Here is a 230,686-nt window from a genome sequence, read left to right as displayed (position 1 = left end):
TCAGTTCCTCATCGGCTCACCAATCCGGGCAAGAGTCATAATATGGGGATCATCAATATTCCGATTCACCACTTTATGTCTTGGACGCTCAATCGAGACTTCGTCAATCAGATCACCCATGGTTGTGTGCTGCAATCAAACGCCAGTTCATTAGTCAGCGAGTTTGAGTTAGCACGCTGGGCAGAAGAAATAAGCCACTCTTCGGAAAGTCGCCAGCAATTAGCGATTGATGAAATTGGCTTGATGTTAAAAAGAATGTGTTTAGATGGCTGGCAACAACTGAGTATCTACCGACAAGAGAAGTCGACCAAAAAAGGCGTCTCCAAACACTCGCAGTTTTACGTCAGTCAAATGCTGGAATACATTGCCACCCATCATAACCAGCCGATCACGATAAAAGACATAGCAGAGCACATTGGGCTGCACACTAACTACGCGATGAATGTGTTCCAACGAACCATGCAGATGACCATCAAGCAATACATCACGGCAATGCGGATTAACCACGCCAGAGCGCTGTTGAGTGATACCGACCGAACAATTTTAGATATCGCGTTAACGGTAGGTTTTAATTCTAGCAGCCGATTTTATGAGACTTTTCAGAATTATATTGGTGTAACGCCAACGCAATATCGCAAGAAGTCACGCGAAGATCATCGCTGGAGCAGTCACAGTACTAGCCCACTTTACGAACTAGAGAAAGGCGCCATTGATGGCAAAAGACCACTGACAGTCAGTTAGTCTTATCAGCAAGAATGAGGTGAAACAAAAAAGGCAGATCACTCTGCCTTTTTAATCATTGGTGGGTTAGCGAAGAATTACTTAATCGCCAATTCCGCTAGCATTTCTTGTGAAGGAGCGAAGAAGTAAGCACCTGTCACCGCTTTAGTGAAGCGAAGTAGTTGGTCAGTCTTACCATCTGTCACACCGTACATGCTCTCAAGCATAACTTTGATGTTGTGGATAGTGTTGCAGTAAGAGATGAACAACAGACCGTGTGCGCCCGTTACTGTGCCGTATGGTAAGCTGTGACGAACGATCTTAAGGCCTTTGCCTTCTTCTTTGATGTCCACACGACCTACGTGAGAAGCAGCAGGAACATCTTCTAGCTCGATAGAATCTGGTTTAGTACGACCAATCACTTTCTCTTGTGCAGATACGTTCAAACGGTTCCATGCAGGAAGGTTGTGCTCAAAGCGTTGAACCATCACGTAACTACCACCAGCGAAAGCACCGTCTTTGATCAATGCTACGTCAGCACGTGCGTCGCCTTTCGGGTTCTCTGTGCCATCAACAAATTCTGTCATGTCACGAGCATCTAGGTAACGGTAGCCGTATGTTTCGTCAACAATTGTTACGTCTTCCGCTGTGTCCACTAGGAACTTACGAAGAACGTAGAAGTGCAAATCGTGACGCGTTGAATGACAGTGGATCAGCACATCAACGTCTGATGCCGGAGCAATCACGTCACCTTCACCCAGTTGTGGGAAATCAATCAACTCTTCTGGCATTTGCATGTTTAGGTGCTGCCAGAAAGACTTAGTGAATGCGATAGAAATCGTTAGGTCTGCACCTGGTTGGTTCGCATTGAGCTCTTTTACTAGCTCAGGTAGCGCTTTTAGTTTCGCCAGTACGTTTTCACGGTTTTGGTTCACTTTTAACTGAGTGTAAAGTGCAAATGGTCCTGCTTCAGGCACAATCGCCGTTTGAGCTTGTGACATTGAGAAATCCTCTATACATTGCCCCATGCGGGAATTTTTTGTTCTTAATTCTTCGATGGCTGTTCTTCTTTGTGCTCAACTTGTGGCACGTTGAAACAGTCTTTCACCCATCTTCCATTAAAAAGATAGATCATAAACCAAGCTAACAGGGTAATAGTGAGCGCGTTTGCCCAGTTGAATACACCATGTTCTAAGTAGACATGATACATGGTCTGAACCAATTGAATACCGCACAAGATCAAAGTCATGGCACGACCATGCTGGGTAATTTGATTCACCCAACCTCTGTCTGGATGACGTAAGCCCATCAACCACATCAATAATAAACTTGGAATACCCATCGATAGTCCGAGATATAGCGTATTTGAGTCGGGATAAACAATCGATAATATCTTGCTACCGCTGTCTCTACTCACTCCTGCCATGGCAAACACCACCCAAGAGCGCGCTAGGAACATCCACCCTAGCCATAACATAATTGGCGCTTTCAAAAATCCATGAGCGTCGTACTGATCAAATGAGTAACGCACAATATCGTCTTCTTAGTTTCATAAAAACGCCACTTTAACTGATCGCTTCAGAGTTGCAACCCAGCAAAGCTGAGAACTAAAGTTCATTTCATCATCTTACGCAGGTAAACTAGGTTTAGATTTACAGTGACGTCGATGGAAACATGAAGAAGAAAAACACAGCAGCACCCGTTCCTTCCCAAGAAACCCAAACTGAAGCGATGAAGATTGCTAAATCCACGCAAAAGCCAGGGCAAACCAAAGAACAGACTAAACTGATCGCTCAAGGTATTGAGAAAGGCATTGCTCAGTACAAGAAGCAGCAGAAAGAGCGCAATCGACAAGCCGATAAAGCGAAGAAAAAACAGCAGAGAGAAAAACAACGCCAAGTCGATGACGTAGTTGAACAAGATTCAGCAAACGTTGAAGCACCAACGAGCAAACCTGCCGTCTTACCTTGGGCGCTATTGGTTTTGAGTTGGGCAGGTTTTGCGGCTTACATCATAATGGGGAAATAGCATGCAACGTTATGTGATGATAGGAAGCATCGCATTGGCTTTGATGGGGTGTTCATCACCATCCATACTGCTAACTGAACTAGGTAGTGATGTGCAGATCCGCATTGATAGCCAGTTCAATCCAGGTCAATGCGAGTACCTAGGTGAAGTCACTGGCAGCGAAGGGCATTGGTATAATTACTTGTTCTACACCAACGATGCCATGATGCATGGTGCGATGGCCGATTTGAAAAACAACGCCGCTTTGCTCGAGGCCGACACCGTTTACATGGTTTCACCTCAAGACTTTGTGACTTCTTTCAGCGTGCTAGGTACTGCCTACCGCTGCCAATAAGCGTTTTCCAGACGTAAAAAAAGCCAGCAATTGCTGGCTTATGCACGAAATCCAAGACTGCTAGCGATATCTCCCTCTCGCTCAAGAACCCATTGACTGTCAAAAGGTCCCCAATCCGAAAGTTGGTAATAGCCGTCGTTATGACGTCGACCATCTTGAACGAAGATGAGTTCGATGCCGATCCCCGGTAATGCCTTGAGTACATCTTGAATAGTACGACGAGGCCACCCCGTTCTTTCGATCAATTTTGGTACATTTGGCCTTTCTAGGTTTTCCACCAACAAGGCCAAATATAGCCGCCTTGCAAAAACAGGACTCAATTCCATTGACACCTCCTAAAATTGTGCTGATTCATTATTTCTTTTTTGCTCGGCGAGATGTTGCGTTTGATCAATAACTCGACTTTTCCGTGCTATTTAGCCGAGTTTTTTATCAATCTGATCACCATTTGGTGGAGGAATGAGCTACAAAATAAGCCTGAATAGAGCACTGACCTGTGAAATATTCGCCGCATGATTTTGTCACATTGGTTGCTTCTTGATAGGATGCTTGAACAGCCAAAAACAATGCAAAATCGGGCGTTCCATAGCGCAAACCGATAAGTCAAGTACAAAGAGAAAAGGAAATAATATGACGATCACTATGTTCGGCATCCCAAACTGCGACACGATTAAAAAAGCCAAGAAATGGCTAGAAGCGGAAAACGTTGCTTTTGATTTTCACGACTACCGCAAACAAGGTATCGATGCGGCAATGGTGACGGAATTTTGTAACGCTCTAGGTTGGGAGCAAGTTCTGAACAAGCGTGGCACAACTTTCCGTCAACTGACTCAAGAGCAAAAAGATTCTCTTAACGAAGAAAACGCAATTTCGCTATTAGTAGAAAATCCAGCGATGATTAAGCGCCCAATCTTGAAAGTTGAAGACCAATTTTATATCGGTTTCAAAGCAGACCAATACGCGACCATTTTTAACTCTTAATTTAAGGAACACTCAAGGATGACAGACAGTCCAGTACTGGCACTTGCTAAAGACCTGATTAGCCGCCAGTCCGTAACGCCTGAAGATGCAGGCTGCCAGGAAGTAATGATCGAGCGATTGAAAGCGCTTGGTTTTGAAATCGAAGTCATGGTGTTTGAAGACACTACTAACTTCTGGGCTCGCCGTGGTACAGAAGCACCGCTGTTTGCTTTTGCCGGCCACACAGACGTTGTGCCAGCGGGTAAGTTAGAACAGTGGGATACACCACCATTTGAACCAACCATTATCGATGGTTACCTTCACGGTCGCGGTGCAGCCGACATGAAAGGCTCACTGGCTTGTATGGTGGTTGCGGTTGAACGCTTTATTGCAGAAAACCCGGACCACAGAGGCTCCATCGGCTTCTTGATCACTTCAGACGAAGAAGGCCCATTCGTCAACGGTACCGTTCGCGTTGTTGAAACTCTAATGGAACGCGGCGAGAACATCGACATGTGTATCGTTGGCGAACCTTCAAGTACAGAAGTGGTTGGTGATGTGGTGAAAAATGGCCGTCGCGGCTCAATCACTGGCGACCTAACCGTAAAAGGTACACAAGGTCACGTGGCCTACCCTCACCTTGCAAACAACCCAGTTCACCAGTCTCTAATGGCTATCCATGAACTTGCCACCACAGAGTGGGATCAAGGTAACGACTACTTCCCTCCGACTAGCTTCCAGATCCCGAATGTTTCAGCAGGTACAGGCGCGTCTAACGTCATTCCTGGCGAGTTCAACGTTCAGTTCAACCTGCGTTTTAGCACTGAGCTCAGCAATGAAGTGATCGTTCAACGCATCACTGAGACACTGGATAAACACGAGCTAGACTACGATCTAAAATGGACCTTCAACGGCGACCCGTTCTTAACTGACACTGGCGCATTGCTAGACGCAGTGGTAGCAGCAGTTGATGAAGTAAACAGCACTAAGCCTGCTCTTCTGACAACAGGCGGTACATCTGATGGTCGCTTTATCGCCCGCATGGGTGGTCAGGTGGTTGAACTTGGCCCTGTTAATGCGACGATTCATAAAGTGAACGAGTGCGTGAAAGTGGACGATCTAGAAAAGTTGACTGACATGTACGAGAACACGTTAAAGCATCTGTTAGCAAAATAGCGCCTACGTGCATAGCAAGTAGTATTTAACGAGAACACCATGACACCAGAGCAACTTACCGGAATCACTGACTCGCATCTGCAATCCACTTTAGTGGGTCAAAAAGCCTTTATGCTTCATCCAGAGGTCGCTGATGATTTGTTGCAGATGATTGATGCGGCAAACAAAGCGGGTTTTAAGATGGAAATCGCCAGCGGCTTTCGCGATTTCAACCGTCAAAAAGCCATCTGGAACGGTAAGTTTGCCGGTGACTTAACCATATTAGATTCTCACTCCCAGCCTCTAGACAAGGCGAAACTCAGTGATGAAGAAAAGCTGATGGCCATTCTTCGTTGGTCTGCCCTACCGGGCGGAAGCCGACATCATTGGGGTTGTGATTTTGATGTCTACGCGCGTAACTTGCTACCGTCAGACACACAATTGCAATTAGAGCCGTGGGAATACTTAGAAGGTCACCAGTTACCTTTCTATCAATGGTTAGCAGCCAATTTAGAGCGCTTTGGTTTCTTCTTCCCTTATCAGCAAGATCTGGGGGGCGTTGCCATTGAACCCTGGCACATCAGCCATCGCTTTGTAGGGCAGCAATGTCTAACCCATTTGACGCCCGAAGTTCTGAGAAATCAGCTAATTGAGCAAAATCAGATCGATAACATTGCAGGGATTGACGTCATATTGAATAATTTGGATAAGGTCGTTAACAAATTCATTCACAATATCACGCCGCCGGAGGCTCTATGATCGAACTATTAACCAACCCTTGGGTCATTATCATCATAGTGGTCAGTATCGTGGTGGGGAATATTGCTGCGCTCAAGTACACCGCAAAAATGAAGTTTGGTCAGATGGATAAAGGTCGTAAGAACGATTTAGATAAGCTGAACGAGCTGGATAAAGAACGCTACGGCGAAAATGGTGAGAAGAAAGACGACTCTCGTTAATATCACATTTGAGCTTACTCTGAACTCAAACCAAGGTACTGAGTACTCTCATTAAAACAAATACTAAAAAGGGACCAAGAAGGTCCCTTTTGTTTATCTGTGTCTAACTACTTAGCTGTCTTAAGCAATTAATCTTTCACCACCGCAGCCAATACTGGCGCAAGTGACTTCAAGAATTCTTCTTCTACTGGCTTACCAGAAGAGTCGGTAATGTTGATAGAAGTACGGTTACCCAGGTCACCCAATAGGAAAGTGTATTTACCTGCTGCTAGGTCTACTGGTTTCACGCCGATGTCATTCCAGAACGCATCATCAGGTGATGCGTATTTCGCTGTCACCGTACCTTGAGATTGGCTGCGCTCTTCGATAGTGAAGCCCATCTTCGGCATGATGTCTGGTAGGCGGTTCCACACTACGTTGTATTGAGCACGAGCGATGATCACTGGTAGACCGCTGCGGTCTTTACCCATAGTAATTGGGATGTGCTTCACTAGCTCTTGTGCTTTACGCTGTGCTTCTTCACGAACGTGCTGGTCATAACGAGCAGTAACCAAGTTAGTCATAAACACGTTGTAACGCTCACGGTTAGTACGTGTTACTTCTTTAACTTGATTTCCTTCACGCCAATCAATCAAGCTCACTTTAAAGCCATGGCGACCGTTCATCTCACCACGAGTAATTTCGTAGCGGCTGCCGATTTCCATGTCTTCATCTGGTGAGTTCCAAGTTACCCAACCTGTTTCGATACGATTGTCGGTTTGGTTTTCTACTGGGATCTTGTTCTCAGCAACCATGTCTTGAACGGTTTGCCAAACTTTATCCAATTCATCCTTGCGAAGCAGCCACAGTGTTACTTCACCGTCATTGCTGCGATCTAGGCGAGCACCAGGGATCAATTCCAATACTTGCTGCGGCGGACGAATATCCACTTCTTTACCAATACCACCCGCGTACTCACCTTGTGGGATGCGGTAGTTAGGGTAAAACTGAGGAACAGCACCTGCGGGAACACTCCACTCTTCAAGAGGTGGGGTGTTCAAGTACTCGAAGTCGTCTTTTGCTTGACGACGCTGGTTTGCACCACCTGAACAGGCAGTCAATACGAATACAGCTAGTGAACTTAACACTAACTGGCTTGAAAGCTTCATTTATACTCCTAAAACACTGAGGGCTTATTTGCCCCCAGCATGAACTTCAATCCTAGCAACTCAATCTTAATAAATACCGGCGTCGGTTAGCGCCTGTTCCACGACTGGCTGCGATTTTTCAGAAAGTGGGGTCAAAGGAAGACGCAGTTCACCTTCTTCAATCAAACCAAGCTTATGCGCAGCCCATTTTACTGGGATTGGGCTTGATTCAACGAATAGGTTCTTGTGCAGAGTCATCAAACGTTCGTTGATCGCTTCTGCTTCGTCGTATTTTCCTTCACTTGCCAAATGGAACATGTCTGCCATGTCCTTAGCCGCGATATTGTTCGTTACCGAGATAACGCCATGACCGCCAAGTTTAACAAATTCTAGGCCAGTCGCATCATCACCACTTAGTAAGATAAAATCTTCGCCACAAAGTTCACGGTGAAGTGCAATTCGGCTTAAATCGCCTGTCGCGTCTTTTAGAGCCACGATATTATCAAGCTTTGACAAGCGTGCCACTGTCTCAGGCAACATATCTACCGCAGTACGACCCGGTACATTGTACAAAATTAGAGGTACGTCACTCGCTTCAGCAATTGCTTTGTAGTGTTGGTACAAACCTTCTTGAGTTGGTTTGTTGTAGTAAGGCGTTACGCTCAGGAAACCCGTAATACCAGAATCAGCCAATAATTTGCTAAATGTCACTGCTTCGTGGGTTGCGTTTGCACCCGTACCAGCAATCACTGGGATACGACCGTTTGCAAACTCAACGGTTTTATTCACGACCTTTACATGCTCTTCAATGGTTAGAGTCGCTGACTCACCAGTGGTGCCAACTGCAACAATACCGTCTGTACCAGCTTCAACATGGTACTCAACAAGCTTTTGTAGACTATCAAAATCTACTTCACCATCTGATTTTAGTGGTGTAATCAGCGCTACGATACTTCCTGAAAACATGTTTATCTCCCTCATTTTACTCTTTCTGCATGGTACTGTAATGCGATTGAAAAACACAAGAGCGTAAACTCGCTTACAAAGTACAAATGAATGAATAATTATCAGTTGTTAGAGGTCTCGCAACTAAAATGTGAATTTTGTTCTCAATCCTAGCCATTCTGATAATTGTGTTTGGTGGCGACATGCCGCGAATAAGTCTAGGCCGCCGCTTTTAATTAGGCGCGGAATATACTCTCTCGTCATGAGGCTCAAGTCAGCGTTGAGTGAATTAATAGAGTACTCAACAATCAAACTGTTCACTTAATCAACAAAGCGTTTTAACAAGTTTAAAAAAAGAACTGACTCGACATTTCTGTGCCGTATCTGTGCTAACATCTCTCTATTGAAGAAAGGACAAGAAGCTCATTTATGAAGCAACATCTGGTACTTACAGCGGTTGGAACGGATCGTCCGGGCATATGTAACCAAGTGGTTAAGCTCGTCACACAAGCTGGCTGTAACATTGTCGATAGCCGTATTGCTATCTTTGGTAATGAATTCACTCTTATCATGCTGCTTACTGGTAACGCCAGTAATGTCACCCGCGTTGAAACGCAATTGCCACTACTAGGTCAAGAACACGACCTTATCACTATCATGAAACGCACGTCAGCACATGAGTTGCTCGACAACAGCTACACCATGGAAGTGTTCATTGAATCAGAAGACCGTATCGGCCTTACAGAGAAGTTCACACAATTCTTCGCCGATAAACAGATTGGTCTAGATTCCCTTAGTGCGCAAACAATCAGTAAATCGAAAATCCAATTAGATGCCGATCAGTTCCACATTGCGATTACCGCCTCAGTGAGCTCTGACTGTAATCTGATGCAATTACAAGAAGATTTCGATGAACTTTGTAATACGCTCAACGTACAAGGTTCTCTGAATTTCATTAAAAACAATCTATAAAGTAAAGGATATAACAATGAATACGCTGACAGCAGGCTCGCCAGCGCCAGCCTTCTCTTTGCTCGACCAAGATGGCAACACCGTTTCTCTCGGTGACTTCAAAGGTAAAAAAGTTCTGTTTTACTTCTACCCGAAAGCGATGACGCCGGGTTGTACCACCCAAGCAAAAGGCCTGCGTGATATAAAAGCAGAGCTAGATGCGCACAATGTTGTGGTATTGGGCGTAAGTATCGACCCAGTAAAACGCCTTGGTAAATTCATCGAACGTGATGAGCTAAACTTCACGCTACTTTCAGACGAAGACCATGCAGTTGCTGACCAGTTCGGTGTATGGGGCGAGAAGAAATTCATGGGTAAAGTGTACGATGGTCTTCACCGTATTAGCTTCCTGATCAACGAAGAAGGCGTGATTGAGCACGTGTTCAACAAGTTCAAAACCAAAGACCACCACGAAGTGGTTGTGAGCTACTTGAAAGAAAACGCGTAAGCTTAGCTTTCATCCAAATACCAAAAAGCCCAGCAATCGCTGGGCTTTTTATTGGATTCGATGTCTATTCTTGTATCGGTTCGTTTTCTTCAGTGCTTGGCAGTGCGTTCCATACCGCTTTCACTAGTGTCGCCAACGGAATCGCAAAGAAGACACCCCAGAAGCCCCACAAACCACCGAAGACCAACACCGCAACGATAATCGCCACAGGGTGAAGGTTCACCGCTTCAGAGAACAATACAGGGACTAATACGTTGCCGTCTAGTGCCTGAATGATGCCGTAAGCGACCAATAACCAGTAGAACTGTGGTGTTAAGCCCCATTGGAACAAGCCAACAATCGCAACAGGCACCGTCACTGCAGCCGCACCGATGTACGGGATAAGCACTGACAAACCCACCGCTACGGCAAGCAATGCAGAGTAGCGCAGGTCAAGAATCGCGAAAGTCACATAACTTACGCCACCCACGATAAGGATTTCTAAAACTTTACCGCGAATGTAGTTCGAGATTTGCTCGTTCATCTCGTGCCAAACTTTGTTCGCTAGCTTACGGTTTTTCGGCAAAATGCCACTCGCCATGCGCAGCATTTCTTCTTTATCTTTGAGCAAGAAGAACACCAACAGTGGGACAAGAATAAGATAAACCGCCAGTGTCGCTAAGCTTACCAAAGATGCCAAAGAGCCTTTTACCACGCTCTCACCCAAACCAATGGCTTGGTTTTTCGCGTTGGTAACCACGGTTTCTACGATCTCTAGGTTTGCCAGCTCAGGATAACGCTGTGGCAGTGTAGCAATGAACTTTTGTAGCCCCGCATACATGTTCGGGATATCGTTTATTAAATTCCCCACCTGCGTCCAAATCGTTGGCACGAGACCAAAGACGGCAATTAACATCAAACCGATAAAGATTAGAATGACGATAATGACGGAGAAAGTACGCGGAATACCCAAACGGCACATTTGTGTCACTGGCCATTCAAGTAAGTATGCAAGAACGATCGCCACCAGCAATGGCGCAATCAAATGCCCGAAAAAGTAAATTGTGATAAAGCCGAACAGCAAGATCGCCACTAGGCTCACTGCATGTGGGTCTGAAAAGCGTCGCTTATACCAACGACTTACCATTTCAAGCATCTTATGAAGATTCCTTATTGAATACTGTCAACGTGAAGTGTTCCGGCGAAGTTTGGCAATCCACCGCATACCCTTGGTTAAGTAAATACTTCACGATATCGTGTTTAGAGCTTTTATCCACCACTTGAATGACAAGCTGATGATATTGCTGTGTTTCTCCCTGAAACACATCTGCAGCGTGACGCTTAGCAAGTAACAGTGCCATAGGGCAGCGTTGCTCGCGCAAATCGAGTAACATGGATTCCATTGTATTGCTCTGCACTTGTGATAGGGTTGTATTGTAACGGCTTTTTGAGCTGGTGCTAGTGATTTAAGCGTAGACGACAAAGACTTTATAATTCAAAATTTTAACATCTTGTAAGAAGTATCTACGAAACCAATCCGTTTATTTTCGGTCTTATAGCTAGCATATTCATCCCATAAGGATGACCATAATGCATGGTGGTCATGCTGAGAGGAACTCGGCACCCAACCCATGTTTCGGTATTTTGGAGAATCTTTAAACCGTATGTTAAAACGCACTCGCTCGCTAGTTTGTTTATGCCTTGCTGCTGCATTGAGTACACCAACACCTATTTACGCCAATAGCCTTGATCTCCCTGATATTGGTACGGCAGCTGGAGGCACTCTGACGATAGATCAGGAGTTGATTTATGGCGACGCTTACATGCGTATGCTCAGAGCCAGCAGCCCTATTGTTAGCGATCCCGTCATCAATGAATATATTGACACACTTGGACACCGTTTGGTCGCCAATGCGAATGACGTAAAAACTCCGTTCCACTTCTTTATGATCCGCGACCGCAACATCAACGCATTCGCCTTCTTTGGCGGTTACGTTGCCCTGCACTCGGGTCTATTTTTGCACGCTCGTACTGAAAGTGAGCTTGCCTCTGTTGTGGCGCACGAAATTGCCCACGTAACACAGCGTCACCTTGCACGAAGCATGGAAGAACAAGCTCGTCGCTCGCCAGCGACTATGGCAGCGCTCGCTGGTGCATTGCTACTCGCCATTGCTTCTCCAGAAGCCGGGATGGCAGCCGTGACGGCAGCAACAGCCGGTAACATGCAGAGCCAAATCAACTACACCCGTTCCAACGAAAAAGAAGCCGACCGCTTTGGTATTGCAACCTTGGCGAAAGCAGGCTTTGACGTACAAGCAATGCCGCGCTTCTTTGGCCGCCTAGCGGATGAATACCGTTACGCGAGTAAGCCGCCACCAATGCTGCTGACTCACCCACTACCTGAAGACCGTATTACCGATAGCCGTGCGCGTGCGCGTGCTTACCCGCCAATGCGTATCATGCCTTCGATTGATTACCATTTGACGCGTGCTCGAATCGTTGCGCGTTATGCAGGTATCGATGGACAAGCGGCAATGAGTTGGTTTAATCGAACTCAAAAGAAAGCGTCTCCAGAAATCATCCCGTCTTTTGATTACGGTCGAGCGCTCGTTCACCTAGACAACAAACGTTTGAGTGAAGCGGAGCCACTTCTGAAAAAGCTGCTGCAGCAAGACCCTGGCAACCCATTCTATTTGGATGCCATGACCGACTTGTACATCGCACAGAAGAAGCCACAAAAAGCGGTGGATATGTTAAGCAGTGCGCTGAAACGCAACCCGCAAAATAAAGTGCTGACCATCAACTACGCTAATGCTTTGCTGGAAGCGAATAAGAATGAAGAAGCCGTGCGCATTCTTCAACGCTACACGCACGATAACCCAGAAGATACCAACGGCTGGCACCTTCTATCAAAAGGTAACCACGCACTGGGTCGCAATGACGAAGAACTCGCCGCTCGCGCAGAAATTTTAGCGCTGCGTGCAGGATGGAATAAAGCCATTCAATATTACTCTGAAGCAAGTAAAATTGCTGAACTTGGCAGCTTAAAACAAGCTCGATACGACGCTCGTATCGACCAGTTAATGATCCAAAGAGATCGATTCATGGCATTACAATAACGAAATGGAGAAAACCATGTCAGTCGTGATTTATCACAACCCTCGTTGCTCAAAGAGCCGTCAAACTCTAGAACTTCTAGAGCAAAACGGTGTTACACCGGAAGTTGTTAAGTACCTTGATACACCGCTTAATGTGGAACAACTCAAAGCACTTTACGCTCAACTTGGTTTCTCTTCTGTACGCGAAATGATGCGTACAAAAGAAGACATCTACAAAGAGCTTGCTCTGGGTGAAGCGTCAGTGACAGACGAGCAACTGTTCGAAGCAATGGCACAAAACCCTAAACTGTTTGAGCGCCCTGTTGTGGTTGCCAACGGCAAAGCGAAAATTGGTCGTCCACCAGAGCAAGTACTGGAAATTCTATAAATGGATTGCCAGATCCTCATTTTGTATTTCAGCCGTCATGGCTCGACAAAACAGCTGGCAAGACAGATAGCAAGAGGGGTCGAATCGACTCCTCATTGCGAAGCGATTTTGCGTACAGTTGAAGAATTGTCACCTCACTCACATACCCCTTCCGATCCAATTGTTACTCTAGATGAGTTGAAGCAGTGTGATGGCCTCGCGTTTGGCAGCCCAGTATGGTTTGGCAACATGGCAGCACCGCTTAAGCACTTTTGGGATCAAACCACACCTTTGTGGGTGAACGGCGATCTTATCGATAAGCCAGCTTGTGTGTTTACCTCATCATCCTCAATGCACGGCGGTCAAGAAACCACGCTACAGAGCATGATGACCCCACTTCTGCATCACGGCATGATGGTGTTAGGAATCCCTTACTCAGAGCCAGAACTGCATACCACCCAATCAGGTGGAACCCCCTACGGGGCAAGCAGTGTAGGACAAGAACCAAGTCTTACGGCAGAAGAGATTCGTCTCGCACAACAATTAGGAAAACGACTGGCGACCGCAGCGAAAAAGCTCAAAGGAAGTCAGTAAGCTCAAGGATAAGAAATCGATGTCTGACATTATTGACCAACCACCTCTTAGCACCCGAACCCAAACCTATCGCTACATGGCGCTGTTCGGCAATTTGGCATTGTTAGCTTGGGTTGCGATTTGGCAATTAGCGCTTTCCCCTCACCCGCACCTAAGCAGTACCACGCTCGCTATCGCGTGGTGTATCCCGCTACTTTTACCATTGCCGGGCATTCTTGCAGGTAAGCCATACACACACGCATGGGCAAACTTCGTCTTGATGCTGTACTTCTTACACGCGCTGACAATTCTGTATATCGATGGTGGTGAGCGTTGGTTAGCAGCTGTGGAACTGCTCCTTACTTCACTCGGCTTTGCAGGTAACATCTTGTTTGCACGAGCGCGTGGTAAAGAGTTGGGATTGAAGCTAAAACGTCTATCTCAAGTAGAGAAAGAAGAGAAAGCTAAATTCAATAAATAGCGGCTTCAATAAATAGCAATTTCAATAAGTAGTTAGCCCAATACGTATCTGGCTGATGAAGCCTCCAGTTTTCTCACTCCCAGAAAGAAATACCAAACAATAAAAAAGAGTCGCACTTGGCGACTCTTTTTTTGTTCAGCTTGTTGCTCGGCCTAATGCTTAGTTTAGGTCCTCAACCACATCCGTTTCTAGCACTGGCGCAATCTCTGAGTTTTCTTCAGGCTCGACAGGCGTGCGAACTGGTGCATTCCATTTGTAGATCAAGTCGTACTGCTCAGGTGCAGGCTTCACTACAACAGGCTGTTCTGGTTGCGCAGTGTCTGTATTTAGGTCGACCACTTCCGCTGCTTGAGCGTCTTCTGTCGTTGCTGGCAATTGCGTTGGCTGTGCAGGCTCTTCAGGTAACTGGGCCGGCACAACTTCTTCCATACCAGCCATTGGGTCTTCCGTTACTTCCAAAGAACGAATAGAAGAGACTTCTTGCTCAAACGCCTGTTGAGAAGCCAATAGATGGATAGTTAAGGTGACTTGATTGCCTTGAATACGCTTAATTTCAGCACCTGCAACCGAGCTCAACTTTGTTAGTGAGTTTTCTAGCTCGAAGAAATCCATAGCAGAGGAAACGCTAAGCACTTTCACATCAATCGCTTCTGATGATTTGCTGGAAACGACGACAGCGCTCTTCTTCGCATAGTAATCGGCAATGCCACCAACCATTGCTGGAATCGCATTTGCGCCAGATGCCGAGCCACTGCGTGGAGATTGTTTAGACTCAGAAAGCTGGGCTGGAGATTGGTCGTACAATGTCCAACGAATCTTATCGCCTTGAACACGAACAATCAGTACCGCATCCACAGGGTAACGTTGGCTCGCTTGGCTGATTGGGTCAACAAAGTCACCCCATAGATCAGAAACGTTCACGCCTGTTACATCATCGAAATCACCCACGGGCATCGTGATTGGAAGACCACGTGCTTGTGCGGCATCACGAAGCGTCGCTGCACTCGTTGAATCGGAATGCTCCCATGTAATCGTGCGATCGTAACCTTGCTCTTCAACCATCCAAACCAGAATGTTCGCTCGGTTTGGTGACCAAAGAGGAAGCTGAGCTTGCGTTAGTAGTGAGCGGATCTGGCCACTATTAAACAGCATTTTTAAGCTGCTTTGACCATCCATTTGGCCATAGCCAAGTTGGGAAATATAGCGAGAACTTGAACCCACTGCCTTCTTAATTACTGGGTTGCTAAGGGAAGATTGGCTGCCTGTCGCACGCACAATCACATCTTGCATACCTTGTTGACGCGCGAGTTCTTCGCCGTCTTTTTGCTCACCGTCGATCGCCACTTCGGCACGATAGATATCTACCTGAGTTAATGCATAAACTGGCAGAGACAACCAACCTATCAATAAGAGAGCTAAATAGCGCATAGTTTTCATAATCCTCTGAACAAGAACACGCATGATAAGCAACTATCAAATCTTGAGCAAGAAGAGTACTGAGTGAATTGTCTGTATTCTGACCAACTTAAAAGGCACGCATGAAACTAAACATTCGCTGACCTTATAAATCCACACAAAAGTTTGATCTAGACAACATTGCAATCGATTGCTAGATGATAAGATTCGCCGGATTTGTCTGCGTATCTTTGAATAGGGAATTATTATGAAAAATGCGTTACAAGGCGCTCAGATGCTCTTTGTCGCTTTTGGTGCTCTCGTACTTGTGCCACTTCTGACTGGCCTTGACCCAAACGTTGCTTTGTTTGGTGCTGGTGTCGGTACTCTTCTTTTCCAACTGATTACTAAACGTTCTGTTCCAATCTTCCTTGCCTCTTCTTTTGCGTTTATTGCTCCTATCATGTTCGGTATCCAAACTTGGGGTATCGGTGCAACCATGGGTGGCTTGATGGCTGCAGGTTTGGTGTACGTTGGCCTTGGTGCGATGATCAAAGTGCGCGGCGTTGGATTCATCCATAAAATTCTTCCGCCTGTCGTTGTTGGCCCAGTAATCATGGTGATTGGTCTTGGCTTAGCACCAACGGCTGTAAACATGGCGGTAGGTAAATCAGGTGACGGCGCAATTCAATTAGTGAACGGCGACGCAGCGATTATCATCTCCGCAGTGTCATTGCTAACGACGATTGCATTGAGCGTATTCGCAAAAGGCTTCCTAAAACTGGTTCCTATCGTTGGCGGTATCTTGGCAGGCTACACGGTGTCATTGTTCTACGGAGTCGTGGATTTCACTCCGGTTGCTCAAGCGGCTTGGCTAGCAATGCCAAACTTCACAGCGCCTGAATTCAACATCAACGCTATTTTATTCATGATCCCAGTCGCCATCGCTCCAGCGGTAGAGCACGTAGGTGACATGCTAGCGATTTCTAACGTAACAGGTAAAAACTATCTGAAGAAGCCAGGCCTTCACCGCACTATCGCGGGTGACGGGGTAGCAACAATTGCAGCTTCTATGGTTGGCGCGCCACCAAACACGACTTACAGTGAAGTAACCGGTGCGGTAATGCTAACTAAGGCATTCAACCCTGTAATCATGACATGGGCGGCAATCACAGCAATCGTACTTGCGTTGGTTGGTAAACTAGGTGCAACTCTACAAACGATTCCAGTTCCAGTTATGGGCGGCATCATGATTCTACTGTTCGGCTCTATCGCAACAGTCGGCCTGAACACACTGATCAAGAACCACGTTGACCTTCACAAATCACGTAACCTAGTGATCGTTGCTGTAACACTAGTGTTTGGTATCGGCGGCATGGCTTTCGGTATTGGCGAGTTCAGCCTACAAGGTGTGAGCCTATGTGGTATCGTGGCTATCATTCTTAACCTAGTGCTACCACACGACCTTGGTGAAAACCACGTGGTGGATAACGCACAAATGGAAGAAGAAAACGCGAAGTAATTTGCAGTGCGGCTTAATCGATTTAAGCCGCCCTTCCAGCTCTCGTATATTACAGATACAAAAAAGGCTTGGTTTTCACCAAGCCTTTGTTTTTCAATTCAGTAATAATCTAGCATCAAGCTCGAATTATTTAGTACCGAAGATCTTGTCACCTGCGTCACCAAGACCAGGAACGATGTAGCCTTTGTCGTTTAGCTTCTCATCGATTGCTGCTGTGTATAGCTCAACGTCTGGGTGAGCTTTTTCTAGCGCTTCGATACCTTCAGGAGCCGCTACAAGAACAAGTACTTTGATTGCCTGACAACCTTTCTCTTTTAGAAGATCAATTGTTGCGATCATAGAACCGCCCGTTGCAAGCATTGGGTCAACAACTAGAGCGATACGCTCGTCGATGTTAGAAGCAAGCTTGTTGAAGTAAGGTACTGGCTCAAGTGTTTCTTCGTCACGGTAGATACCAACAACACTGATACGTGCACTTGGCATGTGCTCAAGTACGCCGTCCATCATGCCAAGACCAGCACGTAGGATTGGCACTACTGTCACTTTCTTACCTTTGATTTGGTCAACTTCTACAGGACCGTTCCAACCTTCAATGGTTACTTTTTCTGTTTCAAAGTCTGCTGTCGCTTCGTAAGTAAGTAGGCTACCGACTTCTGTCGCTAACTCACGAAAACGCTTCGTGCTGATGTCACCTTCTCGCATTAGACCAATTTTGTGTTTTACTAGAGGGTGTTTAACTTCAACAACTTTCATTTCCATCTCCGGCTTTTTTGGCAATATTTAAACAAACCTTCAGATTATACATGATTTTTGCAGGGATATCAGGATAGATCACTAAAGAAAAAAACCGACGCAAACGTTTGCTATCTGTATTTAACCACTGGTAGAATAGCGCCGTTTTCATATCCAACTTAAAAACCGAGGACTTCCCTGTGAGTGGTAACAACTCTTCTCTTAGCTATAAAGACGCTGGTGTAGATATTGATGCAGGCAACGCGCTTGTAGATCGTATTAAAGGTGCGGTTAAGCGTACTCGTCGCCCTGAAGTGATGGGTGGTATCGGTGGTTTTGGCGCACTGTGTGAATTACCGACTAAATACAAACAACCTGTACTGGTTTCTGGTACTGACGGTGTAGGTACAAAACTTCGTCTAGCACTGGATATGAACAAGCACGACACCATCGGTGTAGACCTAGTCGCGATGTGTGTAAACGACCTAATCGTGCAAGGTGCTGAGCCGCTATTCTTCCTAGATTACTACGCGACTGGCAAGCTAGACGTAGACACAGCAGCAGATGTGGTTTCTGGCATTGCTGATGGCTGTGTTCAAGCAGGCTGTGCACTTATCGGTGGTGAAACTGCTGAAATGCCGGGCATGTACGAAGGCGAAGACTACGACGTTGCTGGCTTCTGTGTTGGCGTAGTAGAAAAAGAAGACGTGATTGACGGCACGAAAGTGGCAGCAGGCGACGCACTAATCGCTGTTGGCTCAAGCGGTCCACACTCAAATGGTTACTCACTTATCCGTAAGATCCTAGAAGTATCTGGCGCAGATAAAAACGAAGAGCTAGCAGGTCGCACTATCGGTGAACACCTACTAGAACCAACTAAGATTTACATCAAATCAGCGCTTAAGATGATTGAGAAGCACGACATCCACGCGATTTCTCACATCACTGGTGGTGGTTTCTGGGAAAACATCCCACGCGTACTGCCTGAAGGCACAAAAGCCGTTATCGATGGTAACAGCTGGGAATGGCCAATCATCTTCAAATGGTTACAAGAAAAAGGCAACGTTGAAACACACGAAATGTACCGTACGTTCAACTGTGGTGTTGGTCTAGTCGTTGCACTACCAAAAGACCAAGCAGACGCAGCGGTTGCTCTTCTTAAAGAAGAAGGCGAAAACGCATGGGTGATTGGTGAAATCGCTCAAGCAGAAGCAAACGAAGAGCAAGTTGAAATCCAATAACTTGCGAATCAAGCTCAAAAAATAAAAAGAATGAGGACGCTATGTCCTCATTCTGCTATCTGGAACATCGAAAACCATTCTAATAGTAGGTAATTTAGTGATTACGCACGTCAAACCTACAGTATCAAGGCAGTCTCAATATCATGAAAAACATAGTGGTCCTCATTTCGGGTAACGGCAGTAACCTACAAGCAATACTTGAAGCCTGTGAAGCCAACATGCCAAACGCACAAGTGGCAGCGGTTTTTTCTAACAAAGCTGATGCCTACGGTTTGGAGCGTGCAAAACAGTTTGATGTGAATGGTCACTTTGTCGATCCTAAAGCATTTGAATCTCGTGAAGACTTTGATGCCGAACTGATGAAGCAAATTGATGAATACCAACCAGACGTGATTGTATTGGCTGGTTACATGCGTATTCTCAGCAGTGCGTTTGTTTCCCATTATCTGGGTAAGATGATCAACATCCACCCTTCTCTATTGCCTAAGTATCCGGGTTTACAAACCCACCAGCGTGCCATTGAGGCCGGAGACAAAGAGCACGGCACCAGCGTTCACTTTGTGACAGAAGAATTAGACGGTGGTCCTGTTGTGCTGCAAGCTAAAGTACCGGTATTTGAAGACGATGATGCCGACGCACTCGCCGCACGTGTGCAGACTCAAGAGCACAACATCTACCCAATGGTGACTAGGTGGTTAGTCGAAGGGCGATTATCGATGACCGAAGGCAAAGCGTATCTCGATGGTTTTGAGCTAGGTGCGCACGGTTACGCCGACGAGTAGTTCTCAACTCCAAACACCAAACGCAAAAGGCAGCCATCAGGCTGCCTTTTGTTTTATTCGAATGTTTTACTGCGAGAAAACCATCACTCCAACGGCTCAGTCGGCGCTTGGTTACCCGGCTTAGGCGCAGCAAATGGTACATCCGTTAGCGCTTCGGCGTTGTTCAATATCAACTCACCAACATGGAACAAGCCATACTCACCCGGCTTCATTCGATGCCAAGTCTCATTGCCAGTAAGCGGCTGAGTCGCAATCACAGAAACCACGTCGTTTGGTGTTGTCTCTTCTTGGAAGTTGATTTCTACATCTTCATCTAACAGCGCTGCCTTGCCAAATGGTGCTCGACGCGTGATCCAGTAAAGATGGTTGGTACAGTAAGTCATCACAAACTCACCGTCGCTGAGCAGCATGTTAAACACGCCCTTGTCTTTCAACTTATCACAGCACTGGGCAATATAAGCAAAGACCGCTTCCATATCTTGAGGAGGCTCAGGGTATTTGTCTTCCATCTGTTTGAGTAGCCAACAGAAAGCCATCTCACTGTCGGTTTCTCCGACCGGACGGTGACGACCCGTATACAAATCTTGGTAGTCAGTTAGCTGACCATTGTGTGCAAAAGTCCAATAACGTCCCCAAAGCTCACGCGTAAACGGGTGTGTGTTTTCTAGATTCACGCCACCTCGGTTTGCTTGGCGAATATGGCTGACCACCGCGCGACTTTTGATCGGGTAGTTTTGCACTAATTCAGCAATTTTCGAGTCACAACTTGGGTTTGGATCTTTGAAAGTACGGAACCCCTTTCCTTCATAGAAAGTAATTCCCCAGCCATCACGATGCGGGCCAGTGCGACCACCGCGCTGCATCAAGCCTGTAAAACTGAAACAAATATCTGTAGGAACATTTGCGCTCATGCCGAGCAATTCACACATGGTTTAACGAACTCCTTACCTTAAAACACAACTAAGCCAGTATTCGGCTTAGTTGTAAATCTTATTCCATCTCTTTTTCGATCAACTGAATGATGATGTGAATGATCTTAATGTGCACTTCTTGGATACGGTCTGCGTAGCCAAAGTGTGGTACGCGGATCTCGATGTCTGCAAGACCTGCCATTTTACCGCCATCTTTACCCGTTAACGCGATCGTCTTCATGCCTTTCGCTTGTGCCGCTTCAATCGCTTTTAGGATGTTGCCTGAGTTGCCAGAAGTCGACAAACCAAACAGAACGTCACCTTTGCGGCCTACTGCTTCTACGTAACGAGAGAATACGAAATCGTAACCAAAGTCGTTACTTACACAAGAAAGGTGGCTTGGATCTGAAATAGCGATACCAGCGTAACCTGGGCGGTTTTCACGGTAACGACCTGTTAGCTCTTCTGCAAAGTGCATAGAGTCACAGTGAGAACCACCGTTACCGCACGACAACACTTTACCATCTTGCTTGAATGAGTCAGCAATCATTTTCGCTGCCGCTTCGATTTGCGCGATGTTGTGGTCATCACTTAAAAACTTATTCAGAACTTCAGCAGCTTCGTTTAATTCACTTCTAATCAGATCTTGGTACATAAGACGTTCTCTTTATTATTTCGGCCACAGCGGAGCGTTTCCGCTTCTCACTTGGCAAATTGTTCTGATGCGAAATTCACACCGGACAGTTCATTACTCTGAGTTTACCCACAAACGAGAATTAGTGTCGATAGCGATCCAACAGATTTGGATTCATCGCGGTAATAAACTTGTTAACTTGCTTACGAAATCATCACCCAACTCCCAACTTTAGAATTTTAACTCTACTTAGATCACTTTTTACTCAATCTTGGGTTTTACATTTTATTAATATTTTGATTACACTTATGAGAACTGGTTAGACCTCTTACCAAAATACAGACGTACAACATAATTAAAGTCTGAAAAGGAAAAAACATATGGACATCTTGCTCTCAATCGTAGCGATGACAGTTGTATTAGGCATTACGCTTTACCACAGAATGTCACTCGTGAAATCCGTCAGTCTGCTAACTGCTGCCATGCTAGCACTGACTTTCGCAGGCTCAGTTGGTGTTATTGGCTGGGCACTTTACGTTCTTGCTGTTGCAGTGCTCGCGGTTTCTAGCATTCGCCAATCCCTCATTAGCCGCAAAGCACTCGTTATGTTTAAGAAAGTCCTGCCTGCTATGTCTCAAACCGAGAAAGAAGCCTTGGACGCAGGTACAGTTTGGTGGGAAGCCGAGCTATTCAAAGGCAAACCGGAATGGCAAAAGCTTCACGCAATCAAAGCGCCTAAGCTAAGCAAAGAAGAGCAAGCTTTCCTAGATGGCCCAGTAAATGAAGTATGTGCCATGGTGAGTGACTTCCAAGTAACGCACGAGCTGGCTGACCTTCCACCAGAAGTGTGGCAATACCTGAAAGACAACAAATTCTTCGCCATGATCATCAAGAAGAAATACGGTGGCCTAGAATTTTCTGCATACGCGCAATCTTTGGTACTGCAAAAACTAACAGGCGTATCTGGCGTGCTGTCTTCTACCGTTGGCGTACCAAACTCGTTAGGTCCTGGTGAACTTCTGCAACACTACGGTACAGAAGAACAAAAAAATCATTACCTACCGCGCCTAGCAGAAGGTAAAGAAATCCCATGTTTCGCACTGACTAGCCCAGAAGCAGGTTCCGATGCGGGCTCTATCCCAGATTACGGCGTGGTATGTAAAGGCGAATGGCAAGGTGAAGAAGTCCTTGGTATGCGTCTAACTTGGAACAAGCGTTACATCACTCTAGCGCCAGTCGCAACCGTACTTGGTCTTGCATTCAAACTGCGAGACCCAGAAGGCCTGCTTGGTGACAAAGAAGATCTTGGTATTACTTGTGCTCTAATCCCAACTGACCTTAAAGGCGTTGAGATTGGTAACCGTCACTTCCCGCTTAACGTACCATTCCAAAATGGCCCAACTCGCGGTAAAGACATCTTCGTACCGATGGACTTCATCATCGGCGGCGAGAAAATGGCAGGCCAAGGCTGGCGTATGCTGGTTGAGTGTCTATCGGTTGGTCGTGGTATCACGCTACCTTCAAACTCAACAGGCGGCATCAAAACTGCAGCGATGGCGACAGGTGCTTACTCGCGCATTCGTCGTCAGTTCAAACAGCCTATCGGTCACATGGAAGGCGTCGAAGAGCCATTAGCACGTCTAGGTGGTAATGCTTACGTGATGGATGCAGCAAGTAACTTAACCGTGGCGGGTATCGACCTAGGTGAAAAACCTTCGGTTATCTCAGCTATCGTGAAGTACCACTGTACGCATCGTGGTCAACAAAGCATCATCGACGCGATGGACATCGTAGGCGGTAAAGGTATCTGTATGGGGCCTTCTAACTTCCTAGCGCGTGGTTACCAAGGCGCGCCAATCGCAGTAACCGTAGAAGGTGCGAACATCTTGACTCGTTCTATGATCATCTTCGGTCAGGGCGCGATTCGTTGTCACCCTTACGTTCTTGAAGAGATGAACGCAGCATATTCTGACGCTGGCGATGCGGTTGAGAAGTTCGACAAAGCACTAGCTGGTCACGTGAGCTTCACCATGAGTAACCTAGTGCGCAGCATCTGGTTTGGTCTAAGTGACGGTCTAGGTTCTTCATCACCAACCAAAGACGCAACCAAGCGTTACTACCAACAATTGAACCGTTACAGCGCAAACCTTGCTCTGCTGTCGGATATCTCGATGGCAGTACTAGGCGGTTCATTGAAACGTAAAGAGCGTCTGTCTGCGCGTCTTGGTGACATTCTAAGCCAGCTATACCTGAGCTCTGCAACATTGAAACGCTTTGAGCAAGATGGCCGTCCTGTTGAAGATTTGCCATTAGTACATTGGGGCTTGCAAGACAGCTTGAAGCAAACGGAAGCGGCAGTTGATGAGTTCCTAGCGAACTTCCCGAACAAAGTGATTGGTCGTGCACTACGCGTATTGATCATGCCATTTGGCCGCGTACGTAAGGCACCAAGCGACAAGCTAGACAGCAAAGTCGCTCGTATTCTACAAACGCCAAGTGCAACACGTTCACGTATTGGTCGAGGTCAGTACCTAGAACCAACAGAACACAACGCAGCAGGTAAGATTGAACTGGCACTGTCTGTGATTCTTCAAGCTGAGCCTGTATTTGACAAAGTATGTAAAGCGCAAGGTAAACGCCGTCCATTCATGCGTTTAGATATGATTGCTCAAGAAGGTCTAGAGCAAGGCGTGATTACTCAAGAAGAAGCTGATTTGCTGAGAGAAGCAGAGCAACACCGCCTAGACACCATCAACGTAGACGATTTTGAGCCAGAGTTATTGGCCGCAAAGCCACTTTACCCTCAGATGGAAAACGTCGCTTAAGCGAATGATGGCTTAAACGATAAATAGGAAAGCAAAACGGGAGCCGAGGCTCCCGTTTTTTATTGAATCTCTGCTTCGCACAACACGGCGATCGCAAAGAAGCGCTTATTGTTCGTTATCGTCTTCAACAATAAACGACTGTTCAATTCTGCGCAGTTCTTCCTGCTCTTTCAGCTTAAGTTCTTCTTGAAGCGTCGCTCTGCGTTCGTTCAATGCTTTCTTTTCTGACTTAGTTAAGAACTTCACCGCTTTTTTGTTTGCCAATGCGTACGCAACGACATCTTCACCTTTTTCACGACGTTCATTCACGCGTTGCGAGAAACGTTCGTTGTCACGTGCTTTACGTTCAGCTGAAGTTAATTTACTCATTTTTATGCCTTTAATAAGAATACAGCAGCCCAATTGCTGCCCTCAGGTAAACAAATGAGAAGTCATTCATATAGCTGATGGCGTGAATCTAGCATAGATATGTAAAGGAACAGCGAAGTGATTGTGTGTGCGCACTAGAACCTACTGCCGAATACTATGTAGAGAGTGAAGAAACAAACGCCCCAGCGCGCTGACAATAGATTCTTAGTCTCGCTGGAGCTCGCTAGAATGACGGTTTACTTTTAGTTATCAGGTTACTACACGCACAGCATTTCTAGGTTTTCATCACCCTGAACAGTAAGGAACGAACGTGATTCAGAATCTACTCACCAAGAGGGGCTAACTAGGCAGACAAAAGATCCGGTTTGGAAAAACATCCGCCAAACACTCTGACTACGTAATAGATGTACGTTGCTCTAAAATTCGACATGCCATGTTTAAGGCATATTTGACACAGAAGCCTATCCGCTTGCTCTCGACTGCTTTGCGGCAATACTTCCTCCCTCATGAGTTGATACAACGCATCATGCACCAGAGAAGCCTTGAGAATGTTCTTGGTATCAATCGCAGGGCCACTAGCTCCATCCCATGAGTAACCTTTCTTAATCGTCAGCAACCCCTGCTCAGATAGACTCAGAAACGGACTATCAAAAGGCTGCGCGAGGGTAATACCCGTTTCAATCTGTTCTTCGGAATGAAGGTTGTATTTGTACGTCCGACGTTTTTTGTACTTCATAAGAGACCTCCTAGTCGCCTCACTTATTGAGGCACTTAACCTAAAGCTTTTCTGAGAGTTTCTTTAGGTAGTTTTGATTCGGCATTCACCTTCACTCCACCAATTTAACTCGAAACCAAAAACTCCCTTCACTACCTAAATGAATACGAAATAATCAAACATTGTATTATGAGGTCGGTTTAATATCTTTTCTGTGAAGTTTCGACACTTTTTAACTCACTAGTTCTGTCTTTATCTTGCCAATAGTGGACAAGCTGAGATTAAATGCCGCCCAAAACAACACCTTACAGGTTGGCATATGGAATATACTATTTCTAATGAAGAAGAAGCATTTGAATATTTGAGGAAAGTAGTAGATAAAGAGGTAAATGTTGAAGATTGCAGCATCACATTTGATGGCTGGCCATCTTTAAATATTCACGTCGTGGGCGATAAGTTTGACTCTTCACTCACACCATCATTGATGAAAGGCTTTCTTGAATTACAAAAAGGTATAAATCGCTCGTATTGTTTAGTTAAGTACGGAACTCCCAATACCAATGTTCTAACAAATCAAGAACGTGAAGAGCTTGAGATTCAAGTCAAGGTAGGAAAAGGAAGTACAGTCACCAGTATCGACTTGCAATCTCTTTTAACCAACATCGGTTCAAAGGTCATTGATAAAATGGATCCAACAACACTTGCTATCACTCTAGTGAGTCTTGGTCTGATTTGGGCAGGTAAGACTAGTTATGCACAATATCTCGAGAATAGACGCCAAATTCGCGAGTCAGAGGTGAAGAGTGAAGAAACTCGTGAAATGCTAACGAATCAACGTTTCTTGTCAGAGCAAGAAACTGAGAGAACTCGATTACTAACGCAGACATTAGCCAATAATGTTCAAATTGCGGCACTGAACAATGTAGCCACCGATACTAAGTCAGCTCTGATCAAAGAGCTGGGGACATCCAACAAGAGCACAATCCAAGGCATTGATCTCGAGGGAGAAACAGCAGCTGAACTTAGTAAAAATGCTCGAAGAAAATCTATCGATGTCGCCTTCAATGCACTATTCCGAATTTTAGTTGTTGATTCATCTGACCCTGATTGCTTCAAAGTCCGCCTAAAAAATATTGAAACAAAGGACGAGTTTACGGCAAAGGTTCAAGACTACTCTTTAGATTCAAAATACATCAAAGCACTACAATATGGTGAATGGAGTAAAACACCAATCCAGTTGGTGGTTTCAGCTAAGTCGATGGAAAACGACATTAGAAATGCTCTTGTACTAGAAGCTAAAGTTCCTGAAGCTTAAGAGCATCAAAAAATGGAGCCAATCGGCTCCGTTTTTAATTTAAATTCTTACGCCCTACTTCTTAGGCACTTCCAACTGCATCTCTGGCATGGCTTGGCGTTTGGCTTTGAGCTTGCTCCAGATAATCCAGAATAGAATCACCAGAATCAATGCAATCACGTTGCCGATGGCAATGATGATCATGCTACGTTTACGTTCGGCTTCGCGCTCGGCGATGATGCGTTTTTCCATTTCGATGCGGCGTTGCTCGGCGATCTCAGCTTCTTTCGCTAAGCGCGCAGCTTCGAGATCCACTTCATCGACGACGCTGAATGACTGCTCTTTGATTGGGAAGACTAGTGAGCGCTTGGTTGCTAGGTCTGTGGCAAAGACTTCACCATGCCATGAGTACTTACCTAACTCTGGATCGTTATCCATATCAAGTGTGGTTTTGGTGCCGTCAGCAGACACTTGACCTTGGCTGTAGCTGATAAAGCCGTCTGGTGCTTCTTGCTCAACGTTCACGGCAATGGATCCCGGTGTGATCATGCCTTGCTCACCGCTAACCACCAGCTTGTGTGGTTGGTCTGCATGACGTGCTTGAATAAAGGTGCGTGTGATTGGCGATGGGTACACCAGTACCACTTGCTCCTGAGCTCGCAAAAATACGCCATTGCCCGACGTAATACGTGCACGGTATTTACCTGGCTCGATATCAATTGGCAGTTGAACGGTAAACACACCGTCGCCTGCTTTTTCATCTAGCCCGCGGCCATCATCAGCAAACTCGCCAATCACCATAGGTACGGGACGCGCTTCTTTGATCAGTTCGTCTTCGTTTTCTACAAACTTAGTGAAGGTGACGCGCAGATTTACGCGGTCTAGGAAATCACGCAGTACAAGCGGTTTATCGTCTGAAGTCAAACGCGCGGTGAACTTGAGCGCTTCATTCTGATAAAGGCGATTTGGGAACACATCAGTGCTGAGCTTTAAGTGCGAGATCAGACGAATGTTGTTTTTCGGGGTGACTTTTCCGACAGCCTGCCACGGACCTGGCATGGGTTTATCTATCGAAATAATATCGAGGGAAGATTCTTGATACCAACGAACGTTGTCGTAGGTGCCCCAAGCATAGTACTTTTTACCGTCAGGGCGGACAAGGACGACGGGCTGAGAGCTCTGTTCACGATAAACCAAAAAAGTAATCTGTTCGATGGTTGGATCGACACGAAAGCGGTTATCTAACAAAGACATGGCGGACTCGCTCGCGGCAAACGCGAAACAACTCCAGAACGCTAAAATAGCGACTGACAAAGCCCTCAACATAGTCTCTCCTATTTACTACCAAATACTGTCGTTCACCAGTTCGAGTCTTTTCTGGTGTGCTTCTACTTCATCGGCAGTTGCACGCAAAACCTTTAGCGCTTTTCTTCCTTCAACACGACGAATGCCTTCCGCTTCACCGTCTTTTTTATTGGCATTAAATTCTAGGCTAGTTTGTCCACCTGTCATCAATAGGTAAACGTCGGCTAGAATCTCCGCATCGAGCAATGCCCCGTGGAGAGTACGGTGTGAGTTATCAATACCGTAACGTTCACACAATACGTCAAGGTTGTTTCGCTTGCCCGGGAAGATTTTCTTCGCCATGGCAAGGGTATCGGTCACCTTACAGTAATCATCCGTCTTACCGATGCTTGGATTGAGCATTTCAAACTCGTAATCCATGAAGCCGGTATCGAAGGGCGCGTTGTGGGCAACCAGCTCGGCGCCTTTAATGAAATCTAGAAACTCTTGGTGTACGGCAGAGTATTCTGGCTTATCGACCAAGAATTCATCCGTAATACCGTGGACGCCAATCGCGTCTGGTTGGATTTCACGGTCAGGCTTTAAGTAGACGTGAAAGTGACGACCAGTCAGCTTACGGTTGATGATCTCCACGGCACCAATTTCGACGATGCGGTGACCCATGTAGTGAGGACCACCTTCTAGGTTCATACCCGTGGTTTCGGTATCGAGAACGACAATACGATTATGTTCAGAATTGCTGCTGGTATTCATAAGGTTATGTGTGTCAGACTATGCTTTATTAAATGTTTCGGCTAATAGTACCAAAAATATGACCAAACACGTTGAGATTTTCACTGATGGATCTTGTTTAGGCAATCCGGGCCCTGGTGGTTACGGCATTGTCTTGCGTTACAAGCAAACAGAAAAGACCCTCGCGAAAGGCTACACTCTGACCACGAATAACCGCATGGAAATGTTGGCCGCCGTGGTTGCACTTCAAACGCTAAAAGAGCCATGCCAAGTGACGTTAACGACGGATAGCCAGTACGTGCGCCAAGGCATTACGCAGTGGATTCACAACTGGAAGAAACGTGGCTGGAAAACAGCGGATAAAAAGCCGGTGAAGAATGCCGATTTGTGGCAAGCGCTTGATAAAGAGACCGCTCGCCACCAAGTCGATTGGCATTGGGTTAAAGGCCATGCAGGTCATCGTGAAAATGAAATCTGTGATGAGCTGGCGCGCGCAGCCGCAGAAAACCCAACCGAAGAAGATACAGGGTATCAAGCGTCTTAGTTTTTACTGCTTGAGACCTTTTTCACAGCACTACCCTCTCTGTTCATCACGCCAAGTGGTGTTAGCTTTCTCTTCAAGCGCCAATGTGGCTTGATAGGTTTGAGAGGGTACGTTCGTTTACGAGCCACAATATAATACAAGCTCCCCGCCGGTGATGCCCAATCACCCAAACTGTTCTCTAACCACGTCCACATGGTTTTGTAACGCGTCATTGGAAACAGCGCATAGCGATCGCAGTGAATCACTTGGTAGTTCAATACCCCTAACCAGTCTTTTATTCGGTTCACCGTGAACATGCGACCACTCCATGGCAAATTATTTCTTCGCCAAGGCAATAAACTCGCTAACCCAGTGAGACTGATCGGATTGAACCCCGTAATAATAAGATAACCATCATCCATCATGACGCGATCAACTTCGCGCAGCAGTCGATGGGGATCACTTGCATAGTCAAGCTGATGAGCAAGCACCACAACATCAAAGCTTTTTTCTAAAAAGGGTAATTCGTAACCATCTGCGATGACATTATGCAACGGGTTCTGGATATCTACGTTGACTTGGTGTTGAATGTTACAACTACAGCTGGTTAGCTCACAGCTCAAACCACCCAATTTCAACATGTGGTAACCGAACAGCTTCGGACACCACTCATCAAGTCGGGTTTGGATTGACTCAAGTACCCACGGCCCATTGTTCATGTCTGACCAAGTCGACGGGTGCTGTAAAGTTTTGTTGCTGAGTGCTGGTTTCATTAACCACCTGACTATATAAAGGGTGACGGAGAACGAATCGTGTTAGAGATCAAAAGCATACCCGCATTTAATGATAATTACATCTGGCTGATACAAAATAGCGACAAGCGATGTGCCGTGGTCGATCCGGGCGATGCTAAGCCAGTGTTAGAATATTTGCAGGCTAACGAGTTAACTTTAGAAGCGATCTTAATTACGCACCACCACAACGATCACATTGGTGGCGTTCCAGATTTAGTTCATGCTTTTCCTCATGTTTCTGTTGTTGGGCCAAAAGCGGAACCTATCCCAACATTAACCAATGCAATGGAAGAAGGCGATAAGCTTGAGCTTTTCGGAGAAATCTTCATGGTGCTGGGTTTGCCGGGTCACACGCTTGGTCACATCGGCTACGCTGGTGATGGTAAATTGTTCTGTGGCGATGTGCTGTTCTCTGCAGGTTGTGGTCGTATTTTTGAGGGCACACCAGAGCAGATGTTCGAGTCACTGAGCAAAATCATGAAGCTGCCAGAAGAGACCGAAGTGTTCTGCGCGCACGAATACACCGCAAGCAACGTCGCCTTTGCCCTAGCGGTTGAGCCAGACAATGAGCACTTACGCCAGTACCGTGATGACGTAAACCGACTACGCGGATTAAACATTCCCACCATTCCTACCACGCTTCGCAAAGAGAAGTTAATTAACCCATTCCTGCGTGCAACCAACGCAGAGGTCATAAAATCTGTAACAAACCGTATCGAAAATAGCGACCCATGCTCGGTTTTTACAGCTTTACGTGAGTGGAAGAACGAATTTTAACCAATTTCTGCTTGTAACTTTGCTCGACGCAAGTATTATCGTGAGCTGATTTTCATAGAAGCGCCTCTGGCGCTTCTATTGCGTTTGGGGCTGATATAAAGCTGTTTGTATTTCACCCAATCGCATAAAAGTAGCGGCTTTCGCGCCCTACCCTTAGTTAGTGTTACAAGATGTCTATTATCTTGCGACTGCCACGCACCTTAGCTGCGCGACAGGCAGGAGAAGATAAACAGGCCCTAAATAGGCTGAATCCATGCGTTTAAAGTACAGTTGGGCGTTGGCGTTACTACTTTCTGGCTGTCAATTGACACAGTCAGATTCAACAAACACACCAACACCAGAAACCAATAAGTCCGAGCAAGCGGTAAAACAAGACGCGGCTCAAGCGGACTCCGAGAAAAAGCAATCGATAGCGAAGAAACCTGCTAAAGAGACGCCAAAAACCCTTTCTCCTCAGGAACAAGAAGATGTATGGCGCCGTATCGGCATGCAGCTTGAAATGGACATCCCAGACAACAAGAAAGTCGCTTACTACCGTACATGGTATCTGAAGCACCCTAACCACCTGCGCACCGTTTCAGAGCGTGCACAGCCGTTTTTGTACATGATTACAAAGCGTATTGAAGAACGTGGTCTTCCAATGGAATTGGCGCTTCTACCTATCGTAGAGAGCTCATTTGACCCATTCGCGTACTCACACGGTAGCGCGGCTGGTCTTTGGCAGTTCGTTCCAGGCACCGGCAAGATGATGGGCCTAGAGCAGAACTACTGGTACGACGGTCGTCGTGATGTGTACGCAGCGACGGATGCAGCACTTGATTACCTAGAGCAACAAAGCAAGCGCTTTGACGGTAACTGGGATCAAGCGATTGCTGCTTACAACAGTGGCGGCGGTCGTGTATCAAGCGCGATTCGTAAGAACAAAAAGCTAGGTAAACCTACGGACTTCTTCTCTCTAGATCTTCCAAAAGAGACCAGCAGTTACGTTCCTAAGCTACTTGCGCTTGCAGACATCATTGCGAACCAAGATAAGTACGGCATCGACATTCCACCGATCCCGAACAAACCTGTGCTTACGCAAGTCGATCCAAAAGAACAATTGGATCTCGCGATTGCGGCAGACTACGCGGGCATTGGTGTGAAAGAACTGCAAGGTTACAACCCAGCTTACAACCAATGGTCGACAGCACCTGACGGCCCGCATCAGCTTCTTATTCCTATCGAGAAGAAGGATCAGTTCCTTGCTCAGGTGAAGAAGAACCGTGGTAAAGGCATGAAGGTCGCACGCTACAAAGTGAAGTCTGGTGACTCGCTCAGCGTTTTGGCTCAGAAGTACGGTACGACAACGAAAGTTATCCAACGTGCTAACGGCCTAAAAAACAACAATATTCGCGTTGGTCAGTACCTAATGATCCCAACGTCAACAAAAGACGATGCTAAGTACGCGCTTACCGCCGAAAATCGCCTTAACAAAACGCAATCTCAAGCTCGCGGTCAATTCAAACTGACTCACGTTGTGCAATCTGGCGAGAGCTTGTGGTCTATCGCAAAAGAGAACAAGGTTTCTCATAAGTCTCTGGCGAAATGGAACGGCATGGGACCAAAAGACACCTTGCGCGTTGGCCAAAAACTGGTGATCTGGAAAAACTCAGATAAAGGCGCAGTAATTCGCACAGTGTTCTACGACGTACGTTCTGGCGACACCATCAGTGGCATTGCGAGCAAGTTTAAGGTGAAGAGCAACGACATCGTGAAATGGAATTCTCTTCAAAAGCAGAAGTACCTGAAACCAGGTCAGAAGCTTAAGTTGTATGTTGACGTAACTAAGGTAAGTGTATGAACCCATCGAGTAACCCGCTTGTAATGTTGTTGGATATTTTTCGATCTCCAACATCTTGCTTCTTGGCGCTGTATCAGCGTGGAGGCTGGGGGTGGCAACCGTTCATCTTTTTGATGCTCAGTCCATTCCTATTCTGGGGTGCCTATTTCTCGAATGTGGACTTCACTTGGCTAAGTGAACAATTAACGGCGCAATTCCAACAGGTCGATCCTAAGCAGATTGAACTGTTGGAGCCAAACACGCTGATGGCAAGTGCGATCATCAATGATGTGTTTAACCGCTTTGCAACCCTGCTGCTTTTGGCGCTGTGGTTCTTCCTAGCGACTAAAGCAAGCAAACAACAATACGGTTACTGGAAATGGTTTGCGGCTTGTTCTGCAATCCTATTCCCAGCAGTACTAGGCGACATCGCAAGCTATGCGAGCCTGTTACTGAAACACGGTCAGGTAATGACGTACGCGGCGGATTTAAACAGCCTAAATGGTTTGTTAAAACTGCCACTCACCAATGAATGGTCACATTTTGCTAGCTCATTACCGCTGCTTTTGCCTTGGTACATTGTGCTTGGTTACGGTGTGGTTCTGACTTGGACAGAGTTTGAACGTGGACAGGCTCTTGTGATTTCGAGCCTGCCTTGGATTGCGTTTTACGTGATTTGGGCGTTGTACATCGTTATTGCTTAAGCCATTTAAACGAGCTCATAAGAGCCCTTACTGGTCGTTAAGCGTAAACGACACCAATAATGGATTATGATCGGAAGCGTCGCTCTGCGGCGCTTTCGCGTTTTTGAGGGTCAGACCTCGGTAAAAGACGTGGTCGAGTGGTAATCCGGTAATGAACTGAGTGCGGTTATCTTGACTGAACTTCGCTTCTTGTAGGTCTGCCTTTTGGAGAGCCGTCTTCATTGCTTTAACGCGGTCCTCACTCCAGCTATTGAAATCTCCCGCAAACAAAATTGGGCCTTTGTGCTCTTTTAGAACCATTTCTAAACCAGACAACTGTGAAGTGTACTCTTCAGTTCCAACGGTAAAGTTAATCGCATGAATGTTTACCACAGCTAGGGTCTCGCCATTGCTAAGTTGATACTTGCTGTACAGAGCAGACTTTGGCAAACGCAGCCATGGTTCTTTAGAAGTGTACGCACAAGCAAGAATTGGCTCTTTCTGCGCAATACTGATTACCCCAGCACCACTTCCTAGTGCCTTAAACGCGCTTACTTGGTTGCTCATCCAATGGCCTTCCACCAGCCAGTTTTTAAACTCATCGGTCAAACTGGCTTCTTGTAAAAGCAACAGCTGTTTATTGGCAGAGAAAGCATCGAGCGCTTGTTGCCAGTTGTCTCTGTTTTGCTTATAGATGTTCCATACCAAAACGTTAAGCTCACCATTCTTATCAATCGCTTGTGGCTTATTAAACTCCATACAGCGGATATCTTGAGTAATGTTCGTCCCTGTTTGAGTAACAATCTGTGGTTGTTCCGGCACAGTAAAGATCACCTGAAAACTCACAAACCCAGCGATAATGAGAAAAACTAACGCAAAAGCTAAACGCTGATACATAGACCTACCTGAATGCAAATAAAATGGAATCAAAAATACGAGCAATAAAAAAGGAGCCATTCTCGGCTCCCTTTTAGCTTACTCAAATTTTCACCACATGCTGTAGTGAAATCTTATATCTATCTGGATAAAGATTAGATTGCGTCTTCGTCTTCTTCACCCGTACGGATACGTACTACACGCTCTACGTCGGTTACGAAGATCTTACCATCACCAATCTTACCGGTTTGCGCCGTTTCAATGATGGTTTCTACACACTTGTCTGCAACGTCTTCTGTCACAACGATTTCTAGCTTCACTTTAGGAAGGAAATCCACCATGTACTCAGCACCACGGTACAGTTCAGTGTGACCTTTCTGACGACCAAAGCCTTTCACTTCAGAGACGGTCATCCCTGTAATGCCTACTTCAGCCAATGCTTCTCGAACATCATCCAATTTGAATGGCTTGATAATCGCTTCAATCTTTTTCATGTTCATCCCTTAAGCTTCAATCGTTTGCGCATATTATCGGTTAGCGTCTCACAACATTCAATCCTTGTTGTCACCAAGCACCTGAAAATCCTGACACTGGTGGAATTTATTTGCGGATGAATGTAACAAAGTCGCGCAGTCAGCAACCCCGCATGCCCGAAACGAAAAAACCAGAGCACCGGCTCTGGCTTGATCTAAATCTTTATCTGGGTAATACCCGCGTTTACTTCAAGCTTGCGTAGTACGCTGCCAAGTTTGCGATATCTTCGTCTGACAATAGATTCGCTTGCGCTTGCATCACTGCGGCAAGACCACCTGTGCGTTGACCCGCTTTGTACGCCTTGATTGAACTTACGATGTATTGCTCATTCTGGCCTTTCAGGTTTGGGTAACCAGGAATCACCGCGATACCATCCGCACCATGACAAGCAGCACATACGCCAGCTTTTGCTTGCCCTGCGGCTACATCACCTGCCGCCAGAGCTTGCCCACTTAACATGGTTAGCGCCACCATTGCGCCCATGATTGTTTTCTTCATTGCTTCACCTAATCGATTATTATTTAAGGATTTTTATATTTAATAATCGACATTGTGGCATGAATTACAACGACTTGCGCCAGATAAGTTCACAATCTTGACCACTGAAGGCTTGATCAACAAACAAATCGCCGACCGCCACCACCTGATCTTGGTACATCAGAATCGGGATCTGGCGGCGCAGCCAACTCGGCACATTGTATTCTTGAAACAACTTCTTCAGCTTACGACTGTGATTACGCGTAGTTGGATGCGCAGAGAGTCCTTCAGGATTAAACGTCACTCTGAGAAGTTCAGGTTGAGGCGGTAAGGCAATGGTAGCTTTCTCTGAACTGGTACTCAAAGTGAGCTCTCCTAGTCGCTCAGGCAATACCAAAGCAGTATCAGTTTGAATGTCACTCTGCCACGCCGTGACATCGGCCGTATCAGTGACCCAATAAAGGCGATTTTGAAAACGGCGGACTTCACCCTGTTTGAGCTGAAGCTTTGGATTGGCATCTTGCTGTGCCAATCCCACTTCATTCCAAATCAAATTGAGCTGAACTTGCGTTGGCATATTGGCATTTAGCTTAGCTAGCCACATACGTACCAATCGCGCACGAGCCAGTTCACTGTGTGTAGCTAACTCTTCAATACTCAGACTCAAATCACTTTGCAGAGCACGCTCAAACACTGCGCTAAGCAACTCGTCCAGCAAAGCTTCTTGCTGCGCGCACAAGCTCGCACTGCGCTGCACCGCTTGATGGATACTCGGCCAACGTTCAGAAAGTTCTGGCACGATACGATGACGTAGGAAGTTACGGTCGTAACGAGTATCTTGGTTGCTTTCGTCTTCTACCCAATCCAGCTTTTGTTCTCTGGCTGTCGCTTCGATTTGCTCTCGCTTAACGGCCAGTAGTGGGCGAACTAATGTGCCATCAGCAAACGGCATGCTTTCAGCCATCGATGATAACCCCTTTGGTCCGCTGCCCCGTTTAAGTGCTAACAAGAAGGTTTCCACTTGGTCATCGGCATGTTGCCCTGTCAGCAGTAAGTCACCCATTTGGATATGCTTGGCTAAGACTTGGTAACGTGCTTCACGCGCCAACAACTCAATGCTTTCACCACTATTGATGTCTAAGTTCACGTGCTCAACCGAGCATGAGATTCCCGCTTGCTGAGCCCAAACTAAACATTGATTTGCCCAGTCGTCCGCATTCGTACTCAAACCATGATGTACGTACACCGCGCGACAGCTAACGGATTTAGAATCTGCTGATTGATTGCCTATCGAATGCGCTTGGCGATAACGGCTAAGCAGCTCAAGTAATAAACGCGAATCCACCCCGCCACTAAACGCCAAGACAATCTTGGTGCCTGATTGGTAATAACGATCAAGAACTTGAGCAAATTGCGAGTAAAGCGATTCCATAAATCATCCGATAGAAACAAAAAAAGGGTTGGACGCATGCCCAACCCTTTCTATTTTATCTGTAATCTAGCGAGAATTCAGCTAGCGCCTAGCAACAGCTGTAATTAGCAGTAACCGTAGTTCATTAGACGTTGGTAACGACGCTCTAGTAGCGTTTCGTGGTCTAGTTGCTCCAGATCTTCTAGCTGACGAAGCAAGTTTGCTTTCATGTTTTCAGCCATTTGAACGTGGTCACGGTGTGCACCGCCTAGTGGCTCTTCGATGATTTCATCGATAAGTTCAAGCTCTTTCAAACGTGGAGCGGTTAGGCCCATCGCGTCTGCTGCTTGTGGTGCCTTGTCTGAATCACGCCATAGGATTGAAGCACAACCTTCTGGAGAGATTACTGAGTACGTTGAGTACTGAAGCATGTTCACGTAGTCACCTACACCGATTGCAAGTGCACCGCCTGAACCGCCTTCGCCAACAACGTTACAGATTACTGGTACTTTAAGACCAGACATCACTTTAAGGTTCTTCGCGATCGCTTCAGATTGACCACGCTCTTCCGCGCCAACACCTGGGTATGCACCTGCCGTGTCGATGAAAGTGATGATAGGCATGTTGAAACGCTCTGCCATTTCCATCAAACGTAGCGCTTTACGGTAACCTTCTGGTTTAGGCATACCAAAGTTACGTTTTACTTTTTCTTTGGTCTCACGGCCCTTCTGGTGACCAATGATCATCACTGGACGACCTTCAAGACGAGCGATACCACCAACGATCGCTTTGTCGTCAGCAAACGCACGGTCACCCGCTAGTTCATCAAATTCATCAAATGCGTGCTTGATGTAATCTAGTGTGTATGGGCGTAAAGGGTGACGAGCCAGTTGAGCTGTTTCCCATGCACCTAGATTGCTGAAGGTTTTCTTCTTAAGTTCTAGGCTCTTTTTCTCAAGCTGTTCGATTTCTTTATCAAGGTCAACCGCAGAATCACCACCGTGACGAGATACGTCACGTAGCGCTTCGATTTTCGCTTCTAGTTCTGCAATTGGCTTTTCAAATTCAAGAAAGTTTAGGCTCATCTATGAATCCTTTTTTACTCAGCGTCTTACATATTGCGCTGAATTTTTAGTTAAATTCGAGTTCTACTTGGCCTTTGCCAAGCAACTGTTTTAAATCGTCTAGTAATGTATCTGTTGGCGTTACTCGCCATTCGGTGCCCAATGTTAACCGCGCTCTGGCGTCGGCACGCTGGTAGTATACATTGACAGGTACGGTTCCGGCTTTGTGCGGTTCTAAAATACGAGTAAATTGCTCAAAGAATTTATCGTTGATCTGGCTAGCATCAATAGATACCGACAAACCACGTGCGTATTTTTCACGTGCGGTACCCAGATCCATAACTTCACGCGCCGACATTTTAAGGCCACCGTTGAAGTCATCAAAGCTGACCTGTCCAGAAACAACCAGAATTTTATCTTTTTCGAGAAGTTCTGCATACCTATCAAGCGCATCCGAGAACAACATCACCTCCATTCGACCACTTCGGTCGTCCAGAGTCATGATACCGATACGCGTACCGCGTTTGGTTGTCATCACGCGAGCTGCAATAACCAGACCCGCCACTGTCACGGATTGATCGCGACGAGTTGGGGTTGCGTCTTTTAGTCGACAACTAACGTACTTATTTAGTTCCTTTATGTATGCGTTAACTGGGTGGCCGGTCAAATATAAACCAAGCGTCTCACGTTCACCCTCTAACCATACTTTCTCTGGCCACGCTGGCACTTGAGTATATTTGTGTTCCACCTCTTCTGGCGCATCAGTCAATACACCGAACATATCGGTTTGACCAAAGGCTTCCGCTTGGTGGTGTTGGCTTGCCGCTTTCACCGCATCATTGAGTGATGCCATCAATGCCGCACGATGTGGACCTAGCCTGTCGAGTGCGCCTGCGTAAATCAGCTTTTCGATTACACGCTTGTTGACCTTTTTCAGATCGATACGCGCACAGAAGTCAAATAGGTCGATGAAGTGACCGCCTTTGTTGCGCGCTTCCAAGATTGCATCGATTGGACCTTCACCCACGCCTTTGATCGCGCCGATGCCATAAACAATCGCGCCATTCTCATCGACGTTAAAACGATACAAGCCGGCATTGATGTCTGGCGGAAGCACGGTGAGCTTCATGCGGAAACATTCGTCTACTAGGCCAACCACTTTCTCAGTGTTATCCATATCGGCGGTCATTACCGCTGCCATGAACTCCGCTGGATAGTGCATCTTCAGCCATAACGTTTGGTACGAAACCAGTGCATAGGCTGCCGAGTGAGATTTGTTAAAGCCGTAACCCGCGAACTTCTCTACCAAGTCGAAGATCTTCATCGCCAACTCGCCATCGACGCCGTTGGCAATTGCCCCCTCTTCGAAGGTAGCACGCTGTTTCGCCATCTCTTCCGGTTTTTTCTTACCCATCGCACGACGAAGCATGTCCGCACCACCAAGGGTGTAGCCAGACAGTACCTGTGCGATCTGCATTACCTGTTCTTGATACAGGATGATGCCGTAAGTCGGATCCAGAATCTCTTTAAGCGATTCGTGTTGCCACTTTTCATCAGGATAAGAGATCGCCTCACGACCGTGCTTACGGTCGATAAAGTTATCTACCATGCCCGACTGAAGCGGCCCTGGGCGGAACAGTGCCACCAATGCGATGATGTCTTCAAAACAGTCCGGTTGCAGACGTTTAATCAGCTCTTTCATACCGCGCGATTCAAGCTGGAATACCGCAGTGGTTTCTGAGTTTTGCAGCAAACGGAATGACGCCGCATCATCCAGTGGAATCGATTCGATGCGAACAGGATCTTTGCCTTCGCGTTCTAGACGCGGGTTAATCAGACCCAACGCCCAGTCGATGATGGTTAAGGTACGCAGACCCAAGAAGTCAAACTTAACCAGACCAGCGGTTTCAACGTCGTTCTTATCGAACTGAGTAACTGGGAAGTGACCTTCCGAGTCAGCATAAATCGGGGCGAAGTCTGTAATTGTGGTTGGTGAGATTACAACACCACCCGCGTGCTTACCGGCGTTACGTGTACAACCTTCAAGGAGGCGACACATGTCGATAAGCTCTTTCACTTCCTCGTCTGCGTCATACAACTCAGGTAGTGCAGGCTCAGCTTTGAACGCTTTTTCCAGCGTCATACCCGGGTCAGGCGGAACCAATTTTGAAATACGATCAACGAAGCCAAACGGGTGACCCAGTACACGGCCTACGTCGCGGATTACCGCTTTCGCCGCCATGGTACCGAAGGTGATGATCTGAGATACCGCATCACGGCCATACATTTCCGCTACGTGATCAATTACTTGGTCACGCTTATCCATACAGAAGTCGACGTCGAAATCGGGCATGGATACACGTTCAGGGTTCAAGAAACGTTCGAATAGAAGGTCGTATTCCAATGGATCAAGGTCGGTGATCTTCAATGCGTATGCCACCAAAGAACCGGCACCTGAACCACGACCCGGACCTACCGGAATCGCGTTGTCTTTCGACCATTGGATGAACTCCATTACGATCAAGAAGTAACCAGGGAATCCCATTTGGTTGATTACGTCGAGTTCGATTTGCAGACGATCATCGTATTCAGGACGACGCTGTTTTCGCTCTTCCTCATCTGGGAACAGGAACTCTAGGCGCTCTTCCAGACCTTCACGAGACTTCATTACCAAGAAGTCGGTCTCTTCCATACCTTCAGTTGGGAAGGCGGGAAGGAAGTATTCACCGAGACGTACTGTCACGTTACAACGCTTGGCAATTTCAACACTGTTTTCTAACGCTTCCGGAATGTCGGCAAACAGCTCGCACATTTCCTCTTCAGTACGCAGGTATTGTTCTGGACTGTAGTTCTTCGGACGACGCGGATCTTCTAAGGTGTAGCCATCATGGATCGCAACGCGGATTTCATGGGCGTCAAACAAGTCTTCACTGATGAAAACAACTTCGTTGGTTGCGACAACTGGCAGCTCAACCTCTTCTGCCAATTCAATCGCAAAGTGAAGGTAAGTTTCTTCATCCGGACGACCAGTACGAACCAATTCTAGATAGAAGCGATCTGGGAAGTATTGGTTGTAAAACTCGACACAACTGTCGACAACTTTACGGTTGCCTTTTAGCAATGCTTTACCGATTTCACCGTTTTTCGCGCCTGAAAGAACAATCAAACCTTCTGATAGTTCAGCTAACCAAGCTTTGTCGAGCACCGGTTGGTGTTGTACGTGACCACGAAGGTAAGCTTTTGAGATCAGCAAAGTCAGGTTTTTATAACCTTCGTTGTTTGCTGCAAGTAACGTTAATTGCGTCAGCTCCTCACCAAACTCATCCGATTGCATTTTGAAGTCTGCACCGATGATTGGCTTCACACCACTACCGTGTGCAGTGCCATAGTATTTCACCAAACCACACAGGTTGGTGAAATCGGTCAGCGCCATTGCAGGCATACCGAGCTCGGCGACTTTCTTAACGAGCGGTGGAACTTTGTTGATACCATCCACCATAGAGAAATCACTGTGGATTCTTAGGTGAATGAACTTGGGATCTGACATTAACAGGTACCGTAAAACTATATCTTGATTGGGATTCTAACCTAAAGCGGGCGTGGTTTATAACACCGATACGCCCATTCTATTACTTTGCTTTATTCTTCGATGCCGAGCGCTTTCTTCACGGGTTTGAAGCTCTTGCGGTGTTCACTGATCACACCATGTTGTTCAATTGCTTCAAAGTGCGCTTTAGTTGGATAACCTTTGTGCTTAGCAAAACCAAATTGCGGATATTGTTTATCCAACTCTTCCATTTCTTGGTCACGAACCACTTTGGCAATGATAGAAGCCGCGCTGATTTCCGCTACGCGTAAGTCGCCTTTCACTACGGCTTGAGAATCCATTGGCAACTGCGGGCAGCGATTACCATCGATAAGCGCTAAGTCTGGCTGGACCTTCAAGCCAGCAATGGCACGTTGCATGGCAACCATGGTCGCTTGCAGGATGTTTAGCTCATCAATCTCTTCAGGAGAACAACGGCCTATCGCCCATGCTAAGGCTTTCTCTTTGATTTCTGGTAGCAATGCGAGGCGTTTTTTCTCGCTCAGCTTTTTAGAATCGTTCAAACCTTCAATTGGGTTGTTTGGATCTAAGATGACCGCTGCGGTAACAACATCACCCACCAAAGGACCACGCCCTACCTCATCGACACCCGCAACCAGCTGATAGCCTTGCGGGTATTCAAACGGTGGTAGTTCTACTTTTGCTTTGGTCGTTTTTGGTTTTACAGCCATGGTAAATCTCTATTTATTAATCAGTTTTAGAACCGCATTCGCGGCTTGTTGATCCGCATCTTTACGAATCCAATGATGCATTTCAGTAAACTTATCCAACATTTCTCGGTTGTCGCTCTCTAATAAACGAGACACTTCATTGAATAGGTTTTCTGGCGTGCAATCTTCTTGCAGGTATTCTTTTACAAGTTCGGTGTCAGCCAAAATGTTCGGCAGCGACACGTATTTGGTTTTCAATAGTCGCTTAGCAAGGAATGCCGTTACAGCATTAACACGGTAACCCACCACCATTGGGCGTTTAAGCAACATACATTCAAGTGCAACGGTGCCCGAGGCTAACATCACCGCATCAGAAGCAGTAATCACGTTGCGTGCTGTGTCGTCCACCAACTTGAAATCAAGCTCTGGCGCGTGTTCTTTCCACGCTTGCTCGAATTGTTCACGGCGTTTTTGATTCACTAAGGCAACAACAAAACCAAGATCTGGGAATTTCTGATGCAGCTTTTTACAGGTTTCAATAAACGGTTGAGAGAGCATTTTTAGCTCGCTGCCACGGCTACCCGGAAGTACCGCTAGCCATTGTTTATCTTGCTCTAAACCGAGCAGTTCACGTGCAGGCGCTTTGTCCGATTGCAGTGGAATAGCATCTGCCAATGTGTGACCAATGAATTCACAAGGTACATTGAATTTATCGTAGAACGCTTTTTCAAACGGTAGGAATGCCAGTACCAGATTGGTTGCGGCTTCAATATTGAAGATGCGCTTTTGACGCCAAGCCCAAACCGATGGACTGACGTAATGCACGGTTTTAATGCCCGCGTTTTTCAGGTCTAGCTCAACTCGTAAGTTAAAATCTGGAGCGTCAATTCCGATGAAAACATCTGGTGGATTCTCGGTGAAATACTTCACAAGTTGCGCTTTGACTTTCAGTAGTCGTGGCAAGCGACCTAGCACTTCCACTAGGCCCATTACGGCAAGTTCTTCCATATCGAACAGAGACTCACAGCCTTGTGCGATCATCTTAGGGCCACCAATACCGACAAACTCTGCATCTGGGTATTGTTGCTTTACTGCTTTGATAAAGCCTTCACCTAGCGTGTCGCCAGACAATTCTCCGGCAATGATGCCGATACGTAATGGTCTTTCCATATCTACTTCGCTATTTTTCCTGTGCGCTATGGGTAACGTTTTAAACTATGTAGACATATAAACCGCAGTAGCCGCACAATCTGCAGCGTACAAACCGTTATCCATAAAACACAAAAAGACCGCAGCCCAATTTGGGCGCGATCTTTTCAATTTAACCGCTCATTCGTTGATTAACGAATAATGCCACGTTCCGTTGTTTCCAGAATGTCTGAGAAACGTTTCACTGCCGGCCACTCTTGTGCCATTTCAGCTAGGATTGGTTTCACTTCTTCCATAGTCTTACCTGAACGGTAGATTTCTTTGTACGCTTTTTGTAGCGCACGAATTTCTGGTTTTTCGAAACCGTTACGCTTCAAGCCAACCAAATTCAAACCAAATGGTGTTGCATGGTTACCTTGAGCAAGTACGTATGCTGGTACGTCTTGAACAACAGCAGAACAGCCGCCAACGTATGCGTAAGCGCCAACTGTACAGAACGGATGAATCGCAGAAAGCGCCATCACACCTGCATGGTCATCAACGGTTACGTGACCACCAAGAATCGCATTGTTACCAATGTGAGTATGGTTACCAACGATAACGTCGTGTGCGATGTGTGCATTTACACAAAGCAGGTTGTCATCACCAATCACTGTTGTCGCTTTGTCTTGAACCGTACCACGGTGAATCTGAACCGCTTCACGAATCACGTTGCGGTCACCGATAACCACTGTTGTATCTTCGCCACCGTACTTCTTGTCTTGGTTTTCTTCACCAATAACAGCGTGTGGGAAAATGCGGTTGTCTTTACCAATTGTGGTGTGACCTTTGATCACTACGTGAGACATCACTTCAGTACCTTCACCGATTTCTACCGTTGAGGTGATGTAAGTGAATGGACCAACAGTCACGTTAGCGCCAATTTTCGCGCCTTCTTCTACCACCGCAGCTGGGTGGATTTTAGCGGTTTCATGAATCATATTAAAACTCTCGACGAGCACACTTCAGCTCTGCTGAACATACTACTTCGCCGTCAACCTTCGCTACACCTTTGAATGCAGCAATGCCGCGACGCTCTTTTAAAAATTCTACTTCAATAATCATTTGATCGCCTGGTACTACTGGTTTACGGAATTTTGCACCGTCAACACTTGCAAAGTAGTACAGTTCGTTTTCAGTTGGCGCACCAAATGATTTAAATGCAAGTAAGCCTGTCGCCTGCGCCATCGCTTCCAGAATAAGAACACCTGGGAAAACTGGCAGTTGTGGAAAGTGACCTGTGAACTGAGGTTCGTTAACCGACACGTTTTTAATCGCGTGAAGGTACTTCTCTTCTTGGAAGTCAATCACTCGGTCGATCAATAAGAATGGGTAGCGATGAGGTAGTAGCTCTTGAATTTCAGAGATGTTCATCGTTTTCTTTTCAGTAGTCAAAGTCGTCTTCCTATATCAATACTCAACAACCAAGATGGCAAGGCAGCGGCAAAAGCCACTTAATCAGGAAATGCCTGCAAAGTGTATACCAGCTTGGTGATAAATCTACTTATAGCGCGTCATTATAGAAGAAAAAGACCCGCATTTCGCGAGTCTTTGTTCAGAATTATGGAACTAAGATTCTTCTTTCGGTTCCAGCTGTTTCTCAACAGCTTTCAGGCGTTTGTTCATATCGTCAATGCGATGAACTCGAGTTGCCGTTTTACGCCACTCTCGGTTCGTTTGCAGTGGAATACCTGATGAATACAAGCCTTTCTCTTCGATACTGCGCATAACCATGCCCATACCAGTGATAGCTACGCCATCTGCAATCGTGATATGTCCGTTAAGAACCGACGCGCCGCCGATCTGACAGTATTTACCAATTTTGGTACTGCCAGCGACAATAGTACCACCTGGCATCACGGTACCATATCCGATCTGCACGTTATGAGCGATTTGAAGCTGGTTATCAAGAATTACGTTGTCTTCGATAATGGTGTCTTCAAGTGCACCACGGTCAATCGTAGTACATGCACCAATCTCAACGCGGTTACCGATACGCACCGAACCAAGTTGAGGGATCTTAATCCACTCGCCTTTGTCGTTAGCGTAACCGAAACCATCAGAGCCAATGACTGTGCCAGATTGAACCAGACAGTCATCGCCCATTGATACTTCATGATAGATAGTCACATTAGCCCAAAGCTTAGTGTTGTTACCTAGCTTTGCGTTCTTACCGATAAAGCAACCAGCGCCGATACTTACGTTGTCGCCCAGTTCTACACCCGTTTCAATCACTGCGTTTGCACCGATTGTTACGTTAGTACCCATCTTCACGTCTGCTGCGATGACGGCACTTGGTGCGATCTCATCAGCAGGCTTCGGCGTGGTGTCCATTGCTTGAACAACACGAGCGAATGCAACATAAGGGTCAGCCACAACCAGTGCATTACCTACACACTGGTCTTTGTGTTCAGCTTTCACCATCACAACCGTTGCTTGACACTCAGAAAGGTGTTTTGCGTATTTTGGGTTAGACAAGAAAGTGATGTCACCTTCTTGTGCTTTATCCATTGGAGCTACGCGGCTTACAACGAGAGACTCGTCACCAAATAGCTCACCCCCGGTAATTGTCGCCAACTCGGCTAATGTTAATGTCTTCATAACTTCTTATTTTAGAGCTTTAATTACGTCTTCAGAGATGTTGTATTCTGGCTTACCGTACTGAAGTGAAGAGATGTCGATTACCATGTCGTAGCCTTTCTTAGTTGCTACTTTCTTCACTGCGTCTTGGATAGTTTTGAATAGCTTCGCTTTCTCTTCAGCTTCGCGACGTGCACTTGCCTTCTCTAGAGCTTGTGCCTTCACTTTGTACTCGCTGTCTAGTTTAGCGATGTCGATACGTAGTTTTTCAACTTCGTCTTGACCTAGAAGCTCACCATCACGTTGTAGCTTTTCAATCTTAGTCTTAGCTTGCGCTTGGATAGATTTCAGCTCATCTGCTTTGCTCTTAAAGTCTTTCTGCATTTTTTGTAGAACTACTTCGCGTTGAGGAAGCGCTTGGAAAACTTGAGCAGTATTTACATAAGCAATTTTCTGAGCAGCTTCAGCCGCGTTAGCAAACATTGAAGAGCTAAGTACTAGAAGGCCTAGGCCAGCTGCTTTGATCATTTTATTCAAAATATTTTCCTCTTTAGAAGGTTCTACCGATAGTGAACGTGAAGAACTCTTCATCGTCGCCATCATATTTCTTAATTGGTTTCGCTAGCGAGAATACTAGAGGCCCCATTGGAGACATCCATTGCAACGCCGCACCGTAAGATGAGCGGTAGTTGGTTGGATCTGAGTAATCGTAGTAGTAACGGTCGCCGTATTCCGCACCTGAGCTACGGTAATCGAATTCCGTATCCCAAACACTCGCCATATCGAAGAAGATACTGGTACGAATTTGGTTACGAACTTCGTCAGAAGCAAATGGTGTTGGAACAATCAACTCAAGGCTTGCCAACGCAACCGCGTTACCACCAACAGAATCGTCTGTTGCAGTATCTGCACCGTTGTTCGAGCCTGAGTAGTCACGATAAACCGCTTTCGGGCCTACGGTATTCGAGCCGAAACCACGTAGTGTTGTAAAACCACCCGCGTAGTAGTTTTCGTAGAATGGGAACAAGTTATCGTTGCCATCCGTTTGACCATAACCGTTACCATAACCTAGACGACCACGGAACAAGAGCGTGAATTCATGCTTCTTAGTCAGTGGAACGTATTGACGAACATCATACTGCATCTTGAAGTATTGAACGTCAGAGCCAGGTACGGTCATCTTATAGAATGCACGTTGGTGGTTACCCGCTGTCGGGAAGTAGCCACGGTTTAGGTTGTTACGTGTCCATGAGATGTTGAAGTCAAAGTCATTTGTGTTCAACGCACCGCTAGAGTCAATGTTGTCCTCTTGCGCCTGTAGGAACTGTTCTACCTGTAGGTAAGGAGACAAGTTACCGATCTTGTTGTGGGTGTAGCCTACACCAAATTCAAAGCGGTTCAGTTCGTCGAATGGGAAGCCCCATGTCAAACTTGCGCCGTAACTTTGGTTGGTATAGTCAACGATACCCGCTTCAGATGCTTCGAACTCGTCGTAGAAGATCTTACCACCCAAACTTACACCATCTAGGTTCCAGTAAGGGTCACGGTAGTCCAAGCTCACGTTTTTCTGGTAGTCGTTCATCATCGCGTTAATACCAACGCGGTTACCACTACCAATAAAGTTGTCTTGCTGTAGGCCAACCTGGAAGCTCACGCCCGATTCAGTACCGTAACCGACACCGAAGTTCACGCTGCCCGAATTCGCTTCTTTAACAGAGTAAACTAGGTCAACTTGGTCATCGCTGCCAGGAACACGTACCGTTTGTACTTCAACGTTTTCGAAGTAGCCCAGACGGTTTAGACGCGTTTTACCCGTTTCGATTGATTTCGAGTTTAGCCAGCTGCCTTCCATCTGACGCATTTCACGACGCAGAACTTCGTCTTTGGTCGAGTTGTTACCCGTAAAGCGAATGTCGCGTACGTAAATACGGTTACCTGGGTCTACGTTCACAACAAGCGATACTTGTTTGTTTTCGTCGTCGAACTCAGGAATGGTGTTTACTTGTGGGTAAGCATAGCCAGATTCACCAAGCACACGCTTGATGCCTTCTTCCATTGAAGTTACGCGAGAGCCGTTGTAGGTCTCGTTGTCTTCAAATGGAACCAGCTTTTCGAACGTTGCTTCTTCACCAATTAGGTTGCCGCGGAATTTCACGTCTTTAACGGTGTACACGTCGCCTTCCTCAAGACCAAGGGTAATGTATACGCCTTTTTTGTCAGGAGAAATCGCCACTTGTGTCGAATCAACGTTAAATTTCAGGTAACCACGGTCTAGGTAGTAAGACTTCAGCGCTTCGATGTCACCAGCAAGTACTTGCTTTTGGTATTTTTCGTCCGCTAGGAAGTTCCACCATGGCACGTCAACGTTTAGGTTGAAACGAGATAGAAGGTCTTCATCAGAAAAGACTTCATTGCCGATAAAGTTGATTTGCTGAATTTTCGCCGATACACCTTCGGTGAAGACGAATTTCAAGTCAGAACGGTTACGAGGCAATGGAGTAACAACCGCTTTTACGGTCGCGTTGTATTTACCAACACTGTAGTAAAAGTCTTCCAAACCTTTTTCGATGTTGCTCAGCGTAGTGCGGTCAAGCGCTTCACCTTCACGAACGCCAGAAGCATTCAGGTTTTCTTGTAGCTGCTCGTCCTTGATTGCTTTGTTGCCTGAGAATGAGATGCTCGCAATAGTTGGACGCTCTTTCACTTGAACAACCAGAACATCACCATTACGCAGCACTTTCACATCTTCGAAGTTACCCGATGCGTACAATGCGCGAATGATCTCTGCAACATCGCCTTGGTCAACGGTATCACCGACACGTACAGGCATTTTCAGCAACGCTGCACCCAGTGCCACACGCTGCAATCCATCGATTTCAATATCTTGAACTACAAAGTTCTCTGCTCCGTTTGCAGATACACTGGTCGCCAGTAAACTTGCAAACAGAATTCGCTTAATCGCCATACTTGTTCTAATTATTCCTTGCTACTGCTTTTGTCTCTGAACTATCACAGACGAGTAAAATCATTAAATAGCGCTAACGCCATGAGCGAGAAGATAATCGCACCACCAATTCGATAGCCCATTTCCTGTACTTTCTCAGGTACTGGGCGTCGGATGACTGCTTCAATTGCAAAAAACAGCAGATGCCCACCATCCAACATTGGTAAAGGAACGAGGTTAATAATACCTAGGTTAACACTAATTAGTGCCAGAAAACCTAAAAAGTAGACCAGACCGTAGTCTGCGGTCGCCCCTGCTCCTTTGGCAATAGATATTGGTCCGCTCAAATTGTTCAGACCAACGTCACCTACAATCAGTTTCTTAAGCATACTGATGGTAAGTCCAATAACTTGACCAGTTTTGTCAATCGCTTTGCCAATAGACTCGAATACACCAAACTGTAATTCGAAGCGATAACTTTCTGGCCATTCTGCGACTTCAGGTGCGATACCCGCGAAGCCAACTGTTTCTTTGTTAGCTAGCTCACGACTACCTGGAGTCAATGTGAAAGATTGCTCTTCACCTTGACGTAACACCGTCAGGTCAATTGGCGTTTCTGGGTTAGAACGAATGGCTTCAACCACTTCATCCCACTTAGAAATCTTATCACCATTAATCTCGATGATTTTATCGCCAGCTTGTAGGCCTGCTTGTTCAGCGGCACCACCTTCACTCACCTGTGCCAACTCAGTATAAATCTCTGGAGTGTACGGTTTGAAGCCTAGCGATTGCATCGCAGATTGTGTTTCTGGATCAAATTTCCAATCACGGATATCAAGTGTCTTCGTGACTTCCGAGCCTACTTCATTAGCCGAAGAAAGCGTTACTGTCATCGAATCATCACCAATATGGGAAACTAATCCCATGTTGACTGATTCCCAGTCCGGAGTTTTGATACCTGAGATGGATTTTAGTTCCATCCCTGATTCAATTCCTGCTTCTGCAATGATTGAATTGGGCGTAACTTCACCAATTACCGGCTTCACTGCTGGTACTCCAATCAGGAAAACCAACCAGTAGGCAACAATAGCAAACAGGAAATTAAAGATAGGACCCGCTGCCACAATCGACGTACGTTTCCACAGTGGCTTTTGGTCAAACGCCAAATGCTTTTCGTGCTCAGGCACGTCATCAACACGGCTGTCCACCATCTTGACGTAACCACCTAGCGGAATCATCGAGATGCTGTACTCAGTTCCGTCTTTGCCTACTTTGCTCCAAATAGACTTACCGAAACCGATAGAAAACTTTTCAACTTTTACACCGCAACGACGCGCAACCCAAAAGTGACCATACTCGTGCACAGCCACCAAGATGCCCAGTGCAACGATAAAAGAAACCAAATTCCACAAAATACCAGTCATTAGCTACGCTCGCGTAAAAATTCTAAGGCGATAGTTCGTGACATTCTATCTAGCTCTATCAAGCTTTCCAAGCTATTCACATTCTCACTTTTATGGCTTGCAGTGATTTTGTTCAAAACTGACTCATTGATGCGAGCGATATCAGTGAAACCAAGACGGTTATTCAAGAAAGCATCAACAGCGACTTCGTTTGCTGCATTCAGAGCGGTCGTAGCATGCTGCCCTTCGTAACAAGCATCGATAGCCAGCTTCAAACATGGGTAGCGAGCAAAGTCGGGTTGAAGGAACGTCAACTCACCCACTTGAGTAAAGTCGAGTGGTTTCACACCAGCATTCACACGAGATGGGTAAGACATGGTCAGTGCAATCGGCGTTGCCATATCGGGTTCACCCATTTGTGCTAAGACTGAACCGTCTCGGTATTGCACCATAGAATGAATCACAGACTGAGGGTGAATGATCACTTTCAGCTGTTCGCGAGCCGCATTAAACAGCCATTTTGCTTCAATGTACTCAAGACCTTTGTTCATCATGGTTGCAGAATCAACCGAGATCTTAGGTCCCATCGACCAGTTAGGATGAGCGATTGCCTGTGCAGGAGTAACACTCTCAAGATCAGCGATATCTGTGTAGCGGAATGGACCGCCAGAACCAGTAAGCAGGATAGATGAAATACCATGCTCTTCTAAGTCACAACGACCTAAGTTGGTTTGAACTTGTTGAGGTAAACACTGGAAGATCGCATTGTGTTCGCTGTCTACTGGAAGTAGCTCTGCGCCGTGCTCTTCAACGGCATCGATAAACAGTTGCCCAGACATCACCAGTGCTTCTTTGTTAGCAAGGAGAACACGCTTGCCCGCTTTTACCGCTGCCATGGTTGGAAGCAGACCTGCCGCACCAACGATAGCCGCCATCACGCTGTCGACTTCTTCTAGGGCAGACACATGACAAAGCGCATCAACACCACCCAACACTTCTGTACGAGGAGACACTGAAGCCAACTCTGACTTAAGCGCCACAGCCGCCGCTTTATCCGCCATTACAGCGTATTTAGGTTGCCATTTACGACAAAGTGCGACCATCTTTTCAACGTTCGTGCTTGCCGCCAATGCGACGATAGAAAACAGCTCAGGGTTTTGTTCAACCACTTTAAGTGTGCTTGCACCGATTGAGCCTGTTGCACCAAGAATCGTTAACTTTTGCATGATGTAAGACCGTTAGAAAAACTCAGGAGCGACAACGCCGCTCCCGATAAATTAGAATACGTAGTAAAGAAGAGCAAATACTGGGAATGCAGCCGTTAGGCTATCAATACGGTCGAGAATGCCGCCGTGCCCTGGAATGATGTTACTGCTGTCTTTGATGCCAGAAACACGTTTGAACATGCTTTCTACTAGGTCACCAAGAACAGAAATCACAACTGTAATCAGTGTGATGATTACCATGTGAATTGGGCTGGTAAATTGAATATCAAACCAACCTGCAAACAACCATCCAACAATTAATGCTGCAATGATGCCGCCAATCAAACCTTCGATAGTCTTGTTTGGACTGACATGCGGCGCCATTTTACGTTTACCCATGCTTTTACCAGCAAAGTAAGCGCCACTGTCTGCAGCCCATACCAAGAAGCAAACGTACAGCACAAGTTTTGCGCCGTGGTATGGATCTACTGAAATATCGGAAGCTCTAAGGATGATCACACTCCAAAGGAAAGGGATCAAAGTTAGAAAACCAAACACATGACGCAGTGCTTTACTGTTTTGCCATAGGTTGGTGGTTTTAGGGTAAGTAATGGCCATCCCACTTGCGATAATCCACCATGCAAAACCGAGCGCTAACACTGTGTAGTGTGGAGTTGCTAGTTGGTTAAGGCTTGCCGCATCTGGCGAGATGAATAGAAAACTGAGTCCGGTTACGACAACGGCTGGTGCTAGCGCAGCGATGCGTGAATTGCTTTCTGTAAACTGGGTCCACTCCCAAAAACCTAATAGCGTAATCGCAGTCAAAGCGATAATGAAGCCGATTAGGGGTAATTTAAAAATACCTAAAATTACAAGGGGAGCTAAAATTAGTGCTGTTATTATTCTCTGTTTCAAACTAACTAGTCCTTATTGAGCAGCCATCAATGCCTTTACTTGCTCGCCAGTACAACCAAAGCGACGCTCTCGGTTAATAAACCAAGTCACAGCCTCTACTAAGCTGTCTTCATCAAACTCTGGCCAGTACTCCGGAGTAAAGTACATTTCAGCATACGCCATTTGCCACAGCATAAAGTTACTGATGCGACACTCACCACTTGTACGGATCAAAAGATCCACTTCAGGGAGATCTGCCATCGTTAAATGCTGGGTAATTAACTGCTCATTGATATCCTCTACACGGATTTCACCGTTACGCGCTTTTAACGCCAACGTTTTTGCCGCCTCTGTGATGTCCCATTTACCGCCATAGTTAGCCGCAATGTTAATCACCATACCCGTATTGCCAGCGGTGAGTGCTTCTGCTTCGATGATTTTGCCTTGCAGTCGCTCACTAAAGCGGCTGGTATCACCAATAACGCGCAAACGCAGATTGTTTTTATGCAGCTTTTTCACTTCGCTAGAAAGCACGGAAATGAACAGCTCCATCAGGAGACCCACTTCTTCCTCCGGACGACGCCAGTTTTCACTACTGAAAGCGAACAACGTCATGGCTTTAATACCGAGTTTAGAAGCAGCAGCGACGGTCTTACGAACGGCATTAACGCCTTTTTTATGACCGAATACGCGAGGTTTTCCTTTGGACTTAGCCCAACGACCATTACCGTCCATAATGATGGCAATATGTTTAGGGAGGGAATCAGAGAAGGCTTGAGAATTTTGCATAGGGAGTTAATTGAGTTCCATCAGTTGGATAGATTAACACAAAAAAACGCTGCACTGTGAGCACAGCGTTTTCCAACAGTGATGTAGGTGGGAGTATTAAACTTCCATCAACTCTTTTTCTTTAGCAGCAAGAACTTCGTCGATCTTCTTAACTGCTACGTCAGTCAGTTTTTGAATTTCGTCTTGTGCTTTACGATCTTCGTCTTCAGAGATTTCTTTATCTTTTAGAAGACCTTTTAGGTCGCTGTTTGCGTCACGACGGATGTTACGAACGGCAACACGTGCGCCTTCAGCTTCGCCACGAACGATCTTAACTAGGTCTTTACGACGCTCTTCCGTTAGCGGTGGAAGTGGAACGCGGATGATTGTGCCAGCAGACATTGGGTTTAGACCAAGGTCAGACATCATGATCGCTTTCTCAACTTTTTGAGTTAGCTCTTTGTCGAATACAGTAATTGCTAGAGTACGTGCGTCTTCAGCAACAACGTTCGCTACTTGGTTAAGAGGAGTCGGCGCACCGTAGTACTCTACAGAGATACCAGATAGTAGGCTTGGGTGTGCGCGGCCAGTACGAACTTTAGAAAGGTTGTTCTTTAGCGCTTCAACGCTTTTGTCCATGCGCTCTTGCGCGTCTTTATTGATTTCGTTAATCACGGTTTCACCTTAAAAATGTCATCTTTCATGAAGAAAGCTTAAAGGGCTTAAGCAAAGCGAAACGCCATCCAATATCTCTTGTTGAATGGCGTTGAGATTTACGCGTCAGCGCAGATCAACGTGCCTTCAGCTTCACCCATTACCACGCGACGTAGTGCGCCTGGCTTATTCATGTTAAATACGCGGATTGGCATTTTGTGGTCACGAGCAAGTGTGAACGCAGCCAAGTCCATTACTTTCAATTCTTTATCCAGAATTTCAGTGTAAGATAGCTTATCATACAGCTCTGCGTCTGGGTTTGCTACTGGGTCAGCAGTAAATACACCATCAACTTTCGTTGCTTTTAGAACTACGTCAGCTTCGATTTCGATACCGCGTAGACACGCTGCTGAATCTGTAGTGAAGAATGGGTTACCAGTACCTGCAGAGAAGATAACTACACGGCCTTGGCGAAGTTCGCGGATAGCGTCTGCCCAGTTGTAATCGTCACACACACCTTTTAGCGGAATTGCAGACATTACGCGAGCGTTTACATAAGCACGGTGAAGTGCATCACGCATTGCTAGACCGTTCATTACTGTTGCAAGCATACCCATGTGGTCGCCTACTACGCGGTTCATACCCGCTTCTGCAAGACCTGCACCACGGAACAGGTTACCACCGCCGATTACCACACCAACTTGAACACCCAGTTCAACCAGCTCTTTCACTTCTTGAGCCATACGGTCAAGAACCGCTGGATCAATACCAAAACCTTCTTCACCTTGAAGAGCTTCACCACTTAGTTTTAATAGAATACGTTGATATGCTGGTTTAGGGTTCGTAGTCATGGAGTTTACCTTCCAAAGAGAGTTGTCGATTAACAGTCATGAATAGACACAAGGTCACTTATAGCTATTCATCACGGCTAATTTTGTCCGCTCTTTTCGTAAAAAGACCGCAGCCTAGGCTACGGTCTAATATTTACACAAGTCGCTAAGGATTAACCTTTTTGAGCTAGTGCTACTTCTTCAGCGAAGCTCATTTCAGCTGCTTTCTCGATACCTTCACCTACTTCTAGGCGAACGAATGTAGCAACAGAAGCACCTTTCTCTTTTAGCATTTCGCCAACAGATTTCTTAGGTTCCATGATGAAAGCTTGACCAGTTAGAGAGATTTCGCCAGTGAATTTCTTCATGCGGCCGATAACCATCTTCTCAGCGATCTCTTGTGGTTTGCCTTCGTTCATAGCGATTTCAACTTGAACTTCTTTCTCTTTAGCAACTACGTCAGCTGGTACGTCTTCTGGGTTAACGAACTCAGGCTTAGAAGCAGCAACGTGCATTGCAACGTGCTTAAGAGTTTCTGCGTCGCCTTCACCAGCAACAACAACACCAATTTTCTCGCCGTGACGGTAAGAAGCGATTGCAGTACCTTCAACGTAAGCAACGCGACGGATGTTGATGTTTTCGCCGATTTTAGCAACTAGAGCTACGCGCTCTTCTTCGAACTTAGCAACTAGCTCTTCAGCAGTAGCTTTAGTCGCTAGAGCGTCAAGTGCTACTTTGTCTGCGAATGCAGTGAAGTTACCGTCTTTAGCAACGAAGTCAGTTTGGCAGTTAACTTCAAGAAGAACAGCAACGCCGTTTTCTTCTTTGATGATGATTGCGCCTTCAGCTGCAACGTTACCAGCTTTTTTAGCTGCTTTCGCTGCGCCTGATTTACGCATGTTTTCAATTGCTAGTTCGATGTCAGCGTTTGCTTCTACAAGCGCTTTTTTACATTCCATCATGCCAGCGCCAGTGCGCTCGCGAAGTTCTTTAACTAGAGCAGCAGTTACAGTTGCCATTCTCTATTCCTCGTTTGATTCGAAATAAGGTAAAAAACAGGGGCCTACATTGTCGGCCCCCATTGCTAACTATAACTCAGTCTATGCTACAACAAGGTTTCACATAGACTAAGTGTGACACAGAGCCGTTATTATTCAGCTTCTACGAAACCGTCTTTTTCAGCAACTGCTGCAACGTCTTTGTTGCGACCTTCAGACACTGCAGATGCTGCAGCGTTTAGGTATAGTTGAACTGCGCGGATCGCGTCGTCGTTACCTGGGATGATGTAGTCAACGCCGTCTGGGTTAGAGTTAGTATCTACCACAGCGTATACTGGAATACCTAGGTTGTTAGCTTCTTTAATTGCAATGTGCTCGTGATCAGCGTCGATTACGAATAGAGCGTCTGGTAGGCCGCCCATATCTTTGATACCACCAAGAGATTTCTCTAGCTTCTCCATTTCACGAGTACGCATTAGAGCTTCTTTCTTAGTTAGTTTTTCGAAAGTACCGTCTTGTGCTTGTGCTTCGAAATCTTTTAGACGCTTGATAGACTGACGAACTGTTTTGTAGTTCGTTAGCATGCCGCCCAACCAACGGTTGTTAACGTAGTATTGGTTGCTTGCGATTGCAGCTTCTTTAACAGCTTCAGATGCAGCGCGCTTAGTACCTACGAATAGAACTTTACCTTTCTTCTCGCCAACTTTAGCTAGTTCAGCTAGAGCTTCGTTGAACATTGGTACAGTTTTTTCTAGGTTGATGATGTGAACGCGGTTACGAGCACCAAAGATGAATGGCTTCATTTTTGGGTTCCAGTAACGAGTTTGGTGACCGAAGTGAACACCAGCTTTCAGCATATCGCGCATTGATACAGTTGCCATTTTAAAATCCTCTATGGGGTTAGGCCTCCACATCCCCCATAATTCCGACCAAGCTTCTGCTCAGCACCCCGGAACATGTGACGGAATGTGTGTGATTTAAAGATAAAAGTTAATTGGAAGAAGCTTGCTTCGCTACTCTTCTAATGAAAAGTAAAGAGAACAGTCCTCGATTCCGGCGCGCTTTATACCATATTTTAGCCTAAGATGGCTAGTAAAAATTGTTTCTTACAATTCTAATTTCCCTATCACACCTATCCCTACTCTCTTCTAAATTCCATGACTAGACTTCAAGTAAGAATGACTCATATTCTTAACTGGCTTGGGTTAACCGCAAGATGTCTGATAGAATGCGCGCATTCGCACGTTCACGTGCTTACGAATAAGTAGAGAAAGCCAATGTCAATCAAGATTAAAACTGCTGAAGAAATCGAACGCATGCGTATTGCGGGCAAGCTAGCCGCAGACACTCTAGAAATGATCGAACCGCACATCAAGGCGGGTGTGACGACAGAAGAATTAAACAAAATCTGTCACGATTACGCTCTAGAGCGTGGCGCTTACTCTGCACCGCTTGATTACCATGGATTCCCTAAATCAATCTGTACGTCAATCAACCACATCGTTTGTCACGGCATCCCTGCGACAGAAGATGAAAAAGGTGCAAACGGCCAAATGAAGCCAGCTGTACTTAAAGATGGCGACATCATTAACGTTGATATCACGGTTATCGTACCTAACGATGAAAACGCAGATCTAAGCGTTCGTCCACAAGGTTACCACGGTGACACTTCTAAGATGTTCCTAGTTGGCGATGTATCTCCAGCAAACAAACGTCTGTGTATGGTTGCTCAAGAGTCACTTTACATCGGTATGCGTCAAGTTAAGCCTGGTGCAACTGTTGGTGACATCGGTACAGCAATCGAGAAGTACATCAAAGAGAACAACAAGAACAACCCACGCAACAAGTTCTCTATCGTGAAAGACTTCTGCGGTCACGGCATCGGTGATGAGTTCCACGAAGAGCCACAAGTGGTTCACTACAAGAACAAAGACCGCCGCGTACTAAAAGAAGGCATGTGTTTTACTATCGAACCAATGATCAACGCGGGTAAATTCGGTTGTACTGTTGATGCTCAAGATGATTGGACGGTTTACACTGGTGACGGTAAAAACTCAGCACAGTGGGAACACACTATCGTGGTAACCACAGAAGGTTGTGAAGTACTTACACTTCGCAGCGACGATACCATTCCACGAATGATGAAAAACGTTTAATCGCCCATCACTTTCCATATCCCCGCCCATGCGGGGATATTTTTTATCTGCAGCAAATTTGTTAGATTGCTAATAGTTTTAGCTTGCACGGATAGCAAATATGACCCTTCAGTCACCTCTTACTTTTACCGATGAACAGATAAACATCGGCGAACTTAAGCAAGAACTTGAAAAATTCAGTTCATACCAAAAAGAAGAATTTCTACAGCACCACCCTGTGACCAACCTTGTTTTGTCACGCGCTGAGTACATGGATTTACTCCTCAATCGTTTATGGCAACACTTCGGATTCAACGACATACATAATATTTCCTTAGTTGCCGTCGGTGGTTACGGACGTGGTGAGTTACACCCTCTGTCTGATATCGACATTTTGATTCTGTCGCAGAACAAGCTGCCAAATGCTCTGGAAGCTAAAATCAGTGAGTTCATTACCCTATTGTGGGATTTACGCCTAGAAGTCGGCCACGCAGTACGCACTGTGGATGAATGTGCAGAGATTGGACGTTCAGACTTAACCGTTGCCACGAACTTGCAAGAAGCTCGATTGCTTTGCGGAAGTGAAGACACTTTCCAAGCCTTGAAGAAAGTGGTGTTGTCTGATTCTTTCTGGCCAAGCGAAACTTTTTACCGTGCCAAGATTCAGGAGCAGCGTGAACGCCATGCGCGCTACCATGACACCACTTACAACCTCGAACCCGACATCAAGTCCACGCCGGGTGGCTTGCGTGATATTCACACTTTAAGCTGGGTGGCACGTCGTCACTTTGGCGCAACATCGTTACTAGAGATGAGCCGCTATGGCTTCCTGACCGATGCGGAATACCGAGAGCTGGTTGAATGTCAGGATTTCCTGTGGCGTGTACGTTTCGCACTACATATTGAGCTTCGCCGTTATGACAACCGACTGACCTTCGCTCATCAGGCTCAAGTGGCCGAACATCTGGGTTATGTTGGTGAAGGCAATCGCGGTGTCGAAATGATGATGAAGGAGTTCTACCGCACCCTACGTCGTGTGGCAGAGCTGAATAAGATGCTGCTCAAGCTGTTCGACCAAGCCATCATCAACGGTGGGGCTTCACAAGATGCTGAAATTATCGACGAAGATTTCCAACGCCGTGGCTCACTGATCGAGGCTCGTAAACCTGCGCTGTTCCAAGCTCGTCCCGAAACCATTTTGGATATGTTCCTGCACATCGCCAATGATTCGAGCATTGAAGGCGTGAGCCCTCCTACGTTGCGTCAGTTACGTACTGCGCGTCGTCGATTGAACAAGTTCTTGCACACTATTCCAGAAGCGCGTGAAAAGTTTATGGCGCTGTGTCGTCATCCAAATGCGCTGCATAAGGCGTTCAGTTTAATGCACAAGCTTGGCGTACTGGCGGCGTATCTTCCGCAGTGGAGCCAAATTGTCGGTCAGATGCAATTCGACCTATTCCATGTGTATACCGTGGATGAGCACAGTATTCGTCTACTCAAGCACATCAATACCTTCAGCTACGCAGAGAACCACAGCAAACATCCAATTTGCTGCGAAGTTTATCCTCGAATTCAGAAGAAAGAGCTACTGATTCTAGCCGCGATTTTCCATGATATCGGCAAAGGGCGTGGTGGTGACCATTCGGTAATCGGCGAAGGTGAAGCTTACGATTTCTGTATTGAGCACGGTTTGTCTAAGCCAGAAGCTAAATTGGTAAGTTGGCTAGTAAGGCATCACTTACTGATGTCCGTGACGGCTCAACGCCGAGACATTTACGATCCGGACGTGATTACCGAGTTTGCCAAGCAAGTGCGTGATGAAGAGTACCTTGAGTACCTTGTGTGTCTGACGGTAGCCGATATCTGCGCGACCAACCCTGAACTTTGGAACAGCTGGAAACGCACCTTGCTCGCAGAGCTATTCTATTCCACCCAACGCGCGCTGCGCCGTGGCCTAGAAAACCCTGTAGATGTGCGTGAGCGTATTCGTCATAACCAACAAATGGCGTCCGCCCTATTACGCAAAGAAGGCTTCTCTGCTCGTGAAATTGAAGTGCTGTGGCAACGCTTTAAAGCCGATTACTTCTTGCGTCACACTCACAAGCAAATCGCTTGGCACTGCGAACATTTACTTCGTATGGAAGATCCAAGTAAGCCGTTGGTTCTGATCAGTAAGAAGGCCACACGTGGCGGTACCGAAGTATTCGTTTACAGCCCAGACCAACCAGCGCTGTTTGCTACCGTCGTTGCTGAGCTTGACCGTCGCAACTTTAACGTACATGACGCACAAATCATGACCAGTAAAGATGGCTATGTACTCGATACCTTTATGGTACTAGACCAACACGGTAAAGCGATTGAAGAAGGTCGTCACAGTGCAGTGACTAAACACATTACGCATGTACTGGAAGATGGCCGTCCGACAAAAATTAAGACGCGCCGTACACCAAATAAACTTCAGCATTTCAACGTTAAAACCAAAGTCGACTTCCTGCCAACCAAGAGCAAAAAACGCACTTTGATGGAGTTTGTCGCTCTCGATACACCGGGGCTTCTGGCGAAAGTGGGTCGTACCTTTGCTGATTTGGGCATTAACCTCCATGCGGCAAAAATCACCACCATTGGTGAGCGCGCTGAAGACTTGTTTATTCTGACGAGTGAAGCCGGCGGCAGGCTCAGTGAAGAGCAACAAGACGAGCTGCGTGAAAAGCTGATTGAAAAACTCTCTGACCCAGTTTCGGCTTGAGAGAAAACCGGCGCTTGATCAACAACTAAGGTGGGTAAGAACGATAGCGATCTTGCCCACAAGTTGAGCAATTTGACTAAATATCAGCTATCTAGCTCATAAATGGGCTGCTACAGTTGTATGGACTCCAATTCAATACACAGAGGTAGCCTATGTATCCACACCTCACTGGTTTGGGCATCCATGACCCGAAACAGATTGAACGTTACTCCCTGCGCCAAGAAGCACACAAAGACGTCCTAAAGATCTACTTTCACAAACAGAAAGGCGAGTTTTTCGCTAAGAGTGTGAAGTTCAAATACCCACGCCAAGTTAAAAATGTATTAGTAGATAGCGGCAGTCATAAGTACAAAGAAGTAACCGAAATCAACCGTAACCTGACGCTTGTGATCGATGAGCTAAACAAGATCACCAAGCCTGTAAAAGTGGCTGAAGTGGATGTAAAAGAGAAGATTCTCTCTGATCTTCGTCATTTGGAGAAAGTCGTTTCCAGTAAGATCGCCGAGATCGAAGCGGATCTAGAAAAGCTGAAATAACACATTAAGAACTGAAAAATTAAAAGGGGTTGGTACCGATACCAACCCCTTTCTTTGTTTAATACAGCGAATAGCGGATCAACCTAACCGCTTATTGCACCAACGATGCATCCCACTCAAATCTCGCAAATAACTGCTGCCAAGTTTCATCGATATTGGCTTTCATCACGATTTCTTCATCGGTAAACGGATGCACAAAGCGCAACTCTGATGCATGCAGCAACAGTCGATGAGAGTCGAATTCGGTACGGTACAACTTGTTGTGCTTGCCATCACCGTGTGTCGTATCACCAACGATTGGATGACGTAGGTGAGCCATGTGACGACGCAACTGATGCTTACGCCCTGTCTTTGGCTTCATTTCCATCAAACAGTATCGTGTGGTCGGGAACTTACCTGTTGAATAAGGTACTTCCACTTTTGCCAGCGGTTTGTATGCCGTTACTGCTTCTTGTGCTTCTTTCTCTCGCGAAGCAAACTTATCGGCAATCTTATCGAGTTCAACTTTCAGAGCGTAATCCAGTACGCCTTCTTCCTCGATCCAGCCTCGAACGATCGCATGATAGGTTTTCTCCATCTTGTGCTCAGCAAACATAGGCATGACTTGTGAAGCAACTTCGCTGGATAAAGCAAACACAAGTACACCTGAGGTTGGGCGATCCAAGCGATGCAGTGGAAACACATGCTGACCAATTTGATCGCGCAGCGTTTGCATCACGAATTGAGTCTCATGCTTATCCAACCAACTACGGTGCACTAGCATTCCGGCAGGTTTGTTGACCGCAACAAAGTACTCGTCCTGATAAACGATCTCTAATACAACCGGTTCAACGGATGGTGATGTTTCTTGTTCTGACATTGAGGTTACTTACATAGTTCGTCGATGGTTCGAATAGTCACTAATAGCTCGGCGTAATGCGGCTCTTGTTTCCACGCTTCTGCAAAATACGGCTCAATAGAAAAGCCACGTGGCAAAGGTTGGTTACTTTCCACTAACGCATGCATACGGGCAATAAAGATCCACTGCAACCACTCATGCGGATGAAGTGTATCAATAGCAAATGGTTCCGTGCTTTGCAGTGCTTGTTCCGATGGCATAGTGTGCTGCCACAGCTCATGATGGCGCAATTGTGCTTCAAGTTGTTGAAGTAAGTCGACCAATTGGGTGTTTGTTGCCATTAATTCCGCCTCGAACCTTGAATTAGCCGAGAATGATACCATTTCTTGTGAAAAGAACATTAGGATGTCGTATTTAATGGAAAACATTCAAACACTCACTCAGCTGTTAAACAACAGCCATTGTGAATATCAAATCTTCGACCTTGGTCGTCGTATCAAAACCATCGATGCACAAGTGTTTGCGGATGTGGAAAAAGGCCAGTGCCCTTACCCATTCCCAATGCAGCGTAAAGCGCACCTCGCAATCGCGTACTGGAATGAGCAAAAGCAGCCTTGGATTTGGTTTCTAAAGTTTGAGCTGGATGAGCGTGGTTTGCTTAAGCAATCCGACATCGGAAATTTCATTAAATACGTCGTTGAAGCGATGGGTACTCGCCTGAGTGAGGAAATGTCGGAAGAGCAACAACAAAAGCTTTCTAACAACCCATACACGTTTAAACCTGCAGAAGAAAAGATGGCAGTCTTCCACAGTCAAGTTCGCGCGAACTTAGACTTACCCACCAGCCAGTATTACGAGCACACTCAGCACTACTTTACCGGTGACCTAGGTTGGGACAACTGGCAAACGGTTGGTCTACAAGGCATCACTGATATGGCTGCACGCTTAGGCAAAGAGCAAAATGCCGTGACTTTGCGTAAAGCGCTTAACCACTTGCCTAATGAACCACTTTACGCCCTACTCGGCGCGCTTGAACATGTCGACCTACAAGAACGTTTGGCAGAACGCATTGCGGAGAAAGCGCAGCAAGAAATCGAAAGCAACGAACCTGACTTGTTCTTACTCTCTGCTTTGATTCGAGCTCTAGCGGGTGCACCAACCGAGATTTCCTTGCCAACCTTGAAGGCAATTTTACAAAGCCCACGTTTGAGCCACCAAGAAGTATTGATAGGCATCGCTGGACGTACTTGGCACTTGCTCGCTGACGCTAACGTCGCTGAGCAATTTTTGCTGCGCCTCGCACAAACTGGGAACCAAGCCCTATTTAATCAATTGTTTGCCGATTTGGTTATGCTGCCAGAGCTAAGAATGGTATTGCTACCTTTGCTGCACTCTAGCCCATCGGAAGAGCTAGCGACGGCATTAGTCAAACTGCAGCAAGCAACAAAGGGATAATAAAGGATTAGGGATGATCGGTGACCTACTAGCCATTTTAGGACTGTGCTTTTTTTGTTTTTTGTTTTGGCAACAACGACGTCAGTCAGAGTTGGCAAAAGCGGCTATTTCGCGTAAGTGCGATCAGTTAGATTTGCAATTAGTCAGCATTGCATTTGGTGCGCATAAATTGAAAACGCCAGACGGAATCTGGCGTTGGCATACAGTGTATCAATTTGAGTTTTCATCCCTTGGTGATGATTGCTACCAAGGCGAGTTAACGATGATCGGGTTTAGGCCGCTGAACTTTCACCTACCGCCACATCGCTTGTAAATTCCATTTCAAAGTAAGGGCCGTAAAGGTCCTTGCTTTCTCTCGTTTTTGTAAATCCTAGTTTTTCCAGCACTGCCATGGATGCTTTGTGGTGGCTATTCACATTTGCTTTGACTTTGTGTAGCCCAAGCTCACGGCACGCTTTCGGGAAAAACGCCTTTAGCGCTTCTGTCGCTAACCCTTTACCCCAATAAGCCTTATCAAAGATAAACCCTAGCTCTGGTTCATGATCTAGGTTTGAAATGAACACGTGTCCCATATAATCACGGCTGGTACTCTCAAGCACCGCCATACTGTGGACATTCTCATCGTCCAGAATCTTCTCAAACAACTGTTTGGCAGAAGACACGGTATGAGGTCCATTCATCTCTGCGCGATTTTTAGCGCAGCAATTCAACATCACGAACTCTAGTTGCAACGACTCATTGTAGGGTAGAAGAAGCATTCTTCTGGTTACTATGGTCACATCTGTTCCTTGATTACAGCAAACTTAATTTATCCGCATAGCAGAAGCTCAAGAGCTATCGATTGAAAAGCCATCGATTTGTATGCGGCACATAACGCCTTTTAGAGAAGCCGAAAGTTAAACCAACTGATTGGAAAGGATATTGATCTGGATTGTTTTTTATTCAGTGTTATGAGGAATTTATAAATAATGTGATATCGCCTACTTTCAATCATCCAAAAATATGAAAGCGCGATAAATAAGAAAGACCCCGACACAAAAGTATCGGGGCCATAGTCTTACTCGCAGCAGTCCGGCTACTAATTAGTGCTCCATGCATCATCCATAATAGTGGCTGAATCCGTCAGCTTAGTCCTTACGTCGCCGTCCTAGCGGTGTCCTTATCATCCTGATAGCTAACATTCCCCGTTAGCACACATCACTTGTTCCTTGAGCGGTGTCCTTTGCATCGTCCTGATGCTGTCCTTACCTCAATCCTATGAGGGGTCCATTGTCTGTCCTTAGTCATCAACATCCTATTGATGAATGTATCCTTACAATGTCCTACGCTCCTTGCTTGATCACTCATCCTGAATAATCAAATCGTCGTCCTGACGATGACCAAATCCTTGGTGCTTTCCTGTTCCATGTCTGCTTCCTGCCGACAAGGTTTAATTTACGCTTTTCCCTTTAAATCACAATCTACCCGAGAAAATCTTTTGTTGAAAAACTTCGTTAACAGCATGTTAAAATGATATTTTTCATACACTTAAATGCAAAACATTCTGTTTGGCTGATGACGAAATCGTTTTCTCTCACAACCCGTGTGAGAGATCTCGCACAAGGCACTGCCGAAATTGCTATTCGCTAAAATCAACCGCGCAAAGTATGATGATAGAAGTCATTTTAGTAGGGACAAATTATGTTAACTCAAGACGTCACTAAAGAGCTGGAAGCCGTGATGGAGCAGCTACAGCAGCAAGGCAAAGAGCCCACTGTGGCACTGGTAAAAGCACGAATGAAAACGCCCGTGCCGATGCCTGCATTAATCGCAACCATCAAAAGTTGGAAGAGCGCAAACCGTATCCCTAAAGTGGAAGTAGCGGTGCAAACTCCGAAAGAAGAAGATCGTATTGTTGCGCTGGAGAATACCGTGGCGAAGTTGGTTGCTCGAGTAGAGGAACTGGAAGCAAAACTCAATGAGAAAACATCATGAAGCTGTGGGTAGATGCAGATGCTTGTCCGAAAGTAATCAGAGAGACGATTGTACGCGCCGCTGAGCGCACAGGCGTTGAATGTACATTTGTCGCCAACCATGTGGTCCCTGTACCCAAACGAGCCAATATCCACTCTCTGCAAGTACCTGCTGGCTTTGATATTGCCGACAACGAAATTGTTCGTCGTGTCGAAGCCAATGACTTAGTGATTACCTCTGATATTCCATTGGCAGACGAAGTGATCAGCAAAGGTGCTCAAGCACTGAGCTCACGAGGCGAGTTATATACCAAAGACACCATCAAAGCACGTTTGAATATCCGTGATTTCATGGACACCATGCGCTCAAGTGGCATTCAGACTGGCGGCCCTGCCGCTTTGTCTCAAACGGAGCGCAGAGAGTTCGCTAACCACCTCGATAGAATCCTTGCCAAGCGTTGATTGCGCCTCCCCCTCGCATGAAAATCATTCGTTGATGAAATAGGAATCACAAAACTCCGTTCTTTGTTGTTAGAACAAGAACGGAGTTTTATTTATGAAGTCACGGATTGCCTTTTCTCTCACTTTGCTTTTATCGAGCCCTCTTTCATTGGCTAACAATAAGTCTTTTGGCATTATTGGCGGCAGTGTCACCTATGGCGAAAGCGTGTTTTCCGTCAAAGACACCCCTCAGCTTGGCGCAACACCGAATCTGTTTTATTCAGGGCCGATAGGTTTTATCGATGGCAGCTTAGCCAACTGGCAAGCGTTACCTTACGTCGGCGTATCGGCCAATTGGCGTTTTGCAGAAGTCTCCGATACCTTTGCCGATTTGCCAAATGGCATCAACGACCGAGATGGCAATGGTGAGCTTGGTATAACCTTAGGAACGGTTGGCGCGAGACTGACTTATTTGCATGATGTCACTTCAGAACACAATGGCTATGAAGTTCAATTGCATCTCGGTCGGACGTTAGAAACTTGGTTGCCACCTTTTACCCTGACTCCATATCTTGAAATCGACTATCGTGACAAAAAACTCTCTCACCACCTCTACAGTGTCTCTGCACAAGAGGCCGCTGCATCTGGGTTAAACGAGTTCAAAGCCGACTCTACTTTTGTTTATCAAGCGGGAATTATCGGTTTGTATGAGTTCACACCATCTTGGATTGGCATTTCTAAAGCTGAGTTTGTGCATCACGATAGCGACAGCCCTTTAATTCAGCGTGATGTCGGATGGTCGTTTGAAGTCGGCCTAACTTATCGCTTCGCCGGACTTTAAACAAAAAAGCCTGCGATAAACGCAGGCTTTGAGAGCTGAGTGACGTTGCCAATTAAGGCGTGTAGTACGTAGCCGCACCAGGACCAACTGGTAGACCAAATACGAATACCCATAGGTAGAACAGCACACTCCAACCTACGATAAAGCAGATTGAGTATGGCAGCATGGTCGCAATCAACGTACCGATACCTAGGTTCTTCATATAGCGTGTTGCTACCGCAAGGATAAGACCGAAGTAGCTCATCATTGGAGTGATGATGTTCGTCGTTGAGTCACCGATACGGTAAGCCGCCTGAATCGTTTCTGGCGCGTAACCCACAAGCATTAGCATAGGAACGAAGATAGGTGCTGTTACAGCCCACTGTGCCGATGCAGAGCCGATCATAAGGTTAATGAAGCCACACATTAGGATGAATGCGAAGAACAACATTGGGCCAGTTAGACCGATGCTTTGTAGGAAGTCTGCACCCGCGACTGCGAATACTTGACCAAAGTTAGTCCATTTGAAGAAAGCAACAAACTGAGCGGCGAAGAATACCAATACAATGTACATACCCATTGAAGACATTGACTTCGACATTGCGTCAATCACGTCACGATCGTTTTTCATTGTGCCAACCACTCGGCCGTACACAAAACCAGGAATCGCGAAGAACACAAAGATGAATGCTACGATACTCTTCAGGAATGGAGAGCCCGCAACCGTGCCTGCATCAGAACGCAGAACACCATCAGCCGGAACGATAGTCCATGCCAGTAGCGCCGATACTGCTAGAACAGCGATACCTGCCAGTTTAAGACCTTTCTTCTCTACGTCAGTCAGTGTACCCATCTTGTCTTGAGACAGGTCTTCCGCTGCTTCTTCATCGTTGTATTTGCCAAGTTTCGGCTCAACGATTTTCTCCGTTACAAATGCACCAGTAATCGCGATAAAGAAGGTAGAAACAAACATGAAGTACCAGTTTACTTCTGGGCCTACCGTGTAAGTTGGGTCAATCATCTGTGCAGCTGTTTCAGTGATACCTGAAAGCAGTGGGTCAACCGTACCAATCAGTAGGTTTGCTGAGTAACCACCAGATACACCAGCAAACGCGGCTGCTAGACCAGCAAGTGGGTGACGACCTAATGAGTGGAACAGCATTGCAGCTAGTGGGATCAATACCACGTAGCCAAGCTCAGAAGCCGTGTTTGAAATGATACCTGCGAAAACAACAGTCACAGTAACCATGCGCTGAGAAGCGCCCATTACTAGGCCACGCATTGCAGCAGAAAGTAGTCCAGAATGTTCTGCAATGGCAACACCAAGCATCGCAACCAAAACCGTACCTAACGGTGCGAAGCCAACAAAGTTTTTCACTAGGTTAGTAACAATCAGTTCTAAGCCGTCAGCATTGAGCAGACTGATTACTTGAATCATACCGTCCGCTGCACGACCCGGCGCGCCTTCTGGGCGTGGATCCATGACTGCGACTTCAAAGTAGCCCGCGATACCGGACATCACTAGGATTGCAAGACAGAAAATGGCGAAAAGTGTGATTGGGTGGGGTAAAAGGTTCCCCAAATATTCAACTGTATCTAAGAAGCGCGTGAATAGTGGCTTCTTTGGCGAGTTTTGTTTCATTGAAGCAGATGAACTCATCTGTTCCCTCCTTGTATTTATTCCTGCGCATTTGTGACAAAAATGTCATAAAGCTTGCGCAGGGTACTCGACACAAGGGTTAAGTGAAAGTTCAAAACGTTACAGAATGTAACTTAAAGACGGATTTATGACCTATTATCGATAAAAATATAGTTATATCACCCACATATAGATCATAAATCAGCATTATAAGTAACTGCATCCCATAAATTATTACGATATTTATGGTTATTTCTGCACCGCCTTGAAGCGCGGGTTCGACTTACAAATGACGTATAAACGCCCTCTTCTTTTTACGATTTGGCAATCAGGGTGTCGGCTTTTTGCGCTCTTTAATGATTTAACAACTTTCATCTCTTAGTCCTTATCTTTATTAAATTGACCAAAGCGACGATTAAAGTTCGCAATACGACCTTCCGCTTGAACCACACGTTGCTTACCGGTGTAAAACGGATGAGAAGCGGATGATACGTCGAGAGTGAAATATGGATAAGTTTTGCCATCTTTCCATTCGATAGTGCGATCAGTGTGTAGTGTCGACCCCACAACAAAGTACTCATCTACGCTTGTGTCGTGAAATACCACGGGGCGGTATTCTGGGTGGATACCTGGTTTCATATTAATTGTCCTTTCGATTAATTGTTATGTTATAACAATGCAATTAAGAATCATTATCAACAAAAAAGCAAGCGGAATTTTGTGGTACTTTAGCTTCCACCTCCCATGCATAAGACAACGTATCCATGTATTCCATTGAGCCTATTGGTGTTATTCAAAGCCCATACAAAGAGAAATTTGCTGTCCCTCGCCAACCTCGATTGGTGCCAGCTGCGCGCTCACGCGTCAAACTTCAAGGCGCAGCAAATAGTCCAGAAGCCGTGCGCGGATTGGAGCAGTTTTCTCATGTTTGGTTGTTGTTTTTGTTTGATCAGAATTTAGAAGCCGGATGGAAACCAACTGTGCGCCCGCCTCGTTTGGGCGGCAATGAGCGTATTGGTGTGTTTGCTTCACGTTCGACTTTTCGCCCGAATGGCATTGGTATGTCAGCGGTAGAAGTTAAAGGTATCAGCAAGCAAGGCGATCAGATCTATTTGGATCTTGGTAACGTAGACTTGGTCGATGGCACGCCAATTGTTGATATCAAACCATACATCCCCTACTCAGATTCCATTGCAGAGGCACAAGGTGGCTATGCGGAAGACGAACCTGAAAAATCACAGGTCGACTTCTCTTCAGTGGCACTGGCAGCACTCGAAAAGCGTGACGATACTGAGTATGTCAAAACAGTGATCGAGCAGGTTCTGGCGCAAGATCCTCGTCCGGCTTACAAGAAAAACAAGCCTGACAATAAGGAATATGCGGTAAATTTGTTCGATCTGAACGTTAAGTTCACGGTTAGCGATAACTTAATAACAGTTACTGCGATTGAAAGCTTTTGACAAAGGCATTTGGCTGATATTATAAGCGGCTAACAATTTTCCCCTTGTGGGACCTTCATACTCCTGTCCATTCTGGCTTGAGTATCTAACTTTAATAAACGGATAAATTTAATGCGTACCAGTAATTATCTTCTTTCTACTCTGAAGGAGACTCCAAACGACGCAGAAGTAGTGAGCCACCAGCTCATGCTACGCGCGGGTATGATCCGTAAGCTGGCTTCAGGTCTTTACACCTGGCTGCCTACTGGTCTACGTGTGCTGCGTAAAGTCGAAAACATCGTTCGTCAAGAAATCGACAATGCAGGTGCAGTCGAAACTTTGATGCCCGTTGTTCAGCCGTTTGAACTATGGGAAGAGACAGGTCGTTCTGAGAAGATGGGTCCTGAGCTACTTCGCTTTACTGACCGTCATACTCGTCCGTTTGTTCTTAGCCCTACAGCTGAAGAAGTGATCACTAGCCTTGTGCGCAACGAAGTGAGCTCTTACAAACAGCTTCCGCTAAACCTGTACCAAATCCAGACTAAATTCCGTGATGAGCGTCGCCCACGTTTCGGCGTAATGCGTGCACGTGAATTCTGCATGATGGATGCATACAGCTTCGACATCGACAAAGAAGGTCTAGAGAAATCTTACCAAGCGATGCACGATGCTTACTGTAAAGCATTTGATCGCATGGGTCTTGAGTACCGTCCAGTACTTGCTGACTCTGGCGCTATCGGTGGTAGTGGTTCTCAAGAGTTCCACGTACTTGCTGAAAGCGGCGAAGACCTAATCGCATTCTCTACTGAGTCTGATTACGCAGCGAACATCGAAAAAGCAGAGGCGGCAGCACCTGCAGGTGAGCGCGCTGAACCAACTCAAGAGATGACGCTGGTTGATACGCCAAACGCGAAAACAATCGCGGAGCTTGTAGAGCAACACGGTCTAGCAATCGAGAAGACAGTAAAAACTCTATTCGTGAAAGCGTCTGATGAAGTAGATGCTGACATCATCGCTCTTATCGTTCGTGGTGACCACGAGCTAAACGAAGTGAAAGCAGAAAACCTACCTCAAGTTGCTTCTCCACTAGAGATGGCAACAGAAGAGGAAATGCGTGCACTTATCGGTGCTGGCGCTGGTTCTCTTGGCCCTGTTGGCCTTGAACTGCCATTCATCGTTGACCGCTCTGTTGCTGTAATGAGCGACTTCGGCGCAGGCGCAAACATCGACGGTAAACACTACTTCGGTATCAACTGGGGTCGTGACGTTGAACTGGGTCAAGTTGAAGATCTACGTAACGTAGTAGAAGGCGATCCAAGCCCATGTGGTCAAGGTACGCTAATGCTTAAGCGTGGTATCGAAGTTGGTCACATCTTCCAACTAGGTAACGTTTACTCAGAAGCAATGAACTGTGGTGTTCTTGGTCCTGACGGTAAGAACGTAATCCTAGAGATGGGTTGTTACGGTATCGGTGTTTCACGTGTTGTTGCTTCTGCAATCGAGCAAAACCATGACAAATACGGCATCATTTGGCCAGACGCACTAGCACCTTTCCAAGTGGCTATCGTTCCTATGAACATGCACAAGTCTGAAGAAGTGAAAGAAGCAGCTGAGAAGCTGTACGCTGAACTGACGGCTATGGGTATCGAAGTACTATTCGATGACCGTAAAGAGCGCCCAGGCGTAATGTTCTCTGATATGGAACTTATCGGTATTCCTCACACTATCGTGATCGGTGATCGTTCAATGAAAGAAGGCAACTTCGAGTACAAGAACCGCCGCTCTGGTGAGAAGACAGCCGTTGCAATGGCAGACATCGTTGAGCACGTAAAAGCTCAACTACAATAAGCTGCACTAAGCACACTGTGCTGGATATAGCGATGAAAAGGGTTGGCTTCGGTCAGCCCTTTTTTACATCTGATTTTCTAAGTGTGTAGACCCTCTCTAATATTTGCGTTGTTAATCTTTGGTTCAGATTTATCACCTTACACTGGATTCAATCTAGTAAGGAGGTTACTCATGGATCTAAAAAGTCTTCTTAACCAAGCACTCAAATCAGACCTACTTAAACAAGGTAGCGATGCGCTCAGTAAACAAACGAGCAATATCAAATCATCATCAAGTTCTAGCCAGCTAAAAACGCTTGGCGCAGGCGCGATTGGTGGCGGCCTTATCGGCATGCTAATGGGCTCTAAGAAGAGCAAAAAGATGGCCAAGAAAGTCGGTGCAGGCGCACTCAAAGTCGGTGGCGCAGCGGCACTAGGTGCTCTGGCTTACAAAGTTTACAACGATTGGCAATCGAAACAGGATACACAGGGCGTCAACGAAACCTTCGACCCTGATGACAACAAACATGCAAAGCTGATCCTTAAAGCCATGATTGGTGCAGCGAAAGCCGATGGCCATGTCGATGAAGAAGAAATGGCTCGCATCGAACAAGCACTGACAGAAATGGGCGCAGATGATCATGTAAGACAGTTGGTTCATCAAGAGCTACATAAGCCTCTCGATCCGGCGGAAATTGCACGCTTGGCGACCTCTCCACAACAGGCTTCAGAAATATATCTGGCATCACTGATTGTGGCCGATGAGCAAAACTTTATGGAAAAAGCGTATTTGCAGGAGCTTGCTAAGCAGCTCAACCTTGCTCCAGAAGTGACGCATCAATTGGAAGCGCAGTTGCAGTGATGAATGTTTGCTCAAGTTGCTTGTTAACTTGAGCCAAAACAATTCTCTGCTTTGAGTTTCAAAACGGCTATGTGTATATTTGAGAGCAGTTATCATTTATTAAGGATTTAGCCATGCAAGTATACGGCTGTTGTGAATTAGTTCGTGAGCTTTACGCTCAAATCGGTAGTGGCGATCAAGCATACGTGCCTCAAGCAATCTCATGTGCAGTAAGAGCACTGAATGACGTTGCGGCAGACGAGTCTCTACCAAAAGACGTGCGTGAAAAAGCGGCGTTTGCTGCGGCAAACCTACTGATCTCTGATTTCGAGGATAAGTAATGAATCTAGCGAACTTCGAATCCATGGATCCAATCATGCTGATGAGCATCGTCAACATGAAGCTACGTGACGACTTCGGTGGTGATCTGGATAAGCTGGTTGCATTCTTTGATATCGACCGCGCAGCACTTGAAGCAAAACTGGCAACGGCGGGTTTTGACTTTCTACCTGACGCAGGTCAGTTCCGTTAACAGCCCATCGCGACGGACAACGTAAACAACGAATAGAAAAAAGGGCTTGATGCATTCATCAAGCCCTTTTCTTTTGTACTTTGCGTAAGCCGATTAGCCGAACGAAGCCCAAATAACGGTCGCTACCAGAATCGGACAAACAAACTTCACGTATGCCGGCCACAGCTTACCAAACCAACCTTGAGTGAACTCAGGACAACCTTGCTCAAGCTCTTTGATTTTTGAGTGACGATTCCATACCCAGCCACCAAATAGACAGAACAATAGCGCCGCCATAGGTTGTAGATATTGCGTTGCGATGGTCGCAACCATGCCAAACAGTGCGCCGAAGTTAAATACGATAACCACACTGAACAGCGCAATCAGGCCACCTAATACCCAGCTTGTCGTGCTGCGTTTAGTATTGAATCGCTCACCCACCAGTGCAACCGGACATTCAAGCATCGAGATAGATGACGTCAATGCTGCAATCGTCAGTAGTAAGAAGAACACGATTGAGAACAGTTGGCCAAGCAAACCTAAGCTATCAAACATCAGCGGTAGAACTGTAAATACCAATGTATCTGAACTTAATAGCGAACCATCTTCTGCATAGATTTGAACGCCTTTTTGCATCGCAACGAACATTGCAGGCATCACCACTAGACCAGCAATAAAGGCAACGGCGGTATCGACCATAGTCACGTTCATCGCCATCTTCGGCAAGTTCTCTTTCTTACTTAGGTAAGAGCCATAGATAAGCATCGAACAGCCACCGATGGTCAGAGAGAAGAAGCCTTGGCCCATTGCGGCAAGGATTAGTTTGCGATCCCATACTTTCTCGAAATCAGGCACTAGGTAGTGCTTCAAACCTTCCATCGCACCGTTTTGCGTCATGATGTAAATGAACAGCAAACCGAACAGAACAAACAGTGCTGGCATTAGACGTGTAGACCACTTTTCAATGCCCTGTTTTACGCCGCCTTGTACGATCAAAATGGTTAATACATAAAACGTAATCGTACCGAACAAGTTGCGCTCAACACTGAAGCCTTTCAACCATTGTGTCGCCGCTTCCAAGCCCATGATGTCGGTCACTGCACCCAACATAAAGCAGATCAACCAGCCGCCAACAATTGAGTAAAACGCCAAAACCGCACTTGGCACACTCAGACCAATCCAACCAACTAGGCCGCCAAGCTTCTTGCCCAAAGGGTTGTCTGTTAGGGAACGCATACTGTCTACTGGGTTTGCTTGGCCATGACGACCGATCGCCATTTCAACCACCAGCATTGGGAATGCAACGATAAGAATCATCACCAAGTACACCAACAAGAAGGCACCGCCGCCGTTACTTGCTGCTTGGGTAGGAAAGCCCCAAATGTTACCTAGACCCACTGCAGCACCTGCTGCCGCTAAGATGAATCCAAGGCGCGAGCCAAAATGCTCACGAGGCTGAGAAGAAGTTTGTTGTGTCATACCACTCACACAAAATATCAATGAACTAGCTGACTAGTACACTATAGCAATATCTTCTACTCAACAAGAGTCATTAGGTTAATTACTCGACAATCAGATCAATTAGCAGACATTCAGTTTGTAAATTTCCACGTACATCTCATATTCGCCAAGTATCGTTTTTTGTCTTTTTGATGAATTTATAAATCAGCGTGAAGTGAGCCGAAAAATAATGAGCCGAGTTGTAAAGTACGAATAGTTCAACGTGATTTCGTGTTGAAAAGTGAAACATAACGCTTCGAATTTCTCTCCTGAGGTCTATTTATCAACTAGTTATCTAACTATATCTGTTCATGTTCTTACGAACATCGAGTAACTCAAGGAGAGAAAAATGAAGTTCACTCTACTGCATGGTGCAGTGATAGCCGCTCTTAGTGTCAGCTATCAAGCTCAAGCCTACAACTGCCAAAACTTATCAACGTGGGATAGCACAACCGTCTATAACTCTGGCGATCAAGTGCAAACCAAAGGCGCTGCGTATGAGGCTGCTTACTGGACTCAGGGTAATGATCCGGTAAACAACTCAGGTCCATGGGAGGCGTGGAAAGGCCTTGGACAATGTGATAGTGGCGGTACAAACCTCCCTCCAACGGTGTCTTTCTCCTCTCCTGCAGATAATGCTCAGATCCCTGAAGGTAGCGTAATCACTTTGTTAGCGAACGCTGCTGACGAAGACGGCCAAGTGGCTCAAGTCGAATTTCTTGCTGGTAACCAGACCGTTGCTGTTGTTACCCAATCCCCTTTCCAAGCTAACTGGACAGCAGTAGAGGGTGTCTCTCAGTTAACGGCAATCGCCACCGACAACGAAGGTGCGGTAACCACAACCAATGTTTCTATCTTCGTTCAACCGCAAACCGAACTACCACCTCCAACCGTTTCTCTAACGAGCCCAACAGGCACGGAAACACCAAGAGTGGGTGACACTATTTCGGTAACGGCCGATGCAGCAGACAGCGATGGTTTAGTCACCCAAGTTGAATTCTTCGTAAACAACCAATCCGTTGCTGTCGATACTGCGGCTCCATATGAATATGTCTGGACGGCAGTAGTCGGTACTCATACCTTCAAAGTGCAAGCGACCGATGATTCAAACCTGACAACCATGAGCCAAGAAGTCTCGCTCGTCGTCAGCGATTCCAACTCTGGTGGCTGTGCAGATGCTGTGCCTTATGTAGCTGGTAACCGCTATGAAGCAGGCGCACTCGTTTCTAACCTCAACCAGAAATACCGCTGTGATGTTGCAGGTTGGTGTTCTTCTGATGCAGCCTGGGCTTATGAGCCGGGTGAAGGTTTGTACTGGCAGGATGCGTGGACTGGGCTAGGTGCCTGTTCGACACCGCCTCAAGTCGCTATCACCGCACCAAGCGAAGGACAAGTCTTGCTCGCAGGTGACAGCGTTGAAGTCTCGGCGGATGCCAGCGATGCAGACGGTAGCGTGACTCAAGTGGAGTTCTTCGCCAATGACACCAGTTTAGGTGTGGTTGCTCAAGCACCATATTCCGTTCTATGGAATGCAACGCTAGTTGGCGCGAATCAACTAAAAGCCGTTGCCACAGACAACGATAACAATACGTCCGAGTCTGTCGTCAACGTGACTGTGAGTGACCAAGATTTGGTGATTTCATTGACGTCACCGAGTGCAGGTCAAACCGTCGGTTTAGGTAAGAATCTCGTTCTAAGCGCAGATGCAACCTCACTAACCTCTGGTGTGAAACATGTCGACTTTATGGTGAACGGTGCAATTGTCGCAACCGACATGACGGCACCTTACTCGGCGAACTGGACACCTGCCGCAATTGGTAGCTTTACGGTAAGCGCTCAAGCCACCGACCTTGCAGGTACAACAGCGCTTTCTGATGCAGCATCGATTACCGTTGTTGAACAAACTGAGAAACGTCATAAGTTGATTGGTTACTGGCACAACTTCGTGAACGGTGCAGGCTGTCCTATCCGCCTCGCTGACATGTCTGATGCATGGGATGTGATTGATATTGCCTTTGCAGAAAACGACCGTAACAGCGATGGTACGGTGCACTTCAACCTGTATTCTGGTGACATCTACAGTGATTGTCCTGCGCTAGACCCAACTCAATTCAAGCAAGACATGGCCGCGCTGCAAGCTAAAGGTAAGAAGTTCGTTCTGTCTCTTGGTGGTGCAGAAGGCACAATCACGCTCAACACAGACCAAGATGAAGCAAACTTCGTGTCTAGCCTAACCGCATTGATTGCCGAATGGGGCTTCGATGGTTTGGATGTGGATCTTGAAAGTGGCTCTAACCTGCTGCATGGTTCGCAAATCCAAGCTCGTTTAGGTGGTGCGTTGCTGCAAATCGAGCAGAACATGGGCGGCGATATGTACCTAACCATGGCACCTGAGCACCCTTACGTACAAGGTGGCTACATTGCTTATAGCGGTATTTGGGGCGCGTACATTCCTGTTATTAACGAAACACGCAGTACGCTCGACCTTCTACACGTTCAGTTATACAACAACGGCGGCCTGCCAAACCCTTACCTGCCAGGTTCTGCACCAGAAGGTTCTGTGGATATGATGGTGGCGCAGTCTAAGATGCTGATTGAAGGTTTTGAATTGGCAGACGGCACCATGTTTGAGCCACTGCGTGATGACCAAGTGGCGATTGGCTTACCATCGGGGCCAAGCTCAGCGAACTCAGGTCAGGCGCCAACACAGAACATCCTAGACGCATTAGATTGCTTAACCAAAGGCACTTCATGTGGCACAGTGAAACCAGCGTTTAACTATCCGAACTACGCTGGCGTGATGACATGGTCAATCAACTGGGATGAGCACGATGGCTTCAACTTCTCGAAACCAGTAGGCGATAAGCTAACTCAGATGAATGCGGAGTAACTCGAATAGATACTGGATAGTATCCATATAAAAAGAGCGCCGATAACAGGCGCTCTTTGTTATTTGTGTTTCGCGAATTAGATCGTGAAGACTTGGTAATCTTTTAATGCAGGGATCTTCTTCAGCAGATCTTGTTCTTCACCTGCCATATCATCCAGTGATTCACACAAATCTTCCGCTTGTTTTTCGACGTCTTTCGAATGCTCAGCTAAGCGTTCTTGTACCTTGGCTTGTAGTTCCGTCATGCTTTCAGACAGCGCAGTTAAGTTCAAACCACCGTCTTCTTTCATCTTGGCAGACAAAGCGTCAAATGCGCTGCTTAGGAATTCTTTGTTAAAGATTTCTTGTGCCTTTTCGAAGTCTTGTGACCATGATTCTGTCATCGAATCAAAACTGTCAGCGGGTAGAATAAAATCACCATCTTTGTAGTAACGAGCTTCTACATCGGCAAAGAAATCCTTTACCGCAACCTTAACGTTATCAAACGAATCAGGCGCATCAAGGCTTACTGCGATATCATCGATGATGTCATTTGCTAGGGCTAAGCCATCACTCGCGAGCTGTTTCGCTTGCGGAATATAAGCATTCATCTTCTCGCGGTAACTTTCAATTGCCGCTTTTTGATCATCGTCTAGCTCGATCATTTCACCTTTGATGAACAAGTTATTGTCTTCATCGACGACCGCTTTTTCACCATTAGCATGTACGATTTCTAAGTTCTGACCATCCATACGAACTTCGTTGTTAATATCAACGCGACACTGAGCTGCGTAGCCACTGGCACTGATAGTCAACAAGGAGAGCGTGAGCAGTTTCTTCATTACTTTCTCTTTTTCATGGTTATTCTGTTTAACTATAACAGCCACCTATAGGTGGGATGTCAGCAAATCGTCACGACTTCATAACAGGTTGTTTTATCGCTAATTTTCATCTCCACTTCCTCCCCTTCTTCTTTGCCCATCAAAGGACGACCAAGGGGGGATTTCGGCGTAAGAACAAACACCTCTTTACCTTGCCACTCAACAGTCAAGCCGCCAGAGCAAGGGCCGATAAAGAAGGCTTTTTCAACATCGTTCTCGTCCACTAATTCCACATAAGCACCAACCGCGATACGATCATCAACAAAATCACGCAACACAAGAGTGCGGTACTGGCGAAGCTCTTCTTCACTCTCTTGCACGCGCATCGCTTGCCCGTGTGCGAGGTAAGAAGCCTCTAAAGCTAGCGTATCGTACTTATGCTCAGGCACGGTTTCTTCATCCGTCGCGGCATCAATCGCTCTCTGAGTCGAGGCATGAGCAACTTGCAGTTTATCTTCGAGTTGTTGAATGATTATTTGGACTAAATCGACTTTGTTCATACTTTTAGGGCGCGCGTTTGGCACTCAGGGTGTGTTAATGTAACCCAGTTTATCATCAAACCAAGGTTTCCCTATTATGCAAAGTGACTCGCTTCAGCAAACGCTTCAATCCGTGTTCGGGTTTGACTCATTAAGACCCGGCCAACAACCGGTGATTGAAGCTGTAATGAACGGACACTCAGCCGCTGCCATCTTCCCAACTGGCTCAGGGAAATCGCTTTGTTACCAGCTTCCTGCTACTCAGCTACCACACCTGACGTTGGTGATCTCACCGCTTCTTGCGCTGATGAAAGACCAACTTAGTTTCCTACAAAGCAGAGGCATTGCAGCGGCATCCATCGACAGTAGCCAAAGCCGTGAAGAAACCCAGCAGGTGATGGCTGGCGTAAAGAATGGACATATCAAGATTTTGATGATCTCGGTAGAGCGACTAAAAAACGAACGTTTTCGCGAGTTCATTCGTCAAATTCCACTTTCTCTCATGGTGGTTGATGAAGCGCACTGTATCTCGGAATGGGGTCATAACTTCCGTCCTGACTACCTTAAACTGCCGCAATACCAGCGTGAACTGAATATCCCTCAAACCCTCTTGCTGACCGCAACAGCTACACCAGCAGTTATCGAAGATATGCAAAGTAAGTTCGATATCGCTGGCGAGAACATTACGGTTACCGGTTTCTATCGCTCTAATCTTGATATTTCGGTACTTCCATGTGAAGAAGAAAACAAGATAACTCAATTGAGCGACATCATTGCTGCTGCACCGAAACTACCAACCATCGTGTACGTGACTCAACAGCAAACCGCAGAACAAGTTGCTAACTCACTGATTCGTTTAGGTATCAATGCTCACGCTTATCACGCGGGAATGAAGAGTGACATTCGAGAGAAAATCCAACAGCAATTCATGGACTCGCAAATCGACTGCATTGTCGCCACAATCGCCTTTGGTATGGGGGTAGATAAATCCGATATTCGCCGTGTGATTCACTTCGATTTACCGAAATCTATCGAAAACTACGCACAAGAAATTGGCCGAGCGGGACGTGATGGGCAACGTTCTGAATGTATTCTTCTGGGTAATACCTCTGGCCTAACGGTATTAGAGAACTTTGTTTACGGCGACACGCCTGAGCCAAGCTCAATCAATTATGTATTGGAACAAATTCGCGAGAACACGCCTCAGTGGGAAGTGATGGCGCTGCGCTTATCTCGCGACAGCAACATTCGCCAACTGCCGCTGAAGACCTTGTTGGTTTATCTAGAGTTGGCAAAAGTGATTGAAGCCAAATACAGTTATTTCGCGGAATATCGCTTCAAGTTCCTGCAAGACCGGTCTTTTATCCTCAATCAGTTCCAAGGTGAGCGACGCCAGTTTATTGAAGCTATTTTTGCTTGCTCGACCAAAGCGAAAGTGTGGTGCCAAGTGGATTTAGAAGCGTTGTGGATGAACTATCAATCTGAACGCAGCCGTGTGGTTGCGGCGCTTGATTACTTCCACCAAAACGGTTGGATTGAATTAGAAAGTAAACAGCTCACGGATGTGTATTCGGTTCTCCCTGCGCCACAAAACCAACAAGCGACCTCTCAACATTTGGTTGAGCTGTTCCAATCCAAAGAGCAAAAAGACATTGAACGAATTCATACGATGTTGAATCTGTTCCAATCATCGGACTGCTTGAGCTATCAATTAGCGCATTACTTTGCTGATCACCATGCACCGACGCAATGCGGCCACTGCTCAGTATGTCGTGGACAAGTCGCATCATTCCCTCAACCACAGCAAGAACAACCCGAACTGGCACATTTATCTGCTTGGGTTGATGAGTTTGTTCAGCTTTCACCAACGGCGATCAGTAATGCCGCCGTAGCTCGATTCCTATGTGGTATTAGCACGCCAATCATCACTCAACTTAAAGCCAGTAAACTTCGAGGCTATGGTTCAATGGCAAATGTCTCATTTGAACACGTGCTCAAGCAAGTTGAGTTAGCGCGAGCTTAGAAGAAACTCAATTGCCGTGCTTGTTCTTCAGGCTTGAGCATCACACTCAAGCCTAACAAGCGTATCTCTCGGCCGTTTTGGCGCTTAAGAATGTCTCTTAACAGAACTTTGAAATCTTCGAGCTCAAGTTGAGGGTGAATGTGCTCAATCGTTGTGAGTTGAAAGTCAGCAAACTTGAGCTTGATACCCTGCTTGATGATCGATTTATCTGGACTGGCTTTTTCTAAGCGTCTCTCCAGTTCAGGGTACAACTTATCTTCAATCACCTTCCAACATTCATCGTAAGTCGAAATGTTTTCGCTAAAGGTTCGCTCTACTCCAACCGATTTGCGTTCTCGCTCCACTACCACTTCACGATCATCAATACCATGGCTGCGTTTCCAAAGCGAAGCACCTTGACGGCCGAACTGACGCAATAGTTCACGGTAATCACTGTTTTTTATGTCTTCACATAGATAGAAGCCAGCCTGATGGAGTTTCTCTAAACTCACTTTGCCAACACCTGGAATCTTTTCCAAAGGCAATTTATCGACCACCTCTTGGACTTTATCGGGTGGAATCACAAACTGGCCATTGGGTTTGTTCATGTCGGAGGCGACTTTGGCAAGAAACTTAATCGGAGCAATGCCTGCAGATGCAGTAATTCCCAGCTCATTCCGGATATCATTGCGAATCGATTCCGCAATCAAAGTCGCGGAACCACGACATACCGTAGAGTCAGTCACATCGAGGTAAGCCTCATCAAGAGAAAGCGGTTCAATAAGCGATGTATATCGTTCAAAAATGGCGCGAATCTGCTGAGAAACTTGTTTATACACGTGCATACGCCCCGGGACAACGAGGAGGTTCGGACATAGCTGTAATGCTCTTGCGGTTGGCATTGCGCTGCGTACACCAAACTTACGTGCTTCATAATTACACGTGCTGATGACACCTCTCTGCTTCTCATGGCCACCTACTGCAAGCGCAATACCACGGTAATTTGGATTGTCTCGCATTTCTACCGCAGCATAGAAACAATCCATATCCACGTGAATAATTTTTCTTACTCGCTCAATCACGCTCTACACACAAACACACTGTTCAAAAACACAGTATAGCTGCAAATATACGTATTGGAAATACTGTTATCTGGAGTCAATATTGGAAATTTTTGTCGGAGTTTTTAATAGCGATGTATTCATATTTCGTTATTATTGATTCAAATAACACTAAAAAAGTAGGGACACTTCTTTGAGTAATAAAATACTGGTCGTCGAAGACAGTCGCGCCTTTAGAAACTATCTCGTACAGATCTTAACTCAGGCTGGTTATGAGGTACTTGCTGCAGAGAGCTATGCGGACGCTCAATCCATTTTAGCGGCTAAACCAGAGCTATTGTGTGCGGTATTAGATTACTGCTTACCTGACGCCCAAGAAGGCGAAATCATCGATCTCTCTTTAGCTCATCAACAAAAAGTCATCGTGCTTACGGCAATGTTTCAAGATGATGTTCGTGAAAAAATGCTGGCGAAAGGCGTGTTGGACTACATTCTGAAAGACAGTATGGCTTCCGTCTCTTACCTCCTTCCACTGATCAAACGATTGACCAATAATCAGCGACACAAGTGCTTAGTCGTTGACGATTCAATGACGGTTCGTCGCCACGTTGTTCAATTGCTAGAGCACCAGTACATCCAAACGTTGCAAGCTGAAAATGGTCAACAAGCCATCGAGTTGATCGAGCAAAACCCTGATATCACCTTGGTACTGACTGACCACGATATGCCAGTAAAGGATGGTATTACCATGATTCGCGAGCTGCGCCAGAAATTGGATAAGAACCAACTTGCTATACTGGGCATCTCAGGAAGCGACGATCACACCATGACCGCACGTTTTCTAAAGGCTGGTGCGAATGACTTTCTATATAAGCCTTTCAATCAAGAAGAATTCTTTTGCCGCGTTCATCAAATCTTAGACATGAAAGAAGCAACCACTGAGCTATTTAGAATGGCAAACCAAGATGCGCTTACTGGGTTATGGAATCGCCGCTTTTTGTTTGGACAAGCTTGCGGTGGCTGTGAGAAGCGCAATATCGCTATGCTGGACATCGACTTTTTCAAGAAGGTCAACGATAACTACGGGCATGATGGCGGTGATGCTGCGCTGGTGATGGTAGCGAATATCCTAAAGATTTACTTCCCCGAAGACATCATCGCTCGCTTTGGTGGGGAAGAATTCTGTATTCAAGCTTGTGGAAGCTATGATGATTTCGTCACTCGTTTAGAGCAAATGCGCCAAAGGGTAGAGAAAACCCCTATTCCGTATCAGGAAGAAGACATTCAAGTGACCATCAGTGTTGGCGTGTCAAATATACAGGGTAATCTAGACCAACAGATAAAAGTGGCCGATGACCGTTTATATCAAGCAAAAGAAAGTGGTCGCAACCAGACTGTCTACCAATAGCGCCCTGTTTCTCGATTACAAAAAACAAAACCCAGCGACAAGGCTGGGTTTTCTATTTTGGTTATCGCCGATTAAGCAATGCGATCTTTTTCCCATGCAGCGAGCTTCTCAGCACGCGCAGCTTCACGGGCTTCACGCTTTTTACGTGCATCACATGGTTCTGGGCAGTTACATACTTTCTCGATGCCTACTGCACCAAGACCACCACAGCTACCTTTTACAACCTTCTTTTGGAAGATGTAACCTACTGCCATCGCTGCAATCACCGCAACAAAGACAGCAAAAGTAATTAGAAATGTACTCATAAGGACATGCTCACTTCTGTTGTTATTTCTTCATGAACGGCTTGTATGCTTCCGAAGCCAGCTCTTTAAAACCATCATCCGTTTTCACAACCATGAAAACAGGAATGTTATTCTCGTTCGCGATTTCCATGCCTTTGTCTTCACCTAGCACCATTAGGCCAGTTGCCAGACCATCAGCCGTCATCGACGATTTATCCAGTACCGTTACAGACACCACTTTATGATGGATTGGTTTGCCTGTTTGCGGGTTAATGATGTGAGAGTATCGCACACCATTGCTCTCAAAGTAATTACGATAGTCACCGCTTGTTGCAATTGCCATATCACCCGGCTCAATAATTTCTTGAATTGAGCGCTCATCAACGGTTGGCTTTTCAATTGCAATACGCCACGGCACACCTTCACGGTTAATGCCTTTTAAGCGCATTTCACCACCAACTTCTACCATGTAGTTGTGAATACCTTCAGATTGTAGGTAATCCGCAACCACATCAACACCCCAACCTTTTGCGATAGTTGATAGATCAACGTAAAGGTTTGGAATGTCTTTAGACATTTTATTGCCTTCAATAGACAGATGATGGATACCTGTATTCGCTTTGCGAGCTGCTAGCTCTTCATCTGTCGGAACCACATCTGGACGCGCTTCAGGACCAAAGCCCCAAAGGTTAACCAAAGGACCAACAGTGACGTCTAGTGCACCTAAAGTAAGACCGTTTAGACGAATCGCTTCTTTCACTACTGTTGCAGTTTGCGGTGATACCTCGAATGGCTCACTCGTTGTGTGTTGGTTAAAACGGCTAAGCTCTGAATCTTCACGGTACGTCGACATTTGATCGTTCACTTCTTCAAGTAGGCGATCGATTTCTGTCTGGAGCGCTTCAGGCGATGGTAGGCCATCTTGCTGAATGTATTTGATGTTGTAAGTTGTGCCCATAGTTGGGCCACTTAGATGAATTTGATCCGCAGACTTTTCACAGCCAGCCAAAACCAATAGAGAAGCGAATGCAACAAGCCACTTTTTCACTTGTTTACTCCTATTGTCGTTAAATTGATATGGAAAATGGGTTCTCTTGAGACAAACCGATTTCCTATATCAACTGTTGAATATCGTCGTGTTTTCTACAAAAAATAATGGCTAGCTCTTAGAGAGCTAGCCATAGATTCAATCACTTGGAGGAATTAACCACCGAAGTCATCTAGTAGGATGTTTTCATCCTCTACACCTAGATCTTTTAGCATGCCGATTACAGCAGCGTTCATCATAGGTGGACCACACATGTAGTATTCACAGTCTTCTGGCGCTTCGTGATCACGTAGGTAGTTCTCGTAAAGAACGTTGTGAATGAAGCCAGTGTAACCATCCCAGTTATCTTCTGGCATAGGGTCAGACAGTGCACAGTGCCATACGAAGTTATCGTTGTCAGCCGCTAGGCCGTCGAAGTCTTCTACGTAGAACATTTCACGCTTAGAACGTGCACCGTACCAGAATGACATCTTACGCTTAGAGTGCAGACGTTTTAGCTGGTCGAAGATATGAGAACGCATTGGAGCCATACCTGCACCACCACCAACGAATACCATTTCAGCGTCAGTGTCTTTCGCGAAGAACTCACCAAATGGACCAGAAATCGTACACTTGTCGCCTTCTTTCAGAGACCAGATGAACGATGACATGATGCCAGGTGGTACGTCTGGGTTGTTAGGCGGCGGCGTAGCGATACGCACGTTAAGCATGATGATACCGTGCTCTTCTGGGTAGTTAGCCATAGAGTATGCGCGGATCGTGTCTTCGTTTACCTTAGACTCGTAGCGGAACAGGTTAAACTTGTCCCAATCTTCACGGTATTCTTCAGGTACATCGAAATCAGCGTATTTAACGTGGTGAGCTGGCGCTTCAATCTGGATGTAACCACCAGCACGGAAAGGTACTGATTCGCCATCTGGGATTTGTAGCTTAAGCTCTTTGATGAATGTTGCTTTGTTATCGTTAGAGATAACAGTACATTCCCACTTCTTAACGCCGAAGATTTCTTCAGGAAGTTCGATGTCCATGTCAGTTTTCATTGCAACCTGACACGCTAGACGCTCACCTTCACGTGCTTCACCTTTAGTAATGTGGTCAAGCTCGGTAGGTAGGATGTCACCACCACCTGATTTAACTTTTACGCGACACTGACCACAAGAGCCACCGCCACCACAAGCAGAAGATACGAATACGCCAGCACCAGCTAACGCAGATAGTAGCTTACCACCTGGTTGTGTAACGATCGCCAGTGAAGGGTCATCGTTCACAGAAATTGTAATGTCACCTGTTGGTACAAGCTTAGACTTAGCGAAAAGAATCACTAGTACTAGCGCAAGTACGATCAGAGTAAACATCACTACACCAAGAATAATGTCCATTGACTATTCCTTAATTGTTGCGGTTTACCCGACTTACAGTTGAACACCAGAGAAAGACATGAAGCCTAACGCCATTAGACCTACAGTGATGAACGTGATGCCTAGACCACGTAGACCAGGAGGTACGTCTGAATACTTCATCTTCTCACGGATACCTGCAAGAGCAACGATTGCTAGCATCCAGCCCACACCAGAGCCGAAGCCGTAAACAACAGATTCAGCAAAGTTGTAGTCACGTTGTACCATGAAAGATACACCACCGAAGATCGCACAGTTTACTGTGATCAGCGGTAGGAAGATGCCTAGCGCGTTGTACAAAGGTGGGAAGAAACGGTCAAGAACCATCTCTAGAATCTGTACAAGTGCCGCAATTACACCGATAAAGGTGATGAAGTTTAGGAAGCTAAGGTCTACGCCCTCAACTAACGCGTTCTCTTTCAAAACTAGGTTGTAAACTAGGTTGTTCACAGGAACTGCGATAGTTAGTACTACCACAACAGCAACACCTAGACCGAAAGAGGTCTTAACTTTCTTAGATACGGCAAGGAAAGTACACATACCTAGGAAGAAAGACAGTGCCATGTTTTCGATGAAAATCGATTTAACTAGCAGACTGATGTAATGTTCCATGACGTCCTTACTCCTTCGCTTCGATTTGTTCAGGTCTGATAATGCGGATAGCCCAGATCATGAAACCGATTAAGAAGAATGCTGATGGTGCAAGTAGCATCAGGCCGTTTGGCTGGTACCAACCACCGTTGCTCACTAGAGGTAGTACTTCTAGGCCAAATAGTTTGCCTGAGCCAAATAGCTCGCGGAAGAAACCAACAGTGATAAGAACGAAACCGTAACCAAGACCGTTACCGATACCATCGATTAGAGATGGGATTGGCGCAGATTTCATCGCGAACGCTTCAGCACGACCCATTACGATACAGTTCGTAATGATCAGACCTACGAATACCGATAGCTGTTTAGAGATATCGTATAGGTATGCTTTAAGCACTTGGTCTACCACGATTACTAGAGATGCGATGATCGCCATTTGAACGATGATACGCACACTGTTAGGAATGTGGTTACGGATTAGAGAAACAGAGAAGTTCGACAGTGCAGTTACAAATGTTACCGCTAGTGTCATTACAAATGCTGTTTCTAGTTTAGTTGTTACTGCAAGAGCAGAACATACACCAAGAACCTGCAGCGCGATTGGGTTGTTATCCAACACCGGCGCCATAATGCTCTTTTTAATGTTTTGTGCGCTAGACATTAGTTCAGACCTCCGTCACGAACTTTTGCTAGGAAAGGACCAAAGCCCATGTCACCTAACCAGAAGTCGAATGTACCTTGAACACCGTTACCAGTTAGTGTCGCACCAGATAGGCCGTCAACGCCGTGTTCAGAACCTTCTGGAGCACCACCTTTAACAATCTTGATTGCTGGTTTGTGGTTCTCGTCGAATAGTTTCTTGCCAACGAATTGAGCACGCCATGCTGGGTTCTCTACTTCACCACCAAGTCCAGGAGTTTCACCTTGCTCGTAGTAAGTGATACCAGACACAGTGTCACCGTCAGTTTCAACCGCAACGAATGCGTACATCATTGACCAAAGACCAGTACCGTGAACAGGGATGATAACTTTAGATACTTCATCACCGCTTTTCACTAGGTAAACGATACCAGTGTTAGCACGACGTAGGATCTTAGCTTTGTCTTCTTCAGCCGTTAGCTTGATAGACTCAGATGGATCTTTCGCTGCTTTACGTTGGTCGTAGTTAGCTGCTGTAGAACCGTCACCCGCAGTCTCAACAAAATCACCTGTTTTGAAGTCAACTAGACGAGGTTCAATGTACTCAGCAAATAGCTCAGGTACTTTTTTACCGTCAGCTTCAATGCCAGCAACTTCTACAATCTTTGATTGCTTATCTAGGACAGCGTTAGCTTTTTGCTTATCACGCAGGCCTACTGCCGCTGTTGATACGATGATTGAACAAACAAGGCTCAACCCGATAACAACACCCAGCGTCTTTTTAATGCTGTCGTTATTACTTGCCATAGCGTGCTAGTCTCCGCTTGATGTTCTTCTCGATAACTACATGGTCGAACAGAGGTGCGAATAGGTTCGCGAATAGAATCGCCAGCATCATACCCTCTGGGTAAGCTGGGTTAACTACACGGATCATCACACACATTGCACCGATTAGGATGCCGTACCACCACTTACCACCGTTGGTAAATGAAGCTGATACTGGGTCTGTTGCCATGAAGAACATACCGAATGCAAAACCACCTAGAACTAGGTGCCAGTGCCATGGCATGTTGAACATTGGGTTGGTGTCAGAGCCGATCACGTTGAACAGTGTCGATACTGCAATCATACCGATCATTACACCCGCAATGATGCGCCATGAAGCGATTCGCATGTATACGATCATCGCTGCACCGATCATTAGAGCAAGCGTCGATACTTCACCAATTGAACCTGGGATGTTACCGATGAAAGCATCCATCCAAGTGATAGGAGCGCCAGTGATGTTGTTGATCAACGCGCCGCTACCGCCGTGAGCCCATTGGCTAAGAGCAGTTGCACCAGAGAAGCCGTCAGCTGCTGTCCATACTACGTCACCCGAGATTTGAGCTGGGTAAGCGAAGAATAGGAAAGCACGACCTGCAAGTGCAGGGTTCAGGAAGTTACGACCTGTACCACCAAAGATCTCTTTAGCAACAACAACACCAAATGTGATACCTAGTGCCGCTTGCCATAGAGGTAGCGTTGGTGGAACGATAAGTGCGAATAGAATAGAAGTTACAAAGAAACCTTCGTTCACTTCGTGCTTACGCACCATACAGAAAAGCACTTCCCAGAAACCACCAACAATAAATACTGTTGCGTAGATTGGTAGGAAGTAAGTCGCACCGAGTAGCATTTTACTGCCAACGCCTGCTTCCGCACCGATGGTGCCGCCAAGCATTTCTGTTAGCCAATAGTGCCAGTTACCAGAGATAACTGTCGCTAGTTGATCACCAGCGTACATGTGGTTAAGTGCTGCGATAGCTTGGCCACCCGCGTTGTACATACCCCAGAACATTGCTGGGAATACCGCGAACCAAACCATGATCATGATACGTTTTAAGTCAACGCTATCACGGACGTGCGAGCTGCGTTTTGTTACTAGACCTGGCGTGTAGAAAAGCGTTGCCGCTGCTTCGTACAGTGCAAACCATTTTTCGTGTTTACCGCCCGGTTCAAAATGATGCTCGATATCCTCTATGAATTTCTTAAGCATGGATTACCCTTCCTTCACAATGGTATCTAGGCATTCACGAAGTAGCAGACCGTACTCGTATTTACCAGGACATACAAAGGTGCACAATGCTAGATCTTCTTCATCCAGTTCAAGCGCACCCAGTGCTTGGGCACTGTCTGTATCGCCTGCACATAGATCACGAAGTAGCAAAGTAGGTTCCATATCAAGAGGCATTACACGCTCGTAGTTGCCAATTGGAACCATTGCACGATCACTACCGTTAGTTGTCGTTGTCATGTTGAACAACTGACCTTTAAAGATGTGACTCAGGAAAGATTTAGTGATTGAGAATTTGTTTTTGCCAGGAACAGCCCAGCCAAACAGTTCTTTCTCACGACCTTCACGCAGGACAGAAACCTGCTGATGGTAACGACCAAGGTAAGCATGTGGACCAGACGCTTGAGTACCAGAAAGTACAGAGCCTGAAATCACACGAACTTCACCTGGCATCAATTCGCTGTCAGTTAGGTCTTCAAGAGAAGCACCTACAACAGTACGAAGAAGACGTGGGTTATTCACTACAGGACCAGCAAGAGATACAACACGATCTGTGTATAGCTCACCGGTAAGGAATAACTTACCGAACGCGATAACGTCTTGGTAGTTGATGCTCCAAGCCACGTTTTGTGCATTTACTGGGTATAGGAAATGCATGTGGGTGCCAGCAAGACCTGCTGGGTGAGGGCCATCGAAGACGTGTTCTTCTACGTTAGACTGAGAAGAGCGTGGCAAACTAGTACCAGATTTACATACGTAAACCTTGCCTTCTGTCAGGGCTGAAAGAATGTCTAGACCGGCAACGAATGCTTCTTGTTGTTCATTAATGATCAACTCAGGCTGAGCTGCTAGTGGATTAGTATCCATCGCAGTTACAAAGATAGCCTTAGAATTTGATTCGATTGCTGGAACCTTGCTGAACGGACGAGTACGTAAAGCGGTCCAAAGGCCAGATTCAACCAATTGAGTCTTGATCACTTCGCGATCTAGACCTGCTAGTTGAGCTGCTTCGAACTTATCAAATGTCACCTGCTCTTCGCCTGCCACTTCAATCACTACAGATTGAAGAACACGCTTAGCGCCACGGTTAACTTCGATCACTTTACCGGCTGCTGGAGCTGTGAACTTAACGCCAGGGTTCTTTTTGTCTTCAAAAAGAACTTGCGCTTTTTTCACTTCATCACCAACGCGGACATGCATGGTAGGACGCATGCCAACGTACTCTTCGCCAAGCAAGGCGACTTTTTTGATGGTCTTACCATCATTAATCACCTGGGATGGAGTTCCTGCGATAGGAAGATCCAAGCCCTTCTTTATTGTAATCATACGCACTTGCACTACTTTTATCGGGAAAAAGATTCTTTTGATTGCGTAACTTTTAGACACGACATCAGTGTCCGGTTTCGATGCTGTTTAAAACATCAAAATCGCAACATCCTATTAATTATCTCGTCACAAATATTAGGCGAGATTTATCAGGTGCGGTAGTCTAGCATTTTTTGGGAACTTGATGCCATGACCAATCTTAGGAAAGGTGGGTTTATTTCGGTAGAATCGAGTGTAAAAGGTTAAAGAATAGTCATAACTTTGACCCATCGCACAAATGCCAAATCCCTTGCATCTGTCATGGAAATAAAACATTCACGCTTTGAAACATGCATTAATTTTCATTCATTTGTTGAAACACTGTTAACACATTTTTTAACCTTCATTTGTGCCACATTTTAATCCCGAAAAGATGTAAAACAAAAAAAGATGGCCGAAACCATCTTTTTCAAATCAGCGAGTTAAAGCCGGTTTAACGACCGCCACCCATACACATAGGACTATCTGGCGCGCCATCTTGCTCTAATTTCCACTCTTCGTTAGTGTAAGTATGAATCGCCAACGCATGAATGTGATTATCGAGTTCATCAGCAAGCACTGTGTGCACCTGACGATGTCGACCAATAAGGCGCTGACCCGCGAACGCATCACTGACAACAATCACTTTGAAGTGACTCTCAGAACCCGGCGGAACATTGTGCATGTAGCTCTCATTGATCACTTTCAAATAATTAGGTTGCAGCTCACTATGCAGTTTCTTTTCTATGATTTCTTGGATCATATTCAGTCCTCATCGATACTAGTCCGGTAAGTATATACTCTAGTTTGACAAATGAAATCAACGAAACCTCCTTGCTCTACCTTCTCATAATCCACACAGTTCGCTAAAAGCCTGTGAAAATCAGTAAATTTGACAGCTTTTTGTATCTTGAATCTTCATCATTTGCGACAATAATCACTAATTTCCAAATCCACTTACGTTTAGTTATGAAAACCGAATTAGACCTTCACGATCGTAGCCTCACGCTACATCGTTTCCCAAAGCGCTCCAATGAGACTCTTCAAGCATGGGATGCGGGTGATGAGTACCTTATCAATCACGTAGAAGAATTAGCGCTGCCAGAGAATCAAAACATCGTGGTTATCAATGATAATTTCGGCGCGTTGGCATGCTGGTTTTCAGAGAAACATAATGTCACATTGATGAGTGACTCTTTTATTTCTCATAAAGGTGCCAAACAAAACCTCGAAGATAACCAATGTAAGCAAGTTGCCTTTCTCAGTACGATGGATGAGATCCCTGAGAATACAGATTTGGTTTTGATGCAATTGCCGAAAAGCAACCGCCATTTGGTTTGGCTGTTAAGTCAATTACGTAAATCGCTTCCGACCTCTTGCCCTATTATTGCGGTGAACAAAGCCAAAGAGATCCACACTTCTACTCTGAAGCTCTTCGAAAAACACTTAGGTGAAACCACCACCTCCCTTGCATGGAAAAAGCATCGTTTGGTGTTTTCTCATGCAACCGCGCAGCCGATCCATGCCGTAGATCCGATGACAGTCTGGGGAGTAGACGGAGAGAACATCCGATTGAAAAACCTGCCAAATGTTTACTCAGGTGAAAGCTTGGATTTAGGTGCACGCTTTATGTTGCAGCACCTACCTCAAGATCCTGAGTTGAAGAACATTATCGACTTGGGCTGTGGTAATGGTGTGTTGTCCATCAAAATGGGGCAGTTAAATCCAAAAGCTCACCTAACTTGTGTTGATGAGAGCTTCATGGCGGTGGAGTCTGCAAGGCAAAACCTTATCGCTAACTTAGGTGAAGGCCGAGATATTGAATGTATCGCGAACAACTGTTTAGACGACTTCAAACCTGAAAGCGCATGTATGGTGATGTGTAACCCTCCTTTCCATCAGCAACAGGCCATTACAGACCATATCGCTTGGCAAATGTTCTGTGACTCAAAACAAATTCTGAACCAAGGTGGGAAGTTATTGGTCATAGGTAACCGTCACCTTGGTTACGATGCAAAGCTGAAACGTCTATTCGGCGACAAAAATGTGAAATTAGTCGCTTCTAACAACAAGTTCGTGATTTTACAGGCAACGAAAAATCCTGCTAAATTAGGCGCTAAGCAATAAAGTCCTGACTTTAGCAAAATGTTTAAAAGGAATAATAAGATGAAAAAACTGGTACTAGCGGCTTCGGTTGCCTTGCTTGCTGCATGTTCAGCGCCACAACAGCAACCTCAACTGAATCTGATGCCTGAAACAACGCTAAGCACTAACCCTATCGTACAAGGCAAAAGCTACAGCCTAACCAGTAAAGATGTGCGCGCCGCACAATACGTTGCGCTAGTCGACAACGGTCGCTCAAACATTTTGCCACTTCACGCGAAACAGAACCTACGTATTTCTCTTGAAGAAGCATTGGAGAAGCAATTCTCTTCTCAAGGTTTCCATTCTGATCTGAACAGCGACAACTCAATCGAACTTGAAGTACAAGAAGCGTTAGTAAACGTGAAGCACTCCGTAATGGAAAACGAGATGGATGCAAAAGTGGTTCTAGAAATCACAGCAGAAACTCCGCAAGGCAAGCTAGTTAAGACCTATACTGGTACTGCTAAACGTTCAGGGACACTAAGCGCTTCGGACTCAGATATTGAGCAAACACTAAATGATGTTGTTGCTCTTACTTTGAAAGAGATCGCGAATGACCCTGAGCTTCGTCAATACATGCAGGAGCGATTCTAATGCTACGCAAAGCCATTCTTTCTCTCGCGCTATTAAGCTGCAGCGTTTTTGCTGGTCCTAAAGTGGCGTTTGAAACCACGCTAGGTAATTTCACTGTTGAGCTCAATGAAGAAAAAGCACCGATTACTGTCGCTAACTTCCTCAAATACGTGGAAGACGGCAGCTACGAAGGTACGATTTTCCATCGTGTGATTCCTGGTTTTATGGCGCAAGGTGGCGGCTTTAATCAAGATATGCAGATGCAAAAAACTTATGCGCCAATCAAAAACGAAGGTAACAACGGTTTGAACAATGACCGTGCAACCATCGCGATGGCACGTACAAACGCTCCTGATTCTGCAACGCGCCAGTTCTTTATTAACCTCGTGGACAATGACTTCTTAAACTATGGCGCTCGTCCACCTGGTTATGCAGTATTTGGCGAAGTCACTGAAGGCTTCGATGTCATTCAAAAAATGGCCGCTCAGCCAACCAAATCTATCGGTCGCATGCGCGATGTCCCAGAGACGCAAATCGTCATCACCAAAGCAACACTACTCAAATAGCCAAAACCATAAGCCCTTTGAATATTCGAAGGGCTTTCTCTTTTAGTGGCTCTATTTTAACGGATTGATTTATGTCTTCATTACCTTCCATCACTTGGTTGGAAACGGTAAAAAGTTACCTCGATAAACGCCTACTTTGGGTTTTCATGCTTGGCTGTTCCAGCGGTTTTCCATGGGTGCTTATCGGTTCAAATATGTCAGGCTGGCTGAAAGATGCTGGCTTAACACTTTCTGCGATCGGCTACTTTGGTAGTGTGTTCGCGGTCTACGCGATCAACTTTCTATGGGCGCCATTGGTCGATCGCGTCAAATTGCCTGTTTTGCATCGTTTGTTGGGACAGCGACGTAGTTGGATTTTCTTATGCCAAAGTATCGTCTTAGTTGCCACGCTGTTTATTGCCGGCGTAAACCCAGCAGAAAACCTGATGTTAACGTCACTTCTTGCTCTGTGTATTGCTACGGCTTCCGCAACACAAGATATTGCCATTGACGCCTTTCGTATCGATACATTCCCTAAAACGGAGCAATCGAAGCTTCCGCAAGCTTCAGCTATGGCGGTGATTGGTTGGTGGACAGGTTATTCCTTACCGGGCTATTTAGCTTTCATCAACGCTGACAGTATCGGTTGGAACGGTGTCTACTACGGAATGGCGTTTATTGTCGTTTTACTGATGATTTTTACTCTATTGGTCGGTGAACCGAAAACTCAACGAGAGCAACTTCAATCTGAAGCGGAGCAACGCCATAAAGAGGTAGTGGGTTCTAAAGTAGTGGCTTGGTTTACCGTAACGGTTGTAGAACCCTTCATAGACTTCTTTAACCGAAATGGCGTTCGTGTTGCCATCACCCTTCTTTTGTTTGTTTTCCTATTTAAGATTGGTGAAGCCTTCTTAGGGCGTATGTCGATCGCTTTCTACAAAGAAATTGGTTTTAGCAACGAACAGATTGGTTACTACTCGAAACTCATTGGCTGGGGCGCGACCATGCTGTTCACTTTTGTTGGCAGCATGTTCAACGTTAAGTTTGGTATTGTACGTGGCCTGATGATTGGCGGTATCGCCATGGCAGCAAGTAACTTGATGTTTGCTTGGATCGCGAAAGTGGGCCCGAACGAGCACTTGTTCCTAGCAACAATCATTGTCGATAACTTTACGACTGCTTTCTCAACAGTCGCTTTTGTTTCCTTCTTAACGATTCTGACTGGGCAAGCTTTCTCAGCGACTCAATACGCGTTGCTAGCTTCACTGGGTAACTTTGGACGAACGACGCTGGCATCATTCAGTGGCGAGTTGGTCGACTATCTGAATGACTGGACAACCTTCTTTGCAATTACTGCAGTCATGGTCATTCCAAGTTTGATCATGCTCTATTCTTTACGCCACTACTTTACCGAACTGCTCGAAAAAGCAAGGCAAAGAGACTAAAGAAAATAGTTAAAAAAACCACCGACTCCGGTGGTTTTTTTGACCGCTAACTATTTACGGGTACATGCCCTTGCCGAACATATTGAATATTCTGGCGACGCCTTGGGTGAAAATCATTGGCTCTGTCAACACAGTTAGGCATAAGCAATCTTCGCCAGGCTTAGTAAATGGGCTATGTTTTACAGATGCATCTCGTACGAGTACATCCCCAACTTCGTAATGCCCGTCCTCATCACTGAAGCCACCGTGCAAAACTAGCGTTGATTCTTGACCTTTGTGCGTGTGCTGCGGAATTCTTACGTCTTCGCTGATGTACATCAGGTTGACGCGCGCTTCTTCCCCTAAATCAACTTGCGCACTGTAGACTTTGCCCCCATAGCTCTTCCATTCGCCCACCAAGTCTGAAAAACGGCTCAGTGTTTTCGGCAGTTTGAAATCTTTGCCTGCGACCATGACTTTGGCGACATCTCTAATGATGATGCTGTCAGACGTTGGTTCTGCAGTGATGATGTCGTTGAACATACTATCGAACTCAGAGTCGTAAACAGATGGTATATCGTTAACCGCACTGGCCTGAGCCGCTTCTAGTTGATTGACATAAGCTCGGCATTTAGGGCAAGTTTCTAGGTGAGTGGCAACCACCAGACCAGAAACCGCATCAATACTTCCCGAAGCATATGCCTCTAACAATATTTTGTCTGGATGTTTGTTCATAATTGCTCCGTATGCATCGAATGCCTCAGCTTTTCTACCGCTAGCCTCAAGCGAGACTTCACGGTGCCCAAAGGTATGTCGAACAACTCTGCGACCTGTTGGTGTGGAAGTTCTTGAAGGTACACCGCTTGGAGTACTTCTCTTTGGTTTTTCGGCAGTATGTCTAAAAATTTGACTACCTGTTCTTTGAGCATGTCCTGCTCAGGTGAATAATGGTCGACCAAATCAGGTGGGTAGTAATCTGACGGCCAAATGTCATCAGAATGAATGTGTAAATCCTTACCTTTCTGTTTCCTTAAAAGGTCGAAGCAAAGGTTACGGATGATGGTATAGATCCATGTCGACAAAGCACTTTTTGTGCCGTCATATAAATGAGCTTTTTGCCAAACAGTCGCCATGGTTTCTTGCACCATTTCCATTGCAACTTGCTCATTACCAACATGTTTGTAGGCGAACTGCTTAAGCTTTGGTGCATAAAAACGAAATACGAAGGCAAAAGCGTCTTTGTCTCGCGCTTTCACTTTGTCCATATAATCGTTCCATTCGCTTCGCCCGAGCTTTTGTGGGCTTTCACTCATCATAATCAGCCTTAATCATTGGGAGGAGTTTCCCCCTCCCCCTTTCGTCCTAGTCGGTGATGTCATCAACAATAAGATTGAAGCCACCGTTATTGCCATCATCAATGGCGACTACTTGATATACGACGCCGTTCATTACCGTTACAGGTGCAGAATCAATCGCTACTGTATTTGGGTCTCCCGCCACTGTCACAGTGACAAAATAAGAACCTTCGGCAACGTACACGCCTTGCACACTATCTTTATACGCGAAGTTTGCTATTGCTGGATCACTTCCGTCGATTCCTGCGCTGGTTGTGAGATAGATGTCTACCATTTCAGCCACTGGATTCGCTGCTGCGTGCGTAACATTTAACGTTGCGCTGGTTGCGACTGCACGGCGCATGTCTTCGACTACAAGCGCTTCGATTGCGATTGCAGGCGCGACAACACCAACTGCATAGATGCTGTAATCCATACCACCTTTCACTTCTAATCCGTCAACATCGATAATTGGATCCGTCGTTGTACCATCAACGAACACATCAATATCGTATGCTTTTGGCGCAAGGTCTAAGTACCCACGAATTTGTTTAAATTCCAAATCCGCAAGCGGAGCAAACGCAGCACCGTCAACATGAACATCAACAACAGGTGCACCATCGACTAAATGACCAACGCGCACTTCTGCTTGGCTTCCCGTATCTTCAAGTATAGAAGAGCCAGAACCATCCAAAACCATTAACTTCACCGGAGAAGTACTGTTGGAATCCCCCGTCTTGATAGCAGCAATCGTCAAGTTAGCATTGGCTGGAAGAGGAATGGTCCCCGAGTCAAACGCTACTGTGTCACCCACAGCTAGTCTCACTTGATAATCGCCCGCAGGAATGTTCAGCACATCCGTCGACGCTTTATAAGCTAGATTAGTAATCGGTGACGAGTCTGCTAACGCGGCACCGGGTGCAGTGACGTAAAGATCAACAGCTGGCACGCCAGACGCAGCATGTACCACCTGAACATCTAAACTGTTTGCATCAGCCATGGAAGTCGCGCTTCGAGTCACGATAAGAGGTTCAACAGGGTTTGGTGTTCCAGAAGCGTCACCCACAACAAATGCGGTGTAATTAAGGTCCGAGTCCAGATCGAGCGTTGTTTTGTCTACGACTGTCGCGACATCCCCACCAGGCAACTGCACATCAACTTGAACTGAGTTTGCCCCTTCAGGTAGCCTCACGTAACCAGAGCCAACGCCATAATCGACGCCCGTCAAAGCGGCTTGGTCGTTAATCCATACATTTGCAAGAGGCGCATCAGAAGAAGCATGTACCGCTTGCAAATTCGAATACTCAATCGAGTCACTGTCTGACCCGCACGCAGCAATCCCTAGCACAGCAACCAAAGTTACTGCGGTTTTTGTAAGTCCTTTCATATCCTAGTCTCTCTTTGAAGTGGGGCTTCTATAGCATCATTAAGAAAGTGCAATGCAGGAAGGCAATCCTCTGCACCAACCAACTGCTCAAACAGCTCACAATCTAGTGGAAGAAGTTCAAGCCATCTTTGGGCGACCCATGATGGATCGTCGTAAAAGCGGTGTTGGTAAAGCGTCCCTAATTGAGGAAATTGTTCGTACACATGAGCGAGTTGATGACTTAAATAGAGGAAGTCGGGATGAGACCTTGGCTCTTGCCAATTGTCTAACCACTCGACTTCAGCGTGGCGAAGGCCATCAGAATCAGCCCTCACCCTTTTGACAATAAAACGTCTCTCTCCCGCCACGGTAATACCAAGAAGCCCATCACTGAGTGTTTCAAAATCAACGATGGTGACCAAGGTTCCGATGGATGACACGTTTCCCACAGCTTTCGGATCGCCGTCATTACCAACGAGACAAACGCCAAAACCTGAATCTTGGAGGCTGCATTCTTTCACCATGCGTTTGTATCTAGGTTCAAAAATACGCAGATTCATTTTGCCTTCTGGTAAAACGACTGAGGTTAATGGGAATAACATGACTTCTTTCATTCAAACGTCCTCTTTGGTTCCTCAACTGATACGAATGGCCTATTAGTCAGATCACTAACGATTTGTGTTGGTTAATCGACTGGCTTAAAAAGTCATAAAAACGATTACGCAAACGACATGTGTCACATATTTATTGCAAATCAATGCAACAAACAAAAAGTTCCGTGAAATAAACTTGTTTCGTGACAGTGCTCACGAAAAACCTTCATTTTTGCATCGTTTATCACTTTCATTTGGGATTTTTATCGCTATTATTCCCGCCAATTGGAAAGCGCAGCACAGATTGCGTGTTCTGAATCATTACAAACATAGAGAGTCCCCTTATGCGTAAATCACTTTTAGCTCTTAGCCTTCTAGCGGCTACTTCAGCTCCAGTTATGGCTGCTGACTACTCAGACGGCGATATCCACAAGAACGATTACAAGTGGATGCAATTCAACCTAATGGCAGCTGTTGACGAACTACCTGGTGAGTCAACGCACGACTACCTAGAAATGGAATTTGGCGGCCGCTCTGGTATCTTCGACCTATACGGTTACGTTGACGTATTCAACCTAACTTCTGATCCAGGTAGCGACAAAGCTGATGCAGATTCAAAAATCTTCATGAAGTTCGCTCCACGTATGTCTCTAGACGCACTAACTGGTAAAGACCTATCTTTCGGTCCAGTTCAAGAGCTATACGTAGCTACTCTAATGGAGTGGGATGGTTCAAACGGTGGCGTGAACACTCAAAAAGTGGGTCTTGGCTCTGACGTAATGGTTCCTTGGTTCGGTAAAATCGGTCTTAACCTTTACGGTACTTACGATTCAAACAAAAAAGACTGGAACGGCTTCCAAATCTCGACTAACTGGTTCAAACCATTCTACTTCTTCGAGAACGGTTCATTCATTTCTTACCAAGGTTACATCGATTACCAATTTGGTATGGATGACGATTTCGGTGCACTTAACACTACTAACGGTGGTGCTATGTTCAACGGTATCTACTGGCACTCAGATCGCTTCGCTGTTGGTTACGGTCTAAAAGGCTACAAAGACGTGTACGGTCTTAAAGATGACGGTCTAGCTGGTAAAACAACTGGCTTCGGTCACTACTTCGCTGTAACTTACAAGTTCTAATAGAACCGATAAGTTCCCCAAAAATGGCGCCTCTTGGCGCCATTTTTATTTGCTTTCCTTTTTTCCCTCATTATCCTTGCAGCAAACCTTTTTAATGAGAGCGTTTGGTGAATATTCTCATCTTAGGTCCAGGAGCCGTTGGCTCACTTTGGGCGACTAAATTCAAACTTGCTGGACACAATGTTTCCTTGTGGGGAAGAAGCTCAAACAGCGAGCAGCTGCTCCAACTTGATGACAATCCAACAATCAGTTTTTCTAATCAGCACATCCCTTCTGTTCAAAATGCAGATCTGATTGTTGTAACAGTAAAAGCATGGCAAGTGGAAAGCGCGATTGAGCCTCTTCTTCCTTATATCAGCACCGACACCATCATAATGTTGATGCACAACGGAATGGGAACCGCACAACTCATCGAAGCCAAACTTGCTGATAGCCCATTAATAGTTGCCACAACAACACACGGTGCTTACAAACCAAGTAAAGAGCAGGTTCTGCATACTGGTCAGGGAAATACTCAACTCGGTGGCTTTAATACTAAAGGTACTCAATGTGACTTCTTAGCGGAGGTGATGAATCACGCTTTACCAGAGGTGAATTGGAACCCAAATATCAACGCTGCATTGTGGACCAAGCTTGCGATCAATTGCGCTATCAACCCTCTGACCGCCATTCATCAATGTAAGAATGGTGAACTTGCCGCTCCGGAATTTGCCTCCGAGTTGGCGAACATCACCCGCGAGTTGGTGGAGGTGATGAATAAAGAAGAGATAAAGGTCGATTTTGATTCTCTTCACACCACCATTATGCAAGTGGTGAACGCAACGGCAGCCAACTACTCTTCAATGAGACAAGATGTTTACCACCAACGTCGCACCGAAATTGATTTTATTACCGGCTATTTGCTGAAAGCCGCTGAAAAGCATCACATTAGTACGCCAGAGAACGCCAAACTCTATCAACGCATCAAACAGATTGAACAAAGCTGGACAGAACAATGAATAAAAAGATCTTAGTACCTATCGCGCCGGGCACAGAAGAAATGGAAGCGGTAACCGTTATCGACTTGATGGTTCGAGCAGGCTATGACGTAACGGTCGCAAGCGCAGATTTCGATGGTTCACTGACTATGAAAGCGTCTCGAGGCGTGACACTTACCGCGGATTGCAAGCTGGTCGATATTGCCGATGACGAGTTTGATGCGATTGTTCTGTCTGGTGGTGTTGGAGGCGCAGAAACCTTCCGTGATAGCACCATCATGATTGAGATCCTGAAACAGCACATGTACGAAGGTAAGCTGGTTGCGGCAATTTGTGCTGCACCTGCTTTGGTTTTGCAACATCACAACCTTTACCCAGAAGCCTTGATGACATGCCATCCAAGCTTCCAATCTCATATTCCTGAAGACAAATGGCGAGCTAAACGCGTCACCATGGATGTGAATCACAACCTACTGACAAGTCAGGGACCAGGAACCGCACTTGAGTTCGCGATGGAAATCATTATCAAACTTTCTGGTAAAGAGCATGGATGGATGGTCGCAGAGCCGTTAGTTACTATCCCGACACTGCATTATCACGAATTCGGTGACGAATAATGTTTGACGTAAACGCTGTACGCGAACAGTTCCCAGCCCTAAATCAAGACGTAAACCAATCGCCTTTGGTTTACCTTGATAGCGCAGCAACAACGCAAAAACCGCAGTGCGTGATTGATGTGATTAGCCGTTACTACAGTGCACAAAATGCTAACGTGCACCGTGGCAGTCACAGCTTAACAGCCAACGCGACCAGCCAATTTGAAGCGGCTCGTGAAACTGTTGCGAATTTTATTGGGGCGAGCAGTTCAAAAGAAATCATTTGGACTCGAGGCGCAACCGAAGCACTAAATCTCATCGCGCAAACTTATGCTCGAAGCACACTCCAAGCGGGTGATGAAATCTTAATCAGTGAAATGGAACATCACGCGAACATCGTGCCTTGGCAAATTGTCGCGGAGCAAACGGGCGCGAAAATCGTTAAAGTTCCGATGACCTCTGACTGCCAATTCGACATCAATGCGTTTGAAGCAGTGTTGTCGGAGCGCTGTAAAATCGTAGCGTGCGCACAAATCACCAATGTGACGGGCTCTCGTCAACCTATCGAGAAAATCATCGCCATGGCACATGCGGTAGGCGCAGTTGTCGTTGTCGATGGTGCACAGGGCATTGTTCATGAACAGTTGAACTTGGCAGAGCTCGATGTCGACTTTTATGTCTTCTCTGGCCACAAGTTGTATGCACCCGCTGGGATTGGCGTTCTGTATGGCAAGCTTGAACTGTTAGAAGCGATGCCACCATGGCACGGCGGCGGCAAAATGGTTGAAAGAGTCTCGTTCGAGAAGACCACCTTCTCTGCCTTGCCGGGTAAGTTTGAAGCGGGAACACCAAACGTCGCCGGCGCAATTGCGCTAGCGAAAGCCATCGATTGGTACCAAGGCTTCGATCAAGCCTCAGTAGAGGCACACCTGCATTCTCTACAAGACAAAGCTTACCAAGCATTAAGCCAATTGGATGACATTCAAATCCTCGGTTACCAACCGAACGCTTCGGTGCTTACCTTTGTGATGGATGGCGTTCACCACCAAGACATTGCCACGCTGCTTGATCAACAAGGTATCGCTGTTCGTGCAGGGCATCACTGTGCTCACCCTCTGATGGATGCACTTAACGTCAAAGGCACGGTGCGTGTTTCTCTTGGTATCTACAATACGTTAGAAGATGTTGAGAAGCTGATTGCAGCAGTCGAGAAAGCGGTCGATATGCTTTAACAGTAAAAATACCACTGTAGATTTATAGAAAAAGGGTTGAAACCGTTTGGCTTCAACCCTTTTCTTTATTCTGTTCTTTGTGCGGTTTTAACTAACCCCAACTACTGAGCCTGTGTTTTGATCTGCTCAACAATCGCTTTCAAACCATTACCACGCGATGGGCTTAGGTGAGCAATTAAACCGAGTTTTTCAAAGTAAGCATCAATATCAAACGCTTGGATTTGCTCTGCCGTTTTGCCATCGTAAGCCGCCATCACCAAGGCAATCAGACCACGAACGATACGCGCATCAGAATCAGCGCAGAAGTGCCATACACCTTCTTGCTCTTTACTTACCAACCACACTAAGCTTTCACAACCAGATACCGTAACTTGCTCTGATTTAAGCTCTTCAGGCATTTGAGGCAGCTTTTTACCCCATTGAATCACCTGACGGTAGCGGTCTTCCCAACCTTTAAATTGCTGCATGGTTGCGGCGATGTCTTCACTGGTGATGTCAGTGCCAAACGGCGAGACAGGAAAATCAGTCATGATGCACTCTCTTCTCTGAATTACTTCTTATGCTTTTGAATCAGCTTTTCAACGATGCGTGATACCGCAACAAAACCGAACGTTGCGGTTACAACCGTCGCAGCGCCAAAACCACTCGCACAGTCCATACGTTTTGGACCTTCTGCTGTCGATTTCACACCACATACTGAACCATCGGCTTGTGGGTACTTCAATTGCTCGGTAGAGAACACACAATCGATACCAAACTTACGCGCTGGATTTTTCGGGAAGTTATGATGACGACGTAATGTATCTTTGATCTTCTTCGCCAGTGGGTCTTGGATAGTCTTGGTCAGATCCGCCACCATGATTTGAGTTGGATCGATTTGACCACCAGCACCGCCAGTTGTGATCACTTTAATCTTGTTGCTACGACAGTAAGCCAATAGAGAGGCTTTCGCTTTTACGCTATCGATCGCATCCAACACGTAATCGAACTCTTTGCTCAAGTACTCGTGCTGGTTATCTGGCGTGATGAAATCGTCAATTAAATTGACCTTACACTCTGGGTTAATCAGCTTAACGCGCTCTGCCATCACTTCAATTTTGCTTTGACCAACCGTGCCAGTCATCGCATGAATTTGACGGTTAATGTTGGTCACACACACGTCATCCATATCGATAAGCGTCAACTCACCAATACCAGTACGTGCGAGCGCTTCTACCGCCCATGAACCTACACCACCAATACCGATCACACACACGTGTGCAGCACGAAGGATTTCTACTTCGCTGTTACCGTAGAGACGACGAGTGCCACCAAAACGTTGGTTATAGCTGTCAGATGCCGGAGTATCGAGTTCACGCATATTGAAGTTCCAGATGATCGATAGAAAAACAAAGAGTGCGATTTATACGCACTCTTTGAGGAAATGTCTAGATGATGAGAGGTGATTCCTCTCGGTAGGCTGCTATTGTAACTTCTCTGGCGGCAAAGCCCAAGGTGCTTGCGTTGGCGTGTTTTCTAAGCCCAACTTCCAAACTCGGCCAAAGTGCTTGTAGTGGCCCGCTTCTGTACCGGCACGTGGTCCCATACCGTGGTATAGGTCAAGATGGTTTTGCTTCACCGCGCCGCCAGTGTCTAACACAATAAGAAGACGAAGCTGGTGCGCCCCACTCCATGTACCGTCTTTATTAAGCAATGGCACTTCCGCCAAAATTGGCGTACCCATAGGTAGAATCGAGCGGTCACCTGCTACCGATGCCATTGGTAATAGTGGAATACCTGCAGAGCCCGTTACTGGCGCATCTGCTTGCGGAGCAAAGAACACATAAGAAGGGTTTTGCTCTAGTAACTCACGAACCGTTGCTTCATCATTCTTCATCACCCAGTCTTTGATGGCTTTGAGTGACATCTCTTCACGTGGCACTTCACCACGCTCAATTAGAATTCGGCCAATACTAACGTACGCTTTATTGTTCTTACCTGCATAAGCAAAGTATTCCAGGGTATCGTCATCTTCGAAATGAACAAAGCCACTGCCTTGCACTTCCATCATGAATGGATCAATACGGTTTGGTGCGTAACCCAATACCAGACCTTGCCCCTCAAGCGCACCGTCATAAATTTCCGCACGAGTTGGGCAATCAGAGCTACATTTTGGCTTGCCGTAAACCGGGTACTTATATGTTTCATTCGGTTGGTGACGCAATTCCATCACAGGAGAGAAATAGCCTGTGAACAACACGTTGCCCTTCTTATCACCACCACCAAGCTGCGCAGCTTGAATGCCGTAAGCACTGAGCGCAGTCGTGTCACCACTCTGCAATGCCCATTCACTCAACTTCTCGTAAAGTGGCTGATACATTTTTGCCATTGAAGGCGACTTAGTCACAACCTGTTCTGCTTGTTTGTTGAACTCAGTGAAATCTTGTGGCTTGTTGGATTCAACGACATCAGCTTTGTTCAAGATATGCGAAAACTCGCCATCGTAATCTTGCTTAGCAAGTAGGTTTTGTTCTGGCTCAGCCGCACAACCAAATAGCAGACTTAAAGAGACAATAGGAAGGAGTTTTTTAAACACGTGTTTTTTCCATAAAAGAAGATAGCAAAAGGATGGCAAACAAATGCAAACGACGCAATTGAAAAGCTGCGACAAAGTGTATCAGCGATAAGGCAAAGGCTTGGTTTGCTGCCAATTTATCCATTTAAACTGGGTTGAGGATAGTAACAGCAATGTAATCAAACGATTGTCCGGATAATGTCTGATGGAAGTGGCAGGAATTTTAAGATACCCGAAAACGCCAGCCCTCTCACACTGAGACCCAGCGAGCAGTTATAGAAAGAATTTTACGAATATGAAGCGCTAGCGAATAGTTAGGTTCGAATGACCTTCTAGGTGAAAAACGGGCAGATAGTGGGCATTTGAATCCAACTTCATTTCAGAATGATGCTGATCGAGGAAGTCAAATCGACGCACTGTAGAGCCAACCTTATAAGAAAGCGTATCACCATCAAATTCGAAATCCGTCGCCACGGTTGACCCTCTCACCGTTACACCACGCTCACTAAGAATAAACTCTTCACGAGCATATGGCGCCACATCTTGCTCTACCCACTTACCATAAATCACTGACTTAGAAACTGGCGGATTGATATAGCGCGTGATCAAATCACCATACATCATAAATACGACTATCGTTCCGACGATCGCCGTTAGCATAAGCGAACGTTCGATCCATTTACGAAGGGGCGATTTTGTAGAGATATTTTGCTCTGATTGAGCAGCGATAGCAGCATTCTTATTTACAACTGAAGACATGAGGCTCACGTGTTTGAAGTAGACGGGAACATTGTACCCTCATCAGCCAAACACAACCAAGCATCACGCTCACGATGTTTGTGCTTTATTCCAAAAAATTACCTTGCTAACATTTGAATAAAAAGACAATATTAGAGCATAAATAAACACAAGGGATGGCTGTAGTGAAAATTCGTAGTACTGCTCTGGTTAAAGGATTCCGTCAATCCACACCTTATGTGAATGCTCACCGTGGAAAAACCATGGTACTAATGCTGGGAGGTGAAGCGGTTGCCGACAAAAACTTTGGTAACATTATCAATGATATTGCTTTAATGCATAGCCTTGGCATTAAAGTCGTTGTTGTTTATGGTGCCAGGCCACAGATCAACCAACTACTAGAGAAACAAGCTCTTACTACGCCATACCACAAAAACGTTCGAATCACAGATGAAGCCGCGCTTTCGGTAGTTATGCAAGCCGCAGGACAGCTTCAACTGGCAATTACCGCGCGCTTATCCATGAGCCTTAACAACACGCCAATGGCAGGTACCCAGCTTAACGTTGTGAGCGGCAACTTTGTCATTGCTCAACCACTCGGTGTTGATGACGGCGTCGACTATTGCCACAGCGGACGCATTCGTCGAATCGATACCGATGCAATCCACCGCACACTCGATCAAGGTTCAATTGTATTACTCGGCCCAATCGCTAGCTCAGTGACAGGGGAATGCTTCAACCTTCCCTCAGAAGAAGTCGCGACTCAACTCGCGATTAAGCTTGGTGCAGATAAATTGATTGGCTTCTGCTCTGAGCAAGGGGTTATTGATGACAACGGTAACGCCGTCGCGGAATTATTCCCTATTGAAGCAGAGCATGTCATCACGAAACTCATGGCAGACACCTCACCAGATTCCGACTATAACTCCGGAACATTACGTTTTCTCAAAGGTTCGATTTCTGCTTGCCGTGCAGGTGTGCCAAGAAGCCACCTAATCAGTTACAAAGTTGATGGCGCACTCATTCAAGAATTGTTCTCTTTCGATGGTATCGGTACACAGGTTGTAATGGCCAGTGCCGAACAGGTACGTGAAGCGGACATCGATGATATTGGCGGTATTTTAGATCTGATTCGCCCATTAGAAGAACAAGGCGTGCTAGTAAGACGCTCTCGCGAACAGCTTGAGCAAGAAATTAATAAGTTCACCATCATTGAAAAAGACGGCTTGATCATCGGTTGCGCCGCTTTGTACCCATATATCGAAGAGCAAAAAGCGGAGATGGCTTGTGTGGCGATCCACCCAGACTATCGTGATGGAAACCGTGGGTTATTGCTACTGAACTATATGAAGCATCGTTCAAAATCAGACAACATCAATCAGATCTTTGTGTTGACCACACACAGTCTGCATTGGTTTAGAGAACAAGGCTTCTATGAAGTGAATGTTGATTACCTTCCGGGAGCAAAACAAGGGCTGTATAACTTCCAACGTAAATCGAAGATTCTGGCATTAGATCTCTGAAGAATAACAAAACGTTATTTATTCAGTATCTATATCATTATGCAAAGCTTTACATTGACATTGGTCGCAATTTAACCTTTTCAATATACACATGGTTGGTTATACTCTGCGCGACAAACGGTTGGTTTTTAATCAACTTACAAATGGATCTAGGTGAATATTGTTCACCCTAAAGTGCAGAGCGAGCCTTATTGCGCTGCATGACGCATCAAGGACAGTTGTTACTCTTAAAATGAATAAGATGAGCACTGTTATGAGAACCATTATTTGCAATTCACTTCAAAGCTTTTGGGATATGGCGGATAACCACTTTCTGGAAGGGCTCGACGTCCATTGCGTATTCCCCGTCAATGACGCCATTAAAGATTTTATCTTGGCTTACCAACAGCAGTACAAAATTCGCAGCGTGTCATTTACCAATGCGTTTACACAAAATTAAAAAAGACCGAGCATCGCGCTCGGTCTTTTTGTTTTAACTAGATAAGCGAGATACCAACCCACTCGCTCGGGTGGTTTTTACTTTAATTCCGCGCTTGAGAACATTCATCTCAGCGAACATCGCAAGGCGTTTCTTCGCGCGAGTAATACCTGTGTAGATCAGCTCGCGAGTAAGGATTGGGCTGAAATCTGGTGGCAAAATCATCAGCGTGTACTCAAATTCACTGCCCTGTGATTTATGAATCGTCATCGCATATGCGGTTTCATGCTCAGGGACTCGGCTTGGCAGCACCGACTTCACGCTGCCATCCGGTAGTTCAAAGAACACTTTAAGACGCGGCTCTCCTTCGCTGTCGTCTCGCATACAAATACCGATATCACCGTTATACAATCCCAAGCCATGATCATTACGCGTGACCATCACTGGCCTGCCGTGATACCAAAGTTCATCTTGGGTTTGAATCAACTTACGTGCCGCGAGTGCTTTTTCAATGCGTTGGTTTAAACCGGTCACACCAAAATCACCTTCACGGATAGCACACAATAATCGGCATTGATTAAAGGTATCCAACACGGCTTTAGCTTTGTGGGTCAGTGTTTCTGGTTCCCCTGTCTTTTGGTCAATCTCTTGCTGTCCGATGCGTTTTAAATAACGACCATATTCGGCAACCAAAGTCTGCATCATCTGATTGTAGTTTTGGCTACTCAGTGCGAAATGCTCGATATCAGCAAAATCACGATTCCAAACGTCGTCTACTTTTGCGGCTGAGCCAGCATTGACCGCTTTCGCTAGCTGACCGATACCGGAGCGAGCATCGAATCGGTAACTCTTTTGCAGCATACATAAGCTATCGGCAATCGAAGCATTACTGTTGGTGCTGTACGCCAAGGTGTCAAAGCCTGTTAACTTCGCGACCGCAGACGCCTGCTCTTTGCCAAAGCCAAATGCGTGGAACGAACAGATATCACCGAGCACCGCACCTGCTTCTACCGATGCCAATTGATCTTTATCTCCGAGAAGAATCAAACGTGAATGTTTTGGTAGCGCATCGACGACTTTGTACATCATCGGCAAATCGACCATGGAGGCTTCATCCACCACTAAAATATCGAGGTGCAGCGGATTTTGTTTGTTGTGACGAAACTCTGCACTGTTTGGAATCGCGCCCAACAGGCGATGCAAAGTGCTCGACTCGGTTGGAATTTTCGCTTTAAGCTCAGGCTCCACTGGCAACTCTTGAATCGCTTTACCAATCGACTCCGTCAAACGTGCTGCCGCTTTACCCGTCGGCGCCACCAGCTTGATAGTGAGATTTTTCTCTTGTCCTGCTTGCTCAATCAATGCGGCAAGCAGTTTGGTTACCGTAGTGGTTTTACCCGTACCCGGACCACCAGAAATCACCGCGAAACGACGTGTCAGAGCCACCGCCGCAGCGACCTTCTGCCAGTTAACACAAGCCGATAGTGGTACAAGCTTCTCCAGCACTTGCAGATCGTGAACTTGTTTCGCTTGGCAGACTGCCGCATCAATGGCAGCCCAATCGAGACTGTCTACAGTGACCACATCTAAATGGTCACAGACTAGCTGCTGGCGTAGCACTTGGTTACTGGTTCCTGCCTCTGCCACTTTGGCTAGTGCATTGAACAGAAAGTGGTACTGACGAGCGAATAAATGATGAAGCAACTCAGACAAACGTGTGAACTCTTGAGGCTGAAGGTTTACAGCTGCACTGAGTTGATTGAGCTTGACCGCCAACGTCACTTCATAGTGCCAGTAACGATGCAAGTAGAGACGCTCACCATCAAACATCATTGGCAAGGCTTCACCTTGAACACCAACCAAAGGCGACGCTTGCAGAAGCTCAACCCAGTTAACACCTTGCAGCTGAGTATTAAGCGCTAACGCAGACTCTCCAAACAGACCAAGCTTACTGGCAAGGTCCGCTGGTTGCCCTTGGCTATCAAACAGAGGCAAACAGATGTGCCCTTTGCCTAATTCACTGCTGACCACGCCAGCAATAAATGCCAGCTCTTGGCTGTTCGCTTGTTGCTCAACTTGCGAATAGATAAAGCGCGCGAACTGGAAATCCAATTGACGAATCGCTCCTTTTTTTGCCAACGATTCTAAAGTTGCCAATAGATCTGGCGTTGCCGCTAGATCTCGTGTTGCCACAGGGCTGCTTTGCTCAGAAAGAAGATCATTGGTTTTCATCAAATTAACTCCATCTGACCCGATTCGCTGGATCGCGTGTCAGGTGCTTGACCATCAATCAAATGATCCATCTCTTGTAAAAATTCAAAGGTTGGCTTGGCAGAAAAAATACCATGATCACTTTGCCCATCCATACCACGCAAGAACAGGTAATAAACACCGCCAAAGTGCTGTTCATAATCATAATTTGGCAATCTGCTGCGTAAGAAGCGATGCAGCGCCAAAGCATAGATTTGGTATTGCAGATCGTAGCGATGATCCGCCATCGCCGACTTCAACGCATCGCCATGGTAATGGAATACATCATCACCTAAGTGGTTCGATTTCCAGTCAAGGACGTAGTATTTGCCTTGGTGCTCAAACACCAAGTCAATAAAGCCTTTCAACATGCCTTGCACGGTTTGGAAACCCAGATCGCCCGCTTTGGCAGAGAGCGGATCATGACGCTGAATCACACGGTTCAATGCTGGTGCAGACAGCACTTCAATCGGCAGTAAGAATTCCATCTCAACCAAACGTTGCGCCGGACCTTTCTGATTGAGCAGCAGTGCTTTGCTATCCAAAGGCGTTGCCAGCACGGTATCAATCAACTGTTGCAGGATTGGCAGCCACTCTTCATCAAGCTGCTCACTTTCCATTAAGCCAAGGATGATTTGGGTGTTCTCTTCCGTCGTCGCAGGTTGAGTAAACTCTATTTCCTCAAATAAACTGTGCAGGAAGGTACCCGGACGTGCGCCACGCGGGAAGTTGAAGATAGAGCGTTCTGGCTCAACCAATTCGGCTTCATCTTGCTCTTCTGAAGAGTCGATATCAAAACCGGTGATTTCAATCGTCGCGTCATGTTCAGCATGATGAGAACCTTGTTTAACTAAGCCCGAGTAACTGGTGATTCGCCAGTTTCTATCAATTGGGTTTTGCAGCTCTTTAGCTGTCAACGCTTCTAACTCGGTTTGCTCCGCAACATACATCTCGTCGTGCTGCTTTGGAGGATCACAAATCACCACGTTATCGAGATTCTCTTGCTGCTTCTTCAGTCCTACAAACAGGTCGTTGATGCCGCCTTCTTGACCATTTTGCACCAAGTAACCAATCGCACTGTGATGCACGCCGGTTGGCTCTTTGGTTGAGCGACCATTGCGCAGTGGTGAAGCACCAATAAAGCAGGCATACACGGCACGCGTTAGCGCTACATAGATGAGGCGCAAGTCTTCAGCAAGGCGCTCTTTATCTGCCTGTTTTAACGACGCATCATTGCCCGTGATATCAAGTACAGTGCGGTCGTTCTCAGCGTCGTAGAATTTGGCTTCACTCGCTTCTCGGTAACCAAACACAAATGGCAGAAAGACCAAGTCATATTCCAGACCTTTGGATTTGTGAATGGTGACGATTTGCACCAAGTTACGCTCTGATTCCAAACGCTGAATTTGATCATCGCTGCCACCCAGCCCATGTTCTGCATCGCTGATGGATTGCGCCAACCAACGCAGCAAGCCGTGGTCGCTGTCTAATTCGTTGCTCGCTTGCTGCAGTAACTCACCAATGTGCATCAGATCGGTAAGCACTCGCTCACCGTTTTCGCTCTGTGAGCTCGCCCCTTCTTCTAGCAGACGCTCAGCAATATGACGCTTACTGATCACTGCACGCAGCATAGGTAGCACACCACGTTGCACCCAAAGTTTGCGGTATTCTTTGAACTCGTTAACCGCGTTTTCCCACACGGTTTCGTCGTTATTAAGCGCATCTAAACTGGCAGCATCCAGAGCGAACAATTCTGATGCTAGGCTGGCGCGCAGTGCTCTGTCGTTTTCTGGTGTTAATACCGCTTGCAGCAAACGCTGTAAGTCTTGTGCGACGGAACTGGTAAACACACTATCGCGGTTGGACAAATACACACTAGCAATGCCTTGGTCTGCTAACGCCTGTTTGACCATGCGACCTTCGCTACCCGTTCGCACCAATACTGCAATGTCGCCCGCTTTAACTGGCTTCTGCTTTTCGCCATCAACCAGACACGCTTGGCCTTGTTGCGCTGCGGTTAAAATGGTTTGAATTTGGCTCGCTGTCGCCTCTGCCATAGCGGTAAGATATTCACCTTTTGGCAGAGGTTTATCTTCCGCTTCTTGCAGCCAATAAGTCAGTGCAGGCTGTTTTTGACCACCCATGGTCCAAACGCGTTTGTCAGCGCTTGGGCTGTAATCCACAGAATGGAATGGAATGTCGGAGTCGTAAATAAACGGGCTATCTGGCAGAGCAAAAATCTGGTTCACTGCCAATACCATATCGGCACTTGAGCGCCAGTTGGTGCCAAGCGTGTAGTGAGCACTAACTTGGTTACGAGCCTTGATGTAGGTAAAGATATCCGCGCCACGGAAACCATAAATCGCCTGTTTCGGGTCACCGATCATAAACAAACCGCACTCAGGGTTATCTAAATAAATGCGGCTGAAAATACTGTATTGCAGAGGGTCGGTATCTTGGAATTCATCGATCATCGCAACCGGATAAAGCGTGCGAATGCGCTCTGTCAGTAGTGCAGTTTCATCGGTATCAATCGAGGCAGAAAGCTGAGTCAGCAAGTCATCGAATGACAACCATTGTTTCTGATTTTTTGCTTTTGCCAGCATCACGCGACAATGCTCAATCGCATGAGCCAATAGCGGCGCTTTTAAACTGATTGGGTTGGCAAGGAAAGTTTCAATCGCCTCAAACACAGAGTGCTGTGGCGCAGTGCCTTTCGGGGTTTTCTCAAGTAACACATTCTGGGCGAACTTCTCCAGCTTATCTGGATAGTCATAGCCTGTGGTTTCTGTCGCAGCCCATGCGTTGACCGCTTCTAACCATGTCGGCAAAGACTTTTTGGTGTAGCTGCGTTTGTTGACGTCGGAATCAGAAATCAACGCGAGGAAATCATCTTGGCTATCACGCCACTGGGCTTTCAAAACGTCAATTTGCTTTAAGTTTTGCTCATGCAAATCGGCAAGACTACCTTGCATTGCAGGAACAGAGAGACTTAGCGGCGCGCCTGTGAGGTAGTTGCTGATGTCATATAACAGATCCGATGGCGAGCCCCAGAGTTGGCGAACTTCTCCAGCCAAAGCGAATGGCAGAGGGTAGAAGTTACGACGCCAGTAATCGGCAACGACTTGCGCTTTAAGATGGCTTTCGTCTGTCACAAACTCATTATTGAAACGACTACCGGATTCGAATGCGTTTTGCGTCAGCATGCGTTGGCAAAAACCGTGAATGGTGTACACCGCGGCTTCATCCATTTGGCGCTCTGCTTGCAAAAGGATCTCAGCGGCTTGCTTATGATCCTCAATTTCTTCCAACAAAGGCTGAATCACAGGATCTGAGCTTTTCCCGCGAGCGAATGCGATCCTCGCGTCGTGAATACGCGCACGAATACGATCACGCAGCTCCGCCGTTGCAGCCTCTGTAAAGGTCACCACCAGAATTTGATCCACGGTCAACGGCACGCGGTGCTTCGTCTCGGCAGTGCCATGCCCTAGTAGGAGTCGCAGATACAAACCCGCGATGGTAAAGGTTTTACCCGTACCCGCCGAAGCTTCAATTAGCCTTGCACCATGCAGTGGAAAAGTCATAGTTTGCAGTGGAGTTGGAACTGACATTTGCGCCATAACGCTGAATCTCTCCGGATTATCGACTGATCGAACTGTGATCTATCGTTAAAAATTCTATTAATATGTCTAATAGGTTGGAATATTTAGACCTTTGTGGGATCTCACTCACGGTTATCATTACGGAGTACCGTTAGTATGCGCCTCACGAGATAAGCCAAGCCTTTCAGGCAGCTACACTCAAACGAATCATGGTCCCTCTGACCTTGTGGCCGTACAGCGAACGCCCTACAAAAAATAATGATTTTCTGGCGGCCACCCTACTCTCTTTTTTATCTAAATAATCCAACTTACTTTTCATCATCGGCATCCATCGCCGTCAATCTTGCGCCTTGAAGAACCAATGCAGTCAGCGTGCGAACTTCTGCTGCAAGCTCATCATTCCAAGCAGACCAAATACGCGAAATATACGCATTGTTTCCTTCGCCTAGACTCATGTAACCATCATTGAATACATCCGCCATTTTCTTCAGCGATTTCTCTTCGTCATCAGCCCAGTGGCCACGACTAAAGCCCGCTTCGACACACGCCAGTGCTGTTTTCGGGAAATATGGCAATGGCTTGGTCATGCCTTCAAAAAACAGACGTACTAATTCAGCAAGCAGTTGTTTTGCTTGTGCAGCATCTGCCATTGCTGGGTAAACCAAATGCACCGCGCCTTCCTTGCGGTCATAACCGATAACGTGGGTCTTTCTAGCCTGACCAGAGGCAGACATAGCAAGATGATCGATCCATGCAGCAAGGTAATCCTGCGCACGAATTTTACCGCTGCGGTAGCGAATCAAACCAGATTGATAGCATTGAGTTAGCCAACCGGTTAGACGGATGTTTTTTCCTTCACCAAGCACATCGAAAGTAAGGTCGATTTCTAAATCGTCTTGTGGAGCACCGGATAAAAACGCCAACTTATCCACCAGCTCTTCCGCTTGCACGCGGTTGGTTTCAAACTCGATATCACCAAATGCGCCAACTGGTAATTTGCCCTGCGCGCGTTGCTCACTCATAAAGTGCTTGAGTACATCTACTTTTGCAGACGGTTGGGTAATGGCGGTTTCGAGCAAGGTTTCTAGTAGCTCATCACGCATCTGATAGCTTTCCAAACCGCCTAACACGAATGGCTCATCATCTTCCATCACAGGCAATGGCGGCTCGAACATCACTTTCAAACGGCGGTTAAAGAAATACTGCACAGGCAAACGCCAGAAGCGTTGTAATTCCACCAAATCCAACTCGATTGGGAAGGTTGCGCCAAGCAAGTAATCATCCAATGCGCGGTTAAACTCGCCACGCGCATGACCTTGCGATTGATTGCTTTGGGTCAACGCAGCTGGAATCCACTCTTTGGCATAGCTTGAATGAGAACCTTGGAATGCGCTTGGACTGAATGGCACCATGGCATGTACGTTCACTAACTCGTTGAGTAGTTTATCTCCCGAGTCATCGACGGGCTGGTCTTGATCGCCATCTAGGCAGTAGTTCTGATGGCAATATTCCATCAACTCCGACACCAATACAGACGGCACACGCTCGGTGTTATCTTGGATAGAGCGCCCAACGTAACTGATGTACAAACTTTGCTGCGCAGACAACATGGCTTCTAAGAATAGGTAACGGTCATCGTCTCGACGGGAACGATCGCCCGGTTTAGTGCGCCCTGTCATTAAGTCAAAACCTTCTGGTGGCATTGAGCGCGGGTAGACCCCATCGTTCATACCCAGCAGACACACGGTTCTAAATGGGATCGAGCGCATCGGCATCAGAGTACAGAAGTTCACTTGTCCGGCAAGGAAGCGCTGGCTAACCCGTGTTCCTGACAGCTTGTTTTGCAGATACTGGCTAACAATAGAAGGCGACAAGGCATCATCAAATGCTGCATCGGTTAGCTGTTCTTTCAGTTGGCTCAAGGTATCTCGAATCGACTTAAGCGCCATTTCCCCTTCTAGCTCAACAGAGAAGAAGTCATCCAACATCGCCACCAAGGTTTCACGCCATGCATCAATCGACTGAACATGGGAAAGTTTCCGGCGATATTGGCTAATTTGTTGAATAAAATGGGCTAACTTACCAGCAAGTTCTGCGCCCATGCCTTGCACTTCATTGTATGGTGAGAGGCTACCTTCTTGCGCTTCAAACAAACCGGCAGATTCTGGCATCGCGTAACCTAATAACATACGCTGAATACCAAATTGCCATGTGTTTTGGCGTGTTTCTGGCAGTTCAAATTCGCTGCCCGTATGGCTATCTAGCCCCCAGCGAATGCCGGATTCTTCCACCCATTGTTTGGCTTGAAGGAAATCATCTTCGCTGAGATCGAATCGCTTCAAAATCGCCGGCGTTTCTAACAGCTCAAGTAATTCAGAAGCCAAGCAACGTGTATTCGGTAAATTAACAAGTTGCATGAAAGCCGCCAAAATTGGGCTTTCTTGATCGGCCGTTCGGTCTGAAATCGAGTAAGGAATAAATCGCTCACCCGGCGCATTGCCGAATACCGCCTGAATCGCAGGGCTGTAGGCATTGATGTCTGCCACCATGACAATAATATCGCGCGGTTTCAGTGTCGGATCAGCATCGAACATTGCCAAAAGCTGATCGTGTAGCACTTCCACTTCTCGCATTGGGCTGTGGCAAGAGTGCAAGCTCAGAGATTTATCACCTAAACTCACCACTTGTTTGTGCTGACTGCTGTCGATTTGCTCGTCGTCTTGGTGCTCTTCTAAATTAAGAATGTCGGCTTGAAGTTGATGGAGCAGACTGTCGCGCTCGACATCAACAAAAGCTTCAATCTCATGGGATTCGAGCTGCGACAACAGATACATGTTATCGCGTCCAAGTTTACCCATCGACGCCAACAAGCTGTTACCCACCACATCGGTATGCAGCTCATCCACCACGTTTTCTTCTAGTGAACCTTTTAACTGCTCACTCTCACCTTGTACTTCAGAATGGTCTTCTTGCCAGACCACGTGCTGACGATGTTTTGCTGCTAGGCGAGCTAGGAATTTACGGTCGCGTACCTCACCCCAGTAATAGCGACAAGGGTTGGTAAACATCAAGTGCACATCAATGTGTTCACCAATGGCTTTGAGCGCATCCATGTAACGTGGCGGCAGTGAAGAGATACCAAACACAAACAGACGCTTCGGCAGATGGTCAAAGTTACCGTTGAAGTTTTCGAGCGTATCAATGAAGTGTTCGTACAAATTGGCACGATGATAAGGCGATTGCCCAAGGGTAACCGTGTGGTCGTACAATGCTTGCCACAAAACTGGCTGCCATGGGTGTTCGTCTTCAAGTTCAGGTACCGTTTGTCCGGCTTCCCAGCTTGCAATCCATTCTGGGCGATACACCAAATAGCCATCGAAGATATCAGCAATTTTCTCTGCCAATTGATACAGCTTGGAATTGTCAGTGTCGTCCTGAAGATAACGAGCCAAAGGTTCGAATGATGCTTCGTTTAGTAAACCCGGAAGCAAGTGCATCAACTTCCACGTCATGGCTTCTTTGTTGAAGGCACTGCGCTTAGGCACATCAGCCAATACTTGGGTGAACATGTCCCAAATGAAAGTCGCTGGCAGCGGAAATTCTAGGTTTGCCGCAACACCAAACTCTTTCGCCAATTCCATTTTTAACCACTGAGACATGCCCGGGCTTTGAACCAGAATTTGCTCTTTTTCGAATGGGTTTTCTAATGGATTGATGCGAATCAGTTCAACAAGAAGTGATTTGAGAACATCGACCTGATTGGAGTGATAGACAGTAAACAAAGTAGGAGCACCGAATGCCAATGGAAACTGCTAGCAAGCTTAGCACAGCCACATTTATTCCTAGAGCGATCTCGATAGCTTAAATAACAAAAGGTTAGAGAACACTCAAACTCTGCGCAAATAACCAGCAACTGACATTTGTAAGTCACGTCTTACACGCAAATACAAAGCGTGACATCAGTCACAACTATTTCATGATAAAAAACACTGTTTTATAATTCACGCAAATTTTTATAACAATACCCATCAAATTGAATATTGAGTGAAAGGCGAAGAATCACGGGGTTCAAGTCATCTTGATTTCACGCTGAGCCGCACTTTGTTCTTGATTTGATAGGGATGAAAAAGCACTGGAATACCAAAACTATGTTGCGCAAATTTTCTTCAAATAGCGCTTGGCTGATTGCATTTTTTGCTTGCTTTGCGCTTTATCTGTCGATCGCTTGTTACCCATTTTTGCTGTCAAATAACCAAGCAGAACCGCTCACCTTTCTGCAAGAATATTATTTACTTGCTACACAATTTGGCTGGTTGGGTTTAATTGCTCTTCCGCTGATGCTGGGTTGTTTATTGCTGTCCTTTTTGCCGACGCGCATGTTCAAAGTCGTTGTGATCACCATTGCCATCACACTCTTGATCATGTTGAAAGTCGATATCCTCGTTTTCCAGCAATACAAACTGCACATCAATGGCCTGTTGATCCGCATGTTCTTCGAAGGCGGTCGTGACGTATTTGAAATCTCTTGGATGAGTTGGCTGATCTTTATTAGCGACATTGCACTGCTCGCCATTGGCTTGGCATGCACCGTTTGGTTAGCCAATAAACTGGCTCAGAGCCGAGCAAAGTTCTTGATTGTTGCGCTTTGGTTTGGCTTGTTGCTGAGCACTCAGGTTATCCACGCCTATAAGAACGCACTCTATGACGACGAAGTCAGTCAGTTCTCTAATAACTGGCCTCTTTACTACCCATTAACGGCGCGTAAGTTTATCTATCGTTATCACTTGGTGGATGAAAATATGGCCTCACAAAACCGAGTGGAGCTGAAAAACATTGAAAGCAGTTCACTGAACTACCCACTCGCCCCTGTAAATGTAGAACCTAAAGCTAAACAGCCGAATGTGTTGTTCATTCTGGTTGATGCTTGGCGCTACAGTGATGCAACACCAGAGATCATGCCAAATGTCAGCAAGTTCAGCGAAAAAACGGTCAATTTCTCTCAACACATGAGCGGTGGTAACTCTACCCAAGCGGGCATCTTTAGTCTGTTCTACAGCTTGCCAGCAACTTATTGGGACAGCTTTTATGCGAGTCAGAAAGCCCCCGTCTTCATGGATACCCTGCAAAACCAAGGTTATCGAATGGGTATTTTTGGTTCGGCTTCCTTAACGAGCCCTCCACTATCACGCACAGTGTTCAAAAAGGTAGAGGATTTAACCATCAAACGAGAAGGTAAAGGCCAGATAGAGCGAGACAGAGAGATCACCGATGAATTTCTCGAGTTTCAAAGACAGGATAGCGACAAGCCATACTTTAGCTTCTTGTTTTACGATTCCGCCCATGGCACCAGTTTTCCAGAACCTGAGTTTGCTAAATTCAAGCCTTACTGGGAACGTGTCGATCATATTCTTCTGAATAACGATTTTGACGCCTCGCTTTATCATAACCGCTATAAGAACTCGTTGTATTTCATCGACAGTTTGATCGCAAAAATACTTAAGAATGTCGACTTAGAGAACACCATTGTGGTGATTACTTCCGATCATGGTGAGGAATTTAACGACCACAAGATGAATTACTGGGGCCATACCGGTAACTACAGTGATACTCAAGTGCATGTGCCGTTATACGTTTATCTTCCAGATCATCAGCCGGAGCAGATCAACTACCGCACCACACACTATGACATTGTGCCAACTCTAATGAACGAGCTATTCGACGTTAAAGGCAACACCCAATCGTATAGCGTAGGACGAGACCTATTTGATAATTGTGTTCCCCGTAATTGGTTCATTGCGGGCAGTTATTACAACTATGCGCTGGTAGGGAAAGAAACCATGTTAGTGGTAAACCCAGGTGGGCACTCTCAACAACTCAATAATCAACTTAAAGTGGATACGGAACACCAAGTACCAGTGAACGTGATTCAGGATTCTCTCGATGAAATGTCGCGCTTCTATAAAAAAGGATAAAAAGAAAGAACTCACGCCCATCAGACAGGTAGGCATAGTGAAGAGAGGTAAGTTTCGAATTGCCATCTTCTGCATGAGAACTCTCGCTACAATGGCCGCGGTTACTAAAGTTTGATGTATTAAAATTGTATCTATTTTTCCTGCCACCCTTTTGGGGTGGCATTTTTTTATCTTCAGATTGGCTTTAGAACCCACCCTACCGATACAAAAAAAGCCTCTTGGCGAGAGAGACCAAGAGACTTTGCTTTACGAGTAAGACTTATGCGTGATGTGTTGTCATCAAGCGTGGTTGAATCAGTAAGTTATTGATGTATTGCAAACCTACGTAAGTCACCACAATCGTTGCCACAATCAATTCGATGCCTGCCAGACCGCGAACTTGTTGTACATAGTGCGCTGCTAGACCATTTGCTTCCATCCAGTTTGCTGTTTTGAACAGAGCCGTTGCACCAATCACCATTGGGAAGGTAAACGCTGCGTAACCTGGGCTAAATGGCAGTCTTAGCAATTTAAAGAAGGCTAAGTAGATGATGGCTGTCATCAATACTGCGATACCAAACAACAGAGCAATAATCACTGGTGAAGGTGTTGCCGTTACGGTTAGGTAACCAGCCAATGATAGGCTTGCTGGTGCCGCCATGATTGCCATAGTTGGTTTTGCTGCATCTGGGATTTCATGAGTGAACATGAAACGGTAGATCATCATTGGCAACATCACCGCGTAAGCCACCATACCGAAGACCAACGCACCGTGTGCAATAGGTGCAAGCACTGGGTTACCAGAGAAAGACACGTCTGCAACGATAATACCCACAGGTGGTACGAACCAGCTTGGCACCATGTGGTGTAGTTCGAAGTCTTTCGCGCGGTGGTACAAGAAGCTCACTAGGAACACGATATGTAGAGCTACCGCCACTAACCAAAGCACGTCACCTGCAACAGGAAAAAAGTGCCCTAGAGAATTTGAAACCACCATGGTTCCCATCGCGAAAGTTGGAACGACACTACCCACCACAGGGTGCGCAAGATCTTGTCTCAACAAATGATTGTGAAAAAGAAATTTAGTCGCCAAGATTGCTAGCAGTACGCTTGCAATACCTGCGCTAATCCACTGTCCATAGCCATGTAATTCGGCGAAGTTTTCCCAACTCCAACCTAAGCTCGCAATACCAAGAGCCAGACCCGCCATTGGGGTTGGTGCTCCCATTACTTTTGCTTTTGTTCTTTGAATCATTACGACCTCAAAATCTAGGCTAACTTTCTATGGGGTGTATATTACTCTTGCACTTCGTTCCAATATATCTAATTATTTAAAACTAACGTTCAGATAAACTTAACGGAATATCATGCCTAGTCATATCTCTCTTAAACAACTGAAAGTTTTTACTACGATCACTCAGCACAAAACGCTAACTGCGGCTTCGGAAAGCCTGTTTCTTTCTAAGGCGGCCGTAAGCATGGCGCTGTCTGAGTTAGAGAAACAAATTGGTCATCACCTATTTGACCGGGTGAACAACCGCTTAATTCTCAACCAAGAAGGACAAAAACTTCTGCCCCTCGCGGATGAACTCCTCAACCGAGCTCGGGATATTGAGAGTGTGTTCGATGGCGACCAAACCTTATCAGGGCTGCTTCGCATCGGTGCCAGTGACACCATCGGCAACCAAGTTGCACCTTACCTGTTAAGTGATTTTCGTGATGAAACGAATCACCAGTCGCAGAGTTTGTTCATCTCTAACTCCGCCCAGATTTGTGACATGTTGATCGCGTACGAACTCGACATCGCGCTCATCGAGGGCAAGACCATACACCCAGAGTTAGAATCAACGCAATTCAGTGAAGACGAAATGTGTGTAATTTGTCCGCCGGATTACCCTAACTTCGATGAAGGGCCAATCAGCCTAAACGAACTCGAAGACACAGAATGGATTCTGCGTGAGGCGGGTTCTGGCTCTCGAGAGTTCTTTATGCGCGCCATCGCTCCGCGTCTAGAACACTGGCATGAGGCTTTTCAGCTCAATACAACAGAAGCGCTGATCAATTCGGTATCTGCTGGGCTGGGTTTAGGTTGTTTATCACGCCTATCTGCAGAACCTGCAATTCGAGATGGTCGTGTGAAAATGCTCAATATGCCACTGGATATGAAGCGTCGCTTCTGGCTTTTGATCCACAAAGAGAAGTATCAAAACCCGCTCCTGCGTACATTCATTGAATTCTGCCAAGATTGGGAGCGACCAGAGAACCCTCATCTTAAAGATGGCTAGTTCGAGATAACTCGTTCACGGGAGATAGTTCAAGGCAGATAGTTCAAATGCTGGTCACTTAGTTGTACACGGCTCTCATTCTGAGGCTTGTCGCTAGACTTAATTGGTCAAAAACTGTATAAAAAGCCAGTATAAAATTTAACAAATTAACTTAGAGGACCAACCATGGCTGTAATCGTCAAGTACGTGGTAGAACGCAATGGAGAAGAGAAAATGACTTTTACCTCTAAAGCGGAAGCTGACGCATACGACAAAATGCTGGATATGGCGGACGAGTTATTCTCACTGCTGGGTAAGAGTGAACTTCTAGAAGACGAAGGTAAGCAAGAAGATCTTGCAATGTACCTTGCTCAAAACAAAGAGGAAGTGCTTTACGCTCTGGGTGCAAAACGTAAACCTGCACCAAAAAAAGCAAAGAAGCTTGAAGCTGTTGAAGAAGATAGCGAGCAAGAAGACGCTGCATAAGCCTCTCATTTGTTTAGAAAAAACGTCGCATTATGCGGCGTTTTTTTATGCGTTGTATTTATCGCCATATATCTCTGAGAATATAAAGAACCGATTTAATATCCCAAATTGCTCTAAATTTCATGTTGCAGATTAGTGTGACTTAGATCTAATCTAAATGGGCACGGTGATGGGGTGCCACCGGAATCGAAAGATTCGAACCGCTTTCAAAGCTAATGACTCCTACAGAAACGAAAACAGGTCAGCCCTGTTGGAAATGCTTTCGCCTATATTGTGAAAGCAAGAGTTCTGTAGTGAGCAATTCAACTCTTCTCCAACCCCGATCCTGTTTTCTCAAAAAATAAAAATACACTGGGAAAACATTATGCAATATTCACACGAAATCCAATCAATGTGCCCGATTCAACGCGGCGATCTTCATGCATCTGCACCGATCCCTGTTGAAGGCGCAATGATCAATCCAAAAGACGTTATCGCGATTTCTGGTCTTAGCCACGGCGTTGGCGCTTGTGCTCCTCAACAAGGCGCAGCAAAACTGACTCTTAACGTCAAAAACGGCATCATCGAAGAAGCTTTGATCGAAACAATCGGCTGTTCAGGCATGACTCAATCAGCCGCGATGGCCGCAGAAATCCTAACTGGCAAAACCATTCTTGAAGCACTGAATACCGACTTGGTATGTGATGCTATCAACGTCGCGATGCGCGAAATCTTCCTTCAATTTGTTTACGGTCGTACTCAATCTGCTTTCTCTGAAGGCGGCTTGGAAATTGGTGCGGCACTGGAAGACCTTGGTCAAACTCAACGTAGCCAAGTGGGTACTAGTTACTCAACTAAAGCAAAAGGCGTGCGTTACATGGAGTTGGCTGAAGGCTACGTAACAAAACTCGCGCTAGACGAAAACAAAGAAGTGATTGGTTACCAATATCTCAACCTCGGCAAGATGATGAAAGCCATCAACGAAGGCGTATCTGCAGCAGAAGCCGCAGAAAAAGCAACGGGGACTTACGGTCGTTTTGACGAAGCCGTATCTACCATCAACCCACGCCAACAATAATTGCCACCAAGAGGAAAGAGATTATGAACACTCCAATTACTGAATCTGTACGTCGCACATTAGACGAAATGCAACTTTCTTCTCTGGAAGAGGCTTACCAATACTGTATGGATCGTGGTATCGACCCTAAAGCGCTGGTGATGGACACTCAACCTATCGCGTTTGAAAGCGCTGCCGATGCCTACACGCTAGGCACTGCTTTGGCGATTTTCCGCGGAGCAAAAACAGCAGAAGAAGCTGCAAACATCATCGGTGAAGGCCTTCAAGCCTGCACAAAACCAGGCAGCGTAGCAGAACAACGCCGAGTGGGTATCGGTCACGGTGCATTGGCGGCTCGTCTATTGAATGAAGAAAGTGGCTGTTTCGCTTTCCTTGCGGGCCATGAGTCATTCGCAGCGGCAGAAGGCGCAATCAAAATCGCATTGAACGTCAACAAATCACGCAAAAATCCGTTGAAAGTGATCCTGAACGGTTTGGGTAAAGACGCCGCTTACCTCATCTCACGCATCAATGGTTTCACTTACGTACGCACTCAATACAACTACCAGACTGGTGAGTTAGTGGAAGTAGAACGTCGCCGTTTCTCCCAAGGTCCACGTGGTGAGATCCTTTGCTACGGTGCTGATGATGTGCGTGAAGGCGTAGCAATCATGCATAAAGAACAAGTGGATGTGAGCATCACAGGTAACTCAACCAACCCGACTCGCTTCCAACACCCTGTAGCAGGTATCTACAAAGCGGAACGTAACCGTGAAGGCATGCCTTACTTCTCTGTGGCATCAGGTGGTGGTACTGGTCGTACTCTACACCCAGATAACGTGGCGGCGGGTCCTGCATCTTACGGCATGACCGACACAATGGGTCGCATGCACGCCGATGCACAATTCGCGGGCAGCTCTTCAGTACCTGCACACGTAGCGATGATGGGCTTCATCGGTATGGGCAACAATCCAATGGTAGGGGCAACGGTTGCACTTGCAGTAGAGGTCGGTGAGCTAAGCCTCTAAATCGATTTATCGCTTTACTATCCAAAGCCAGTAAATCCAACAAACCCAGTGTAGGGGGAGTGACTTCGGTCCTCCCCTTATTTTTTGCGATGCGCCCTTCTCCAACTTCACTGTGTCTCTGCCCAAAATCGGTCTTATAAGGCTTTTGCGACACATTTCTCATCAGACAAACATATCTCTAAAAAGACAAAAGGTATCCATCTACGGACTTTCTCCATTTCCCCTCTTTAAACTCCCCAATACTCTCTTTATGATGACTGACAACTTAATTATTTCTTGTCAGTGAACAGACGAGACACAAGACTCAACACATGGAGATCAACTATGGCTTTCTTCTCTCTAGCCTTTGGTACGGCAACTAAAAACCGCGACGGCAAAATCATCGAAGCGTTTTTCCCAAACCCAGTTCTTGACCCAAGCGAAGCGCTTGTTAACGCACTAGCAGCAGTAGCAGGTTACGAGCAAGGCAACCAAGCTATCGAGATCTCTGCAGCACAAAGCGCAGAACTGACAGCAGCATTTGAAGCAAACGGCGATGCGGCAAACGCATCTTTCGCAGCAAAAGCAGCAGAATCAGCACAACCACTTGTACTGGTTATCCTTGCAACTGACGAGCAGCCACAAAGCGTTGCTGAAGGTTTCCTAAAACTTCAACTTATCTCTAACCGCCTAGTTCAACCGCACGGCACGGTACTAGACGGCATCTTCGGTCTACTACACAACATCGCATGGACTAACGAAGGTCCAATCGACCTACCTGAACTAGCAGAGCGTCAAATCGAAGCTCGCCTAGCGGGTCGTGCACTAAGCGTAGATTGCGTAGACAAGTTCCCTAAAATGGTGGACTACGTGGTACCAACTGGCGTTCGTATCGCTGACACTTCTCGTGTACGCCTTGGCGCACATGTTGGCGAAGGCACAACGGTAATGCACGAAGGCTTCATCAACTTCAACGCAGGTACAACTGGCGTGAGCATGGTTGAAGGCCGTATCTCTGCTGGTGTAGTGGTTGGTAACGGCTCTGACATCGGCGGCGGCGCATCTATCATGGGTACGCTATCTGGCGGCGGCAAAGTGGTGGTTTCTATCGGTGAAAACTCGCTACTAGGCGCAAACGCAGGTCTTGGCTTCCCAATGGGTGACCGTTGTACTATCGAATCAGGCCTGTACGTAACTGCTGGTTCTAAAGTGCGCATGCTAGATTCTGCTGGCCAAGAAGTAGAAGTAGTGAAAGCACGCGATCTTGCTGGTGTTTCTGACCTACTGTTCCGTCGTAACTCTGTAACAGGTCAAATCGAGTGTCTTGCAAACAAGAGCGCGGTTGAACTGAACAGCGAACTGCATAAAAACAACTAATTCATTCGTGAATTAGCCCTACGAAAAACCCCCCAGCAGGAAACTGTTGGGGGATTTTTTATTGCCTGATAGATGGCACATTGTTACGACATGGCGTGTGACGTAATACTGAGCGTTTCAAACACTCAGTTTTTAGAACTTTACTTGTTCAGAAAGTTCACCGCTTTATCAGGGAAGTCAGTAAACAAACCGTCCACTTTCACCTGATTGTAGAAGATGTCCATCATGCCATCGAAGCTGTCGGTGTAAGCAGGAATACGTCCAGGGTCCGCTCGGAAAGTATAAGGGTGCACTTGCAAGCCTGCGTCTTTTGCTGCTTTCATCAAAGGTTTGATGATGATGTTATCCTTAGTTGATTTGTCATCCACCAACATTGGCTTCCAAGGACCGATCCCTTCCGCATATTCCGCGACCTTCTTCATACCATTGGCTTCAAACATCCAGTCATAACTGTATGGTGTTGCCTTGTCGCCTTTGTACTCCATAGTCTCGTTCCAGTCGGTGTGCGCCATGAGCTGAACGAGCTTTAAATCCATGTCCATTGCGGGCATGAGCTCACTGTTGATGCGTTGAAGCTCATTCGCATCAAAACACTGAAGGTATACTTTGTCGTCTTGCGAATGGTAACCGTACTGTTTTAAAACGTTAAGCACCGCTTTTGAGATGTCTTTGCCTTCATGACGATGAAACCACGGCGCTTTAATTTCTGGGTAAATACCGATGTCATAACCCAGCGTTTTGTTTAAGCCTTGGATCAGCTCAATCTCTTCGGCAAAAGTAGGTACGGTGAAGTCTGATTTCCACATTGGGAATCGTGTCGGATAACCAGCAACCTTGTTCCCTTTCTCGTCGATGTTAAAGCCTTCAGTGACTCGCAATGATTTGATTTCTGCCAACGTGAAATCAATCGCGTAGTAACGACCATCTTTACGAGCACGATCCGGGAATCGCTCAGCTACATCGGTCACGCGATCGAGGTAATGATCATGCAATACAACGAGTTGATCATCTTTGGTCATCACCACATCTTGTTCGATGTAGTCTGGTTTCATCGCGTACGCTAACGCTTTTGCTTCTAAAGTATGTTCTGGTAGATAACCCGATGCGCCACGGTGCGCGATAACAAGCGGTTGTGCAATTGCTCCAGCTGAGATGCTGAAAGCGAGAACCGTCATGCAAACTGACGTTGTTTTCATTGTTCTTTCCTTAGCTTATTGAAGGGGCAGTATTCCACCGCCCCTTTAATGTTTTATGACGCCAATGCTTCTTTCTCACGCGCTTTTTGTTCATGGTGAGCACGCTCGCCAAGAAATGCGTAAGTTAGACAAACGATAGAGGTAATACATGAACCGATTAGGATGATAAAGCCGCCATCCCAGCCGAAGTGGTCTACCGTGTAGCCAAGAATCGCGTTTGCCGCTACCGCACCGCCCAAGTAACCAAATAAGCCAGTTAGACCTGCAGCTGTACCCGCCGCTTTCTTAGGAGCAAGCTCTAGTGCATACAGACCAATCAACATTACCGGACCATAAATCAAGAAGCCGATTGCAACCAGTGCCATCATATCGACTGCTGGGTTACCTGCTGGGTTGAACCAGTAAACCAACACAGCTACGGTGACTAACGCCATAAATAGAATACCGGCAGGAGCACGACGACCTTTAAACAGTTTGTCTGAAATCCAACCACACAATAGCGTACCTGGGATACCCGCCCACTCGTATAGGAAGTAAGCCCAAGAAGATTTATCAACCGAGAAATCCTTCGCTTCTTTTAGGTATACCGGCGCCCAGTCCAACACACCGTAGCGGATCAGGTAAACAAACGCGTTCGCAATCGCGATTGACCACAACAACTTATTAGAAAAGACATACTTGAAGAAAATTTCCTTCGCCGTCATTTCTTTTTCGTGTGACTTGTCGTAATCGTCAGGGTAATCGTCTTTGTACTCTTCAATTGGCGGAAGACCACAAGACTGCGGTGTATCTCTTACCGTGAACCAAATAAAGACAGCTACGAGCGTGGCAAAAAATGCAGGTACATAGAAAGCGGTGCGCCAATCGTCGTTAAATGCCCAAAGACCAAGAATAAATAGTGGACCAATCAAACCACCACCAACGTTATGCGCCACGTTCCAAACCGATACGATCTCGCCACGTTCTTTGCGCGACCACCAGTGAACCATGGTTCGACCACAGGCAGGCCATCCCATACCTTGGAACCAGCCGTTTAGGAACAATAGAATAAACATCGCGGTAATGCTGCCCGTAGCCCAAGGCATAAAGCCGAAGCAGAACATCACAAGTGCAGACATTAATAGACCGCCACTTAAGAAGTAACGAGGGTTAGAGCGGTCAGAAACACTGCCCATTAAGAATTTTGATAAACCGTAGGCAATAGAAACGGCAGCTAAAGCAACACCTAGGTCACCACGGCTAAATCCTTGTTCAATAAGGTAAGGCATCGCCAAGCTAAAGTTTTTACGAACTAGGTAGTAGCCGGCATAGCCGACAAAGATACCGATGAAGAGTTGCCAGCGTAAGCGGGAATAAGTGCCATCGATCTTATCGGACGATAAACGATCGATGTGCGCCTTAGGTTTGAATATTCCAAACATAGGAACCTCATTAATATTGTGAGCGATGGTAGGGAGTATTAAATCGCGAACGAGCAAAAAGGAGTTTCGTTCGAAAGTAGTTGCATTCTATGAGATTCGATTTTTATTTCTGTGACAAATGTTGCATAAGGATTAAATTTCAGTAAATACAGAAAATTAGAGATATTTAGTTAGACTATGCTTCCACTTTCCCCAGATTTCGTTACTGTTCGATTTTGTCTTAATAAGAAATAAATGCCTACCACCTGTAAAGATTGAAGTTAAAACGCGCAGAGAACAAAACAAAAATAGGAATTTACCGAAACATATGCGATTTATAGCTGTGTTTTCCTTCTTAACGACCCGATTCAATATAGGCTCCCCTTCTAGATAGTTAAGCAGCATTAAAACTAAAACCACTCCCAGAACCAATAAGCAACAAAACGAACACAAAACACGCTATGTTTAGTTTCTTTTTCGCTCCAAAAGATGCGCCATTTAACAAAAATAGGCGTGTAAATTAACAATTTCATGTTCAAACGCTCAATTTTACAGCGCGTTTATTTTCGAATGCTCTCATGTATGCACAATTGCACGTGCTAGATAAACAAGTAACTAAAGGATTATTAACATGACAGCAAACAAATCCCCCTCTTTGCTCGGAGAATGTTTAGCCGAGTTCATCGGAACAGGACTGCTTATCTTCTTTGGTGTGGGCTGTGTTGCAGCACTCGTGCTAACAGGAGCAACATTCGGACAATGGGAAATTAGTATTGTCTGGGGCTTCGGCGTTGCCATCGCAATTTACTGTACTGCGGGCGTATCCGGTGCACACATCAATCCAGCCGTCACCATTGCACTTGCTATGTTTCATGGATTTGATAAGGCGAAAGTTGTGCCTTACATCATTGCTCAAATGCTCGGCGCGTTTTGCTCTGCGGCTTTGGTTTACAGCTTGTACAGTAATCTATTTACTGATTACGAAATCGCACACAACTTCGTTCGTAGCAGCCAGGACGCATTAGCGACGGCGGGCATTTTCTCGACTTACCCACATGCTTCTCTCTCTTTCTTTGGCGCTTTTGCTGTGGAATTCGTGATTACTGCGGTGCTAATGTTCGCTATCTTAGCCCTCGGTGATGAGAACAACGGCGCACCTCGCGGCGCAATGAACCCTCTACTGATCGGTATTCTCATTGCAGTTATTGGTGGATCTCTTGGTCCACTTACAGGGTTTGCAATGAACCCTGCACGTGACTTTGGGCCTAAACTGTTCGCCTACTTCGCAGGTTGGGATTACGCCTTGAGCGGTGCTCGCGATATTCCTTACTTTATCGTCCCTATGTTCGCCCCAATTGCAGGTGCATGTTTCGGAGCTTGGTTATACCCAAAAGCCATTGCTGTTCACCTACCATCTCAAGGCCATGGATGCACAATTCCTAACCAATGCGAAACCGAAGAAGAAGCCGAACAGGCTCGTGCTTAACTCCAGAAAAACAAACAACTCGTACAAATCTAATAACGAAATAAAAGGACTCTTACCATGACTGAGCAAAAATACATCGTTGCCCTCGACCAAGGTACGACAAGCTCTCGCGCTGTAATCCTCGACCATGATGCGAATATTGTGAGTGTCGCTCAACGAGAATTCACTCAGATTTACCCAGAGGCAGGATGGGTTGAGCATGACCCAATGGAAATCTGGGCAACACAAAGTTCAACTTTGGTTGAAGCGCTAGCAAAGTCTGGTATCCGAAGTGACGAACTAGCAGCTATTGGTATTACTAACCAACGTGAAACTACGATTGTATGGAACAAAGAGACTGGCAAACCGGTTTACAACGCAATCGTGTGGCAATGTCGCCGTACTGCCGATATTTGTGAAGAATTAAAAGCGCGCGGACTAGAAGATTACGTTCGCGACAACACTGGCTTGGTTCTAGACCCTTATTTCTCTGGTACAAAAGTGAAGTGGATTCTAGATAACGTTGAAGGTGCGCGCGAAGAGGCTGAAGCAGGCAAACTACTGTTCGGTACCGTTGATACTTGGCTGGTTTGGAAGATGACTCAAGGTCGCGTCCACGTAACGGATTACACTAACGCATCTCGTACCATGCTTTTCAACATCAATGACCTATGCTGGGATCTGAAAATGCTGGATGAGATGGGCATCCCAGCTTCGATGATGCCAGAAGTCAAACGCTCATCAGAAATTTACGGTCAAACCAACATTGGTGGTAAAGGCGGCACTCGTATCCCAATTGCAGGTATTGCTGGTGATCAACAAGCAGCACTTTACGGACAAATGTGTGTAGAAGCAGGTCAAGCGAAAAACACCTACGGCACGGGTTGTTTCTTGCTGATGAACACGGGTGAAGAGAAAGTCACCTCAAAGAACGGCCTACTGACTACTCTTGCGTGTGGCCCTAAAGGTGAACCGGCATATGCGCTAGAAGGTGCAGTATTTATGGGCGGCGCATCAATTCAATGGCTACGTGATGAAATGAAGATCTTGGCTGGCGCTGAAGATTCAGAGTATTTTGCAACTAAAGTTGATTCTTCAAATGGTGTCTATGTCGTGCCGGCATTTACGGGCCTGGGCGCACCATATTGGGATGCTTACGCTCGCGGTACAATTGTCGGTCTAACTCGTGGCGTGAATGCAAACCATATTATCCGCGCAACGTTAGAAGGTATCGCTTACCAAACTCGTGACGTTCTAGATGCAATGCAAGCTGACTCTGGTATCAAGCTCGCGAACCTTCGGGTAGATGGCGGCGCAGTCGCAAATAACTTCCTAATGCAGTTCCAATCTGACGTGCTTGATACCGAAGTGCACCGCCCACAAGTGACTGAAGTAACGGCGTTGGGTGCTGCTTATCTAGCGGGCTTAGCCGTTGGTTTTTGGGAAAGTATTGACGAGTTGCAAGACAAAGCAGTGCTTGATCGCACTTTCGAACCACATCACGACGAAGAAAAGCGCAATCGCCGTTACAAAGGCTGGAAGCGTGCTGTTAAGTGTGCACAAACCTGGTCGGAGCTTCACGACGAAGAAGACTAATTTTCTACTATCGTTTGACGTTTCTTGACGAACGACTCCCCCTAATAATAAAGAGCGCGAATTCAGCGCTCTTTTTTTTGCGCCTGATCGCGTAATCCTTACTCCCTTTACTTCTCAGTTCGCGCTAATTCGAGCACAATAGAGTGAGTTTATATTTTCGATTTTGAAGCATTGGCTATTACCAGTGCACATGGGAGTGCTAAGTGAAGCAAATACCAAGGCACCAACAGATCGTCGAGTTGGTGAAGAAACAAGGCTATGTCAGCACGGATGAGCTGGTCGAGAAATTCAATGTAAGTCCTCAAACTATTCGTCGCGATCTCAACGACCTAGCAGATGAAAACAAAATACGCCGATATCATGGTGGCGCAACGATTCCGCTTAGTTCAGAGAATACGTCATATAACACGCGTAAAGCGCTTAACTTCAATGAGAAAGACGTGATTGCCGAAGAAGTGGTAAAACACATTCCTGATGGTGCGACCTTGTTCATTGATATTGGTACCACCCCTGAAGCTGTTGCCCGAGCATTAAACAAAAGCCATAAGCAATTACGCGTGGTGACCAACAACATCAATGTTGCAACTATTCTCTTACCTAATCCAGAAATCAAAGTGATTTTAGCTGGTGGTGAAGTCCGCAACCGTGACGGTGGTATTGTGGGCGAAGCAACTTTGGACTTTGTGAAACAATTTCGTCTCGACTTTGGCATTCTCGGTATCAGTGGTATCGATTTTGATGGCTCACTGTTAGATTTCGACTACCACGAAGTTCGCGTTAAGCAAGCTATCATCGACAATAGCCGAAGTGTGTTTCTCGCCGTCGACCATACTAAGTTTGGCCGAAATGCAATGGTGAAACTTGGTAATATTTCGCAATTAAATATGGTGTTTACCAACAAGCTGCCACCAGAAGAAATCCTGTCGATATTGAAAGAAGCCGCGATCCCGCTTGAAGTGGTTGATACGACGATCGAAAGAAACGAAACCGAATAGCAACACACTGTCAAATTTCTTCGTAACAAATGACCTCTATCTTAATTACATAGAGGTTTTTTTATGCCCAAATCACACAAAACGCTCACAAACGAAAATAATAGATGATCATAAACGAAACCTAAGCTACGATTATTTCATGTTCTAAAATGCTCGTTCGCTCATCGAGAGGTCAAATTTATGAGTATCCAACAAAATGCTTCCAAAACTAATCCACTCCCTACTCTAGACATGATCGTGATTGGTGGCGGCATTAACGGGGCTGGCATTGCAGCAGATGCTGCCGGCCGTGGTTTAAGCGTCGGTTTGTACGAAGCTAACGACTTCGCATCTGCTACTTCTTCTGCTAGTTCTAAACTTATCCATGGTGGATTACGTTACCTTGAACACTATGAGTTTCGTTTGGTTTCGGAAGCGCTCGCTGAACGTGAAGTGATCTTACGTAAAGCGCCTCATGTCGCTCTACCAATGCGCTTCCGTTTACCACACCGCCCATTTTTACGCCCGGCGTGGATGATCCGCTGCGGTCTGTTCCTTTACGATAACTTGGGTAAACGAACCACTCTTCCAGGCAGCAAAACCGTCAACCTAGCAAAATCAGGTCTACTAAAATCTGAAATAAAAACCGGTTTCGAATACTCCGATTGTTGGGTGGATGACGCGCGCTTAGTGTTGTTGAACGTTCTAGCGGCTAAAGAGAATAACGCAGAAGTTCGCAACTACTGCCGCGTAGAGAAAGCACACCGTGAAGGTGGCATTTGGCATGTCACTATTCATGACGTCACCACAGACCAACGTTTCGAACGCAAGGCAAAAGCTTTAGTTAACGCTGCTGGTCCATGGGTGAAACAGTTCTTTGATGAAGGATTAGAGCAAACCTCCCCTCGCAACATTCGTTTGATCAAAGGCTCGCACATCGTTGTTCCTCGTATCCACAACGAGCCACAAGCCTACATCCTACAAAACAAAGATAACCGCATTGTATTTATGATCCCTTACCTAGATAAGTTCTCGATCATTGGTACAACAGACGTGGAATACAAAGGCGATCCGCGTGAAGTCGCGATTTCCGAAGATGAAGTCGATTACTTGATCGATATCGTTAACCAACACTTTGTCCACCAGCTAAGCCGCGAAGACGTGGTGTGGACATACAGTGGTGTACGTCCGTTATGTGATGATGAGTCTGACTCACCGCAAGCGATCACACGTGACTACACACTAGAACTGGACGCTGAATACGACCACGCACCTTTACTTTCAGTGTTCGGTGGCAAGCTCACGACTTACCGTAAGCTTGGTGAAGCAGCAATGAAGAAACTTGCCCCGTTCCTACCTGAAATGGGTAAAGACTGGACGGCAAACCAAACCCTTCCTGGCGGTAACTTCAGTTGCAGCCGTGAGCAATTGGCGAAGATGGTTCATGCGAAGTACTCATGGGCATCAGAAGCGATGTTGCTGCGCTACGTGACTCAGTTTGGAACACAAACTTGGGATCTGATGGAAGGCACTAACAGCGTAGAAGATCTTGGTCATTGCTTCTCAGAGCAAGCAAATGGCGTATATCAACGTGAAATTGATTACTTGATGAATCACGAAATGGCGATAAATGAGGAAGACATTCTGTGGCGTCGTACTAAGCTTGGTCTTTACATGAACCAAGAAGAACAGCAAGCACTCACCGATTACTTAAAAGAAAAGTTGCAACAGAAAGTCGTGAACCTTTCGCAAGTTAGCTAACAACTTGTAACCATCACTAAAGGCATGAAAATCCCCCATCAGGAAACTGTTGGGGGATTTTAATTAGTGCAAGATTTCAAGAGCTTGGATAGTAACTATCACAGATAAAAATAGTCGGGGCGGGCGCCCCGACTAATGAGCTGACTTACCGACCAGAGGGCCAACTCAAAATCAGTCACGAATAGAATGATTCGCCATGTGCTCCAACGCTTTGATCATCGCAGAGTGATCCCAGTTTGAACCGTCTAACGATGCGCAAGTATTGAATAGCTCCTGCGCTGTTGCAGTGTTTGGTAGATTGATATTCAGTGCTCGTGCACCTTCCAACGCAAGGTTTAAATCCTTTTGGTGAAGTGATATACGGAAACCAGGATCGAACGTACCGTTAATCATGCGTTCGCCGTGCACTTCAAGAATTTTAGAGGATGCGAAACCGCCCATTAAAGCCTGACGAATTTTCGCCGGATTTGCACCCGCTTTAGAAGCAAAAACAAGCGCTTCTGAAACCGCTTCAATGTTCAAAGCGACAATGATTTGGTTCGCGACTTTACAGGTTTGACCATCACCGTTTCCACCAACTAATGTGATGTTTTGCCCCATGATCTCGAACAAAGGTTTCGCGCGTTCAAAAATCTCATCACGGCCACCAACCATGATTGATAGCGTGCCGTTAATCGCACCGACTTCGCCGCCAGATACTGGTGCATCGAGATAAAATGCGCCTAGTTCTTCTACTTTTTTAGCGAACTCTTTCGTCGCGATAGGTGAAATTGAACTCATGTCGATCACAACTTTGTCTTTCGCAAGGCCATGAGCAATACCAATTTCACTAAATAGTACGTCGTTAACTTGTGGTGTATCTGGCACCATCACGATAATGAACTCACACGCTTCAGCGACTGCAGCCGGGGTTGGCGCTGCAAAACCATTGTCACCCAATAGATCTGACGGAGCTGCTTCAAAGTGCTCAGAGAAGTACAAGGTATGACCTGCATTTTGCAGATTCTTCGCCATTGGTTTGCCCATGATACCTGTACCGATAAAACCGATATTCGCCATTTTTCTATCTCCGATTCTCAATTCTTTACGCTATTAAATTAGGTTGTATTCTTTTAGCCAGCCTAGGCCCGCTTCTGTTGTTGTTGCTGGCACATATTCGCAGCCAATCCAGCCTTGATAGCCAATATCGTCAATGTGCTTAAGTAGGAATGGATAATTGATTTCACCAGTCCCAGGTTCATGACGCCCTGGGTTATCCGCAAGCTGAATATGCGCAATGGTTGACTGGTTATCTTTCAGTGTACGAGCCAGATTGCCTTCCATAATTTGCATGTGGTAAATGTCGTATTGGTAACCTAAGTTGGCTTCACCCACTTCCGCCACAACGCGCAGTGCTTTTTCTGTGCTGTTTATAAAGAAGCCCGGCATGTCTTGTGTATTAATGGCTTCCATAATCAAACTAATGCCTTCCGCTTTGAGCTTTTCAGACGCGAACTTCAAATTCTCAACCACAGTCTGAAATGCTTCTTCTTCAGAAACATGCGAAGGTTTAATCCCTACAAGACAATTCACTTGTTGGCAATTCAATGCTTTGGCATAACGAATTGCTTTATCCACACCTTTACGGAATTCTTCTACACGGTCAGGGTGGCAAGCAATACCGCGCTCCCCTTTGGCCCAGTCACCAGCAGGTAGATTGAATAACACTTGAGTTAAACCAAACTGGTACAACTCAGCCGCAATTTCTTGAGCGTCATAATCGTATGGGAAGAGATATTCAACACCACGGAAACCCGCTTTGGATGCCGCTTCAAAACGGTCCATAAAATCGTATTCCGTGAACAACATAGAAAGGTTGGCAGCTAGTTTAGGCATAAGTCACTCCAAGAATATTTGTTGATGCCCTCCCCCACTTAAAGGCGTGGAGGAGAGTGAGTTAGCTATTAATCCAAATCGATGGTTTCTTCAAACTCGACCACTTTGTCGATGTCTGGACCCATTGCGATATTGGTCACGCGCTCCGTAATCACTTCCACAACAACTGGAACTTGGAACTCTTTGAGCCACGCTTGAGCTTTGCGCAGTGCTGGTTGAATATCTTCTGGGTTGAACACACGAATCGCTTTACAGCCAAGACCTTCTACTACTGACACATGGTCAACGCCGTAGCCATTTACTTCTGGAGCATTAATGTTTTCAAAATCCAGTTGCACACAGTGGTCAATCTCGAAAGCACGTTGAGACTGGCGGATTAAGCCTAGGTAAGCGTTGTTGATTAGTACGTGAATGTAAGGCAGTTTGAATTGTGCACCGACCGCCAATTCTTCCATCAAGAATTGGAAATCGTAGTCACCGGAAACACCAACAACCGGTGTTGTAGGATCGGCCTTCACTACACCAAGTGCTGCAGGCATTGTCCAACCTAGAGGGCCTGCTTGGCATGAGTTAATCCAATGACGAGGACGGTGGACATGTAAGAACTGGTTCGCTGCAATTTGCGCGTTACCAATGGTTGCGACATAACGCGTTTCTGGGCCGAATACCTCATTCATTTCTTGGTAGACACGTTGAGGCTTAATTGGGTTATTGTCGAAATCGGTACGACGCAACATAGTGCGTTTACGTTCCTGGCACTCACCTAGCCATGCTGAACGATCTTTTAGTTCGCCACGTGCTTGCATCTCTTGAGCAACTTCTACAAACACTTTAAGCGCCTCACCTGCATCAGAGACAATGCCAAGATCTGGGCCAAAGATACGACCAATTTGTGTTGGTTCGATATCTACGTGAATAAATTGACGACCTTTAGTGTAAGTTTCAATTGCACCTGTGTGGCGGTTTGCCCAACGGTTACCAATACCAAATACAAAGTCAGACTCTAGGTAAGAAGCGTTACCGTAACGATGGCCTGCTTGACACCCCATACGACCAATCATCAGTTCATGATCGTCAGAGATAGCCCCCCAACCACGCAGTGTTTGGATAACTGGAACACCTGTAATTTCAGCAAACTGCTGTAGTAGTGCCGACGCACCAGCGTTAATGATGCCGCCACCAGCAACCAAAATAGGTTTGTCCGCTGCATTCAGCATTTGCAGTGCGCGCTCTGCTTGAGCTCGACTTGCTTTTGGTTTGTGTGGCTCTAATGGCTCATACAAATCGATATCGAACTCGATCTCCGCCATTTGAACGTCCATTGGTAAGTCAATATGGACAGGGCCAGGACGGCCCGAACGCATTTCGTAAAATGCTTTTTGGAAAGTACCAGGAACTTGGCCAGCTTCGCGAATGGTCACCGACATTTTAGTCACAGGCTTCGCAATCGCTTCAATATCGACTCCTTGGAAGTCTTCTTTATGAAGCTTCGCTGTTGGTACCTGACCAGTAATGGTAAGAATCGGCGTTGAATCTGCTGACGCAGAATACAGACCGGTGATCATATCTGTACCAGCAGGGCCAGATGTACCGATACACACGCCGATGTTGCCATCTTTAGCACGAGTGTAACCTTCAGCCATATGCGACGCGCCTTCTACGTGACGAGCCAGAACATGCTCGATGCCGCCCAGTTTTTTCAATGCCGCATATAGAGGGTTGATAGCTGCGCCAGGAACACCGAATGCGACCTTAACCCCTTCTTTTTTCATGATCAAAACAGCCGCTTCGATCGCTCTCATCTTAGCCATAGTACTTCTCCAAAAACATCGCACCTTATCGGTGACGAACAGAATCATGTGTTGTTGGGGGAGATTATTTGGCAAAAAAAACAGCCCAGCAAAGAATCAAAAATGCTTCAAAATGAAACCTATCAATCAAACAATTTCGTTCCGAAATGAAACGCAAATAATTAAAAGTCTGCCTTTTTTTGAAAGAGACGTGATTTAAACCATCAAATGATAGCTGTGAAGATAAGAAGTCTATGTGGAGTCAAAAAGACACGTTCACAAGCGGTGAAAAAATCGCCAAGCACATATCAAAGAGATAACTTATTTATAGGGTCAAGATAAACACGGAAGAAGAGGGAAATCCCCTCTATTTATAGGCATCAATTTAGGCTGGGTAAGTTTGACCCATCGGAGATATTCATCAGGCAAATCATTGATGTGTTTTACAAAATCTAACCGTTAATAATTCTTACAATTTAGACAGTTTGTGTGAGATGTAAGTCGCTTTTCTCAAGCCCTTATCTAATAAGAAACTGACCTAAGTCATAGGAGTGTTTCATATTGAATCGGTGAAAAAATCGCCGTGAATGTCATCACACTCTAACGTTTATACGCAATATATCATTGTGCACCATATTACTGATAAGTCTCACAGGAAGAGCACCGCCGTTCCCCTTCCCAAAGTGACTTTCCTACATCCAATAACTGAAACTGACCTCTCCGTCTGGAGCAAATATGCTGTCGATAGAAGACAATAAGAAAAAGTGGGAATTCTTCCAAAAGCACCATTGGGTTTCACCTGAGTTTTCACTTTCCCCTGTGCTTGAGTCATGGGAGCGCTGCACAAAACAATGCAGCCCATATAACTGGTCCAAACCTCATATTGCGTCGGGGTATACCCTGTCGTCTTTAATGAAGCGTAACGAACGCATCATCAGCTGCGCCACTACTGTTATCGAAGATACCTACGATTTACTTAGAGAAGAACAAATCATGTTGTTCATAACTGATGATAACGGATGTGTGCTCTACAGTGTTGGGCATGATGACATGCTGAGAGAAATGAATGAACTCGGCATCAAGATGGGTTGTTTTTTCTCAGAAGGTAAAATAGGCACCAACGCGGTAAGTCTGTGTATTGATACTCACATGCCTTGCGAAGTTTTTGCTGCTGAGCACTTCAATCGCCACCTACACAACTACGCTTCCTCTGCAGCACCTATCTTTGATACTTTTGGTCGACTACGCGGAACAGTGTGCTTGGTTAAAAGAGCGGAAGAATATAGTAAAGAAAACCTGGTGATCATAACCTCATGTGCCAAAGAGGTAGGATTACAGATTCATATTCAATGCGAGCAAGAAACCATGAACCGCTTAAGCTGTGCGCACAACGCAACGTTAGAGTGTATGGATGATGGAATCCTCGCATGGAACGATGAAAACCGCATTACCATGGTAAATGGTCAAGCTGAGCGCTTACTGAACGTCAATAGCCTCAAATTGATAGAGAAAGACGTGTTCTCAATTATGCGTTTTCCACCCAATATTTTGTCTAACATTGAAGCGCATAACATTATTCGTCGTAAGCAGACTACGATCGAAGTAAACGGTGAGTTTATTGAAGCAATTGTGACATTACGTCCGTTAAGTGATGGCTCCAACCTTTTGTTCATCCACCCTATAGATAAAATTCGCGAACTGGCTCAACAACAAATCGGCGGAAGTGCTCGCTACACGTTTGATACATTGCCAGCCGTATCGCGCAAGATGAAACACATCATTACTGTTGCGAAACGCGCAACAAAATCCAAAGCACCTATTCTAATCACAGGTGAAGAAGGCGTCGGTAAAACTGACCTTGCGATGGCGATTCACAATGAAAGTGAGTACAAAGAAGGCCCGTTTATCACCCTAAACTGCCGCTCAGTGAACAGCGAGCAAATGATTCGTGAAACTCTTGGTTACGATGAGGGACAAGGCATGCCTTCTAAGTTTGAGTTGGCACATAACGGCACCCTCTATCTAGAAAAAATTGAATATCTTTGTCCAGACTTACAAGCCGTAATCTTAAAGTTGCTGAAGACAGGCTTAGTCAGTAGAAGTGATAGCCAACGTTTGATTCCAGTGAAATTTCAACTGATCACCAGTACCTCCTCAGACATCAGTGAGTATGTTGCACAACGCTCCTTTGGACGTCAGTTGTACTACGAAATTTCTTCGAATGAGTTACACATCCCACCTCTTCGTAAACGCAAAGAGGACATCGAATATATGATCCAGAAAATCATCAACAACTATGAGAAACGCCACAATGTCGCCATTTCAGTAGAAAAGGTGGTGATGGATGCTTTAATGAACTTCAACTGGCAAGGGAACAATTCGGAGCTACGAAACCGCATGGAACGCGTTCTTCTCAACCGAAGTTCAAACCTAATTAAACTCGACGACATCCCTGAGGAGATCAAACTCAACCTAAACGCTGGCAATGACCCAGAAAACCAACCAATCTTGTCACTGGAAGAGGTTGAGAAGAAAGCCATCATTCAGGCATGGAACATTTATGATGGAAAGATGAAGGAAATGGCTAAAGCCCTTAAAATAGGCCGCACCACCCTATGGCGTAAAATCAATAAGTTTGGTTTAGCCGACCAGATTGAACTGACATAAACACTCGAATTTCCCTTATTCAAAAACAGTCCTTTAGGGCTGTTTTTTATTTGCTCTTTTACCGAGACCATTGACTGATTGAATCGACCTCAAACAAGAAAAGCCCTTTGAGCATCGCTACTCAGAGGGCTTTGGATTGCCAACTGCCTTTTTGGGGGAAAGGGTGAATTAGGCTTTGATGGCGAGATCAATCTTGCGAACTTGCTCTTTCAAAGCAGGTAGCAAGCTTGCACTGGCGCTGAACTTTCTCAAGCCGAGCTTGAGCAGCAGCTCTGTTGCTTTAGTATCGCCCGCCATTTCTCCGCACATACTCACAGAGATACCAGCTTTATTACCTGCTGAACAAGTTAACTCAATCGCTTTAATGACTGCAGGTTCGAAGTAGTTCACTAGCTCAGCAACGGCCGTGTTCCCACGATCGGCAGCCATCACGTATTGCGTTAGATCGTTAGTTCCTATTGAGAAGAAATCGACTTCTTTCGCCAATGCATCTGCATTGAAGACTGCGGCAGGCACCTCAATCATAATGCCGATAGGTAACGCGAGGTTGTCGATACCTAAGCTCTTCGCTTCACGCTCAACTAGCGCTTTGACACGACGAACTTCTTCCACCATCGCGATCATAGGGATCATTAACTGGATGTTGCTTTGCTCTTGATGAGCTCGTAAGACCGCTCGGATTTGAGTAGTAAATAACTCTTCGTGAGCTAGACACAGACGTACACCGCGTAGTCCCAAGAATGGGTTTTCTTCCTCGGGCATAGGGTAAGCCGCAAGTGGTTTATCACCACCGACATCCAAACTGCGAATCGTTAATGGTTTGTCGCCAAATGCTGCCGCAATATCACGGTAAACCTCATACTGCTCATCTTCCGTCGGCAATTCATCGCTGGTTTGGAATAAAAACTCTGTACGGAACAAACCAACGCCTTCCGCGCCATTTCGAAGTGCTGATTCGACATCTTCTGGGCCACCAATGTTCGCAATCACCTGCACAGCCGTACCATCAGCTGTAATGGCTTTTTCTTGAGCACTGTTTAATGCCGCTTGTTGAGCATCTAGCCACTCGGTACGTCTTTGAGCTAATTCTGCTTGAACATCTTCTGATGGTTCTAACCACAGTAAGCCGCTAAATCCATCTACAGTGATAGTTTGACCGACTTTTACTTGGTCTAAACACCCCTGTGCTTTAACAATCGCAGGAATGCCCATCGCTCTTGCTAGGATTGCACTGTGAGACGTTTTACCACCTTCACTCAAGCAAATAGCCATCACTTTAGACTTATCCAAACCTGCGACATCCGAAGGCATTAAGTCGCGAGCGAGCAGAATGCTCGGCTCATTGATTTGCATCGCGGTTTGTTTCGCGCCGGTCACACTAATCATGACCTGACGAGCAATATCGTAAACATCCGCTTCGCGCTCACGCATATATTCACTGTCGGCATTACGGTAGTCTTCAGCCAAAGCGTTAATGGTGTTCATCCACGCCTCTTCAGCAATAAATCCGGATTCAATGCGCGTAACAGTGGCTTGCCACAACTCTGGATCGGATAACATCATCAAGTGAGCTTGGAAAATATCTCCATGAGGTTGTTTCGCTTGTGCCGCTAAGTGTTGCTTCACAGCGTCGACGGCAGTTTGAAGACGACTAATTTCTGATGCGAACGATTCAAAAGGACGATCTGGTACGGCTGGCATCTCATGAGCAAATAAGATTGCAGGTGCCGTTACGATGCCACCATTCACGCTTAAACCAACAATCGCCCCAGTAATCTCTTGGTCGATAATGATAGCTTCTTCTGGCTCTTCAGAAACAGCACCATTCACAATATCGGCTTCACCAAAGTGTTGATGCGCAAGTAGCGTAAAGGCATCAACAGCGGCTTGAGCATCGTTACCACAAGCGGAAAAAATGATGCAGTCTTCAAGGCGAATACCCAGCTTAGCAATGTTATTTAGGCTCTTTGCACTAGCTCGTTGCTCACCTTTTTGCAGCCACATATCACAACTAAATGCAGCTAGTTGACCAACAATCGCCGCCGCAGGACGAGCATGAATACCGTGTGGGTTCTTTACTGTCCATTGGAATTGAAGCTCATCACCTGTCGCCTCTGCTAAGACCTCGACTTGATTGGTTTGCTCAAGCTCTTCACCTAAGTGTTCACGTTTTACATCTAATGCACTGCGCGCTTCTGCTACAACGGTTTCAATCGGCAAGCCCGCAGCCGCTGCAACGGATGCTGCCATCGTGCCTTCCACGATAGGAGCCGCAACCAGAGCCACTTTTTCACGCGTCTCGTCATCGAGTAATTCCAGTGCCATTTCAGTACTTAGTAATGCACTGCCTAAGTCCATCAGCACCACAACGCCCTGCTCGTCACAAACTTCTTCTATCGCCCCCATAACTGCGATAGCGTCTGTACCGATTGAGTTTTCTGGATCGTCCACACCTGCGGCGATCGCTAAGTTAACCTTGCCTTGCGTCATTTGGGTGGCCAATTCGGCCACCCCTTCTGCGAGACGTCGGCTGTGAGATACAACTACAATCCCGACCATGCTTAGTTTCCTGTAACCGCCTGACGCAATGCTTTAATCATCAGAAGAGAAGACGTCGCACCTGGATCTTGATGACCCACACTGCGCTCACCTAGGTAGCTTGCACGGCCTTTCTTCGCTTGCATCTCAATTGTCGAAACAGCGCTTTTTTCAGCAAGATCGACCATTTCATCCAATAGATGATCTGGGCTAATACCACTTTCAAGCTGTGACTTGGTTGTGTTCAGTACTGGCAACCAGACATCACACATAGTCTTATCGCCTTGTTCAGCTTTACCGCGGGAGATAACACCATCTACACCACTCTTTAGAGCATCGATCAATTCTTCGAACGACAGTTGTTCACGTGTTCCTACAGAAGCAGCCGTACGAATAAACAAGGTGCCGTAAAGCGGGCCACTTGCACCACCAACACTAGAAAGCAACGTCATACCCGTGTTTTTCAAGATAGTCGCAATGTTTTGCTTCTCTACGCTTGGTAATGTCTCTGCCACTTTTTTGAAGCCACGGTTCATGTTCAAGCCGTGGTCTGCATCACCGATATCACGGTCAAGATCCGTCAGGAAATCTTGGTTTTCAGCATAAGACTGAGCACACAACTCAAGCCAATTGATGATTTGGTTCTTTTCGATTTGCATATGTCCACCCTCGCCTTACCATTTAATTGCAGCTGTATCGACTGGCGCATCGAACAGTTCGATCATTTCTTTGTCCGCTTGTAGTAAGGTGATTGAAACACCTTCCATGTCCAAAGATGTACAGTAGTTGCCAACCATGTTGCGAACGACACGGAAGCCTTCTTGCTCACAGTTTTGTGCCAGACGACGGTAAACACCGTAAAGTTCAGATTCTGGAGTCCCGCCTAACCCGTTAACGATAGCGATGTAATCTTGATCAGCGTTGAACACTTCAATGCTTGACTCTACTTCGTCCCATTGGCCTTCTTCACGGTTCCAAATACGCAGTGTACGGCTGTAAGTAACGTTCTCTTTTAGCTCAAGGAACATTTTGTCCACTAGCTCATCTGCCGTTGTGTACTTCACACGTTCGATGCCAGGTTCACCATGGATACCTACACCGAATTCCACTTCGTCATCTTCTAAAATGAAAGATGGTTTACCCGCAGCAGGTACTACACATGCATTCAACGCAACGCCAAACGAGCGGCAGTTGTTGTTTACACGGCGAGCCAATTCTTCACATTGCTCAAGCGTGTAGCCTCTGTCTGCTGCTGCACCAACGATTTTCTCAACAAGAAGTGTACCTGCAACACCACGGCGGCCTGCTGTGTATAGGCTGTCTTTTACCGCGACGTCATCATCGATAAGAACTGAACCAACTTTAATGCCATCCGCGTGAAGAAGCTCAACTGCTGTTTCAAAGTTCAGTACGTCGCCAGTGTAGTTTTTGATAAAGAATAGAACGCCTTCACCCGTGTTGACTTGGTTACCACATTCGTACATTTGATCAGGTGTTGGAGAAGTGAACACTTCACCTGGGCAAGCACCAGTAAGCATCCCTTTACCGATAAAACCTGCGTGTAGAGGTTCGTGACCACAACCACCACCAGATACCAATGCCACTTGTCCTGGGGTTTCTTCATGCCACATGTAGCGAGGTTCGTAGTTCACCTTCAGCTCTGGACGAGAATATGCCAGACCTTCCATTTGCTGTTTAACAACGTCTTCAACACTATTGATTAGCTTTTTCATATTTCCGATCTCTTTTAATTCGAATTTCGTTTCGTAGGGTTGGGGCCATCTTAAGTGGAGAAAAAGTACGCTCAATCAAAAAAATATCCGTTCCAGGTTGGAACATTTCGTATAGCGCTTTTGTTTCATATCGGAACAAATTCCTCCCTCTCATACACTAGAGTGATCGGTGCCAAAAACTGTCTTGGGAAGGGAAATAACAAACGACGGCTTTGACACCATCATCATACATTTGCTTATCAAGTAGGCGATTTTCTTCTTCTTTTTGCTTTGTGTACCTACGATAGCTCCAACGTTGAAACAAAACATAACCACATTACAAAAGGTCTGAATATCATGGATAAAATCATCATTAGCCCAAGCAAATATGTTCAAGGTGAAAACGTTTTGGGCTCAATTGCGAGCTACGTGAAAACACTAGGTGAAAACCCACTCGCTATCGCTGATGAGTTTGTGACTGGCTTGGTTGGCGAGACAGTAAAAGAAAGCTTCTCAAAAGAAGACATGCCTATCGCAATGGACATCTTTAACGGCGAATGTTCTCGCGTAGAGATCGACCGCCTAACTGACATCTGTTCAACTCAAAAGAACGACGTCATCATCGGTATTGGTGGTGGTAAAACACTAGATACTGCTAAGTCTGTTGCTTACTACACTAAAATTCCTGTTGTTGTGGTACCTACAATCGCATCAACTGACGCTCCAACATCAGCATTAGCGGTTATCTATACTCCGGAAGGTGAGTTCGCAGAATACCTACTGTTCCCTCAAAACCCAGATATGGTAATCATGGACACAGCAGTGATTGCTAAAGCACCAGTGCGCTTGCTTGTTGCTGGTATGGGTGATGCACTATCAACTTACTTTGAAGCTCGTGCAAACATGACTTCAGGTAAAGCGACAATGGCTGGCGGCGCACCAACTCGCTCAGCTCAAGCTCTGGCTAAACTATGTTACGAAACACTGCTTGAAGACGGTCTGAAAGCAAAAGTAGCAGTAGAGAATGGTGTTAGCACAAAAGCGGTAGAAAACATCATCGAAGCAAACACTTACCTAAGTGGTATCGGTTTCGAAAGTAGCGGCCTCGCTGGCGCTCACGCTATCCACAATGGTCTAACTAAACTGGAAGAATGCCACCATCTTTACCACGGCGAAAAAGTGGCATTCGGTACACTTGTTCAGCTTGTGCTAGAAAACGCAGCGATGGAAGAAATCAATACTGTTATCAATTTCTGCCGCTCAGTTGGTCTACCGACTAACCTATTCGAAATGGGCGTGAAAGAACTGAACCATGAGAAACTATACGAAGTAGCGAAAGGTGCGACAGCGGAAGGCGAAACAATTCACAACATGCCATTCCCAGTAACCGCCGATAACGTATTCTCAGCGATTCTGACTGCTCACCAACTAGGTCAGAAATAAACTCCACACTTAGTTACTGAGTTACGAACAAGGCAAGCGAAAGCTTGCCTTTTTTCGTGGGAAGTTTCAGCGCTTTATCGGACGAATCCACATCGATAAATCAGGGCATTCGTACTGCAAGTGATCCATCAATTGTTTGGCTTCTGAATAATGGAAATAAACATCACTAAACAAATAGTACGAACCATGAATGTGGTGCTCGTATAAAGGCACAGTCGCACACTGAGCAAATACCTTGTTCGGTGGCTTAACACCAGAGTAGAGCTGAACAACATAAGCTTTAGAGTTTGATGTTGATGGTCGAGATGGCTTTGGCGGAGGCGCTGGTTTTGATTTCCTTTGACCCGCTTTTTTCTCCAACAATGAACAGCTGGCTGTATTGATATCAAAAGACATCACTTTCGATTTGTCTGCGGCATCCAGAATATTGACGCGCTGAGCCTTTGCATCACCAAAACACTCTTTAGCCAAAGCGTAAGTCGCCAGTTCACTCAATACACAAGATGACGAATCGTAATAGATTTGCTGCACACCATTATTCAACTGCGCTTGCGGAGAGCATTTCACCATCTGACGAAACTCTGCCCCATCTAATATCCATAAATCGACCGCTTCTTGAATCGTGAGCTCTGCCTGTGCACCAGAAGCAAACCCAAAACAACTCAAAAGTAAGCACCAAGAGAAGTAAGGCTTACTTGTATTCGACGAAAACACTTACTCGTCTCCACCACCATCTTGATCTGACGATGCTGGTGCTTTTCGAGCATAGTTTGAGAACGTCTCAGGCCCATCGTTCTCTGCAGCCAATTTCTCGATTTTCTTATCCGTTTCGTAATTAACCAATGCATAGACAGACCAAATGGCCGCAGGCAACCAACCGATTAAAGTAATCTGCAATAGCAAACAGATCACGCCCGCCCAATAACGGCCAATAGTAAAAAATTGAAGCCAAGGAATTAGAATGGCAAGTACTAGTCTCATGTCATGTCCTATTAAGTCTTTTATTATTCATGATCGTATTGCGCACTGATGCTCGGCTTATCAACAAACGGATTGCCGTCGAGATCGTTTTGTTCAAAAGAAAAAGCCGCCTAAGAATTTGGAGCTACGAACCGACATGTGAAGCAAGACTTAAGCGGCAAGCTGAAAGGGTAAACTAAGCCACAGGAACACAATCTTCTCCACAATGGCATTAGCAAAGGGCACCAATTTACAATACCGCTATATAGTAACCGTGTCAGAGGGATGAATATTTAGCATCTGTAAATCAAGAACAATGGGGATGCATACAAACAGCAAATCTTAGAAAGTGAGAAAGGTTTAATATTGATGGGAAACAAAAAGCTCCCCAATTTGGGGAGCTTTCGTATCGAGTGCGTAGAGGACTTACGTCAACTGTGCTACCGGAACAGATACATTTGTATCCTGTTTGACCTCATCTAGCACAATACCGTGTTTCTCAGTAAATTCCGCGATTTCTTCGTCAGTCATATATTTGATTGTGTAACCAGTCATCGCATAAATCGTAGCAAATGCCATTGAACCAAAGAACAACAAACAGTATGGCAAGTACTCCATTGTTGGAACGCCCAAGGTAGTAGCCATATACAAACCAGCAGCGGTCCAAGGAATTGCAGGCCCCGTCATAGTACCGAAGTCTTCTAACGTCCGCGAAAGAACCAAAGGGTTAAGTTTTAACTGTAAAAAACGACGCTGCATTAACTCTGTCGTAATAACTTTGTTCAAACCATCTGACCCTGTCAGCATGTTGATCACTATACAAATAACACCACTACCCAAAATGGCAGATTTAGCTGTTGTGATCTTTTTAGTCATCTCTGACATCGCTACATCCATCATTCGAGTGCCAGTTAAGATTCCAGCAAAGGCCATCGCACAAATAATAAAGGCTAGGAATCCACCTTGGTTATTTAAGCCACCACGATTAAGCAAGTTCAACACTTCAGGTTCTAGCGTTGCTGGATCAATCCCAATCATGCCCACATCAAAACCGTTCATTGTAGCTTGAACACCATTAATGAGTTCAAATCCTTGGTATTGCCAACCAACCAATACAGCAGCTAGTGAGCTCAACAACATTGAAGGAACTGCCGGTTTCCCGATAAAAGTACAAACCAAAATAACCAGCATCGGTACTAACGGTAAGAAGCCAAATTGGTAAATACTCGCTAACTGCTCCAGTAGACGTGCACTCGATTCAGAAACGCCACCAGCAGAGTCTGTGGTATAACCAAGATACAAGAAGAAAACGAGTGCTAAAATTGTCGAAGGTACAGTGGTCCAAAGCATATATTTGATATGATCATATAAAGGTGCTTTCGTTACTGCTGAAGCAAGGTTTGTTGTATCTGATAGCGGAGAAAGCTTATCTCCAAAGTAAGCACCCGTTACAATCGCGGCAGCCAACATACCAACATCAACTCCAAGACCAATACCTACCCCCATAAGTGCGACACCGATAGACGCCACCGAACCCCAAGAGTTACCAGACACATAGGATAAAATAGCAGTTAGCACAAACGATAAAACTAATACTAACTCAGGCTTTATGATTTCCATGCCATAGTAAACCATCATTGGTAACGTACCAGAAAAGCTCCACGTAGCGACCATAAAACCAACGAGAATAACAATAAAACAAGCAGGCATTACCGCTGCAAATTTATCAATAACAAACTTTTCTATTTGCTCCCATGAATAGTTGAGTTTCGATACAGCAATGATTCCAGCACAGGTTGCTGAAATTAGAAGACAGACACCCGTAGGCCATCCTAACAATCCCATCCCAATGGCTAAAACCAACACCATAAATATAATTGGAGTTATGGCCTCTTTAAAGGTCGGCAACCTGACCGCCTTATTTTCATCATTTAAACTAGACATATTAGACCTTATATATTTCACGTTTAGATTAGGCGATAGAAATATATTCACACGCCAATATTATTTATCTTTTATTATTTGATGCGCACGCCTTGCAGCTCCAAAGCAGCCTGAACCGCTGATATGTCAACATCACGGCAATGAACATTTTGTTTAATAGAGAGAGCAGCAGCTACACCAGCACCTTGCCCAGTAACGGCACAACAAGCCATGTTTCGAGTTGTTGCATGAGCAAACGCGTCAGAGTCAATTGCTCTTCCACATACAAGTAAGTTATCAACATGAGTTGGCAATAATGCGCCATATGGAATTTGGAAGTATCTAGGCTCTAGGGGAAGTTTGAGTTTGCCGTTACCGTCAATAAATTCAGGGAATATGCCTATACTGTCCCAATGACGTCCTTGATTGACAATATCATTCTCAGTTAAACGGGTTCGGCCAACAATATGACGAGACTCTCGAGTACCAATCGTCATACCAAAGTTTTTAAGTACAGCATTTTCAAATCCTGGTTGCATCTTACGCAGAGCTTCAATTGCACAAAGTGCTTGCTTGCGGCCTTCGATCTCAGCCTTTGTTAGATCGAAGACATCGGTACAATCAATACCTGCCATACTTTGAACATTCATATAGTTAGCATCTCCGTGGTCAGTAATCGTACTCCAACTACCACCAAGAGTGACGCCTTCAGGTACTAGCCCTTCCTTTTTAGCTTTTGCGAAGACTTTCCCTAAATAAGGGCTGAACATTTCCTGACAACTTTCGTGAATCTCATAGGACCAGTTTTGGTTGTCTTCATCTTTACCCCAATCATTATATGTAGGTTTTGTTTTCGCAATATCTGCAAAAAAACGGGATTTATCGATGTTTGAACAGTTAAATACTGTCGTCACACTCATCAACTTTTCGCGTGGAGGCTTAGTAAAATCAGCTCCTGCAAAGGCCGCAATATCCGCATCACCAGAGCAATCAATTACCACCTTCGCCAAGATGGCTTTTCTTCCAGACTTGCTCTCAGTAATAACACCAGTCACAGAGTTATTGTCCATTAGGACGTCCACCGCCATCATATGGAGTAAACGCTCAACGCCACTCTCAGCGAGAAACTCGTCGGCAACAACTTTGAACATTTCAGCGTTAATTGCTTGGCTTATAGATTGAACCTCTGGTGTAGTTGCCCCAAATGCTTGAGCTCGTTCTTCAAACTCCTGAGCGATACCACCAGCATCGATAGTATGCTCATGGCGCCACCACGCAATTGACTCAACACCTGCCGTTGTCATCATACCGCCGAAGCATCCAAATCGCTCAATGAGCAATGTTTTAGCACCTTCGCGAGCTGCACCAATAGCAGCAGCCATTCCCGCGGGCCCACCACCAACGACAAGAACATCGACTTCTACCAGTACTTCAATTTCTTTTGTAGGCTCAATAATTATTTTCATTATTCTATTTCCTTTATAAACCTTGCTGTTTTATTAAAAGTAATTCACGTTATCGGTTTATAAAGAAAGTATCAGAGTACTAATTTTTTGGTTATTTAATTCATGAAATTTGAAATGGAAATGTGAGTATAAAAAACAACCTAATGCTAAGAATAACCTTCAACTATTCATATTGTGAATTAGGTAACAAGACACTAAAAAAACGCGCCTTACCATTTCAATTTGAAACATATTTCACTTATCAATTTTCATTTTGAAACCAACAAAATAAAATAAATTATTTCATATTTAATAAAAAAGCCCACCGAGGGTATGGTGGGCAAAAAAGAGAGATAAAAAGGCTTTAACTCAAGGCATGATCTCAAGCTAAAAATATCTCTACTTGAGCATTATCTTTAATGTCAAATAACTGATTGGGTAAATCTAATAAGGAACCAAATACATTCACCGGAGAGGCTGCCACAGGTTTTTTGCTATGACTGTATGGCGTGCTACCAAAGAACACACAAAACGCTTGTCCTGGCGGCCAATAAGCTAAATCTCCGACTTCTACTTCTGTTTTCGCTTCTATGCATTCGTCAATCAGCAAAGGAATTGGAAAGTAAATTTCATCTCCCCAGCGCCTTACTCGTCCCTTTATCGGTAGTGACGACAAAATACGTTGAGCAGTATCTGTCTGATTTAACGTAGCGGAATACTCGATGTTGTTTATTCGAATTGTTATTTGAGTCATCTTGTTCACAAGCTCCGAATTAAGCCATTTCCGGTTTTTCTGGCGTTGCTAGTTTATTCACATCAACGGTTTTCGTGTTGAAAGGCTTAACTGCACCATGCTCCATTGTTAAAGCAACAATGTCTTGTGCACTAACATCACGTGAGTAGACACCTCGTTTTACAGCCAACGCTGCGGCAGCACCCACGGCTTGTCCCATCGCCATACAAGTACATTGTGCTCGAATCCCAGCAAGAGACACGCGATCAGCTGACAAGATACGACCCGCAACGGTAATGCGGTTGGTATTCTTTGGGATCAAAGCTCGGAAAGGAACCGCTGGGATAAGACTTGCTGAATCATGGAAAATCTCATCACATCCATTGTCTTCGTTATGCATGTCAATGTAGTTGAAAGCATTACAAATCGCATCTTCATACTTCTCTGCTCCCATAAACTCAGGCTCAGTCACGATATGCTCGCCGATCACTCGGTAGCCTTCGCGAGATAACGCTCGGTTATACATGGTTTTCAGCACAGCACGCTCAGCGCCTGGGATTTTATTGCGAACAAATTGGTACATACGCAACATGCGTTCGCGACCTTCAATGTTAGCTTTTGTTTGGCCATCAGCATCAGAGGTATCACACGAATAGATATGAGTGGAGTTGTGCCCACCCATTTGCAAGAACCACTGGAACGGATAGATACCAAAGTAAGCCCAGTCACCTTTTTGCAACTCACCATCTGCCATCGCTTTCTCGTAAATTTTTTGCACCTCACCCTGCCATACTTGTTGCATGTCGATGCCTTCAATACGATATTCCAGCGTGCCTGGTTGGCGCTTAGGTGACTTTTCAACTTGCAAACCGAGTGCACGTGAAACATCCGCATCGCCTGAACAATCAATGATCTCTCGACAACGTGTTATTCGCTTAATACCGCGAGCATATGAGGTCACGATCCAGAAGTTACCATCATGCGCCATTTCACCAATAAATTCGTGATAGTGAATATCTACACCGGCTTCTATGGCTGCTTGTTCCGCAACAGTCGCATAGATAGGTACGTTGATATTGCTGTAGTACGCCGGTGTATCGACACCATATCGCTCTGACGGCGGTTTAATGCGTAAGCCTTCAATTTCCTTCGAGCGAGAGAACAGCTCCCAACCAATGCCTTGCACTACAGTTTCTGTTGGTGAATGCCAATGGTTTGGCATAAATACTCCACCATCTGTCATTGTGCCACCCAACATCGAACTGGCTTCAATCAAAGACACCGACACACCTGCACGTGCGGCTTGAATGGCAGCTATATGACCAGCAGTACCACCACCAGCCACAACGACATCTACACTCTGTTTTATCGTTTTCATACACTTACCTTATTTCACGTTATCTTTTATATCGAAATCACCTCGTTCTGATGCGAGGAAACTTAGGTATAAATCAATGTGGAAGGTGACCCAAACGACCCTACAAAAGCAGAGCCGCTGGGAGTTATCACATCACGTTTAGGATTGGAAATTAGTGGATTCGAACACCTTGCTTAACCAAAGTGTTTTGTAGCAATGTCATATCGACATCACGCGCATTGACGCCTTGCTTCAACGATTCTGCTGCTGCGGTACCCGCACCTTCACCCGTGACGGCACAGCACATCATGTTACGCATAGAAGTATGAGCAACGACACCACCAGAAATTGAACGGCCTGCCACAAGTAAGTTTTCTACCTGTTGAGGCACTAGACAGCCGTAAGGAATTTGGAAGTAACGACCTGTCGTTGGCAGGATCAAATAACCACTGCCATCAATGAACTCAGGGAAAATCCCGATAGAGTCATTGCAGCGGCCTTGGTTCAGTACATGCTCGTCGTCGATGTGTGTTTCACCAACAATTAAGCGTGACTCTCGAGTACCTAATGTCATACCAAAGTTGCGCAATTTGGCTTTTTCGAAGCCAGGAACATAGTGCTTAAGCGCATCAATCGCCCAAAGCGCCTGCTGACGGCCTTCAATTTCAGCCTTAGTCAAATCCCATGCGTTGGTACAGTCGTAGCCAAACGAGTACACCATGTTAAGTTGATGCGCTTCACCCGCTTCAGAGAATGTAGACCAAGTACCAGCAATCGCAGAGGCATCACCAGGAATCACACCTTCTTCTTGTGCTTTGGTGAATATCTCTTCCATGTATGGGCTAAACATGTCGTCTTCTTTGCCCGTCGTTTGAATTGTCCAGTTCTTACCCCAGTCGGCGTAAGTTGGTTTAAGCTCCTCTGCGACAAACTTATTGAATCGCTCAACATCAATACCCGCACAATGGAACATTACCGTCACACCCATCAATTTATCAGTCGAACGCTGATTAAATGGAGCACCTGCCAGTGCCGCAACGTCTGCATCCCCCGTACAATCGACAATACGTTTTGCCAAGATAGCGCCGCGACCAGATTTGCTTTCGACAATCACGCCATAAATGGTGTTGCCTTCTTTTAGAACCTCAACAACCCATGAGTGGTAAAGTGGCGTCACGTTTGCTTCTGCAATCATTCGGTCCGCGATAACTTTGAAGCCTTCAGTATCAATCGCTAAGCTCTTCGATTGTGGCTCTTGACGAGCAAAGCCCGCTTCTTGTGCACGAACTTCATATTCACGGCCGATACCTTCACAATCCACCGTCCCTTCATGACGATACCAAGCAAAGCTCTCAACACCAGCTTGAGTTAACATGCCGCCTAAACAGCCATAGCGTTCAACGATCATAGTTTTTGCACCAAGACGACCAGACGCAATCGCAGCAGTTAAGCCAGCCGGGCCACCGCCTACAACGAGCACGTCCGTTTCTGCAATCACAGGGATTTGTTTTTGAGGTTCGATGATGTTCATTTTTTTATCTCCTTAGTGCACCTCCTTTTCATGGAAGGAGGTGCTTATATCGGTGTTTGCTGAAAGTTAGCTAAAAGAAGTCGTTGGCTCTGTCGCCGGCTTTGTGACCTGCTCTTCTTCAACGCGGTCTACCGGTGTTTCCAAGTAAATACGACCTTTTGAGTCTGCTGCTGGGAAACCTTCAGGGAAGTCGATGTTGATTTGTTTAATGAAGCTCTTAGCTACAATTGCAATCACGAAACATAGAGGGAAGCCAGTCAAAATCGATACTGTTTGCAGTGGCTTCAAACTCTCTGGGTTGATGAAGTACAGTGCTAGAGAAACCACACCAGCCAAAATCAACCAGAATGCGATGTTCCAGTGCGCTGGGTCTTCGTTTTCTGCAATTTCATCTTGAGTAGCAGCAGCAAGTGAGTAACCCACAGCACAGTGGCCTGTGATGTAAGAAATCAAAGTGATGAGACCGAATGCGAACACAAATAGCGTGCCTAGTGGCATTTGTTCAAGCATTGCGTACACAACCGCACCACGACCTTGTTCGTTCATGATGGACATCAGATCCACCTGACCTGTCATTTGCATGTTGATGCCCATACCAGGAAGGATCATGTAGAACACCATACAGCCAAGAGAACCGGCAATCAGACCACCCATTACAATTTCGCGAATGGTTCTACCCTTAGAAATCTTCGCAATGAACAGACCAAATGGCAGTGCGTAAACCACCCACCAAGAGAAGTAGAAGATAGTCCAAGCTTGTGGGAATCCACCGTCACGGATAACGTCTGTCGCTAAGCTCATGTAAACAAAGTTTTGAAGCATCAAGCCAAGGCCATCAACCGATAGGTTTAAGATGTATGCTGTAGGACCACAAACGAGCAGCGCGATTAACATCACTACGTCAGCTTTTACGTTCCAGTCACTCAGTGCTGATACCCCTTTCTTAAGACCCATAATCAATGCAACAAGAGGGATAAAGGTCCACAAGAAGATCACGAAAGTATCTAAGAATGCGTTGCTTGATTCCCAACCCATTACATACACAATCGCGTTAGAAATAAGTGGTGTGCCTAGCGCTAGCGATGTCATAACACCACCAACCATACCGAACATGTACAAGAAGTTGATTAAGTGGCCAGAAATACCGTCCACCTTCTTGCCCAATACTGGACGAGCGAACTCACTCATTTTTAATGTTGGCTTTTTACGTACATAGAAGCAGTAAGCAATTGGAATAGCACAAGCAATGTACCAAGCCCAAGCCGATGGCCCCCAGTGGAACATGCCGTAAGCAGAAGCCCAGCGTGCAGCATCAATACTGCCCGCTTCCACACCGAATGGTGGCGCTTGCATGATCCAGATCCATTCAACTGCACCAAGGTAAAGCACGCTACCACCAGTACCAGAGGTAAAGATCATGCCCAACCAAGTCATGGTGGAGAACTCAGGACCATGCTCTTTATCACCCATTACGACACCGCCGTAACGAGAGACTGCTAGATAAATACAGAAGATAACAACTGCAAATGTTGCTAATAAGAAGAACCAGCCGAGCTCTCCCGTGGTGAACGCATGCAGCTTACCCATGACAAGCGCACTTGATGTTGGGTTCATCAGGAAGAATACAGCCATCGCTAAGGTCAAGATCGTGGCAGGCCAGAAGACTGCCTTGTCGATCGCCCCTTTTTTATGTTGAGAGGGTTGGTTACTCATAATTTGTTTCCACGTTTCACGTTGTTGTTTTGGACAGGAACATCTTATGAACCCCAACCAATAAAGGTTAGAAATTGCGGTGTTTTTGAACGGCAACTTTGAAGATAGCCACAGGAGAAATGGGTTATTTTTTCTGACGGAATGCGAAGTGTGAAGCTAGGAGAATTTTCCTACAAAAGCGAAATGAGCTTTTCAAAACGAAACATCTCGTTTCAGGAAATATTCCATTTTGGAACAATTCAGAAACCATCTCGGATGATTTAACCTTCACAGCAAAGTAAGAGATTTAAGTATGCTTTTTCGGCTCTACATATCGTGTTAAGCCTTATATGTAGGAGGATTTAAACGTAAAATCATCGTGTTGCATTTTGAAAAGCACCTGGTATTTCTCATCAAATTAAAGGCCGTTACAAGGCATTTTTTCGCTTAATTTAAGTAAACTCCACACACATCGGTTTGTTGATCCAATTAGCACTTTTGATAATTCGCTCGTTTAAGGGCTGCAATTATCTAACATAGCTCAGTTGAAATGGTTATCTTTTTATCGAGACCATTAAAATTTTTAATTTCAGCCACTTAGAACAGTTTCTTATCATTTTTCCACTTATTTATCAGTGGTAATTCCGCTTGATGCCTCCCTATTTCCAAAACCTGTATTGGTATGTGATGAAGAAATCTCTGCTTTTAAGCATGTTATTGCTTGGTGGCTGCTCTATGGCACCGGAAGAAACACCACCTTGTGCGTGCGATAACTACGTTCCTCCTTATGTAAAGCCGCCAAGCGCATCTAATGAAGACAACATCAAACAATTGCTCGCGTATATTGCTCAAAAAGCCAAAGATCGCTGGGGTGAAGATGAGTTCGTTGAAGCAGGCAAACACCGTTACGTGAAGTACCTTGACGGTTACAACACCCGAGCACACATCGACTTCGAAACGGGTAAGATTTATGTTTCGACAATTTCTCAGTACCAACCAACGGAGAAGCTACAAAAAGCCATCGTACAGACACTACTCATGCCTGCCGATCCAGCTCATGCAGAGTTGTTTAGCGATAAAGAAGCGGTATTACGCGGTAAGCCTTTCTTACTGGGGCAAGTTCTCGATCACGATGGAAAGCCGATTGAATGGGAATGGCGCGCTAATCGCTACGCAGACTACCTGCTCGACAATAAACTGCAGAAGAAAGCCATCAAACGCGGCAGTGCTTATTATGTTGAAATCAACATGGTGAAAGATCACCTAGAGCAGCGAGAATACCAGTACGCAGGCTTGGTACGTGATGCAGCTAAACGATATGGCTTGTCTGAAGATCTAATCTTCGCCGTGATCAAAACCGAAAGCAGCTTTAACCCTTATGCGGTCTCTCATGCTGGAGCTTACGGCTTAATGCAGGTGATCCCAAAAACCGCCGGTGCTGATGTGTTTAATTTGGTGAAAAACAAACCGGGTATTCCAACCAAAGAGTACTTATTCGACCCTGCAAATAACATCGATGCCGGAGCTGCGTATTTCTATATCTTGAAGAATCGCTACCTAAGAGATGTAAAACATCCTACATCGAAACACTTTAGTATGATTTCAGCCTATAACGGTGGTACAGGCGGTGTGCTTTCAACGTTTGATAGCGACCGAAAACAAGCGATGAATGAGCTTAACAGCCTCAATCCAACTCAAGTCTATGATGCGCTAACCACTCAACATCCAAAAAGTGAAGCAAGACGCTACCTTCAAAAGGTTCTGTATTTCCAAAAAGACTTCAGCGAAGGAAATATCTAGTCAAACTTTATTAAAATGCTCTCCTATGCGAGAGCATTTTTGTTTTTACTCACATGATTCAAAATGAAACATGCGACCTGATTGCCCCCGATATAAACTAAGGAGAAATAACAAAAACAATAAGGTTTTGACTATGACTGAGCAAAAATACATCGTTGCTCTCGACCAAGGGACTACCAGCTCTCGAACTGTGGTTCTCGATCATGACGCCAATATCGTTAGTGTCTCGCAACGAGAATTTACCCAATTCTACCCGCAAGCAGGTTGGGTCGAACACGACCCAATGGAAATATTTGCCACTCAAAGTGCTACCTTAGCCGAAGCGTTGGGGAAAACAGGTATCAACAGTGAGCAAGTCGCTGCAATTGGTATCACTAACCAACGTGAAACGACGATCGTCTGGAATAAAGAAACTGGCGTTCCTGTTTATAATGCAATTGTTTGGCAATGCCGCCGTACTGCTGATATCTGTGAAGATCTCAAACAACGAGGCCTAGAAGATTATATTCGAGATAACACTGGCCTGGTGTTGGATCCTTACTTCTCCGGAACTAAGGTTAAATGGATCTTAGATCACGTTCCTGGTGCCCGTGAAGACGCAGATGCGGGTAAGTTGTTGTTTGGCACAGTTGATACCTGGCTTGTATGGAAGATGACTCAAGGCCAAACACATGTCACCGATTACACCAACGCATCAAGAACGATGCTCTTCAACATCAATACGCTTGAGTGGGACCACAAACTGCTAGAGGAAATGGGTATACCGCACTCGATGATGCCGACGGTAAAGCGGTCTTCAGAAGTATACGGAGATACCAACATAGGTGGTAAAGATGGCATACACATCCCTATAGCTGGTATCGCTGGTGATCAACAAGCGGCATTATTTGGTCAAATGTGTGTCGAAGCCGGGCAAGCCAAAAATACGTATGGCACAGGTTGCTTTCTATTAATGAACACAGGGCAGGAAAAGGTCACCTCGCAAAATGGGCTCTTAACTACCATAGCTTGTGGCGCAAACGGAGAACCTTCTTATGCACTCGAAGGTGCGGTGTTTATGGGAGGAGCATCAATTCAGTGGCTTCGTGACGAAATGAAGTTACTCCATGACGCCAAAGATTCAGAGTACTTTGCTACACAAGTTGATTCTTCCAATGGTGTATATGTAGTTCCTGCCTTCACTGGATTAGGGGCACCGTATTGGGATGCATACGCTCGTGGAACCATTGTTGGTTTAACACGTGGAGTTAATGCAAATCATATTATTCGAGCGACGTTAGAAAGCATTGCTTATCAAACACGTGATGTCCTCGATGCGATGCAGGCGGACTCGGGAATTCAGCTATCTGCACTTCGTGTGGATGGTGGTGCCGTTGCGAACAATTTCCTAATGCAATTTCAATCGGACGTATTAAATACCCATGTTCTTCGCCCAAAAGTCACTGAAGTTACCGCGCTTGGTGCTGGTTATCTTGCGGGTCTTGCCGTTGGGTACTGGGGAAGCATTGAAGAGGTGAAGAACAAGGCTGAACTTGATCGCCAGTTTGCTCCAACTAAGGATGAGGCAAAACGCCAACGTCGTTATAAAGGCTGGAAACGGGCGGTGACGTGTGTCCAATCGTGGGCTGAATTGCACGAAGAAGAATAAAACCAAAACGAAAAACGCCGCTTAGTTCCACGGAGGTATAGAACTAAGCGGCCATGTAATTACACGAAAAGACACCTATGGGTCTAAAACGTCAATTGGCTAGTTAATCACTCATGTGCATACGAGCAATAACATCTACAGAGTAGCGGAGTCCGCCTCTTCTAGCACGCTCAAATCCCACTATAGAATTCAACGTTTTTCACATTCTTAACAATTACCTTACTAATTGTGGGTCATTTGCGGAAGCAAGCTCAAATAAAAAGAGCTCATACCGTTGGTTGAGCCCTTCTTTTATCAAATCTGTACTGTGACTATCCGGGATGGCCATCCACTCTTGGTTTCATCAGCATCATTCCGAATCGCCATACGAACATACCGAAAGCCAGAATCCACAAGGCTGCACTGACATCAATCCAAAGTAGCATGTGTGAAGGGTCAAAAATCACGCCTAAGCTTCTTGCTAACGCCGCACCAATCACGGCAGCAAAAGCGATGCTCATGTTCGGGCCTTTGTAAATCATGCGACCTGTGTGCCCCATGGTCACTCGAGCAATCATCGCTAAGATCAATCCACCCAATGCACCAATAGCAAACAGATGAATTAAGTTATGGCTCGCAAACGCATTATCCCAACTGCCACGTAAGATCAGGCTCAAAGGCAGACACAAATAAGCTGCATGTAACGACCACACCAACGGCTCGCTAAGCGTCAGCCAAGGCTTCCAGCGCAGGAATCGAACCAACTGCGCCACACCGGCAAACAACATAAGTGGCTGACCAAGTTCCGCAAATGTCACAGGGAAGAAACTCAATACGAACAACATGACTAAAGGTAGGTTTGCTAACCAATCTAACCACATTAGCGGTTGAGCCTTTTCGAAGTTAAAGCGACGGGCTGTGAAAAATGGAATCACTCGTCCGCCCATGACAGAAAGCAGCAGAGTGAACCACCAAAGCATCGCTTGCCATACCGCAGACGAGGTAAATGGCGGCATGCCTTTCACCGTTGCGTAACTGGCAAAGTTAGCAAAGATGGCGAGCAAGAATAACGGCACAAAGAATAGATTACGCCAACCTTTCGCGCGGTAAACACGAATGCCCACTTCGTACGCCACAAACAACAAAAACAGCGCTTCAATGCTGCTGGTTAACCAAAGTGGTGCTGGTGTCCAAAGCAGTATTCTCGGTGCAAGCCACAATGTAAATATCGCTAACAAGGTGTAGTGTTTCGTGCCGTTAATGCCCGTCCAGTTTTGCACTGCAGTCAGCACAAAGCCCACCACTATTGCCATTGAAAAACCAAACAACATTTCATGAACGTGCCACCACAACGCCGGAACACTCAACGCACTTGGCTGTCCGGTTTGGAACATCCATACCCAGACCGCAATTGCGACAACGGCATAAATAGAGCCAAACAGGAAAAACGGTCTAAACCCTAATCGCAGCCATGCAGGGATTTTTTCTTCCACTTTTTTATCGGTGATATTCAGCATTGTGATGCCCTTAAGTACCCATTTGATACCGTTCAAAAATTCTACGCGTTCGATATTAACACAAACATGCATGAAAAATACATGTTATAAAATCAAACTATCCTTTCGAGGTAAAACCTGTGCTTCACGCGTTGCTTGGTTGGTAGTGTTTAGGTATAACGGATAACAGTGATTTCGTCGAAGTAAGGGAAGCAATCGAGATGTATATATTTGGCTACGGCAGTTTAATCAATGCCGCCTCGCGCAAGTTAACGGGTCAAACGGGAGAAGCCATCCCTGTCATCGCTCATGGGCTGGTGCGCTATTGGGGCAAAGTTGACGACAGCTATATCTTGTCACCCTTGGTCGTGAATGAAGGCGAAGGGCAAGTCAATGGCGTACTGCTTGAAGTCGACGATCAAGCGCTAGCGGATTTTGACCGACGCGAGCGTGGCTACCATCGCATTCAAATCCGTCCTGATCAGATTGAAACAGAGGCCACTTTTAACTCTGAGCACAGCATTTGGGTTTATGTGAAAAACGATCCGCTACCACCCTGCTCGCTCAGTCCCATCATGCAAAGCTATGTTGATACAGTCCTCGCTGGATGTTTAGAAGTCTCCCACGCGTTTGCTGAGCACTTCGTTCGCCATACCGTTGGTTGGCATCATGCCAAAGAAAACGATCGCCACCAGCCAAAATACGGCAACTTAGCGGGCGTACAAGATCATCATTATGAGTTGATTGATAACCTAATTGCTCAACACTCTTAAGAACAGAATAAAAAAACAGCGCTCTATCAGCGCTGTTTTTTTTATTTGAGCAAGCTTAAGGGTACTAAACGATTCTCACACCAGCAGGCATCGCGCGTTCAGGCATTAGCAGAACACTTTCTGATTCATCATCGGCTTCAGCACACAGCAACATGCATTCAGAGGTTTCACCACGCATCTTAGCTTTCGCGAGATTACACAGAACCACCACTTGTTTCCCCATCAACTCTTCTTCTGTGTAGTAAGGCACCAAACTGGTGACGGTTTGCAGTGTTTTCTCACCGATGTCGATCTGCACGATGTAAAGCTTATCTGCGTTTTCGTGACGAGCCACTTCGATGATTTTTCCGGTGCGGATTTCTAGCTTTGCAAAGTCTGAGTAAGCGATCGTTTCCATTGATTAAAACCTCAAGTAAAATTTTACTAAAACAAATTCTACATTATCAGTTAGTACTTTAAATACAAGAGGTGAAGATCGCATTTTGATGAGCAAAGATCGTGCTGGTTACAATCGCCCTTTACCAAATTTCACTCAACTTCGGCCAACCCCACGCCGTGATCTCTACACCTTTAAATATGTCTTGAAAGCTAAGTGTTTGTCGGTGGTGAAGCATAGGGCTGACCACACCTTCATAGATCAGCACAGAGCCAAGTTGCTCTAACTTAGTGAGGTAATCTTCCGGAGCGCTAAACTGTCGAATTTGGTTGATCTCAGCCACCAGCCAGTCGCTGACGTCAGATCCGATCGTGGCGTGCAAAATCGGATCGCTGAGGAAAAACAGTAAAGCCGAGACTTGTCGGTTGTCATCCAAGTTAAAGCTGCTTAGAACAATCTCTTCACTAAAGCCCTCTCCAGACGCTTTTTCAATAAATGCCTCAAACGAATAAACGTTTACTTCAACCTTGATGCCATGTTCCATCAAGATTTGCTCAGCGGCTCTCGCACTGCGTTGAATACCAAGATGGGAATAACAGGCGATTCGGATTGAACTCGGTAGCGCTACTTCATCGCTTCTCAGATATTTGACGTTGTGCCAGAAGGGGAAAAAGTTATGTGCGATCTCAGCCCCAAAGGTGGTTTCGTTGCGCTCCAACTGCTGCCAAATGTTCTCACCACTCAAGGCATCACTCAGCCAACGTCGCTGAGCGTGCGATAAGTTAGGATGATTGTGATTGAAAATCATAAACAAACACCCTTCTTCCACGCGATCTTTCGATGCTGTGTGTTTGGCATCGATGATGCGCTCCTCCGCTTCTTCATCTGGAGAGTTGGTGATGACCTTTTTCGAGTACTGCTCTGTCTTAGGTAAATCGTGGGGGTAGTTGGATGCCTTTGCACCTTCCTTCTTGTCGCTGTTTAAAGACCAGATGGTGACTTTATCAGTGAGGGAGCGAAATCCATGGAAGCGCTCATTCGCCACCAAGGTAAGTTTGTTGTTCGTGTGCGATTCCAGAGAGAAAATGCCACAGCCGATGCTATCGGAAGATAGGTTATTGAGTTGCTCGACAGGCTGTAAAGAGTATTTCAGATCACTCAACAATGCGGCAAAGCCTTTGTCTGGCCGAGTAAGTTGAACGGAAAATCGATAAGGCGACTCGACGGAAACCGTTTCAAGGTGATCGAGCTCATTTTGATAATATGGAAGCTGCTGCCAATGGTTTAGTAGCTTTACCACCAGCTCTGCATCCACTTTTCCGCCATGATGAAAGCAAACGGAAGGACGAAGATAAAACGTCCATGTTCGCCACTCTTCATCAGCTTGCCAATGATGCGCAATGTTTCCGACTAACTCGCCTTCAGGAGTCATGGAAACCAAGCAAGCGTGAATTTGACGAATTAAGAAACGTTCGCTGTTTCGTTGCGGTGTGATCGGATTGAGCGTAGCAAAAGAGCGGTTATAGGTGAGTTGTACACTGACTTTGCCTTCTGTCACTTGGGCACCGGAAGTCTGCTTAAGCAGTTGCTCAAACACCACTTGGTCGAAATCAAGAAACTCAAGTGCTCGGTCGTATTTGCTCTCTTTGATCCACTCAAGAGCAATAGAGCGCTTTACCTCTGTACGATCGATGTTACGAATTAAGGTCGAACGTTGGTTACGCCCCACTCTGGGTATCCAAGCGATCCAGTTGAGCGCATTCATCTGCTTGAGAATGGCTCGGGCGTGCCTTGGGCTGGTGAACATCTTGTCTGCAATCTCGGCAAGCGTCACCGTGTATTCCTCTCGTAGTTCAAAACTCTCTACACGTTCGTAGTAGCGAAAAAGATTAATACTCTCCAAAACAGGCACTCCAAAACTAAGTTTCTGTTCCTTATATTAGCGTTTAATGCCTTCATTCAAGTAAAAAGGTCTAAAAACTTAGTTATCAGGAACAAGAAAAACAAAATTCACTCTGTTTTTTCATGCCTTATTTTTACCCAAAATACTCTTAGATTCTGACGCAGTCCTATGGTTGAGCGATCGAGACAGTGCCCTTCAATTGGTTAAGGCCCTCTATTTTTAGCTCAGCACACCACTTATAAAGCTTTAGCGATAGCAACCAGTTTTTATGTTTATGCTCCAACCCCCGCAAACCATAATCACGATGCTATCGCTAATCTCCCCGCTTCCCACAGTTTATTCATGACTGCGCCACTCAAGATTTTTATCTAACAAGTTGGAGTATTTTTATGTTTGCTAACTTTTTTGCCAACCTTTCTAAGGTCGGTAAGGCGCTCATGTTGCCTATAGCCTCAATGCCCGCGGCGGGTATCCTTTTGGGTATTGGCTCGGCGCAATTTGGGTTCATTCCACCCGTAGTTTCTGAATTGATGGCAGAAGCGGGTGGTGCGGTATTTGGTAACCTGCCGCTTATCTTTGCGCTTGGCGTTGCTATCTCATTTACCAACAATGATGGTGTTGGTGCGGTTGCGGCAGGTATTGGTTATTACGTATTAGTCGCGACGCTAAAAGTCATGGCTGGCGTGCTAGGTGTGGACCATATCGACACAGGTGTGCTCGGCGGCATCATCTCCGGTGCAGTTGGTGCGTATATGTTTAACCGTTTCTATACCATTAAGATGCCAGCTTACTTGGCCTTCTTCGCGGGTAAACGATTTGTCCCGATCGTGACGTCATTTTCTATGCTGTTTTTGGGCATTGCGATTGCCTTTATTTGGCAACCAATTGGCTCTGGCATTGATTGGTTCGGCACATGGGCAACCGAGCAAAACCCATTGGTCGCATTCTGGGCTTACGGCACTGCAGAGCGTGCTCTGATCCCATTTGGTCTGCACCATGTGATTAACGTGATTATTCAGCTTCAAGCCGGTGAGTTTGTGAACGCTGCTGGTCAAGTATTCCACGGAGAGATCCCTCGCTTCTTCGCTGGCGACCCAAATGCGGGCAACCTAGCAGGTGGTTACCTATTCAAGATGTTTGGTCTTCCTGCGGCGGCAATTGCGATTGGCCGTGCAGCAAAACCAGAGAACCGCACCAAAGTTATGGGCATCATGATCTCAGCTGCGCTAACGTCGTTCCTAACTGGTATCACTGAGCCTATCGAGTTTGCGTTCTTGTTCATCTCGCCTGTGCTTTACGTGATTCACGCGATCATTGCGGGTTTAGCTTACCCACTGTGTATCATGCTTGGCGTTAAACATGGCTACAGCTTTAGTGCAGGTCTTATCGACTACGTGACCTTCTTTGGTATTTCGACCAAAGGTTGGATGATCATCCCATTAGGTTTGGCATACGCAGCGCTGTACTACGTTGTGTTCACTTGGTTCATTAAAACGTTCGATCTGAAAACACCAGGCCGCGAAGATCAAGACAGCAGCAAAGCCGTCAATGACACCAGTTCAGAGTTTGCCAGTGAATTGGTTAGCGCGTTTGGCGGCAAGCAAAACATCTTAAGCACCGATGCTTGTATCACTCGATTGCGCATCCAAGTCGCAGAACAAGACAAAGTCGACGAAGCGAAATTGAAAGCACTTGGTGCAGCGGGTGTGGTGCGAGTCGGTACAGGCGTACAAGCTATCTTTGGCGGCAACAGCGATGTGTACAAAACTCAAATGGTTGATTGGATGAACAACAACTAACTTTCTGAGCGCCATTTTCTGTGGCTTGTGAAGAAAAAATAGAAACGACAAATCGCGGTCACATCAATGACCGCGATTTTTGTTTTCATACGGCTAATCAACGCCCTATCCAAGATAACGTTTACACATCACATATATTCAATAAATTCATAGAGTAAGACCAAATTCATCGCAATATAAAAATGGTGTTGATTGCACTTATTACACAATGGGTGTTTAATACCCCAATTAACGTTTTTTAGCCCACGAAAGGTCCCTCATGGCAACAATCAAGGATGTCGCGAAAGAAGCCGGCGTATCGGTCGCGACCGTCTCTCGCGTGATCAATAAATCACCGAAAGCAAGCCAATCTTCTATCGACGCAGTGACGCAAGCAATGAGCAAACTGGGCTACCGTCCAAACGCAGCAGCGCGTGCACTCGTCAGCCAAAGTACTAACACCATGGGCGTGCTTGTGGGTGATGTCTCAGATCCGTTCTTCGGCACACTGGTGAAGTCGGTAGATAACGTGGCGCGTGAAAACGGCAAACACATTCTGATTGGTAATGGCTACCACAACCCAGAAGACGAACGCCAAGCGCTTGAACTTCTGATCAACAGCCGTTGTGAAGCCATTGTGATTCACTCTAAAGGTCTATCAGACGAAGAACTGATCGGCTACGCCAAAGAAGTCAAAGGCATGGTGTTGATCAACCGCCATATCCCAGAATTGGCCGAGCGTTGTATCTCTCTTGATAACCGCAAGGGCGCGTACTTAGCGACGGAATATTTGATTCGTCATGGTCACACAAAGATCGCTTGTATCGCCTCATCCCATGACATCGAAGATACCGACGAGCGTTTACAAGGTTACCAAGCAGCACTGAAAGATCACGATATCGAGCTATCAAAAAGCTATGTCGAATATGGCGAACCAAACAGTGACGGCGGCGAAACAGCCATGACCAATCTGCTGACCAAATCACTCGCAATCACTGGCGTGGTGGCGTACAACGACTACATGGCAGCAGGCGCGCTGGCAGCGTTAGACCAAAACGGCATCGACGTACCAGAAAAAGTGTCCATGGTTGGCTTCGACGATGGCTTAATTGCTCGCTTCGTCAATCCAAGTTTGACCACGATTCGTTACCCAATCGAAATGATGGCAGAGCGTGCCGCGCGTTTGGCATTAGCGTTATCGCGTGATGAACAAGTGGAAGATGACACCATCATCTTTAGCCCGACTTTAGTGCGCCGTAACTCGGTGGATCGTCTTTAAAATATCGCGCTATTCAGTGCCAAGAAAGGTTACAAAGTAAAAGCTCTGCCACCGAAGTGACAGAGCTTTTTCTTTTTGGGGTGTTTGTAGAGAGCGTTATTTTGCCAACTTTTGATGAGCTTTTGATGAGCTTTTGACCTACTGTGAGCAAAAAGCCTACGGTAACCCAAAAGCTCGAAAATGCTCAGTTTACCTAGAAGGCAAACTGATAAGTGGTGCAGAAGCGGTACTCTTGTTCAGGCTCAAGAATACAGCTTGGCTGCGCCCACTCAGCATGGTTTGGCGAATCTGGTAAAAACTGCGTTTCTAACGCCAAACCCGCGTAATCATTATATTCACCGCCACGGCGATTTGGTGCGCCAGCTAACCAGTTGCCCGTGTACAATTGCATCGCAGGCTTGTTTGTCACTACTGACAGGTGCACTTTTTCATCAGGAGAAACCACCAGCGCGACTGGTTTTGAAACATCACGATGAGCATCGAATAGGTAGCTATGGTCATACCCTTTGGCGGCAACCTGTTGTTCATCTTGTAAGAAATGTTCTGAAACTGGTTTTTCACTTCTAAAGTCAAATCCAGTGCCTTTCACATCTTGCAATTCACCCAGCGGAATACCGACCTCAGAGGTTGGTAAGTATTGGCTTGCAACGATGGTTAAGCGATGCGAACGACAATCTAAGTCCGCTTCTGCCCCCAACAAATTGAAGTAGGCATGGTTGGTCAAGTTTATCGGTGTTGCTTTATCTGTCTTAGCGAAGTACTCAATGCTCACTTGGTTATCATCAGTCAATGTATACGTCACTTGCACTTCTAGATTACCTGGAAAACCTTGATCGCCATCTTCAGACAACAAAGAGAACGTCACTTGCTGATTCGAGTGAGACTCAATCTTCCAACGACGTTTATCAAAACCTTCTTCACCACCATGCAGACAGTTGCCCGCTTGGTTAGTAGACACTTGAAATACTTCGCCATTCACTTCAAAAAGACCATTGGCGATGCGGTTTGCGTAGCGACCAACAGTGACACCCATGTAACACTGTTGCTGCATGAAACTCCCCATCGTCCCCACTCCGAGAAGCACTTCACGCAACTCCCCATTCGCCAAAGGTAAACGACAACTCAGCCATGTCGCGCCAATATCCATAAAGGTAACGCTCATGCCTGTGTTATTTTTCAGTTCGACCACGTTGGCAGGCGCGCCATCAAAGGTGGCCTGCTGTGTCATCGTGATAGTTAACGGCTCAGTCATCTCTCGCTCCTACTGCGTCTTAAAGCACTTTGAACTTAAAGTAATTTTGCACTTAAAGTACTTCGACTAAACCAGCGCCGTTTTTCGCTTGGCACACGTAGATGGATTCTTTTAGGCCCGTTGCTGCTTGGTACTTCGCTTCTACCGTTGCTTTCACTTCGTCAACCAATGCTGGCGGTACAATCGCAACGATACAACCACCAAAGCCGCCGCCCGTCATGCGCACGCCACCTTGCTCACCAATCACTTCTTTCACCATCTCAACTAACGTATCGATTTCTGTGACTGTGATTTCGAAATCATCACGCATAGAAGCATGAGACTCAGCCATCAGTTCACCCATACGCTTCATGTCGTGTGCGCGAAGTGCTTGTGCTGCTTCTACCGTGCGGTCGTTTTCTGTGATTACGTGACGAGCACGTTTTGCGACCATTTCGTCTAGTTCAGAGACTTTCTCGTTAAACTGTTCAATGGTCACATCACGCAGTGCTTTCACACCGAAAATTCGTGCAGCTTCTTCACACTGCTCACGACGTGTATTGTATTCACTGTCTACCAAGCCACGTTTTTTGTTTGAGTTGATGATCACAACGGCCATGTCTTCCGGCATTGATACAGCTTCGGTTTCTAGGCTACGGCAGTCCAACAGCATCGCGTGGTTTTCACGACCTTCTGCCGAAATCATTTGGTCCATAATGCCGCAGTTACAACCAACAAATTCGTTCTCTGCTTGTTGGCCGTTTAGCGCGATTTCCGCTTGGCTGATTTCAAGATTGAACAGCACTTTGAATGTTTGACCAATCACGACCTCCAACGCTGCGGACGAGCTTAAACCCGCACCTTGAGGCACGTTACCGCTAACAGAAATATCCGCACCAGAGAATTGGTAACCACGAGCAAGAAGACACTTCACTACACCGCGAATGTAGTTCGCCCACATTTTGTCTTGCTGGAATGTGATTTCTTGCGTGATGTCGAATTCATCAACGGCATTGCCGTAATCCACAGAAACTACGCGTACTAAGTTGTCTTCACGCTTCGCTGCCGCCACAACAGTTTGGTAGTTGATCGCACATGGCAGTACAAAACCATCGTTGTAATCAGTGTGCTCACCAATCAGGTTTACACGACCAGGGGCTTGAATAATGTGGCTTGGCGCGTAACCCAGCACTTGTTCAAAAGAGGTTTTCACATTTTGGATTAGATCAGACATAGGGACGTTCTCTTAAATTATAAATTTGGTATTGGGATAGCGCGTTGAGCCTAACTTTCTATCTGTAAAGTCGCGCTATCCCGTTATTCGTTATCAATCTACTTTGAGGCGTTATTGCTCTTTGTAATGCACATCGCTTAGGTCACGCAGACGCTGCGCCGCTTGTTCTGCGGTTAGGTCGCGTTGGCTTTCTGCCAACATTTCATAACCAACCATGAACTTACGAACCGTTGCACTACGTAGCAGTGGCGGGTAGAACAATGCATGCAGTTGCCAATGGTCGATATCGGTACCTTCTTCAAAAAACGGCGCGTAATGCCAGCCCATTGAGTAAGGGAAAGAACATTGGAATAGGTTGTCGTAACGGCTGGTTAGCTTTTTGATTGCAACCGCAAGGTCATCACGTTGCTCATCGGTTAGCTCACTCATTCGACGAATGTGCGTTTTAGGAAGTAGCATGGTTTCGAATGGCCACGCCGCCCAGTAAGGAACAACAGCAACCCAGTGTTCGGTCTCAACCACGGTGCGTGAACCATCTTTAAGTTCAGCTTGCACGTAATCCACCAGCAAGTTGCTGCCATGCTCTTGGTAGTAAGCTTTTAAGTTGTGTTCTTTGCGCTCGATTTCGTTTGGCAAAAAGCTGTTTGCCCAGATTTGACCGTGTGGGTGAGGCTGAGAACAACCCATGGTCTCACCTTTGTTCTCGAATGCTTGAACCCAAACGTAGTCTTTACCCAACTCTTCGATTTGATCATTCCACGTGTCAATCACGCCACGGATTTTGTCGACCGGTAGCTCAGGCAAAGTTTTGCTGTGATCAGGCGAGAAACAAATCACTCGGCTCAACCCGCGTACACCTTGCGTTTTGAACAGTGGGCTATCTGACTCAGGAGCATCTGGAGAGTCCACCATCAGTGCTGCGAAGTCATTTTGGAACACATACGTGCCTTGGTAATCTGGGTTTACATCACCAGAAATACGCTCGTTGGTTGGGCAAAGGAAACACTTCTCGTCGTAGCTTGGTAGCTCATCAATTGCAGGTTTCTCATCAGCACCACTCCAAGGACGTTTTGCACGATGCGGTGACACTAAAATCCACTGACCCGTTAGAGGGTTGTAACGACGGTGTGGGTGATCCACTGGGTTAAATTCAACATTCGACATCTTACTTACTCAACTTTTAAAATTTCTTTCATCTGCATTCCCCAATGAAATTGGAGTTGCAGCTAGGCGGTCAATCAACAACGCTGCAGCTTCAATTACGCAGGGGAATAGCCTTGCGGGTTGTTTGACTGCCACTTCCACGTATCTGCCGTCATTTCCGCAACACTGCGCGTCGCTTTCCAGCCAAGGTCTCGCTCCACTTTATCTGTACTTGCCCAGCATTCTGCAATGTCACCCGGGCGACGAGGACAAAGCTCGTAAGGCACTGGGTTACCGCAAGCCGCTGCGAACGCTTCTACCATCTCAAGAACGCTAGAGCCTTTGCCCGTGCCTAGGTTGTAAATGTGCAAACCAGCCTTTTCACCTACCGATTTCAGCGCTGCGATATGGCCATCAGCCAAGTCCATCACGTGGATGTAATCACGCACGCCTGTGCCATCCGGCGTCGGGTAGTCATTGCCAAATACCGACAGTTTTTCGCGGCGGCCTACTGCCACTTGCGCGATAAACGGCATCAAGTTGTTCGGGATGCCCTGAGGGTCTTCACCCATAGTACCCGATGGATGCGCACCAACTGGGTTGAAGTAGCGCAGCAAAGTCACGCTCCAGTCGTTTTCTGCATTGAACAAATCGCTCAAGCACTCTTCCACCATGTACTTACTGCGACCATATGGGTTAGTGGTAGCCCCCGTTGGAGAGTCTTCCGTAATCGGCACAATGTCAGGATCGCCGTAAACCGTTGCCGATGAGCTAAATACAATGCTTTTCACGCCCGCTTTACGCATGCTGCGCGCCAACACCAATGAGCCATTCACATTGTTGTCGTAGTATTCCAATGGTTTCGCGACAGATTCGCCCACCGCTTTCAGGCCAGCAAAGTGAATCACAGCTTGAATGTCATGCTTGGCAAATACTGAGTCCAAAAAGGCTTCATCGCGAATGTCGCCTTGGTAGAAAGCCGGTTGCTTACCGGTTAGCGCTTCAATGCGGCTTAACACTTCCACTTTGGCATTACACAAGTTGTCGACAATGATTGGCTCCATACCTGCTTCAATCATCTGGACACATGTGTGACTGCCGATGTACCCCATACCGCCTGTGACAAGAACTTTCACTTTTGCTTCTCCACTTTTGCTGCTCGATGCTTGGAAATTGGTTGAGCCTGCTCACCAAGCAAATTCGCTCATCTCTTAACTGGCTAAAAGTCTACCAATCAAAACCGATCCAGATCCGTGATCAAACTCAAAATAGTGTAAACGTTTCCACAAAATTACATCACGATTAAAAATCAATAAAAATAAAGAAAATTGGGTTAGAGCAGGAAAATGGGAAAGATTTATGACACTTACATGTATAAACGTTTACACAATGTAAGAAAAACACGGTGATTCACGCAAACCAGAAAGATGATTTTCCGCAATCGATACCTGACATTGCTCTTACAAAACGAGAGATAAAGCCCGCTACAGTAGCCCCGCCCCAAATGTAACCTTTTGTAACAAGACTCAAATCGCGTCTTTTCCTTTTATCGGGGCATGCAAAGAATAAAAACAGATCTGAAGGGCCCTCATGCTACGCAAGCGAAACGAATTTCGAGACCACAACCAAGAAGTGCGGTTGTTTAAGAACCGTGCCATCGTTGCCTTCCTCGGCATGGTTATTTTGCTGGGTGGATTGGTCGCGAACCTGTACAACTTGCAGGTTAACCACTTTAAAGATTATCAAACTCGTTCTAACGACAACCGAATCAAAATCCTGCCTATCGCGCCAACACGCGGCTTGATCTACGACCGAAATGGCGTATTGCTGGCGGAGAACCGCCCGGTTTACAACCTTGACATGATCCCAGAGCAAGCAGGCGATCCAGATGCACTAATTGAAAAGTTGCGTCATTACGTCGACATCACCCCAGAACAAGTCGACGCTTTTAAAAAACGCTACAAGCACACACGTCGCTTTCGTTCTGTCACCATCATGAATGAGCTGAATGACGAACAAGTCGCGCGCTTTTCTGTTCATCAGCATGAGTTTAATGGCGTGTTTGTGACTGCCGACCTCAAGCGTTTTTATCCTTACGGTGAAAAGCTGACGCACGTACTGGGTTACGTTTCGCACATCAACGACCGAGATTTGCGTCGCCTTGATGAAGAAGGCAAAGCGCAGAACTATCAAGCAACGCAAAACATCGGCAAGTTGGGCGTTGAGCGCTACTACGAAGACCTTCTCCATGGCACCAAGGGCTACGAAGAAGTCGAAGTAAACAGCCGCGGCCGTGTCATTCGCACCATCAAATACGTACCGCCGATTCCGGGTAAAGACATCGTGCTAAACCTTGATATCGAGTTACAAGAATACGTCTACAAAGAGCTCGACCATCGCCAAGGTAGTGCTGTGGTGCTCGACCCACGAGACAACAGCGTACTCGCAATGGCATCTAGCCCAAGTTATGACCCCAACCCATTTGTGAACGGCATTTCCAGCAAGGCGTACCGTTCACTATTGAACGATCCTGCTCATCCCTTGGTAAACCGCACTACGCTTGGTGTTTACCCTCCGGCTTCAACCGTGAAACCATTTATGGCAGTGGCGGGGCTTGAGGAACATGTGATTACGCCAACGACGGTGCGTAACGATCACGGCTCTTGGCGTATTCCTGGCTCGAAACCGAATTCAAAAGCATGGCGAGATTGGAAACGTTGGGGTCACGGTAATGTTGATGTTACCAAAGCGATTGAAGAATCCGTGGACTCTTTCTTCTACCAAACTGCCTTTGACCTTGGCATCGACCGCATCTCGAAATGGATGAACAAGTTCGGCTTTGGCTTGCCAACCGGTATCGATATTTATGAAGAGAGCAGTGCGAACATGCCGACCCGCGAGTGGAAAGTCGCACGCCACCGCACGCCTTGGTATCAGGGCGATACTGTGCCTATCGGTATAGGTCAAGGCTATTGGACAGCGACTCCAATGCAGATCGCCAAAGCGACTTCATTCCTTATTAACCATGGTGAAATGAAAGCACCTCACCTACTTAAAGCCGTGATTGAACATGGTGAAGAGTTTGAAAACCAAGTCGACGTTGCACCGAAAGACCTGCCGCCAATTGAAGGTGTGCCAGATAAATACTGGGACATTCCAATCAACGCGATGCGCTTGGTAAACAATGGCGCACATGGTTCTGGTCGCCGCGCATTTAAAGGCGCAGAGTACAGCAGCGGCGGTAAATCGGGGACGGCGCAGGTATTTGGCTTGCGTAAAGACGAAGTCTACAACTCGAAAAAGCTTGCTAGCCACCTGCTTGACCATGCGTTGTTCACTGCCTTTGCACCGTACGACCATCCAAAATACGTAGCGACCGTTGTGATTGAGCACGGTAACGGTGGTTCAAAAGTCGGGGCACCATTCATTCGCCATGTGTTTGATCACTTACTTGTCGATCCAGATAAAACCAAAGGTAAAAAGTCTTAGGTTTAACCTTATCGCCTTACCACTCGTTTTAAGTCGTGAGAGTAAATAACAAAGCCCGAACGGATTGTCCTAGCCGTTCGGGCTTTTGTTTGCTTAAAAATCCCCCTTCTCGCGGTGGTATCTTCATTTCACTCCTCGCACAGTTTTACTAAAAATTTGTGCATCCATAAGTAGCTGTTTACAATGGTGGGATTATTGCTTATCTCACTGGGACAGTGAGCTTTGCCAACGGGAAGTGAACATGGCAACACTAAAAGATATCGCTACAGAAGCGGGCGTCTCACTTGCAACCGTCTCACGCGTGTTGAATGACGATCCGACTCTGAGCGTAAAAGAAGAAACCAAACACCGCATCTTAGAGATTGCTGAAAAGCTGGAATACCGCACCAGCAGTTCGAAAAAAGCCACCAAAGAGGCGAAACAAAAACACCACTTTTTAGCTTTGTATAACTACAAGCAAGAAGCAGAGGTGAATGACCCCTACTACCTGTCGATTCGTCACGGGATTGAAACCCAGTGCGATAGATTGGGCATTACATTAACCAACTGCTACGACAGCGTCATCGATGTCGAAACGCAAAAGATCACCGGTATCCTTTTGGTTGGTAAAACCGATAAAGCGATCATCAATAAACTACCTAAGCGCCTCGCAGACAGCATTTGTTATATCGACTTCTCAGACAGCGACAGCGTGTACGACAGTGTTGATATCGATCTTGCTCGCATCAGTAAGCAAGTCGTCGACTTCTTTGTCGAGCAAGGTTATCAGCGCATTGGTTTCATTGGCGGGCAAGACGAACCCAACACAGCGGACATTCGTGAAAACGCGTTTGTAGAATACGGCAACCTAAAAGGTGTCGTATCAGAGAACGACATTTACCGCGGCGATTTTTCTAGCCTATCGGGTTACGATTTAGCCAAAGCGATGTTAGCAAAAGGCGACTTTCCGACAGCACTCTTTATCGCATCAGACTCGATTGCGATTGGGGTTTTACGTGCCATCCATGAGTTCGGTTTGAACATTCCACAAGACATTGCTCTTATCAGTGTGAATGACATTCCAACTGCTCGCTTTACTTTCCCACCGCTCTCTACCGTGCGAATTCACTCAGAGATGATGGGCATACAAGGGGTAAACTTATTGGTAGAAAAATACCGCGATGGCCGTGCACTGCCATTGCAAGTTCACGTACCAAGCAAACTCAAACTGCGCGGCACGACTAAGTAGTTCTCCCACCTCATCCTTATTTTATAAAGCACTGAATCCTCAGTGCTTTTTTATTTCCCTTATCTAAATTCCCGTCATTTTTTACTCATTTTACCCTGCAAATAAGCTTGGGATGTTATTCCTCTACGCTGATCACATCTTGCTCACCAATCACGTATTAAAACGTGATCGAGTTAAAGTTAAACGTTTTCACTAATTTATTTTAGTAAAACTTTTACTAATATCTTTCCCAGATAACTCATAAGCCTTTTCACAATACATCGGCTGCATTTCTCTTGGGCAGATTCGACGCTGACAATACCGCGCCGACATGACCAAGCTAAGCCGAGGGGAGAACAAACGTGAACAACTGGGAAAACTTCCTTCACCTACATGAGAACCGTATGGCACCACGTGCTTACTTCTTCTCATACGATTCCGTTAAAAACGCACAAACGTTCCAACGCGAGCTGAGCAGCCGCTTTAAACTGCTGAGTGGTCAATGGACATTCAACTACTTCACTAACCCGCTTTTGGTACCTGAAGCGTTTTACTCTCAAAAAATGGAAGACTGGGGACGCATTACCGTTCCAAACATGTGGCAAATGGAAGGCCACGGTGACCTTCAATACACTGACGAAGGTTTCCCATTCCCTATCGACGTACCGTTTGTCCCAACCGACAACCCAACTGGCGCATACCAACGCACTTTCACGCTTGGCCAACAATGGGACAACAAACAAACCATCATCAAATTTGATGGCGTTGAAACTTACTTTGAAGTTTACGTAAACGGTCATTACGTTGGCTTTAGCAAAGGCAGCCGCTTAACCGCTGAGTTCGACATTTCTTCTTACGTTCAACAAGGCGAAAACTTATTGTCTGTGCGCGTCATGCAATGGGCAGATTCGACTTACATTGAAGACCAAGACATGTGGTGGACGGCGGGTATCTTCCGTGATGTTTACCTTGTCGGAAAAGAGCACGTTCACGTCCAAGATCTGACTGTTCGTACTGATTTCGCCGACGATTACCAAAGTGCTACTTTAAGCTGCCAAGTTGAGCTAGAAAACCTGTCTACTGCGGCTGCTTCTGGTTACACGCTGGAATACTCGCTCCAAGACAAAGGTAAAGTGATTGCTAATGGCCAATGTGATGCACTGACTATCCAAGACAACAGCCAAACAAGCTTTGCCATTGATGTAGTGAACCCAACCCATTGGACAGCGGAAAATCCATACCTATACCAACTGTTCATCACACTGAAAGATGCACAAGGCAATGTGATTGAGGTGATTCCGCAACGTGTTGGCTTCCGCGACATCAAAGTGTGTGATGGTCTGTTCTACATCAACAACCAATACGTAATGCTGCACGGTGTGAACCGCCACGATAACGACCACCTAAAAGGTCGTGCAGTTGGCATGGAGCGCATCGAGAAAGATCTGATTTTGATGAAACAGCACAACATCAACTCAGTTCGCACCGCGCACTACCCTAACGACCCACGCTTCTACGAACTGTGTGACATTTACGGCTTGTTCGTAATGGCAGAAACCGACGTAGAAACCCACGGCTTCGCGAACGTTGGCGATCTCAGCCGCATCACCAACGATGCAGCATGGGAAAGTGTGTTTGTTGACCGCGCAGAACGCCACGTTCATGCGCAAAAGAACCACCCTTCCATCATCATGTGGTCACTGGGTAACGAGTCCGGTTACGGCTGCAATATCCGCGCAATGTACGACGCAACCAAAGCGATTGATGACACCCGTTTGGTGCATTACGAAGAAGACCGTGATGCAGAAGTTGTCGACGTGATTTCTACCATGTACTCACGTGCGCAGCTCATGAATCACTTTGGGGAGCACCCACACGAGAAACCACGCATCATTTGTGAATACGCACACGCAATGGGTAACGGCCCTGGCGGTCTAACGGAATACCAAAACGTGTTCTATGCGCACGACCACATTCAAGGTCACTACGTATGGGAATGGTGTGATCACGGCGTATTAGCACGTGATGAAAACGGCCAAGAGTTTTACAAATACGGCGGTGATTACGGCGATTACCCGAATAACTACAACTTCTGTATGGATGGTTTGATTTACCCAGATCAAACACCTGGACCGGGCTTGAAAGAGTACAAACAAGTCATCGCTCCAGTGAAAATTCAAGCAGTAGAAGGCAAGACAAACACCTTCAGCGTAGAGAACAAATTGTGGTTTACCAACCTTGATGATTACACCATCACGGCAGATGTCCGAGCGGAAGGTGAAACGCTGCGCAGCGTGCAGTTTAAGGTCGAAGAACTTGCAGCGAACAGCGCGCGTGAAATCACAATTAATCTGCCAGAACTGGACGAGCGTGAAGCCTTTATCAACTTCACCGTGCGTAAAGACAGCCGCACTTTGTACAGCGAAGCGAACCACGACATCGCGGTGTACCAATTCCAACTGAAAGAGAACACAGCAAGCGAAGCCGAATTTGTTAGCCACAATGCACAAGCGTTAGTCACCTCAGAAAGCCGCTTGGAACATGTGATTGAAGGTCACAACTTCACTCTGACCTTCTCTAAAGTCAACGGCAAGCTGACCTCTTGGCGCGTCAATGGTGAAGAGCTGATTCAGTCAGAACCTAGACTGAACTTCTTCAAGCCAATGATTGATAACCACAAACAAGAGTACGAAGGGTTGTGGCACCCAGCACACTTGCAAATCATGCAAGAGCACTTCCGCACGCTACAAGTCGAAGCTACGGATGAATCGGTTTCGATTACGACCACCAGCATCATTGCGCCTCCTGTGTTCGATTTTGGCATGCGCTGTACCTACCGCTACCAAATCAACGCACAAGGTCATTTGAATGTGGAACTGAGCGGAGAACGCTATGGCGATTACCCGCACGTAATCCCTGTGATTGGCTTGGATTTGGGCATTAACGGCAGCTTTGACCAAGTGAGTTACTACGGTCGTGGCCCTGAAGAAAACTACCAAGACAGCCGCCAAGCGAACTTGATTGATGTTTACCACAGCACAGTAGCCGACATGTTTGAGAACTACCCGTTCCCACAAAACAACGGCAACCGCCAACACGTTCGTTGGGCGTCACTGACGAATCGCCACGGCACGGGGCTGTTGGTGAAACCACAGCAAGAAATCAACTTCAGCGCTTGGTTCTACACCAATCAAAACCTGCACGACGCGCAACACACCATTGAGCTAGAGAAGAGCGGCTACATCACGCTCAACCTTGACCATCAAGTGATGGGGCTGGGCTCAAACTCATGGGGCAGCGAAGTGCTTGATTCATACCGCGTTTACATGGACGAGTTCCGCTATGGCCTAACACTGATGCCACTTCAAGCAGGCGATTGCAGTGCACAAGCCATGGCAAACCATGATTTCGACAATGCGTTCTTCACTCAACCTAATACTCAAACAGCAAACGAGGCGTAATCCATGATCGTGTTAGACAACTTAGAACAATTCAAAGTCGTGTACCGCGACGGTCGTAAATGGAACCGCTGCGTGGAAGCGATTGAGAACATCGCCAACATCAAAGACGGCGTGATGTATTCGATTGGTGACTCTCTGGTTTACATGATTGAAGACGGCACGAAACAAACCGACCTGTTTGAAGGTAACCGCCGCTACTTCGATGTGCATTACTACCTAGAAGGTCGCGAAACAGTGGAGTTCGCCGACAAATCCGATTTACGCCTAGAGCAAGCATACCGAGATGAAACTGACCGCGAATTACTCTCCGGTCAAGGTGAGACTCGTGAGCTTTGCGAAGGCCAAGTTGCAATTTTTGATAACGATAAAGCGTACCGCTTCCACGGTGACAACCGAGTAAGAAAAGTGGTGCTCAAAGTGACCATCGAAGATGGCTATTTCCTAAATAAATAACGGCTTACAGGCAAGGCCAGACAACGCGTCTGGCCTAACAACAAAATAATTAAATAAACCCAAAGTAATTCAGATCACAGATCAGTTGTAGACCTCAGCAATCCCATGCGATTACGAATAATATTCGCCCAAGGATGATAAAACGGTCAATAGCACTATCACTGAGTTACGAAGGGAATTGACGTGATTCATCGGAGGACTCTATGTCTGAATCTATGCGCGGCACCATTGGCAAATTCGCCTTGCTGTCGATGACATTTGCGGCGGTATTTAACGTCCGTAACATCGTGAACAACAACATTGAGCTTGGCCTTAGCTCTGCCCCTATCTTCCTTTTCGCGACGATCGTTTACTTCATTCCATTTGTATTCATCATTGCGGAGTTCGTTTCGGCGAACAAAAACTCTGAGTCAGGCATGTACGACTGGCTTAAACAACCGCTTGGCTCTAAAGCCGCTTACCTAGGTTCGTTCCTATACTGGTTCGTAAACCTATTCTGGTTTGTGTCTCTGCTACCAAACGTGATTGCTTACGCGTCTTACGCAATGCTTGGTTACGAATACACCTTCTCACCAATGGTGACGTCGGTGATCTCGATTGTTCTGTTCGCAGCGGCGACCCACATTTCAACCAAAGGCGCATCTTGGTTGGGCAAAATTTCTGAGCTGGTTGCTTACGGTGTGTTTGCACTATTCGGCATTTACGTTCTCGGCGCGCTAATGGCATTAGGCGGCGACACTTACACGCCAGCTGAACCAATCACACTAGAGGCAATGAGCCCAACCATTAACTGGGCGACGCTAGGCATTATGTGTTGGATCTTCCAAGCAGCAGGCGGTGCAGAAACCGCAGCGGCTTACCTGAAAGACGTAAAAGGCGGTCAAAAAGCCTTCATCAAAGTGATCATCATGGCGGGCATCTTGATTGGTGCGATGTACGCTATTGGCTCACTTTTGGTGAACGTGTTCGTTCCGCGTGAAGACTTAACATACGCAGGCGGCATGGTAGAAATCTTTACCGGTATGGCGCAATACTTCGACATTTCAACAGCATTGGTTGGCCGCTTCGTTGGCATCATCTTGTTCATCGCGATGTTTGGCTCAATGATGATGTGGACTGCAGCACCAGTAAAAATTCACTTCTCTGAAATTCCAAAAGGTGTGTACGGCGAGAAAACCACAGAGCTAAACGAACACGGTGTTCCAGTACGTGCAGCATGGTGGCAATTCGCGTTCGTTGTGGTGATGCTGATCGTCAACGGCTTTGGTTCAGAATCCGTGCAAGACATGATGAACCAAGCGATCAACCTAACCGCAGGTACGGCGATGCTACCACCAATCTTCATCATGATTGCATACTTTGTGTTCCGTCTAAAACACGACGATACACCGCGCGACTTCCGTATGGGTTCACGCAAAGTGGGCATGAGTGTGGTTTCTGTACTGATTGTCATCTTCGTGGTGAGCATGACCGCTTCGGCATTCCCAACAGGTGTTGATTTGGTACGTGCGTTCTTCATCAACGTGTTTATGACGGCCGTCTTCTCTGCTCTGGCTTGGTGGTGGATCTCTCGCTTTGAAAAGAAGCAAGCTATCAAACAACAATCAACGCAAGAAAAGGCGCAAGAGCCAGTAACGCAATCATAAATAAGCGTTAATTCCCAATTATTCAAAGAGCATCCTCGTGATGCTCTTTTTGCTTTTGTCCTGCTTCCCCTGCAAAACCACCGCTCTTCAAACGCATTCTAGGGCGCAATTACATAGCAAAAACCATCATGCCCTCTTCCTATATAAGCGCTCTCAATCCATAAAAGCGGCAAGTAAAACTTTACTAAATATCGATCACAATTTAACTATATAGCATTTAATCAAATACCATTTGATCGATAAAATTGATCCCAAGTTTGCAGACGAGCTGATCCTAAAGCCTTTAGAGCACCCCCATATAAATTCAGCCACGTCAGCAAACCATAAATCCTACTCAATTAAGAAGTGATTAAAATGAAGACTTGTTTTACTAAAACTGTTTTGTCCGGATTGATTCTTACCGCTGTCAATGTCCATGCATCTGAAAGCCAAGCTGACCATAGCCCTACTCAACCTCCAAAATCCGACGCAGAAGTCAGCTTCGACTTTTACGGCGAATTAGGCGTTGGTGGCCATGTCGCGTTAGAAGGCGAAAACAAAGGCCGCTACGCAGACGGCACTTACATCGAGGGTGGCCTCGCTGTCCAATACGGTAACTGGTTTGGTCTTGCTTATATGGAAGGCTGGACAGTTCAAGCCGATGACGATGGCAATGCTTGGGCGACAGGCCATGGTTGGGGAGGCTTCGAGGGTGGCTTCAACCGTTTCTATGCCGGTTACCGCACCGATGGCAACACCGAGTTTATGATTGGCCGTATGGACTCTTCTCTGGATGACGTTCAATGGTGGGGCGATGCGACGGTCGAATATGGCTACGTGATCTCCAATACGCGAGACGTGTTCTTGGGCGCTAAGATCCAAAACCTTGAAGGTAAATTCCGCTACAGCATTTCAGCCGCTCCTGAGTCGGACTTCTCTGAAGATGATTCTTGGGTCAACTTTGGTAAATACGACCGCTTTGCTGATCAATGGATCGATAAGAACGCCATGGTCAACGGTTACATCCAATACGACATTACCGAGCACTTAACACTTATGGGCGGCGCAGAAGTCCGTAACAACGACGGTGGTGAACTGTTCCTCATTGGCGCGGAATACAAAAACGTTGCCGCGCGTGTATGGCACGACACCGATAAAGGTAACCAAGTCTCAGACGGCAGCGAATCAGGCTTTATGACCAGTGCATGGTATGAAGCCGCTCCGGGCGTCTATCTATCAGCGGCCTACAACTACGCCAACTTTGAATCAGACACCGCTGAAGACGAAATCACTTCTTACATCAACGCCGGCGTGTGGTGGGAATACGCCAACGGCACATGGGCAACCGCATTTGATAGTCGCTTTGCTGTCGGGGATGACAACGTGACGGGCGATGCTCAAGTTTTCGCAATGCAATATTTCTATTGGTAAACCGAGGAACCAAACATGACTTTACGTAAAACCCTAATTGCTTTAGCCGTTGGTTCAGCGGTGACACTCTCTGGCTGTAATACCGTCACAACGTCTGAAGCACCGTTACAAGCGAGCGAGTTTAAGAATGTAATTGACCGTACTGGCTCTCCAGAATACATGCGCGATTACGACTTTGATGACCACCAGCGTTTTAATCCATTTTTCGATATGGGTGCATGGCATGGACACCTATTGCCTGACAATGCAGAAGGTATGGGTGGCTTTCCTGGCACGGCGCTCCTGACCGAAGAATACATCAACTTTATGGCCAATAATTTTGATCGCTTAAGCGTGTACAAAGATGGCAAAAAAGTCGCCTTCGAAATGGAAGCGTACAGCTTGCCGGGCGCATTGGTGCAAAAGCTAACCTCTGATGATGTCACTGTGGAGATGACGTTGCGCTTTGCTTCTGACCGCACTTCTCTATTGGAAACCAACATCACCACAGACGCCCCTGTTGAACTCGTATGGGATGGCCAACTGCTTGAAAAATACCACGCGAAGGAAGGCAAATCCCAATCAGATAAAACCATTGATGAGCAGTACCCAAATTACAACCGCACTATCGTCGCGACGGATGACGGTTTAAAAGTAACATTTGGCAAAGTGCGTTCAACGTGGGATCTGCTGACCTCTGGCGAGTCTGAATACCAAATCCATAAGTCCATCGATATGGACACTCAAGTGGATGGTCATCAGTTTACTTCGACGGCGAAAATCGACGGTTCAACCACGATTTACACCACCTACTCTCATGTCCTAATCGCAAAAGAAAACCAAGCTGAACAAACGAAGATTCAAGACATTTTGGCAAACCCAGAGGCTTACCTTTCGGCTTCTGAGCAGCGTTGGGAAGACTATCTAACCAAAGGTTTAACCAACCCACACGCCACACCAGAGCAAGAACGCGTGGCGGTGAAATCGATGGAAACCTTGAACGGTAACTGGCGCGGTGTCGCAGGTGCGATGAAGTTTGATTCAGTAACCCCATCCGTGACAGCACGTTGGTTCTCAGGTAACCAAACTTGGCCTTGGGACACATGGAAGCAAGCTTATGCGATGGCGCACTTCAATCCAGATGTCGCGAAAGACAACATTCGTGCGATGTTTGCTTATCAAATTCAAGCAGACGATCCTGTTCGCCCTTGGGATGAGGGTTATGTGCCGGATCTATTGGCTTACAACTTAAGCCCAGAACGTGGCGGCGACGGAGGCAACTGGAACGAACGTAATACCAAACCAAGCCTTGCTGCATGGGCGGTAATGGAAGTGTACAAAACCACCGGCGATAAGGCATGGATCGAAGAGATGTATCCGAAGCTTGTGGCGTACCACAACTGGTGGCTGCGTAACCGCGATAACAACGGCAACGGCGTTCCTGAATACGGCGCTGCGGTAGACAAAGCGCACAACACGCCAGAAGGTGAAATGTACTTTACGGTGGTTCGCGGCGAAGAGCATGAAACGGTCGTGGGTAAGAAAGCACTGGCAAAAGTGATGGCAGAGGGTAATTACGATTACATCGAAAGCCCAGCACAAACCGCCGCTTCTTGGGAGTCTGGACGCGATGACGCAGCGGTATTTGGCTTCATCGATAAAGAACAGCTGGATACTTACGTTGCCAAAGGCGGTAAGCGCAGCGATTGGGATGTGGAATTTGCGCAGAACCGCGCTGAAGACGGCACCTTACTGGGTTACTCGCTGCTACAAGAATCCGTCGACCAAGCGAGCTACATGTACAGCGATAACCAATATCTGGCTGAAATGGCGGACATGTCAGGCAAGGAAGACGAAGCAAAAGACTTCCGAGCGAAGGCTAAACATCTGGCAAACTATATCAACACTTGTATGTTCGATGAGTCAACGGGCTTCTTCTACGACATTCGCATCGAAGACAAACCACTGGCAAATGGCTGTGCAGGCAAACCGATTGTCGAGCGCGGTATGGGACCAGAGGGTTGGTCGCCACTGTTTAATGGTGCGGCGACTCAAGCCCATGCCGATTCCGTCGTGAAAGTGATGAAAGACAGCAAAGAGTTCAACACGTATGTGCCACTGGGTACGGCTGCGCTATCGAACCCAGCCTTCGGCCCTGACATTTATTGGCGTGGGCGCGTATGGGTCGATCAGTTCTACTTCGGTTTAAAAGGCATGGACAGATACGGCTATCGTGACGACGCCATTGAAATGGCAACGGCCTTCTTCCAGCATGCGGACGGCCTAGTGCAAGATGGCCCGATTCGTGAGAACTACAACCCACTGACGGGCGATCAACAAGGCGCACCAAACTTCTCATGGAGCGCGGCGCACCTATACATGCTGTACAACGACTTCTTCACTGAGTAGAAATCAGTCGTCAATTACAGGGAGCTTTCGTTGCTCCCTGTGATCAATTCTGCTACCAGCTGACGCAGCCAAATTCCTTTATCCTCGTTGTTACGGCTGGTATGCCACAACATGGCGATATCAAAATCCGCTACCGCAATCGGCGGCTGGACGCTCACCAAGTCGTCCGAGAACCCTTCCGCTTGCGCCATTTTCTCTGGCACAATCGCAACCAACTCTCGCTGTTTAAGCAAGTTTCTAATCGTCAGGAAATTACGTGAGGCAACGGTGACTTTTCGGCTCAAACCATGCTCAGCAAGCTTTTTATCTACCTGTGTACTCAAGCTGCCATCAGGGCTCACGAGCGCTTGCTCGATACTGGCAAAAGCGTGAATCGATAATTGTGTTTCGCCTTTCAACACTCGCTTATCACACAGACATACATGCTTTTCTGTGTAGAGGTACTGGCTCTCAAAGTTATCGTCGAGCACAGGCATACTGCCGATGATGACATCTAACTTATCGTGCTCAGTTAGAGCTACATAGTTGCTGCGATTGACGTTGATAAAACTGATTTGGGCTTCTGGCGCACGCTTACGGATTTCATCATAAAGCAGTGGCGCGAAGATAAACTCGGCGTAGTCGGTTAACCCTATGCGGCACACGCCGGCGTAGTTTTCTGGTTGGAAAGCGGACTTCGTCAGTAAGTCTTTGGCAATCGAGTCCAATAAATGATGCACCGTCGGCGCAATATGGTGCGCGTGCTCGGTTGGGTCCATCTTATGGCCTTTCCGCTCAAACAATGGGTCATCAAACAACACGCGCAAACGCGACAAGCTATGGCTCATGGCAGACTGACTGACAAAGCTTTTCTCGGCCGCCAAACTCACACTGCGATAGCGATATAGGTAAGAAAAGGTCACCAACAGATTTAAGTCGATATTGCGCCACTGGATGTCATCTTTCACAGAACAAACCTCATCCCATTTCATTCATAGATGAAATTAAAACTATTAATTTGAGTCATCTTAGTACATTTCTTACAGTAGATGCAGTTTTATTGGAGATTTAACAGGCTCAACATGTTTACCATTTTTAAAACCTTTTTTTGGCTTGGTTGGATCAGTTTCGGTGGCCCTGCGGCGCACATCGGTTACTTCCGCCAAACGTTCGTTGAAAAGCTCAAATGGATTGATGACAGCGAATACGCACAGATCGTGGCTTTGAGCCAATTCTTACCGGGTCCTGGTTCTAGCCAAGTTGGCTTTGCTCTGGGTTACAAACGCGGAGGCTTAGGCGGCGCATGCATGGCGTTTCTTGGCTTCACGTTGCCTTCCGTGATCATCATGTTGGCGCTTGCGATGGTAAGCAGCCAGATCACCGATACGGCGCTGTTCCAAAACATCGTTCATGGCTTGAAGTTGCTTGCGGTCGTTGTGGTGGCGGATGCGACTTGGGGAATGTACAAAAACTTCTGTCAAAGCAAACTAACAGCCGGCTTGTGTGTGGCAACCGCGATTGCGTTATTGGTTGCACCGAGCATCGCAACTCAAATGCTGGTGCTTGTAGTAGCGGGCTTGATTGGCACTCAATATCTCAAGAAAGAATCCGCAGCCCCTGCCGAACTTTTTAAACCAACCATTGCACCATTGGCGCTGTTCGCAGTACTTCTAGTTGGTTTGCCGTTTGTGGCTCATACCCTGCCGATGCTTGGGCTATTTAGCGACTTCTTCCAAGCGGGTAGCTTAGTGTTCGGTGGCGGTCACGTGGTACTTCCGCTATTGCAAAACATCGTTGGCGATCAACTCAGCCAAGACGCGTTCCTAACGGGCTACGCCGCAGCACAAGCAGTACCGGGACCGATGTTTACCTTCGCGACTTACATTGGTTACGAGCTGTCTGATACACCTATCCTAGGTGCGCTAATCGCAACATTGGGTGTGTTCTTACCGGGCTTCTTATTGCTGCTTGGCGTGCTAAAGAACTGGCAAGCGCTGGCTGGTAAACCTGCAGTGTCAGGAGCGATAAACGGCGTAAACGCATCGGTCGTTGGTTTGCTACTAGCTGCACTTTACCAACCGGTATTCAGCAGCGCTGTCGTTGCTCCAATTGACATCGCTCTTGTGATAGCAGGCTTCTACTTACATAAGAAACTTAACTTGTCGGTGCTTTGGATGATTGTGTTCTTTGTCGCGGCAGGCATTGTGACTGGCATGATGTAATCACATCACTAAAACAAAGACAAAGAAAAAGACAAAAATACAACGCCCGCTTCCAATTGGAGGCGGGCGTTTTTAGTTCCATCGAGCCAGTAGTTAATACCTATTCCGTTGCTGGTGGTTTTTCCTGTTCATCCGCTGGAATGTAAACATCTGCTCTACGGTTTTTAGAACGACCCGACGAGGTATTGTTGGTGGCAATCGGTTCAGATTCACCAAAGGATTTAAGCGTGGTTTTCTGTTCGCTCACCCCGTAATAGTGCAGCTCACGAGCCGTGCTTTTGGCTCGATTATGACCCAGAGTTTGGTTATAGGCTTTGGTGCCTATCCAGTCAGTATGCCCTTCCACGGTGACTTGATAGTTCGTTTGAGCAAGCTGACGAGCAACACTGCTCAAGACATCTCTCGCGAGCGGTGTGAGGTTAAAACGATCGAACGCGAAGTGGACCCGTGCAATCAATTTACCCTTATCCGTGACTTCACCACTGAATTGCGCGATACCCAAATTCGAGATATACGTCAGGCAATCATTCGGGTTAGTGAGCAGTGATGAGTTCTTCATCAGCGCCCACTTCAGTGCGGGGTCATTGCTGGTATCGGTGACTTGCCAGTAGCCATCACGGTGCGATCCCACCCCTGTCACCTCGCCAACCTGAATCGAGTGCGAGTATTCATAATAAGACGTCCCGCAGTATTCGGTCACTTTTGAACTGACTTCACTGGCATTCGCACTAACGGTCGTGAAACCTGCCACCAGCATCCCTGTTATTAGTATTGCTTTGGTCATATCTATCACCCATATAGTCTCGATACACCATTACCACGAGATCCTTTCTTAATTAGCTCTTCGATTTTCTTAATAAAATCTTCCGTCTCTGTTACATCGATGATGTCTTCATCCGGATTCAACACACAATCTTGGAAACCACTTTGCGAAGATGCACTGAAGTTCACCCCAATGACGCCAATGTACAAATTGCCATTCTCAGTTTGGAAGTGTTCACGCGCCTTATCGCACATACCTTGATTGACTAATCCCGGAAGGATTTGTGTATAAGGAAACTCCATCCCATCACTGATCACAATCAGCATTTTGAGGCGATCGTTGTACTGTTGAGTCTCTTCGGCATCATTGCCATTTGGTCGTCCACCTTCCATGATTTGCAAGCCACGCAGCATGCCTTGGTAGGCGGCAGTGTTACCACCTGAGTTCATGGTTTGCACTTTCTCAAGCTGAGTCTTATCAGCCGTTAGAGGAATCGTGAAGAAACCATTGTTCCCCGTCATCGTCATGCTACCGTTGTACAAAGAATTGTTATTGGAACGGAAATGGAAGTTGAAACTTGGATTAGAAACCTTATTGTCGAACATATGATTAACCGACTTGGTGTAACCAATGTACTCCGGAATCTCTAAGCGGTTATTGTTGAAATTCACCACGTGAGACACACGTTTAGCGTGTTGTCTTTCCCAATTCTTTTGATTTGGACAATCATCAACATCGGCGGCACAACTCTCAACTTCACTCTCGGTGTACGGCGACCAATATGACCAGTTAACTTGCTCATATAGAACAGGAGAGACATCTAATCGATAACCACTCTTGTAACGAAGCTGACTTGTGGCATACAAGTTTCCGCTTAACTTCTCTTGAACGCGTAGGTTAAAAGGAATGATGGCAATACGATTAAGAACTTCTGTTTCACCTTCTCTCGGCACTAAAATTCTGTCTGCGATTTCCTCTACTGCATCCTTCAATAAATCGATTTTGACTTGTCCTTGCCAGTTGTTGTTCATCGATCCAGAAAAGTCAGTAACCAAAACCAAATCGATGATCTTGTCACCCAAATAATAAGGATATTTTGCCGCTACAGCTTGTCCTGCCAATTTCTGGGTTTGTTCAAAAGAAGGAATAAAAGTGCTGGCAAACCAAGAATTGTGTGTCGTTACTGCATCAACGGAATACTGAATCTTCTCGGTATTGTCATTCTCTTCCGTTGGTTCTTGATAGGTACGTATCGTCTGAATATTCACATGAGAAACATCACGGACATAATCGTTAATATAAAGCGTCGCTAATGCATCTGATACATTGGATTTGTCATCAATCGTCACGGCTAGCGCCGCTGTTTGAGCAGCATCTCGCAAGCGACTCGTCTCTTGAATATAACGGGTGCCCTCGACGGCTAGAAATGTCATGCCGAAGACTGGTACCAAAGTAAGTGCAAACCAAATCGCCGCAACCCCACTTTGGGCACGATGAGATTTAGTTCGGTTGAAGTGTATAAGGCTCATGGTTACCTCCCTACAACAACAGAGCTGGAAGTAATGGTCATGGTTGGAGACGCATTGTTACCCCAAAATCGAGCGAACCAAGAGTTCTCTTCTTGACACAATGTGACCTGATATAGGGAAAAGATATTGCCATTTTCCACTGGGGCTAAGTCTGCTTTATTCGCAAGACTATTCGCGTTACAACCAAGGTTTCGGTATTCATCGCTTTCAAAAGCATTGAGGGTAGATTTGTCGTGCAATGCTTCAATTTTAATTGCGATGCTGCTTGGCGTGGTGTCAAACAAACGCGCTGCCAACGTCTTCATGTCTGATTCATCGCTGGCATTGAGCGTAAATCGCTCATCGTAATAGCGTGTTCGCTCTTTTAAGACGTTCGCCAGCGCAAAGCTTCCTCTATCTAACTGCGCGCGGCTTAATAGCTTATGGCTAAGATCAGTCATAAAATAGAAAACAGCGATTAACGCAACGAGCACTATGAATAGCTCAATCGCAAAAACACCTTTTTGACGGGTAAGAGTTTTCATGGCGTTTCCTCCTCCCATCCTTCGTGTTCTAGGTTTATCAAAGTACTACGTGTAATCGGTACAACATCTCCGGTGAACACGCTAAACATTGGGCTGTGATTATATTGAAGAGTAAACTCGGCAATCGCATAACCACCGCCACCTTCATCCATTTGTACGTCGGTGTAACTCACGTTGGAGATGAGATCTGAATAAGACAAATAGTACTGTCCCGTCAGCGTAAAGTTTTCTGCAGGAACCAAAGTCGCCCACATCGAATCCGATTCGCCTAACGCATTATCGAGTGTTAACTTGTAATTGTCGTAAGAGTCTCCACCCTCATAAATTTTGGTGCTGCGAACCGTTTCTCTTAACGCGTACTCAACCAAGTTCGTTACATAAATTCGAAAGCTCATCTCAAAGAGCATGAGCATAGCAACACCTAAAACAAGTGCGCCCAACACAAACTCGATGATAGTGACACCCTTCAATTTCGATAGAGTATGCCTCATAGCTATCACCTCATTACTGGTGTAACCTTCGCGAAATTTCCATCACTTGAGAGTCAGTAAAAGACCCTTCTAATAAATCTCGCGCCTGATAGATATCCCCTACTTTGAATAATGCGATGGCTAAATTTGCACGCACCTTCTGGTTGCTAGGGTTTTCCTGATAAACAGGAACCAGCAGTGTTATCACGTCGTCATACTGTCGTTGAGCAAGGTAAACTACGGCTAAGTTATTTTTTACCGCCACGTCGTTATAGCCTTTTAGACGGGCTTGGTTGAATGCGGTTTTGGCTTGGTTAAATTGATCGGTGTTGCAATAGGCAATCCCTGACAGAACATAGATTTCTCCGGTATTGTTTCCTAATTCAATCGAATGTTTGTAGCGATTAATCGCAAGTTTATCCTCTCCCTCTTGGCTGTGGATTTGTCCTCTGAGTTGAAGTAGAGCAGCGTTTCGAACACCCTTGTCGATCAAATGATCCACATAGAATTTTGATGATTCGGTATCACCTTTATCAAAATAGACTTTGGCCAACTCTTGCATTATTTGAACGTCTTCAGGGTCTTGTTCCAAGTGCCCCTTATAATGCTGAATTAATCCTGAGTGGTTATCGACACGCTCCATGCTCTGAACAACGTCAATATCGTTGCTAGAGCTTGATGAACAAGCACTTAACAAGACAATTGCAGAGAGAGCGATCACATCCTTTATGATTTTCATCGTTGTCCTCCAAAACTGTTCAGGTCAATTTGCATAACGCCAGGGGCAAGAATAAAGATGACGATTGGAAACATGATCAGCAAAATCAAAGGAATACTCATTTTTGCTGACAACTTACCCATTTTCTCCTCGACTCTTAACAGTTGTATGCGGCGCATATCTTCTGCTAGATCACTCAATACATTGGCAACGGATGCACCATAGTGGAGATTTTGGATAATCGTAAGAACAAAACTGGAAACCTCAGGTGCAGGTAAGCGCTCAGACAAGTCATGCAACGCTTTTTCAATGCCGTGAACTTTGCCCGCTTCAGATGTCCTTTTAATTTGATAACAAAGGTCTTTATCAAAGATTTTCAATTCTTTCGAAAGATAAGCAAAAGAGGCTTCTATGGTCATACCGGTCTGCACACACACAGACATGATATCCAACACATAGGGCAGATTTTTTGAGATGCGCTTAACCATAAGTCTTTTGCGCATTTCTAGTAGGAAGTCAGGAACAATAATGACCACCACTAGCGCAATAGAGAACGCGAGTGCTTTAGTCAATAAATCGACATTTAAGAACAGCACGACAACAGCAGCAATCAAGATCAGAGCAATTTTAATTGGGAAGTAATAACTGGCTAACTCTTTATTGTAGTAACCAGCGTTTTGTAACTTTTGCTCTAGGTCTTTTCGGTTTTCCTTACCAAACTTGACCAAAAAAGAGTTTAGCTTCGGCTTTAATTCTTCTTTGTTCGAACCTTTTAAATACTTATCTAAAGCAACGGCTTTACGATGGCTGAAATACAAATCGTAAGAGATAAACGCGAGTGCCCCGAGCACTAAAATGATGCTTACAATCAAGGTCATTGTCTTACTCCTTTTACAAGCAGCCAAACAATAAACAACCCAAGTACTTCACTACCAACAACATAATAAAGAATCCAGCGTCCATTCGGGTCATTCAAAATAAAGTTGATATGGTCAGGGCTCACTTGATTAACCATCAAAGCAAACGCAACGGGGATAGCTGCCACTACTTTGGCTGAAATTCGCGCCTCTGATGTCATGGCCATTTTTTTAGTTTCTAATGTCCGTGCATCGACCAAGATACGAATCAACCTCGCCAATACGTTTTTAAGTTGGCCACCTCGGTTAATGTTGGCTCGAATAGTAATCGTGAAGAAGATATATTCTGGATAAGGAAATGCTTTACATGATCGCAAGAGAACTTGTTCAGCGCTTTCACCCAGTTTCAATCGATCCCCCATCTCCTTGAACTCTCGTCCAACTTCCCCATCCATGTTATCGCCAACAAAAGAGAAAGCGTGCATGAGACTTTCACCCGCAGTAACCGCACTCATAAGAATATTCAACGCATCGGGGAAGGTTTTCTCAAACGTGATTCGACGTTTGTTTTGCAACCAGTGATACGCCCAAACAATAACGAGGAAGAATATGCCCCCAGCAACAAGTAAGGAGTTGATTTTTAATAACTCATACGTCACGTAATAGGTGAGATAAGCAACGATAAAAATAAAAGCGACAATAATAAAATTGGCTCTCGGCCCAAGAACTTGAATCGTCGGCGATAGGTTATTTTTAAAACGCTGCCAACGCTTTTGTTCCATCAAAGAATTTAGATTGATAGCACTGACAATTTCTTCGTCTACTTCAGATTCAGGAAAGTATCCGCTGATCTTGCTCTGCTTATTACTCAAAAGCAGATAAAGCGCTAAACCAAATAAAATAATGGAAATCCAAAGCATCATGAGCGAACTCCTTGGAAGGCCACCATAAGCTCTTCATATAGACCGTAAAAATGTGCTTTCTTAACCAATTCAGAGCGCTGCATTATACCTTCGGTAGTAAAACGGCCTCGTACTGCTTCTCCGTAACCGACTTCGTCATACTGGAAACGGAAAATCTCTTCCATCACCACACTGTCGCCTTCTAAACCCACTATCTCGGAGATGCTGGTGACTTTTCTCGAACCGTCCCGAAGCCTATTCACTTGAACCACCAGCTCGATCGCACTCACAATCGCTCGACGAATCGCATCGAGTGGTTGGTTTAGGTTCGCCATCATCACCATAGATTCAACGCGCCCAATGGCATCACGTGGAGAGTTCGCGTGCAGCGTCGACATTGAACCTTCATGGCCCGTATTCATCGCCTGCAACATTTCGAACGCTTCAGAGCCACGGCACTCACCTAAAATGATGCGGTCTGGACGCATACGCAGCGCATTAATAACCAAATCACGCTGGGTGACTAAGCCGGTGTGTTCAACACTTTCCGCTCTCGTTTCTAGGCGCACTAGGTTCGGTTGCTCTAGACGCAGCTCAGCAGCATCCTCGATGGTAACAATGCGTTCATCATCACTGATGTATTGAGATAGAGAATTAAGCAGTGTGGTTTTACCTGAGCCGGTACCACCGGAGATCAGGATATTCATTCGGCATCGAGACGCGATCGAGAGAAGTCTGGCCATATCTAAAGACAGAGAGCCGAACTCCACCAACTCTTCTAGCCCAATGTTTTGCTCTCTAAATTTACGAATAGAGATCGAAGTGCCATCTAAGGCAATGGGCGGGATAACGATGTTTACACGACTGCCGTCTTCAAGGCGAGCATCTACCGTTGGCGATAACTCATCCACTCGTCGACCAACACGCGAGGCTATTTGTTTTGCAATACTCAGAACTTGAGCTTCGTCGACAAACGTAATTTCCGATTTTTCGAGCTTACCGTGTTTCTCAAAAAACACATTGTTCGCCCCATTTACCATAATATCCGTTATGTTTCTGTCATCCACTAAAGACTGGATAGGCCCTAACCCAAACAGCTCGTCGAGCATGCTTTTGACCAAGCTCGATTTCATCATTGACGTTATAGGTCGCTCAAAGTTACTCGCTAATACATCAACTGCATTACGGATCTGACCTTCGATCTCATGCTTCGATAAACTTTGAATTGCCTCAACATCTAACGCTTCGAATATTTGAGAGCGAAATGCGGTATATAACTCTTTATTTGAACTCATCGTGCCCCCAATCTGGATAACCAGCTCGTTGAGTGATGCGTTTGCTGACCATTAATTAGGCGAGTAAGATCCTCTATCGTGCGGTTTATAGAACGATCATGTTTGTGAGCACGCTTACCCTCTAGAAGCAAATGAGACAACGCTCGGCAGTACGGCATATCCAAATTAACATCCGTACCTAGATACTTTTTAAGATCGCTTTGTTCGATCACAAAGGTATTTTCTGGACGATGATGGTTAGCAAGAGTGATGGTTCGGATCCGCTTACTCATGGAAACTTGTTTACTCTCTAACTGTTCGAGCAATACTTTTGCATTTCGCACAGACGAAACTGAAGGTTCAAAAACCACCACGACAACGTCGTAGTTCTCTATCAACCAATGCGGGTCAACCCTAAAATCAACACTTCCAGAGAAATCCTCAATGATAAAGTTCGTGTTCCTACTCAGTAATTCACAGAGAGTTTGGTTATAACTGAAAATATCGTCCTGATTACGTTCACTTTGGAGTGCAAGTAAACGAAGGTTCTTGCGAATTTTCGTCAGATAACTGAGTGCGCCTTCTGTATCTAACTCATGGATAGGAACTGAAAATTCATCAATCGCGCGAGACTTAAAGTCTTCCATTGCGAGCAGTACATCTATATTGCTGTCATTGTATTGATGGTCAACTAAGATGGTATCGATGTTCTGTGACGACAGTTTTGAGCTAAGTTCAGTCGTAATTAACGACGTTCCAATACCACCTTTACTACCAACAACAGCGACTCGCTTTGCTTTACGCTGCTTACTTACCCCGGAATAAGTTTGTAAGTTGCGATGAACGTTCATGACAAAATCAGCAAATTCATGCTTGTTGATTGGCCAGAACAAGTAGTAAAAACCCATCTCTTTGAGTTGACGAAGGGTTGATATGGAGTCTTCCTTCCCAATTACAATAATGCCTTTGTGCGTCGGCAAATGTGTCGCAAAATGTTGAGCATCGCGAATAATGTCATCCGATTCATTTAACTCCAGAATGACAATATTGCCGCTTTGTTCAGAATAAAAACTCTGTGGAATACTTGATTGTTTGAGACAGTTTGGCGAGTTCCACCCCTCGAACTCAAACATCTCTTTTACCAAAGACATACACTCAAGGCTTTGATAAAGCAGAACACACCCTGCCGGGCCATGGGTACTCTCGAGAATCTGTGGTGTACTTGTCTCTTTTAATGTTTTACCTAAATCAAACATCTACAATCCCTCCACCAAACGTTCCTTGTGCGAGATTTGCTTCATCCGAGCAACTTCGGAGAAACAATTGCGGCTGATATCGTCTTCCTCTATTTCTGAAGGCTGACACGGCTGAGTCAAAAGTGAGTGGTAGGTAATCGTTATTTGGATGTCATTATTTAACGTATTGTTACGACGCAAAGAGAAAGCTTCTGCTCTTAGAGGAAGTTTTTCCCTCCCTTTCATTACGCCATCAAGGACTTTTTTACCCTTGGTATTGCGATATTCAAGAAGGTAACTCGCTCCTGAATCGTTCTCTTCAACGATATCTAAAATACTCGAGATTTGGCTTGTCGTTTGCTGCCCGGACTTCACGGTAAACTGATATACATGCGTTTCTGGGTACACGAGCGCTTCAGCGCTAGAGCCGTTAAAATAACGCTCTGCACAACCAGACAGTAACGCAGCAGCTAGCATGGCAAATACGATCGATTTCATTCGATAAACCCTCCTTGAGAAAGCAATTCAATCGTTGGATCGTTTCCTCTGTTACCGTCTGCACTATCTGATATTTTTAGCCAGCGGCGCAAAGTGGATGTTTTATTCATGTAGGGCAGTTGAATTTCTTTGTTCTTCATTGGCTTCACAAGATTCACTGTCGCAACAATAATCAGCTCCGTTCGTCTTCGATCCGTTGAAGCTTTGCGAAATGCAGCACCGAGAACAGGAATATCGCCAAGCAGTGGAATCTTCTGCAGTTCTTCTAGATCCGAGCTACTCATCAAGCCGCCTAAAACGAAGCTATCTCCATCCCCCAATTCAATCGTTGTCATAGCTCGTCTTGTTGCAAACTGTGGAACCTCAATACCCGCAGCTCGAATGTAACGCTCAACTTCACTCACCTCGGGCATGAGTTGCATACGGATTTTTTCTTCATGAAGCACTTTGGCCGTCAAATCGAGCTTGATACCAAATTCTCGAAAGGTGATGTTGATATTGTTGTTGGTACTTACGATTACAGGCACTTCACCGCCGACCAAGAAACTGGCAGACTCACCAGAAATAACGGTAAGGTTTGGTTCGGCAAGGACTTGAGCGACGTTTTCATTACCCAGCGCGGTAATCAAAGTCGTCAAATCAGCGGCATCAAATTGCTGGAATAAGAACTCACCCACGTCAGCACCAACACTAGACCAATCTACACCAACGGTTTGAGCAAAGGTTTCCGTTACTTGGGCAACAGAAATCTTCACATTGACCTGTTGATCCGTTGCAACTTCAATGAGCTCTAAAATGCCATCCCAAGTCATATTCCGGGCGAAGATAAGTGCTTGAGGTTCTTCTATGTCAAACGCCTCATTGTCGAACTCCAGCACTTGAGTTTCTTCCCACTTCTCCACTTTTTCCCTGCCGAGGAGCGTAGCAACCATTCGATAGATATCGTCACGCTGTTGCTCGGAATCAACAACGCCACTAACGGCAACTTGTGAGCCTACAGATTCGACTTTGACATTTAGATTCGGGTAATGAAGCTTGAGCTGGCGACGAACAAGAGACAAATCTATGTCTACAATAATTCGGTCAGAAAGGAGGACTTTTTTGGACTTGCCATAGATGATGAATCTGGCTTGGCCGACTTCTTTGGCAAAGACGACGACGGTGTTCTCGTTGATGACGTTATAGTCCACGATGGACGGGTCACTGACAAAAACCGTCGAGATCGCTTCTTTCACTTCAATATGTTGTCCATCACTTACCGTAATGTAGCGATCGGCTGCTAGCGTAAAAGCGCTAAAAAACGAGGCGGATACTATCAGCACATAGATACACATTTTTCTTAGTATTTGGCTGTTCATTACAGTTCCTCTCCCTGAGCAGTTTGGCGAGTCGAACCGCGTAATTCCGTTACGCCACTGTAGTTTCCAATCACATCTCGAACCTCAGCAAAAATCGGCTCTTTGTACTTGTGGCTTCTGTACACTTCGAGGTGCATGGTTTTTTGAGCAATAGAGAGTCTTGCGATGGCTTGTGGCACAACTTCAACCACGATGACGACTTGATGCTCATCTTCACTCGATACATTAGATTGCACAGCATCTTCGTCTTGTGTTGCTCCACCAATACTCAAAACTTTTACATTCTGCAAAATCAACTGTGCGTTCACACCGCTAAAGTCAATTGCATCGTTATCTTCGTCCGCTAAATTTTCTTGAGGAGAGCTAACGGCTAGTAAATCAACGTAGGTTCCAGGACGAATATACCCTTGCACTAGATTACGAGTGCTGACCAATAGCGAGTAAGGCTCCATGCCCTCGGTAATCAAAAGATCAATGTAACGGGGATCGCTCTCATTAACTTGATATTCTGGCAACACCAATTGGCCTTGCTTAATATTTTTGTTGAGCAAAGTTGACGGGGAAAAATCCAATTTGATGTCAGAACTGATGCCCTCTTCCAAGGCAATATTTAACTGCAATTGTTCTCTTTCAACATTGTTGATATCAATTGGGGTTCCGCGTTCGAGATCGACTGCCGCTCGCCATACTTGAATATATTGAACATCGTCGATTGCAGACTTCGCAGGATGATTGACTTCCGCGATTGCGTTTTGATTCTGCGTGGACGTAATGTTGTGAAAAATACCAACACCACCCACTAATACAGCGAGAAAGGCAACGAACAACGCCAAACGAGATCTCATGATCTGTCTCCCTACGTTATTATCCTTGTTATAAGAACAACATAGAAACCAGAGCAGATAGCGATGCCATAAGGTAAACCAGTTGGAATCGAAGGCTTGACTCGTTTTTGGGTTTGTAGAATGCGTTTAGCGAGATAAAAAATAGCCAATACGCCACCAAAAATAACCACTAGCCAGAGTGCGAACCAAAGTCCGACGGATGGCAGTGACAATGAAAAGGCAGCGATGAGCTTAACGTCTCCGCCCCCCATAACCCTCAAGCGATGAAGTAGAATTAAAGCGGCCCAACAAGTCCCTAGGTACCACAAACTGTTCGCAGAGTAATCTGAAAAACCTAGAGCTAGCGCGACTATGGCGACAATGACCACATGCTTGTTTTCTATTCTTCTGTCCCTTGCATCAGAAATTGAAATGACCAAGCATGTAATCAGCAAAACCGCATAGAGAATCAGCTTTAGAATTTCAAACATAAAGCGGTTGACCCTTGTTCAACCGATTAATTCTTTTTGTCGATTTCCGAACCGATCTTCTCAAATGCATCTTGTAACGCACCAAGAAAGTCTTTCGAGTCATTACCAAGCACTGCGATCAACATGAGTGCCATTGCAACACCAATTAGACCGTACTCAATTGCAGTAACGCCCTGCTCATCATTTTTAAGTTCATTTAGGTAGTTTGTAACGTCTACATAAAGTTTAGTAATCATGGTTTGTCCCTCTTTCCTTGTTTCGTACTAATTGCTTAGCCCTTTTATCGTAGACACCGGATCACTGTCTCAAAAATGAACAATATCGGTGAGACCGATTCTGCCAAGCGTGCCGTTTCACTTAGGGACTATCCTTAATGGGTAGCAAAAATTATTTATATCTACAGTTCAGTCAATTAGCGCTCCCCCTCCTTCTTTTAGTGGTAAAAATAAGATTTTGTACCGTAAATTTAAAATGTGACGCAAATCACATTAAGCCAGATTATTAATTCAACCTTCTTCATACCCATTAAGCTAAAACTTATGGACTAGAGACCAGAGGAAGCACCGCGATGAAACTTCCCTTCGACAATCTCATCTCTTTTCATGCCGTGATCACTCATGGTTCTTTTAGTAGTGGAGCAAGAAAATTAGGTAAGTCTCAGTCTACGGTGAGCGGTGCGGTGAAGAGCTTAGAAGAGGAGTTAGGTTACTTACTTATCGACAGGAGCAATAAGCAAGTCGAACCAACAGAACGGGGAAAGAAGATTTATCAACTGGCGACGCCCATCATCAACAAATACAACGAGCTGAGCCAAATCGCCGAATCCCTTTTGAGAACGGATCTGTACCATATGCGAGTCGGCATTGATTCTCTGGTGTTTAACAACGAAGTCAAAAGTGCCCTCATTGAGTTCTCAGAAGCTTTTCCAGAAATAGAATTAACTGTTGTCACCAAACCTAGCCAAATCCTCGGTCAATACATCAATAACAATCAAATCGATATTGCCATCTGTAATCCTTACCACCGCACGAAACTCGACTTTAATATTGATGAGCTTTTTACCGTCAACTGTAATTGGGTGGTACATCATGACCTGATTCAACAAGGAAAACCCACCGAGTCTCGCCTACTCTTATTAGACGGGTGTGAGGATTTGATCGACTTGTCCAATGTCGCCAAAAACAATATGTGGATACTCGATGATATCAGTACCATCATGGAGTTATGCATTGCGAAGAAAGGCATGGCGTTCCTACCACAACATACGATTGATAACTCCATGCATCGTGATGTCTTGGCCAAAGCACCAAGTGAGACCGCCTTGTTTGGCAAGCAGTTGTACGCCTCTTTGATCTGGCCCATTCACTCGGATTACAGTAAGTATCACCAATGGCTACACGATAAACTGAGAAAAGGGCACAAGCATTTTTAGTCACTGGAGTGGTTATGGCTGCGGCTTTCAAACGAATCAAACGCGCGCTTGCTCAGAAAGGTCTCATCTGGATTCTGACTTCGATGGCTCTGGCTGTGCACCCTGAAGCCTATGCAAAAATGACCAAGGTCAACCAACAAACACTCAACCAGCAAAACCGTCACTCTCTTCAAGAAAAAAAGCTCAAACTGAAAACATTGCCAAGCGCATCCCGGCATTCAGGAACGCAAGTGGTGGAGCTAAGAGGCACAACCGAGCCGACAAAAGCCAAAGCTTACAATAAGGTGACCAAACCCACCTCTCCTGCCGCCTTACAATATTTACCCATGATTTCTGAAGCTGCTACGCAATGGAAAATAGAAACCGCCTTGCTGCTGGCCATTATTCATACTGAAAGCGCCTTTAACCCCAATGCAGTCTCACACAAAGATGCCATTGGCTTAATGCAAGTCATGCAAAATGGCGGCGCGTTGGAAGTCTCCCAAAAACTGTACTTCGGAAGAAAAATTTCACGTGATGAGTTGTTCGAGCCGAACTTTAATATAGATACAGGGGCGGCGTACTTACATATTCTCAAAACCGATTACTTACACTCGGTGCGATCCGAACAAAACAAAATGCTTTTGGCCATTGCTGCTTACAACTGTGGGTTGTCGAACCTAATGCGTTATCTATCTTACACTCAGTCACTGCCTCAATTTTCTTCAGAAATGAATCGACTCACAGAAGACGAACTTTACTTTCGACTAACCCAAACTCTGCCTATTGAAGAGACTCGAAACTACGTAGAAAAAGTCATGCGTCTCTATCACCACTATCAAAAGCGAGTGATTGATACACTTTGATAATCAATTAAACCGTACTTTAGCCCATTGAGGTCATAAGCTGTGATCCCTAACAACAAGTTGTTACTTTTTCTTTCCCCAAACAACCTTACCCATGCTATTGTTAACATTACACTAACAACAACAAACCCTGCGATTAACATGGAGTTAGAGAATGATTCAGCCTAACGAGTTAAGTGAGCAGACTTGCGCTCTCCCACCACCAAATGAAATGATTCTCAAATGGGCAGCGGAACGCCCAGATGAAGTCTACTTAAAACAAATCATCAACCGACAGTTCGTTGAGTTCACTTATGCGGAAGTTGCCGATCAAGCGTTAAGGCTTGTCAGCGCTTTACGTAACCTTGGTGTACAGCCGGGCGATAAAGTGGCTTTAGTCTCGAAAAACTGTGCAGAATGGTTCATCTGTGATTTAGCCATGATGCTTGGCGATTACGTTAGTGTGCCTATTTTCCCAACGGCGGGTGCCGATACCATTGAGTACTGCCTCACCCACAGTGAGAGTAAAGCACTGATCGGCGGTAAGCTTGATGATCCTGCAGCAACGCAGCAAGTGATTGACGCGATGCCGGATATCATTAGCATCGCACTGCCTTACGATACCGCGCCAAACTGCCAGTATCAGTTTAAAGAGCTGATCGCTAACGCCGATCCGAGTGAAGAACGTCCACAGCATTACGACGACAAACTGATGTCTCTGGTTTACACATCAGGTACGTCCGGCCTACCTAAGGGCGCGATGCTCACCTATGGCGCGTTCAGTTGGTCAGTTCAACAGCTCATCAACCATATCGGCATTCAAGAAAACGATCGATTGTTCTCGTACTTGCCTCTTGCGCACATCACCGAGCGTGTCTACATCTTTGGTTCATCCATCATGGGTGGTGTGACAACGGCGTTCCCAGAATCGCTCGATACCTTCATCGAAGATGTGAAGATGCATCGTCCGACGCTGTTTATCTCTGTACCTCGCTTGTGGACGTTGTTCCAACAACGTATCCAAGACAAACTTCCTCAGAAAAAGCTCAACATTCTGTTGAAGATTCCTTTCATCAATTCTTTGATCAAGAAAAAACTTGCCGATGGCCTTGGCTTAGACCAAGCACGAGTCCTTGGTTGTGGCTCTGCACCTGTTTCACCAGCATTGTTGGAATGGTATCGAAGCGTTGGTTTGAACATCACCGAAGCATGGGGCATGACAGAGTCCTTCGCCTATAGCACACTAAATTATCCGTTCCGCGCCGATAAGATTGGCTCGGTCGGTAATGCAGGTCCTGGCATTGAACTTAAAATTGCTGACGATGATGAGATCATGGTGCGTGGTAGAGGCTTGTTCTCTGGCTACTACAAGAATGACATTGCTACCCAAGAGTCGTTTGACGCGGACGGCTGGTTGCATACAGGTGATATAGGCTCGATCGATGCCGACGGTTACCTCACCATTCAAGGTCGTAAGAAAGACACCTTCAAAACATCGAAAGGTAAGTTCGTCGCTCCTGTGCCTATCGAAAAGAAACTGTTCGAATACAGTCGCGTAGAGATGATGTGTTTGATCGGTTTAGGTCTACCAGGTCCAATCTTATTGGTTGTGCCACATGACTTCCCGAACTTCGACAAAGAGCGTTACGCAAGAACCACACGTAAAGTGATCGCTCGGATGAACCAAGAGCTTGAATCACACGAACAGATCAAAGGGGTATTGATGATCAAAGACCCATGGAGCATCGAGAATGGCGTGTTAACTCCAACCTTGAAGATTAAGCGTCATGTGCTTGAGCAGAAATACCACGAGATCGGCCACAACTGGCCAAAAGGCGATTTAGTGTTGTGGGAGGAAGACTTGTAACTCCTCAGTTTGATGCCAGTTCACCCTAACTTCACCCCAGAGACTGACTTTTCAGTTCTTCTGGGGTGACTTGTCTCATACCTTTTCATACTTATCTTTTTCAAGAATTTCTGCAAATTTCCCTAACCGATTGTCTTCTCGACATTTGTATTCTAGTCATATGGTACTAATCTTTTCTAATACAAGTGCACATGATTTATGAGCGCATTCATGCTCAACAAATTATGAATACAAATGAATCGTGCACTGCAGTCTATTCAATAAATACTTTATACATCAACGCGTTGAGAACTAGGTTAATAACAATTTTAAAATCTAGACCTAAGGGAATATTTGCCATGGAATTCAGTACTCAGCATTTTGTTGTCCACCTATTGAGTCGTGATAATTCATACTCAAGGGTGATTCGCGACTTGATCAAAGTTTCTTTTCCATATGTCAATTTCGTCAATAGCGATCGCTTCACCCAAATGGATGAAGACACCATCAACACCATTGTCTTATTCGATGTACAGACCATGCCTTGTCCAAAACGCTACGGTATCGCACCTAATGAAAGAGATGAGAAATGGATAGCAGTCAACGTTAGTTCACAAACATCACTAGAATGGCTTGAGAAAGGCTACTCTGGCCAAATCTGTCATGGGCTAGAACTCTTACCTAAAGCCGTCTCTGCAGTTGCTAATGGTGATGTTTGGTTCCCACGTCACATCTTAAATAAAGCCATTCATCACTATCAGCAGGGCACAGAAAACCCAGTCGTCGCAGCTGAAGAGCTTAGCTCTAAATTCTTACTCACTAAAAGAGAGAGTGAAGTGTGCAAACTCATGCTCCAAGGCCTCTCCAATACGCAGATAGCTCGGCACTCAAATGTGAGCGTGAATACCGTCAAGACGCATGCGTCCAACGTATTACATAAATTGGATGTACATTCTCGCTACGAGTTAATGGCAATGGCAAAAGAACAGTTCTAAGCTAACTATAAGAAATTAAAAAGGATTATTGATTAATTCAACATTAGTCAGGGTGAAATTAAATTGAGTTGAACCAAGTTCACCCCTTTTTCACCCTAACTAATAACATCATCTCACCTTTGTCGGTGAGGTTGAGAGACTCCTCCCCTCATAAGCTAGTAGAGCGATGCAACGATATGCATTCATTACTAACGAGGGATTGAGTTATGAAAAAATTAGTTTTAGCGGCGATTGTTTCGTCTGTGGCATTTGGAGCTTCAGCTGCGAAGTTTAACAACACTATTAACTTCAAAAAGCTAGAAGCAACCGATTCGAAAACTGTCGTACTGAAAGGACGAGTGCCAGAGCGCTGCTTACTACGTATCAATGATCGAGCGATGCCTAACAACATTTTGAAATATGCGAAAAACGCACATGGCCAAATTTCTAAAGCATCGAACAAACGTGTGGATATCGGTCACCTTAAAGCTTGGTGTAATTACGGTGAGAAACTGAAAATTACGTTCAAAGCACGAGGCTTGGAAGGTAAAGGAGTTCACAATGACGGCGAGATCATCAACTACAAAATTTTCTTAAACGGTTCAGAGGTAATGAAAACCACTGGTGTTAAAACCTCTGCGTACAAGAAAGTCAATAACAACGGTGTCCACTTACGCAACAAAGTGAAAAAAATGGATTTAGCGGTGAAACCACAAGGTTCTGGCTTTGCTAAAGCTGGTAAATATCGTGACGTGATCCGAGTTCACTTGAAAGCGAAAAGCCCAATGTAGAACATAATATTTAGTTGGACACAGACATTAATACGGAAGCTTGGCTCACAGATGAGCCAAGCTTTTTCAAGGAGAGAATTATGAAAAAGTTTGTTTGTGTACTATGTTCCCTTCTAGCAACTACTTTCAACGCATACAGCTATGAAGTGAGTCCAATGTATCTCGACCTTGAAGATACAGGCCGACAATCTAGTGGCAACTACACTATTGGTAACGTCGAGCAAAAAACTATTGCTGTAGAAGTCAGTGCTTTCAAAGTTGAATATAAAGATGGCGAAGAAGTTCTAACGCCAGCCGAGGATGAGTTCCTTATTCTCCCGCCCCAAGCGCAAATTCCCAGCGCTGCGATACAAAACTTCCGAGTTAAGTTCATTCCTAAAAGTCCCTTATCTACAACCGCTGTCTATCGGATTGTATTTAGTCAACTTGACCTTGACGCAGATAAAGAAAGTGATGGCTCCACTGTAAACATGCTAATAGATATTTCAACCATAGCGTTCGTTTCCCCAAGCAATGGTAAACCTGAACCAAAAGTCTCTCTGGCGGACAACAAAATTCAGGTCGAGAACAAAGGAAACAGAATCTTGGATATGTACGATCTTGCTTTTGATATAAAAACTGATAGCGGAAACAAAACATTTTTTTGGCGAGATCTCAATGAAGACTCAGGCTCTTGGTTAATGCCAGGCTCGAAGGCGCAATTCAAGGTGCCTACAAACGTAAACAAAGCGACTCAAATTTCACTTGCTCAATAGCGGAGAGAGCTTATGTGTCGTTTTCTTTATGCCTGGGTACTTGTTTTATCAAGTCCAACTACCCTAGCTCAGGAGTTCCCTTTTCCCTTTCCATTGTTTTGGTCAGAGCAAGAAATTGGGGAAATTACCACGCTATCAGATGGTACCTCGATCAGTGCAGTGAATACCATTGAACTTGCTGAATTAAGTAAAGAGTTTGCTTCAGAAGAAACGAGAGAAGCAATCTTAAATACTCGTAAACCTTACTTAACAATTGACGAGCTAAAAACACTTGGAATTGAGTTAGCATTTGATCAAACCCAGTTGATAGTCATTGTTGATGTAGCTGAATCAGCATCTAGACAACTCAACATTACTTTTGGAGAAGAATATGAGCCAGCTCAATACTCTGAGAGTGCGTTTTGGTTTTGGCAAAACAATTTCAATGCTTCAGCTACCTATGATTACAACGATGGCCAGGACATAGATAACCTCGGTACTTGGCTAGGAGAATGGATATCATATGGCAATATTGGTGGTTACCATGGTGCGAACTTTGAGTACTCGGTTTTTCTTTCGGGGAATGATTCAGAAAGTACAGAGCTGTATCGCGGAGAGGTAAGACTCTTCTTTGATCGACCAGAGAATCCTTGGCGGGTAACGCTAGGAGATGTTACACCACAAAGTCCAGGTCACTTGCCAAGTCTTCCCATTGGCGGTGTTGCATTCGAAAGGCTTTATCAAGACCTACAACCAACGCGTAACATCCAGAATGGGGGAACACAACCATTAGTATTGAATGAAAGTGCCAACATAGAAATATACATCAACGATATATTTTTGACTGAATTTCGTCTACCACCTGGCCGCTATAATTTAGACGACTTGCCCCTCTCTTCAGGTACCAACGATATTAGAATAGAAGTCGATTATCAGTCAGGGAAAAAAGACACCATTGTATATAGTCAATTCTTTAACTCTCGTTTACTACGTGCTGACATTTCAGATTTCGGCTTCTATGCGGGCCTGCTCTCAACGATTGAAAATAATAAGTTTGATTATGACTCTGATGACTATATAGCCTCTGGATTCTATGAATATGGGATAAATGACTACCTAACTGTCGGCTTAAATGGTATCGGACACCCAGATGGACAACAAATCGGCTTTATTACCACCCTAGGGACATCGCTTGGAAATCTGGGAATAAGAGCCTCTGCAGTTAACAACAAACCAAATGAACAGATAGGCACCATTACTAGCTTGGACTACTCCCATCAGATTTGGGGAGCTGACAACTACAGCACACCTAACCTTCGACTTGGATTCGAGTTTCAACAAGATTATTTTTCAATACCTTGGGAAGACAGCGAAAGTTCCACAGGTTATCGCTTCTTTGGAAACTATGTAATCAATATTTTTACCGACCTAGATTTATCTTTATCAGGCGAGTATGACGATTTTGAAGAGCAAGAAGTTACATGGCTAACAAGTGGTGAGTTCATATGGCGTTACTATGATTGGAACGTAAGCTTAGGTGTAGAGCAAGAAAATAATCCGAATGAAAATATAGACGAAACACGCTTCTTAGCTTCTGTCGAGTGGGATTGGAGTTCGAATGATGGCGTATACAGTGCAAACGTTAGCTACTCAAATGAACCAGACACATACAGGGGGCAACTCCAAAGAAACTCTGATGATTATGTAGGAAGTTATGGTTACGGTGTTACTGTCGAGGGAAACAATGAGTCCACAACAGGTAGACTAGAAGGTAACTATGTTGGGAACAGATTCCTTGTTGATACAGAGTATGACTACACACATTTTGACGACAGCAGTTCAAACCAAAGTATCGCGCTAAGAGCAAGTACTGGCTTGACCTTAGCAGATGGACACATAGCCCTATCACGTCCACTAACTGGGCCTGTAGCGATAGTTAATATACATGAATCGTTAGAATCAGATGTTGAAATAAACGCATTTGCGCAAGATCCACCAGAGGCTATTTCAACACCAAGAATCAGCAACGCTGTTGGGCTTTCAACGGGACATATTCAATCTAGCACCTTCGTCACCGCCCCAAACGCACCTCCGGGCTACAATATTGGAGATTATCAACGAACAATTGTTCCTGGCTCTGCAACAGGGCATCTAATACAAATAGGCTCAGCTGCTTCTAAGACGGTCATTGGTTCAATCATCTCTAGCGTATCTGGAAAACCAATAGAATTAGCTACAGGTACGTTAACTGGAAACGATGAGTATTATCAAATTTTTACAAACAAGTCTGGTAGGTTTGTTGTTGAAGGCATCGCACCTGGTAAGTATTTATTAAAAATTAATAGTTTAGGTGGCTCAGGAATATCAATTTCAATACCAGATGTGAAAGATAATTTGATATATCTTCCTTCTGTTACATACGAAGAGGGCTAAATTATGAGAACACGATATAGATACCTCATACTCTTGCTTTTTTTACCTGCATTGGCATTAGCTGACTGTGACGGTAAATGGTCTATCAATATCGATAAAAATAATATCCAGTTTAATCAGGATTTAAGTGCCAATATTCCTGTTTATATTCAGTTATCGAAAAACCTACAACAATGCAGCCCTAGGCTGACTTTTGTTAGCCTAGACAATAGAAAACAGGGCGTTTTAAAAAATCGCGCTGATACCTTAGAAGCTCAGCTATTAGACAAGAACTTCAGACAGCTTCGCTATGAGCCAAGGTTTGGGTTTGGCTTGCCTTTGGAAAATAGCCCTGTAACTCGAATGTGGATAAAAATCCCAAAAGCGAAGCTTGCAAACGCTGGTAATTATTCAGCTCAACTAGATGCCAAAATGATCTTAGAGAGTGGAACGAAGCGTCTAAGAAAAACCGTAAAACTGAACATCCCAGCGTTTGTGTCACTTACGGCATCAACAAACTCAAGCACACTGAGAGGAATGGGCTCAAACGCTTATGCTCTTGAGCTTGGTACGATCGAAAGCAATAAAAAATACTTAGCTGAGTTCGATTTAATCTCCAACTCAAACGTAAAAGTGCGAGTAAAGCAAAAATATGGAGCCCTCACGAACAAAGCATCAAAAGAGCTGAAAATTCCTTATACGTTTCGTATTAATAACACCCCAGCGAGCAACAATTCTACTTTCTCTTTTTCAAATAGAAGTGGAGTAAAAAACTGGGGGATACCGTTTGAGGTCACTATTGGTAATGCGGACTTTGCCCGAGCCGGTAAATACCAAGATACGATAACGGTTGAAGTAAAAGCCATGCCTTAAAGGTGACACCATTGAATACAAAGCCAGCGTTAGATTATTCGCTGGCTTTTTCTTTAGCTAAAGTTCAACCCCGCCAAAACGGTTTCTGAATTTCCTTTTGGACTTCAGTTTCGTTGTAACCGATATCATCCAAAAGGTGGCGAGGTAATTCAGACAAATGACGTCGTGTACGGTAGTTCTTTCTCCATACGGCTAACTTGGAAAAGATATACTGAACTAAACTCTTGCGTGGCTTCGAAGCTAGCTGGCCACAGGTTTGCGTTGCATTGTTCATATATCCTCCTCGATTCATTCACATTGACCACTTAATAATCAGTGAGTACCCTGCTATTCTCAAACGATAGAATCTGACACTGAGTTAAGGAAAACTAACGTGAAAGAACGTATGCCTCCGTTACAAGGGCTGTACTACTTCTACATCGCGGCAAAGGAAGGCAGTTTTAAAGCCGCTGCCAAATACCTATTTGTCACACCAGCCGCGATTAGTCAGCAGATACGTCAGTTGGAAGAGTTTCTCGGTACCGACTTATTTGTCCGCCAACACCGAAAGATACTCCTTACCGCAGAGGGCGATTTACTGTTTGCCCAAGCTGGGCGAGGATTCAACCATCTTCAGCAAGGTGTACGGCTGATTAATCAAGATCCCAACCCGAATCACCTCTCCATCTCTACGCTTCCCTCTTTTGCACACCATTGGTTGGTACCAAGAATCACCGCTTTTCGGCAACGTCATCCGGATATCTCTTTACTGATGGAACCAACCAACGAGTTGGTGTCATTTCAAGACAGTCAGATAGACCTTTGCGTTCGCTATGGGCATGGCGATTATCCGAACCTTGAATCACAGTGGTTGATGGATGAAGTTTTCTACCCTGCTTGCCATCCCATTTACCAAAAAGAACACGGCATCTACGGTGTTGAAGATTTAGATAAAGCAGAATTAATCGAAGACCTCTGGCCAGATTTAGACTGGAACTTGTGGCTCAATACACTAGGTCATAAAGCGGCGAAGCCAACCCTCAAATACAGTGGTTCACACCTAGTCTTAGAAGGCGCTTTGTCGTTGCAAGGCGTAGCTTTGGTCAAGCACAGTTTGGCTTATCGATATATCCAAGAAGGAAAACTGGTAAGAATTGGGGACATAGGCATACAACCGAAATATGCGTATTACCTTTGTGCCCCGACCGGCTACTTAAAGCGCCAAAAAGCACAGCTGTTTAGCCAGTGGATAAAAGAAGAGATTGCTGATTTCGAACGCAACACTGTCCGAGATTTTGAAACGATTCAGTTAAAAGAAGTATAAAGTCAGTAATAGATGTAGCAAGGCCCCATAGATGGGGTTACCGACAGAAAGTAAAAAGCCCCGCACTAGGCGGGGCTTTGATGTCTTACAGAGTTAACTTAAGAATTACTTCTTAGCGTTACGCTCTTTAACGTCAGCAATTACTTGCTCAGCAACGTTGTTTGGACATGGCGAGTAGTGTGAGAACTCCATAGAGAACTGACCACGGCCAGAAGTCATAGTACGTAGAGTACCGATGTAACCGAACATTTCTGATAGAGGTACATCACCCTTGATACGTACGCCAGTAGTACCAGCTTGTTGGTCTTTGATCATACCACGACGACGGTTAAGGTCACCGATTACGTCACCAACGTGATCTTCTGGAGTGAACACGTCAACTTTCATGATTGGCTCAAGAAGTTGCGCGCCAGCTTTAGGCATAGACTGACGGAATGCGCCTTTAGCAGCGATTTCGTAAGCGATAGCTGAAGAGTCAACTGCGTGGAAACCACCGTCGAATAGTTCAACTTCTACGTCTAGAGTTGGGAAGCCAGCTAGAACACCAGTTTCCATCATAGATGCGAAACCTTTCTCAACTGCAGGCCAGAATTCTTTAGGTACGTTACCACCAACAACTGTTGATTTGAACGTGAAGCCTGAACCAGTTTCACCTGGTTTGATACGGTAGTCGATCTTACCGAACTGACCAGAACCACCAGACTGCTTCTTGTGCGTGTAGCTGTCTTCGATTGCTTGAGTGATTGTTTCACGGTAAGCAACTTGAGGAGCACCTACTTCTAGCTCAACGCCGTAAGTACGTTTTAGGATATCTACTTTGATATCTAGGTGAAGTTCACCCATACCACGTAGGATAGTTTCGCCAGACTCTTCATCAGTCTCTACTTGGAATGATGGATCTTCTGCAACCATCTTACCGATCGCGATACCCATCTTCTCAGAACCGCCTTTATCTTTAGGCTTAACTGCGATAGAGATTACTGGATCTGGGAAGATCATTGGTTCTAGAGTACATTCGTGCTTAGGATCACATAGAGTGTGACCAGTTTGAACGTTCTTCATACCAACTACAGCGATGATGTCACCAGCTTGTGCTGAATCAATTTCGTTACGCTCGTCTGCGTGCATCTCAACCATACGGCCGATACGCTCAGTTTTACCAGTTGCAGAGTTAAGGATTGTGTCACCCTTCTTCATGCGGCCTGAGTAAACGCGGATAAACGTTAGAGCACCGAAACGGTCGTCCATGATCTTGAACGCAAGCGCTTTTAGTGGCTCGTCTGCAGATACTTTTGCAACTTCGCCAGTTGGTTCGCCAGTCTCTGGGTTAGTTAGAGGCTGAGGATCAACTTCTGTTGGTGATGGTAGGTAATCTACTACCGCGTCAAGAATAAGTTGGATACCTTTGTTCTTGTACGCTGAACCACAGTAAGTTGGGAAGAATGCTAGGTCACGTGTACCTTTACGGATACAACGTTTGATGTCTTCTAGAGATGGCTCTTCGCCTTCTTCTAGGTAAGCCATCATTAGATCTTCGTCTTGCTCTAGAGCTGTTTCGATTAGCATTTCACGGTATTCAGCCGCTTTCTCAACTAGATCAGCAGGGATGTCTTGAACTTCGTAGTTCTCTGGCTGGCCAGACTCGTCCCATACGTAAGCTTGTTGGCTTAGTACGTCAACAACACCTACGAAATCTTCTTCGATACCGATAGGTAGAGTCATTACTAGTGGAGTAGCACCTAGAACGTTTTGTACTTGGTCAACAACTTTGTAGAAGTCAGCGCCCATACGGTCTAGTTTGTTAACGAAGATCAGACGAGATACGTGTGATTCGTCAGCGTAACGCCAGTTAGTTTCTGACTGAGGCTCAACACCACCAGAACCACAGAATACACCGATACCACCGTCAAGTACTTTTAGAGAACGGTAAACTTCGATAGTGAAGTCAACGTGTCCAGGAGTATCGATGATGTTTAGACGGTGATCGTTCCAGAAACAAGTTGTTGCTGCAGACTGGATTGTGATACCACGCTCAGCTTCCTGCTCCATGAAGTCAGTAGTAGTTGAACCGTCGTGAGTGTCACCGATCTTATGGATCTTACCAGTTAGCTTTAGGATACGCTCTGTAGAGGTAGTTTTACCCGCGTCTACGTGAGCAAAAATACCAATGTTTCTGTATTTTGATAAATCAGTCATTGTCTTACTCTGTTAATAAGGTATAAAGTGCGCGCAGAGTATATCACATTCTGTCAATACTGATACCCTTGCGTGCGGATGGAAGAAAAAAAATTTTAACGTAAATTTTCCGTCCTCAAATAATAGTCAAACTTAGCAATTTGTGTGCTCTATTCGATAATAATGAGGACAGATTCAACATTATTGTTACCCCTTAAATTGGGGCACAAAATGGCGTTTACAACTCATCAAATGCTTCAATCGCTTCTGATAATTTTTTCACGCCGTGGATTTGCATACCAGGAATGCCACCTTTAGGCATATTTGCCGCAGGGACGATTGCTTTCTTAAAGCCATGCTTGAATGCTTCATTTAAGCGTTCTTGTCCACTTGGCACAGGGCGAATCTCACCCGCCAAGCCAACCTCACCAAATACGACCACATCTTTCGGTAATGGGCGATCGCGGAAGCTCGACAAAAGCGCCATAACTAACGCAAGGTCAGCACTGGTTTCTGTCACTTTTACGCCACCGACGACATTCACAAATACGTCTTGATCAGCCATTTGAAGGCCACCGTGCTTATGCAGGACAGCGAGTAATAAAGAGAGGCGGTTTTGTTCCAAGCCAACGGCAACACGACGAGGGTTGGCCAGTTGCGAATAATCCACCAGCGCTTGAATCTCTACTAATAGAGGGCGCGTGCCTTCCCATACCACCATAACAGAGGAACCCGAAGTTTCTTCTTCACCGCGGGAAAGGAAGATAGCCGATGGGTTATTGACCTCTTTCAGTCCCTGCCCCGTCATGGCAAATACACCTAACTCATTCACTGCACCGAAACGGTTTTTGTGACTGCGAAGTGTACGGAAGCGACTATCGGTGCCACCATCGAGCAGCACAGAACAGTCAATAATATGCTCAAGCACTTTCGGACCTGCAAGGGTACCATCTTTTGTTACGTGACCAACAATAAAGACGGCAACATTGTTTTGCTTTGCGTAGCGCGTCAAAGCGGTCGCTGATTCACGCACCTGCGCCACACTTCCCGGCGAAGACTGAACATCTGAGACGTGCATTACCTGAATCGAGTCGATAACCATAATTCGAGGCTGCTCTTTCTCTGCGATTTGGCAGACTTTATCGACATTGGTCTCCGACAACATCTTTAGATGCTCTTTTGGTAAACCAAGACGAGAAGCACGCATCGCTACCTGCTGAAGGGATTCTTCACCTGTTACATAAAGCGTTGGCATTTGTGCTGAGAGTAAACACATGGTTTGCAATAGCAAGGTCGATTTACCTGCACCAGGGTTGCCACCGATCAGAATGGCAGCACCAGGCACCACGCCCCCACCAAGCACACGGTCTAACTCTTTAAAGCCACTGGTGAATCGCGGTACTTCTTGCAGATCAATCTCAGACAGAGTTTGAACTTTTGATTCCGTAGCAGATCCTGCATAACCAGATAAGCGCTCGTTGCGCGCGACAGTTGGCGATGCCGCTATGCGAACTTCGGTAATCGTATTCCATGCACCACACGCATTACACTGCCCCTGCCAACGTGGGAAATCCGCGCCACAATCATTACAAACATACGCTCGTTTTGCTTTCGCCATGATGCCTCGATTTTTTTAACAAATGTGACCAAACACAGCCATGTCTGACCTTATCGGACATGAACTATTGATATACTTAAGTTTTGCTTTGCTTAGCCGATATAATTCGAATAACGACATACTTTAACAGAAATAATGCAGCAATCTGAAATTCTCTCGCTCGCAGAACGACTCATCCCTGTTTATGGCACTGATGACTTTGACTTTGTCCTTGGTCAATTGACCGAGGGTGAACCGCCGTCAGCCAAAATCCTAGTTAAGATGGAACTCAACCGTGTCATGGCACCTTGTAAAAAGAGCATTGATTTACGAGGTCGAGTGAAAGGTGAATGTCGTGAATACCTATTAGATGGCATCCCGCATTGGTTGGATGACGTTGCTTTTAATGCTTACCACAAGAACCTGAAGAAGTTTGGCGCTTATACCGAAGGTATGTGGGAAGCCTTGGTCAACACGCGCAATAACTTCCGCGTGATGAGTAAAAACAATGGTAAAAGTGAAGAACAATCACTGACCGATCCGAAAAGCCCATTTCTGGCAGAACCTGTCCACCTTGGTTATGACCTAAAACGCCAAGAAAAACGCTTAAAGGTACAATCTCAAGTCGAAATCATCCGCCCTAAAGGGCAAGTGATTCACGGTTTGAGTATCGATCTTTCCAGTTCAGGCGCAAAATTCAAGGTTCCAAGTGCTTTCAAATACAGCTTGGGCGAAGTCATCCAAGTCACTTTTACTGAGTTTGCCAGTAAGTCTCAGGTTGCGGGCGTAGAAAAACCGATCACTTATCGCGTCTTGGCCGTGGATGATTGCTATGAAAATGATGCCGTTCGTTACCTAAGAACCATTCGTTTAACGGAAACGAATGTCGTTGCACGTGTGATTGACGAAGCGCTCAACAGCGCAGCAAAACGCGCTCGCCATGACAATCAAGATAAAATCATCCGTGCCCGCACGCGTGGTTATGAGCACATTGCGCTTAAGCACACCAGTAACCTGCCGCTGTTTTTCGAAGGCAGTGAACTCAAACTGGCAATGCTAACGCCAAACAACCAAAAGCTTTGGCAATACTGGCATGATGAACGCAACCAACAAGTGTTTGGTTCGCTATTCAATCCAAAGAGAATGGCTTCCCTGATTGCTCCCGGCGTGAAAGGCGCAACCAACGTGTTGTATTCCTTCACTCATGAACATGAAAGCAAAACCTACTTCTATTCAATGCTGCGCCCAGAGGCAACCAGAGAACAGCGTCAATTGTTCTGGCACCTAGGAGCAAAACGAGCAAGTTGGCGTGCTTTCCGTATCTCGATTTTCGAGCTGTCTCAACAGGAGAAAGAAGACCTTGCCGCGTTTTCTTCTGAGTTGGCCGAAAGCTCGCAAAAGCTGACGCACGTTGGCATCTTGCAAGAGATTGCCGATGAGAAGTCAGGCCAAGATTACTTGCTGACCGAAAAACCTCGTGTTCCTGCAAACACCTTGAATGAGTTTAGGCAACCGAGAAAAATCCTTGGTAATCCAAAAGGGATTTACTTCGATGCTCAATCTCGCCGTAAAGAACCTCGTTATCGATTCAAAACTCCATTGGTGCTTGATACTGGCAACGCTAAAGCTGCTGGCTTTACCGCGGATATTTCTAAGCGAGGTTTAGGCCTCAGATTGGATGAGCCTACCGCGCTGCGCTCAGGGCAAGAGGTTCGAATTAACTATAGAGAGTTACAGCTTTACGATAAGAAGTTGCCACTTTCAGATGTGCCTTACCGTGTCATTCGCGTTAGCCCTGATGGTCGAAGTGTCCAACTGGTGATTGATGAACAAAGCAAGACCATGAAAGTGATCGCTTTCTTCAACAGCATTATTGAGCACAACCAAGACAAGCTGATCCCGCAGAAAGAGATGCTGCCAAGCAATGCGCTACTAGAAAGACTGCACAGTGTGTTGTTATCACGAACGCTGAGCACGCCAATCTTCATCAGTAAAAGTGCCGCATCTTCAGTGAAGACCCCTGTAATTGGGGTGAACTTACCGTTAGCAAAACATATCGAGTTGTATGCTCGTCTTGGTCATAATCAGCAGTATTCGTTAGAGCCCCTTTTTAAAGGACGCTCAAACACATTAATCGCCGACCCAATAAAGCGTATTGATGGTGCACAGGCTCGACACCAAGACATTTATATCAGCGTAAGTAAAGTCGGCAATAAGATAACCGCTATTGACTCGAAAATGCAGCAAGACTTCACCAGCGTCAAAGAGCGTATTCAGTTCATTAAGAAAGCGCGCATGATGGGCGAGTTTTACGCCACACGCATTTCAACGGCGCCGATCTTCGATCCGATGACTTCCTTGCTACGCCAAGACTTGAGCGACTTAACCCAATTTGGTGTTCATCAGGCGAGTAAGTTAGAAAAAGAGCTGACCGCCCTAGTTGGTTACAGTGAATTTGAAGACATTACCGAAGAAGTGATTGTTCGCTTAGAGCTAACGGAATAACAAAACACCGCCGAGATGGCGGTGTTTTTCTATGTTAATGTGGAAGAAGCTCTAGCTAAGGTTTCGCTTTCCAGCTGATTTTCTGCTGCTTAACCAAAGCGCCAGAAAGGATACACAACACACCACCTAGACCTGCAAATCGAACCGCGGTTTGCGCTTGCTCTTCAACTTTAGGTTTAGCGTGATAAGCCACACCTAGCCCTGCCGCCGCCATCATCACCAAATCGTTCGCACCATCACCCACGGCAACGGTATTGTGTTGTTCGATTTCGTATTCTTCCGCAAGCTCAACCAAGATATCCGCTTTTGTCTGAGCTGATACAACCTCACCCAGTACTTCACCGGTCAGCTTGCCATCCACGATTTCCAGTTGGTTAGACTGCGCAAAGTCCAAGCCCACTTTGTCTTTGATGAAATCAGAGAAGTAAGTAAAACCACCCGAGGCAATGGCGGTCTTCCAGCCAAGCGCTTTAAACGTTGCAATCAGCGCTTCGAAATCTGGCATAAATGGCAGTTGGCCACGTACCTGTTCAAGAATGGCTTCATCGGCACCTTTCAGTTTACCCACACGTTGACGTAAGCTTTGTTCGAAATCCAACTCTCCTTGCATGGCGCGCTCAGTGACTTCTGCAACTTCTTCGCCGACACCTGCCAATTTAGCGATTTCGTCAATACACTCGATTTGAATCGCGGTTGAGTCCATATCGAACACGACCAAACCCGGCGCAGAAAGATCTGGCACTTCCTGCAGAGAGGCATAATCCAGATTTAAGCCTTTCAGAATGGTTTCATGCTCTGGTGTCAGGTTGCCCGCCATTAGAGCCACTTCATATTGACCAACTTTCCAAGTGTCTAAAATCGGGTTGTAGAAGCCAGTAAAGAAGTCGATGTCTTCGAAGTTGCGGGGTTCAAGATGTTCACCAAACACAATCCAATTCGCCTTGGCTTTATCGAGCTGTGTCGCGAAGCGAGTTTCGGGTAGTCGTTTTAAAAGAGTCGTATGCCTTCTGATAGGCAAGCTTTTTGGCGCGTCCATGTATATAATCCCTTGTGACTTTGCTAAAACGTTACCTTAACAAGCTAAAAAGGCAAGTCTTTGTTTTGATTTGAATGGACGAGTAAAGAGCATGAGTGAATCCTTGTTCTCAGTAAGGAATGCCCTACGAATTCTGGCTCTGATCCTGTTATGTGTGATGCTTTTTGTCACCATCAAAAACAGTGTCGTGATCAGTAAGGGTAATGAGAAAATACAAGCACAACAGCTTGAAACCCTGACCAAAGTTTTGATCTCGCAGGCGTCCTTATCAGCCGGCGAGATGATCATCAATAAAGACCAAGAACGTCTACTCAAGCTCACTAACCAGCTTGCTCAAGACCGCTTGGTATTTGATGCAACCATTTATGATGCACAAGGTGTGCGTTTGGCATCGAGTGAAGAAGCATTGTCAGTGCGTGAGGTGTTGGGATTAGATACCCCACTCGCGACCGCATCGATTGGACGCCAGCAGCTCGTTGAGCCAGTGTTGTCGGATGGCGCAGTGATTGGCTTTGTGCGAGTGACCTTTGAAACTGGTCGAGTCACCGCTATTTCTGATCACCATTACCGCAAGAGTGATCGCTACATGTACATGATGGTACTAATGAGCTTCGCGTGTGGCATGTTGTTCATCATGATTTTACGCAGACAACCGATCCGTCGTAAGAAAGGCGAAAACTTGTTGCTAACCAAGTAACTCGAAAAGCAAATTCCGAAAACAAAACAGCCCGCGACTGCGGGCTGTTTTTTTATGCTGATAAGCAAAAGAATAGAAGACTGTTCGTCCTTACTCTTCGTCACCTAGCAATACTGAATCTAGTGCGATTAGCATCATGTCGTTGAACGTCGTTTGACGCTCTTCAGATGTCGTTTGCTCGCCAGTTTTGATGTGGTCAGAAACAGTACAGATAGTCAGAGCTTTCGCGCCGTACTCTGCTGCAACGCCGTAGATACCAGCAGCTTCCATTTCAACACCCACAATACCGTACTTGTCCATTACGTCGAACATTTCTGGATCTGGCGTGTAGAACAACTCAGCAGAGAATAGGTTACCTACTTTCACGTCTACGCCGCGAGCTTTTGCTGCTTCTTCTGCTGCACGAACCATTTTGTAGTCAGCGATAGCGGCAAAGTCATGACCTTTGAAGCGAATGCGGTTCACTTTAGAGTCTGTACATGCGCCCATACCGATAACAACATCACGTACTTTGATGTCCTCGTTCACAGCACCACAGCTACCTACACGGATCACTTTCTTCACGCCGAAGTCTTTGATCAGTTCAGTCACGTAGATTGAACAAGATGGGATACCCATACCGTGGCCCATTACTGAAATCTTACGACCTTTGTAAGTGCCTGTGTAACCAAACATATTACGAACGTCACACACTTGAACTACATCTTCAAGGAAAGTCTCTGCGATGTACTTTGCACGTAGCGGGTCACCCGGCATTAGAACGACGTCTGCGAAAGCACCCATTTCTGCGTTGATATGTGGAGTTGCCATGTTTCTTTTCCTTAACCTGTCTCTAGCGATCCGCACTGCTATCGGCGGCTTAAGCTAGAATATTCTCATTTCCGACAAGCAACATTTTCATGCTGCGAACATAAAACTAGGAGCAATCAAGCTCCTAGTTTTCAAAAACCTATCTAATTATAGGAAGTTCTTACCGTAATCCATTGGAGAAGTACCGAAGTAAGTCGCCAATGTTTGACCGATATCTGCAAAGCTATCACGACGGCCTAGTGAACCTGCTGGTACTTTCTTACCGTAAACAATCACTGGGATGTGCTCACGAGTGTGGTCTGTACCTGGCCATGTTGGGTCACAGCCGTGGTCTGCCGTTAGGATCAGCACATCGTCTTCTTCCATAATATCCAGCACTTCGTTGATGCGACCATCGAAGTACTCAAGCGCAGCAGCGTAACCCGCTACATCACGGCGGTGACCGTAAGCTGAGTCGAAGTCTACGAAGTTAGTGAATACGATGGTGTTGTCGCCCGCTTCTTTGATTTGCTCTAGCGTTGCTTCGAACAATGCAGGGATACCTGTCGCTTTCACTTTCTTAGTGATACCGCAGTTTGCATAGATATCAGCAATCTTACCGATAGAAACCACGTTGCCTTGCTTCTCTTCAACAAGTTTCTGTAGAACCGTTGCTGATGGTGGCTCAACAGAAAGGTCACGACGGTTACCAGTACGCTCAAATTGACCTTTACCAGCACCAACGAATGGACGCGCGATAACACGACCAATGTTGTAATCTTCTAGCTCTTCACGTGCGATTTGGCAAAGCTCTAGTAGACGGTCTAGACCGAAAGTCTCTTCGTGACATGCGATTTGGAATACAGAGTCAGCAGACGTGTAGAAGATTGGTTTACCAGTCTTCATGTGCTCTTCACCAAGATCGTCAAGAACTTGAGTACCAGATGCGTGGCAGTTACCTAGGAAACCGTCAAGACCTGCACGCTCAAGGATGCGGTCAGTCAGTTCTTTCGGGAAGCTGTTTGCTTTGTCAGTGAAGTAACCCCAATCAAACAGAACAGGCACACCTGCAATTTCCCAGTGACCAGACGGTGTGTCTTTACCTGAAGAAAGCTCTGCAGCGTGACCGTATGCACCGATGATTTCAGCGTCTGCGTCTAGTCCAGGTGCGAAGCGACCTGTTGACTCTTTATGTGCCATTGCCAGACCAAGCTTAGATAGGTTTGGAAGACGAAGTGCGCCTTTACGCTGATCGTTATCCGCTAAGCCTTGCTCACACTGGTCAGCGATATGACCTAGTGTGTCTGAACCTACATCACCAAATTGCTCTGCATCTGCAGCTGCGCCGATGCCGAATGAGTCTAGTACTAAAATAAATGCTCTTTTCATTGCTCGTTCCTTAGGCCCACTCGGCTTCTTATTATGGTTGAGTAGGCCTTGTGTAATTACTTATTCGATTAAAGATCTTCTGCACGGATTTGACGGTAAACCTCTGGAGTTGGTGTGTACTCACCACCTACAGTGATTGCACTGCGAAGTGCTTTTGCTGCTTCTTCCCACTGCTCTTCAGTGCGAGCGTGGATGACCGCAAGAGGTTTGTCGCTATCTGCTACTTCACCAAGACGGATGAAGTTATCGAAACCAACCGCGTAGTCGATTTCATCTGTCGCAACGCGACGACCGCCGCCCATTGAAACCACAGCCATACCGATAGCGCGAGTATCCATCGCAGATACAACGCCCGTTTCTGTTGCGTATACTGGTTTGATGATTTCCGCTTTCTCTAGGTAATTATCGTAGTTTTCTACGAAGTCCGCAGGACCACCTAGACCAGCGACCATCTTACCGAAGCACTCAGCCGCTTTGCCGTTATCTAGCGCTTCCATTAGTTTCGCACGCGCGTCTTCTGTGTTCTCAGCCAGTTTGCCAAGTACTAACATTTCAGCACATGAAGCCATGGTTACTTCAAGTAGACGAGGGTTACGGTATTCACCTGTTAGGAAACGAACCGCTTCGCGTACTTCGACTGCGTTGCCCGCAGAAGATGCCAATACTTGGTTCATATCCGTTAGGATAGCGGTTGTCTTAGTGCCAGCACCGTTTGCTACCGCAACGATTGATTTTGCTAGCTCTTCAGACGCTTCGTAAGTTGGCATGAATGCACCAGAACCTACTTTTACGTCCATTACTAGAGATTCAAGACCTGCAGCAAGCTTCTTCGATAAAATCGACGCCGTGATCAGTGAAATGTTATCTACTGTCGCTGTGATATCGCGAGTCGCGTAAACGCGTTTATCCGCTGGCGCTAGGTCACCAGTTTGACCGATGATTGCTACACCTGCATCTTTGGTTACTTGACCAAATACGTCGTTTGTCGGCGTGATGTTGTAGCCCGGAATAGACTCAAGCTTATCCAGCGTACCGCCCGTGTGGCCAAGACCACGACCAGAGATCATAGGTACGAAACCACCACATGCTGCCACCATTGGGCCAAGCATTAGAGAAGTCACGTCACCCACACCACCAGTAGAGTGTTTATCGACAATTGGACCACCAAAGTTCATGTGGCTCCAATCGATAACCATACCTGAATCACGCATTGCACAGGTTAGTGCGATACGTTCTGGCATCGTCATTTCATTGAAGAAGATTGTCATAGCAAAAGCGGCGATCTGACCTTCAGATACACTGTTGTTTGCTACGCCTTGAATAAAGAAGTTGATTTCGTCGGCTGTTAGAACTTCGCTGTCACGTTTTTTACGGATAATTTCTTGTGGTAAATACATTAGTGCCTCCCAAGCTCATTTTGAGCCATGGTATAAGTAGGATAGAAGAGGTTTGGTAGCACCAAAGCTGGTGCTACCGTTCAGACGTATTGTTGGAATTAGTACGCTGTTGGATCAGCGACTTCGTCCGATACTTCTAATGTATTTAGTAGGTTTGTTAGCAGGCTAGACGCACCGAAGCGGTAGTGACGAGCATCAACCCAGTTGTCACCTAGGATTTCGTCAGCCATTGCTAGGTATGCCGCTGCATCTTCAGCAGTACGCACACCACCTGCTGGTTTGAAACCAACAGTTTCTGCAACACCCATGTCACGAATAACTTCAAGCATCATGCGAGCGTATTCTGGTGTTGCGTTTACTGGCACTTTACCAGTTGAAGTTTTAATGAAGTCAGCACCTGCTTCGATACAGATTTGAGATGCTTTCTTGATTAGTGCTTCTTCTTTAAGTTCACCTGTTTCGATGATCACTTTAAGAAGAATGTCACCACAAGCTTCTTTACATTGCTTAACTAGTTCGAAGCCAACTTTCTCATCACCCGCCATTAGAGCGCGGTATGGGAAAACTACGTCTACTTCGTCTGCACCGTAAGCAACCGCCGCTTTTGTTTCAGCAACTGCGATTTCGATATCGTCGTTACCGTGTGGGAAGTTCGTTACCGTTGCGATACGAACTTCTGGCGTACCTTGCTCACGAAGTGTCTTCTTAGCAATAGGAATAAAGCGAGGGTAAATACAGATTGCAGCTGTGTTGCCTACTGCTGATTTCGCGTCATGACATAGTGAGATCACTTTTGCATCAGTGTCATCATCATTTAGCGTAGTAAGGTCCATAAGTTTCAGTGCACGTAGCGCTGCTGCTTTTAAATCGCTCATTTCTATCTCCGATCAATATTCAAAAAATTCACTACTCAGCTTCACATCGCTTCTCTAACTATAATCAACAAGTAGAGACAGCGTGAGATTTTAGCTAAGCAGTCTATTAATGAACGGACTTGGTTCCCTGAAGACTCGGCATATACTGCGAAAAATCATATACCAATTGCTATCCTTGTCACCGCACAGTACCAGTTTGGCCTATGGCACAACAATCTATGATTGCGGTGTCTTTAATATCACATCAAACAATAAAACGCTTGTGAGATTTGATATTGCAGGGCAATTCATTTGCCCATCGAGTACGTAGTATTCACTCTGTGATTAAGTGGTCATCATAACCACGAATTCGTGATTACTACATTATAGAGTTTCACCGCAAAACTGTAGCACCAAATAGAGCGCAAACGGTTTGTATCTCAAAATTTCCCAGCCCCTATTCCACCGACTGCGTAAGCTACTCACGTAGACCTACGTGCGGTTAATTTTTTAGGCCCGAAAAACGAAAAATGCCCCGCAGCAATCTCTTGCTACAGGGCATGATTTAAAACGGCGTCTATATATTAAGAACCGATTCTAATTAAAGTGCTGCAAGGCTAAGGCAGAAGCCTGCAATAGTCGCTGCCATTAGGTTAGACAACGTACCAGCAAGAACTGCTTTAATACCCATGCGAGCGATATCTGAACGACGGTTTGGTGCAAGGCTACCTAGACCACCAAGTAGAATCGCGATAGAAGAAAGGTTCGCGAAGCCACATAGTGCGAATGAGATGATAGCTGTTGTCTTCTCAGACATTACTTCACCAGTTGCCGCAACTACTTGAGCGCCTTCACCTAGGTAAGGTGTGAAGTTCAAGTATGCAACGAATTCGTTGATTACTAGTTTCTGACCGATGAATGAACCAGCAACAACTGCTTCGTCCCATGGAACACCGATTAGGAATGCTAGTGGAGAGAACGCGTAACCTAGGATAAGTTCTAGTGTTAGTTCAGGCATACCGAACCAACCACCGATGCCACCTAGCATACCGTTGATAAGAGCAATAAGACCTACGAACGCGATTAGCATTGCACCAACGTTTAGTGCTAGTTGTAGACCAGAAGCCGCACCGCCCGCTGCTGCGTCGATTACGTTAGCTGGCTTGTCGTCGCCACCGTCCATTGCTTCTTCGATGTCTTCGTGAGGCTGGTCAGTCTCTGGGTGAAGAATCTTAGCGAATAGTAGACCACCTGGTGCTGCCATGAATGATGCAGCTACTAGGTACTCTAGAGGAACACCCATTGAAGCGTAACCTGCTAGTACACCACCAGCTACAGATGCTAGACCACCACACATTACCGCGAATAGCTCAGATTGAGTCATTTTTGGTACGAATGGACGAACAACTAGAGGTGCTTCAGTTTGACCTACGAAAATGTTAGCTGCTGCAGACATTGATTCCGCACGAGAAGTGCCAAGCGCTTTTTGTAGTGCACCACCAAGAATCTTGATAACCCACTGCATTACGCCAATGTAGTAAAGAACTGAAATCAGTGCAGAGAAGAAGATCAGTGTAGGAAGAACGCGGAATGCGAAGATGAAGCCGCCGCCGCCGAATACTTCGAACATCTTGTCAGAAACAAGACCACCGAATAGGAAAGATGAACCATCGTTACCGTAGTTGATAACGTTAGAAACACCAGTAGAGAAACCGTTTAGTAGATCACGGCCCCAAGGTACGTAAAGAACAAATGCACCAAGGATGAATTGGATAGCAAATGCGCCACCCACAGTTCTAAAGTTGATAGCTTTGCGGTTAGATGAGAATGCAAATGCAATAGCAAGAAGCACTACCATACCGACTAGGCTCATAAACAGGCTCATAGTTTATGACTTCCTTATAAGTTATTTATTGGCGTGTTACAAAATGGAGCTATAAAGCGGGGGCAATTATACTCATGCAGAATCAATTAAAGTAATGCCACCCTCACACTTTCTTATAAGATTCATCATTGATTCACTCCCGTTTGTGAGTTATCTCACAATAAGAAGGGAAACGTTTTCGCTTTTAAACACCATCTTTAGATTTTATTCACATATAAAGAAGGCCGAATTGCTATTTTCCCATAGCTGAGAGGCAATCGATTGCTTACTTTCTGTGCGCAACACAGCCAGCTCATTCAATACATGAATCAGTTTTGAAGGGTGATTAGGCTCGCCCTGATAGCCAATTATAGGCATATCCGGAGCGTCCGTTTCTAAAACGATATTCTCAAGTGATATTCTTTGAATCGCGTCGCGAGTTTTATTAGCTCGTGGGTAAGTAATTGTGCCCCCGACTCCGATAAGAAAACCTAATCGAATCCATTCCATTGCTTGCTGATAACTGCCAGAGAACGCGTGCAATACGCCACCTTTAGGAAGCTTGGCAGCTTTGACCAGTTGGATGAGACGATTATGTGCTTTTCGGCTGTGTAAAATAACGGGCAGATCGAACCGTCTTGCCAGTTCGAATTGCAATTCAAGTGCCTGCTCTTGAAGCTCGACAGGCACATCTATTGCGAAGTCCAAACCGCACTCCCCTATCGCAACGCATTGTCGGTTGGACGAGGAAAGTAACGATTCCAGTTCTAGGGCAAACTGCTCAAGCTCCGGTTGTAGAAAATAGGGGTGAAAGCCTAGCGCGTAATAAAGGTGAGAGTATTGATTGGCCAGCGCTTGAATACGAGCCCAATTACTCGGCCCGACAGAAGGAATCAAGATACGCTCGACTCCTTGCTCACGAGCGAGGTCAACTTGGAGAGCAAAATCCTCTTGAAACACATCAAAGTCGAAATGGCAGTGGGTATCAAACAGCTTCATTGTTTGGTTTCTCTTGCTCTGCTTTTTTAGCAGGCTCGTCTTCATGAACAGGGTCTTGTTTATACGGCACACAACTGCGCTTTTGATCAGGCGTCAGCCCCATCTCTTTACACCAATCGTCGTAACGCTTGAGTCCTTTCTTAAACCAGTTCATCACACACCCTTTTTAGCCAATAGAATTCGCATTGCGCCAATAAAAAAAACCGCCGTTAGCTAAGTGTATAGCTAACGGCGGCTTGTGATCTAGTACGCGATGTAAAGCGAGTTAGATTCAATTAGTGCTCACGAGTCGCACGGAAATCGATATCTGGGAAACGCTCTTGCGCTAGGTTTAGGTTAACCATAGTTGGCGCGATGTACGTTAGGTTATCACCACCATCCAGTGCTAGGTTAGTTTGGTTCTTACGTTGGAACTCATCCAGTTTCTTCGCATCGCCACACTCAACCCAACGCGCAGTTGCTACGTTAACGCCTTCGTAAATCGCTTCAACGTTGTATTCTGACTTCAAGCGAGCCACAACCACGTCAAACTGAAGCACACCAACCGCACCAACGATCAGGTCGTTGTTTTGCAGTGGACGGAATACCTGTACCGCACCTTCTTCAGAAAGCTGAACCAGACCTTTCAGTAGCTGCTTCTGTTTCAAGGGATCTTTTAGGCGGATACGACGGAACAGTTCTGGCGCAAAGTTTGGAATACCCGAGAACTTCAGCGCTTCACCTTGAGTGAACGTATCACCAATTTGGATAGTACCGTGGTTGTGTAGACCAATGATGTCACCCGCGTAAGCGTGTTCTGCACGAGAACGGTCACCCGCCATAAAGGTAACCGCATCTGAGATACTTACTTGCTTGCCAAGACGAACGTGGTTCATCTTCATGCCTTGTGTGTAAGTACCCGATACGATACGCATGAATGCGATACGGTCACGGTGTTTTGGATCCATGTTTGCTTGGATCTTAAATACGAAGCCAGAGAATTTGTCTTCTGTCGCTTCAACATCACGCTCAACCGCTTGACGAGTTTTCGGCGCTGGCGCCCACTCAGTCAGACCGTCTAGCATGTGGTCAACACCAAAGTTACCCAATGCAGTACCGAAGTAAACTGGCGTTAGTTCACCAGTAAGGAAAGCGTCATGATCAAATTCAGGGCAAGCACCCATCACAAGTTCAAGCTCTTCACGAACGCTGGCTGCTAGGCTCTCACCTACTTTCTCATCAAGCTCTGGGTTGTCTAGACCTTTGATGATGCGAACTTCTTGGATCTCGTGACCGTGGCCAGATTCGTACAGAATCGTTTCGTCACGGTGAATATGGTAAACGCCTTTAAACTCTTTACCACAGCCGATTGGCCACGTAATTGGCGCACACATCATGCCAAGTTCGTTTTCTACTTCGTCCAATACTTCCATTGGATCACGAACGTCACGGTCAAGTTTGTTCATGAAGGTTACGATTGGCGTGTCACGCAGACGCGTTACTTCCATCAGCTTACGAGTACGATCCTCGACACCTTTCGCCGCATCGATAACCATCAGACAAGAGTCAACTGCCGTTAGAGTACGGTAAGTATCTTCCGAGAAGTCTTCGTGTCCAGGAGTATCAAGTAGGTTTACCAGACAATTGTTGTAAGGGAACTGCATTACAGAAGTAGTAACCGAGATACCACGTTCCTTTTCCATTTCCATCCAGTCTGATTTTGCGTGCTGTGCGTTACCACGACCTTTAACCGTACCTGCTTTTTGGATCGCGTTTCCGAATAACAGTACTTTTTCAGTAATGGTGGTTTTACCCGCATCCGGGTGAGAAATAATAGCGAACGTTCTGCGCTTAGAAACTTCGCCTAGAAAAGGTGTATTTGACATGAAACTGGTCTTCTTTGATGTCTGATGGCTTGCTCAAAATTCAAACAAGCTTTATTCGATTCAATATTGCGCGGTATTCTCGCTTATTATTGCTTTAGGGGCAACTTTCCTAGCATGTTTAAAGGAAGTGACCTTGCTGAACTTCATCTTGCCAATCCAACACTTCCGGCTCAACAGTCGTCGTTGACGCCACCACAACTTGGTCGCGCCCGTTTTGCTTTGCATCGTACAAAGCAATATCCGCACGTTTCAACCACAGATCGGGCGTATCGCCTTCCAATAAACACTCCGCCACACCTACGCTTAGCGAGACATGTGCATGACGCGCAAAGTGCTTCGAACGAACCTTGTCGCTGATGCTGCTCATCATAAAGTGCGCCGTTTGTTCAGAAAGCCCTTCAAACAGGAGTAGAAATTCATCCCCGCCTAAGCGAAACACTAAATCGTACTCGCGCGAATAGTCATTAAGAATGGTTACGGTTTGGTTGATCACCTCGTCGCCAACATCATGCCCGTACAAATCATTGACCTGCTTAAAGTGATCGATGTCGATCACGGCGATCGTCGACGCTTTCCCTAGTCGTTTGTCATCCAATGCTCGATGTAAAAACGCTTCTAGTTGCCCACGATTCAGCGCTCCGGTCATGGAGTCCCGTGTGGACAGGAACGTCAATTTATCTTGCAGCTCTAGGATTTTATGTACGGCGACATGCGCGACGATCGCGCAGCAAATCACAGCAAGAACAAAACGCAAAGTCACGTTCCATTCAAGTTGGTGCCAAGCAGAAATCGTACAACCAACAATGATCCAACCATTAGTGACCAAGGCATCTTTAGTCGGAATAATAAATACCAGCGCCACAATCACAGGGAACACCCAATACGTCGCAATGATGCCAAAGATGTGCACACTCAGAACCACCGACAACCAGAGCAAAAACAATGGAATGCGATAGCCTATCTTGCTTTCTCCCAGAATAAAGAGCGCCGCCAGTTCAATAATGAAGCTGAGTTGGAAGGTAAGCAGAACAACACCAAGGAAAGTCTCCCCGATGATTAGATTCTTGATACCAAGCGGCACAAACGTTGCCAAGGTGACCAACATTAAAACTTTAAGAACGGTTCCCCTGCTTTGCTCATCGAACAATTGAGCGACAGGAGTGTCGAATTTTTGCGGATGCGGCATCGTAAATCCTTCCTCCTGTTCAGATCTTGTTTCATATAATTTATAAACTTATAACTTGTATGGTAATAAAGCGAACAAAAATAAGCTCAACAAATATGTCAAAAGAATGAATTCGGAAGAGAGAAAGCCATGTTTTCAGATGGGAGAAAGTAAAAGCCCCGGAAAGTCCGAGGCTTGTTGATTTTGCTTAGCGCCCTGAGGGCGATGCACTTTGTTGGTTACAAAGCGCTTTATTCGTTAAAGAACAGATAGCTCATAATAATGGCGTCTTCCTTACCATTACCGGTTTTCGCTGGGTAATAATTGTAACGACGATCCACTTCATTGAAACCCGCTTGTTCATAAATATGGATAGCGGGGTGATTACTTTCACGCACTTCCAACCAAGCACTCTCGGCTTTGGCCTGTTCACAATGCTCAATGAATGCATCCAGTAATTTTTGCCCTAACCCTTTGCCCTGTTGAGAAGGCGATATGGCAATATTCAATAGCGTCACTTCTCCGACAATATTCTGTCCGTAGAAGTAACCCACTACTTGAGCGTCTTCAAGCATCACATGATGACAAGCGCCGCGACTGGATAAGTCACGAACTAAAGATTCTGCCCAAGGATGAGAATGCGCTTGTTGTTCGATTTGCCAAACTTGGTCGAGGTGCTCAGCACGCATCGGCGTAATTTCAATTGTCACGCGGTCGCTCCGTTAAGAGTACGAACAGATTTGTTGCCACAATGCGCGGCGTTGTTCGTTATTGCCATCAATATCTTGTAATAGCGGTGAAGTCAGTTGCTTGGCGTTGATGCTGGCGTCCGCCTCACAACCTGCGAACCACACCCACTCTAGTTGATGTTCACCCAACATGGATAAACGCTCAGGCTCTAGGTGCAGTGCGTCGTCTAGCGTGAGCTTAATGCTTTTTAATACGCGCTCAAACATCAAAGCTGTCTCGTTTTCTGGACACATTGGCGATACCAATAGGAGTTTACAAGAACTTTGCAAATCCAATAATGGCGATTGATAGCCTTCCAGCCTTTCTGGGTGACTCAGCTCCCAAGTGCTGATCCCCATTTCATGTAAATATTGTTTCTCGTTAATTGACATCTTTTGTCACCTATTTGAACGAGGCAATCCTATCAAAATTTCGCATTTAAAGTCAGAGGTGTTATGAAGCTTTTCCAATCACTCGCTATTACGTTACTTATCGCCACCACCAGCTTTACCGCTTTCGCTAAGGATAGCAACGATGGCTGGGAGCTGATCGCCGAGAAAACCGTAAACTTCCAAACCGAGACCGACACGGTAGAACCAAACGGTCTGTTCAAAAACCGTAAGTTCAGCAAAATCAAAATCAAATGTACTCAAGGCACCATGAGCATTAAGAACATGAAAGTGACTATGACCGATGGTAGCGAGAAAAAGCTCAAAACCATGGTTGGAACACTAACGAATGGTATGTCGACACGCGCTTGGACACTACCAGGTTCTGAAGATGCGAAGTTCAAACGTCTAGAGATGGAATACAAAAGCTGGGGCAACATGACATTGAATGCAGCTGGTATGAGTAAAAAGGCAAAAATCGAAGTTTGGGGTAAAAAACGCGTCCAAGAACAGGATTAAACCACTTTTGCTCTGTACGACTCACTAAGAGCTCAAAAACAAAGCCCGCTTTTACAGCGGGCTTTGTCATTCAATATTGGCGATTATAGCGCAGAGAATTCTGGAGAATAATCGATGCGACCAGAGCGTCCGTCACACTGACCTTCGACCAATTCTGCTACGCGGAACGCACCTTGCGGCACTTCCCATGCACAGTCGAAGCCCATATCTTCAGCAGCGGTAAAGCCTTGGCGCGCGTAGTAATCTGGCTCACCTAATACCACACACACTGGGTAACCAAAGTCACGAAGCGAATCAAAACCTTCTTTGATGAGCTCAGCAGCAATACCTTGGCGGCGGTAGTCTTCATGCACAGCCAAAGGCGCAAGACCTTGCCAAGATAAATCTTCACCATTCAACGTCACAGGGCTAAACAGCGCATGACCAACCACTTCACCTTCATCAGTACAGGCTACCAAAGACAAAGTGAGCTTGCCGTTTTCACGCAAACGCATCACTAGGTTGGCTTCCGCATCTGTTGGGAAAGCGTGTTTTAATAAGCGGTCAATGGTGAGAATGTCCGCAGGGGCTTCAGTTCGAATAAGCATTCGCTACTCCGGTTTCTTGTGCAGGCGCTTGAACCCCTTTCTGAACAAAGTCAGCCAGTTGGTTCAGTGCTACTTGCATCGCTTTTGGTAACTGCTCTAAGTCGACACTGTCCATCAGGTTTTTCACTTCTAAGCCAAGCTCAGTATCGCCCTCGATAGAAAGGCGACGTTGGAAGAACAGTGTATCAGGGTCTTCTTTACGACCAGCAATAAGTACTAGGTCGTTAAGGTTACCACTAAAACTCACATCTTCCTGAACCGGTTTCTCTGCTACCACTAATTTTTCATCTTGGTAGCTGATGTACCATGCTAAGTTCAAGTCTTTAATCGCAACTTTCAGCCACTTGTCTTCAAGGAACTCAAAATCACCATCTTCTAGGGCTTCTTTGAACACCATTTTTAAACCTTCTAGCAAGGCTTTTTTCTGAACAGTTTGTGGCAATAACTGGACTGGAGATCGCAAAATTGATGCTGCGTTCTTTACTAGTTGACTGCGAATCTTGTTTAACACGCTAATTATCCGTTACTTTGTCATAAGGTTGTCTATCTTACGCAATAGAGTAATACCTGTACCTGTTATGTATCAATAAATCTGTTTGTTTTAGAAGTAGGCGGTTTACTCACTCAAACGTCGTTTTTTTGACCTTACGTGTATTATTGACGCTAAGTCGTGGATAAACGCTTTAATAACGGTATGTTCAAAGTTATAGTTATCAAAATAGCGTTTTTATTACACGGACGAATAATCAGGCTCATTGGAGATCGGTAACACCTTAATGCCTTCCCAGCAATTACAACATTGGTTTGCAACGCTTACCTCAAATAGCCCATTCTTTTTTGCCATTCTTGATAAGAAACACAATTATCGAATGGTGAGTGATCGCTATTGTGACATTGCAGGCTTAGGACACGACGAGATCGTTGGTCTGAACGACAGCCAAGTACTGGGAGAGCAGTTCTATAAGAAGCTCGCTCCCTACTACCAACGCGCGTTCAAAGGTGATCATGTTGAAGCGGAAATTACGCTTGACGAAACCGATCTTGAAACCAGTCTTCACTTCAGCCTTTCTCCCGTTAATGAAGAAAACGAAATTCGCTTTGTGGTTTTTCATGCCATCGACACGTCTGAAAAACAAATTCTGGTTCGCTCGTTAGAAGAGTCCGAAAGCAAGTTCGCTAAGCTAACTCAGCTTTTGCCCGACGGTTTGCTGTTGGTGGAAGATGACATCATCATTTCTGCCAATCCAGCCTCCGCACGTTTACTCGGGTTAAACTCGCCTCATGAGCTACTTGGAGAAGAGCTGACTCGTCTGTTTATCGATGAAAACAGCAAAAAAGTCTTCACTCATCGCA

At 45.9% G+C, this 230,686-nt stretch carries 209 protein-coding genes and 1 riboswitch (2 of these 210 only partly in view); of the genes, 86 read left to right on the top strand and 123 right to left on the bottom strand.

Annotated elements, in window-relative coordinates; translation table 11 throughout:
* Positions 1-741 carry the 3' portion of a transcriptional regulator MelR gene (gene melR / locus A9237_RS12750; protein WP_078608313.1) on the top strand. It extends 270 nt beyond the left edge of the window, so 741 of the gene's 1,011 nt are visible here — the last part of the coding sequence; its start codon lies beyond the left edge, outside the window; the stop codon is at positions 739-741.
* Between the two features lie 77 nt (positions 742-818).
* On the opposite strand, the gene A9237_RS12745 is transcribed toward melR, so the two are convergent.
* Both A9237_RS12745 and A9237_RS12740 read right to left on the bottom strand, forming a co-directional pair.
* Positions 819-1,721, bottom strand: coding sequence for a Dyp-type peroxidase (locus A9237_RS12745; protein ID WP_005436880.1), 903 nt, complete (start codon positions 1,719-1,721; stop codon positions 819-821).
* Positions 1,722-1,765: 44 nt separating this feature from the next.
* Positions 1,766-2,251: a DUF2919 domain-containing protein gene (locus tag A9237_RS12740; protein ID WP_027726641.1), complete on the bottom strand. Its 486-nt coding sequence runs from the start codon at positions 2,249-2,251 to the stop codon at positions 1,766-1,768.
* A 143-nt stretch (positions 2,252-2,394) separates the two neighbouring features.
* Between A9237_RS12740 and A9237_RS12735 the strand changes: the two genes are divergently transcribed.
* A complete protein-coding gene (locus A9237_RS12735; protein ID WP_039986318.1) occupies positions 2,395-2,748 on the top strand; it encodes a DUF2956 domain-containing protein in 354 nt (117 codons plus the stop codon).
* Between the two features lies 1 nt (position 2,749).
* Complete coding sequence (locus A9237_RS12730; protein WP_078608312.1) at positions 2,750-3,082, top strand: DUF4156 domain-containing protein; 333 nt, start codon at positions 2,750-2,752, stop codon at positions 3,080-3,082.
* A gap of 38 nt (positions 3,083-3,120) precedes the next feature.
* On the opposite strand, the gene A9237_RS12725 is transcribed toward A9237_RS12730, so the two are convergent.
* Positions 3,121-3,408 (bottom strand): winged helix-turn-helix domain-containing protein, encoded by a 288-nt coding sequence (locus A9237_RS12725; protein ID WP_005445349.1) that lies wholly within the window; start codon positions 3,406-3,408, stop codon positions 3,121-3,123.
* A gap of 304 nt (positions 3,409-3,712) precedes the next feature.
* Between A9237_RS12725 and A9237_RS12715 the strand changes: the two genes are divergently transcribed.
* Genes A9237_RS12715 through A9237_RS12700 form a run of 4 tightly spaced genes read left to right on the top strand, consistent with a single transcriptional unit; the run spans position 3,713 to position 6,156 of the window.
* Entirely contained in the window at positions 3,713-4,063 is a 351-nt protein-coding gene (locus tag A9237_RS12715; RefSeq protein WP_078608311.1) for an ArsC family reductase, read from the top strand.
* Between the two features lie 18 nt (positions 4,064-4,081).
* On the top strand, positions 4,082-5,218 hold the full coding sequence (gene dapE, locus A9237_RS12710; protein WP_078608310.1) for a succinyl-diaminopimelate desuccinylase: 1,137 nt from the start codon (positions 4,082-4,084) through the stop codon (positions 5,216-5,218).
* A gap of 39 nt (positions 5,219-5,257) precedes the next feature.
* Entirely contained in the window at positions 5,258-5,956 is a 699-nt protein-coding gene (locus A9237_RS12705; RefSeq protein WP_078608309.1) for a M15 family metallopeptidase, read from the top strand.
* On the top strand, positions 5,953-6,156 hold the full coding sequence (locus A9237_RS12700) for a DUF2897 family protein (RefSeq protein WP_033005406.1): 204 nt from the start codon (positions 5,953-5,955) through the stop codon (positions 6,154-6,156). Before A9237_RS12705 ends, A9237_RS12700 begins: the two co-directional genes overlap by 4 nt.
* Positions 6,157-6,284: 128 nt before the next feature.
* On the opposite strand, the gene bamC is transcribed toward A9237_RS12700, so the two are convergent.
* A complete protein-coding gene (bamC, locus tag A9237_RS12695) occupies positions 6,285-7,304 on the bottom strand; it encodes an outer membrane protein assembly factor BamC (protein WP_005436864.1) in 1,020 nt (339 codons plus the stop codon).
* A gap of 66 nt (positions 7,305-7,370) precedes the next feature.
* Positions 7,371-8,249, bottom strand: a complete 879-nt coding sequence (dapA, locus tag A9237_RS12690; RefSeq protein ID WP_009707394.1) for a 4-hydroxy-tetrahydrodipicolinate synthase — start codon at positions 8,247-8,249, stop codon at positions 7,371-7,373.
* A gap of 408 nt (positions 8,250-8,657) precedes the next feature.
* Between dapA and A9237_RS12685 the strand changes: the two genes are divergently transcribed.
* Positions 8,658-9,200, top strand: a complete 543-nt coding sequence (locus tag A9237_RS12685; RefSeq protein ID WP_005436861.1) for a glycine cleavage system transcriptional repressor — start codon at positions 8,658-8,660, stop codon at positions 9,198-9,200.
* Positions 9,201-9,216: 16 nt separating this feature from the next.
* The gene (bcp, locus tag A9237_RS12680) at positions 9,217-9,687 is read left to right on the top strand and encodes a thioredoxin-dependent thiol peroxidase (RefSeq protein WP_078608308.1); all 471 of its coding nucleotides are present in this window, start codon (positions 9,217-9,219) and stop codon (positions 9,685-9,687) included.
* A gap of 64 nt (positions 9,688-9,751) precedes the next feature.
* On the opposite strand, the gene A9237_RS12675 is transcribed toward bcp, so the two are convergent.
* Together A9237_RS12675 and A9237_RS12670 are read right to left on the bottom strand one after the other, a co-directional pair.
* Positions 9,752-10,822 carry an AI-2E family transporter gene (locus tag A9237_RS12675; protein WP_078608307.1) on the bottom strand — a complete coding sequence of 357 codons (1,071 nt, stop codon included), beginning with the start codon at positions 10,820-10,822 and terminating at the stop codon, positions 9,752-9,754.
* A gap of 1 nt (position 10,823) precedes the next feature.
* The gene (locus A9237_RS12670) at positions 10,824-11,060 is read right to left on the bottom strand and encodes a sulfurtransferase TusA family protein (RefSeq protein ID WP_009707396.1); all 237 of its coding nucleotides are present in this window, start codon (positions 11,058-11,060) and stop codon (positions 10,824-10,826) included.
* Between the two features lie 270 nt (positions 11,061-11,330).
* On the opposite strand from A9237_RS12670, the gene bepA reads away from it, so the two are divergent.
* From bepA to A9237_RS12650, 4 genes are read left to right on the top strand one after another with little or no spacing between them, the layout of a single operon-like run.
* On the top strand, positions 11,331-12,785 hold the full coding sequence (gene bepA, locus A9237_RS12665) for a beta-barrel assembly-enhancing protease (protein WP_033005399.1): 1,455 nt from the start codon (positions 11,331-11,333) through the stop codon (positions 12,783-12,785).
* Between the two features lie 16 nt (positions 12,786-12,801).
* The gene (gene arsC / locus A9237_RS12660; RefSeq protein ID WP_009707398.1) at positions 12,802-13,152 is read left to right on the top strand and encodes an arsenate reductase (glutaredoxin); all 351 of its coding nucleotides are present in this window, start codon (positions 12,802-12,804) and stop codon (positions 13,150-13,152) included.
* On the top strand, positions 13,153-13,725 hold the full coding sequence (wrbA, locus tag A9237_RS12655; protein WP_009707399.1) for an NAD(P)H:quinone oxidoreductase: 573 nt from the start codon (positions 13,153-13,155) through the stop codon (positions 13,723-13,725). It abuts the gene before it with no gap.
* 19 nt (positions 13,726-13,744) lie between these two features.
* On the top strand, positions 13,745-14,185 hold the full coding sequence (locus tag A9237_RS12650) for a DUF2069 domain-containing protein (protein WP_005436847.1): 441 nt from the start codon (positions 13,745-13,747) through the stop codon (positions 14,183-14,185).
* Between the two features lie 159 nt (positions 14,186-14,344).
* On the opposite strand, the gene A9237_RS12645 is transcribed toward A9237_RS12650, so the two are convergent.
* Positions 14,345-15,613 carry a DUF2066 domain-containing protein gene (locus tag A9237_RS12645; RefSeq protein WP_054824025.1) on the bottom strand — a complete coding sequence of 423 codons (1,269 nt, stop codon included), beginning with the start codon at positions 15,611-15,613 and terminating at the stop codon, positions 14,345-14,347.
* Positions 15,614-15,848: 235 nt separating this feature from the next.
* Here A9237_RS12645 and A9237_RS12640 point away from each other — a divergent pair, with 235 nt between their 5' ends.
* Positions 15,849-17,102 (top strand): uracil-xanthine permease family protein, encoded by a 1,254-nt coding sequence (locus A9237_RS12640; RefSeq protein ID WP_009707401.1) that lies wholly within the window; start codon positions 15,849-15,851, stop codon positions 17,100-17,102.
* Between the two features lie 126 nt (positions 17,103-17,228).
* Here A9237_RS12640 and upp read toward each other — a convergent pair whose 3' ends face one another.
* Positions 17,229-17,855, bottom strand: coding sequence for a uracil phosphoribosyltransferase (upp, locus tag A9237_RS12635; protein ID WP_005445324.1), 627 nt, complete (start codon positions 17,853-17,855; stop codon positions 17,229-17,231).
* A gap of 179 nt (positions 17,856-18,034) precedes the next feature.
* On the opposite strand from upp, the gene purM reads away from it, so the two are divergent.
* Both purM and purN read left to right on the top strand, forming a co-directional pair.
* Entirely contained in the window at positions 18,035-19,075 is a 1,041-nt protein-coding gene (purM, locus tag A9237_RS12630; protein WP_017189240.1) for a phosphoribosylformylglycinamidine cyclo-ligase, read from the top strand.
* Positions 19,076-19,218: 143 nt separating this feature from the next.
* The gene (purN, locus tag A9237_RS12625) at positions 19,219-19,857 is read left to right on the top strand and encodes a phosphoribosylglycinamide formyltransferase (protein ID WP_078608306.1); all 639 of its coding nucleotides are present in this window, start codon (positions 19,219-19,221) and stop codon (positions 19,855-19,857) included.
* 83 nt (positions 19,858-19,940) lie between these two features.
* On the opposite strand, the gene A9237_RS12620 is transcribed toward purN, so the two are convergent.
* Complete coding sequence (locus tag A9237_RS12620) at positions 19,941-20,786, bottom strand: class II glutamine amidotransferase (RefSeq protein ID WP_078608305.1); 846 nt, start codon at positions 20,784-20,786, stop codon at positions 19,941-19,943.
* Between the two features lie 61 nt (positions 20,787-20,847).
* A complete protein-coding gene (lpcA, locus tag A9237_RS12615) occupies positions 20,848-21,423 on the bottom strand; it encodes a D-sedoheptulose 7-phosphate isomerase (RefSeq protein ID WP_005436835.1) in 576 nt (191 codons plus the stop codon).
* 359 nt (positions 21,424-21,782) lie between these two features.
* Between lpcA and fadE the strand changes: the two genes are divergently transcribed.
* Positions 21,783-24,227, top strand: a complete 2,445-nt coding sequence (gene fadE / locus A9237_RS12610; protein WP_078608304.1) for an acyl-CoA dehydrogenase FadE — start codon at positions 21,783-21,785, stop codon at positions 24,225-24,227.
* 105 nt (positions 24,228-24,332) lie between these two features.
* Here fadE and A9237_RS12605 read toward each other — a convergent pair whose 3' ends face one another.
* Positions 24,333-24,596 (bottom strand): hypothetical protein, encoded by a 264-nt coding sequence (locus A9237_RS12605; protein ID WP_038895707.1) that lies wholly within the window; start codon positions 24,594-24,596, stop codon positions 24,333-24,335.
* A 343-nt stretch (positions 24,597-24,939) separates the two neighbouring features.
* Positions 24,940-25,332, bottom strand: coding sequence for a DUF1353 domain-containing protein (locus A9237_RS12600; protein WP_078608303.1), 393 nt, complete (start codon positions 25,330-25,332; stop codon positions 24,940-24,942).
* A 298-nt stretch (positions 25,333-25,630) separates the two neighbouring features.
* Between A9237_RS12600 and A9237_RS12595 the strand changes: the two genes are divergently transcribed.
* Entirely contained in the window at positions 25,631-26,626 is a 996-nt protein-coding gene (locus A9237_RS12595; protein WP_051119272.1) for a hypothetical protein, read from the top strand.
* Positions 26,627-26,680: 54 nt separating this feature from the next.
* On the opposite strand, the gene A9237_RS12590 is transcribed toward A9237_RS12595, so the two are convergent.
* Positions 26,681-27,931 carry a TIGR03503 family protein gene (locus A9237_RS12590; RefSeq protein WP_078608302.1) on the bottom strand — a complete coding sequence of 417 codons (1,251 nt, stop codon included), beginning with the start codon at positions 27,929-27,931 and terminating at the stop codon, positions 26,681-26,683.
* Between the two features lie 15 nt (positions 27,932-27,946).
* Positions 27,947-28,663, bottom strand: coding sequence for a DNA polymerase III subunit epsilon (gene dnaQ / locus A9237_RS12585; RefSeq protein WP_005436825.1), 717 nt, complete (start codon positions 28,661-28,663; stop codon positions 27,947-27,949).
* 58 nt (positions 28,664-28,721) lie between these two features.
* Here dnaQ and rnhA point away from each other — a divergent pair, with 58 nt between their 5' ends.
* On the top strand, positions 28,722-29,186 hold the full coding sequence (gene rnhA, locus A9237_RS12580; protein ID WP_005446139.1) for a ribonuclease HI: 465 nt from the start codon (positions 28,722-28,724) through the stop codon (positions 29,184-29,186).
* Here the strand turns inward: rnhA and A9237_RS12575 are convergent.
* Entirely contained in the window at positions 29,183-29,938 is a 756-nt protein-coding gene (locus tag A9237_RS12575) for a class I SAM-dependent methyltransferase (protein ID WP_005436820.1), read from the bottom strand. The two genes, rnhA and A9237_RS12575, sit on opposite strands and share 4 nt — an antisense overlap.
* Positions 29,939-29,977: 39 nt before the next feature.
* Between A9237_RS12575 and gloB the strand changes: the two genes are divergently transcribed.
* The 3 genes from gloB (at position 29,978) to A9237_RS12560 (ending at position 33,259) form a co-directional block, all read left to right on the top strand.
* Positions 29,978-30,736 (top strand): hydroxyacylglutathione hydrolase, encoded by a 759-nt coding sequence (gene gloB / locus A9237_RS12570; protein WP_020195503.1) that lies wholly within the window; start codon positions 29,978-29,980, stop codon positions 30,734-30,736.
* A 253-nt stretch (positions 30,737-30,989) separates the two neighbouring features.
* On the top strand, positions 30,990-32,576 hold the full coding sequence (locus A9237_RS12565; protein WP_038895700.1) for a lytic transglycosylase: 1,587 nt from the start codon (positions 30,990-30,992) through the stop codon (positions 32,574-32,576).
* On the top strand, positions 32,573-33,259 hold the full coding sequence (locus tag A9237_RS12560) for a YIP1 family protein (protein ID WP_078608301.1): 687 nt from the start codon (positions 32,573-32,575) through the stop codon (positions 33,257-33,259). Before A9237_RS12565 ends, A9237_RS12560 begins: the two co-directional genes overlap by 4 nt.
* 27 nt (positions 33,260-33,286) lie before the next feature.
* Here A9237_RS12560 and A9237_RS12555 read toward each other — a convergent pair whose 3' ends face one another.
* From A9237_RS12555 to rpsB, 21 genes are all read right to left on the bottom strand, one after another.
* On the bottom strand, positions 33,287-34,135 hold the full coding sequence (locus tag A9237_RS12555; RefSeq protein ID WP_078608300.1) for an endonuclease/exonuclease/phosphatase family protein: 849 nt from the start codon (positions 34,133-34,135) through the stop codon (positions 33,287-33,289).
* A gap of 134 nt (positions 34,136-34,269) precedes the next feature.
* Entirely contained in the window at positions 34,270-34,608 is a 339-nt protein-coding gene (gene glnB, locus A9237_RS12550) for a nitrogen regulatory protein P-II (RefSeq protein WP_005436810.1), read from the bottom strand.
* Between the two features lie 223 nt (positions 34,609-34,831).
* Complete coding sequence (locus A9237_RS12545; RefSeq protein ID WP_009707411.1) at positions 34,832-35,146, bottom strand: c-type cytochrome; 315 nt, start codon at positions 35,144-35,146, stop codon at positions 34,832-34,834.
* Positions 35,147-35,210: 64 nt separating this feature from the next.
* A complete protein-coding gene (gene tilS, locus A9237_RS12540) occupies positions 35,211-36,557 on the bottom strand; it encodes a tRNA lysidine(34) synthetase TilS (RefSeq protein ID WP_078608299.1) in 1,347 nt (448 codons plus the stop codon).
* 104 nt (positions 36,558-36,661) lie between these two features.
* Positions 36,662-37,621, bottom strand: a complete 960-nt coding sequence (gene accA, locus A9237_RS12535) for an acetyl-CoA carboxylase carboxyl transferase subunit alpha (RefSeq protein ID WP_005436807.1) — start codon at positions 37,619-37,621, stop codon at positions 36,662-36,664.
* Positions 37,622-37,667: 46 nt separating this feature from the next.
* On the bottom strand, positions 37,668-41,147 hold the full coding sequence (gene dnaE / locus A9237_RS12530) for a DNA polymerase III subunit alpha (protein ID WP_078608298.1): 3,480 nt from the start codon (positions 41,145-41,147) through the stop codon (positions 37,668-37,670).
* Positions 41,148-41,239: 92 nt separating this feature from the next.
* On the bottom strand, positions 41,240-41,878 hold the full coding sequence (gene rnhB / locus A9237_RS12525; RefSeq protein WP_078608297.1) for a ribonuclease HII: 639 nt from the start codon (positions 41,876-41,878) through the stop codon (positions 41,240-41,242).
* Positions 41,879-41,887: 9 nt separating this feature from the next.
* Positions 41,888-43,027, bottom strand: a complete 1,140-nt coding sequence (gene lpxB / locus A9237_RS12520) for a lipid-A-disaccharide synthase (protein WP_039986283.1) — start codon at positions 43,025-43,027, stop codon at positions 41,888-41,890.
* Positions 43,028-43,197: 170 nt separating this feature from the next.
* Positions 43,198-43,986 (bottom strand): acyl-ACP--UDP-N-acetylglucosamine O-acyltransferase, encoded by a 789-nt coding sequence (lpxA, locus tag A9237_RS12515; protein ID WP_078608296.1) that lies wholly within the window; start codon positions 43,984-43,986, stop codon positions 43,198-43,200.
* 1 nt (position 43,987) lies between these two features.
* Positions 43,988-44,440, bottom strand: coding sequence for a 3-hydroxyacyl-ACP dehydratase FabZ (fabZ, locus tag A9237_RS12510; protein ID WP_009707417.1), 453 nt, complete (start codon positions 44,438-44,440; stop codon positions 43,988-43,990).
* A gap of 174 nt (positions 44,441-44,614) precedes the next feature.
* Positions 44,615-45,646 (bottom strand): UDP-3-O-(3-hydroxymyristoyl)glucosamine N-acyltransferase, encoded by a 1,032-nt coding sequence (lpxD, locus tag A9237_RS12505; protein WP_005436787.1) that lies wholly within the window; start codon positions 45,644-45,646, stop codon positions 44,615-44,617.
* Positions 45,647-45,652: 6 nt separating this feature from the next.
* Positions 45,653-46,162, bottom strand: a complete 510-nt coding sequence (locus A9237_RS12500; protein ID WP_005529354.1) for an OmpH family outer membrane protein — start codon at positions 46,160-46,162, stop codon at positions 45,653-45,655.
* A gap of 13 nt (positions 46,163-46,175) precedes the next feature.
* A complete protein-coding gene (gene bamA / locus A9237_RS12495; protein WP_009707420.1) occupies positions 46,176-48,590 on the bottom strand; it encodes an outer membrane protein assembly factor BamA in 2,415 nt (804 codons plus the stop codon).
* Between the two features lie 44 nt (positions 48,591-48,634).
* The gene (gene rseP / locus A9237_RS12490) at positions 48,635-49,993 is read right to left on the bottom strand and encodes a sigma E protease regulator RseP (protein WP_045414454.1); all 1,359 of its coding nucleotides are present in this window, start codon (positions 49,991-49,993) and stop codon (positions 48,635-48,637) included.
* Positions 49,993-51,198 (bottom strand): 1-deoxy-D-xylulose-5-phosphate reductoisomerase, encoded by a 1,206-nt coding sequence (gene ispC, locus A9237_RS12485; protein WP_078608295.1) that lies wholly within the window; start codon positions 51,196-51,198, stop codon positions 49,993-49,995. Before ispC ends, rseP begins: the two co-directional genes overlap by 1 nt.
* A 51-nt stretch (positions 51,199-51,249) precedes the next feature.
* Complete coding sequence (locus A9237_RS12480) at positions 51,250-52,092, bottom strand: phosphatidate cytidylyltransferase (RefSeq protein ID WP_078608294.1); 843 nt, start codon at positions 52,090-52,092, stop codon at positions 51,250-51,252.
* A 12-nt stretch (positions 52,093-52,104) separates the two neighbouring features.
* On the bottom strand, positions 52,105-52,860 hold the full coding sequence (locus A9237_RS12475; protein ID WP_005436781.1) for an isoprenyl transferase: 756 nt from the start codon (positions 52,858-52,860) through the stop codon (positions 52,105-52,107).
* A 96-nt stretch (positions 52,861-52,956) separates the two neighbouring features.
* Positions 52,957-53,514, bottom strand: a complete 558-nt coding sequence (frr, locus tag A9237_RS12470) for a ribosome recycling factor (RefSeq protein ID WP_005436779.1) — start codon at positions 53,512-53,514, stop codon at positions 52,957-52,959.
* A 98-nt stretch (positions 53,515-53,612) separates the two neighbouring features.
* A complete protein-coding gene (gene pyrH / locus A9237_RS12465; protein WP_005436777.1) occupies positions 53,613-54,344 on the bottom strand; it encodes a UMP kinase in 732 nt (243 codons plus the stop codon).
* Positions 54,345-54,496: 152 nt separating this feature from the next.
* Positions 54,497-55,342: a translation elongation factor Ts gene (gene tsf / locus A9237_RS12460; RefSeq protein WP_005436775.1), complete on the bottom strand. Its 846-nt coding sequence runs from the start codon at positions 55,340-55,342 to the stop codon at positions 54,497-54,499.
* A gap of 131 nt (positions 55,343-55,473) precedes the next feature.
* Positions 55,474-56,202, bottom strand: coding sequence for a 30S ribosomal protein S2 (gene rpsB / locus A9237_RS12455; RefSeq protein ID WP_005529366.1), 729 nt, complete (start codon positions 56,200-56,202; stop codon positions 55,474-55,476).
* A gap of 396 nt (positions 56,203-56,598) precedes the next feature.
* Here rpsB and map point away from each other — a divergent pair, with 396 nt between their 5' ends.
* The 3 genes from map (at position 56,599) to A9237_RS12440 (ending at position 60,738) form a co-directional block, all read left to right on the top strand.
* Entirely contained in the window at positions 56,599-57,477 is an 879-nt protein-coding gene (map, locus tag A9237_RS12450; RefSeq protein WP_078608293.1) for a type I methionyl aminopeptidase, read from the top strand.
* Between the two features lie 100 nt (positions 57,478-57,577).
* The gene (gene glnD / locus A9237_RS12445) at positions 57,578-60,202 is read left to right on the top strand and encodes a bifunctional uridylyltransferase/uridylyl-removing protein GlnD (RefSeq protein ID WP_045480509.1); all 2,625 of its coding nucleotides are present in this window, start codon (positions 57,578-57,580) and stop codon (positions 60,200-60,202) included.
* A 152-nt stretch (positions 60,203-60,354) separates the two neighbouring features.
* Positions 60,355-60,738, top strand: coding sequence for a DUF3461 family protein (locus A9237_RS12440; protein ID WP_005436760.1), 384 nt, complete (start codon positions 60,355-60,357; stop codon positions 60,736-60,738).
* A 91-nt stretch (positions 60,739-60,829) separates the two neighbouring features.
* On the opposite strand, the gene truC is transcribed toward A9237_RS12440, so the two are convergent.
* Together truC and A9237_RS12430 are read right to left on the bottom strand one after the other, a co-directional pair.
* Positions 60,830-61,597, bottom strand: coding sequence for a tRNA pseudouridine(65) synthase TruC (truC, locus tag A9237_RS12435; RefSeq protein WP_078608292.1), 768 nt, complete (start codon positions 61,595-61,597; stop codon positions 60,830-60,832).
* Positions 61,598-61,602: 5 nt separating this feature from the next.
* Entirely contained in the window at positions 61,603-61,917 is a 315-nt protein-coding gene (locus A9237_RS12430) for a YqcC family protein (RefSeq protein WP_005436756.1), read from the bottom strand.
* Between the two features lie 76 nt (positions 61,918-61,993).
* On the opposite strand from A9237_RS12430, the gene A9237_RS12425 reads away from it, so the two are divergent.
* Both A9237_RS12425 and A9237_RS12420 read left to right on the top strand, forming a co-directional pair.
* Positions 61,994-63,031: a DUF3549 family protein gene (locus tag A9237_RS12425; RefSeq protein ID WP_078608290.1), complete on the top strand. Its 1,038-nt coding sequence runs from the start codon at positions 61,994-61,996 to the stop codon at positions 63,029-63,031.
* Between the two features lie 13 nt (positions 63,032-63,044).
* Positions 63,045-63,344 (top strand): DUF3301 domain-containing protein, encoded by a 300-nt coding sequence (locus tag A9237_RS12420; protein WP_009707427.1) that lies wholly within the window; start codon positions 63,045-63,047, stop codon positions 63,342-63,344.
* Here the strand turns inward: A9237_RS12420 and A9237_RS12415 are convergent.
* The gene (locus A9237_RS12415; RefSeq protein ID WP_005436752.1) at positions 63,304-63,789 is read right to left on the bottom strand and encodes a GNAT family N-acetyltransferase; all 486 of its coding nucleotides are present in this window, start codon (positions 63,787-63,789) and stop codon (positions 63,304-63,306) included. The two genes, A9237_RS12420 and A9237_RS12415, sit on opposite strands and share 41 nt — an antisense overlap.
* Positions 63,790-64,711: 922 nt before the next feature.
* On the opposite strand from A9237_RS12415, the gene A9237_RS12405 reads away from it, so the two are divergent.
* The 3 genes from A9237_RS12405 (at position 64,712) to A9237_RS12395 (ending at position 66,265) form a co-directional block, all read left to right on the top strand.
* Positions 64,712-65,005 carry a hypothetical protein gene (locus tag A9237_RS12405; RefSeq protein ID WP_009707429.1) on the top strand — a complete coding sequence of 98 codons (294 nt, stop codon included), beginning with the start codon at positions 64,712-64,714 and terminating at the stop codon, positions 65,003-65,005.
* Positions 65,002-65,445 (top strand): YaiI/YqxD family protein, encoded by a 444-nt coding sequence (locus tag A9237_RS12400; protein WP_005436748.1) that lies wholly within the window; start codon positions 65,002-65,004, stop codon positions 65,443-65,445. The genes A9237_RS12405 and A9237_RS12400 overlap by 4 nt, the downstream gene beginning before the upstream one ends.
* Before the next feature lie 94 nt (positions 65,446-65,539).
* Entirely contained in the window at positions 65,540-66,265 is a 726-nt protein-coding gene (locus tag A9237_RS12395) for a MipA/OmpV family protein (protein ID WP_078608289.1), read from the top strand.
* 52 nt (positions 66,266-66,317) lie between these two features.
* Here the strand turns inward: A9237_RS12395 and A9237_RS12390 are convergent, their stop codons facing one another.
* The 3 genes from A9237_RS12390 to A9237_RS12380 form a co-directional block, all read right to left on the bottom strand.
* Positions 66,318-67,904, bottom strand: coding sequence for an AbgT family transporter (locus tag A9237_RS12390; protein WP_009707431.1), 1,587 nt, complete (start codon positions 67,902-67,904; stop codon positions 66,318-66,320).
* Positions 67,905-68,132: 228 nt separating this feature from the next.
* On the bottom strand, positions 68,133-68,258 hold the full coding sequence (gene ykgO, locus A9237_RS12385) for a type B 50S ribosomal protein L36 (protein WP_009847431.1): 126 nt from the start codon (positions 68,256-68,258) through the stop codon (positions 68,133-68,135).
* Positions 68,259-68,261: 3 nt separating this feature from the next.
* Positions 68,262-68,522: a type B 50S ribosomal protein L31 gene (locus A9237_RS12380; protein ID WP_009707432.1), complete on the bottom strand. Its 261-nt coding sequence runs from the start codon at positions 68,520-68,522 to the stop codon at positions 68,262-68,264.
* A 125-nt stretch (positions 68,523-68,647) separates the two neighbouring features.
* Between A9237_RS12380 and tsaA the strand changes: the two genes are divergently transcribed.
* The 5 genes from tsaA (at position 68,648) to A9237_RS12355 (ending at position 72,521) form a co-directional block, all read left to right on the top strand.
* Complete coding sequence (tsaA, locus tag A9237_RS12375) at positions 68,648-69,343, top strand: tRNA (N6-threonylcarbamoyladenosine(37)-N6)-methyltransferase TrmO (protein WP_078608288.1); 696 nt, start codon at positions 68,648-68,650, stop codon at positions 69,341-69,343.
* Positions 69,344-69,454: 111 nt separating this feature from the next.
* The gene (locus A9237_RS12370) at positions 69,455-71,170 is read left to right on the top strand and encodes a proline--tRNA ligase (RefSeq protein ID WP_005436740.1); all 1,716 of its coding nucleotides are present in this window, start codon (positions 69,455-69,457) and stop codon (positions 71,168-71,170) included.
* Between the two features lie 171 nt (positions 71,171-71,341).
* Entirely contained in the window at positions 71,342-72,010 is a 669-nt protein-coding gene (locus A9237_RS12365; RefSeq protein ID WP_078608287.1) for a tellurite resistance TerB family protein, read from the top strand.
* A gap of 113 nt (positions 72,011-72,123) precedes the next feature.
* Positions 72,124-72,330, top strand: coding sequence for a YaeP family protein (locus A9237_RS12360; RefSeq protein WP_005529380.1), 207 nt, complete (start codon positions 72,124-72,126; stop codon positions 72,328-72,330).
* On the top strand, positions 72,330-72,521 hold the full coding sequence (locus A9237_RS12355; protein WP_010449802.1) for a DUF4250 domain-containing protein: 192 nt from the start codon (positions 72,330-72,332) through the stop codon (positions 72,519-72,521). Before A9237_RS12360 ends, A9237_RS12355 begins: the two co-directional genes overlap by 1 nt.
* 93 nt (positions 72,522-72,614) lie before the next feature.
* On the opposite strand, the gene A9237_RS12350 is transcribed toward A9237_RS12355, so the two are convergent.
* A complete protein-coding gene (locus A9237_RS12350) occupies positions 72,615-73,979 on the bottom strand; it encodes a sodium-dependent transporter (protein WP_078608286.1) in 1,365 nt (454 codons plus the stop codon).
* A gap of 370 nt (positions 73,980-74,349) precedes the next feature.
* Between A9237_RS12350 and A9237_RS12345 the strand changes: the two genes are divergently transcribed.
* Positions 74,350-76,890 (top strand): Ig-like domain-containing protein, encoded by a 2,541-nt coding sequence (locus A9237_RS12345; protein ID WP_078608285.1) that lies wholly within the window; start codon positions 74,350-74,352, stop codon positions 76,888-76,890.
* A 77-nt stretch (positions 76,891-76,967) separates the two neighbouring features.
* On the opposite strand, the gene A9237_RS12340 is transcribed toward A9237_RS12345, so the two are convergent.
* Complete coding sequence (locus A9237_RS12340) at positions 76,968-77,711, bottom strand: YggN family protein (RefSeq protein WP_078608284.1); 744 nt, start codon at positions 77,709-77,711, stop codon at positions 76,968-76,970.
* Positions 77,712-77,770: 59 nt separating this feature from the next.
* Positions 77,771-78,250 (bottom strand): GreA/GreB family elongation factor, encoded by a 480-nt coding sequence (locus A9237_RS12335; RefSeq protein ID WP_078608283.1) that lies wholly within the window; start codon positions 78,248-78,250, stop codon positions 77,771-77,773.
* A 76-nt stretch (positions 78,251-78,326) separates the two neighbouring features.
* On the opposite strand from A9237_RS12335, the gene A9237_RS12330 reads away from it, so the two are divergent.
* Entirely contained in the window at positions 78,327-80,252 is a 1,926-nt protein-coding gene (locus A9237_RS12330; protein ID WP_078608282.1) for a RecQ family ATP-dependent DNA helicase, read from the top strand.
* Here A9237_RS12330 and dinB read toward each other — a convergent pair.
* Positions 80,249-81,277: a DNA polymerase IV gene (gene dinB / locus A9237_RS12325; protein WP_009707440.1), complete on the bottom strand. Its 1,029-nt coding sequence runs from the start codon at positions 81,275-81,277 to the stop codon at positions 80,249-80,251. The genes A9237_RS12330 and dinB overlap by 4 nt on opposite strands.
* Positions 81,278-81,485: 208 nt before the next feature.
* On the opposite strand from dinB, the gene A9237_RS12320 reads away from it, so the two are divergent.
* Entirely contained in the window at positions 81,486-82,700 is a 1,215-nt protein-coding gene (locus A9237_RS12320) for a diguanylate cyclase (protein ID WP_020195478.1), read from the top strand.
* A gap of 71 nt (positions 82,701-82,771) precedes the next feature.
* Here the strand turns inward: A9237_RS12320 and nqrM are convergent, their stop codons facing one another.
* The 9 genes from nqrM to bolA all read right to left on the bottom strand — a co-directional run bounded on the left by nqrM (position 82,772) and on the right by bolA (position 90,822).
* Positions 82,772-83,005 (bottom strand): (Na+)-NQR maturation NqrM, encoded by a 234-nt coding sequence (gene nqrM, locus A9237_RS12315; RefSeq protein WP_005436655.1) that lies wholly within the window; start codon positions 83,003-83,005, stop codon positions 82,772-82,774.
* A 22-nt stretch (positions 83,006-83,027) separates the two neighbouring features.
* The gene (locus A9237_RS12310; RefSeq protein WP_005436654.1) at positions 83,028-84,032 is read right to left on the bottom strand and encodes an FAD:protein FMN transferase; all 1,005 of its coding nucleotides are present in this window, start codon (positions 84,030-84,032) and stop codon (positions 83,028-83,030) included.
* Positions 84,033-84,187: 155 nt separating this feature from the next.
* Positions 84,188-85,411, bottom strand: a complete 1,224-nt coding sequence (gene nqrF, locus A9237_RS12305; RefSeq protein ID WP_009707442.1) for an NADH:ubiquinone reductase (Na(+)-transporting) subunit F — start codon at positions 85,409-85,411, stop codon at positions 84,188-84,190.
* Between the two features lie 33 nt (positions 85,412-85,444).
* On the bottom strand, positions 85,445-86,041 hold the full coding sequence (nqrE, locus tag A9237_RS12300) for an NADH:ubiquinone reductase (Na(+)-transporting) subunit E (RefSeq protein WP_005436652.1): 597 nt from the start codon (positions 86,039-86,041) through the stop codon (positions 85,445-85,447).
* Positions 86,042-86,048: 7 nt separating this feature from the next.
* Positions 86,049-86,681, bottom strand: a complete 633-nt coding sequence (locus A9237_RS12295) for an NADH:ubiquinone reductase (Na(+)-transporting) subunit D (protein WP_005436651.1) — start codon at positions 86,679-86,681, stop codon at positions 86,049-86,051.
* Complete coding sequence (locus tag A9237_RS12290; RefSeq protein WP_009707443.1) at positions 86,681-87,466, bottom strand: Na(+)-translocating NADH-quinone reductase subunit C; 786 nt, start codon at positions 87,464-87,466, stop codon at positions 86,681-86,683. The genes A9237_RS12295 and A9237_RS12290 overlap by 1 nt, the downstream gene beginning before the upstream one ends.
* Positions 87,456-88,697: an NADH:ubiquinone reductase (Na(+)-transporting) subunit B gene (locus A9237_RS12285; protein ID WP_005436648.1), complete on the bottom strand. Its 1,242-nt coding sequence runs from the start codon at positions 88,695-88,697 to the stop codon at positions 87,456-87,458. The genes A9237_RS12290 and A9237_RS12285 overlap by 11 nt, the downstream gene beginning before the upstream one ends.
* A gap of 3 nt (positions 88,698-88,700) precedes the next feature.
* The gene (locus tag A9237_RS12280; RefSeq protein ID WP_032803016.1) at positions 88,701-90,041 is read right to left on the bottom strand and encodes a Na(+)-translocating NADH-quinone reductase subunit A; all 1,341 of its coding nucleotides are present in this window, start codon (positions 90,039-90,041) and stop codon (positions 88,701-88,703) included.
* A 472-nt stretch (positions 90,042-90,513) separates the two neighbouring features.
* Complete coding sequence (gene bolA / locus A9237_RS12275) at positions 90,514-90,822, bottom strand: transcriptional regulator BolA (RefSeq protein ID WP_005436644.1); 309 nt, start codon at positions 90,820-90,822, stop codon at positions 90,514-90,516.
* A 206-nt stretch (positions 90,823-91,028) separates the two neighbouring features.
* On the opposite strand from bolA, the gene A9237_RS12270 reads away from it, so the two are divergent.
* The 4 genes from A9237_RS12270 (at position 91,029) to A9237_RS12255 (ending at position 94,767) form a co-directional block, all read left to right on the top strand.
* Positions 91,029-92,186, top strand: a complete 1,158-nt coding sequence (locus A9237_RS12270; RefSeq protein WP_078608281.1) for a methyltransferase — start codon at positions 91,029-91,031, stop codon at positions 92,184-92,186.
* Positions 92,187-92,225: 39 nt separating this feature from the next.
* A complete protein-coding gene (locus A9237_RS12265) occupies positions 92,226-92,798 on the top strand; it encodes a YajG family lipoprotein (protein WP_005436640.1) in 573 nt (190 codons plus the stop codon).
* Positions 92,798-93,343, top strand: coding sequence for a peptidylprolyl isomerase (locus tag A9237_RS12260; RefSeq protein ID WP_009707446.1), 546 nt, complete (start codon positions 92,798-92,800; stop codon positions 93,341-93,343). Before A9237_RS12265 ends, A9237_RS12260 begins: the two co-directional genes overlap by 1 nt.
* Positions 93,344-93,414: 71 nt before the next feature.
* Positions 93,415-94,767, top strand: a complete 1,353-nt coding sequence (locus A9237_RS12255; RefSeq protein ID WP_078608280.1) for an AmpG family muropeptide MFS transporter — start codon at positions 93,415-93,417, stop codon at positions 94,765-94,767.
* Between the two features lie 54 nt (positions 94,768-94,821).
* Here the strand turns inward: A9237_RS12255 and A9237_RS12250 are convergent, their stop codons facing one another.
* Genes A9237_RS12250 through A9237_RS12235 form a run of 4 tightly spaced genes read right to left on the bottom strand, consistent with a single transcriptional unit; the run spans position 94,822 to position 98,060 of the window.
* Entirely contained in the window at positions 94,822-95,481 is a 660-nt protein-coding gene (locus A9237_RS12250) for a ChrR family anti-sigma-E factor (RefSeq protein ID WP_020195474.1), read from the bottom strand.
* On the bottom strand, positions 95,478-96,062 hold the full coding sequence (locus A9237_RS12245; protein ID WP_005529413.1) for an RNA polymerase sigma factor: 585 nt from the start codon (positions 96,060-96,062) through the stop codon (positions 95,478-95,480). Before A9237_RS12245 ends, A9237_RS12250 begins: the two co-directional genes overlap by 4 nt.
* Before the next feature lie 46 nt (positions 96,063-96,108).
* Positions 96,109-97,467, bottom strand: coding sequence for a DUF4397 domain-containing protein (locus A9237_RS12240; RefSeq protein WP_078608279.1), 1,359 nt, complete (start codon positions 97,465-97,467; stop codon positions 96,109-96,111).
* Positions 97,464-98,060, bottom strand: coding sequence for an LON peptidase substrate-binding domain-containing protein (locus A9237_RS12235; protein WP_020195471.1), 597 nt, complete (start codon positions 98,058-98,060; stop codon positions 97,464-97,466). The genes A9237_RS12240 and A9237_RS12235 overlap by 4 nt, the downstream gene beginning before the upstream one ends.
* A gap of 323 nt (positions 98,061-98,383) precedes the next feature.
* Between A9237_RS12235 and A9237_RS12225 the strand changes: the two genes are divergently transcribed.
* The 4 genes from A9237_RS12225 (at position 98,384) to csdA (ending at position 101,986) form a co-directional block, all read left to right on the top strand.
* A complete protein-coding gene (locus tag A9237_RS12225; protein ID WP_038895664.1) occupies positions 98,384-99,181 on the top strand; it encodes a nucleoside-specific channel-forming Tsx family protein in 798 nt (265 codons plus the stop codon).
* 107 nt (positions 99,182-99,288) lie between these two features.
* Positions 99,289-100,179 (top strand): 2-dehydropantoate 2-reductase, encoded by an 891-nt coding sequence (gene panE, locus A9237_RS12220; RefSeq protein WP_078608277.1) that lies wholly within the window; start codon positions 99,289-99,291, stop codon positions 100,177-100,179.
* Positions 100,176-100,775 carry a DJ-1 family glyoxalase III gene (locus A9237_RS12215; RefSeq protein ID WP_039986235.1) on the top strand — a complete coding sequence of 200 codons (600 nt, stop codon included), beginning with the start codon at positions 100,176-100,178 and terminating at the stop codon, positions 100,773-100,775. Before panE ends, A9237_RS12215 begins: the two co-directional genes overlap by 4 nt.
* On the top strand, positions 100,775-101,986 hold the full coding sequence (gene csdA / locus A9237_RS12210; protein WP_078608276.1) for a cysteine desulfurase CsdA: 1,212 nt from the start codon (positions 100,775-100,777) through the stop codon (positions 101,984-101,986). Before A9237_RS12215 ends, csdA begins: the two co-directional genes overlap by 1 nt.
* A gap of 101 nt (positions 101,987-102,087) precedes the next feature.
* On the opposite strand, the gene csdE is transcribed toward csdA, so the two are convergent.
* The 4 genes from csdE to A9237_RS12185 all read right to left on the bottom strand — a co-directional run bounded on the left by csdE (position 102,088) and on the right by A9237_RS12185 (position 105,299).
* On the bottom strand, positions 102,088-102,516 hold the full coding sequence (gene csdE / locus A9237_RS12205) for a cysteine desulfurase sulfur acceptor subunit CsdE (protein ID WP_038864626.1): 429 nt from the start codon (positions 102,514-102,516) through the stop codon (positions 102,088-102,090).
* 20 nt (positions 102,517-102,536) lie between these two features.
* Positions 102,537-103,346, bottom strand: a complete 810-nt coding sequence (gene tcdA / locus A9237_RS12200; protein ID WP_005427322.1) for a tRNA cyclic N6-threonylcarbamoyladenosine(37) synthase TcdA — start codon at positions 103,344-103,346, stop codon at positions 102,537-102,539.
* A 102-nt stretch (positions 103,347-103,448) separates the two neighbouring features.
* Positions 103,449-104,561 carry a murein transglycosylase A gene (gene mltA / locus A9237_RS12195; protein ID WP_078608275.1) on the bottom strand — a complete coding sequence of 371 codons (1,113 nt, stop codon included), beginning with the start codon at positions 104,559-104,561 and terminating at the stop codon, positions 103,449-103,451.
* Positions 104,562-104,843: 282 nt separating this feature from the next.
* Positions 104,844-105,299 carry a DUF2850 domain-containing protein gene (locus A9237_RS12185; protein WP_078608274.1) on the bottom strand — a complete coding sequence of 152 codons (456 nt, stop codon included), beginning with the start codon at positions 105,297-105,299 and terminating at the stop codon, positions 104,844-104,846.
* 164 nt (positions 105,300-105,463) lie between these two features.
* Here A9237_RS12185 and argA point away from each other — a divergent pair, with 164 nt between their 5' ends.
* The gene (gene argA, locus A9237_RS12180; RefSeq protein ID WP_078608722.1) at positions 105,464-106,801 is read left to right on the top strand and encodes an amino-acid N-acetyltransferase; all 1,338 of its coding nucleotides are present in this window, start codon (positions 105,464-105,466) and stop codon (positions 106,799-106,801) included.
* Positions 106,802-107,054: 253 nt separating this feature from the next.
* A complete protein-coding gene (locus A9237_RS12175) occupies positions 107,055-107,240 on the top strand; it encodes a hypothetical protein (protein WP_009707458.1) in 186 nt (61 codons plus the stop codon).
* A gap of 33 nt (positions 107,241-107,273) precedes the next feature.
* Here A9237_RS12175 and recD read toward each other — a convergent pair whose 3' ends face one another.
* The 3 genes from recD to recC all read right to left on the bottom strand — a co-directional run bounded on the left by recD (position 107,274) and on the right by recC (position 116,853).
* Positions 107,274-109,451, bottom strand: a complete 2,178-nt coding sequence (gene recD, locus A9237_RS12170; RefSeq protein WP_078608273.1) for an exodeoxyribonuclease V subunit alpha — start codon at positions 109,449-109,451, stop codon at positions 107,274-107,276.
* A complete protein-coding gene (gene recB / locus A9237_RS12165; protein WP_078608272.1) occupies positions 109,451-113,089 on the bottom strand; it encodes an exodeoxyribonuclease V subunit beta in 3,639 nt (1,212 codons plus the stop codon). The genes recD and recB overlap by 1 nt, the downstream gene beginning before the upstream one ends.
* A 290-nt stretch (positions 113,090-113,379) precedes the next feature.
* The gene (gene recC / locus A9237_RS12160) at positions 113,380-116,853 is read right to left on the bottom strand and encodes an exodeoxyribonuclease V subunit gamma (protein ID WP_078608721.1); all 3,474 of its coding nucleotides are present in this window, start codon (positions 116,851-116,853) and stop codon (positions 113,380-113,382) included.
* Positions 116,854-117,219: 366 nt separating this feature from the next.
* Here recC and A9237_RS12155 point away from each other — a divergent pair, with 366 nt between their 5' ends.
* Positions 117,220-119,043 (top strand): DUF3413 domain-containing protein, encoded by a 1,824-nt coding sequence (locus A9237_RS12155; protein WP_078608271.1) that lies wholly within the window; start codon positions 117,220-117,222, stop codon positions 119,041-119,043.
* Positions 119,044-119,302: 259 nt separating this feature from the next.
* Here A9237_RS12155 and A9237_RS12150 read toward each other — a convergent pair whose 3' ends face one another.
* On the bottom strand, positions 119,303-120,277 hold the full coding sequence (locus A9237_RS12150) for a TDT family transporter (RefSeq protein WP_038866047.1): 975 nt from the start codon (positions 120,275-120,277) through the stop codon (positions 119,303-119,305).
* A 112-nt stretch (positions 120,278-120,389) separates the two neighbouring features.
* Between A9237_RS12150 and A9237_RS12145 the strand changes: the two genes are divergently transcribed.
* From A9237_RS12145 to dapD, 5 genes are all read left to right on the top strand, one after another.
* Positions 120,390-121,307 (top strand): LysR family transcriptional regulator, encoded by a 918-nt coding sequence (locus A9237_RS12145; RefSeq protein WP_005427361.1) that lies wholly within the window; start codon positions 120,390-120,392, stop codon positions 121,305-121,307.
* A gap of 165 nt (positions 121,308-121,472) precedes the next feature.
* A complete protein-coding gene (locus tag A9237_RS12140; protein WP_005386503.1) occupies positions 121,473-121,772 on the top strand; it encodes a YebG family protein in 300 nt (99 codons plus the stop codon).
* A gap of 156 nt (positions 121,773-121,928) precedes the next feature.
* Positions 121,929-122,004, top strand: a riboswitch (Fluoride riboswitch).
* 132 nt (positions 122,005-122,136) lie between these two features.
* Positions 122,137-122,829 (top strand): iron-sulfur cluster assembly scaffold protein, encoded by a 693-nt coding sequence (locus tag A9237_RS12135; protein ID WP_038866042.1) that lies wholly within the window; start codon positions 122,137-122,139, stop codon positions 122,827-122,829.
* 23 nt (positions 122,830-122,852) lie between these two features.
* Positions 122,853-123,836, top strand: a complete 984-nt coding sequence (locus A9237_RS12130) for a GGGtGRT protein (protein ID WP_009707468.1) — start codon at positions 122,853-122,855, stop codon at positions 123,834-123,836.
* Positions 123,837-124,160: 324 nt separating this feature from the next.
* Complete coding sequence (dapD, locus tag A9237_RS12125) at positions 124,161-125,192, top strand: 2,3,4,5-tetrahydropyridine-2,6-dicarboxylate N-succinyltransferase (RefSeq protein WP_078608270.1); 1,032 nt, start codon at positions 124,161-124,163, stop codon at positions 125,190-125,192.
* Between the two features lie 140 nt (positions 125,193-125,332).
* Here the strand turns inward: dapD and glpQ are convergent, their stop codons facing one another.
* Together glpQ and glpT are read right to left on the bottom strand one after the other, a co-directional pair.
* Complete coding sequence (glpQ, locus tag A9237_RS12120) at positions 125,333-126,388, bottom strand: glycerophosphodiester phosphodiesterase (protein ID WP_078608269.1); 1,056 nt, start codon at positions 126,386-126,388, stop codon at positions 125,333-125,335.
* A gap of 53 nt (positions 126,389-126,441) precedes the next feature.
* Positions 126,442-127,809, bottom strand: a complete 1,368-nt coding sequence (glpT, locus tag A9237_RS12115) for a glycerol-3-phosphate transporter (protein WP_009707471.1) — start codon at positions 127,807-127,809, stop codon at positions 126,442-126,444.
* A 610-nt stretch (positions 127,810-128,419) separates the two neighbouring features.
* Between glpT and A9237_RS12110 the strand changes: the two genes are divergently transcribed.
* From A9237_RS12110 to glpD, 4 genes are all read left to right on the top strand, one after another.
* Positions 128,420-129,274 carry an MIP/aquaporin family protein gene (locus tag A9237_RS12110; RefSeq protein WP_038866027.1) on the top strand — a complete coding sequence of 285 codons (855 nt, stop codon included), beginning with the start codon at positions 128,420-128,422 and terminating at the stop codon, positions 129,272-129,274.
* 57 nt (positions 129,275-129,331) lie between these two features.
* Complete coding sequence (gene glpK / locus A9237_RS12105; protein WP_078608268.1) at positions 129,332-130,849, top strand: glycerol kinase GlpK; 1,518 nt, start codon at positions 129,332-129,334, stop codon at positions 130,847-130,849.
* 203 nt (positions 130,850-131,052) lie between these two features.
* Entirely contained in the window at positions 131,053-131,844 is a 792-nt protein-coding gene (locus A9237_RS12100; RefSeq protein ID WP_038894194.1) for a DeoR/GlpR family transcriptional regulator, read from the top strand.
* Positions 131,845-132,024: 180 nt separating this feature from the next.
* Entirely contained in the window at positions 132,025-133,584 is a 1,560-nt protein-coding gene (gene glpD, locus A9237_RS12095) for a glycerol-3-phosphate dehydrogenase (protein WP_078608267.1), read from the top strand.
* A 171-nt stretch (positions 133,585-133,755) separates the two neighbouring features.
* Here the strand turns inward: glpD and glxR are convergent, their stop codons facing one another.
* The 3 genes from glxR to gcl form a co-directional block, all read right to left on the bottom strand.
* On the bottom strand, positions 133,756-134,643 hold the full coding sequence (gene glxR, locus A9237_RS12090; RefSeq protein ID WP_038866018.1) for a 2-hydroxy-3-oxopropionate reductase: 888 nt from the start codon (positions 134,641-134,643) through the stop codon (positions 133,756-133,758).
* Between the two features lie 33 nt (positions 134,644-134,676).
* Positions 134,677-135,459, bottom strand: a complete 783-nt coding sequence (hyi, locus tag A9237_RS12085) for a hydroxypyruvate isomerase (protein ID WP_038866016.1) — start codon at positions 135,457-135,459, stop codon at positions 134,677-134,679.
* Between the two features lie 68 nt (positions 135,460-135,527).
* The gene (gene gcl / locus A9237_RS12080) at positions 135,528-137,270 is read right to left on the bottom strand and encodes a glyoxylate carboligase (RefSeq protein WP_078608266.1); all 1,743 of its coding nucleotides are present in this window, start codon (positions 137,268-137,270) and stop codon (positions 135,528-135,530) included.
* Between the two features lie 714 nt (positions 137,271-137,984).
* Between gcl and dhaR the strand changes: the two genes are divergently transcribed.
* Entirely contained in the window at positions 137,985-139,916 is a 1,932-nt protein-coding gene (dhaR, locus tag A9237_RS12075) for a dihydroxyacetone kinase operon transcriptional regulator DhaR (protein ID WP_038866011.1), read from the top strand.
* A gap of 168 nt (positions 139,917-140,084) precedes the next feature.
* On the opposite strand, the gene ptsP is transcribed toward dhaR, so the two are convergent.
* From ptsP to dhaK, 3 genes are read right to left on the bottom strand one after another with little or no spacing between them, the layout of a single operon-like run.
* Complete coding sequence (ptsP, locus tag A9237_RS12070) at positions 140,085-142,475, bottom strand: phosphoenolpyruvate--protein phosphotransferase (protein WP_078608265.1); 2,391 nt, start codon at positions 142,473-142,475, stop codon at positions 140,085-140,087.
* A 2-nt stretch (positions 142,476-142,477) separates the two neighbouring features.
* Entirely contained in the window at positions 142,478-143,113 is a 636-nt protein-coding gene (dhaL, locus tag A9237_RS12065; RefSeq protein ID WP_038866007.1) for a dihydroxyacetone kinase subunit DhaL, read from the bottom strand.
* Positions 143,114-143,128: 15 nt separating this feature from the next.
* Positions 143,129-144,187 (bottom strand): dihydroxyacetone kinase subunit DhaK, encoded by a 1,059-nt coding sequence (dhaK, locus tag A9237_RS12060; protein WP_078608264.1) that lies wholly within the window; start codon positions 144,185-144,187, stop codon positions 143,129-143,131.
* A 336-nt stretch (positions 144,188-144,523) separates the two neighbouring features.
* On the opposite strand from dhaK, the gene A9237_RS12055 reads away from it, so the two are divergent.
* Complete coding sequence (locus A9237_RS12055) at positions 144,524-145,609, top strand: glycerol dehydrogenase (RefSeq protein WP_038866003.1); 1,086 nt, start codon at positions 144,524-144,526, stop codon at positions 145,607-145,609.
* A 66-nt stretch (positions 145,610-145,675) separates the two neighbouring features.
* Here A9237_RS12055 and A9237_RS12050 read toward each other — a convergent pair whose 3' ends face one another.
* The 8 genes from A9237_RS12050 to A9237_RS12015 form a co-directional block, all read right to left on the bottom strand.
* Complete coding sequence (locus tag A9237_RS12050) at positions 145,676-146,323, bottom strand: hypothetical protein (RefSeq protein WP_078608263.1); 648 nt, start codon at positions 146,321-146,323, stop codon at positions 145,676-145,678.
* Positions 146,324-146,590 carry a YqaE/Pmp3 family membrane protein gene (locus A9237_RS12045; protein ID WP_078608262.1) on the bottom strand — a complete coding sequence of 89 codons (267 nt, stop codon included), beginning with the start codon at positions 146,588-146,590 and terminating at the stop codon, positions 146,324-146,326.
* Between the two features lie 405 nt (positions 146,591-146,995).
* Complete coding sequence (gene nhaC, locus A9237_RS12040) at positions 146,996-148,513, bottom strand: Na+/H+ antiporter NhaC (RefSeq protein WP_078608261.1); 1,518 nt, start codon at positions 148,511-148,513, stop codon at positions 146,996-146,998.
* A gap of 74 nt (positions 148,514-148,587) precedes the next feature.
* Complete coding sequence (locus tag A9237_RS12035) at positions 148,588-149,958, bottom strand: FAD-dependent oxidoreductase (protein ID WP_153303223.1); 1,371 nt, start codon at positions 149,956-149,958, stop codon at positions 148,588-148,590.
* A gap of 361 nt (positions 149,959-150,319) precedes the next feature.
* Positions 150,320-150,691, bottom strand: coding sequence for a cyclophilin-like fold protein (locus tag A9237_RS12030; RefSeq protein ID WP_038865994.1), 372 nt, complete (start codon positions 150,689-150,691; stop codon positions 150,320-150,322).
* Between the two features lie 19 nt (positions 150,692-150,710).
* Positions 150,711-152,048, bottom strand: a complete 1,338-nt coding sequence (locus A9237_RS12025; RefSeq protein ID WP_078608259.1) for an FAD-dependent oxidoreductase — start codon at positions 152,046-152,048, stop codon at positions 150,711-150,713.
* 151 nt (positions 152,049-152,199) lie between these two features.
* On the bottom strand, positions 152,200-153,558 hold the full coding sequence (locus A9237_RS12020; protein ID WP_078608258.1) for an FAD-dependent oxidoreductase: 1,359 nt from the start codon (positions 153,556-153,558) through the stop codon (positions 152,200-152,202).
* Positions 153,559-153,624: 66 nt separating this feature from the next.
* Positions 153,625-155,271, bottom strand: a complete 1,647-nt coding sequence (locus tag A9237_RS12015) for a BCCT family transporter (protein WP_078608257.1) — start codon at positions 155,269-155,271, stop codon at positions 153,625-153,627.
* A gap of 666 nt (positions 155,272-155,937) precedes the next feature.
* Between A9237_RS12015 and mltC the strand changes: the two genes are divergently transcribed.
* Entirely contained in the window at positions 155,938-157,050 is a 1,113-nt protein-coding gene (mltC, locus tag A9237_RS12010; RefSeq protein WP_078608256.1) for a membrane-bound lytic murein transglycosylase MltC, read from the top strand.
* A gap of 133 nt (positions 157,051-157,183) precedes the next feature.
* Positions 157,184-158,698: a glycerol kinase GlpK gene (glpK, locus tag A9237_RS12005; RefSeq protein ID WP_078608255.1), complete on the top strand. Its 1,515-nt coding sequence runs from the start codon at positions 157,184-157,186 to the stop codon at positions 158,696-158,698.
* A gap of 311 nt (positions 158,699-159,009) precedes the next feature.
* Here glpK (A9237_RS12005) and A9237_RS12000 read toward each other — a convergent pair whose 3' ends face one another.
* Positions 159,010-160,194, bottom strand: coding sequence for an NnrS family protein (locus A9237_RS12000; RefSeq protein ID WP_078608720.1), 1,185 nt, complete (start codon positions 160,192-160,194; stop codon positions 159,010-159,012).
* Positions 160,195-160,394: 200 nt separating this feature from the next.
* Here A9237_RS12000 and A9237_RS11995 point away from each other — a divergent pair, with 200 nt between their 5' ends.
* On the top strand, positions 160,395-160,946 hold the full coding sequence (locus A9237_RS11995; protein ID WP_005427416.1) for a gamma-glutamylcyclotransferase family protein: 552 nt from the start codon (positions 160,395-160,397) through the stop codon (positions 160,944-160,946).
* 64 nt (positions 160,947-161,010) lie between these two features.
* Here A9237_RS11995 and A9237_RS11990 read toward each other — a convergent pair whose 3' ends face one another.
* Positions 161,011-161,343 (bottom strand): tRNA-binding protein, encoded by a 333-nt coding sequence (locus tag A9237_RS11990; protein WP_078608254.1) that lies wholly within the window; start codon positions 161,341-161,343, stop codon positions 161,011-161,013.
* Between the two features lie 121 nt (positions 161,344-161,464).
* Positions 161,465-163,234, bottom strand: a complete 1,770-nt coding sequence (locus A9237_RS11985) for an SgrR family transcriptional regulator (protein WP_078608253.1) — start codon at positions 163,232-163,234, stop codon at positions 161,465-161,467.
* A gap of 380 nt (positions 163,235-163,614) precedes the next feature.
* On the opposite strand from A9237_RS11985, the gene ptsG reads away from it, so the two are divergent.
* The gene (gene ptsG / locus A9237_RS11980; RefSeq protein WP_038879045.1) at positions 163,615-165,024 is read left to right on the top strand and encodes a PTS glucose transporter subunit IIBC; all 1,410 of its coding nucleotides are present in this window, start codon (positions 163,615-163,617) and stop codon (positions 165,022-165,024) included.
* A 259-nt stretch (positions 165,025-165,283) separates the two neighbouring features.
* Positions 165,284-166,282 carry a substrate-binding domain-containing protein gene (locus tag A9237_RS11975; RefSeq protein ID WP_005427398.1) on the top strand — a complete coding sequence of 333 codons (999 nt, stop codon included), beginning with the start codon at positions 165,284-165,286 and terminating at the stop codon, positions 166,280-166,282.
* Positions 166,283-166,475: 193 nt separating this feature from the next.
* On the opposite strand, the gene galM is transcribed toward A9237_RS11975, so the two are convergent.
* From galM to galE, 4 genes are all read right to left on the bottom strand, one after another.
* Entirely contained in the window at positions 166,476-167,534 is a 1,059-nt protein-coding gene (gene galM, locus A9237_RS11970) for a galactose-1-epimerase (RefSeq protein WP_078608252.1), read from the bottom strand.
* Positions 167,535-167,586: 52 nt separating this feature from the next.
* The gene (gene galK, locus A9237_RS11965; RefSeq protein WP_078608251.1) at positions 167,587-168,747 is read right to left on the bottom strand and encodes a galactokinase; all 1,161 of its coding nucleotides are present in this window, start codon (positions 168,745-168,747) and stop codon (positions 167,587-167,589) included.
* Positions 168,748-168,858: 111 nt separating this feature from the next.
* Positions 168,859-169,911 (bottom strand): UDP-glucose--hexose-1-phosphate uridylyltransferase, encoded by a 1,053-nt coding sequence (locus A9237_RS11960; protein WP_078608250.1) that lies wholly within the window; start codon positions 169,909-169,911, stop codon positions 168,859-168,861.
* Between the two features lie 95 nt (positions 169,912-170,006).
* Positions 170,007-171,026, bottom strand: coding sequence for a UDP-glucose 4-epimerase GalE (gene galE, locus A9237_RS11955; protein WP_078608249.1), 1,020 nt, complete (start codon positions 171,024-171,026; stop codon positions 170,007-170,009).
* A gap of 454 nt (positions 171,027-171,480) precedes the next feature.
* On the opposite strand from galE, the gene mrdA reads away from it, so the two are divergent.
* The 7 genes from mrdA (at position 171,481) to ygjK (ending at position 183,944) form a co-directional block, all read left to right on the top strand.
* Complete coding sequence (gene mrdA / locus A9237_RS11950) at positions 171,481-173,379, top strand: penicillin-binding protein 2 (protein WP_005427423.1); 1,899 nt, start codon at positions 171,481-171,483, stop codon at positions 173,377-173,379.
* Between the two features lie 241 nt (positions 173,380-173,620).
* Positions 173,621-174,607: a transcriptional regulator EbgR gene (gene ebgR, locus A9237_RS11945; protein ID WP_005436560.1), complete on the top strand. Its 987-nt coding sequence runs from the start codon at positions 173,621-173,623 to the stop codon at positions 174,605-174,607.
* A gap of 341 nt (positions 174,608-174,948) precedes the next feature.
* Entirely contained in the window at positions 174,949-178,047 is a 3,099-nt protein-coding gene (ebgA, locus tag A9237_RS11940; RefSeq protein ID WP_078608248.1) for a beta-galactosidase subunit alpha, read from the top strand.
* A 3-nt stretch (positions 178,048-178,050) separates the two neighbouring features.
* On the top strand, positions 178,051-178,500 hold the full coding sequence (locus tag A9237_RS11935) for a beta-galactosidase subunit beta (protein WP_078608247.1): 450 nt from the start codon (positions 178,051-178,053) through the stop codon (positions 178,498-178,500).
* Between the two features lie 203 nt (positions 178,501-178,703).
* Positions 178,704-180,146, top strand: a complete 1,443-nt coding sequence (locus tag A9237_RS11930) for an amino acid permease (protein WP_078608246.1) — start codon at positions 178,704-178,706, stop codon at positions 180,144-180,146.
* Positions 180,147-180,500: 354 nt separating this feature from the next.
* Positions 180,501-181,556: a protein YgjJ gene (gene ygjJ, locus A9237_RS11925; RefSeq protein ID WP_078608245.1), complete on the top strand. Its 1,056-nt coding sequence runs from the start codon at positions 180,501-180,503 to the stop codon at positions 181,554-181,556.
* A gap of 15 nt (positions 181,557-181,571) precedes the next feature.
* A complete protein-coding gene (gene ygjK, locus A9237_RS11920) occupies positions 181,572-183,944 on the top strand; it encodes an alpha-glucosidase (protein ID WP_078608244.1) in 2,373 nt (790 codons plus the stop codon).
* Between the two features lie 14 nt (positions 183,945-183,958).
* Here ygjK and A9237_RS11915 read toward each other — a convergent pair whose 3' ends face one another.
* Positions 183,959-184,891: a LysR family transcriptional regulator gene (locus A9237_RS11915; protein WP_078608719.1), complete on the bottom strand. Its 933-nt coding sequence runs from the start codon at positions 184,889-184,891 to the stop codon at positions 183,959-183,961.
* Between the two features lie 114 nt (positions 184,892-185,005).
* Between A9237_RS11915 and chrA the strand changes: the two genes are divergently transcribed.
* A complete protein-coding gene (chrA, locus tag A9237_RS11910) occupies positions 185,006-186,145 on the top strand; it encodes a chromate efflux transporter (RefSeq protein WP_078608243.1) in 1,140 nt (379 codons plus the stop codon).
* A 100-nt stretch (positions 186,146-186,245) separates the two neighbouring features.
* Here the strand turns inward: chrA and A9237_RS11905 are convergent, their stop codons facing one another.
* The 14 genes from A9237_RS11905 to A9237_RS11840 are packed head-to-tail and all read right to left on the bottom strand — an operon-like array spanning position 186,246 to position 197,824.
* Complete coding sequence (locus A9237_RS11905) at positions 186,246-186,929, bottom strand: OmpA family protein (RefSeq protein ID WP_078608242.1); 684 nt, start codon at positions 186,927-186,929, stop codon at positions 186,246-186,248.
* A 5-nt stretch (positions 186,930-186,934) separates the two neighbouring features.
* A complete protein-coding gene (locus tag A9237_RS11900; protein WP_078608241.1) occupies positions 186,935-188,437 on the bottom strand; it encodes a pilus assembly protein in 1,503 nt (500 codons plus the stop codon).
* A gap of 2 nt (positions 188,438-188,439) precedes the next feature.
* On the bottom strand, positions 188,440-188,961 hold the full coding sequence (gene tadF, locus A9237_RS11895) for a tight adherence pilus pseudopilin TadF (protein ID WP_045480382.1): 522 nt from the start codon (positions 188,959-188,961) through the stop codon (positions 188,440-188,442).
* Entirely contained in the window at positions 188,958-189,452 is a 495-nt protein-coding gene (locus A9237_RS11890) for a TadE family protein (protein WP_078608240.1), read from the bottom strand. The genes tadF and A9237_RS11890 overlap by 4 nt, the downstream gene beginning before the upstream one ends.
* A 13-nt stretch (positions 189,453-189,465) precedes the next feature.
* Positions 189,466-190,170 (bottom strand): tetratricopeptide repeat protein, encoded by a 705-nt coding sequence (locus A9237_RS11885; RefSeq protein ID WP_078608239.1) that lies wholly within the window; start codon positions 190,168-190,170, stop codon positions 189,466-189,468.
* Positions 190,167-191,027 carry a type II secretion system F family protein gene (locus A9237_RS11880; RefSeq protein ID WP_045480374.1) on the bottom strand — a complete coding sequence of 287 codons (861 nt, stop codon included), beginning with the start codon at positions 191,025-191,027 and terminating at the stop codon, positions 190,167-190,169. Before A9237_RS11880 ends, A9237_RS11885 begins: the two co-directional genes overlap by 4 nt.
* Positions 191,024-191,926 (bottom strand): type II secretion system F family protein, encoded by a 903-nt coding sequence (locus A9237_RS11875; protein WP_045480957.1) that lies wholly within the window; start codon positions 191,924-191,926, stop codon positions 191,024-191,026. Before A9237_RS11875 ends, A9237_RS11880 begins: the two co-directional genes overlap by 4 nt.
* On the bottom strand, positions 191,926-193,203 hold the full coding sequence (locus A9237_RS11870) for a CpaF family protein (protein ID WP_045480371.1): 1,278 nt from the start codon (positions 193,201-193,203) through the stop codon (positions 191,926-191,928). Before A9237_RS11870 ends, A9237_RS11875 begins: the two co-directional genes overlap by 1 nt.
* A complete protein-coding gene (locus A9237_RS11865) occupies positions 193,200-194,438 on the bottom strand; it encodes a CpaE/TadZ family protein (RefSeq protein ID WP_045480368.1) in 1,239 nt (412 codons plus the stop codon). The genes A9237_RS11870 and A9237_RS11865 overlap by 4 nt, the downstream gene beginning before the upstream one ends.
* Entirely contained in the window at positions 194,439-194,915 is a 477-nt protein-coding gene (locus tag A9237_RS11860; RefSeq protein ID WP_078608238.1) for a hypothetical protein, read from the bottom strand.
* A complete protein-coding gene (locus A9237_RS11855) occupies positions 194,912-196,249 on the bottom strand; it encodes a type II and III secretion system protein family protein (protein ID WP_045480955.1) in 1,338 nt (445 codons plus the stop codon). Before A9237_RS11855 ends, A9237_RS11860 begins: the two co-directional genes overlap by 4 nt.
* Before the next feature lie 23 nt (positions 196,250-196,272).
* Positions 196,273-197,118 carry a Flp pilus assembly protein CpaB gene (gene cpaB / locus A9237_RS11850; RefSeq protein WP_078608236.1) on the bottom strand — a complete coding sequence of 282 codons (846 nt, stop codon included), beginning with the start codon at positions 197,116-197,118 and terminating at the stop codon, positions 196,273-196,275.
* Between the two features lie 11 nt (positions 197,119-197,129).
* A complete protein-coding gene (locus A9237_RS11845) occupies positions 197,130-197,588 on the bottom strand; it encodes an A24 family peptidase (protein ID WP_078608235.1) in 459 nt (152 codons plus the stop codon).
* Between the two features lie 26 nt (positions 197,589-197,614).
* Positions 197,615-197,824, bottom strand: a complete 210-nt coding sequence (locus A9237_RS11840) for a Flp family type IVb pilin (protein WP_078608234.1) — start codon at positions 197,822-197,824, stop codon at positions 197,615-197,617.
* A 332-nt stretch (positions 197,825-198,156) separates the two neighbouring features.
* On the opposite strand from A9237_RS11840, the gene A9237_RS11835 reads away from it, so the two are divergent.
* From A9237_RS11835 to A9237_RS11800, 8 genes are all read left to right on the top strand, one after another.
* Positions 198,157-199,020, top strand: a complete 864-nt coding sequence (locus tag A9237_RS11835) for a LysR family transcriptional regulator (protein WP_020193913.1) — start codon at positions 198,157-198,159, stop codon at positions 199,018-199,020.
* Between the two features lie 14 nt (positions 199,021-199,034).
* Positions 199,035-199,865, top strand: coding sequence for a transglycosylase SLT domain-containing protein (locus tag A9237_RS11830; RefSeq protein WP_078608233.1), 831 nt, complete (start codon positions 199,035-199,037; stop codon positions 199,863-199,865).
* A 154-nt stretch (positions 199,866-200,019) separates the two neighbouring features.
* Entirely contained in the window at positions 200,020-201,711 is a 1,692-nt protein-coding gene (locus tag A9237_RS11825) for an AMP-binding protein (RefSeq protein WP_078608232.1), read from the top strand.
* 338 nt (positions 201,712-202,049) lie between these two features.
* Entirely contained in the window at positions 202,050-202,685 is a 636-nt protein-coding gene (locus A9237_RS11820; protein WP_038894250.1) for a response regulator transcription factor, read from the top strand.
* Between the two features lie 206 nt (positions 202,686-202,891).
* Positions 202,892-203,455, top strand: coding sequence for a hypothetical protein (locus tag A9237_RS11815; RefSeq protein ID WP_045403882.1), 564 nt, complete (start codon positions 202,892-202,894; stop codon positions 203,453-203,455).
* Positions 203,456-203,535: 80 nt separating this feature from the next.
* Positions 203,536-204,210 carry a fimbrial biogenesis chaperone gene (locus tag A9237_RS11810; RefSeq protein ID WP_078608231.1) on the top strand — a complete coding sequence of 225 codons (675 nt, stop codon included), beginning with the start codon at positions 203,536-203,538 and terminating at the stop codon, positions 204,208-204,210.
* 12 nt (positions 204,211-204,222) lie between these two features.
* The gene (locus tag A9237_RS11805) at positions 204,223-206,622 is read left to right on the top strand and encodes a fimbria/pilus outer membrane usher protein (protein WP_078608230.1); all 2,400 of its coding nucleotides are present in this window, start codon (positions 204,223-204,225) and stop codon (positions 206,620-206,622) included.
* 3 nt (positions 206,623-206,625) lie between these two features.
* The gene (locus tag A9237_RS11800; RefSeq protein ID WP_078608229.1) at positions 206,626-207,474 is read left to right on the top strand and encodes a hypothetical protein; all 849 of its coding nucleotides are present in this window, start codon (positions 206,626-206,628) and stop codon (positions 207,472-207,474) included.
* A 64-nt stretch (positions 207,475-207,538) separates the two neighbouring features.
* Here the strand turns inward: A9237_RS11800 and A9237_RS11795 are convergent, their stop codons facing one another.
* A complete protein-coding gene (locus tag A9237_RS11795; RefSeq protein ID WP_078608228.1) occupies positions 207,539-207,748 on the bottom strand; it encodes a DUF1127 domain-containing protein in 210 nt (69 codons plus the stop codon).
* A gap of 99 nt (positions 207,749-207,847) precedes the next feature.
* Here A9237_RS11795 and A9237_RS11790 point away from each other — a divergent pair, with 99 nt between their 5' ends.
* The gene (locus A9237_RS11790; protein ID WP_078608227.1) at positions 207,848-208,777 is read left to right on the top strand and encodes a LysR substrate-binding domain-containing protein; all 930 of its coding nucleotides are present in this window, start codon (positions 207,848-207,850) and stop codon (positions 208,775-208,777) included.
* 105 nt (positions 208,778-208,882) lie between these two features.
* Here the strand turns inward: A9237_RS11790 and fusA are convergent, their stop codons facing one another.
* Entirely contained in the window at positions 208,883-210,973 is a 2,091-nt protein-coding gene (gene fusA / locus A9237_RS11785; RefSeq protein ID WP_039840239.1) for an elongation factor G, read from the bottom strand.
* Between the two features lie 217 nt (positions 210,974-211,190).
* The gene (radA, locus tag A9237_RS11780) at positions 211,191-212,570 is read right to left on the bottom strand and encodes a DNA repair protein RadA (protein WP_078608226.1); all 1,380 of its coding nucleotides are present in this window, start codon (positions 212,568-212,570) and stop codon (positions 211,191-211,193) included.
* 135 nt (positions 212,571-212,705) lie between these two features.
* Here radA and A9237_RS11775 point away from each other — a divergent pair, with 135 nt between their 5' ends.
* Positions 212,706-215,054: a PilZ domain-containing protein gene (locus A9237_RS11775; RefSeq protein WP_078608225.1), complete on the top strand. Its 2,349-nt coding sequence runs from the start codon at positions 212,706-212,708 to the stop codon at positions 215,052-215,054.
* A 55-nt stretch (positions 215,055-215,109) separates the two neighbouring features.
* On the opposite strand, the gene serB is transcribed toward A9237_RS11775, so the two are convergent.
* Entirely contained in the window at positions 215,110-216,090 is a 981-nt protein-coding gene (gene serB, locus A9237_RS11770) for a phosphoserine phosphatase (RefSeq protein WP_045414517.1), read from the bottom strand.
* 91 nt (positions 216,091-216,181) lie between these two features.
* Here serB and A9237_RS11765 point away from each other — a divergent pair, with 91 nt between their 5' ends.
* On the top strand, positions 216,182-216,787 hold the full coding sequence (locus tag A9237_RS11765; RefSeq protein ID WP_027726522.1) for a YtjB family periplasmic protein: 606 nt from the start codon (positions 216,182-216,184) through the stop codon (positions 216,785-216,787).
* 90 nt (positions 216,788-216,877) lie between these two features.
* On the opposite strand, the gene deoD is transcribed toward A9237_RS11765, so the two are convergent.
* The 11 genes from deoD to A9237_RS11715 all read right to left on the bottom strand — a co-directional run bounded on the left by deoD (position 216,878) and on the right by A9237_RS11715 (position 228,230).
* The gene (gene deoD / locus A9237_RS11760; protein WP_005439515.1) at positions 216,878-217,597 is read right to left on the bottom strand and encodes a purine-nucleoside phosphorylase; all 720 of its coding nucleotides are present in this window, start codon (positions 217,595-217,597) and stop codon (positions 216,878-216,880) included.
* A 147-nt stretch (positions 217,598-217,744) separates the two neighbouring features.
* Complete coding sequence (locus tag A9237_RS11755; protein WP_009707516.1) at positions 217,745-218,965, bottom strand: phosphopentomutase; 1,221 nt, start codon at positions 218,963-218,965, stop codon at positions 217,745-217,747.
* 68 nt (positions 218,966-219,033) lie between these two features.
* The gene (gene deoA, locus A9237_RS11750; RefSeq protein WP_078608224.1) at positions 219,034-220,362 is read right to left on the bottom strand and encodes a thymidine phosphorylase; all 1,329 of its coding nucleotides are present in this window, start codon (positions 220,360-220,362) and stop codon (positions 219,034-219,036) included.
* 98 nt (positions 220,363-220,460) lie between these two features.
* Positions 220,461-221,237, bottom strand: coding sequence for a deoxyribose-phosphate aldolase (gene deoC, locus A9237_RS11745; RefSeq protein WP_005449122.1), 777 nt, complete (start codon positions 221,235-221,237; stop codon positions 220,461-220,463).
* Positions 221,238-221,817: 580 nt separating this feature from the next.
* A complete protein-coding gene (locus tag A9237_RS11740) occupies positions 221,818-223,101 on the bottom strand; it encodes a NupC/NupG family nucleoside CNT transporter (protein ID WP_005431894.1) in 1,284 nt (427 codons plus the stop codon).
* Between the two features lie 204 nt (positions 223,102-223,305).
* A complete protein-coding gene (locus tag A9237_RS11735) occupies positions 223,306-224,079 on the bottom strand; it encodes a TatD family hydrolase (RefSeq protein WP_078608223.1) in 774 nt (257 codons plus the stop codon).
* Positions 224,066-224,233, bottom strand: a complete 168-nt coding sequence (locus A9237_RS27340; RefSeq protein WP_020193895.1) for a DUF5363 family protein — start codon at positions 224,231-224,233, stop codon at positions 224,066-224,068. Before A9237_RS27340 ends, A9237_RS11735 begins: the two co-directional genes overlap by 14 nt.
* Before the next feature lie 121 nt (positions 224,234-224,354).
* Positions 224,355-225,944 (bottom strand): peptide chain release factor 3, encoded by a 1,590-nt coding sequence (prfC, locus tag A9237_RS11730; RefSeq protein ID WP_005439503.1) that lies wholly within the window; start codon positions 225,942-225,944, stop codon positions 224,355-224,357.
* A 118-nt stretch (positions 225,945-226,062) separates the two neighbouring features.
* Positions 226,063-227,130, bottom strand: coding sequence for a GGDEF domain-containing protein (locus tag A9237_RS11725; protein ID WP_078608222.1), 1,068 nt, complete (start codon positions 227,128-227,130; stop codon positions 226,063-226,065).
* Positions 227,131-227,360: 230 nt separating this feature from the next.
* Positions 227,361-227,819: a ribosomal protein S18-alanine N-acetyltransferase gene (gene rimI, locus A9237_RS11720; RefSeq protein WP_020193893.1), complete on the bottom strand. Its 459-nt coding sequence runs from the start codon at positions 227,817-227,819 to the stop codon at positions 227,361-227,363.
* A 12-nt stretch (positions 227,820-227,831) separates the two neighbouring features.
* Positions 227,832-228,230, bottom strand: a complete 399-nt coding sequence (locus tag A9237_RS11715) for a DNA polymerase III subunit psi (protein WP_005431900.1) — start codon at positions 228,228-228,230, stop codon at positions 227,832-227,834.
* A 63-nt stretch (positions 228,231-228,293) separates the two neighbouring features.
* Here A9237_RS11715 and A9237_RS11710 point away from each other — a divergent pair, with 63 nt between their 5' ends.
* A complete protein-coding gene (locus A9237_RS11710) occupies positions 228,294-228,746 on the top strand; it encodes a hypothetical protein (RefSeq protein WP_005439486.1) in 453 nt (150 codons plus the stop codon).
* 83 nt (positions 228,747-228,829) lie between these two features.
* Here A9237_RS11710 and A9237_RS11705 read toward each other — a convergent pair whose 3' ends face one another.
* Positions 228,830-229,333, bottom strand: coding sequence for a GNAT family N-acetyltransferase (locus tag A9237_RS11705; RefSeq protein WP_078608221.1), 504 nt, complete (start codon positions 229,331-229,333; stop codon positions 228,830-228,832).
* On the bottom strand, positions 229,317-229,844 hold the full coding sequence (gene ubiT / locus A9237_RS11700; protein ID WP_005431915.1) for a ubiquinone anaerobic biosynthesis accessory factor UbiT: 528 nt from the start codon (positions 229,842-229,844) through the stop codon (positions 229,317-229,319). The genes A9237_RS11705 and ubiT overlap by 17 nt, the downstream gene beginning before the upstream one ends.
* A 265-nt stretch (positions 229,845-230,109) precedes the next feature.
* Between ubiT and A9237_RS11695 the strand changes: the two genes are divergently transcribed.
* Positions 230,110-230,686, top strand: partial view of a sensor domain-containing protein gene (locus tag A9237_RS11695; RefSeq protein ID WP_078608220.1) — the start only. It continues 1,463 nt past the right edge of the window; 577 of the gene's 2,040 nt are visible here — the first part of the coding sequence; its start codon is at positions 230,110-230,112; the stop codon falls past the right edge of the window.

The sequence above is a fragment of the Vibrio owensii genome (genome assembly GCF_002021755.1).
GTDB classification, from domain to species: domain Bacteria; phylum Pseudomonadota; class Gammaproteobacteria; order Enterobacterales; family Vibrionaceae; genus Vibrio; species Vibrio owensii.
This window is presented reverse-complemented; position numbering and strand designations above follow the sequence as displayed.

Excerpts from the sequence above, each read along its gene's own strand:
- A9237_RS12745 (WP_005436880.1), bottom strand. The coding sequence starts at position 1,721 with ATGTCACAAGCTCAAACGGCGATTGTGCCTGAAGCAGGACCATTTGCA.
- A9237_RS12735 (WP_039986318.1), top strand. The coding sequence starts at position 2,395 with ATGAAGAAGAAAAACACAGCAGCACCCGTTCCTTCCCAAGAAACCCAA.
- A9237_RS12730 (WP_078608312.1), top strand. The coding sequence starts at position 2,750 with ATGCAACGTTATGTGATGATAGGAAGCATCGCATTGGCTTTGATGGGG.
- A9237_RS12725 (WP_005445349.1), bottom strand. The coding sequence starts at position 3,408 with ATGGAATTGAGTCCTGTTTTTGCAAGGCGGCTATATTTGGCCTTGTTG.
- A9237_RS12715 (WP_078608311.1), top strand. The coding sequence starts at position 3,713 with ATGACGATCACTATGTTCGGCATCCCAAACTGCGACACGATTAAAAAA.
- dapE (WP_078608310.1), top strand. The coding sequence starts at position 4,082 with ATGACAGACAGTCCAGTACTGGCACTTGCTAAAGACCTGATTAGCCGC.
- A9237_RS12705 (WP_078608309.1), top strand. The coding sequence starts at position 5,258 with ATGACACCAGAGCAACTTACCGGAATCACTGACTCGCATCTGCAATCC.
- A9237_RS12700 (WP_033005406.1), top strand. The coding sequence starts at position 5,953 with ATGATCGAACTATTAACCAACCCTTGGGTCATTATCATCATAGTGGTC.
- bamC (WP_005436864.1), bottom strand. The coding sequence starts at position 7,304 with ATGAAGCTTTCAAGCCAGTTAGTGTTAAGTTCACTAGCTGTATTCGTA.
- dapA (WP_009707394.1), bottom strand. The coding sequence starts at position 8,249 with ATGTTTTCAGGAAGTATCGTAGCGCTGATTACACCACTAAAATCAGAT.
- A9237_RS12685 (WP_005436861.1), top strand. The coding sequence starts at position 8,658 with ATGAAGCAACATCTGGTACTTACAGCGGTTGGAACGGATCGTCCGGGC.
- bcp (WP_078608308.1), top strand. The coding sequence starts at position 9,217 with ATGAATACGCTGACAGCAGGCTCGCCAGCGCCAGCCTTCTCTTTGCTC.
- A9237_RS12675 (WP_078608307.1), bottom strand. The coding sequence starts at position 10,822 with ATGCTTGAAATGGTAAGTCGTTGGTATAAGCGACGCTTTTCAGACCCA.
- A9237_RS12670 (WP_009707396.1), bottom strand. The coding sequence starts at position 11,060 with ATGTTACTCGATTTGCGCGAGCAACGCTGCCCTATGGCACTGTTACTT.
- bepA (WP_033005399.1), top strand. The coding sequence starts at position 11,331 with ATGTTAAAACGCACTCGCTCGCTAGTTTGTTTATGCCTTGCTGCTGCA.
- arsC (WP_009707398.1), top strand. The coding sequence starts at position 12,802 with ATGTCAGTCGTGATTTATCACAACCCTCGTTGCTCAAAGAGCCGTCAA.
- wrbA (WP_009707399.1), top strand. The coding sequence starts at position 13,153 with ATGGATTGCCAGATCCTCATTTTGTATTTCAGCCGTCATGGCTCGACA.
- A9237_RS12650 (WP_005436847.1), top strand. The coding sequence starts at position 13,745 with ATGTCTGACATTATTGACCAACCACCTCTTAGCACCCGAACCCAAACC.
- A9237_RS12645 (WP_054824025.1), bottom strand. The coding sequence starts at position 15,613 with ATGCGCTATTTAGCTCTCTTATTGATAGGTTGGTTGTCTCTGCCAGTT.
- A9237_RS12640 (WP_009707401.1), top strand. The coding sequence starts at position 15,849 with ATGAAAAATGCGTTACAAGGCGCTCAGATGCTCTTTGTCGCTTTTGGT.
- upp (WP_005445324.1), bottom strand. The coding sequence starts at position 17,855 with ATGAAAGTTGTTGAAGTTAAACACCCTCTAGTAAAACACAAAATTGGT.
- purN (WP_078608306.1), top strand. The coding sequence starts at position 19,219 with ATGAAAAACATAGTGGTCCTCATTTCGGGTAACGGCAGTAACCTACAA.
- A9237_RS12620 (WP_078608305.1), bottom strand. The coding sequence starts at position 20,786 with ATGTGTGAATTGCTCGGCATGAGCGCAAATGTTCCTACAGATATTTGT.
- lpcA (WP_005436835.1), bottom strand. The coding sequence starts at position 21,423 with ATGTACCAAGATCTGATTAGAAGTGAATTAAACGAAGCTGCTGAAGTT.
- fadE (WP_078608304.1), top strand. The coding sequence starts at position 21,783 with ATGGACATCTTGCTCTCAATCGTAGCGATGACAGTTGTATTAGGCATT.
- A9237_RS12605 (WP_038895707.1), bottom strand. The coding sequence starts at position 24,596 with ATGAGTAAATTAACTTCAGCTGAACGTAAAGCACGTGACAACGAACGT.
- A9237_RS12600 (WP_078608303.1), bottom strand. The coding sequence starts at position 25,332 with ATGAAGTACAAAAAACGTCGGACGTACAAATACAACCTTCATTCCGAA.
- A9237_RS12595 (WP_051119272.1), top strand. The coding sequence starts at position 25,631 with ATGGAATATACTATTTCTAATGAAGAAGAAGCATTTGAATATTTGAGG.
- A9237_RS12590 (WP_078608302.1), bottom strand. The coding sequence starts at position 27,931 with ATGTTGAGGGCTTTGTCAGTCGCTATTTTAGCGTTCTGGAGTTGTTTC.
- dnaQ (WP_005436825.1), bottom strand. The coding sequence starts at position 28,663 with ATGAATACCAGCAGCAATTCTGAACATAATCGTATTGTCGTTCTCGAT.
- rnhA (WP_005446139.1), top strand. The coding sequence starts at position 28,722 with ATGACCAAACACGTTGAGATTTTCACTGATGGATCTTGTTTAGGCAAT.
- A9237_RS12575 (WP_005436820.1), bottom strand. The coding sequence starts at position 29,938 with ATGAAACCAGCACTCAGCAACAAAACTTTACAGCACCCGTCGACTTGG.
- A9237_RS12565 (WP_038895700.1), top strand. The coding sequence starts at position 30,990 with ATGCGTTTAAAGTACAGTTGGGCGTTGGCGTTACTACTTTCTGGCTGT.
- A9237_RS12560 (WP_078608301.1), top strand. The coding sequence starts at position 32,573 with ATGAACCCATCGAGTAACCCGCTTGTAATGTTGTTGGATATTTTTCGA.
- A9237_RS12555 (WP_078608300.1), bottom strand. The coding sequence starts at position 34,135 with ATGTATCAGCGTTTAGCTTTTGCGTTAGTTTTTCTCATTATCGCTGGG.
- glnB (WP_005436810.1), bottom strand. The coding sequence starts at position 34,608 with ATGAAAAAGATTGAAGCGATTATCAAGCCATTCAAATTGGATGATGTT.
- A9237_RS12545 (WP_009707411.1), bottom strand. The coding sequence starts at position 35,146 with ATGAAGAAAACAATCATGGGCGCAATGGTGGCGCTAACCATGTTAAGT.
- tilS (WP_078608299.1), bottom strand. The coding sequence starts at position 36,557 with ATGGAATCGCTTTACTCGCAATTTGCTCAAGTTCTTGATCGTTATTAC.
- accA (WP_005436807.1), bottom strand. The coding sequence starts at position 37,621 with ATGAGCCTAAACTTTCTTGAATTTGAAAAGCCAATTGCAGAACTAGAA.
- dnaE (WP_078608298.1), bottom strand. The coding sequence starts at position 41,147 with ATGTCAGATCCCAAGTTCATTCACCTAAGAATCCACAGTGATTTCTCT.
- rnhB (WP_078608297.1), bottom strand. The coding sequence starts at position 41,878 with ATGGCTGTAAAACCAAAAACGACCAAAGCAAAAGTAGAACTACCACCG.
- lpxB (WP_039986283.1), bottom strand. The coding sequence starts at position 43,027 with ATGGAAAGACCATTACGTATCGGCATCATTGCCGGAGAATTGTCTGGC.
- lpxA (WP_078608296.1), bottom strand. The coding sequence starts at position 43,986 with ATGATTCATGAAACCGCTAAAATCCACCCAGCTGCGGTGGTAGAAGAA.
- lpxD (WP_005436787.1), bottom strand. The coding sequence starts at position 45,646 with ATGAAGACATTAACATTAGCCGAGTTGGCGACAATTACCGGGGGTGAG.
- bamA (WP_009707420.1), bottom strand. The coding sequence starts at position 48,590 with ATGGCGATTAAGCGAATTCTGTTTGCAAGTTTACTGGCGACCAGTGTA.
- rseP (WP_045414454.1), bottom strand. The coding sequence starts at position 49,993 with ATGACTGGTATTTTGTGGAATTTGGTTTCTTTTATCGTTGCACTGGGC.
- ispC (WP_078608295.1), bottom strand. The coding sequence starts at position 51,198 with ATGCAAAAGTTAACGATTCTTGGTGCAACAGGCTCAATCGGTGCAAGC.
- A9237_RS12475 (WP_005436781.1), bottom strand. The coding sequence starts at position 52,860 with ATGCAAAATTCTCAAGCCTTCTCTGATTCCCTCCCTAAACATATTGCC.
- pyrH (WP_005436777.1), bottom strand. The coding sequence starts at position 54,344 with ATGACTACGAACCCTAAACCAGCATATCAACGTATTCTATTAAAACTA.
- tsf (WP_005436775.1), bottom strand. The coding sequence starts at position 55,342 with ATGGCAACTGTAACTGCTGCTCTAGTTAAAGAACTTCGCGAGCGCACT.
- rpsB (WP_005529366.1), bottom strand. The coding sequence starts at position 56,202 with ATGGCAACTGTATCAATGCGCGATATGCTGAAAGCTGGTGTTCACTTC.
- map (WP_078608293.1), top strand. The coding sequence starts at position 56,599 with ATGTCAATCAAGATTAAAACTGCTGAAGAAATCGAACGCATGCGTATT.
- glnD (WP_045480509.1), top strand. The coding sequence starts at position 57,578 with ATGACCCTTCAGTCACCTCTTACTTTTACCGATGAACAGATAAACATC.
- A9237_RS12440 (WP_005436760.1), top strand. The coding sequence starts at position 60,355 with ATGTATCCACACCTCACTGGTTTGGGCATCCATGACCCGAAACAGATT.
- truC (WP_078608292.1), bottom strand. The coding sequence starts at position 61,597 with ATGTCAGAACAAGAAACATCACCATCCGTTGAACCGGTTGTATTAGAG.
- A9237_RS12430 (WP_005436756.1), bottom strand. The coding sequence starts at position 61,917 with ATGGCAACAAACACCCAATTGGTCGACTTACTTCAACAACTTGAAGCA.
- A9237_RS12425 (WP_078608290.1), top strand. The coding sequence starts at position 61,994 with ATGGAAAACATTCAAACACTCACTCAGCTGTTAAACAACAGCCATTGT.
- A9237_RS12420 (WP_009707427.1), top strand. The coding sequence starts at position 63,045 with ATGATCGGTGACCTACTAGCCATTTTAGGACTGTGCTTTTTTTGTTTT.
- A9237_RS12415 (WP_005436752.1), bottom strand. The coding sequence starts at position 63,789 with ATGCTTCTTCTACCCTACAATGAGTCGTTGCAACTAGAGTTCGTGATG.
- A9237_RS12405 (WP_009707429.1), top strand. The coding sequence starts at position 64,712 with ATGTTAACTCAAGACGTCACTAAAGAGCTGGAAGCCGTGATGGAGCAG.
- A9237_RS12400 (WP_005436748.1), top strand. The coding sequence starts at position 65,002 with ATGAAGCTGTGGGTAGATGCAGATGCTTGTCCGAAAGTAATCAGAGAG.
- A9237_RS12395 (WP_078608289.1), top strand. The coding sequence starts at position 65,540 with ATGAAGTCACGGATTGCCTTTTCTCTCACTTTGCTTTTATCGAGCCCT.
- A9237_RS12390 (WP_009707431.1), bottom strand. The coding sequence starts at position 67,904 with ATGAGTTCATCTGCTTCAATGAAACAAAACTCGCCAAAGAAGCCACTA.
- ykgO (WP_009847431.1), bottom strand. The coding sequence starts at position 68,258 with ATGAAAGTTGTTAAATCATTAAAGAGCGCAAAAAGCCGACACCCTGAT.
- A9237_RS12380 (WP_009707432.1), bottom strand. The coding sequence starts at position 68,522 with ATGAAACCAGGTATCCACCCAGAATACCGCCCCGTGGTATTTCACGAC.
- tsaA (WP_078608288.1), top strand. The coding sequence starts at position 68,648 with ATGTATTCCATTGAGCCTATTGGTGTTATTCAAAGCCCATACAAAGAG.
- A9237_RS12370 (WP_005436740.1), top strand. The coding sequence starts at position 69,455 with ATGCGTACCAGTAATTATCTTCTTTCTACTCTGAAGGAGACTCCAAAC.
- A9237_RS12365 (WP_078608287.1), top strand. The coding sequence starts at position 71,342 with ATGGATCTAAAAAGTCTTCTTAACCAAGCACTCAAATCAGACCTACTT.
- A9237_RS12360 (WP_005529380.1), top strand. The coding sequence starts at position 72,124 with ATGCAAGTATACGGCTGTTGTGAATTAGTTCGTGAGCTTTACGCTCAA.
- A9237_RS12355 (WP_010449802.1), top strand. The coding sequence starts at position 72,330 with ATGAATCTAGCGAACTTCGAATCCATGGATCCAATCATGCTGATGAGC.
- A9237_RS12350 (WP_078608286.1), bottom strand. The coding sequence starts at position 73,979 with ATGACACAACAAACTTCTTCTCAGCCTCGTGAGCATTTTGGCTCGCGC.
- A9237_RS12345 (WP_078608285.1), top strand. The coding sequence starts at position 74,350 with ATGAAGTTCACTCTACTGCATGGTGCAGTGATAGCCGCTCTTAGTGTC.
- A9237_RS12340 (WP_078608284.1), bottom strand. The coding sequence starts at position 77,711 with ATGAAGAAACTGCTCACGCTCTCCTTGTTGACTATCAGTGCCAGTGGC.
- A9237_RS12335 (WP_078608283.1), bottom strand. The coding sequence starts at position 78,250 with ATGAACAAAGTCGATTTAGTCCAAATAATCATTCAACAACTCGAAGAT.
- A9237_RS12330 (WP_078608282.1), top strand. The coding sequence starts at position 78,327 with ATGCAAAGTGACTCGCTTCAGCAAACGCTTCAATCCGTGTTCGGGTTT.
- dinB (WP_009707440.1), bottom strand. The coding sequence starts at position 81,277 with ATGGATTGTTTCTATGCTGCGGTAGAAATGCGAGACAATCCAAATTAC.
- nqrM (WP_005436655.1), bottom strand. The coding sequence starts at position 83,005 with ATGAGTACATTTCTAATTACTTTTGCTGTCTTTGTTGCGGTGATTGCA.
- nqrF (WP_009707442.1), bottom strand. The coding sequence starts at position 85,411 with ATGGACATTATTCTTGGTGTAGTGATGTTTACTCTGATCGTACTTGCG.
- nqrE (WP_005436652.1), bottom strand. The coding sequence starts at position 86,041 with ATGGAACATTACATCAGTCTGCTAGTTAAATCGATTTTCATCGAAAAC.
- A9237_RS12295 (WP_005436651.1), bottom strand. The coding sequence starts at position 86,681 with ATGTCTAGCGCACAAAACATTAAAAAGAGCATTATGGCGCCGGTGTTG.
- A9237_RS12290 (WP_009707443.1), bottom strand. The coding sequence starts at position 87,466 with ATGGCAAGTAATAACGACAGCATTAAAAAGACGCTGGGTGTTGTTATC.
- A9237_RS12285 (WP_005436648.1), bottom strand. The coding sequence starts at position 88,697 with ATGCTTAAGAAATTCATAGAGGATATCGAGCATCATTTTGAACCGGGC.
- A9237_RS12280 (WP_032803016.1), bottom strand. The coding sequence starts at position 90,041 with ATGATTACAATAAAGAAGGGCTTGGATCTTCCTATCGCAGGAACTCCA.
- bolA (WP_005436644.1), bottom strand. The coding sequence starts at position 90,822 with ATGATCCAAGAAATCATAGAAAAGAAACTGCATAGTGAGCTGCAACCT.
- A9237_RS12270 (WP_078608281.1), top strand. The coding sequence starts at position 91,029 with ATGAAAACCGAATTAGACCTTCACGATCGTAGCCTCACGCTACATCGT.
- A9237_RS12265 (WP_005436640.1), top strand. The coding sequence starts at position 92,226 with ATGAAAAAACTGGTACTAGCGGCTTCGGTTGCCTTGCTTGCTGCATGT.
- A9237_RS12260 (WP_009707446.1), top strand. The coding sequence starts at position 92,798 with ATGCTACGCAAAGCCATTCTTTCTCTCGCGCTATTAAGCTGCAGCGTT.
- A9237_RS12255 (WP_078608280.1), top strand. The coding sequence starts at position 93,415 with ATGTCTTCATTACCTTCCATCACTTGGTTGGAAACGGTAAAAAGTTAC.
- A9237_RS12250 (WP_020195474.1), bottom strand. The coding sequence starts at position 95,481 with ATGAACAAACATCCAGACAAAATATTGTTAGAGGCATATGCTTCGGGA.
- A9237_RS12245 (WP_005529413.1), bottom strand. The coding sequence starts at position 96,062 with ATGATGAGTGAAAGCCCACAAAAGCTCGGGCGAAGCGAATGGAACGAT.
- A9237_RS12240 (WP_078608279.1), bottom strand. The coding sequence starts at position 97,467 with ATGAAAGGACTTACAAAAACCGCAGTAACTTTGGTTGCTGTGCTAGGG.
- A9237_RS12235 (WP_020195471.1), bottom strand. The coding sequence starts at position 98,060 with ATGAAAGAAGTCATGTTATTCCCATTAACCTCAGTCGTTTTACCAGAA.
- A9237_RS12225 (WP_038895664.1), top strand. The coding sequence starts at position 98,384 with ATGCGTAAATCACTTTTAGCTCTTAGCCTTCTAGCGGCTACTTCAGCT.
- A9237_RS12215 (WP_039986235.1), top strand. The coding sequence starts at position 100,176 with ATGAATAAAAAGATCTTAGTACCTATCGCGCCGGGCACAGAAGAAATG.
- csdA (WP_078608276.1), top strand. The coding sequence starts at position 100,775 with ATGTTTGACGTAAACGCTGTACGCGAACAGTTCCCAGCCCTAAATCAA.
- csdE (WP_038864626.1), bottom strand. The coding sequence starts at position 102,516 with ATGACTGATTTTCCTGTCTCGCCGTTTGGCACTGACATCACCAGTGAA.
- tcdA (WP_005427322.1), bottom strand. The coding sequence starts at position 103,346 with ATGCGTGAACTCGATACTCCGGCATCTGACAGCTATAACCAACGTTTT.
- A9237_RS12185 (WP_078608274.1), bottom strand. The coding sequence starts at position 105,299 with ATGTCTTCAGTTGTAAATAAGAATGCTGCTATCGCTGCTCAATCAGAG.
- A9237_RS12175 (WP_009707458.1), top strand. The coding sequence starts at position 107,055 with ATGAGAACCATTATTTGCAATTCACTTCAAAGCTTTTGGGATATGGCG.
- recD (WP_078608273.1), bottom strand. The coding sequence starts at position 109,451 with ATGAAAACCAATGATCTTCTTTCTGAGCAAAGCAGCCCTGTGGCAACA.
- recB (WP_078608272.1), bottom strand. The coding sequence starts at position 113,089 with ATGGCGCAAATGTCAGTTCCAACTCCACTGCAAACTATGACTTTTCCA.
- A9237_RS12155 (WP_078608271.1), top strand. The coding sequence starts at position 117,220 with ATGTTGCGCAAATTTTCTTCAAATAGCGCTTGGCTGATTGCATTTTTT.
- A9237_RS12150 (WP_038866047.1), bottom strand. The coding sequence starts at position 120,277 with ATGATTCAAAGAACAAAAGCAAAAGTAATGGGAGCACCAACCCCAATG.
- A9237_RS12145 (WP_005427361.1), top strand. The coding sequence starts at position 120,390 with ATGCCTAGTCATATCTCTCTTAAACAACTGAAAGTTTTTACTACGATC.
- A9237_RS12140 (WP_005386503.1), top strand. The coding sequence starts at position 121,473 with ATGGCTGTAATCGTCAAGTACGTGGTAGAACGCAATGGAGAAGAGAAA.
- A9237_RS12135 (WP_038866042.1), top strand. The coding sequence starts at position 122,137 with ATGCAATATTCACACGAAATCCAATCAATGTGCCCGATTCAACGCGGC.
- A9237_RS12130 (WP_009707468.1), top strand. The coding sequence starts at position 122,853 with ATGAACACTCCAATTACTGAATCTGTACGTCGCACATTAGACGAAATG.
- dapD (WP_078608270.1), top strand. The coding sequence starts at position 124,161 with ATGGCTTTCTTCTCTCTAGCCTTTGGTACGGCAACTAAAAACCGCGAC.
- glpQ (WP_078608269.1), bottom strand. The coding sequence starts at position 126,388 with ATGAAAACAACGTCAGTTTGCATGACGGTTCTCGCTTTCAGCATCTCA.
- glpT (WP_009707471.1), bottom strand. The coding sequence starts at position 127,809 with ATGTTTGGAATATTCAAACCTAAGGCGCACATCGATCGTTTATCGTCC.
- A9237_RS12110 (WP_038866027.1), top strand. The coding sequence starts at position 128,420 with ATGACAGCAAACAAATCCCCCTCTTTGCTCGGAGAATGTTTAGCCGAG.
- glpK (WP_078608268.1), top strand. The coding sequence starts at position 129,332 with ATGACTGAGCAAAAATACATCGTTGCCCTCGACCAAGGTACGACAAGC.
- glpD (WP_078608267.1), top strand. The coding sequence starts at position 132,025 with ATGAGTATCCAACAAAATGCTTCCAAAACTAATCCACTCCCTACTCTA.
- glxR (WP_038866018.1), bottom strand. The coding sequence starts at position 134,643 with ATGGCGAATATCGGTTTTATCGGTACAGGTATCATGGGCAAACCAATG.
- hyi (WP_038866016.1), bottom strand. The coding sequence starts at position 135,459 with ATGCCTAAACTAGCTGCCAACCTTTCTATGTTGTTCACGGAATACGAT.
- gcl (WP_078608266.1), bottom strand. The coding sequence starts at position 137,270 with ATGGCTAAGATGAGAGCGATCGAAGCGGCTGTTTTGATCATGAAAAAA.
- dhaR (WP_038866011.1), top strand. The coding sequence starts at position 137,985 with ATGCTGTCGATAGAAGACAATAAGAAAAAGTGGGAATTCTTCCAAAAG.
- ptsP (WP_078608265.1), bottom strand. The coding sequence starts at position 142,475 with ATGGTCGGGATTGTAGTTGTATCTCACAGCCGACGTCTCGCAGAAGGG.
- dhaL (WP_038866007.1), bottom strand. The coding sequence starts at position 143,113 with ATGCAAATCGAAAAGAACCAAATCATCAATTGGCTTGAGTTGTGTGCT.
- dhaK (WP_078608264.1), bottom strand. The coding sequence starts at position 144,187 with ATGAAAAAGCTAATCAATAGTGTTGAAGACGTTGTTAAACAGCAAATG.
- A9237_RS12055 (WP_038866003.1), top strand. The coding sequence starts at position 144,524 with ATGGATAAAATCATCATTAGCCCAAGCAAATATGTTCAAGGTGAAAAC.
- A9237_RS12045 (WP_078608262.1), bottom strand. The coding sequence starts at position 146,590 with ATGAGACTAGTACTTGCCATTCTAATTCCTTGGCTTCAATTTTTTACT.
- nhaC (WP_078608261.1), bottom strand. The coding sequence starts at position 148,513 with ATGTCTAGTTTAAATGATGAAAATAAGGCGGTCAGGTTGCCGACCTTT.
- A9237_RS12035 (WP_153303223.1), bottom strand. The coding sequence starts at position 149,958 with ATGAAAATAATTATTGAGCCTACAAAAGAAATTGAAGTACTGGTAGAA.
- A9237_RS12030 (WP_038865994.1), bottom strand. The coding sequence starts at position 150,691 with ATGACTCAAATAACAATTCGAATAAACAACATCGAGTATTCCGCTACG.
- A9237_RS12025 (WP_078608259.1), bottom strand. The coding sequence starts at position 152,048 with ATGAAAACGATAAAACAGAGTGTAGATGTCGTTGTGGCTGGTGGTGGT.
- A9237_RS12020 (WP_078608258.1), bottom strand. The coding sequence starts at position 153,558 with ATGAACATCATCGAACCTCAAAAACAAATCCCTGTGATTGCAGAAACG.
- A9237_RS12015 (WP_078608257.1), bottom strand. The coding sequence starts at position 155,271 with ATGAGTAACCAACCCTCTCAACATAAAAAAGGGGCGATCGACAAGGCA.
- mltC (WP_078608256.1), top strand. The coding sequence starts at position 155,938 with ATGAAGAAATCTCTGCTTTTAAGCATGTTATTGCTTGGTGGCTGCTCT.
- glpK (WP_078608255.1), top strand. The coding sequence starts at position 157,184 with ATGACTGAGCAAAAATACATCGTTGCTCTCGACCAAGGGACTACCAGC.
- A9237_RS12000 (WP_078608720.1), bottom strand. The coding sequence starts at position 160,194 with ATGCTGAATATCACCGATAAAAAAGTGGAAGAAAAAATCCCTGCATGG.
- A9237_RS11995 (WP_005427416.1), top strand. The coding sequence starts at position 160,395 with ATGTATATATTTGGCTACGGCAGTTTAATCAATGCCGCCTCGCGCAAG.
- A9237_RS11990 (WP_078608254.1), bottom strand. The coding sequence starts at position 161,343 with ATGGAAACGATCGCTTACTCAGACTTTGCAAAGCTAGAAATCCGCACC.
- ptsG (WP_038879045.1), top strand. The coding sequence starts at position 163,615 with ATGTTTGCTAACTTTTTTGCCAACCTTTCTAAGGTCGGTAAGGCGCTC.
- A9237_RS11975 (WP_005427398.1), top strand. The coding sequence starts at position 165,284 with ATGGCAACAATCAAGGATGTCGCGAAAGAAGCCGGCGTATCGGTCGCG.
- galM (WP_078608252.1), bottom strand. The coding sequence starts at position 167,534 with ATGACTGAGCCGTTAACTATCACGATGACACAGCAGGCCACCTTTGAT.
- galK (WP_078608251.1), bottom strand. The coding sequence starts at position 168,747 with ATGTCTGATCTAATCCAAAATGTGAAAACCTCTTTTGAACAAGTGCTG.
- A9237_RS11960 (WP_078608250.1), bottom strand. The coding sequence starts at position 169,911 with ATGTCGAATGTTGAATTTAACCCAGTGGATCACCCACACCGTCGTTAC.
- mrdA (WP_005427423.1), top strand. The coding sequence starts at position 171,481 with ATGCTACGCAAGCGAAACGAATTTCGAGACCACAACCAAGAAGTGCGG.
- ebgR (WP_005436560.1), top strand. The coding sequence starts at position 173,621 with ATGGCAACACTAAAAGATATCGCTACAGAAGCGGGCGTCTCACTTGCA.
- A9237_RS11935 (WP_078608247.1), top strand. The coding sequence starts at position 178,051 with ATGATCGTGTTAGACAACTTAGAACAATTCAAAGTCGTGTACCGCGAC.
- A9237_RS11930 (WP_078608246.1), top strand. The coding sequence starts at position 178,704 with ATGTCTGAATCTATGCGCGGCACCATTGGCAAATTCGCCTTGCTGTCG.
- ygjJ (WP_078608245.1), top strand. The coding sequence starts at position 180,501 with ATGAAGACTTGTTTTACTAAAACTGTTTTGTCCGGATTGATTCTTACC.
- ygjK (WP_078608244.1), top strand. The coding sequence starts at position 181,572 with ATGACTTTACGTAAAACCCTAATTGCTTTAGCCGTTGGTTCAGCGGTG.
- chrA (WP_078608243.1), top strand. The coding sequence starts at position 185,006 with ATGTTTACCATTTTTAAAACCTTTTTTTGGCTTGGTTGGATCAGTTTC.
- A9237_RS11905 (WP_078608242.1), bottom strand. The coding sequence starts at position 186,929 with ATGACCAAAGCAATACTAATAACAGGGATGCTGGTGGCAGGTTTCACG.
- A9237_RS11900 (WP_078608241.1), bottom strand. The coding sequence starts at position 188,437 with ATGAGCCTTATACACTTCAACCGAACTAAATCTCATCGTGCCCAAAGT.
- tadF (WP_045480382.1), bottom strand. The coding sequence starts at position 188,961 with ATGAAAACTCTTACCCGTCAAAAAGGTGTTTTTGCGATTGAGCTATTC.
- A9237_RS11890 (WP_078608240.1), bottom strand. The coding sequence starts at position 189,452 with ATGAGGCATACTCTATCGAAATTGAAGGGTGTCACTATCATCGAGTTT.
- A9237_RS11885 (WP_078608239.1), bottom strand. The coding sequence starts at position 190,170 with ATGAAAATCATAAAGGATGTGATCGCTCTCTCTGCAATTGTCTTGTTA.
- A9237_RS11880 (WP_045480374.1), bottom strand. The coding sequence starts at position 191,027 with ATGACCTTGATTGTAAGCATCATTTTAGTGCTCGGGGCACTCGCGTTT.
- A9237_RS11875 (WP_045480957.1), bottom strand. The coding sequence starts at position 191,926 with ATGCTTTGGATTTCCATTATTTTATTTGGTTTAGCGCTTTATCTGCTT.
- A9237_RS11870 (WP_045480371.1), bottom strand. The coding sequence starts at position 193,203 with ATGAGTTCAAATAAAGAGTTATATACCGCATTTCGCTCTCAAATATTC.
- A9237_RS11865 (WP_045480368.1), bottom strand. The coding sequence starts at position 194,438 with ATGTTTGATTTAGGTAAAACATTAAAAGAGACAAGTACACCACAGATT.
- A9237_RS11860 (WP_078608238.1), bottom strand. The coding sequence starts at position 194,915 with ATGAAATCGATCGTATTTGCCATGCTAGCTGCTGCGTTACTGTCTGGT.
- A9237_RS11855 (WP_045480955.1), bottom strand. The coding sequence starts at position 196,249 with ATGTGTATCTATGTGCTGATAGTATCCGCCTCGTTTTTTAGCGCTTTT.
- cpaB (WP_078608236.1), bottom strand. The coding sequence starts at position 197,118 with ATGAGATCTCGTTTGGCGTTGTTCGTTGCCTTTCTCGCTGTATTAGTG.
- A9237_RS11845 (WP_078608235.1), bottom strand. The coding sequence starts at position 197,588 with ATGTTTGAAATTCTAAAGCTGATTCTCTATGCGGTTTTGCTGATTACA.
- A9237_RS11840 (WP_078608234.1), bottom strand. The coding sequence starts at position 197,824 with ATGATTACTAAACTTTATGTAGACGTTACAAACTACCTAAATGAACTT.
- A9237_RS11835 (WP_020193913.1), top strand. The coding sequence starts at position 198,157 with ATGAAACTTCCCTTCGACAATCTCATCTCTTTTCATGCCGTGATCACT.
- A9237_RS11830 (WP_078608233.1), top strand. The coding sequence starts at position 199,035 with ATGGCTGCGGCTTTCAAACGAATCAAACGCGCGCTTGCTCAGAAAGGT.
- A9237_RS11825 (WP_078608232.1), top strand. The coding sequence starts at position 200,020 with ATGATTCAGCCTAACGAGTTAAGTGAGCAGACTTGCGCTCTCCCACCA.
- A9237_RS11820 (WP_038894250.1), top strand. The coding sequence starts at position 202,050 with ATGGAATTCAGTACTCAGCATTTTGTTGTCCACCTATTGAGTCGTGAT.
- A9237_RS11815 (WP_045403882.1), top strand. The coding sequence starts at position 202,892 with ATGAAAAAATTAGTTTTAGCGGCGATTGTTTCGTCTGTGGCATTTGGA.
- A9237_RS11810 (WP_078608231.1), top strand. The coding sequence starts at position 203,536 with ATGAAAAAGTTTGTTTGTGTACTATGTTCCCTTCTAGCAACTACTTTC.
- A9237_RS11805 (WP_078608230.1), top strand. The coding sequence starts at position 204,223 with ATGTGTCGTTTTCTTTATGCCTGGGTACTTGTTTTATCAAGTCCAACT.
- A9237_RS11800 (WP_078608229.1), top strand. The coding sequence starts at position 206,626 with ATGAGAACACGATATAGATACCTCATACTCTTGCTTTTTTTACCTGCA.
- A9237_RS11795 (WP_078608228.1), bottom strand. The coding sequence starts at position 207,748 with ATGAACAATGCAACGCAAACCTGTGGCCAGCTAGCTTCGAAGCCACGC.
- fusA (WP_039840239.1), bottom strand. The coding sequence starts at position 210,973 with ATGACTGATTTATCAAAATACAGAAACATTGGTATTTTTGCTCACGTA.
- radA (WP_078608226.1), bottom strand. The coding sequence starts at position 212,570 with ATGGCGAAAGCAAAACGAGCGTATGTTTGTAATGATTGTGGCGCGGAT.
- A9237_RS11775 (WP_078608225.1), top strand. The coding sequence starts at position 212,706 with ATGCAGCAATCTGAAATTCTCTCGCTCGCAGAACGACTCATCCCTGTT.
- serB (WP_045414517.1), bottom strand. The coding sequence starts at position 216,090 with ATGGACGCGCCAAAAAGCTTGCCTATCAGAAGGCATACGACTCTTTTA.
- A9237_RS11765 (WP_027726522.1), top strand. The coding sequence starts at position 216,182 with ATGAGTGAATCCTTGTTCTCAGTAAGGAATGCCCTACGAATTCTGGCT.
- deoD (WP_005439515.1), bottom strand. The coding sequence starts at position 217,597 with ATGGCAACTCCACATATCAACGCAGAAATGGGTGCTTTCGCAGACGTC.
- A9237_RS11755 (WP_009707516.1), bottom strand. The coding sequence starts at position 218,965 with ATGAAAAGAGCATTTATTTTAGTACTAGACTCATTCGGCATCGGCGCA.
- deoA (WP_078608224.1), bottom strand. The coding sequence starts at position 220,362 with ATGTATTTACCACAAGAAATTATCCGTAAAAAACGTGACAGCGAAGTT.
- deoC (WP_005449122.1), bottom strand. The coding sequence starts at position 221,237 with ATGAGCGATTTAAAAGCAGCAGCGCTACGTGCACTGAAACTTATGGAC.
- A9237_RS11740 (WP_005431894.1), bottom strand. The coding sequence starts at position 223,101 with ATGAGCCTGTTTATGAGCCTAGTCGGTATGGTAGTGCTTCTTGCTATT.
- A9237_RS11735 (WP_078608223.1), bottom strand. The coding sequence starts at position 224,079 with ATGAAGCTGTTTGATACCCACTGCCATTTCGACTTTGATGTGTTTCAA.
- A9237_RS27340 (WP_020193895.1), bottom strand. The coding sequence starts at position 224,233 with ATGAACTGGTTTAAGAAAGGACTCAAGCGTTACGACGATTGGTGTAAA.
- prfC (WP_005439503.1), bottom strand. The coding sequence starts at position 225,944 with ATGTCAAATACACCTTTTCTAGGCGAAGTTTCTAAGCGCAGAACGTTC.
- A9237_RS11725 (WP_078608222.1), bottom strand. The coding sequence starts at position 227,130 with ATGCCGCATCCGCAAAAATTCGACACTCCTGTCGCTCAATTGTTCGAT.
- A9237_RS11715 (WP_005431900.1), bottom strand. The coding sequence starts at position 228,230 with ATGTCAATTAACGAGAAACAATATTTACATGAAATGGGGATCAGCACT.
- A9237_RS11710 (WP_005439486.1), top strand. The coding sequence starts at position 228,294 with ATGAAGCTTTTCCAATCACTCGCTATTACGTTACTTATCGCCACCACC.
- A9237_RS11705 (WP_078608221.1), bottom strand. The coding sequence starts at position 229,333 with ATGCTTATTCGAACTGAAGCCCCTGCGGACATTCTCACCATTGACCGC.